Raw genomic sequence first — 169,053 nt, forward strand, 5'->3', positions numbered from 1 at the left:
CGCAGTCACCTCATAGACGGCTGCCTCGCCGAGACCGGCCTGACCATCAGACCCACCTGAGCAACCCAGTGACATCACGAGTTCAACCTCAGTAGCCACCCGCGGGATCGGCCCGGCACGTATGCGGCAACTCTTTCGTTTAACGACGGAATGGGGTGAGTTCACTCGATATAGCTATCCATGCGGAATGTGCTCATAGGGGTGGATCCGTCTGCCGATCATGTCCCTTGAGTTGCCGTCGACAGCATGAAAGGGCTATTCGTGGCCGACAGCAAGACCGAGAAGATCAGGCAGGCCGCCCAGGCGTTCGGGCTGGTGACGCCCGTGGGCAGGGAGGCTGCCTCGCAGGCACCCGAGGCCGACGAGCACTGGGAGCTGCCGCGCGGCAGTGCCCGTGTGTACTACGGGGAGGGCCAGAAGGGTGTGGTCCGGCCGGTCATCCTGGCCGACGGGTTCAGCCTCGGGCCGAGCGACTTCGACTGGCTCTGGGACGGGCTGGAGAACGGCCGGTTCCCGTTCATCAGCGAGCTCCGGCGCCGCGGACGCACCCTGGTCCTCGTCGGGTTCGACGAGCGCAGTGAGTCGATCCTCCGCAACGCCGAGACGGTGATGGCGGCGATCCTGCGGACCAGCGCCGAGCAGCTCGACGACACCCGGCTCCTCGCCGGCGGGTTCAGCATGGGCGGCCTTGTCACCCGCTACGCGCTGGCGAAGATGGAACAGCGGCGTATGGACCACCGGGTCGCCGTCTATGTGTCGTTCGACAGCCCGCACCGGGGGGCGTGGGTGCCGATCGGCCTGCAGGCATTCGCGCACTACACCGCCGGTGTCGACGACACCTACCTGCGGCAGATCAGCAGCCCGGCCTCGCAGCAGATGCTCTGGCGCTACCTGGACGAGCTGAAGGGCACGCCGCAGGAGAGCCCGCTGCGGACCGAGTTCAAGGACGAACTCCAGAAGGTCGGCTCATGGCCGCAGATCCCGCATCTGCTCGGGGTGTCCAGCGGACGCGGCGACGGCGTGGGCAACGGTGTGCAGGCCGGGGCTAAGGCTCTGAGCTGCGCCGGGCCGCTCTTCGACGGCACGTACTTCCTCGCCCAGTCCCAGGGCGACCCGGCGGAGGCGGCCGTGCTCAACGGGCTCCTCGGCGGGCCGCACTCGATCACCACCAGTGGCTTCCCCGAGCTTGACGGGGCACCGGGCGGCACGCTCGAATCGTTCGGCATCATCGGCGACGCCCTCGCCGGCGTCGGTGAGAGCGTCGACCTGGTCCACCGCTCCGGGTGCTTCGTGCCGTCCGTCAGCGCGGTCGCCGTCCGTGACCTGGACCGGCAAGAGGACCTGTACGTCGATATCGACAAGCTGGAGCCGGAGGAGTCCGAGCTCAACGAATTCCTCCTGTCCCAGGACAACGACCCGCACGCCCTCATGACGGAGGACATCGGCCGCTGGGTCCTCGACCGACTGCCCGACTGACCCCAGTCGGCTCCGGAAGAGACGCGCAAGGGGCTGTGCTCGCTCCGCCCGACCACGGCGGCGGAGCGAGCACGGGACCCCTTCGAACATCCCCGCACCTCGTGTCCTCTGCCACTGCTTACGGGTGGGGCGGGCTGCAGGTCTTGTGCTCGGCGATCTTGGGCGGCAGGGTCTCCAGGGTGCGTTCTGATCGTGTTCCTGACGATCTGTGGGAGCGGGTGGCCCCGCTGCTGCCACCCGCTCCCGAGCGACCCCATCGCCGTCCCGGGCGGTTGCGCGTTCCCGACCGAACCGCGCTCGCCGGTGTCCTGTACGTGCTGCGGACCGGTGTCGCCTGGCGGGACGTCCCCGCGGAAACAGTGGGCTGCTCCGGTATGACGGCCTGGTGCCGCCTGCGGGACTGGACCGAGGCCGGCGTCTGGCCCCGCCTGCACACCGCCCTGCTGGGCGAGCTGCGCCGCGCCTGTCTGCTGGACCTGGACGACTGCGCCGTTGACGGCTCGCACATCCGGGCCCTCAAGGGGGGCCCTCGTGGGCCCCTAACCCGTCGACCGCGCCCACCCCGGCTCCAAGCACCACTTGATCGTTGACCGTCACGGCACTCCGCTCGCCGTCACGCTCACCGGCGGCAACCGACACGACGTCACCCAGCTCCTACCGTTGCTCGACTCCATCCCCTCGATCCGCGGCCTTCGAGGACGCCCCCGCCGCAAGCCACGTCGGCTGTACGCCGACCGCGGCTACGACTTCGACGAGTACCTTCGCCTGCTGCGGAAACGGGGCATCAAACCCGTGATCGCCCGCCGCGGCATCGCCCACGGCTCCGGACTGGGCAGGGTGCGCTGGGTGGTCGAACGCTGCTTTGCCTGGCTACACCAGTTCAAACGCCTCCACATCCGCTACGAACGACGCGCTGACCTCCACCAGGGCCTTCTCGAGCTGGCCTGCAACCTCATATGCCTTCGTCGCCTACGAACCTCATTCTGAAACGATCAGCTATACGAATCAGCGGCGCACGTCGAGCTGGACCAGCCGGACAAGGCGGTGGAACTCGTCACGGAGCCACCAGCCGGGCTGAAGCCCAAACGGCTCGGTCGGCTCTTCATCGACCTCTCGCGGGCCAGGCCGGCCGTTGAAGGACACGCCGGGAGCCAAGGAAGCACTCAAGGCCGCCTTCCGGGTATCGCTGCAGATGGCAATCCCCGAAGTCTGTGCGCCCCGCAGACGAATGGGGCCGGCGAGAACGTACGCAGGCCAGCTGGGGCCAGTTCGTGATGGCGATCTCTGAATGTCCCCGCACTGTGCTCTGAGGTTGGCCAAACCAGCTCAGTTGATCTCCCCACCCATTGCAGCTTTTCAACGGGCACTCCGGGTAACTCAATGGGAGCTCTGCGGCCCGACTGCCGACGCGGGAGAAGAGCGCCAGGGCGAGCAGGAGCCGCGCCCAGGTAGTCGGCTGCTTGTGCTGCTGGAGCTACGTGCCGAGGTCGCGATGAACGCACTGAACCCACAGCCCGTCCGCCCCGGCCGAGGGAACGCTGGACCGCCAAAGGCGTGCGCGATTAGCTTTGTTCACGAGAACGTGAACAAAGCCACGCGGTCCAGCCGAACCTGAGAGGGATGTGTGCTGGCAGGGCATCCTTACCTGGCCGGGGGCGAGCGGGCGCAGGCTGCTCAGGTCGCCGAGACCGAGGCGGGGCGTCCTCGCGGAGCCGCCCCTGAACCGCCACAGGGCGCGGCCGAGGCCCGGCCAGCGCCCTCACGTTGAACCCGGGCGGGCGCGCGTTCTAGCCGACCCCCGGGGTATCCCTTGGTGCGAGCCCGCAGGCTGGGACTGGCATGTGCGCTGGTCCGGCAAGGCCGCTTCGTAGGGTCGAACACTAAAGGGCCGGATGGCCCGACGACCCTTGCTCCCTGAACGTCCCCACTTGCTTCAAGGGGCAACGACCTGGGGAAACAGGAGCGGGCCTGGCCGTTTTCGCGGCTCTGCCCGGAGTTCCGTGAGCCCTCTTTTCGCTCAGCCCTGGCCACGGCGGACCCAGGTTGGATGACCCGTGCGCCCATTCGAGGGCCTTGCGGACGTGCTGCGAGCCGGAGGCGGCGTGGAGGGCATGTATGCGGAGCGAGGCGACCTTGGGATCCGTGAGGAGATCAGCTGTGTACGCAGTCGTTCGGCGGTACGAAGGGGTAACTGATCCTGCTGAGGCGGCACGCCGGGTGGGGGACGGATTCGTGCCCCTTCTGCACCAGGTCCCCGGTTTCGTGGCCTACTACTGGGTCGACGCCGGAGACGGAGTGATGCTCTCCACCAGCGTCTACGAAGACCAAGCAGGGGCCGACGAGTCAGTCAGGAGGGCGGCGGACTTCGTACGGGACAACCTCGCGTCACTGCTCCCCCACCCTCCTCAGGTCACAGCCGGCCCGGTGGTGGCTGGTGGGTAGCGACCTCCGCGGCGGCGCCGGGCCCGCAGCGTCCTCGTGCTGCTGACCTGCCGATTCACGAAACCACGGCCAGAGCCGTTTTCGCAGATCCTCATCATTCGAGCGCGAGCGGATGGGTCACCGGTTTGTTCACGCGAGCACACCACTCCATGGCCATGGCCCCGAAGTCCCTCGCCGCACTGCCCCAGGGCCACCCAAGCCGTCCTCCTCACCGCTCGGTCTCCGGGCCAGCCCCATTCCAGCCCTTCAGTCCGGTACACCAGGGGCAGAAGCGGTCTACCTAATCGGCTCCAGTACAGATCGCAGACCCCAGTAATCCCTGGTCAGAGCGCTGCGGCACTCCGGAGCGCCGTTGATTCCCAAGCTCAGAGCGCGAGTTCGATTCTCGTCACCCGCTCCATGACGAAGGCCCAGGTCAGTGACCTGGGCCTTGTTTGTTGTCCAGATCTCTTGCCCTCGGCGAGGCGTGCGAAGGCCTCGCCCACCTGTCCCAGGGGGTACGCGGCCTCCACACATCCGCGGATGAGGCCCGCCGCTGCCATCTCCATGACGGTGTGGGCGTCGGCGAGGGTGGCCCCGCCCGCGCCGATGACCACGGCGGTCTCCTCCGGGCGGTACGGGCGACGCGTACTGCGGTCGTTCCCGAACAGCCGAGGACGGCGGCTTCGGCGAAGGAGATCGTGTCCACGATCGGCACGAGGGAGCGGGCGTCGGCCGGGTAGTACTCGCACAGCCCGCCGTCGGAATCGAAGCCGACCTTCGCCGTCGGCAGAGGTTCTCCGATCCGTCCGCGCACTGGGCGCAGTGCCCGCATCCTTCGTAGTAGTAGGCGAGGACCCGGTCTCCAAGCGGAGAAGGCGTCCCGCCCATGACCAGCACCCGTTGGCAGAAGACCGCCCCCGTCGCCGACGGCTTCGACGCCTACGACGGCATGGCACGTCCTTCCCCTTGCCCGGCGTGGGCCCCGACGCGCGCCGGGCGCCTCGGGGCCCATGGGGGTGTCCCTACTTCGTGACCTCGACAGTGACCTGGTCGGTCGCGCCGGTGTGCTGCTCATCGCCCGCGTAGCGGACGACGTATGTCACCTGACCGGCGACCCTCGGCCGGTCGGTGAACTGGAAGGTGCCGTCCGCCGCGACGGCGAAGCTGCCGGCGGACACACCGTCCGGCGTGCGGGCGTCGGTGCGCGTCACCTCCACGGTGGTGCCGCTCCCGAACTGTTCGCCGGCACTCAGCGTGCCCGTGACGACCAGGGGCCTGCCCCTGACGGCTGTCGACGGCGCCAGGAGGGTGAGGGCGCTCTCCGCCTTGCCCGCGTCTATCAGCACATGCAGGGTCGGATGGGCGCCCAGGTAGTCGCCGGTGACAGCGAACAGTCGGTTGTCGTCCGGCGCCCAGGCGAGTCCGGCGGCGAGCTGGAGCCCTCGGGAGTAGGTTCGCAGTGGGGCGTCGGCGCCGGCGCGGAAGACGTACAACTGCGAGCCGTTGCCGCCTGCCGCGGCTGTGCCGTCGGGGGCGATGGCCACCGCGTTGGGGTAGGCGTCGGTGGGGTAGGTGCCGTTCGCCGACAGGTCGGAGGTCCTGACGACTTGGTGGCGGTAGGGCGTTCCACTTGCCGTCACGATGTTCTGGCCGTCAGGGGTGACGGCGAAGTCGTTCAGGTCCGACATGGCCGGGGCATCGAAAAATGTGCGCTTGACCCGCTGCTGCAGACCCGTACTCGCGTCGTACACCGCGAGAGTAGCCGGGCTGAGGCCCTTGTCGCCCGCCACCAGCACGTTCGGATCGGCCGGCGACGATGCGAGCGTCGGGGCGTAGTACCAGCCCGAGGACTCGTTGAGCGTGATCACCGGGACGGACCCGGAGAGCTCCACTGAGCCGATTCCCGCCCGGCCGGTGGCCCCGTGGCTGAACCAGATCTTGCCGCCGGCCAGCGCCAGGCTCTCGGGCGATGTGCCCGCGCCCGTCTGGTAGCGGTTTTTCTCCGTCAGCGTGCCGGTGTCGATCGCCGATATCGCGTCAGCGGACGGAAGGGCGACGTAGACCGTGCTGGAGTCCGCCGAGACCGCGAGTCCCGCGGCTCCGTTCTCCGAGGTGATCTGCTTCACGACCTGTCCCGCGTAGTCGGTCACGACGACGCTGCTTCCGGACGGATCACTGATGAACACGCGGTCGTGCACGTCGTCGACCACGATGTCCCGGTACGAAGTGCTGGGCAGCGCGGTGGCGCTGTCCGCCGAAGCCGGAGCGGTCGTGCCGCCGATCAGCAGAGCGGTGCCGATCACGGCCGTCAGCGCCCTGCACGCAGCGGTTCTTCGTGTACGCACGTCTGTTGCCTCTCTGGTCGGATGAACCGACGGGTGATCACCTGTCAGTACCCCGAACCTAGGCGGTGCCACTGACAACGGCCGGTCAGACATCCGCCCCGCGGCCACTGCTGAACCACTCGCCCCCGGTTGACGCGGTGCGTTCCGGGCAGAACCCAGGTTCCGAAGCCGCGCGTCGGCCGCGCAGGAGTCTCGCTTCATGCCACTACGTGCCGGCCAGAGCGGTAAACAGCGGTCAACGGGGGCTTGTAGCCTGCTCGGAGCCCGGGTGATTCCCAAGATCAGAGCGCGAGTTCGATTCTGGCCACCCGCTCCGCGTCCGCCGACAGAGCCTGCTCTGCCGTAAGCACCGGAGCGGCGACAAGCCACCCCTCTTCCGCAGCACTCGGCCTTGGCTGATGAATCCACCGGAGGGCCAGCGCGAGCCCTTATGCGCATACTCCAGTATGCTTGCCGTATGTCCGCAACGACTCGTATCACCGTCACGCTGCCCAGCGACCAGGTGGCAGAGCTCCGCAAACTCACGGACAACGTCTCCGGCTACGTGGCGGAAGCCGTGGCTCGCCAGATCCGGCACCAGCTTCTGGGCGACGACCTTCGCCGCCACGAGGAAGAGCACGGACGCTTCAGCGACGAGGAGCTCGCCGAAGCCCACTCGAAGATCTTCGGTGGAGCCGGCTCCTCCAAGGGCGCGGACTCCGCGTGAACGAGCGCATCGAGACCGTTGTCCTCGACTCGGAAGGACTCTCCGCCTGGATCGCGCAGGACCGCAAGTTCCTCGCGATGTTGCAGGTGTTCCACGACATGGGGGCAGACCTTGTGATCGGGGCGAACACCATCGTGGAAGTCAGCCACTCACGTACCAACATCCCACGCTTGAACTGGACCCTGTCCCGCATCAAGGTGGAGCCGGTCACCGAGCAGGCGGCGAGGGCGGCAGCGGAGCTCCTCAAAGGCGCCGGACTGCACGGGCGCAAGTACGCCATCGACGCCACGGTCGCCGAGGTCGCACTGCGCCAGCCGAAACCGGTCACCCTGCTCACGTCCGACAGCGACGACATGGCCCAGCTCTGCGGCAGCCAGGTCCGCATCATTCCTCTCTGACCCACCAGCCCACTTCGAACACCCGCGGAGCGCGGCGGCTACCGGAAGGAAACCGTTGACCCCGGGCGCTCGCCGAAAGCCCGGTCGACGCCGGGGCGGCGAAAGGCTTGGCGAGCGGGGCCGACTGAAGCGGGTAACGTCTTTGTCGTGTTCTTCCGGACGCCGATTTACGAGTGAGAGCGTGATGGGCCCCTGCTGTCGCTCCTCGACGTCGCCACGCCTGTCCCCACCGGTGAATCCGCAGATCACTTCACATCATTCCGGGAGAAACCTATGACCGTGAGCAAGAACATCAACAATCCCGTGGGCATGGGTGGCGGCCAGCGCAAGAGGCTGTCCCGCGCCGAACGGCAGAACAACGGTCCGCACCGCAACCTCGACCGCAAGGGTGCCGCCGAGCAGAAGGCGGAGCTGGTACGCAAGATGCGCGAGAAGGCAGGCGCAGCCAAGGGCGCCGAGCAGACGGGCGACGACACCGCACAGAGTTGACGCACCGCCGCCGCAGGACCGGCCGCCCGCGTCTCGGCCGACCACCCAGGGTGGGCGTGCCACTACGTGCCAGTCAGGACGAAATCGCTCTTGAGGCGCGCTGTGTCCGGGTGATCGATCTCCTCGAAAATCTTTAAGGCCTGCCGCCACCGAGCACGGGCCTCCTCCGTTCTGCCCTCTACCAGCAGGACCTCGCCGAAGTGATCGAGGGTCTCGCCCTCGACCCAGTGATTACCTGTGGCGCGCAGCACGGTCAGCGCACGCCGCAGTTGCTCGACGGCCTCGTCGAACCGCCCCAGTCGCTTCGCGGAGCCGTCTCGGCGGGCACTTTGCCTTGTCACGCTTCGCCCGCACGATGCCGCCCGCGGCCTCCGGCCATTCCTGGTCGCCAATTCCGGCCCGGCCACCGCGATACAGGGGGCGGGGTCGGCTTCGAGAGGCCGGTTGGATGCGGGTCAAGAGATAGGGATTCTCGGATCATCGATGTCGACCGCAATCTCGAAACCCGAGGTCGAACTAAAGGTAGCGACCTTTCCGGACAGCTGAATCCGATCAAAAGGATTGGATTCCATAAAGAACATCGCCCACATCAGCGCACGGTCGACGGTCAAACGGGCGATGAACCCCTCCGAGCCGTAAGAACCCTCGCCGCCCCACAGCAGCCCCTTCTCTCCCAGGTCAACGGCGGCAAGCCCATCGACCGAGGACACCCAGGACGGGTCGCTTTCCAGCACCTCACGGAGATCGAAGGGGACGAGTACCACGAAACCCCTCGGTGCAGCGCGGTCGAGGGCCACATCGTAAGAGTGCCCGTCGGCGTAGTGGAGCGCGTTCTTGATGGGAAGCTCAAAGTCTTCCCACAGACTTTCGATCATGGTCATCTTTTCTTACACTTCCCGTTGCGCACGTGCTCTGACCTCTCCTGGAGTCCGGCCGGGGGAACTGGCCCACCTAGTTCATTTCTGTTCCGCGAAGAATTCATGCGCCTTTTGAACTGATCCGCCCAGGTCCGTCCGGTCGTCGAATCAGGGCGTACCGCGTTCGGGTCGACGCGCTCGATGGTCACCGGCCCACCCGCTTCGCGCGCCGCGTCAAGCCTTCGGTTGTCGTACGACACCAACTGACCGTCCACTTCCATGACTTTCAACGCTGTACCAGGGCATCGCCGATCCCACTCCCCGGAGCGCGCGCATGGAGCGGACCGGTCCTGTCCCAGTGGAGCTTAAGCGCTTAGGCTACGCTGGAATTCCACGTGCCCCGGCGAGGAGGAGTCCGCATGCGCACGACGTTGGACCTGGCAGGACGTTGGACATGGACAGTCGTTGCCGACGGCCGGACTTCGGTGCCGGAAGCGGCCGTCCCGCTCATCGGCCAGGCCATCGATGCGCAGGTTCCGGGGGCGATCCACCTCGACCTGCTGGCAGCGGACCTCATCCCCGACCCCTTCGTCGACCGGAACGAGGAAGAGGTCTCGTGGGTGTCGAGATGCGACTGGGGACTCAGCCGCACGTTCGCCACCGCCGTTGGCGCGGAGCGGATCGACCTCGTCCTCGACGGTGTCGACACCGTCGCATCCGTCGCAGTCAACGGGCGGACGGTCGGAAGCACCCGGAACATGCATCGTTCCTCCCGGTTCGACATCACGGCGGTCGCGGCCGAGGCGAATGCCGTCGATGTCCGATTCACGTCCGCGTACACGGAGGCGGAGCAATGGGAGCGCGAACTCGGAGCCCGGCCCAGCGCCTACCCGCAGCCCTTCGCGTTCATCCGGAAGATGGCGAGCAGCTTTGGCTGGGACTGGGGACCGACCCTCCCAGGTTGCGGACTGTGGCGCGACGTCAAGGTGGAGACGTGGAGCACGGCGCGGATCGCCGCGGTCCGTCCTCTGGTCGACTTGTTCGAGGACACCGGCATCCTCACCGCCCACATCGACATCGAGCGAACCGGCTCGGGGGCAATACTCCCGTTCCACCTGGAGGTCGAGATCGCCGGGCAGGCTGTCCACGCCGAGGTCCAGCCGGGCGAGGACTCCACGACCGTCGTCGTCGCCGTTCCCGACGTGCGACGGTGGTACCCGCGAGGACTCGGCGAGCCACACCTGTATCCGGTCGATGTCTCGCTCTGGTCCGGGAAGGAGCAGCTCGACGAGTACCGCACACGGGTCGGCTTCCGAACTGTCGCCATCGACCGGGCACCCGATGCTCACGGCACCCCGTTCGTCGTCACGGTGAACGAGCGCCCTCTGTTCGTCAAGGGCGTGAACTGGATCCCCGAGAGCGTCTTCCCCGGGGCGGTCACCGCCGACCGCGTCCGGACCCGTCTGGAACAGGCCGCTGACGCGAACGTGAACCTCGTCCGCGTATGGGGCGGAGGGGTCTACGAGAGCGACGCGTTCTACATGGCGTGCGACGAGCTCGGCCTGCTCGTGTGGCAGGACTTCCTCTTCGCGTGCGCCGCCTACCCCGAGGAGGAGCCGATCCGCTCCGAGGTGCTCGCCGAGGCTCGCGAGAACATCGTGCGGCTCAGCTCTCATCCCAGCCTTGCCATCTGGAACGGGAACAACGAGAACCTGTGGATGCGCCTCGACAAGGACTGGGCGGCGCAGCCAGGAGGTGAGCTCACCTGGGGCGAGCGGTACTACCTCAAGTGGCTCCCGGACCTCGTTCGCGAGCTCGACCCCACCCGTCCTTATACGGAGGGGAGCCCCTGGTCGGGCAGTTGGGCGCACGACCCGAACGACACCGACCACCAGACGTTCCATTCCTGGGACGCCTGGAACGAGTACGACTACGCGGTCTACCGGGACAGCTCTCCGCGCTTCGTGTCCGAGTTCGGTTGGCAGGGCGCAGCGGCTTGGCGAACACTCCGAGACGCGATCACCGACCGCGAGTTGCGCATCGACGCCGAGAACGTGCGCCACCATCAGAAGGCCATTGACGGACATGCGAAGCTTGCGCGCAACCTCGCCCGGCACCTCCCGCCGACGGAAGACTTCGACCGGTGGCACCTGCAGACGCAGTGGATGCAGGTCGAGGCGGTCCGCACCGGCGTGCTGCACTGGCGCGCGAGCTGGCCGCGGACCACGGGCACCATCGTGTGGCAGCTCAACGACCTCTGGCCTGTCACGTCGTGGTCGGCGATCGACAGCGCCGGCCGCCGCAAGCCGCTCTACTTCGCCCTGCGCGACATCTACGCGCCGCGGGTCGTGACCATCGAGCCGTGTGACGGCGTACTGGAGCTCTGCGTCATCAACGACGGCGACGAGGCGTGGGACACGATGGCGCACCTCGCTCGGCGGCGCCTCGACGGCGTGCCCGTCGCGGAGCGATCGCACTCGCTCTCGGTTCCTCCGCGTTCGGTGACCCGCGTCGCGCTGCCGCCGGCTGTCGCCGAGTCGTCGGATCCAGGCTCCGAGTTCATCATCGCGACGGTCGACGACGAGCGGGCCGTCCGGCACTTCGCTTCGCCGAGGGACGCACGGCTCGACGGAACGCCGCTGGAGGTCACGGTCACCGCCGTCACCGGTGGGCTGGACATCGGTGTCCGCTCGCATCACCTCGCGCGCGATGTGCTCGTCCAGCCGGACCGGATCCATCCCGAGGCGACGGTCGACCGTGGCTTCACCACCGTGCTGCCGGGGGAGACGGAGATCTTCCGTGTCCGCGCGCCGGAGTCGCTCGATGCCGCCTCGCCGCTGGCGGCGTTCGTCGTTGCCTCGCTGAGGGATATCATCGATTCCGACTGACGGGAGCTGGCATCGGTGATGACGAGCGCTCCAGGGACCCGGCGGGTCACCATCGCAGACGTCGCGCGGGAGGCGCAGACGTCGACCGCGAGCGTCTCCTATGCTCTGAACGGCCGGTCCGGTGTGTCTTCGGCCACGCGCGAACGGGTTCTCGAGGTGGCGGCCCGGCTCGGCTGGTCGCCGGCGAGCGCCGCCCGCACGCTGGCGGGTGCGGGCGCGGACACGATCGGTCTGGTGCTCGCCAAGGACCCTCGTGATCTCTCCGTCGAGCCGTTCTACATGCAGTTCATCGCCGGCGTGGAGGCGACGCTCGCGTCTCGCTCGATGGGACTCCTGCTCGAGGTCGTGCCCGACGCGGACGCCGAGGCCGAGGCGATCCGGCGATGGCACATGTCGCGTCGTGTCGACGGCGTCCTGCTCACCGATCTGATCCCGGATGATCCGCGGATCTCCGTCGTGTCGGAGGGTGGCATCCCCGCGGTCGTCGTCGGCGACCCGAGCGTCGCGGCCGGACTGACGACGGTGTGGACGAACGACGCCGAGGCGATGCGGCAGGCGGTCGCGCATCTCGCGGCCCTCGGCCATCGACGCATCACCCGTGTTGCGGCCCCCCGCCGCTATGCGTACACGGCCATCCGCGACGACGCGTTCGAGCACGCCGCTCGCGCTGCGGGCCTCGAACACGACATGGTGCGCACCGACCTCTCACAGGATTCCGGTGCGGCAGCCGCGCGCACCGTGCTGTCGTCGCCCCGGGCGCCGACAGGTCTGCTGTTCGACAACGACGTCATGGCGGTCGTGGCGCTGACCACCGCACACGAACTGGGTCTCTCGGTCCCCGGCGATGTCTCCATCATCGCGTGGGACGACTCGCTGCTCTGCCGCCTCGTGACGCCGGGGCTGACGGCGCTCGGCCACGATGTCGTCGCCCTCGGCGCCCATGCCGCGCGCCGGCTTCTCGACGTCATCGACGGTGCGGCCCCGTCCACTCATCAGGACGCGACCCCAACGCTGCAGGTCAGAGCCTCGACGGGTCGTGCGCCGGACGAGGCCTGACCTTCGCGGCGGTCTACCAGCGGAGCGCGGGATCCCACCGCAGCTGCACGCCTCCGCGTTCGAGGTCGCGCTGGAAGTCGCCGAGCCGGCGCGCATGGGAGCGCACCGCGGACGGCTCGACGCCGTGGTCGAGGCAGTATGAGGCGAGGGCTCCCACCGCCTCGCCGATGGACCACTCGACGGGCTGCAGCCGGTAGCTGCCGTTCGAGATGTGCGTGGTGCCGATGTTCTTCGCGGCGGGGAGCAGGTTCCGTACGCGCCGCGGCAGGAGGGCGCCGAGCGGGATCTCGAACGGTTCCGGCAGGCCGCCGCCGCCCGCGCTGCCACCGGTCGTGGCGTGCCGGTCGATCCAGTAGTAGTGACCGACGCCCACGGTGTCCGGATAGCGCTCGGCGCCCCGGCCGTCGCGGAGGTCCCGGTCGAAGTCCTGCTCAAGGATCGTCCGCTCCGCCCGGATGCGGCGTGACTCCCGGAAGTACGGCATCATGGCGAAACCGTCCGACGTCCCCGTGACTCGCGGCGCGAGGCGGAGTCCGGGCCAGCCGACGCCGCCGTCGGGCCGCGGAGCCTCCGTCTGCAGCCAGTGGAGCAGCGACCGGCTCAGCGCCTTCGACCGGTCCCAGTGGACCGCCGCGTCGTCGCTGCCGAACACCGTGCCGCCGACGTAGTCGTTCATCGGCCAGTTCACGATGACGATGTCACTCTCGTACGCGCCGTCCTCGAACTGGCGCCGCGCTGCGACGCGGCGGTAGTTCCACAGCTCGGGGGCTTCGCCCATGTTGCGGTGGTCCACGTCGATGGCGAACGGGTCGTCGTCGTCGTTCACGCGCAGCGTGTACTCCCGGGCGATCGATCCGTCGTGGGCGGCGCGGCGGAACCCGAGCATCTTCTCGCCGTCGAGCTGCGGCGGTCGCCACTCGCGGAAGAAGTCGTAGTCGTCGGGTCGGTCGATGGTGTGGTCCTGGCCGGCGAGGTGCTCGACCGCGAAGCACCAGGTGACGCTCTGCATGTCGAGGGGATCGCCGGTCTCCGGTGCGCCGGGCTCGCCGGTCTCGCCGCGGGCCTCGCGGCCGGTGACGAACTCGACTCCGCCGAGTTCCAGGAGGTCGCCGAGCTCGGTCGCGTCCAGCACGAACGGCGCGGAGAGGTCGCACACATCTCCCGCGCGGTCGCGCACCGTCACCGCGGTGACGCGGTCGGCGTCGGTGTGGACAGCGACGGGCGATGTCTCCAGCATGAGCGTGAGTCGTCCGGACGCTTCGTACGGGCGCAGCATGCTGTGGATCACCGCGAGGATGACCTTCGGCTCGACGCTGAGCGGGCTGACCCACGCCGCGCCGGGGTTGAGGTGCTGGTCGCTTCTCGCGGCTGCGGTGAGCGGATAGTACGTCCGGTAGTGCTCGCGTACGAGCTCCCGGAACTGGGCGTAGCTGCGGTTGCGGCCGGTTGTCTCGATGCGTCGGTGCTCGTCGCTGGGCACCAGTTGAGCCGTCAACTGTCCTCCCAGCCACGGCGTCTGCTCGGTCATGATCACCGATCTGCCGCGGCGCAGAGCCGCGAGGGCGGCGGAGACGCCGCCGACGCCACCACCGACGATGAGAAGGTCAGCTTGCTGTCCTGTCACGGGAGAACACCTTTCTTTCCCGAAAACTCTCGGTAGGTTTCTCGATCATACTTAAGCAAAATCTCTCAAGGCGACGTCGTCCGCCGTAGACTTCCAGAACTCAAAGTGATCGAAGGGATGCCCATGCGTGAGAAGGAGCGTCGACCGTCGCTCGCCGAGGTGGCGGGCGAGGCGGGTGTCTCGATCTCCACCGTCTCGAAGGTCGTGAACGGGGCGCCGGACGTCGCCGCCGACACCCGGGTGCGGGTGGAGTCCGTGTTGCGCGACAAGCAGTACCTGTCGCCGAAGCAGCGCTCCCGGCGCGATCTGGCGACGGTGGTGGTCATGCTCTCGAGTTCGAGCATGTCGTCGCCGCTGACCGTGGAGATCCTGCGCGGCGCCATGCGCGCGGCCCACGAGGCCGGGCTCGAGCTCGTCCTTCTCGACCTTCCCGACGGAGTGCCCGCCGCGGGGTGGATCGAGCGGACGAAGCGGAACGGGCCCGTAGCCGTTGTCGCGCTGAAATCCCGTCTGAGGACGGAGGAGCGGGCGAAGCTCGCGAAGAACGGAGTCCCGCTCGTCGAGGTCGACACCTACCGGTTGCCGGACAACGACTCGTATTCCGTCGGCGCGACGAACTTCGCGGGCGGCATGGCGGCCACGCAGCATCTGCTGTCGCTCGGGCACACACGCATCGGTTTCCTCGGCGGCGTGTCCGACACGCAGGCGTCGATCGCGCGCAAGCACGGGCACCTGGCCGCGCTCGCCTCCGCGGGGATCCAGCCCGGCGCCGACATCGTCGAGGAGGGCGACTTCACGTACGAATCGGGACTGCGGGCCGCGGAGTCCCTCTTGGGCCGACCGGACCGCGTCACGGCGATCTTCGCGGCGAGTGACGCGCAGGCGGCCGGGGTCCTGGAAGCCGCGCGACGTGCCGGCATGTCCGTCCCGCGCGACCTCAGCGTCATCGGGTTCGACGATCAACCCGTCGCGCGGATGACGGCGCCGCGGCTGACGACCATCAGGCAGCCGTCGGAGGCGATGGGGTCGTACGCGGTGGACGTCGCGCACAAGCTGCTGCTCGGCGGAGCGCCTCCCGTGTACCACACCGATCTCGCGACAGAACTCATCGTGCGGGACTCGACAGCGGCTCCGCAAGTTCCCGAAAATATGCCTTGATTTTCTCGGTAGCGCTGGTACTTTACTTTCCTGCGGAGCGCTACGAGCCGCGGAATGAGTACGAAGGAGTACTTCATGCGAGCTACCCGATCCCGAAGAGCCGCCATCGCGCTCACCGGAGCTCTGGCCCTGTTCCTCAGCGCATGCAGCGGCGGCGACACCAGCGCGTCAGGTCCGGCCGATCTGAAGATGGCGCTCTGGTCACCCAACAAGGATCACCTGGCGTTGCTGCAGAAGGTCGGCGACGCCTATGTCGCAGAGCACGGTGACGAGGTCGCGTCGATCACGTTCGAGCCCATCACGAACCCGGACTACATCGCCGGGCTGACGACGCAGATCGCCGGCGGCGACATTCCCGACCTGGCCTGGATACCCGAGGCGAGCGGCCCCGAGTTCGTCGACGCGGGCGTCCTGCACGATGTCCGCGACACGCTGAAGGGCGCCGACGGCTACGACCTCGACGACATCCTCCCCGCCGCGCTCGCTCCGTGGCAGGACGACAAGGGCGGCATCTACGCGTATCCGTTCTCCAATTCGCCGTTCGCGCTCTACGTCAACGAAGACCTCCTGAAGGCCGCCGGCCAGCCCGATGTGGCATCACTGGTCGGGACCCCGGACTACACGTGGCAGACGATCGGCGACATCGCCGCGGCGACGCACAGCAAGACAAAGGCCGTGGGGTTGAACGTCCCGACGTTCAACCCCACGAACTGGAGCGCGGTGACCATGCTCGGCAACGCATGGGGTGCCGCCCCGTGGTCCGAGGACGGCGCGACGTGCGAGTTCGCGTCGCCGGAGATGATCGACTACCTCACCTGGTACCAGAAGCAGATCAGCCGCGGCGCCATCCCCGCCGTCTCGGGGAACGCGCCGCCCGCGACGTTCGCGAGCGGCGACGTGGCCTTCAGCCTCGCGCAGCTCAGTCAGTCGGGGAACCTCGGCGACAGCTTCGAGTGGTCGTTCCTCCCCCTCCCGGCAGGGCCGAAGGGCTACCACCCCATCGTCGGACAGGCGGGGGTGAGCGTACTTGAACGCGGCAGCCACAAGGAGCAGGCGGCCGGATTCCTCGCCTACCTGACGAACCCCACGAACGCCGAGCTCCTCGCGCAGTTCTTCCCGCCGCCCCGTAAGTCGCTCCTCAATGTGAAGACGCTCTCCCAGGCTGCGCCGAAGCTCTCGCCCGAGGAGATCCAGTCGGCGATTGTCGACGTGGTCCCTGAGGCCTCGGTGAAGTCGCAGCACCCGGCGCTCTCGCAGTTCTCCGACAAGGTCCGCGCAGGCCTCGACTCGGTGTGGTCGGGAAGCGACGTGAAGACCGCCGTCACCGGCATATGCGAGCAGATCTCGCCGACGCTCAAGGGCTGACCCCAGTGACCGTACGCACCTCCGCAGCGAACGACCGAAGAGTCGTGCAGAGCCGGCGCCCCCGTCCTGACCGGGACCGCTGGCTCGGCATAGCCTTCGTCGCGCCCCAGGTCCTCGGCGTCATCATCCTCGGTGTCGTCCCCTTCCTCTTCGTCATCTGGTACAGCCTCAACGAGTGGCGGCCGCTCACCGGCGAGATGGAGTTCACCGGACTCGACAACTACTCCCGCCTCTTCGCTGATCCGACCTTCTCCGCGTCGGTCGTCGCGAGTCTGTTCTTCAGCGCGGGCGTCCTCGTGCTGAACCTCGTGATCGCCATCAGCCTCGCCGTCCTCCTCAACCGGCGTATGAAGGGCATCACCGCGTTCCGCACGATCTTCTTCTCACCCGTCGTGGTGTCCGTGGTCGCCTGGTCCGTGACATGGGGCTTCCTCCTCGCCCCCGACGGAGGCATCAACGGCGCACTCCGGCTCCTCGGCATCGACGGAACCAACTGGCTCGCCGACTCCTCGACCGCGCTCATCTCCCTCGTCGTCGTGCAGGTGTTCAAGGGCGTCGGCATGAACATGGTGCTCTTCCTCGCCGCTCTCCAGAGCGTCCCGGAGGAGATCCGAGAGGCTGCGCAGCTGGACGGCGCGTCGCCGTGGAGATCGTTCCGGTCGATCACGGTCCCGGTGATCGCGCCGACCATCCTCCTCACCGGGATCCTCACCACCATCGGCTCGCTCGAGGTGTTCGCTCCCGTGCAGCTGCTCACCGACGGCGGGCCGGGGAGTGCCACGAACGTCCTGCCGTTCTTCCTCTACCGCACGGCCTTCGTCAGCCAGCAGTTCGGATACGCCAGCGCGATCGGCGTCGTGCTCTTCGCCATCATCCTTGCACTGACGATGCTGCAATGGACCTCCCGCCGGAAGTGGGTACACGATGAGGTCTGATGCATCGAGCGCGGCACGCAGCCGCTCGCGGGTGACGACCCTCACGCTGTACGTGCTGCTCGTGGCCGCGTCCCTCCCGTTCCTCTATCCGACGCTGTGGATGATCTTCTCGTCGTTCAAACCGGCGAACGAGATCTTCCTGCAGCCTCCCACCCTGCTGCCCAGAGAATGGACGCTGGACGGATTCGCGCAGGTGTTCACCGCGCAGCCGTTCCTGCGGCAGTACGGCAACTCGATGTACATCGCGGTGGTCGTCACCGTGGCATCGATCCTGCTGTCGGCGATGGCGGGCTATGCCTTCGCCCGCATCCGCTTCCCCTTGCGCAACGCGGCGTTCACGCTCATGCTCGCGGCGATGATGGTGCCGACCGAGGTGACGATCATCCCGATCTTCACGGCGGTCAAGGCCATGGGTCTCACGAACACACACTGGCCGCTCATCATCCTGCCGATCTTCGGGCCCACGGCGGTCGTCTCCGTGTTCATCTTCCGGCAGCACTTCCTCAGCTTCCCGAAGGAATACGAGGAGGCCGCACGGCTGGACGGTGTGACACGTGCCGGGGTGTTCTTCCGGATCGCCCTCCCACTGGCAAGGCCGGCGATCGCGGCGGTCGGGATCATGGCGTTCCTGCGCTCGTTCAACATGTACTTCGAGGCGCTCATCTTCCTGCGGACCCCCGAGAACTTCACGCTCGGGCTCGCGATCACGCGCTATCAGGACCAGTACGGCGAGCAGATGTGGAACACGCAGCTCGGCGCCGCGTCGCTGACCGTCGTCCCGATCCTCGTGGTGTTCCTCATCGCGCAGAAGCAGTTCGTCCAAGGCCTCGCCCAGACGGGGCTCAAGGGATGAGTTGACCCATCAGAGCGACGACGCGGACCGGACGCCGCCGCTGACCTCATCGCCCCCGGTCGAGAGACGAAGGAGTCGAGATGATGCATGAGGATCAGACACGTCCACCGATGCTGCCGGCGCTCAGCCGACGGAACTTCCTGGTCGGCGTCAGCGCCGCCGCGGCGGTGATCGGGACGGTGAATGCGGGAGCGGCGCCCGCGATGGCGACATCGGACGGCACCGTGCTGCCGCTCGTCGCCCCGCTACCGGCCGGGCAGCCGGTGCGGACCCGGTTCGCGCCCAACGAACAGGTACTGGCTGCGTACCTGATGATCGTCGCTCCGCTCGCCAACAGCGTCCGGGACGTCGCGCCGAACTACGGGTGGATGGAGGACGGCTGGCAGCGCACGCCCAACCAGCCGTACAACTCCCGGATCATGGAGCACGTCGCCACGCTCTCGTGGTTCTATGCCAACGATCGACCGTGGAACCCGTACTACCGCGACCCCGCGCTCCTCGCGCGCCTGGACGCCGCCCTCGGCTATTACCTCTCCCTGCAGCACGCCGACGGATCGTACCCGGAGTACTCGCCGACCGAGCACCACCTCTCCCCGACCGGGTTCGGCACCGTCGCGCTCGCCGCCGTCCTCCGGGACCTCCGCGCGGCCGGTGAGCTCTACGACCGCCGACTGCAGATCCGCGACGCCATCCGCGACAGCTCCGCGTGGCTCGTCGACACCTCTCGTCCGCACTGGAACCGCCCGGTCCAGTTCGCCAACCAGGTCGTCGCAGGGCTCTCCGGCGTCGTCGAAGCGGCGCACATCCTCGGCGAACCGGCCGTCAGCGCCTCCGTCCCGAACCGGCTGCAGATCATCCTCAAGGACGGCCAGGCGCCCGCCGGGTTCTTCCACGAGCCCGTCGCACCGGACGCCGGGTACAACTTCGACGTGATGCTCCCCGATCTCGGCGCGCTGTACAAACGGCTGCCGGACCCGGCCATCATCCAGCTCGCCGAGCGGTTCGCCGCCTGGTGGGGGTACATCGTCGTCATGGAACCCGGACGCAACGAGGGCTTCATCCTCTCCGGGACGAGCGCACGCAACATCGTCGCGACGTTCGTCACCACCCCGGTGGACGACGTGGACCGCAGCGCGCTCGCGCGGACCCTGCTGCCCCACGTGCCCGCGCTGGGCGCGTTCTTCACCAGCTCGGAGGAGAAGACGCGAGCGCGCAACGCCTGGAGCGCCTCCACGGCGCCGGTCTCCCCCCGGCAGAAGCAGGACTCGTCGCCGCGGCTGCACATGCACGTCCCGCAGGCCCCGCTCGGGATCCCTGGAGCCCAGCGCGACGCACAGGTCGCCGCATTGCGCTATCTGCGCGAGTCCACGTTCACCGAACTCCGCAAGGGCACCCTCGACCAGCAGTACGTGTTCGTCCGCCGTCCCGGGTACTACACCGCCGGTCTCTACGGCGTGCGGCAGAACTCGCTCCAGCGGATGGGGACGAACGCGTTCTGGCACCCCGTCGCAGGCATGCTCGCCCTCACGGTCAACAGCACGGGTCCGGATGACTGGACGACCGTCGCCGACACCGTCGGCACCGCCTCCTCACGTGGCCCGGTGAGTGCGACGCACCATGCCGGGTCGGCGGCGTCCGGTGTCGTCATCCCGGCGGACACACTGACCGGATACACAGGCGTGTTCACCACGAGGTACGTGACCGCGGACGGCGCTGTGACGACGGACGTGACGCATCGTGCTGATGGAATCAGGCGTGTGCTGACCACGCCGGGAGCGTCCCGCGAACGCATCCCCCTCATCATCGGCACCGGAGATCAAGTGGTCTTTGCGAACGGCACGCCCGCGCCCTACGGACAGGAGACGATCACCGTCACCCGAGGGCTCACCGTCACCCGCGGAAGCATGAGGTTCATCATCGACTGGGGAGTGGACCGTGAAGCGAAGTATGCGCCGATGGACCGGTCATACCTGGGCAATCGCACTCATCGCATCCTCACCGTCAGCTTTTCCGGGACGCTCTCCGTGGATCTCCGCGTCGAGCCGGTGAACTGAGTCGAGCGGTCCGCGTCGGCGCTGGTCAGCTCTCCGGCGCCGGCACGAACCCGCCCGGCGGCTTCTCGACCGGCATGCCGCGGATTACCCGACGATGCCCACCGCCCTGGCGGGATCGAGCCGCGGGTGAGTGCCGGACCACACGGCCACAGGTACGCCATCGACGCCACCGTGGTCGAAGTAGCACTGCGCGAGCCGAAGCCGGTCGCGCTGCTGACGTCCGCCAGCGACGACATGACGAAGTCCCAGGTCGGCTACCTGGGCCTTGTTTGTTGTCCAGCCCGGCTTCGCCGCCCCGACGCACCAGCGCGACGCCATCGCCACTGTTCACGACCGCACGCCGCACCGATGGCGCTTCGCCGCGGCGCTCTCCGAGCCGGCCGGCCCCGAGCACGGCACAGCGAGTCTGCCGCTCGATCCGGCGTGGCCGGGGCTGACCGCGTTCGACCTCGACCGGCCCGGCCACGGACGAGCTGCTACCGCATCGTCCTGGCCGGAAGCCGGCACGACGAGGTGATCCAGTGTCTCAACGTCCATGTGGTCCGGGGGAACTCCTTCGACGAGCCGGTTCTCACAGCGCTCAAGCCGCTGCGTGGGCCTCACGGACCCGCACCGCCGCCTGCCACCACTCCCCGACCCACAGGTCATGCACAGATAAAGTGCTAATATCCGCCCACTCGCCTGGGGGGGGTGTCTGAACGTCATATGTGCCGCACGTCCATGACCTGCGGCTCAACGACGTACGCACAAGTCTCTCCAAGCCTTCGACCATCGTCCCCGGAGAGGTCCTGCATGGGCAGACGTGCGCTCGTACGAGGCGCCACCGCCGCCGCCGTTTCCTTCACTCTCGCCCTCGGGCTCGGCCCGTTCTCGACCGGCAGTGCGTACGGGGGGACGGTCACCGGGGAGGTGGTCGTGCCGGCCACCACGGCCGTGGTTCCCCGGACGGGCCTGCTGAGCGCGGGGCCCTCGGGGTTCCTCCGGTACGAGGAGGGAAGGGGCCAGCTGTGGACGACGTACGACGGTGTCGACACGGTCGTCGACGCCTCGGGCACGGACGGGTACGGCGTCACGAGTGCCGGCGCGGGCTCGGACGTCGTCGCCCGCCACGACAGCTCCGCCCGGACCGTGACGCTACGGAACATGACGTCCGGCCAGGTCAGTACGGTCGCGCTCCCCGACGGACACGCGTACTTCAGCACCCTCGGGTCGACGGTCGTCACGACGGCGGGAACCCCGGGTACCGACTCCGTGTGGCATCTGCTGGACGTCCGGGCCGACGGCTCCGTCACCGACCGCACGGTGGAAGGCGTCCCCTCCGGCGTCCGCCTGTGGTCCGCCGCCGGGCTGGGCGACGCGCGCGGACAGGTCGTGCGGTACCGAAAGGGCGACGACGAAGTCACCGGATGGCTCGATGTCGAGCAGGGGCGCTTCACCGCCCTGCCGTACACCGTGCAGTCCTGGTACTACCTGGTCGCGCTCAGCGCCACCCACCTGGTGTGGTTCTACGACGGCACCCTGCACGTCGCCTCCCGTCAGGACCCGGCCGCCGCCGTGCGGACCGTTCCGGTCGGTGACATCGCGCAGGTACTGGGCCTGGTCGGGGACACCGTCATCGTGTCCCGGTACGACTCCTCCCTGGGCCGCGACGACATCAGCCGCGCGGTCTCGCGGGTGGAAGCCGTCCCCCTCGACGGCTCCGCGCGGCGGACGCTGCTGGCCAGGACGTCGCGGCAGGCCATGCCCACTCCGGACGGCGGGCTGCTGGTCGCGGGCGGCGCCGACCCGGACCACTGGGGCGTCTCCCTCATCAAGGCCGCCGGGGGCGGCGGGGTCACGGTACGCCGGATCGCGGACGCGTACCCCCGGCAGACCGCCCGCACGATCTCCCAGCTGACCCTCACCCAGGGACGGTTGACCACCGTGGAGCAGGATCCCGTGGGTGACTGGACGTATCTCCACACCCGTGAGACCGGAGTGGCCGACTCCCCTGCCGCGGGGACACGCACCACTCGCGGCCGTATCGCGCCGGAGAACTACCACTGGAGCGGCCCACGTCTCATCGACACCGGCGACGGCCGGACGGTCATCTCCGGCTACGGCACGAGCGCCGCCCAGCAGCCCCAGCTCCTCGGTGCCACCCAGTCGCTGCCCGGCACCCGGATCGACAGCTCCCGCACCTATCAGACCGCGACCGCCGCCAACGGCCGCTTCGCCGCCCTGACCAGGCCGCACGACAGCACCGGCACTGCGGAGACCCGGATCGTCGACCTCGACTCCGGGCGCACGGTGTACACGACGACGGATACGGTGCGGGCCCTGTGGGGCACGACTCTGTGGGTGATGTCGGGCAATGACAGCGTGATCCCCGTCGATCTGCTGACCGGGCAGCGGGGCGATCCGGTGTGGTTCGGGCGCGGCTGCCTGCTGAACGACTTCCAGGCGGTCGGTCGGTGGCTGCTGTGGAACTGCGTGCTCAACTCGGAGGGCCAGGGCGTCTACGACACCGTCACCAAGCGGAACCTGACGCTCGTCTCCGGCTCCGGCTGGGAGCAGGCGCGGCTCGGCGACGGATTCGTCGCGACGGTCGAGGCCGGTCTGCTGAAGGTGATCGACGTCCGCAGCGGGAAGCCCGTGTCGCACACCGCCGGGAAGTTCGAGTGGAACGCCTGGGACGTCGACCCGTACACGGGTGTGATCGCCCAGCAGCGCTCCGACCACACCGTCCGTCTGACCTCCAGCGGTGTCCCCGTCTCCGCCCTCGTCCAGCGCGACGCCACCGTCGCCGCCTCGGCGGACGTCAAGGGCGGCGCCGTGCAGTGGACACCGAAGTGGTGGCTGAACAAGACCGCTGCCTCGTGGAAGCTCGTGATCAACGACAGAGCCGGTACGGCCGTGCGCACGCTCTCCGGCGGCCTGGCACGCGGTGTGGTGGCCCCGGGCTGGAACGGCAAGGACGGCTCCGGTCGGCTGGTGCCCAACGGCGCCTATACGTGGAAGCTGACCGTCACCCCCGCGGACGGGCAGGGCGCGGCGCTGACGAAGACGGGCTCGGTCAAGGTCACCGGAGCAGCCGCGGCCCACCGCGACTTCGTCGGATCGGACGGCTTCGGCGAGCTGATGACGCTGAACGGCTCGGGCGGGTTGACGTACCAGTACGGGACGGGGAAGGGAACGTTCACCGGGAAGCGAACGGGCTCCGGGTGGCCGACCACGGTGAAGGTGGTGCCCTTCGGCGACCTGAGCGGTGACCGGTGCAACGACGTGCTCGTACGGTTCGGCAACGGCGCGTTGCGCGCCTACCGGCCCGCGTGCGGGACTGCGGTGACGCCTTCCACCGCGTACACCTCGCTGGGCACGGGCTGGAACCAGTACGACGTGCTGACCTCGCCCGGAGACATCAGCGGTGACGGCCGGGCCGATCTGATCGCCCGCCAGTCCTCGACCGGCGACGTCTACCTCTACAAGGCGACGAGCACGGGCAAGCTCTCCGCGAAGGTGAAGATCGCGTCCAAGTGGACGGGTTACAAGAAGATCCTGGGCGCGGGTGACCTCAACGGCGACGGTTACGGCGACCTGCTGGTGCAGGACAAGTCGAACGAGCTGTGGCGCTATGACGGCACCGCGACCGGCAAGTTCAAGAGCCGCGTGAAGGTCTTCAACGACTGGGGATCGTCGTACAACGTGATCGTGGGCGTCGGCGACATCACCGGCGACGGCAAGGCCGACATCGTCTCCCGCGACACCTCCGGCACCGTCTGGCGCAACAACGGCAACGGCAAGGGCTCCTTCGGCGGGCGTACGAAGATCGCCACCGGTTGGCAGGGGTACAAGGGCCTGTTCTGAGCCTGCCTTCGCCACTGCCCTGCGGGCCCGGACGACGTGATGCGTCCGGGCCCGTTCCATGCCGCATGCCCAAGCCTCCCCGGCCACCGCTGCCCGGCGAACGGACCACGGGCGAATTCCGGATCTGCCCCGGTCCGGAACTCGAACTGCTCGTTCAGCGCAGAGGCCATGACCTGCGACCGGAACCGCGCCCGAAATGGCGCGTCAGCAGGTCAGCAAAGCCCGGCGGACCAGCCTTCCTCCCGGCGCGTCTCCCTCCTGACGCCTCCCGGGCCGCCCGTGCCACCACGTGCCAGTAGGGGCGGTGAACAGCGGTCACCAAGGGGCTGACGAAGCAGTCAGGAGGAGGCCCTCTGCGTGCGACGGGCACACGTAGTGGGGTTGCCCGTCGCCCCTGCGCTCAGGTTCCTTCGGTCCAGTACTGGTGGAGCCGAGCCACCGCGTCTTCCTTGGCCAGCCCGGCTACCGCCGCCTCCGAGAGACCGACCCGATGGATCAGCAAATACACCAGATCCGCCGGCAACGCTTCCTTCGGCACCGCCGGGGCTCCCCGGTCCGGTAGCCGACCGTCAAGCACACAGTCCCAGAATTCGCCCTCGGAGACGTCGAGCTGGTCACGCAAGATGTGACCCCACATCCCCGCACCGTAGACCGTACGGTCCACCGGGTGGGAGATCCTCGTGCGCAGAATTCGCCCGTCGTACAGCGTCAGCTCATAGGTGACGTGATGAGTACCGGTACGCCCGCGCGCATCCCGTACCCGCTCCCATTTCTCAACGGCACAGAACCTCTCATGGCGCTCACGGTCCGGCTGCGGTCGGTTCACCGGCCCGTTCCGACCAGCCAGTCGGCCAGCTGCTGATCGTCGCTCAGAGCGATCAGCTGCACCAGCCCCCAGTTGTCGTAATGGTTGGGGGATGTACGCAAACGGTCCTGCCAATCCTCGGCATATTCACGCAGCGCGTCGACCATCTCGCCAATAGCCTCATCGAAGGACGCTCCGTCCGCTGCCACCGGGAGCCCAGGAATGAAGATCGACCAGCCCCCGGACTCGGCGACGGCCTGCGCCTTCGCCGAGCAGACCAGCGACAGGTAGTGACGCAGGCGCTCGACATCCACGACCGCAGCGCGGCCGGTATCCCGGCGCACTGTCGCCACCCGGCCCTCGCCGGCCGCGTCAAGGAGGTCCTTGAAGTGCGTGCGCGCCTCGGTGTAGCTCTCGTAGTGCACTGCGGACACGGTGTCCTCCTCCGGCTCCCCAGCAGGATGCGCTTCCCGGACAGGTACGTCAAGTACGTCACGTACGCGCCCATGGGAAATGGTTTAGGTGCGGCTGAAACACCGCGGTCGCCCTGCTCACGTCCGACAGCGACGACATGACCCAGCTCTGCGGCAGCCAGGTCCGCATCGTTCCTCTCTGACCCACCAGCTCACTTCGCACACCCGCGGCGTACGGCGGCCACCGGTGGGCGGCGAAAGGCCTGGCGAGCGGGGCCGACTGAAGCGGGTAACGTCTTTGTCGTGTTCTTCCGGACGCCGATTTACGAGTGAGAGCGTGATGGGCCCCTGCTGTCGCCCCTCGACGTCGCCACGCCCGTCCCCACCGATGAATCCGCAGATCACTTCACATCATTCCGGGAGAAACCTATGACCGTGAGCAAGAACATCAACAATCCCGTGGGCATGGGTGGCGGCCAGCGCAAGAGGCTGTCCCGCGCCGAACGGCAGAACAACGGTCCGCACCGCAACCTCGACCGCAAGGGTGCCGCCGAGCAGAAGGCGGAGCTGGTACGCAAGATGCGCGAGAAAGCAGGCGCAGCCAAGGGCGCCGAGCAGACGGGCGATAACACCGCACAGAGCTGACGCACCGCCGCCGCAGGGCGGCAGGCATCGCACGGGACAGGGCCCGGACCACGACGCACGGTCCGGGCCCTGCCCCGTACAGGGCGCGGCCGGTCCTGCTCAGCTCTGGGCCGACCACCCGGCTTGGGTGTGCGACTACGTGCCGGCCAGAACGGTGAACGGCGGTCAGCAGAGGCCCGGACGAAACCACTGCGGCACGCCCCCAGGGGCGCGTTTCCCCAGTTCAGAGAGTTGTCCCGGCGGCGGGGGTGTGAGGAGGGGCCCGGAGGATCTCCGGGCCCCTCCTCATGTCTCACGTCCGGTCAGAGCCAGGAGTCCCAGATGCCGTACGCCGTCGATCGGGTCACGGCCTCGGCGCCCGAGGCATCCAGGCGTACGACGCGGTAGTAGTACAGGCCGAGCCGGTCCTCGTTCACCGTGGTGTCCATGTAGTACGCGGCCTTGCCCGTCGTGCCCTCGGCCAGGGTGACGTAGGCGGCCGTGGCGGGGTCCCAGCGCTCCACGCGGTAGCTCACGAACCGGGAGCAGTCCCCGAGGCCGGAGCTCTCGGAGCAGCCGACGTACAGCTCCGGGTACTGGTCCTGCCGGACCTCGGTCTCCGTCCAGCCCGGCGGCCGGGTGTCGGGCAGGGTGACCGAGACCTCGGCGGGGTGGAGGACGTCGAGCGGCTCGTCGTCGTACAGCAGCCGGCCGTCCGTGGCGGCCACCTTGTAGACGTGGGTGGCACCGTCGGGGACTGTCGGACAGAGGATCTCGGTCCTGGCCAGGGAACTACCGGTCCAGCAGTTCCCCTTCCAGACCGTCTCGCCGCTGTCCGGGTCGGTGATGCCCTGCCACACGTGGTAGCCGGTGACATCGGCATCGGCAGGCGGCGTCCAGGTCAGTCGGACGCCGAGCGGGACGCGTTCCGCGGTCAGGTTCTGCACCGGGGCGGGACGCTCGGTGTCCGGGGTGGTCTCCGTGGCGGCCGGGCCGCGCTGCGAGACATGCCCGTACCGGTCGGTCGTCACGACCCGGTACTCGTACGTCGTCTCCGACTTGCCCTGGACGTCCCAGCAGGTGCCGTTGACCTGCTTGCGGGCGGACAAGGGGGCGTCGCCGTCCGCCCAGGTCCAGTACGTCTCCGGGTCCTCCAGCGGCTCGTCCCGCGAGGTGAACGGCTTGCACTTGTCCACGATGCCGGTCTCGCCGGTCACGGTGTCGGTGCGGACGATCTTGTACAGGGGAAGGGGCCGTTCGTCGACGGTCCACGGGTCGACGCTGCTCCACGCGACCATGACGCCCTCATCGAACCTGCGGGCAGTGGTCTTGAACGCGGGGATCGCTTCCGGCCGGTCGGCCATCTTCAGCGTGATCTCCACCGGCGCGGCGGCGTTGCCCTTGGCGTCCACCGAGCGCACCGCGTACCGGTAGCTGTCGGCGACGGCGGCCAGCTGGCGCGGCACCACGTCGGTCTGCGTGGTGGTGCCTTCCTGGGGCAGGGCGTCGCCGAAGTCGCCGGTCGCCGGGTCGTACTGGAGGACCTGGTACGCGGCGGCCCCGGCGACGGGCGACCACACCAGATGCGGAACTCCCGACCGGTACTCGACGCGGAGCTGCGCGACAGCGGCCGGCGGGGTCAGGTCGGGGGTGGTGAACGTCGTGGCGGCCGAGTACGCCGACCAGTTCCCGGCGGCGTCCCGGGCCCGGCCCCGGTAGGTGACCTTGCTCCCGTCGGCCGGATAGCCGGTGTCGCAGATCGCGCCCTTGGCACCGGAGTGGACGGTGCTCCAGCGGTTCGTGGCGGCGTCGAGCCGCTGCATCTCGTACCAGGCGATGTCGGCGGCGTTCGCCGCGGTGGTGACCAGCTGCGGGGCCGCGTAGGGCCGGCCGGCCGGGCACGCGTCCCACTCGACGAACGGCGCGGCGGGCGGCGTCCTGTCCACTGTGGTGACGAGCTTGTCGACGCTGCCGCCGGAGACATTGCCCGCCTTGTCGACGGCCCGCACCTCGTAGTAGTAGGCCGCGCCGGTTTTCGGCAGAGTGCTGTCGGTGTACGACGTGGCGGCGGTCGTCGCGAGCGGCTTGCTGCCGTACGACGATCCCTTCAGCCGCCGGTAGACCCGGTAGTTCGCCAGGTCCATCTCCCTGTTCCTTGACCAGGTGAGCTTGGCCGCGCCGGTGGCGGTGTTGTAGGAGACAGCCGCTCCCGTCGGGGTGAGCGGCTTGGCCTTGTCGACGTCGGAGGAGGTGCGCGGCGTATAGGCGAACTTGACGTTCGCGGTGCCCGTCCAGTTGACGAAGTCGACACGGAGCGCGTGCCGGCCGCTGGGGATCGTCACGTTGACCGTCTTCTTGACGGTGGTGGAGACGTTCTTCCACAGGTCGATCCTGCGGACACCGTCGAGGTAGACCCGAATGCCGTCCTGGGCGGACGCCGTGAACGTGAAGGGGCCGCCGGAGCCGAAGTCGCGCGTCACCGACCAGCGCACGCCGAAGTTGTCGGACGGTACGCCGGAGACAGGTGCGCGCGTGCCCCAGTTCTGGTCGATCACGGAGTCACAGTCCGTCTTCTTCGGCGTGCCCGAGAACGTCGTGTTCGCGAAGAACTGCCGTGTGAAGACGGGGGAGGTACAGCTCACCACCGCGGAGGCGGGTACAGCCGTGGCGTAGAGCACTCCGCCTGCCGTGGCCAGAACCAAGGCGGTGGCGGTGGTGCGTCTGGCTGGGTTCATCAAGTCCTTCAGTCCTGTTCAGGCGACAGATATCGCAGACGTCGCCGAACAGGACTGACAAGGGCGTCGATTGGTTGTACGAGCCTCAGCCGGTCACCGCTGCGGTGTACGACGTGGCGCCGCCGGCGCGGCGTCGGGCCGATGCTCCCGGAAGCGAGGTGACGGACAGCGGAAGGCCGCCGTCGGCCTGGGGCCCGGGTACAGCCGCGGTTCCCGGGGCACTCCGAAGGTGTCCGTACCGACCCTCACAGGGCATCCGACCCGAGTGTCGGACGGCTGGGTAGCGCGCCCGCATCGGCCCCTCGGTACGGACGAGGTCGTCCAGGCCGCGAGGGTGCGAGATCACGGCGCCCTCACACCGACTTCGGCGGTGCGCCGGAATTCGCTCGGGTTGGTGCCTCGGATTCGCTTGAACGCCGCGCTGAACGCGAACGGATCGGTGTAACCGACGGTACGGGCAATGTGAGCGACAGTTGAGGACGTCTGCCCGACCAGGAGATCCGCCGCCGGCGCCATCCGCCGGCCCAGGGACCAGGGCGGGGACAGCGTCGGGCTACCGAACAGGGAGCCGTGGGCTCGCACCCCGCGGATGAGGTCACCGAACACGTCCACCTCAACAGATTGGACGATCGCAAAGGCATTCCGGCTTCTTGCCCATGGGATCGTCCACCCCGGTCATGTTCCATCATTCTCATGAACAGAAACACCCATCTCGGCCTCGGTGCGACAGGCACGACGGGCCGCAGGATCGCCGCCCGGCTGCGGCTGCGCGGCGCACCGGTACGTGCCGCTTCCCGGTCGAGCCGGGCCCGGTTCGACCGGTCCGATCCGGACACCTGGGCCGCGGCCCTGAAGGATGTCGCCGTCGCCTACGTGGTGCCCTCGCCGGGTCCGGCGCACGGGTTCGTGGCGCAGGCCGAGGAAGCCGGGGTGCGCCGACCGGTCCTGGTCACCGGGCGCGGCGCGGACGACTGGGGCGACTCCGCGTTCGGGCTGGACATGCGGTCGGCCGAGGAAGCCGTACGCGGCTCGTCCCTGGAGTGGACCGTCCTGCGCGCGCCGAACTTCGCTCAGAACTTCGACGAGGACGTCTTCCAGGCGCCGCTGATCGCCGGCGAACTCGCGCTCCCGGCCGGGGCTGTCCCCGAGCCCTTCATCGACGTCGAAGACGTCGAGCTGAGCTCCCGGGCGTCCGGACGGCCTCTCGCCTACCGGCAGATCACCCGGGCCGAATACACCTCAACCCTTGTCGATCAGGGCTTGAGCAAGCATGAGGCCGATCAGGTCGCCGAGATGTTCGCGCTGATGGCACGCGGGCCGTTCGCCGGGACGACCGATGACCTCGCCACCGTACCGGGACGGACACCACGGACCTTCGAGGAGTACGCCGTACGGACAGCGCCGGCGGGAGCATGGCACGAGCGGTGATCGCCCGGCGAATCTCCCCCGGCCACAGCTGCCCTACTCGGCCCTGGGCGTCGGCGTACCCACGGCCGCGTACTCGACGCCTCTTTCAACGACCTCGACGCCATACTCCTCACCTGCCGGAAGGAATCGGATGAGCACCGACGACAGCTCGCTGACCTTGCTGGTCACCGCGAACCCAGACCCTCGGTCCCTGACCCATCACGTGCTGGAAAGACTCGAGTCGGCCCTTCGCCCCCGGGCAGTCGAGGTCGCCGACCTGCACCAGGAGCAGTTCGACCCCAGGTTCACCCTGGCGGATCGCCGCGTGTACCACGAGGGCGGCAACTACCCACCCGACGTTGTCCGTGAGCACCGTCGCCTCGAACAAGCTACCGACCTCGTCCTGGTCTTCCCTGTGTACTGGTGGTCGATGCCGGCCCTGCTGAAGGGGTGGATCGATCGCGTTTTCGTCAACGGCTGGGCCTTCGAGTACTCCGCTGCTTCGGGCCTGCGACCCGGGCTTCAGCGGCTCACGACGCATCTTCTGCCCATCGCCGGCGACGATTCCGGCGCGTTCGAGCGTCATGGGTACGAGAGGGCTCTACGGACGCAGATCGAGCATGGCATCGTCGACTACTGCGGAAGCCGCCGCGGTGCCACCGCGTTCATCCACGAATCCGAGCAGTCTTCCTCCGAAGCCACGGCGGAGAGCGTCGAACGCGCGGTGCGGATCATCAGCGGAGCTGTTCGGGCCGGCTCGCCGCGTGCGTGACCTTTCCCGCGGAAGTCCCGTGACCTGTTGACCGCGGCCCCGCGCTCTGCGCCTCAGGCGCCGCTCCAGCCCGGCGACCGCAGGGCGAGGGGGCCGCGCTCGGCCGGGCGGAAGCGACTGCCAGGGGAGGCGCCCGGTCCGGCCGTTTCGTGATCCGTTCTCGGTCGCCGTTCGCCGGTGACGACGGCGCCCCGGAAATAGGCGCCTGCCGCTCCTGGCCACAGCAATCGCCACGCCCCCGGTCCCGAAGCCTCCGGTCGTACCGGCCGAGGGCCACCTGAGCCGTCTGCCGCAGGCCAGCCCCGTCCCAGCCCTTCAACGCGGTGAAACACAGTCGGAAACGGTCGATCCAACGGGATTCAGTACAGCTCACAGTCCAAGTAATCCCTGGTCGGAGCGGCGCTGTGCTGCTGAGCCCCATTGATTCCCAAGCTCGGAGCGCGAGTTCGCTTCTCGTCACCCGCTCCACATAAAACCCCCAGGCCATTGGCGTGGGGCTTCTTCGTATGCGGCACCTTGTCACCGTCCGGTCGGCCTGGCCTCATCCTGGATAATCGACGTATGGCATCACAGCCCAGCCTTTCCGATCTCCGCCGTGCCAAGTTCGCCCGGCGTGCGCCCGCAGCACTCTCCGAGCTTGCCGGCCCCGAGCACGGCACCGTGAGCCTGCCACTTCATCTGGCGTGGTCGGGACTGACCACGTTCGACCTCGATCAGCCCCGGCTGCGGATGAGCTACTACCGCATCGTCCTGGCCGAGGGTCGGCATGACGACCTGGTCCGGTACCTCAATCGCGAGCTTCTCGTCGGCCTGTGGCCCACACTGCGTTCCTTGGTCAGCCGTGATGTCCGTGTGGTCTGGGAGAGCTCCTTCGACGAACTGGCTCACAGCGCTCAGGCAGCCGCGTGAACCTCACGGACCTGCACCGCCGTCTGCTGACGGACGTGCTGGCCTGGAACAGCGCGGATGGGGCGTCCGGGCTCTGGAGACAGACCCGTTGTCCGCGCGTCTGATCGTCACGGATCCCACCAGCCTTGAGGAGTGCGAGGTCGACATCCTCAAGGAAGCACTCTGGAAGCCGCCCGTGCACACCGAGCACGGCTTGGTGCTGTCCCTCGAAGATGTCGTCGGAACCAAGGTCCGCGCACTGGCGGACCGCGGGCTCGCCCGGGACCTGATCGACGTACAGGCTGCGGCAGACCGTTGGAGCCACGTCGAACTCGAAGAACTCGGACGACGCCACGCGCGCGACTCCTTCGACCTCAGCGAGCTCCAGGCGCGGCAGGGCGGAGCCGACTGGATCGACGACACGGAGTTCGCCGCGTACCGCCTCGACGAACAAGCAATCACCGGGCTACGGCAGTGGGCCCAGACATGGGCCGACGACATCGGGGAACGACTCCTGGAGCTGGAAGCTCCGCACGACGACTGATGGTGGAAGCACGGCGCCCGGAGACCGCGTCGACCTCGTGCCCCGGGACAAACATGCAGGCCAAAGGCGTCTCGACCGGGCGAGTGCCACCGTGAAAGGGGTGCCGTCATGCCGACGGCCCCTCCGGGCGGACACCTGGGGTGCGCCCGGAGGGGCCGGTCGGCGGCGATGCACCCTCCCGAGGGCCGGCGGGAGCCTGCCACGGCACCGCCGGGTGCGGCAGGTTCGGCTGCTATGTCGTGTCCGGCGTCCTGGGGATCACCTGGGCTCCGTCCACGCCGGCGGCGCCGACCGGAGTCCGGCGCCGCCGGGCGAAGCCGCCCCTGTGCCTCCGACACCGAACAGGCCGGATCCCGCGATGGTGGCGTCAGCGGCGTCACGACCGTTGCCGCCGGCCGTGACCGGCCGGTCGTCGCGGTCCGTGAGCTGGAACCCGACCGTGTAGGTCCGGGTGACCGAACCGTTGGCCGAGGTCACCTTGATCGTGCGGGTGGTGAACCGGGACCCCGTCGAGGAGAGGACCGGACTGCCGTCGGTGACCTTGACCCGCGCGCCGGGCTGCGCCGGTACGGCGGAGAGGGCCGGGATCTTCCTGTTCTTCGGCCAGTCGACGACGTACGTGGACACGGCGGGGCCGAAGCCGTCGATCGCGATGCCTCCGACGGTGATCGCCTTGGCGTCGGCAACACCGGCCTTGGTGGCGTCCGCGTAGTTCGTCACCTTGACCGACCCGTCGGCGTTGACGACGACCTGCGCCGACATCGCGGCCGCCAGGTTGATCCGCTCCCAGCTCGCCTCACCGTCCGCGGTGGCGTCCAGCGGGGAGCCGGAGTCCGTCGCGGTCTGTTCGAGGATCTGGGTGCGCTGCGCGGTGGTGAGGTCCGGGAAGGCCGTGATCAGCAGGGCCGCCGCGTCGGACGGCGTCCTGAGGGCCTGCCCTGACTTCCCGACCCGGGAGAATCCGTAGTCCAGGCGCTGCGTGTACAGGTCGACCTGCCGCGCCGTGCTCAGGCCCGCGTAGGAGTCGCCCTCGCATGCCGTGAGCGTGTCGCCGTAGCCCTCCTTCTCGCACTGCGCGAGCAGTACGTTCTCCATCTCGGTGTGGGCCTGCATCAGCAGCTTCGCGAAGTCGGGGTCCGCCCACCGGTGCGCGACGGTGGCCTGTCCGGTGACGCGGCCGCCCATGACGTCGAGCGGGTAGTGGAACCCGAGGACGATGCGGTTGTTCCCGTACTCCGAGGTGCGGGCGAGGATCGACGGTGCCAGCTCCGGCAGGAGCGTGGCGAGGATGGTCCCCGCTTCGTAGCCTCCGTAGGTATGGCCGCTCGGATACGAGCCGCTGGTGGTGAGGCTGCCGTACGAGCCGTCCTTCGACTCGTAGATGTCGCCGCCGTCGCCGACGAACCCGAGCCGCACGTACGGGCGCAGGTAGCCGTAGTGGTTCTTCACCGCCTCGACCTTGTCGAGGTTCTTCGTGACGCGGGAGAACAGTGCGCTGGTCTTCGGCAGCCGGCCGTCCTTCAGGGCGTCGCGGTAGATCGGGCCGAGCCGGGAGCCGAGGCCGTCGGCCATCGTGACGGTGCTGCTGTTGGCCGCGTCGACCTCGGCCCGGTCCACCTCCTTCTGCGTCGCCGCGTTGTTGACGCGCGCGGCGATCCGGTCGTTCTCAGCGGTGAGCGCGGCGCCGTTCGGCACCTTGGCGTCGGCTCCGAGGATGTCGGGGCCGAGGTCCTCGATGCCGTCCAGCAGGTCGCGGAAGTAGTCGGTCCCGTCGCCCGTGCCCGGCCACTTGTCCGACGCGTAGGTGGCGTTGAGTGTGTCGTCCGGGAAGGGGGACGGCTCGTACGCCGGGTCGGCGGCGTCCGCCGCGGTGGTCGCCGGGGCGGTCGCGGCGGAGTCGTCCGAGGTTCCGGCCAGGGTGACCGCGGTGACGGTGGCCGTGTGTGTCTCGGCCTTGCCCGTGGTCGTGGGCGTGGGCGTGGTCGTGAGCAGCGTCGTGGCCGTCGTGGCGGGGACGTGCGTGGTGGTTCCCTCGTCGAGGGCCACCGTGTAGCCGATGATCGGGAATCCGCCGTCGCCGACCGCCTGCCAGGTCACGCGGACCTGCTTGCCGTCGGTGAGCACACCCGTCACCGCCGGCTTCTGCGGCTTGCCGCCGCCGGTGACCACGGGGGCCGTGGCCGCGCTCGGGCGGGAGGTGCCGACGGCGTTCACCGCCTGGACGCGTGCCGTGTAGGACCTGCCGGCCCGCAGCCAGGTGAACGTCGCGCTCCGGCTCTCCGGATCGTTGATCTTGATCTGGTGACCGTCGCTGAGGGCGATCCTGTAGCCGGTGACCGGTGAGCCGCCGGTGTCGGCGGGTACGGACCAGGCGACGGTCACGCTCGTGCCGGACGAGGTCGCCGACACCGCGTCGGGCGCGGCCGGCACCGCCCTGGGCTTCGTGGTGAGCGCGGACAGGGCACGGCGGAGGACGTCGTACCGGGCGGTGAGCGTCGCGTCCGTGGCCGCGCCGTCGGCGACCGCGGTCCTCGCCGCGGCGAGTGCCGCCGCGAACGCCTGCCACGACGCCTCCGTGTAGCGGTCGTCGTCGCGGGCCGATGCGGTGGTGACCAGGTCCTCCAGCTTCAGCCTCGGCAGCGGGACCAGCTGGCTGGCGGCCAGGGTGAGGCCGCGCGTCTGCGTGTCGACCTCCAGCTGGGTCGCGTCGGCGGCGGCGACGCGGGTGCGTGCGGCCGCGAGTTCACGCTCGTACACACCGAAGTCGATCGCGCCGTAGCGCCCCGCGTCGGCGGAGAGCCCCTCGTACCGCTCGATCGCCTTCCGCAGCGCGGACTTGTCCGTGACGGCGGGCGTCTCGACGTGGTCGAAGGTGATCCGGCCCAGATTCGCGACGTACGGGTGCGAGGAGTCCGGGTTCGTCGTCAGCCGCAGGTGGACGGTGTGCGTGCCGGTGATGGCCCGGGGCAGTGTCAGGCTCGTCGTCCCTCCTGACGACCACGCGCTTCCCGTGACCGGCAGCGGTACGGTCGCGTACGGCGTGCCGGGGTCGGCCGGGTCGAAGGAGTCCAGGTAGAGCTGGACGGCGGAACCGGTGCCGCAGCGGGCGGAGTTGTTGGCGTAGGTGATCGTGACGGTGCTCTTCGGGGAACTGCCGAAGTCGATGTCCCCGTAGTTGATCCAGGCTCCGTCGTAGGTACCGCCGAGGTCGGTGGTGGAACCCGATCCGGTCCAGCCGACGGGCTCGCTCTTGAGGCCGCCGCCGCTGTGCGAACGGAACGCGGTGGCGTCGAAGCCCACGGGGGCGTCGGCGGTCCGTGTCAGGGCCAGCGAGTAGATGTTGCCCACGTAGGGCTGGGAGGCGGTCTGCGTGCTGGAGACGAACACCGCGTACACGTCCTGGACGCCGGAGAAGAGGCTCGGGTCGAGGCGCACGCTCGTCGTGGCGACGGTTCCCCAGCCCGATCCGCTGTATTCGAGGGGGATGTCGACGCTCTTCGGGCCGTCCTTCGAGCCGAGGCGCAGTTCGATGTGCGAGTCCGACGCCGCGCGGGACCGGGGCTTGTCATAGCGGACGGTGACGGTGTCGGCGCCGTCGCGGAGGTCGGTGTCCTTCCACTGCGCCCACGCGCTGTTGGTCACGTTCTCGAAGATGCCGTTCGAGAGCTGGAGCGGGAGCGAGCCGTTGCCGGTCGTGGTGCTGTTCGCCGCGGTCAGCGTGGCGAGTGTGGTCGTGGGGGACGCCGAGACCTCGTACGGCGAGAATTGGTACCAGTCGAAGTTCGACACCCACCGCTGGCCCGACGGGGCGTGGAACACGAACGTCGCGCTCTTCGCGCCCAGCAGGGCGTCGGGGTCGGTGACGGCCGCCCGCACCGTGCTGTAGTTCTGCCAGCCGCCGGTTCCGGGAAGCGGGACGGTGGCGACGACGGGGCCGTCGGCGGCGCCGGCGTGGATGTCGACGCTGCTCGGCTTCGCGTTCGCCGGCTGCGAGTTCGCGTAGCGGACCGAGACGGTCCGCGGGGCGACCCCGCCGAAGTCCAGCTGGGTGAACCGCTCCCACGATCCCTCGGTGACGCCACCGAGGTTGCCGTCGGAGTTGTTCCGCTCGCTGATGAGGCTGGGGCCCTCCTTCTGGTCGGGGTCCTCGGCCTGCAGGACGGCGTAGCCGCCCTCGTCGATGGCCAGCCCGTCGACGGCGGTCCGCAGCGCGTCCTGTGCGGCCATGATCGTGCCGGTCGCGGAGGTGGTGTCCGCGAGGACGGTCCGCGCGCGTTCGAGGGCCGACCGGAACAGGTTCCAGGAGCCGTCGGAGTAGTTGGCGCCGCGTACCAGGGACGCCTGGTCGACGAGTGCGCCGAGGGCCTCGCGGTGCACCGCGGCCGCCGAGATCAGAAGCGGGTCGGTCGGGGAGATCCCGGTACCGCTCACCGTGGAGGCCCGCACGCCGTGGGCGAAGGCCGCGTCGCGGAAGGTGATGCCGAGGCGTGCGTCGACCTTCGCGGTGCCGGTGAGCGACAGCGTCGCCGTGCGCGAGCCGCTGACGCGGAGATCCGCCGTGACACCGGCCGGCAGGCCGGTCACGCGCGCGGCCCCGGTCCCGGTGAGGCTGGTTCCCTTGCGGGCGTCGAAGGACGCCGGTCCGGACAGGGTGAGCTTCACACTGCCGTGGACGGTGCCGTCCTCGGTGGTGGCGACGGTGCCCGGGCGGGCGGAGACGACGGTGTGGCCCCTGTCCGGGCCCGTGCCGCCGTCACCGGTGCCACCGTCACCGGTGCCACCGTCACCGGTGTCGCCCGAGTCGGTGTTCAGCGAGTACGCGGGCTCGGTGCGGGCGCCCCACCGAGAGGGCTTGGAACCCATGGTGAAGTCCAGGGTTCCGCCGGAGATGATCTGCGCGTAGTCGAGCCACGTGTTGTCGAACCGCTTGCCGTTGAGGGTCGCGTTCCGCACGTAGTAGTTGCTCGGCGACACGCCGCCGGCCTTCACCGTGAACCGGGAGCCGTTGGCGTAATTGATCGTCGTGGAGTCGAAGAACGGGCTGCCGATCTGGAACTGGCTGGAGCCGGCCGTCACCGGGAACAGGCCCAGGGCGGCAGCGACGAACATGGTCGACATGGTGCCGGCGTCGTTGTCCATGGTCGGCAGGAAGCCCTTCGGGGAGAGCTTGTAGACCTGGGTCCTGACCGGCGGGGTGAACTCACCACCGGAGCTGGGGGCCTCGTTCGTCGAGCCCGTCGCGATGTAGCGGTTCCAGGTCGTGCCGGTGTAGATGGCACGCACCCACTTCTGCGTCAGGCTCGGCTCGCCGACGTAGTTGAAGAGGTACGGGGCCTGCAGGTCGATCTCGTTCGCGTTGGAGTGCAGCATGGTCGAGCCGTCGTCGGCGCCGGCGCCGGAGTCCTCGCCGAACATGTGCTTGACCGCGGCCCTGCCGGCCTTCTCGCCGCCCATGGCCTCGATGAGACCGCCCATGTCGTACGCGTCGTACCAGTGGTACTGCCACAGCGTGCCCTGGTAGAGGCCGGCCGCCTCGAACTTCTCGTGGTCCACGCTCTGCCAGTCGCCGTTCGCCGCGCGCGGGGTGAGCAGACCGACCTCGGTGCCGTCGGCCGCGGTCCAGGCGCCGGGCTTCACGAGGTTGTCGATCGCCATCGTCGACTGAGTACGCAGTTCCTTCGCGTCGTCCTTCTTGCCGAGCGCGTCGGCGACGACGGAGAGCGCCCACTGGTCGTAGCCACGCTGCACGGTCGTACCGGGATCACCGGTCACGTACCCCTGCCGCAACTGCGCCCCGGTGTAGTACCCGGAGTACGACAGCAGCGCCGGGTACGCCTCGTCGAGCCGGTCGAAGTTCTTGAAACCCTTCGACAGGGCGTCGGCGACCAGCACGGCCGAGCGCTCCCAGCGCACGGTCGGGACCGAGTGGGTGAGGCTGCCGAGGCTCTTGCCGGAGGCGCGCGTGTCGGCGAAGAGCACGATCAGCGACTGGATCATGTCCCGGTAGGTGGCCGGGTCGATGTACGCCGCGACGGAGTACTTGCGGAAGTCGTCCCAGGTGGACCAGCCGTCGTAGTACGTGAAGCCGTTCGCCTTGTGCACCGCTCCGTCGGCGCCGCGGTACGTACCGCTGGTGCTGGTGGCGTTCACCGGCAGCGCGTACATGCGGTACAGGTGCGTGTAGAACTGCTTGGTGAGCGTCGACCCGGGGTCGGACTTCGCCGAGGCGCGCACGTCGACGCCGCCGAGCGACGTGTTCCACGCCGCCTTCGTCCGGGCGCGGGCCTGGTCGAAGGTGAGGTCGCCCACCTCGTTGTCCTGGTCGGTCGCGGCCTGCTCGGTGCTGATCGGCGACAGCGTGACGCGCAGCTCGATGTCGTCGCCGGCGGCCTTGTCGAACCCGAGGACGGCGCCGGTGTCGGCCCCGTCCTGCGTGGTCGCGTCGCTCAGCCTGCCGTCGTTGCCCCAGCTCTTCAGGGAGGTCACGGGGACGTTCGTGGTGGCGGCGTAGTACAGCTTGTACGAGGCGCCGTTGAACGACCCGGCGATGAGGCCGGTGATCGAGGTGGTCCCGTTCGGGAGCGTCGTCGTCTTCATGGTCGAGCGGGTGCGGCTGGTGAAGTTGTTCGCCAGGTCGAGGACGAGTTCGGGCTTCGATCCGGCGGGGAAGGCGTACCGCTGCAGCGCCGTGCGCGTCGTCGCGGTCATCTCGGCCTTGATGGTGCCGGAGTCCTGCTTCACCGACGACGCGGTACCGGAGATGGCCCCGAGGCCCACCTGGTAGTAGCCGGGCGTCGCGGTCTCGTCGTCGTGGCTGAACGCGTGGGCGTACGTGCCGGTGGCGGGCCGGCTGTCGTACTGCACGGAGGTCGGGACGACGAGCAGGTCGCCACCGCCTCCGGAGCCGCCGACGCCGTCGAGGTTCGTCGCCGTGAACCCGGCGATGTGGTCCTCGTTGTAGTCGTACCCGGTGTGGTTGCGGTTCGGCGTGGTCAGCGGGTTGACCTTGGCCAGACCGTGGGGCGCCTGCGCGCCCGGCATGTCGTTGCCGTTGTCGCCCGCGGTCGACACGAACGGATCGACGAGCTTCGTGTAGTCCGTCCCGCCGGACGTCCCGCCGGACCCCGCGGATGTGGTGGCACCGGGCGCCGCGGCAGCCGCGCCGGCACCGGCCAACGCGCCGAAGCCGAGCGCGCCGGCGAGCAGCACGGCGACCGTCGCGTGCAGGGGCCGATGACGTCGGCGGGCGTTCCGGGGAAGAGCCGTGCGGGGCAAGGGAGTTCGGAATCTGATGGGCACGTGACCTCTCCATCGTCGCGATACGTCCACACAGTCCGCCCCAGAGTAAGACAACGTTGTCAACTCGAACACCGGAGCGTGCGGAGCGAAGCAGCAGCGGACGCACGGGACAACACCCGTCGCGTTCACGAACGTGCGCCATCAGACAGGGAAGAGGCGTACAACGGGCAAACGGAACCCGCACGGGAGGTGCGCGCGGGACGCAGGGAAGAGAGTCACTACCTTCACGTGGCGCGGCCCGGTGACGGGGCTGAAATTGCTCTGGCCTGCGCTTTCCCATGGGCGGGACAGAACCGTTGATTCCCGAGCTCAGAGCACGAGTTCGTTTCTGGTCGCCCGCTCCATGACGAAGGCCCTGGTCGGAGACCGAAGCCTTGCTTGTTGTCCAGTAGGGTTTCTCATTTCGTGCCGCGCCTGTATCTCGTCGGCGTTGAAACGCCGCCGCCTGGAAGGCCGAGTGACCGTGCCGGGAACAGCCGGTCCGGCCGGCGCGGTTGCAACCGAGGGAACCGGTGCCGTACGGGCGGGGAACGCGGAGACAGCGCGGTCGCCCTCCCCGCCAGGATCCGGGCCCCGGGATCGCGGCACACCCGCCGCGTACTCGGATCAAGACGTATTTACGCAGGAGGACTTTTTCATGACCGACCGACCCTTGACGCTCATGGCAGTACACGCGCACCCCGACGACGAGGCCACCAGCACCGGCGGAGTCCTCGCGCGGTACGCGGCGGAAGGCATCCGCACCGTTCTCGTGACGTGTACCGACGGCAGTTGCGGCGATGGGGCGGGGGGTGTCAAGCCGGGCGATCCCGGCCACGATCCGGCGGCCGTCGCCGTCATGCGCCGTCAAGAACTTGAGGCGAGCTGCGACGTCCTGAAGATCAGCGATCTGGAGATGCTGGACTATGCCGACTCCGGGATGGTGGGCTGGCCGAGCAACGACGCCCCGGGATCTTTCTGGCGGACCCCCGTGGAGGAAAGCGCCGCCCGGCTCGCGGAACTCATGCGGCACTACCGGCCTGATGTGGTCGTCACCTACGACGAGAACGGCTTCTACGGTCACCCCGACCACATCCAGGCCCACCGCATCACGATGGCGGCGCTGGAGCTGACCGAGCTGACACCGAAGGTGTACTGGACGACGGTGCCCCGCTCGATGATGCAGCGGTTCGGGGAGACCATGCGCGAATTCCAGGAGGACATGCCGGAGCCGGATCCTGCCGAGGCCGCCGCGATGGCCGAGATCGGCCTCCCCGACGATGAGATCACCACGTGGGTGGACACCACCGCATTCAGCGGTCAGAAGTACGATGCGCTGGCCGCGCACGCCAGTCAGGGCGAGAACATCTTCTTCCTCAAGATGGGCAAGGAGAAGTTCGGCGAGATGATGGGCCTGGAGACCTTCGTACGCGTCAAGGACACCACCGGCGCGGCCGTACCCGAGAACGATCTCTTCGCCGGTCTGCGCTGATCCGCCCGTCCGTCCGACCGGGGCACGGGAGGCGCATCGGCATCGACTGACCTACCGGCCCCGTCTCACCGGGCCTCTCACGGGTCACCGTGCCCTCCGCGTGCCCGTCTTGCGCGAATACGCAGCACAGGGGGGCACGCGACGCATGGCGTGCGTCGATGGCTCGAAATGATCACGTACGGCGATCTTTGCGTGACGCGTTGTCAGTGGCGGGTGCTTTCATGGGGGCCGTTGCGCAGGGAGGCGTGACTCGACTGGTGGGGGGACTCGGCCGTGCCCGTGATCGAGCAGTACGTGAAGTCGGACGGCACGGTCGTCAGGAAGCATTTCCGCCTTCCGGCCGGCGCCCGCCGGGAAACGGCCATCCTGGGGGCAATCGTGGCCGGGGTGTTCATCCTCGGCAACGGCAACACCACCGCAGGCACCGGCATACAGCAGGAGCAACTCCGATTACCACGGCAGCAACCACAGCCGCAGCCGGCGGTGGTCTACCCGATCAAGCGGCCGGGGTGGGACAGGCCCGCTGTGCAGCCGACGCCAACTGTCTCGTATCCGATCGTCTTTCCCCGCCCGAGGAGCGGACGGTGAGCCGGCGACCGCCCGGCGCAGCCCGAGCCGAAGCGGCCCGCCGGAATGTCGTCCGGGCGCAGGGGCTCGGATACGGCTGCCCGGACGCGCTCGCTCACGGCTCACCGGTGGGCGGGCCGGTAGGCGTCGTTGACGTCCACCGGGCTGCCACCGCCGGCGATGCCACCACCGGGAAGGTGGATCGTTCCGGCTACGGCGACGGCTGCTGTGCCGTGGCGCGGGACCGGCATCGGGGCGAGCCGCTGCCAGCGGTCGCGGACGGTGTCGTACGCCTCGGTCTCGGCGAAGACGGTGTTCGGGTCGGTGTCGTCGTGTTTGCCCTCGCCTCCGAACGTGTAGATCTTCGTGCCCACGCCCGCGGTGGCGATGCCGCCGCGGGCGGTCGGCATCGGTGCCCGCTCGGACCAGCGGCGGGAGCGCAGGTCGAATGCGTAGACGGTGTCCCGCACGTTCACCTGCCCCCGGTCCCGGCCGCCGAGCACGTAGAACACCGTACCGACGACCGCTCCGCCGACATGGTCGCGGGCCTGCGGCAGGCTCGGCAGTGTCCCCCACCGGCCGGTCACGACGTCGTACGACGACACCGTGTCCACCGTGTCCTGGAGGCCACCGGCGCCCGGCACCAGCGCGCGCATGCCGCCCGCGAGGTGGATCCCCGTTCCGTGCACACCGATCGCGGCACTGCCCCGTTCGATGCCCGGAGGCATCGACGGCAGTCGCGTCCACCGGTCCGTACGTGGGTCGTAGACGAAGCTGTCCGGCACGGCCTGCCATGCGGCCCCGCCGGACAGCCCGCCGAGGACGTAGATCCTGCCGCCGACCGCCGCCACGTTGGGGTGGTTCATCGCGACGGGCAGCGGTGCCGCGCCCGACCACATGTCACGTCGGGTGTCGTAGACCTCCACCCGGCCGGTGGTGGTGAACCCGCCGGCCGGGTCGGCGACGATGCCGCCGATGACGTAGACCTTCTCACCGATCGCGGCGACGCTGTGCTCCTGCCGGGGCCCGCTCGCGATCGGCGCAAGCGGCCGCCATCCCCTGCCGTAGGACGGTCCGGTCGCCACGGGCGTCCCACCGAGGGGCGTCGTACGGCTCGGGCGCGCGTGCGCCCGAGCGATCGGGGCCGCCGCCAGTGTGACGCCCAGGAGCAGTGCTGTCCGTCGCCTCATTTGGCTGCCTCCTTCTGTTCTCATCGGTTGCAGGATTCCGAGTTCGGGCAGGTTCGCTCGTTCAGTGTTTCTGGCCTCGGCAGGGGTAACCAGGGGACGCCATCCCCTGGTTGAGGGGGTGCCAGACTGCTGAGGACGGCGAGGGCGGGAACTTCTTGCGCCAGGCCAGGGATACGTGGACGAGCCCGATCAGGACCGGTATCTCGATGAGTGGGCCGACGACTCCGGAGAGTGCCTGGCCGCTGGTCACGCCGAAGGGGGCAGGAGGCGAATGGGCTCTCGCCGGCGGACGCGGGTGCCGGCTGTCGAGTTGTCCCCGAACTCCCCCGGGATTGTCCGTGATCGGTAACGGAGGGATCCGATCGCCACTGTGCCTCGTCCTGTCAGATGGTCGGAAGGCGACCGGAGATCGGCGAGTAACTACGCGGAAGCGGGGCGGACATGGCGCGGCACGGCGGCGGGCGGGGCTGGTACGGCAAGCTGATCGGGGCGGTGCTCGGCGTGACGGTGGCGGCGGCCGGAGCCTCGGTGTGGACCGCGCAGGCCGGTGCCGTGGGCGACGCGGCACCGAAGCCGACCGCGTCGGCCTCGCCGAGCACGGACGTCAAGCCCGTCTCGAAGGAGATCGTGCACGCCTCGGACAAGGGGGCGCGCGGCGTCAACATCACCATCGACGACGGCCCGGACCCCGTGTGGACCCCCCCGATGCTGGACCTGCTGGAGAAGTACGAGGTGAAGGCCACGTTCTGCATGGTGGGAACGCAGGCGAAGGCCCACCCCGACCTGGTGAAGAAGGTGGTCGCGGCCGGGCACCGGCTCTGCGACCACTCGGTGTCGCACGACACCGCCATGGACAAGAAGTCCGAGGCCTACCAGTCGCAGCAGATCCTCGACACCGAGCGCATGATCACCGAGGCGTCCGGGGGCGTACGACCGATGTACTACCGGGCGCCCGGCGGGGCCTTCACCCCGTACAGCCGGGAGCTCGCCGCCTCCCGGGGCATGCGCCCGCTGGGCTGGAACGTGGACACCAAGGATTTCGAGCGGCCGGGCGCGGACGCCATCGTCGCCACCGTCCAACGGGAGCTGCCGAACGGGCCGACGCTCCTCTTCCACGACGCGGGTGGCGACCGCTCCCAGACCGTCGAGGCGCTGCGCCGGGTCCTCCCCTGGCTCAAGGAGCAGGGCTACTCCTTCGGCTTCCCGGTGCGCTGAGCCGGAGCATCTTCCACCGGGCGGGACACGCCCGTCCCCTTGCACCGCCGCGAGGCCCTCCACGTAGAACGCTCGGCTGGGAGACCCCAGCCGAGCGTTCGTCTTTACCGCTGACAGCAGTTGTGCGAGCAGGTGCGACCGGCAGGCCGCACGCCGTCAGATCGTCGGCGTGTCGTCCACGATCTCCTTGTGCGGCTCGACAATGAACTTCCAGCCGTCGCTGGGCTCCAGGAACCGCACCCGGGTCGGGTAGATGTCCAGAGCGCGGCGGTCGCGGTTCTGGCTGTTCGCGCTCTTCCGCCCGCGGACCGGCTCTTCGTACAGGTCGACCTTGACGTCCGGCACCTCGGCGACTTCCTCGCTCCAGCGCTGGACGATCCCCACGCCGAAGGCGTCCCGCGCCGCGGAGTAGAGCGAATCCAGGGATTCCTTGTTCCCGTTGGGTACGAAGAGGGCGAGGTTCAGGAGGACGCCGGCACTCTGGAGGACCTCGATTTCCTCCCCCTGCTTGTCGGCGATCCAGATCCCGCTCTCCTCGGCATTGTCCGGGAGAACATGGATTTCCTCACCGAAGGCCGTCCTCGCGACGAAGGACCCTCCCTCGAAGCTCTTACCCGGCCCCGTGAGGAAAGCCGGGGCATAGCAGTCGAGAGGAAGGCCTTCCGTCCCTGCCGAGACGAAGATGCCGTCCTGGGGGCCCAACTCTGCAACCTCCTCGGCCGTAAGACGCCGAGCCGTAACCTTCTCGGTATTCACGCCATTCCCCTTTTTTCGTGGCGTCCTGTAAATTCATCAAGACTCTATCACGAGAACGGCCAACCAGTTCCCGATACGGGGGACTTGGCACTCGCACGAGTAAGACCGACCGGCCGAATAATTTCATTCGGCGGACAATGGACGAATCCCCCCACCGGCAACGCAAATCGATCCTCGGATGGAATTCGAGCGCCGATCTCACGAGCGCCGGGCCACCGCGGCGGCGGACAGGACGCCGCCGCTGCTGCCGCCGCCGACCGGAGCGAGCCACGGGAGCCGGTACCGTGTGGACGGAAGTTTTCGCGGCGCGCCGCCTCGACAAGCGGCGGTGGGCGTGCCGAGGAGATCGATCTTCATTCTTTCTCCATTGCGCTTCCATTCCACCGCTCCCTCACACCGGCCACGTCAACATCGCCGAGCCGTGGGCAACCCTTCGAAGATACGGCCGCACACCAGGGCGCCGAAGGCCTCGGGTCGAGCGCGGGGAAGTCTCCGCGAACTCATGGCGGAACCACGCGGCCGGTCTTATGGTCCTTATCAGTGCCAGTGTGTCGGCAGTTCGGCCGTTCGACAGTCGGCGGTACTGCGGTACGTCGGTACATCGGTACAGCGGTACGTCGCTTCGGCGGTACGGCGGTTCAGAAGCGGTTGCTACGGGGGAGTCATCGGATGATCGGCAATTCTTTGTCCGCCGAGTTATTGCTCGACCGGGATGTCACCGACGCGCAGAAAGATCAGCTCGTCTCCATGCTGGGCGAACTGGGCGTACGGGCGGACGCGCGCCGGGCGCTGGCGCACCGGGGGCCCGCGGAGCTGGGATGGGTGGTGCTGCTCGCGCTGCCGCTCCACTCGTTCCTCAGCGGGCTGGGGGCGGAGGCGGTCAAGGACGCCTACACCGGCGTCAAGTCGCTGCTGCGGCGCGGGCCCCGGGACGCCGGGGCCGGGGCCGGGAGCGAGGAGGCGGGCGGGGACGCGGGCGGGGGCGAGGCCGGGGGGCCGCTGGTGTTGCACGACTCTGTCAGCGGGCTGCGCGTCGTGCTGGAGGCGGACCTGCCGGCGGAGGCCTACCGGCAGCTCGTCGCGCTCGATCTGACGGCTTACCGGATCGGCCCGCTCCACTACGACCGGCACCGCGGGACCTGGCGCTCCGAGCTCGACGAAGCCGCGGGGTGACCGGCCGCCATGGGGCCGAACCTCGGGATCGGGAGGCGTCAGGCGCAGCAGGCGGTGGCGGCCGCGTGGCTGGCCTGGGACGAGGGTGAACTGGACCTGGCCGAGCAGCACTTCGACCGGGCGCTGCGGAAGCTGCGGCGTACGGCGGACCGGGACCCGGAGGCCGCGGCGGCCGCCGCGGAGGCCCACACCGGCATGGGGCGGATCTGCCTGGCCCGGGAGAACTACCGGGCCGCCGACCCCTGGTTCCACGAGGCGCGGCGGCTGGCGCCGTCCGCCGCCGACGGTTTCTACTGGGGCGGCTGCGGCGCCGCGCACCAGGCCGACTTCGAGCGCGCCGAGTGGCTCTTCGGGATGGCGCTGGAGTGCGGCGGCCAACGGGGCCGTACCCATGCCCAGCGGGCGTACGTCCGGATCCGCCAGGGCCGGCCCGATCTGGCGCTGGTGGATCTGTACGCCGCGGACCAGCACGACGCGCTCGACGACAACGGCCTGCTGCTCGCCGCGTGCCTGCTGCTCCGGCAGGGCCGCCCCGAGCAGGCGGAGATGTTCGCGGCCCGCGTCGAGCCCTCCGCGCGGACCCCGCGGACGGCCGCGGTGCTGGGCTTCGCGCTCCAGGAGCAGAACAAGCTCCCGGCGGCGTACGACGCGTACGCGCAGGCGCTGGCCGGCGGGTACGCCGACGACGAGGTGCTGCTCCAGTACTGCCTGACCGCGTACCGGCTCCGCCGGTTCGACACGTACCTCGACTCCTGGACCGAGTTACGGGCCCGCCATCCCGACGATGCGCGGTTCGCCGCCCCGCTGGCGGCCGCGCACTGGACGTACGCCCGCGAACTCGCCGCCCGGCGCGACTTCGCGGAGGCGATCGAGCACCTGGAGGCGGCCCGGCGCACCGGGGTGCCCGTACCGCCCGACGCGCTCGTCGCGGAGCTGCATCTGCACGCCGCCGCGCGGGCGATCGCCCGCGGTGACCTCGACGGCGCGGCCCGCGCGCACCTGACGGCGAGCCGGCGGCTGCGCCCCGGGGATCCGAGACCGGCGCACTATCTCGCGGTGCTGGCGGCCGTGGCCGGGCGGCTCGGCGAGGCGGCGGATCTGTGGCGCCGGGTCGACGGTGCCGGGTCTGATGGGGCCGGGTCTGATGGGGCGGCGCCTGCCGGGGCGGAGCCTGCCGGCACCGGGCCCGCCCGAGCGGGACTCGGCGGCCCGAAGTCCGCCGGCGCGGGGCTCGGCGGCTCGAAGTCCGCCCGTACGGGGCCCGCGCGCCCGGACCCCGCGCGTGTGCGGGCCGGGCGGGTGCGCCTCGGGCTGGCGCTGTGCGCGGCCGGCTCGGGCCAGACGGAGGCGGAGGACGCCGCCGAGGAGCTGGGCGCCTGCCTGGTGGCGGACCCCGCGTGGGCGGACGTCGTACGGCAGGCGAGATACGCGCTGGCCGCGCTGCGGTTCCGGGACGGCGGCTGGCCGGGCGTGCTGGAGGCCCTGGCTCCGGCCCCGGACCACGGGGAGTGGGGCGGCCTCCACGCGGAAGGGCTGTACCGCGCCGGGCGGTTCGCCGAGCTGCTGGCCCTCCCGGAGCGCGGCGGGCGGCGCCCCTGGCAGGCGCTGGCGCGGCTGCGCACCCGCCCTCCCGACGGCGGGCCGCCGGACGAGGCGGAGATCGCCGCCGCCGTGGCGAGTGACCGTACCCGCCCCGAACTGGGCCCGCTGCTGCGGGACATCGCGTACGGCCACGCCGAGCGGGCGGAGTGGGAGCGGGCCGCGTCCTGGCTGGCCCACGCCGACGAGGCCGCGCCGGACGGCCGGACGCCGACGCTGATCGAGGCGCTCGCCCACGGGCTCGGCGGTGACCGGGTCACCGCAGTGGACCGGCTCGAACGGGCCGACGCCCACGACCCCACCGACCACCGGACCGGCCATGTCAGGGCGCTGATGCTGCTCCACACGATCAGCGCGGACGTCCGGCCGCGCGGCGGGCGCGCCGACTGGCCGACCTGCATCGGCAGTTGGATGTCGGTGCTGCGCGACGACGCGTTCTGGGCACGGTGGCGGGAACGGGCCGAGCGCCGTTACGGCGAGCCCGTCGCCCCCGGGATGCTGGACACCCTGCGCGCGGACGTCCAGGAGCTGATCGAGCGGCGCATCGCGGCCGACCGGTCCGGCACCGCCGCGACCACTGCCCTGCTGCTCCGCCGGGAGGAAAGGGCCGCCAGGGCCCTGCGCGACCACGGCGGACTGCCGCTGCCCGGCCCGGCGGACGGCAACGGCAACGGCAGCGGCAGCGGCAGCGGCAGCGGCAGCGGCAGCGGCAGCGGCAGCGGCAGCGGCAGCGGCAACGAGGTCGGCGCCGACGCGGACACGGGCGCGGACGCCGGCGCCCGGCTGGTCTGCGGGCCGCTGCGTCTCGCCGAACTCGGCCTGGAACGGCACTTCGGCGCCTTCACCGAGGCGCTGACCACGGCGGACACGGACATCGAGGACCTGTACCTCTACTTCACCCAACTCGGCCTCGCCCGGGTCCAGCTGACCGCGGGCCGGCTCGACGAGGCGCTGGAACTGGCCCTGGACACCCGCTGCGCGCCCTGCCGCGCCGCCGACGAGGAGCGCCGCTCCGCAGCGGAGCGCCGGTACGTCACCCGCCCGGACCGCGCCACCGATGAGCCGCTGGTCTGCCGGCCTGACTGTGCCACGTTCGACCACCTCAATCCGGCGCTCGCGGGGCTGCCCACCGGACACGAGGACCTGCTCAGGGGAAGCGCGGTCCTGGCCGTCGAGGCGCTGCTCGGCAAGGCGATGCGCGCGCTCTCGGCGCGCGAGCCGGACGGCGCCGAGGTGGCGCGCTCCTGGCGGCGGGCGGTGCGGTACGCCGACCGGTTGGACCAGAGCGGCCCGGTGCGGCGGACCGTCGTGGACGCCGCGCTCGGCCGGGCGGACGCGCTGCACCGCAAGAAGAAGGGGGACGACGCCATCACGGTCCTCGACGCCGCGCTGGGCGCGGTCGGCGGGCGCGACCCGGCGCAGCGGGAACGGGTGGTCACCCAGCTCTCCCAGGCGCTGACCACGCGGGCCATCCTGACGGTCAACGAGGACAGCTCCCGCACCGCGCCCGCGCGGGCCGATCTGGTGCGTGCGCTGGAGCTCAACCCGCGCTCGGTACGGGCACGGCTCAATCTCGGCATCGTGCTGCGCATCGCGGCGTTCGAGGCGCTGGACGCCGGGGACGTCTCCGTACTCGTCGAACTGCTCACCAAGGCGGTCGAGCAGTTCGACCTGGCCCTGCTGGACCGGCCGGGCGACCCCCGCCTGCTGGAGGAGCGGACGGCGGCGAGCCAGAGCCTCAACCAGGTCTTCGCCGGGCTGCGGTCCGCGCCGGACCGGTCCGCGCCGAACCGGCAGAGGCGGTGACCGTGCTCGAATACGAGGAACTGCGCGTCCGGGTACGTCAAGTGGGGCCCCAGCGGTATCTGGTGCTCGCCAACGGCCCCGTGTCCGGGGTGGCCGTACGCGCCGTCGACGGCGAACCGGGGCGGCTGAGCGGCGAGTTCGCCGAGCTGATCGACATCGAGCTGGGCCACGCGCCCGCCGGCGGACGGGACGTCGTGACGCGGCTGCGCGCCCTCGGCCGGGCCACGTACGGCCTGCTCTTCGACGACGGGCTCGTGGAGTGCATCGCCGAGGCGCTGAGCCGGGCGCAGAGCACCGAGGACCACCACCGCTTCCGCGGCCTGCGGCTCCGCTTCGACCTGCCGACCGAGCTGCACGGGCTGCCCGTCGAGGCGCTGGCCTCACCGGCCCACCGGGGCGAGCAGGTCCTGGCGCTGAACTACAACATGTCGCTGGCCCGTTCGCTGCCGGGCAACCCCCTGCACGGCCGGCTGCCGGGCGCGGAGGACCAGCCGGCGGCGATCCACCTCCTCGTCGCCGTCGCCTCCCCCGGCGGCCTCCCGGCGATCGACGCGGGACCGGAACTGGCCGCGCTGCGCAAGGATCTGTCCGAACTGGTCGTCAAGACGACCGTACGGGAGCACGCGACCCGGCGGTCCGTCGAGACATGGCTGGCCCAGCACGCGAACGAGCCCGTCGCGGTCCTGCTCATCGCGCACGGCGGTTACGACACGCCGCGCAACGAGGGCGTGGTGTATCTGGAGGCCGAGGACGGCACCGCGGACCGCGTTCCCGCGACCCTGCTCAGCGGCATCATGGTCCGGGCGCAGCGGCTGCGTCTGGTCGTGCTCAACCTGTGCTCCGGCGCCCGGAACAGCAGCGCGGAGCCGTTCTCCGGGCTGGCCCAGGCGCTGATCGGGCGGGGCGTGCCCGCGGTGGTCGGCATGCGGACCACCGTCACCGAGCGGGCGGCCGGTGTCTTCGGCCCGGTGCTGATGGAGGGGCTGTCGGCGAACAAGACCATCGACGAGGCGGTGACCTCGGCCCGGCAGCGCATCTCCGACCTGCCGGGCCACACCTCGATCGAATGGGCCACGCCGGCGCTGTTCCTGCACGAGTCGTACGCGCACGGCTGGCTCTTCAAGGCGCGCGAGGTGCACGACGACGAGGACGAGGTCCTCGACCCGCTGGTCGAGGGCGAAACGGCGCTGCTCCGGCTGGACGCCCCCGGCAACATGAAATGGACCAGTGTGCTGGCCGCCGCCCGCTTTCTGCGCACCCGGCAGGACTGGGAAGGCGTGCTGCGTACGGTACGCACGGGCCGGCTGAGCGAGGAGCGGAGCCGGCTGATCTCCGAGGCGCGCCTCGAACTGGCCTGGCCGGCGATCGACCAGCTGTGCGCCGCGCTCGCCGACCGGCTGGACCCCGACGCGGCGGAGCGGATCCTGGACGGGATCACCGAGCCGCAGCTGCCGCGGCCGGTACGGGAGTGTCTGCGCGGCGAGATCGAGGAGACCCGGCTCGCCGTCACGTACGGGGAGGCGCGGGCGTGCCAGGACGCGGAGGACTGGCCGGCGGCGCGGCGCGCGTACGCGGCGGTCCTCGCACTGCGCCCGGACGGCTACCGCGACGCGCGGCAGGGCGCCCGCTACGTGGACGGCCGGCTCGCCGAGACGGACCGCGCCTGGGCCGAGGCGGCGGCGGCGTACGGGGAGTGCCCCGCCGTCGCGGACGCGCCGCTCCGGGCGGCGTACGCGCGGGGCCGGGCGGCGGCCGAGTCCGGCGACTGGCCCCCGGCCGACCGGGAGCTGACGGCGGCGGTCGGGCTCGGCCTGACGCCCGACGAGTGGTGCGGTTACGCCGCGGCCAGAACCGCCGAGGACCGGCGGGACTGGCCCGCCGCGGCGGCGGCGTTCGAGCGCCTGGCGGACTTCCTGGACAGCCCGCACCGGGCGCTGTACGCGGCCGGGCGGGCGGCGGCCGAGGAGGCGGACTGGCAGGCCGCGCACCGGGCGTTCGGCGAGCTGGCGGACGGCGGCGGGGATCCGGGCGACTGGCTGGACCTGGCCAGGGACAGCCTGTACGAGCAGGGGCTGGCCGCGGAGACGTTCCTGGACTGGGCGAGCGCGGCGGCCTGTTACGGGGCGCTCCCCCCGGATCACGGCGAGCGCGCGGACGCCGGGGCCCGCGCCCGGTACGCCGAGGGCCGGCTCGCCGAGCTGCGCCAGGACTGGGCAGTGGCGGCGGCCCACTACGCCGGGCCGGCGGGGGCGGAGGCGGATAGGGATGGTGCGGGTCCGGCCGACGCGGAGACGGACCGCGCGCAAGCCGTGGACACGGGCCCGGCCGGCGCGAACGCCGCAGACACGGGACCGGACGGTGCGGGTCCGGCGGGCACGGGACCGGCCGGCACGGGACCGGCGGGCTCGGATACGAACGGCTCGGATACGAACGGCTCGGATACGAACGGCTCGGAAGCTGCAGCCGCGGGACCGAACGGCGCGGATACGAACGGCGCGGGACCGGACGGCGCGGACCCGGACGGCGCGGACCCGGCCGCCACCGAGCAGCCGCCGGACGGCGACGCCTGCGGCGGGCCGGTCCACGCGGGCACCGACGGCGGGCGAGCACCGGCAGACACCAGCAGCGGGCGAGCACGAACAGACACCGGCAGCGGCCCGGCACCGGCGGACACCGGCAGCGGCCCGGCGCCGGCAGACACCAGCAGCGGCCGGCCGGTCCGCTCCCGTACGAGCCACGCCGACGCCGCCGAGCGATTCGGGTACGCCACCGGGCGGATCGCCGAGGCGGCCGGGAACTGGGCCGAGGCGCACGGCTGTTACGCGCCGCTGCCGGCGGATCTGCTCGACGCGGCCGAGCGGGCCAAGTACGCCGCCGGGCGCGCCGCCGATCAGCGGGACGACTGGGCCGGGGTGATCGACGGCTTCGGCCGGCTGCCCGACGACCACGCGGAGGGGGAGGTCGGCCGGCGGCGCAGGTACGCGCGGGCCGAGCTGGCCGCCCGGCGCGACGACTGGGGCTCGGTGCTCGCCCTGCTCGGCGACGCGCGGGACGAGGAACGGGACGGGCAGGTCGGCCTCGTACGCCGGAAGGCCCGGGGCCGGCTGGCCGAGCTGGAGCAGGACTGGACGACCGCGGCGACCGCCTACGCCCCGGCCGCCGGCGCCGATCCGGAACTGGCCCTGGCCCACGGCTACGCGTTGGCCCGGCTGGCCGAGCGGGACGGTGACTGGGCCGGCGCGCTGGAGCGCTACACCGGCCTTCCGGACGGCCACCACGACGTACCGGTACGGCGCGGCTACGCGAGCGCGCGGCTCGCCGAACTCGGCACGGCCGAGGGCCCCGACGGCTGGCGGGAGGTGGTGGAGCGGTACGCCGCGCTGCCGGACGGCTTCGCCGACGTACCGGCGCGGGCCGGTTACGCGCGGCTGCGGCTGGCCGTCGCGGAACAGGACTGGCCCACCGCCGCCGAGGCCGCCGAGAGCCTGTCCGACCGGGGCTACTCGGACCTCGCGACGCTGACCGGTTACGTACGCGGCCGGGCGGCCGAACAGCGCGCGGACTGGCCGGAGGCCGTGGCGGCGTACGCGGGCTGCCTGACGCACGCCGACAGCCGCGCCCGTCAGGCGTACGCCCGGGGCCGCGAGCTGGAGGACGGCGGGCGCTGGCGCTCCGCGGTCCTGGCGTACGCCGCCGCGCCGGGGCCGGTGGCCGACCTGGCCGGGCGGCAGGCCCGGCTGGAGTCGCTGCTGGCCGCGCTGCCCTGGGCCGACCGGGCGGCGAGCGGGCAGCTCCTGGCCGATCCGCTCGCCGAACGCGACCCGGGATTCCCCTACCGGGCGCTCGACTCGGCCGGGATCACCCCGGGTTCGCCGACCGACACCGTACAGAACGCCGCGTTCATGCTGATGGAGCGCGGCGGGATGAGCTGGCAGGAGCGGGTCGCGTGGAACCAGTTGCGGTGGCCCGCCCAGCGGCTGCTGGTGGACGCGTTCCTCTACCGGCTGCGCGAGCCCGCCGCGCTGGCCGACCGGCTCGGCGCCCTGGAACCGGCCGAGCGGCCGGAGCTGACCGCCCGGCTGTGCGCGGACCTGCCGGACGACGCCCCGCTGCTCACTCTCCTCTCCGGCGACCGCGGCCGGGCCACCGCCGAGTGGCGGCGACGGCTGGCCGCCGCCCCGGGCGACCTGGCCACCGTGCACAGCCTCGCCGTGGCGTCCTTCTGGCAGGCCCGCGAGCTGGAACACACCGGCGCGTGGGAGCAGGCCGAGCCGGTGTGGCGGGAGGTGCTGGCCTGCTGGGCGGTGCTGCTCACCGACGACAAACTCTTCTGGGCCGGCTGGCGGCAGGCCAGGGCCGCCTCCTACGGGCAGGCGGTGACCCCCGCCAACACCAACCGGCTGCGGGTGGACCTCGGCCAGCATCTGGTGGCCCTGCTCTCCGGGCACGCGGACCGGCACACCAGCGCCGGCCGCTCGGCGCAGGCCGCCAGCTACCAGGAGCTGGTCTCCTTCCTGGAGCGCGAGCTGGAGGGGGCGCGGGCGCTGAGCGAGGCCGGCGGTCTGCCGCTCTCCGAGGACCCGCAGAGCCCCCGGCTGGCGTGCGGGCCCGGCTACCTGGAGATGACGGGGCTGCTCCAGAGGTTCGGCCGGTTCGTGGCGCGCGCCACGGAGCAGCGGACCGGCCACGGCGAACCCGAGAGCGAGTCCGCCAGTGTGACGCTGCGCCGGGTGCGTTGGGCGTTCTCCGAGCTGGCCAGGGCCTCCTCCCTCGTCGAGCGGCACCGCTTCGAGTCGGCGCTGCGCGCCCTGCCGGAGTTCCACCGGCAGCGGATGCCGGAGCTGCCGGCCGACTGCGGCGGGCCCGGCGCCGACGGCCATCCCGGCATCGGGGAGTGCCCGCCGTGCCAGGACTTCCTGCGCCGCAACCCGGCCCACACCTACCTGCCCCGGCGCCGTAACCATCTCCAGCAGGACGCGGTCGGACTCGCCGTACGGGCCCATCTGTTCATCGCCCGCGGGCTGCTGGCCAACCGTGGTCAGCTGGGCCGGGCCATGGCCGAGCTGACCGAGGCCATCGGCATCGCCGCGAACGCCGCGATGACGGTGCGGGTGAAGGAGGCGGTGCTGCGGCTGATCCTGGGCCGCGTGGACGCGCTGACCGACATGTCCGTACTCCAGATCGATCCACTGAACGAGTCGATCGCCCTGGTCGAGGCGGCCCTACCGGTGGTCGGCACCGTGGGCACGCACACGCTCACCGCGCGATGGGCGGCGCTCCTGGTCGACCGGGGCATCTGGTACAGCTCGCGGTGCCGGGACGTCGGCGTACAGCCGGACCTGCCGCTCGGCCTCGCCGATCTGCGGCGGGCCCTGGAGCTGAACCCGGCGTCGGCCCGGCCCCGGCTCAACCTGGCCCAGGCGCTGATCTTCGAGATGGACGCCCTGCCCGGCGGGAACACCACCGGCGGACGGCTGACCATCCTGCGCGAGGCGCTGGTCATCCTGCACCACGGTCTCATCCGGGCGGAGGCGGACAGCCGGCTGCTCGAATGCCAGCTCGGAGCACTGGAGGAGCTGGAACCGCTGCTGCTGGCCGGCGTGGGCATCGACCAGCTGAACGACATGATCACGGAGTACGGGGCGGGCGCCCCCGTGGAGACCGACCCGTCGGCGCACGCCGAGGACCTCCTGCGGCAGGCGGAGGAGAAGCGCCTGCGGGGCGACCGGCCGGGGTTCCTGCACCGGTTGGTACGGGCCTGCCGCACCGATCCGACCAGCGTCCGGGTGCGCCAGGCGCTGCTGGACGCGCTGGACGCGGACCTCGGGCCGCGCGCCACCGAGAGCGAACCCGAAGGCGGACCCGAAGGCGAAGTCGAAAGCGAAGTCGAAAGCGAAGTCGAAGGCCGCGGCGTAGGCGTAGGCGAAGGGGACCTGGACAGGTGATCAAGGATCCGTTGACCGAGTGGGACGGCCCGTTCCCGTACGACGAGCTGACCGTCGCGGGGGTGACACCCGACACGACGCACGCCGCGATGGCGGACGTCTCCTTCGATCTGATGACCCGGCGTCTGATGAACGCCCGGACCCAGAACGCCTGGCACGAGCTGCGGGACCTGCGGCGCCGGCTGCTGGCGGACGTACTGCTCTACGACATCGATCCGGCCGAGGAGGTGGCCCGCGCCCGGGCGGAGCTGGTGGCCGAACGGGTCGCGGCGGGCGGGGGCGGTGAACCTCCGGAGGTGGCACGGGCGTTGTCCGTGCCGGTGGAGTGGCTCAACGCCCTGGCCACGGAGTTGAGCGCGGTCGAGGTGCCCGTGCCGGAGGCGGCCGGTCCCGCGCCCGGGCTCGGCGTGTTCCCGTCGGGGGCGCTGATCGACAGCCTGATCCGGTTCGACCGGTAGCTCCCCACACCGTAGACAGACCGCAGACGCAGACGCAGACCGCAGACCGCAGACGCAGATCGCTAGGAGCCTGATGTGAATCACCGCAAGGCCAAGAAGCGGGCCCGGCAGCCGCGGCGCGACACCCCGGCCGCCCGGCCCGCCGAGCAGTCGGCCGAGCAGCCGACCGGTCCGCCCGCCGAACCGTCGGCGGATGAGCTGATCAAGCAGTTGGCCGGCCAACTCGCCGACAGGGAGGCGCAGGTCGAGCGGCTTCAGGACGCGGTGCGCGCCCACGAGGCGTACGTCGGGCGGTTGTTACGAGGCTTCGGCGGCGTCGTGGACTCGTTCGACCGGCTGCTCGAACTCGGCCCCGACGTCGGCGTCGACGCCCACCGGGCCAGCGTGGGCAGGACCCACGCCGCGCTGACCACCATGCTGCGCAAGAACGAGGTCGAGCTGATCGGCGAGCCGGGCGAGATCGCCGAGCCGGAGACCCACGAGGTGCTGCACCCGGAACCCGCCCCGGACCTCCCCGAGGACACGGTGCTCACGGTGGTCCAGCGTGGCATCCGCCACCGGGGCACGCTCATCCGTCCGGCCGCGGTGGTCGTGGCATCGGGCAAGCCCGCGCAGGACGACCAAGCACCGTACGACCAGGCACCGGACGACCAAGCACCGTACGACCAGGCACCGGACGACCAAGCACCGTACGACCAGGCACCGTACGACCAGGCACCGGACAACAACGAGACGCCCGCCGAGGTGGCGGACGCCAGGACGGCGGAACCGGTCCCGGCCCGGTCCGGCGGCACCGGCGGCAAGGAGGAGCGGCAGTGAAGGCGATCGGCATCGACCTCGGGACCACCAACTCGGCGGTGGCCGAGTACAAGCCCGACCAGAAGCGGGCGAGCGTACTGGTCAACGGCGACGGCAAGCCCCTGACGCCCTCGGTCGTGGGCGTCCGTATCCGCAACGGCGAACACACCCGGCTGATCGGCGGCCCGGCGCTCAACTGGGCCAAGCGCGAACCCAAGGACACCATCGTGTCGGTGAAGCGCCTGATGGGGCGGGACTACGCCGACGCGGACGTGGCGGACGCCCGCGGCCGGCTGAGCTACCGGATCGTGCCGGGCCCCGACCAGGACCCGCGGGCGCACGTGATGATCGCCGGGACCGCGTACACCCCGGCGCAGGTGTCCACGATGATCCTCGAAAAGCTGAAGCAGGACGCCACGGACCGGCTCGGCCGGACGCCGACCCACGCGGTGATCACCGTGCCCGCCTACTTCCGGGAGGCGCAGCGCGCGGCGACCCGGGCGGCGGGCGAGGCGGCCGGTCTCGTCGTGAAGCGGATCATCGACGAACCCACCGCGGCGGCCATCGCGTTCGGCGTCGACCTCCAGCCCGGGGAGCGGCGCCGCATCCTCGTGTACGACCTGGGCGGCGGGACGTTCGACATCTCCATCCTGTACGCCACCAAGGACTCCGAGGGCAACAACCACTTCCAGGTACTGGACTTCGCCGGGGACAACTGGCTCGGCGGCGACGACTTCGACCTCCTCGTCGTGGACCGGATCATCGAGTGGATCAAGCAGAACGCCGGGGTCGACCCGTCCGAGGACCTGAAGTTCCGGTTCACGGCCAAGCAGGAGGCCGAGCTGGCCAAGCGGGAGCTGAGCCAGGCGGCCGAGGTGGACATCATCGTGCCGGCCGCGCTGCGGGCCGACGGCGGCACCGTGGTGGACGTCGACATGACGCTGAGCAGGGCCGAGTTCGAGGAGATGATCGAACCGCTGGTGGCCCGCACGATCCGGCTGGTGCGCGACGCCCTCGAACGGCAGAGCCTGCGGCCCGACGACATCTCGGACGTGCTGCTGGTCGGCGGCTCCACCCTGACGCCGAAGGTCTACCAGACGGTGGAGAGCTTCTTCGGCAAGCAGAAGGTACGGCGCAACATCAACCCGATGGAGTGCGTCGCGATCGGTGCGGGCATCCTCGCCGGCACCACCCACGGCATGGAGTGCGTCGCCTGCCAGAAGATCAACGACGATTCCGCCGACGTGTGCGCCGAGTGCGGCCACAGCCTCGCCACCGCCCGGCCGACCGGCGACACCAACGTGTACGACGTGACGGGCATGGCGCTCGGCGTGGGCGCGGTGCACGGCGCGCAGGCCGACACCTTCGTACCGATCATCCCCAAGGGCACGCCCTACAACCCGATGACCGAACCGATGCGCCGCACCTTCGAGGCCACCGACGGCCGCCTCATCCGCGTCCCGGTGTACGAGGGCGACGCCGCGGTCGCCAGCCAGAACCACGAACAGGGCGTGATCGAGTACGAGTTGCCCGAGCAGATCGACGTGCACACCCGTGTCGACGTCGAGTTCGTGTACGACAAGAACCGCGAGCTGAGCGTGACCATCACCGTGCCCGGCACCGCGAACCGGTACCAGACCAAGCTCCGTACCGACACCCAGCGGACGAACGCCGCGGCCTCCGCCGAGCCGGAGGAGGACGGCGCGACCTACCGGGAGGACCTCGCCTTCATCGAGGAGGCCACCCGGATGTTCCTGCGCCGGTACGAGCAGTACCTGGAGCCGGCGCACGCGATGAAGATCACCCAGGACCTGGAGCGCGCCCAGCGGACCCTGGTGTTCTCCGATCCGGCGGAGTGCCGCTTCATGACCAGCGTGCTCCAGTCGGACATCTACAGCGCCGGCCTCGCCTCCGACCTCTACTACGCCGAACGCACCGCCGACCAGGCCGCGCCCGAGGACGCGGAGAAGATCAACCAGGCCATCGCCGCGATCCGCAGGTCGCACCAGGAGGGCAGGCGGGACACCGCGATGGAACAGGCGCGCCTGCTGAAACCCGTGCTGGCCAGGGTTGGGCAGCAGAACGCGGTGGCCGAGATCGTCGACGCCGAGGAGTTCGACGGTCTGCTCAAGCTTCTCGACCGAGAGCCGTAGGAGCCGTCGATGACCGAGGTCAACCTGGGCCTGGACTTCGGCGCCACCGGTCTGCGGGCCGCTTACTCGGTGTCCGGCCGGCCCACCGGTTTCATGGCGCTGACCGGGGTGGACCGGCCGTGGCTGCTCTGTGTGCCGGCGACGGCGGGACCGGTGCCGGTGGCCTTCCCCAGCCTGAAGAGCATGCTGGGCGAGAACACCCGGATCGATGTGGCGGGGCAGCCGCTGCGGCCCGTGGAGATCGTGGCGCGGGCGCTGGCCCAACTGTGCCGACGGGTCCTCGACACGACCTCGGGAACCATCGGCCAGGTGGTGATCAGCGTGCCGGCCAGGTTCGGGACCACGCAGCGGACGGCGCTGCTGGAGGCGGCCGAGACGGCCGGACTGACCAGGGTCTCGCTGATCTCCGATTCGGTGGCCGCGGTGATCGGACACACCGGAGGGGAGGGCAGCGGAACGTATCTGAGCTACGGCATGGGGTACGACGGCTTCGAACTCGGCCTGGTCCGGGTGGTACGCGGCCGCTACCGGGTGCTCGGTTACGAGGGGGCCCGCACCCCGGGCGGACGCTTCCTGGACAGCCATGTGCTGGGCTCGTGGCTGCACGCGCTGCGCCCGCAGGGGCTCACGCCCGGGGAGGTTGAGCACGGCGAGGCGGGCTGGCTGCGGCTGCGCGCCGTCGCCGAGCAGATCAAGGAGACGCTCTCCGCGGGGGACCGGGCTCTGTTCCCGGTCCTGATGGCCGGTCCCGACAACCAGCAGCCGGTCACCATGGAGATCGAGCGGCAGAGCTTCGCGACCCTGGTCCGGCTGGTGGTGGCCCCCACGCTGGACCGCGCCGACCACCTCTTCGACCAGTCCGGGATGCGGCGGGAGGACGTCGACACCGTGGTGCTGAGCGGCGGCAGCACCCGGCTGCCCGAACTGCGCGGGCTGATCTCCGGACTCGGCACCGCCGTGGTGCCGTCCGGGAACGAGCACATCGCCCGCGGGGCCGCGCTGCACGCCAACCGGCTCAGCGGCCGGTCCCCGGGGTACGAGGAGCAACTGGGCGCCGACACGCGGGACACCGCCGAGCCGCAGATGCAGCCCCCGCCGCTGAACATCACCCTGCTCACCGCGCCCGGGACGACCACACCGGCCACCGCGTCGCACCGCCCGGCCGGCCTGGACGCGGCCCGGCGCCTGATCGAGGAGGGCCGCCTCGACCAGGCCGGGAAGGAACTGCGCCAACTGATCGCGGAGGCGCAGGCACTGCTCGACGACATCTCCACCGCCACGCCGGGCACGGGCGACGACACCCCGGCCGCCGCTCGCCCGCCCAGGGACGGCACCCCGGTCACCACACCACCGGCAGGGGACGGCGAGCCCGCTCCCCCGCCGGGCCAGGGCCCCAGCGGGGTGGCGCATCTGCTCACCCGGGCGCGCCGGCTGATCGCCCAGGAGCAGTACCAGCAGGCCATCGGCATGGCCCACCTCGCCTGGCAGCGGGAGCCCGACCGGCCGGACGTCTTCGAGGAGATGATCGACCTCCACTGCACCGCCGCGACCGCCGCCCCGGCCGTCGAGACCTTCACCCGCGACGAGGAATGGCTGCGCTGCGCCCTGGGCCACGACCCGAACAACGCCCGGATCCGCGCGCTGCTCGCCGAACGCTCCTACACACAGGGCAGGGAGCTCAGCCGGCTCGGCCGCCGCGCCGAGGCGATGAAGGTCCTCGAACAAACCCTCAAGTGGGACCCGGACCACCGTCCCGCCCGGGACCTCCTCCACACCCTCGGCCGCTCACGCGGCGCCTGAACGGCGTCAGCTTTCCACCGCGTACGTCACGAAGTGCGCCCAGGCTCCGGGTGCGAGCGCCAGCCGGGGGCCTTCGAGGTTCTTGGAGTCGCGGACATGCACGGCACCGGGGGTGGTGGCGATCTCGACGCAGGACTCGCCGTTGGTACCGTCGCTGTAGCTGCTCTTGAACCACGCCAGTTCGGAATGGTCTCCGGTGGAGGCCTTGCGCATCATGTTTCTCCCAGAAGTAGTTGCTCAATGAAAGCCAGCGACTCCCGAGGCGTGAGCGCCTGCGCCCGGATGGTGCTGTACCGCAGCTCAAGGATGCGCAGTTGCCTCGGATCGGAGGTCGGCCGGCCGTTGAACGCGCCCTCGGATCGCCCTACCGCCGTGCCCTCCGCGAACTTCAACACCTCAACCCTGCCGTCCACTCCGGGGTGAGCGTCGGTCTTCGTCGGCATCACCTGAAGAGTAACGTTGTGCAACCGCCCCGCCTCCAGCAGACGTTCGAGCTGCCGTCGCCATACCATTGTGCCTCCGACCTCCCGCCGCAGCGTCGCCTCTTCCAGCACGAAGCTGATGGAGGGCGTCGGGTTGCTCCGTTCGAAGATCGACTGCCGGGCGATGCGAGCGGCCACCATACGTTCCACGTCGTCCGGCGAGTACGGAGGCTGCGCGGCCCGGAAGAGCGCCCGCGCGTGCTCCGGTGTCTGCAACAGCCCGCTGATGCTGTTGCAGACGTACACCCCGATCTCGACCGCTTGGGCCTCCAGCTTGGCCAGCTCCCGAACCTTCTTCGGGTACCGGACCTTCTTCACGTCCTCCCACGTCGCCGCGATGAGCCCGTCCGCCCCCAGCACCTCGTCGGCCGCGTTGAGGAAGTCCTGCCGAGGGATCCGCTTGCCGCCCTCGATCTTGAACACCATGTCCTCGCCGTAGCCGACCGCTTTCCCGAACTGGCCGGCGCGCATCCCCGCTGCCTCCCGGCGCAGCTTCAACTGCCGTCCCACCGTGGTGATGACGGCCACGCCCCACTCGTCGTCCGGGTCCACCTCCCACCCCGGCTCCTGCGCCTCCTGCGCCTCGTCCCTCTCGTCACCGAGCGGTTGCTCCGCCTCGCCGTCCACCGACATCCGTGCTCCTCCCGTCCTGCCGCGCCGTCCCTCGGCGCCCACGCCCTACCCGTAGGAACCGCGCGGACAGCCAGGACAGCACCGGACAAGCACCGGACAGTGACCGTACGCGATCGCTCCGTCACTCCGGACGATAGGCGGACGCGGACGCGCTGAGTGGGGCGTTTCACGGAAACGCCCCACTCACCGACGGCCCGTCACTCCTCACGCAGCCGCCACGTGTGCAGGTGCTCCCAGGTCAGGGTGGTCCACCACCGGCCGGACCAGTCGTCGCTGCGCGTCCGGTAGAGGGCGACCGTGTCGCCGGGGAAGGCGTCGGGGAAGGGGACGGGGAGGCCGCGTACGTACTCCTCCATCTCCTCGGACAGCTCCGGGCGTACGTACATGTCGTGCGAGACGAGGGACAGATGGGCCTCGAAGGCGGCGCGGTCGAAGGTGTGCGGGTCGGGGTTGGGCGCCGGGGTCACCAGCGGGGCCACCGCCCGGTCGACCGCTTCCGCGAGGTCGAGGAAGGCGGAGTTCGGGGTGGTTCCGTCGGCGAGGTGGTGGACGCCGAGGACCAGGCCCACGCCTTGCCGGCGGACCCCGGCGTTGTGGACGGTGAAGGGCGCGACCCCGGCGATCCCCCGGGTCACCGCCGCGACGATGTCGTCCACGGGCGCGGTGATGTGCTGGCTGCCGACGAGCGTCGCGTGCGGCGGGAAGGCGCCCGCGGAGACGAACCCGTACTGGGCGCGCACCTGGCCGGTCAGCGCGGTCACCGCCGCGCAGGTGGCGGGGTCGGGGCGCAGGTAGACGCCGTAGCGGTACGGGTCACCCGGGGCCTTGGCGAATCGCTCGGTCACTGGCCTGCCTGCTTCCGGTAGTCGTCGATCTTGGTGGTCGCGGCCTTCTCGGCCTGCGTGAGTGCCTGGTCGAGCGGTTCGGCTCCGCTGAAGGCACGCTGCATCTCGGGGACGATCGCGTCCCGGACGCCGGGCATCGCGCCGCTCAGACAGCCCGACGTGGCGGTGTTGGCCGGGGTGTCGGCGAACTGCTTGTCGAGTACGGCGTAGGGCTTGTTCTTCCCGAGAAAGGCCTGCCAGGTGGCCGAGGCGCCGACGTCCGTGTTGATCGGCGCGTAGCCGGACGCCATGGCGAACCGCTCCTGCACGGGGGCGGAGGCCATGTGGCTGATGAACTTCCAGGCGGCGACCTGTTCGGCGTCGCCGTGGCCGACGCGGTCCAGCCACATCGCGGCGCCGCCGATCAGGGCGCCCGCGTCGGAGGCCGGGCCCGAGACGGGGTAAGGCAGCGCGCTGTACCCCTTCATGCCCGATTCCTTGAGGCCGCCGATGGCGCCGCTGGAGTTGAACATCATCGCGGCCTTGCCGGCGGCGAAGGCGGACAGCGCCGCGTTGCCGTCGGTGCCGGTGTCGAGTCCGACGCCCTCCGTGTACAGCTTGGCCATGGTGCCGATCGCCTTGCGCTGGGCGTCGCCCGTCAGCGAGAGTGCGGTGGCGCCGTCGGCCTTCCGGCCGTTGTCCGGGGTGCAGTACGGCGTCCCCGACGCGGCGGTGAGCTGTTCGAACCACCAGCCGTCGAAGGGCTGGACGATCCCCTTGGTCCCGGGCACCGCCGCCTTGACCTTACGGGCCGCCGCGGCCACCCCGTCCAGCGTGGAGAGCGTCGAGCGGTCCACGCCCGCGCGGGCCAGCAGCGCGTCGTTGACGTACAGCAGCGGCATCGACGTGTTGAGCGGTACGGCGAGCAACTCGCCCTCGGCGGTGTAGTAGTTGCGGGCCGCGGGGCGGAGCCGGCCGAGGTCGAGGTCGCCGGGGTTGGCGGCGGCCATCGCCTGCGCCGGGACCGTCTGCCCGGCGTCCCGCAGATAGCCGGTGGTGATGTCGTTGGACACCATGACCGTGGGCGTGCTCCTGTCCCGTACGGCCGAGGAGTACTTGGCGATGGCGTCGGCGTAGCTGCCCTGGAAGGACGCCTTGACCGTGATCTTGCCCTGGTTGGCCTTGTTGAAGGCGTCGATCTCGTCCTGCAGCGCCTGGCCCGCGGGGCCGCCGAGACCGTGCCAGAGGGTCACGGTGACCGGCCCGGACGCCTTGGTGAGCGCTGCGGGGCCGGGGGCGGAGGCGGAGGCGGCTCCGGAGGGGCTCGTACCGGAGCCTCCTCCGCAGGCGGTCAGTGCCGTCGCCGTGGCTATGGCGAACAGGGTGCCGAGGACGCGGTTTCGTCCGGACATGGCGGTTCACTCCTTCATTGATGAGGTGTTGGGGGATGAGGGACGGACGTGAAGCGGATGGGTGGGGTCAGGCCTTGACGCGGCTTGCCAGCCCGTTCACCAGGTAGCGCTGGCCGAACAGGACGAGCAGCAGGGTCGGCAGGAGGACCAGCAGCGTCCCCGCGTAGATGACCGCGGGCCTGGTGGTCTGATCGACGGCGAGCTGGGCGAGGCCGACCTGGATCGTGCGCCGCTGGGGGGAGTCGGTGATCAGCAGCGGCCAGAAGTAGCCGTTCCACGCCGACAGGGCGCACCACAGCGCGGCGGTGACCACCTGGGGGCGCGCCATGGGGAGCACGACGTACAGCAGGGTCCGCAGGTGGCCGCAGCCGTCCAGGCGCGCCGCCTCCCAGACCTCCCTCGGCAGCCCGAGGAACGCCTGGCGCAGGAGGAACACCGCGTACCCCGTCGCCAGGTACGGCACGACGACACCGGCCAGGGTGTCCCGCAGGCCGAGGCCGGTGGCCAGCTCGTAGTTGGGGATGACCAGGCTCTCGCCGGGGATGGCCAGGGTGGCGAGTACGAGGGCGAACGCGACGCCACGCCCGCGCCAGTGGGGGAAGGTGAACGCGTACGCGGCCAGCGCGGCGGTGACCAGTTGCGCCGCCGACTGCACCGCCGTGACGGCCACGCTCATGCCGTACTGGTGGACCAGCGGCGCCGAGCGCAGCGCCTCCCGCACGTTGTCCAGGGTCAGATGTGTGGGCAGCGGGATCAGCCGGCCGGCGACGACATCGCTCTGGGGCAGCAGGGCGGTGGTGACGGTGACGTAGACGGGGAACGCGACGATCACGACGATCACGGTCAGGGCCGTCAGGCGGACCGCCTTCGACAGGTGCTTCACGCCGACCTCCTCAGCACGCGGAACTGGACGGCGGTGATCAGTACGACCAGGGCGAGCAGGACCAGCGCGAGGGCCGAGGCCGACCCGAAGTCGGGCAGTGCCTCGCCGAAGGCGCGCCGGTACAGCTCGTGGACGAGCGTGGAGGTGGCGCCGGCCGGGCCTCCCCTGGTGAGGACCTGGACCTGGGTGAACACCTGAAGACCGCTGATCGTCCCGGTCACCACGAGGAAGACCAGCGTCGGCCGGAGCATCGGGATGATCACCGACCAGGCGGTCCGCAGCTCGGACGCGCCGTCGAGCGCCGCGGCCTCCAGAACCTCCCGGTCGAGCTGGGTCAGGGCGGCGAGCAGGACGAGAAAGGCGAATCCGAACTCGTACCAGGCCGTCGCCACCGAGACGCTGAGCACGGCCCAGACCGGTGACTGCAGCCAGGGCGGCCCGCCGAGGCCGAGTCCCGCCAGAAGCTCGTTGACGGTCCCGACCGCCGGGGCGAAGAGCCCGGCGAACACCGCCGACGCCGCCGCCGCGGAGTACGCGAACGGCAGGGACAGCACCACCGACAGGACCGCTCGCGGCCGGCGCCCGGCCCGGCGCAGCAGCAGGGCCGCGGCGAGCGCGCCGCCGACGGAGAGGAGGACGCTCAGGGCGGCGATGACGCCGGTGGTCAGCAGGACCCGGCGCAGCGCCGGATCCGTGACGAGTTCGACGTAGTGGTCCGCGCCGACGAACCGGGTCGGATTGCCCAGCAGATCCGTGCCGTACAGGCTCAGGACGGCGCTGCGCAGGACCGGCCAGTACGCGAAAGTCAGGAGCAGTGCGAGACAGGGCAGGGCCATCAGGGGCCCTGCCGACAGGCGCGGCTTGCCCCGGCGGCGGTCGCCGCGCCGGCGGCCGCCGCGCCGGCGGTCGCCACGCCGAGGAGGTCCGGAACGAGAGGGTCCGGAACGAAGTGGAACGTTCCCAATCACGAGTGGAACGTTCCCACCCTCCCCGCGAGGAGAAAAGGAGAGGTTCCGTGAACGTTCCGTTAACGCGGATCGGCGAGGATTGGCGCGGATCAGCGCTGGTTGGCACTGATTGGCTCCGGTATGCGCGGATACAGGGTGCCGTTCTGCCGCAGGGCTCTCCTCGTCCCGGGTGCGCGGACTGCCGGGGAACCCGGCCGGCGCCTCGGACCGGCAGCCTCCCCGCCGCCCCCACGCGGGCCTGCTCGCGGTCATGGCCTCCGGGTGGCCCGGTGCACGAAAGCGGGCGGGAGGTTCGCCCACACCGCCTTCGAGCGTTCCAACCGGTCGAAACGGACGGCCAGTTCGGCGGTGAAGTGACGGGCGGGCGGGGTCCAGGCCGCGTGCAGATAGGCGAAGGTGGTGAACCGGCCGCCGGGCGCGAGGACTTCGGTCACGGCATCCAGGATCTGCCCGCGCCGGTGGTGCGGCATGACCGTCCACGGCAGCCCGGAGACCACCGTGTCGACCGGTTCGCCGACCGAAGCGGCCAGCTCCGCCGCCGTGCCCTGGACCACGGTCAGCCGTGTGTCGCGCCGGGTGGCCGACAGCCGGGCGGCGAGCACCGGGTTGAGTTCGACGGCGACGAGCCGTGCGTCGGGGGCGAGCCGGGCGAGGATGGCGTCGGTGAACACCCCGGTCCCCGGGCCGAGCTCGGCGACGAGCCGGGCTCGCTCCAGGCCGATGCCCTCGGTCATCGCGTACGCCAGCCGTCGTGAACTGGCCGCCACGGCACCGGTCGTGAGGGGCCGTCTGAGGAACTCGGTGGTGATCGACATGGTGGCCATGGTGGAAACGCCCCGGGTAGCCGCACGTCGTATCCCCGGCCCGTGTCCGTACGACTGCGGGAGGACCCCGTGACGCCCGCCAGGACGATGCCGGGGAGCGGGCCCCGGCCGTAGCGTGAGGCGGTGCAACGGCTGATGGAGACCCTGCCCCGCCTGCGGCGCGGACATCCGTGGCTGACGGACCTGCTGCTGCTCGTGCTGGTGGCCGTGCCCCCGGTGATCCGCCCCCAGCCGGGCTGGCGGCCCGTCTGGGTACAGGCGGGCGTCTACGCCGCCCTGGTGCTGCCCCTGCTGTGGCGCCGCCGCCGACCGGTACTCGTCGCGGCCCTGGTGACTGCCGGGTTCTGGGCCCAGTACCTCGGAGAGGTGTGGGGACAGGAACCGGGACGCGGCGCCGTCGCCCTGGCCGCGGTCCTGGCCACCCTCACCGTGCGCGGCCTGCGCCGGGCTGCCGCGGCGACGGTGGTCTGTGCCGCCGGCTGCGTTCTGCTGTGGGTTCCCGCCTGGCAGCGGGACTACGGGGGCCCGGGCGCCCGCGGCGCCTGGCTCACCCCGCTCGCCGTGGGGCTCCTGCTGGCCGGGGCCTGGGTGTTCGGCGAGTACGTCCGTGCCCGGCGCGCCTATATCGCGGAGTTCGAGCGGCGGGCCGCGCTCGCCGAGTCGGAGCGCCTCGCCCTGGCCCGGGTCGCCGTCGCCGAGGAGCGGGCCCGCATCGCCCGCGAGATCCACGACGTCCTCGCGCACAGCGTGAGCGTGATGGTGCTGAACGCGGAGGGCGGCAGACTGATGCGGCACGCCGACCCCGAGGTCGTCGACCGCACCCTCGGTGTCATCAGCGCGACCGGCCGCGAGGCCCTGGACGAACTGCGCCGGCTGCTGGAGGTGCTGCGCACCCCCGGCCCCGGCCCCGACAACGGTGGGGCCGGCGAGTCCCTCTCGGCCGATCTGCGGCGGCTGGTCGGACGCCTCAACACGAACGGCACGCGCGCCCGGCTGGACCTTCGCGGCGAGCGGGGCGGCCTCACGGCAGATCTCACCGCGCAGACGTACCGCATCGTGCAGGAGGCGCTCACCAACGTCGTCAAGCACGCAGCGCCGGACGCCACGGTCCATGTCCGGGTCGACACCGGTACCGAGGGGCCCGGGCGGCTGGTCCGCGTCCGGGTGGAGAACTCCGCCGGAGCGGGAGCCGCCCCGGAGCACCCCGCCCCACTGCTCTCCCGCGGCCGAGGACTCACCGGCATGCGCGAACGCACCGCCCTGTACGGCGGGAGCGTCGACGCCGGCCCCACACCCGACGGGGGCTACCGGGTCGCCGCCGTCCTGCGCCCCACAAGACCCGAGCCCACCACGGCGACCCCATGACCGGCCGGAGCCCGTCACCGTCCCGGGTGCTGATCTGCGACGACCAGGAGCTGATCCGGCTGGGGCTGCGCATGGTCGTCGACAGCCAGCCCGACCTCACCGTGGTGGGCGAGGCCGCCGACGGCGACGCGGCGATCGCGGGCGTGGCCGCCCTGGAGCCGGACCTCGTCCTGATGGACGTACGCATGCCCGGTCTGGACGGGCTCGCCGCGACCGAACACCTCTGCGCACAGCCCGACGGGCCCCGGATCCTCGTCGTCACCACCTTCGACCTCGACGAGTACGCCTACGCGGCCCTGCGGGCCGGCGCGAACGGCTTCCTCGTCAAGGACGCCCCCGCCGAGGAGATCCTGGTGACCGTCCGCGCGGTGCTGCGGGGCGAGGTCATGGTGGCACCGTCGCTCACCCGGCGCCTGGTCGAACGCTTCGTCCTGCACGCCCCCGCGTCCGCGCCCGCCCAGCGCAGCCGCCTGGCCGCACTCACCGACCGGGAACGAGAAGTCCTCGCCCTGGTCGGCCGCGGACTGGCCAACGGCGAGATCGCGGACCGCCTCTTCGTCGGGGAGACGACCGTCAAAACCCACCTCGGCCGCATCCTGACCAAACTCGGCCTCCGCGACCGTGTCCACGCGGTGATCTTCGCCTACGAGAGCGGACTGATACGGGCCGGGGACTGAACAGCGCCGGGGACTGAACAGGGCCGGGCACCCCGCCGGGCAGCCCGCATCGCCGTGGTGCTCCGGGCACACGTCGAGCGTCGGCGTCCCGGCCGGTGCGGTGCGCGGGCTGCCGCCCGCACGCCGCCCCGGCCCCGGGTGACCCAGTAGCTCAGTGCTTCCCGGCCTCGGCGCCGGAGTGCGGCGGTTCCTCCGTGCTCATCTCGGACAGCGATGCCGTCGTACGCCCCGTCACCAGCGAGCCGGACAGCGCCAGATGATGGTCCGGCGGCTGTTCCCCGTCGAGCAGACGCACCACGGCGTCGATGGCACCGCTACCGATCAGTTCGATCGGCTGGCGCCAGCTCGTCAGGCCGATCAGGGGCGTGCTCAGCGGCCCGATCCCGTCGTAACCGGTGACGGACAGGTCCCCGGGCACGGACACGCCCCGGAGGTGGAGCTGCTCCAGCAGATCGACGGCGTGGCGGTCGCTGGGGGCCATCACCGCAGTGATCCCGGGATGCCGCAGCACCTCCGCCGCCCAGCCGCCGGCCTCCTCGCTGCGCGTCCCCTCGATCTCCAGGACGCGGACGCCCCGCTCCCGCAGGCGCCGGGCCATGGCCCGGGTCCGTGGCGCCATGGTCACCGAGGAGGTCTTCGGCACGGCGATCACCGCGACCTGCCGGTGGCCGAGCCCGGCAAGGTGGTCGGCGAGCGCCGCACCGCCCTCCTCCTCGTCGCAGAAGACGCTGGTGATGCTCCGGTGGGTCTCGGGGCGCCCGGCCACGACGGTCGGCAGCCGCTCGGCGAACGGCACGATCTTCTCGGCGGGCAGCAGCCCGCTGCACACGATCAGCGCCTCGACGCGCAGCATGGCCAGGGTCTCCAGGGCGCGGTACTCGTCGGCCACCGCGAACCGCCCCGAACCCGTCGTCGTCACCACCCGGTAGCCGTGGAACGCCGCGCGCTCCTGCATCGCCGCGAGCAGGTGACCGTAGAAGGCCGTGGCGGCGTCGCGGACGAACACCCCGACCGTGTACGTACGGTGGGCCACCATGGCGCGGGCGACCGCGTTGACGACGTACCCCAGTTCCGCCGCCGCCTCCAGCACGCGCCTGCGGGTCTCCTCGCCGACGCTGCCCCGGCCGGAGACGACACGGGAGACCACCGATTTGGACACCCCCGCGCGGGCGGCGACATCGATGATCGTCGGATTGCGCGGCCGCTCAGCCATCGAGCGGACCTCCCGGCCGCCCGAGCCCGTCCCGCAGGCCGTCCCGCGATCCGTCCCGCAGGCCCTCCCGCAGTCCCTCCTGCGCGAGCACCTCGCGCGCGCCCTCGCAGCCGGTCCACACATGGGCGCGCCAGCCGTGGGCGCGGGCCGCCGCGACGTTCCCCGGCCGGTCGTCGAAGAACACGACGTTCGCGGGCGAGTACCCCAGCCGCTCGTCCGCGGCCCGGTAGACCCGCGGATCGGGCTTGAGCAGACCGACGTCGGACGAGAAGACCAGGCCCTGGAAGACGGTGCTCCACGCCGACCGCCGCACCGCGTCGGCCAGCGACACCGGGGCGTTGGACAGCACGCCCAGCGGTATGCCGGAGGCCGCCAGCGAGGAGAGCATCGCCGTCACGTCGTCCGCGATCCGCGACCAGCCCGCGACGTCGATCCGGTCGAGGCGGCCGACCCACTCCCCGTCCAGCCGGCGCCCGAGCGCGGCGCCGACCCGCTGCCAGTACGCGGCAGGGGCGTCGCCCTCGTCGTAGCTGTCCCGGTAGGCCCAGTAGGGCTCGGCCAGTTCGTCCTGCGGCACGTCGAGCGCGGCGGAGAGCGCGGCCAGCGCACCGCCGGACGGCACCAGGACACCACCGAGGTCGTAGACGACCGCCGTCGTTTCGGAAGAAGAATGGGAACGTTCCACAAGCCGGGATCATAACGGACCGGCACCCCGCACCGACAGGGCGTTCGCGGCACCGTCGGCAGCATCGCGGTCAGGCCGGCGTCGCGTACGGTCAGGCCGGCGTCGCGTAGACGATGAGGTTGTTCACCGGGTGCCCCTCGGCGTCGAAGTCGCCGTCGCAGGTGATCAGCCGCAGGACGGGGGTGTCGGTCCGGCCGTAGACCTTGTCGGTGGGGAAGGCGTTCTTGCTGACGCTCTCGGTTTCCTTGACGGTGAAGCGCTTCGCCGCTCCCTCGTCGTCGGTGACGGTGATGTCCGCGCCCTTGGTAATCTTCTCCAGGTCGTGGAAGACGGCCTTGCCGAAGCGGGTGTCGTTGTGGCCGATGATGACGGCGGCACCGGCCTCGCCGGGTACCGCGCCGCCGGTGTACCAGCCCGCGGTCATGCCCTTCTCGGCGGGCGGGACCTCGACGGTGCCGTCCTCGTTGAGGCCCAGCTCCATCAGCGAACTGCTGATCCCCAGCGAGGGGATGTCGACCTTGGCGGGCGCCGCGGCCTCCCCGGCCGCCGGCTCACCCGCCCCCGACCCACCCGCCCCGGACTCCCCGCCGGGCGAGGGGGTGCCGACGGCCACGGTGCCGGAGCTTTCCGCGGCGGCCTTTTCGGGGGCGGACGAGCAGCCGGTGAGCAGGGGGAGGGCGGCGACGGCGAGGGCCAGGACGGCCGGCAGGGTGCGGGGGCGCCGTACCGGAGGGTGCGCTGGGGACACGGAAGGCTCCAGAAGGTGGACCGGAGGATGTCACGATGGCGCCGCCCGGCGAGGGCGGCGCCACGGTGATGCCTGATCAGGCGGTACGCGGTGAAGCGGTGTGTACGGGTGGGGCGTGAGCCCCGACGGGGTGGGCAGGCGCCGGACGCCGCAACGGATCGGACACCGCTACGGGTCGGACGCGCTGCCGGATGGGACGCGCTACGAATCAGCCGTGCTGCCGATCAGCCGTGCTGCCGATCGGAAGCGCTACGGATCAGCCGTCGGCGCGCGCGCCCGAGCGGCGGCGGATGACGAAGGTGCCCGCTCCCGCGAGCAGCATCGCGCCGGCGGCCGTACCGGCCAGGGGCGCGACGCCGGTGCTGCCGGCCGGGGCCTCGCCCGCGGCGACAGCGCCGCGCGGGGCCGTCTGGGCGGCCTTGGCCTTCTCGGCGGCGCGCGCCTTCATCGCCGCGGCGTCCTCCGCCCGCTTCGCCTTCTCGCTCGGAGCGTCGCCGGCGGCCACAGCGCCGCGCGGGGCCGTCTGCGCGGCCTTGGCCTTCTCGGCGGCGCGCACCTTCTCGGCCCGCTGCGCCTCGGCTTCCTTCGTCTTCTGGTCCGCGGCCTTCTCGGCCGACCGGTCGCTCGGGCTCTCGCTCGGCTTCTCGTTCGCCACCGTGGTCGGTACCTGGTCGGCGACGGCCGCGGTGGCCGGGACGAGCAGGGTGCCGGCCGCGACGACGGTCAGGGCGGCGAGACGCATGCTGAGGCGACGGGACATGTACGGCTCCACTTCCGGCCCGGCTCGGGTCGTTCCTGGATGCCGAATCGCACCAGGTTCCGGGCATGACGCAACAGTGGCGATCAGATGTGAAGAACCTGTCAGGACCTCATAGCCATCGCATCAGGGCCGTGCAGTCATTCCGTCAGCTCCACCGCTCGCCCCGGTCTTCCCGGCCTCTACGCTCCCCCCGGACCCTGCGGGCAGCCGCAGGGTGAAGACCGAGCCCTCCCCCTCCGTGCTCACCGCGCTCGCCGTGCCGCCGTGGGCCTCGGCGAGCTTGAGGACGATCGCCAGGCCGAGGCCGCTGCCGCCGGTGCTCCGGCTGCGGGACTTCTCCGCCCGCCAGAAGCGGTCGAACACGTGCGGAAGATCGGCCGCCGGGATACCGGTCCCGGTGTCGGCGACCTCGACGGCCACCGCGTCACCGGAGCCTTCCCCCGCTCCGGTGACATATGCGCGCAGGGACACCCGGCCGCCGGACGGGGTGTGGCGTACCGCGTTGGAGACCAGGTTGCTGACGGCCTGGCGCAGCCGGACCGGGTCGGCGTCGAGCAGCGGCGGGCGCGGGTGCTGGGTGCCCGGCTCCGGCGAAAGAACCGCCAGGGTGACGCCCGCGGTCTCCGCCAGCCCCTGGTGCGCGGCGGCCACCTGGCCGATCAGGTCGTCGACGCGTACGGGCTCCATGTTGAGGCGCAGCGCGCCGACATCGGCCGCCGCCAGGTCCTGCAGATCGTTGATGATGTGCTGGAGCTGCACGGCCTCGTCGTGGAGCGAGGCGACGAAGGCCGGGTCGGGGTCGGCCAGCCCGTCCTGTGCCGCCTCCAGCCAGCCGCGGATGTTGCTCAGCGGGGTGCGCAGCTCGTGGGCGACATCGCTGACCATCACCCTGCGCTGCTGCTCCAGTTGGGCGCGGTGGGCGGCCATGTCGTTGAAGGCCGCGGCCAGTCGGCCGATCTCGTTGTCCGCCCCGACCGGTACGGGCGCCGAGTCCAGCCCGTCCCGCATCCGCTGGGCGGCGCCGGTGAGCGCGTGCAAGGGGCGTACGAACCGGGTCCCCGCGATCACCGAGGCACCGACGGTGAGGGCGAGGACCAGGGCCGCGACCCCGGCGATACGGGCGGTGTTGGTCGGTGAGAGGTCGAACCCGGGCACGCTGACGGCGCGCGGGCCGTCGATGAACAGCAGGGCGGGCGCGGCGACGTACTCCGTGAGCTGTTCGCGGCGGGCGCTGCCGACGCAGGAGGCGATGGCCCGGTCGTGCTTGCTGTCACGGACTTCGGCCGCCGGCCCCTGGTACCCGTAGGCCGCGGCCGCCCTCTTCCGCGCCACCGCGTCCGTCTCGGCCTGCTTCGAGTCCGCGGCCAGCTTCTCCTTCAACCGCGCGGCGGCCTCGTCCGCGGGGGCTGCCCCGGCCGGGAGGGCGACGGTCCCCGATCCGGCCCCGTACCCCCGGTCCCAGGACAGGTCCAGGTTCAGCTTCACGCCCGGCAGGTCCTGGCGTTCCAGGCAGTCGTCGGCCAGTTGGTTGAGCTTGCCGAGGGCCTTCCGCTCGGTCCCGGTGGGGCCCTCCGGCGAGCCGGCCAGGCACTTGTCCTCCGACGCGCGGTCGGTGTCGTTCCCGACGTACTGGATACGGGGGCGCCCGCTCGGGCTCTCGGCGACATCCGCGGCGATGCCCTGCCTGTTGAGACACGCCACGTTCTCGGCGGCGGCCGCCCGGAGTCTCGTACGTTCACCGGCGGGCAGCAGGAAGGGCCCCACGGCGCGCGGGTCGACGCGGTCCGCGTCGGCGGAGGCCGCGTCAGGCACCAGCACGGTGTCGACGGAGAGCGGGTCGACGACCGCCGACGCCTGCTCCGGCAGCGGGTCGACGCCGGAGGCGCCACCGGACTTCGAGGCGGCCGAGTCGAAAAGCGGGCGCCGGTCCTGGGTGGTCAGCGTGATCCGGCGCTCGGACTCCCCGGCCAGTTTCCGCGCCGTGTCGCCGACGCCCTCCCAGCTCGGATGCGTGGCCGCGTACCCCAGCAGGGTGTTGTAGATCTCGGCGTCGGCGCTGAGGTTCTGCCCCTGCTCCTGGCGGATCGCGACCGAGGTCGTCTGCACGACGAGCCACGCGGTGGCGGCGACCGAGCACGAGGCGACCACCGCCGACACCGTCAGCAGCCGGCCGAGGACGCTCCTGCGGAGCGGCAGCCGGACGGCCCGCCGCTCCCGGCGGGCGGAGCGACGGGCGGAGCGACGGGCGGAGCGACGGGCGTCGGGGAGAGGCTCAGGACGAGTGTGAGGAGGACGGGGCATGGCGTCCGTTCTTCGCGGGATCCGTCAGCTTGTAGCCGACGCCGAACACGGTGAGCAGCCGGGCCGGCCGCCGGGGGGTGCGCTCGATCTTCTTGCGCAGATGCATGACGTGTACGTCGACGGTGCGCCCGCTGATGTACTTGTCGAAGCCGTGCAGTTCCTCCAGGAGCCGCTTCCGGGTGAAGACCCGGTCCGGTTCCGTCGCCATCGCGACGAGGATGCGGAACTCACCGGGCGTGCACGCGACCGGCGTTCCCTCGACCGACACCTCGTGCCGGCCCGGATCGATCCTGAGCGTGCCCACGGACAGCACCTCGTCCTCGGCCGCCGCCCCGGCCTCGACGGCGGGCACGGCAGGCAGGGGCGCAGGAGGCACGGAAGCGGAGGCCGGGACGGGGGCGGGAGGGGAAGCGGGCGCGGGCACGGCGGCCGACGCGGGCACGGCCGAGCGCCGGTGGCGGCGGAGCAGCGTACGGACCCGGGCCACCAGCTCGCGCGGGCTGAACGGCTTGGTCATGTAGTCGTCCGCGCCGAGGTCCAGACCGAGCAGCAGATCGTCCTCGGTGCTGCGCGCCGTCAGCATCAGCACCGGCACCTCCCGGCCTTCGGCGCGCAGGATCCGTACGACGTCGAGGCCGTCGGCCCGGGGCATCATGACGTCGAGGACGAGCAGGTCGGGCTCGGCGTGCCGGACCCCTTCCAGCGCCGCGCGGCCGTCCACCACGACGGTGACGGAGTGCCCCTCGTGCTCCAGGTAGCGGCGCACGAGCTCGGCCTGCTTCGCGTCGTCTTCGGCGACCATGATGTTTGCGCACACGCCGACGATCGTAGGCGAAGCGGCAACTTCCGCTCCGGAAAACGAAGTTGAGCGCGGTCCGGTCGCGGGCGGAATGCCGGGGGCCGGCTCGGTGTTCGACCGGCCATGAAGCTTCGGAAGCTGGGGTTCCTGACGATCGGGCTGTTCGACGGGGCCGATCCGGGCCCGGGACACGAGTCCACGCTGGAGATCATCGAACTGGGCGAGCGGCTGGGGTTCGACAGCGCCTGGGTGCGCCACCGGCACCTCCAGTACGGCATCTCCTCCCCCGTGGCGCTGCTGGCCGCCGCCTCGCAGCGCACCTCGCGGATCGAGCTGGGCACGGCGGTCATCCCGCTCGGCTGGGAGAATCCGCTGCGGCTCGCCGAGGACCTGGCGACCGTCGACGTCCTCTCCGGCGGCCGGCTCAACCCGGGGGTCAGCGTCGGCCCGCCGATGCACTACGACCAGGTCAAGGAGGCGCTCTACCCGGACACCGCCGAGGCCGAGGACTTCGGCCACGATCGCGTGCGGCGGCTGCTGGACTTCGTACGCGGCGAGCGCGCCTCCGGCTTCAGCGGCGTCCAGGGCTTCGAGTCCTTCTCCGACCGGGTGGAGCCGCACTCCCCCGGCCTGGGCGCGCGCATGTGGTACGGCGGCGGCAGCCTGCGGTCGGCCCGGTGGGCCGGTGAGCACGGCATGAATTTTCTGACCAGCAGCGTGGTTAAGGCCGAGGAGGCCGAAGGCCCGGGCGGGGCGCCGGACTTCGCGGAGATCCAGCTCTCGCACATCCGCACCTTCCGGGCCCACCACCCCGACGGCGAACGTGCCCGGGTCTCGCAGGGGCTCGTGGTCATCCCGACCGACAGCGCCACGCGGGAGCAGCGCGCGAGGTACGAGGAGTACGCCCGGACGCGCCTGCCGCGTACGGCCGCTCCGCAGGGTCCGGCGCGGCTGATGTTCGCGCCCGATCTGGTCGGGTCCTCGGCGGAGCTCGCCGAACGGCTCCACGCGCACGCCGCGTTCCGCGAGATCGACGAGGTCGCCTTCGCGCTGCCGTTCACCTTCGGCCACGAGGACTACGTCCAGATCCTCACCGACATCGCCGACAACCTCGGCCCGGCCCTGGGTTGGCAGCGGCCCGCCACCGCGTAGCCCCTCCTCCCTCGTCGTACGCCGTTTCCCGACTGTCGTAAGCCGTTCCGGGCCTGTCGTACGCCGTTTCCGGACTGTCGTACGCCCGCTCCGGACTGTTGACACGGGGGCGGGGCGTCCCTAGCGTGACGCCTCGCCGTTACATCGATGTAAAGACGCTTGACGTGAAGACGCCTTGATGTGAAGAGCCGTGGAAAGGAGCCCCCGTGCTTCCCGACCCCACCAGACCTCCCCGCACGCGCACCGCCCTGCTCGTCGCCGCCCTGCTCGGGCTCGTCGTGGGCCTGCTGCCCGCGCTCACCGCCCCGGCCGCCGCGGCGCCGCCCGCCCCCGGTTCCGCGCCGCGGGTCGCCGCCGCGGCCGGCACGTTCCGCAACCCCCTCAACACCGGCCCCGACCCCTTCATGACGCAGTGGAAGGGGAACTACTACCTCACGACGACCCAGGGCAACAGCATCCGGATGTGGCGCTCCCCGTCGCTGGGCACGCTGATGACGGCCGCCCCCATCACCGTCTGGACGGACACCGACCCGTCCCGCAACCGCAACATCTGGGCGCCGGAGTTCTACCGCTTCGGCGACCGCTGGTACCTCTACTACACGGCCGACGACGGCGTCGACGACCACCACCGGCTGTACGTCCTGGAGTCGGAGGGCGACGATCCCACCGGTCCGTACCACTTCAAGGCGAAGCTCGCCCCGCCCAACCACGCGAACGACTTCGCCATCGACGCGGGCATCCTCCAGGTGGGCGGCCGGCTCTACCTCGCGTACAGCGGCATCAACCAGTACCAGCACAACGGGCTCAACATCGCCCCGATGTCCAACCCGTACACCGTCTCCGGCAACGCCGTCGCCCTCAACGGCGCCGGCGGCTGCCCCGAGGTGCGCGAGGGACCGGAGTTCCTGTACCGCAACGGGCGGGTCTGGATGACCTACTCCACCTGCGACACGGGCAAACCGGACTACCAGGTCTGGATGATGTCGATGCCGCTGGACGCCGACCCGCTCGTGCCGGGCAACTGGCGCCAGCACCAGGGCGCGGTGTTCTCGCGGGCCGACGACCGAGGGGTGTTCGGCCCCGGCCATCACGCCTTCTTCCGGTCCCCCGACGGCACGGAGGACTGGATCGTCTACCACGCGAAGTCCACGTCGGTGAACACCTACAGCAACCGCACCACGCGGGCGCAGAAGTTCACCTGGCGGGCCGACGGCAGCCCCGACTTCGGCCGACCGCTCGCCATGGGGGCCACCCAGAACCTGCCCTCCGGTGATCCCGGGTCCGGCAACTACTGGATCAACGACGACGGCCGCTCCAGCGGTCCCGGCGGCGTCACCTACACCGGCGCCTGGAATTCCGGGTCGGGCTGCGCCACGCAGTGCTTCTGGAGCGACGACCACTGGAGCGACCGGGCGGGCGCCACGGCGACCTTCGCCTTCACCGGCACCCGCATCGCCCTGCTCTCCGTCAAGGACACCGGCAACGGCTACGCGGCCATCAGCGTCGACGGCGGTCCGGAGCAGCGGGTGGACTTCCACAACGCGATCCGCGTCGGCGAGGCGGTGCAGTACGTCAGCCCACAACTGCCAAGCGGCAACCACACCCTGCGGGTCCGGGTGACGGGGGAACACAACACCCAATCGGGGGCTTCTTTCGTGAGCGTCGACCGCGCCGAGGTCTACGTGAACTGACGCGGCGGACCGGCCGCCGGCACCGCCGGCGGCCCTCCGCCACCCTCCGCACCCTCCGCACCCTCCGCACCCTCCGCACCCTCCGCACCCGGCACCTGAAGAACTGGCGCACCGGTCACGGGGTCTTGAGCGCGCCGCCGTCCACCACCCAGTTGGAGCCGACCACACTTGCCATGGTCGGAGACGCCATCAGCAGTACCGCGCGAGCGATCTCGGCCGGGTCGATCAATGCGCCGGTCACCATTCCGGCCTGCTGAGGCAGCATCGCCAGCAGCGTGTCCTGGTCGAGTCCGATGTGCGCGGCCATTTCAGCACCCAAGCCGTCCTCGCCCGTCAGCAGCGGGGTCCGCGTGCCGGACGGGGTGACGACGTTGACCCGGACCCCCGACTCCGCGACCTGCTCGGCCAAGCCACGGGAGAAGGCGTTGAGCGCGGCCTTGGCCGCCGAGTAGGACAGCGGTGCGCCGCGCGGATCGCGGGCGTTCTGCGAGCTGATGCTCACCACCGCGCCCCGGGACCGGGTCAGCGCGGGGAGCGCGGCCCGGGTCGTCTCCACGGCGGCGCCGAGGTTCAGGGCGAAGACGCCTGCCCAGGCGTCGGCCGCGCCACCGAAGGGGTCGGCGAGCATGTCCCCGGACACGCTCCCGCCACCGGCGTTGTTGACGAGGACGTCGAGGCGCGGGTCCAGGTCGAGCACGCTCTCGACCATCCGTCGCGGGGCATCGGGTTCGGTGAGGTCGGCGGAGACGAACGTGGCGCCGGTGGCGTCGAGTTCCACTGTGGTTCTCCGGGACACGGCGACGACCTCGGCGCCTTCGGCGCGGAAGGCCTTGACGATCGCGAGGCCGATGCCTTTGCTCCCCCCGGTGACGAGGACGCGCCTGCCGTCGAGATCGAGATCCATGACTGCTCTCCTGTTCAAGGTCGACCTGTCTTCACGGTCGTGTTTCGGAGCTTCGGAGTTGCGGAGCTGCGCAGGCGCTGTGTGCGCCCGCCGGTACGCCCGCTGGTACGCCCACACTAAACGCGTAAGTGGATGACATCGTCCGTTTAACTCGAAGTGAGATACATTGCCTGCTCAGCCCTCTCACAAGGCGTCCGGACACGTCGGCGAGCACGGCCTCTACGCACTTATGCGGCGATTCCTGGACGGCCTCACCCAGCTCATCGCGAGCCGCATCCCGTAGGCGGGGCGCGTACGTAACTCCGCCGCACCCCTTGCGCGTTTCGAAAGTTTTGCTTGACTTTACGAAAGAGTCAGTCATCTCGGGCCGGTTGTGGGGGCCTCCCGGGGAGCCGCATGTTTCGACCACCTCCAAGGAGGAAGTGTGATCGGTACGTTGCAGAACAGACGTCTGTTCGCCGTGGCACGCCCGACCGCCCTGCTGGCCGTCACCGCCGTGGTCGCCGTCCTCGCCTCGGCCCCGTCCGCGAGCGCCGCGACCACGCTCGGCGCGTCGGCGGCCGAGAAGGGGCGGTACTTCGGTGCCGCCGTCGCCGCGAACCACCTCGGCGAGTCGGGGTACGCGTCCACGCTGAACCAGGAGTTCAACAGCGTCACGCCCGAGAACGAGATGAAGTGGGACGCGCTCGAACCGAGCCGCAACTCGTTCAACTACGGCGCGGCCGACCAGATCGTCAGCCACGCGCAGAGCAGGGGCATGAAGATCCGGGGCCACACGCTCGTGTGGCACTCCCAGCTCCCCGGCTGGGTCGGCGGTCTGGGCGCCGCGGATCTGCGGACGGCGATGAACAACCACATCACCCAGGTCGCCGGGCACTACAAGGGGAAGATCCACTCCTGGGACGTGGTGAACGAGGCGTTCCAGGACGGGAGTTCCGGCGCCCGGCGCAGCTCGCCGTTCCAGGACAAGCTCGGTGACGGGTTCATCGAGGAGGCGTTCCGCACCGCGCGCGCCGCCGACCCCGCCGCCAAGCTCTGCTACAACGACTACAACACCGACGGCCAGAACGCGAAGAGCAACGCGGTCTACGCCATGGTGCGCGACTTCAAGGCGCGCGGTGTGCCCATCGACTGCGTCGGCTTCCAGTCACACTTCAACGCGCAGTCCCCGGTGCCCGGCGACTACCAGCAGAACCTCCAGCGCTTCGCCGACCTCGGCGTCGACGTGCAGATCACGGAGCTGGACATCGAGGGATCCGGGGCGCCCCAGGCGGACAGCTACCGGCGCGTCACGCAGGCGTGCCTGGCCGTCTCGCGCTGCACCGGCATCACGGTGTGGGGCGTGACGGACAAGTACTCGTGGCGGGCGAGCGGCACACCGCTGCTCTTCGACGGCAACTACGCCAAGAAGCCCGCGTACACCGCCGTGCTGACCGCGCTCGGCGGCTCCAGCAGCGGAGGCGGAGGCGGAGGCAGCCAGGGCTGCACCGCCACGTACTCCGAGACGGAGCGCTGGGGCGACCGGTTCAACGGCAAGGTGACGGTGACGGCCGGAAGTTCGGCCATCACCGGCTGGACGGTGGGTGTGACCGTACGGGCTCCGCAGAAGGTCTCCACGACCTGGAACGGCTCCCCCTCCTGGGACACGAGCGGGAACGTCATGACGATGCGGCCGAACGGCAACGGCACCCTCGCGGCCGGAGCGGCGACCAGCTTCGGGTTCACGGTGATGGCGAACGGGGAGTGGTCGGCCCCCACCGTCGGCGCCTGCACGGCTTCCTGACCCGCCGGGAGAGCCAGGTGCGGCGCGGTGGGCGGGCCTCCCGCCCGCCGCGCCGTCAGGCGGCGGCGGTACGGCGCCGGCCCTTGCGGGCCTGGGCCCGCAGGGCCAGCGTGACCAGGGCGCGTACGGGTGCGGGCGCGCGGCGTACGTGGAGTGCCGTACGCAGCGGCGCGTCCAGCAGCGAGGCGGCCACCGCCGGGGCTAGGCCGGCGAGGGGGCGGGGCAGCCGGCGGCCCAGCAGGCCCTTGCTGGCGGCGGCCCAGAGCGCGCCGCCCTCGGGGCTCGGCGCGAAGTGCCGGCTCTCGTACGCCCGCATCCAGCGTTCGACACCGGCCAGCCCGGCGCCGGCCCCGGCCCCGTTCCCGCCCGCGCTGTGGCCCTCGCCCACGTCCTCGCTGTCGCCCTCGGACAGGCCGAGCGCGTCCGACAGGCTGACGTGGAAGGCGTACGCGGCGTCCCGCTCCTCCGTCGTGACCGCGCGGTGTCCGTGGTCGTCGATGAAGCGGAGCGGGCAGACGGTGAAGCAGGCCAGGACGTACCGCATCTGGTCGGGCGTGATGTCGGGCCGGTCGTGGATCCGGCGCAGCCCCTCGACGACCCGCCGGCCCTCGGGGCTCTCCACCCCGCGCCCGATCAGGGTGAACATCGCCGCCCCGGTCGCCTTGGTCCGGGTGCGCGGGTCGCCGGTCATCCGGCCCGTGCCGGCCAGCACCTCGGCGATGCCGGGGATGCCGAAGGTACGGACGAAGCCGAGGGTGAGCCCGAGCTTCGACTCCTCGTGCATCGTGTCCAGCACCAGCCGCGCGAAAGCGTCGCGCGCCTCCGGCACTTCCGGCGTCTCCGGCACTTCAGCCGTCTCCAACATCCCCCGCGTCTCGTGCTTCTCGCGTGTCCCGCGTATCTCGTGCACCTCGCGCGCCTCCTGTGACTCCCGGATCTCCCGCCCCTCCCGTGTCTCCCCCGACCGCCGCGTCTCCGCCGTACCGCTCATACCGGCGCTCACCCCGTCCCCGCCGTGACGGCGGCCAGTGCCTCGCCGGTCAGCGGCGCGTGCAGATAACGGGCGACCTGTACGAGATGGGCCCTCTCCTCCACCGGTTCCGCGTCCAGCCCCGGCAGTGGGGCCTGGTCCTCGCGGGGGAGCGGCGGCGTCCCCGCGTTCAGTGCCTCGACGGCGCCACGCAGCGCGACGGCCACGATCAGCGCCGACCGCTCGTCCTCGTCCAGACCGGCCCGTTCGGCGAGCGCGGTGGCGGCGGGGACCACCGCGGGGTCGACCCAGGGTCGCAGCGTCAGCTGCCCGTCCCGGATCTCCAGTCCGCGCCGCGCGGTGCGCCACTCCAGGTCCCGTACGGCGAGCCGCTCGGTCCACGCCGACGGCGGCGCCTCCAGGGCGAGGCGCCGGTCCGCCCGGTAGACGAGGTCCCACAGCGGGCGCAGCGCCTGGTAGTCGCGGCGCCGGCGGATCCAGGCGGCGATGGCCGGCCCCGCGAAACCGGCGGTGATGAGGACGGCGCCGAGCGCGGCGAACGCGGGGCCGAGGGCGGTGCTCAGCCACTCCGTGCCGGTGACTCCGCCGGCCGCCGCGCCGATCGCGACGAGCTTGCAGACCCCGTATCCGCAGGAGACGAAGGAGCCGACGGCGAGCTGCCGTATCCCCTGGCGCAGCGACCCGTCCGGGAGTCCGGCGGCGTGCCGGAGGCAGACCCGGCCGATGTCGATCAGCGCGAAGCCGAACAGGGCCTGGTAGAGGACGAGGAAGACCGCGATCGAGGGGACGGTGGCGAAGGTGGTGTCGAAGGTGAGCGGGGTCTGCGGGCTCGTGGCCCCGCCGGCGAAGAACAGCACGGTCATCGCGGCGACGAGGACGGCGAACACGGCGAGGCGCAGCCGGACCGGCCGCCAGGTCTCCACGGCGGCCCCGTCCCACACCCGCGCGTCGACGCGGTCCTCCGGCGGGGTCCACATCCGCGCCAGCACCACGGCGGCGGCGGAGAACCCCATGATGCCGAGGTAGACGAGGAGCGTGGCCAGATTGGGGCGGTGCGCGAGCCGGTCGACCAGCCGGTAGACCACCGGGGCGGCCACCACGAACGCGGTCGCGGGCGCCGCGATCGAGAAGAAGACGACGAGCAGTCCCTGATTCGGGTCGCGGCGCCAGGCCCGTATCTTCAGGGCGGCGACGATCCAGGCCACCGTGCCGATGCCGAGGTAGACGGCGTTGAACGGCGTCTCGGGCAGCGGGGACGCGTGCACCATCTCATCGGACATGCCCGACACCCCGTCCCCGTACGTCGCCCGTCATGTCAGAGGTGCTGTCCTTTGCGGTGTTCCATCGCGGGCGCCAGTTGGGACGTCGTCCCGGCGCCGGGAGCCAGTACGAGGTTACGCGTCAGCTCCGCGCCGAGGATCTCCGCCTCCGTCTCGGCCGCCTCGTCGTAGTGCGAGCGGCCGAGGACCAGCCGGACCAGATCGGGGTCGAGGGTGGGCAGGTCCACCTCGGCCGCCTCCTCGTCGGCGGTCGGCGCCTCGGCGAGGTGTCCGCACAGGAGGTGGGCCAGTTCGTGGCAGATGATGTGCGCCTGATGCAGGGACGAGGTCTCCTGCTCGAAGTGGACGATGTCGGCTTCCGCGCGGCGTTCGACGAACCCCGAGGGCTCCCCCACCCGCATCCGGCGCGGGACCAGCCGGACCTGGCGCCCGGTCCGCTCGGCGACCGCCGCGCAGAGCTCCTCGACGGTGCGGGTCCGTGGCAGGTCCAGTTCCCTGACCATGGCCCGCATCCGGCGGCGGGTCCGCCCAAGATCTCCCACACTCTCCCCATCGGCCTCGGCGTCGGCGCCCACTACGGCAAGGCGCCAGTGTCCCAGAGGAGTTCTGCCCCCGTCGGTCACTCCCCGGAACGGCCGTCGGGACGCTCGCCGTCACGGCCCTCCGTACGGTCCTGCGGATGGCCTTCCGTTCGGTCCTGCGGGTGACCTTCCGTACGGCCGTACGGCAGCCCCACCGCCTTGCGCAACTGCTCGACCACCGTCAGCGCGGCGTCCTGCATCGCGGGAGGCAGCCCGGCCGCCCGCATCGCGATCCGCTCCACCCGGGCGTCCCGCAGCGCCTCGATCTTGCGCAGGTCGCGCTCGACGGCCTGGGCGGTGGCGGAGTCGCTGAAGTAGTCCAGCGGAACGCCGAAGAACTTGGCGATCTTCACCGCGTTCTCCAGGCTGGGCTTCTGGGTGCCCTTGCGGAGGTTGCCGATGTACGTACCGCTCAGGCCCGTTCCCTCCGCGATCTCCGAGTCGCGCCACGGGCGGCCGAGATCCTTCGGATAGATCACCGCGATCACGCGCCGGAAGCGGGCCGCGAAGTCCAGAGCCTCCGACGGCTCGGCAGGCACTGACTCCCCGTCTCCGCCGGGACGGGGGGCCGGCGTCTCTGAGTGTGGAGAATCGGTGTTGGCCATGGGTCGGATCATAGAACTCTTCGGCCGCCGACGGGGAGCACGCAGCCGGGCCGATTTACACGATCGTTGTGAAGAATCGGGGCAAAGCGCGCAGGAATTGGTGAATCCCCGCCTCCATCTCAAGCTTTAATCCACGATAGTTGACTTCCGCTCGCGTCACCTACAGGATCAACCTCGCTGGCACGTAAGCGACGGCCCTGGGTCGTGGAAGCGCCGGACGCCGTTGCCTCACGGGGGTGGGCAACAGCGTCCGGCCGCCGACGCAGCCCGGTCCGGCCGCGTACTGTCAGTGGCCGCCGTGACCCGGCTGGTGGTGGTCGAAGACCAGCACCTCCCGGGGCATGACGGTGAACGGCCGCATCATGCCCATGTCCTCGTGCTCCAGCAGGTGGCAGTGGTACATGAACCGGCCGTGCGCCCCGGTGAACTGCCCCATGACCTTGACCATCTCGCCACGCCGGACCTGGAACACGTCCTTCCAGCCCTGCTCGTTGTCCGGGACCGGGTTGGCTCCGGTGTACCTGATCGGCGAGGTGGTCGTGGCGCCGCCGGGGCTGAAGCCCGACACGTCGTACACCTCACGCTCCAGCACCTGGAACTGGCTCAGATGGATGTGCATGGGGTGCGTGGGACCACCGAGGTTGAGCAGGTTCCACAACTCGTAGTCGCCGTGCGCGACCTTGAACCCGAGCGCGTCGTCGAAGGTCCTGGCGATCCGCCGGTAGATCTTCGGCGTCTGCTCGCCCTCGCCGAGGAGCGCGATCACCCCGTCCTGCCCCGGCGCCGCCGAGCCGTCGGTGACCTCCACCATCTCCCAGATCTCCGGGTGGCCCGCGCCGCCCTTCGTACCGGGCGCGCTGAGCACGATCAGCCGGTGACCGTGCGGCGTGTCATGGGTCAGCCGGCGGAACGACGAGGAGATGACGGACGGCAGGACGAACCGGTCCACGACCGGCAGCGCCCCCACCCGGAACTCCATGATCTGCGGGAACAGCACGTCACGCGCCGGGTCCGGCGTACCGGCCGGCTGCCCGCCGACATTGACCAGCCGCACCTTCTTCCCGCGCAGCGCCCGGAAGTCGACCAGCAGGTCCATCCGCTCGGCGGGCGCGATGGAGAGCCCGCGCAGCGTGGCCTCGTCGTACTCCACCGGGACCGGACGGGGCAGCAGCCCGCCGTCGGAACCGATCTGCCGGATCGCGCCGCGTACCGGCCGGTTGTCCTCGTCGACCAGGGCGAGGTTGTAGATCCGCGCGTTGGACGCGTTCAGCAGCCGGAAGCGGTACCAGCGGGCCTCCACGTCGAGGTACGGCCACACCACCCCGTTGACGAGGTTGTACGGGCCGGAGAACGGCAGGGTGACGAACTTCCCCGACTCCGCGTCCGGCGTTGCCGACGCCCGGCGCACCTTGTGCAGCAACTGCCCGGTGGGCCGCCCCCGGCCGTCCGTCTCGAAGTTACGGTCGGAAAGGATCAGCGGGACCTCGTACTTCCCGCTCGGCAGATGGAGCGCCGCTTCCTCCTCGTCGCGGATCAGATACATCCCGACGAGCCCGGCGAAGACGTTCCACCGGGTGATGTTCATGCCGTGGTCGTGGTACCAGAGCGTGGTGGCGGGCTGCTCGTTCGGGTACTCGGAGAGCTGCGCGTCCTTGTACGCGACCGCGTTCTCCGCCCAGCCGTCGTTGCCGCCGCCGGTCTCGGCGCCGTGCAGATGGGTCACGGACCAGGCCGGGAGATCGGCCACCTCCTTGATCTCCACGAACCCGTCGCCCCGGCCCGGCAGCGCGTGCGGCGCGGGCGCGCCGTTGACGGCGGGCGCCTCCCCCGCCACGACCGGGTACGGCGCGTTCTTGATGCGGTTGGTCCAGGCGATGTGGACCCGCTGCCCGCTGCGCACCTCGACCGTGGGCCCCGGGAACTGCCCGTTGTAGGCGAAGACATGGGTCGGCGCCATCTGCGAGTGCAGCCGCACCCAGGTCGAGCGCAGCTCGATCTTCTCGGTCCCGCTGCCGGGCCGCAGCGTCTGCGGCACACGCAGCCGGTCCAGGTACGGCGTGAGCCCCCCGACCTCGGCGGCGGCGCCGTTCTCCGCGTCCACACTGTTTTCGGGCGCGCTGATGTTGTTCTCGGACAAGGTTCAACCCCCGTTGACTCCCCCGTGCCGCCGGACGATCCCGACGGCACCTTCACGAGGTAGGACTCACCCCCATCCGCCCCGGTTGCCCGTTTCCATATGATCCGTAAAGGTTGCGGAGAATTTCGGCCATCCTGGCGAGCGTCCGCCGTCAGCCGCTCCTCACGTCGACACCGCACGCCTACACGCGGGCGGCGGCGCTCCGTGCCTCGGCGGCGCGGATCCGGACCCGGTCCGGCGGCAGCGCGGCGGGGTCGCGTACGGGGGCGGGCGCGCCCCGGCAGGTGCCGCACTCCCCGTCGACAAACGCCTCCGGCTGCCCCGGCGCCCGGCAGGTGCCGCACTCCACCCGGCCCGGGGCGGCCCGATGCGACACCACCGGCACATCCACCGGTTCGGGCGGCAGCTTGGCGATGAGCCGGGACTGTACGAACCCGGCCGGGTAATGGACCGGTAACGGCAGCCCGTCGGTGAGGGCCCGCAGCACATCCTCCTCACCGGCCCCACGTACGAACCACTCGGCGGTCAGCGCTTCCAGAGCCTCGCAGTCGGCGGCGGACAACGACAGCGCGGAACACCGCCGCCCGACCGAGGCGAGCAGGAGATAGCCTCGCGACCGCCCCGCCCGTGTGCCGGGCGCCGCGACCGGGGCCGGTGCGGGATCGGGGGCGGGGGCGGGGGCCGAAACCGGCGCCGGGTCCGGTGCCGCGACGCGCGCCGCCTCAGTGGCCGACTCGCCCGCATCAACACCCGCGCTCCAGGCGTCATCATCGCGGGCGGTGCGGGAGAACCACGTACGGGTGACCCACCGCCCACCGCCGGGCCCGACCACCCTCTCCCGTCGCCGCAGCAGATGCCCGGCCCCCTCAAGGAAGTTCAGGGCGGTCCGTAAGGCGCACTGCCCGTACTCCATCACCTTGGCCAGCGCTTTCACCGAAATATCGGCCCCGTCGGGCAACCGGTCGATGAACCCGGCGATGGCCGCCTCCCGCCCCGGCAGCAGCGCGAAATCATCGCCGGAGGGGCCCGGTTGACCGGCAACCGAACGCTTGCCGTACCCGGCACTGGCCATCGGATGGGAAGCGGTGTGCACGCGCGGCGGCGCAACACTAAACTGCGAAGCAGCCACAAAGAACACTCTCTTTGCCGGTGAGGTCTCCGTCAGGTGCTGTGAACACCAGGCGGGGACCGTTTTACGTTCAGGGGCACGCTAGACGCTACTCACCCTGCGTGGCAAACCGATCGCAAAACGTCAACCTCCGAGGTGGGGAGGGTGGGTGGGAAACAAGAACCAACCACTCCTCACAAGCAGGGCTCGACCCCCGAAGCTCAAGCCCCGGGCCACCCCACCACCCCCGTCCCCCCAGCTCAGCACCGCACGCACCCCCACCCCGAAACCCGAAGCTCAAGCCCCGAGCCGCCGGTGTGGCGGAACACGGCTCGGGGTTCAGGAGCGGAACCCCGGCCAGTGCGGGTCCTCCCAGCGGTCGGGGGAGGTGAGGCCGAGCAGCCGTATCCGGTGGAGCTGCTCTTCAGAAGCGCCGCGGGCCTGCAGTCGAGCGGGGGCATGGAGCAGCAGCCAGGCTGTCAGCCCGGCGCGCATGTCGTCCTCGTCGTGCCAGGTGTCCCAGGGAAGGAAATCCCCAAGTAGTGTGCACTCCCAGTGGGTCACTGCTTCCGCCAAGTGCTGGTCAGCCGTGGGGTGAGTCTGGGTTTCCCAGGTGCGGAGCCACGGACCGAGCGTGGCGGAGGCTTCGGCGTTCAGGGCGAGGACTTCGTACGGCGGCACGGTGGGGTCCGGATCGGTGAGGACGTGGGCCCACCATGCGTGCAGGAATTCTTCCACTGCTGCGGCCTGCTCGGTGGGCCACTGCTGCCACTTGGCGCGGTGGAAGGTGCGTCCGACTTCCTCCATACCAAAATGAGGCGCGATGAGACCGCGGGTGAGAGCCGTGGCGAACTGGGGCAAGATCCGACGCAGCACGGAAGCCTTGTAGGTCCAGTCGGTTGCCTGCCAGGTGCGACGCAGAAGGTCGGGGTCGAGCTCCGTATCCGGCGTCTTCAGCAGCGCCAGGTCTTCCGCGCTTCCCCAGTGACATTCACAGTTGGCTTCATCGGTGTGGGCGGACATCCCGCGAAAGACGGTGCTCAGGCCGTCCAGTGCGCTGTCGAGGCGAAGTCGTGGGGATGTCCTGTCGCGGTTCTTCATGGCGTTCACCTTTGGGACTCCAGGAGACCGCGGCCACCCGAAGATCGCTAATCTACCGGGTCCGCCCCACAGCCAACACCGATACCGCCTCCTTGAATGCCTGCGATCACCGAGAACACCGCCTCACGAGATCAACCTCAGACCCGAATTGCATGACCACCGACAGTCACGGGAGCGACGGCGTCACGGAAGCCGAGCCGGAACCCGGCGGGTACACGGCCTACGATCCGGCCATGACGACACCGGAGTGCTACACATGCAGCCAGGAAGCCCGCCTGGACGGATTACCACTCAGCGAGCGCATCGCCTTCGATCAACATTGGCGGGTGGCTCACGCTTTCGACACCGCTCTCCCCGGCTGGCTCGTCCTGCTGCCCCGACGCCACGTCACAGCCGTGCATGAACTCACCGACGCCGAGGCGACAACACTGGGCACGTGGCAGGTGCGGTTGTCCCGAGCACTCCACGACGTGACGGGCTGCATCAAGACGTACGTCGCACAGTTCGCCGAGGTCGAGGGCTTCGCGCATGTGCACTTCCACGTGATGCCACGCATGGCAAACCTGCCTCAGGAACTGCGCGGACCGAAGGTGTTCGAATTGCTCAGGCGTCCGGCACAACAACGAGTCACAGCTGACCTGGTGGATGAAATCGCGCGCTCCCTTCACACCCGACTCACCTCATCATCTGAACGCTCTTCATCGTGCTGCCCCGCCGCTGGGTCGCGGAACGAAACTGGGCCTGGATGATGCACGCCCGTCGGCACGCGCGGGACTACGAACGACTCGTCCAGCACTCCGAAACCTTGATCACGTGGGCGGCGATCACCCTGCTGACCAGGCGTCCCACCCGGAAAAGAAGAGCCTGACAGGAGCAGGTACTCAGTCGCTTTCCTGGTAGTTCATGAACCAGTGCGTGTCGAAATAGTGGGCCATCGTGAATGGGTGGTGCGGGTCGACGAGGATGCGACACACAAACTGGGCGGCCTGGTAGTCGAAGGGGAGATCAACCTCGAGATCGTAGGACCGGACAACGACGGGCCAACGGTCGGGGTCGTCGCCGTCAACCCGCCAGCAGTACAAGTCCTCGTGCTCCGTGCCCGCCCAGATGAGCAGCCCGTCCTCCCTGAGCCCCGTCCACGGCTCCTGGTTCAGGCTCAGCCATGCGTCAAAGGCGCCCTCGCCGAATGTTTCGACCATGCGCTTGTAGTCGGTCGGGAGCTCGGTGCCCAGGCCCGACTCCACTTCCGCCCAGTGCATGTCCGGCCGCCGGGCGGGCTGCGTCCAGCCGGTGATCCGTATGAGCCGATCCACCCAGTCGATGTCCTCGCACTCGTCCGGGGTGACCGACAAAGGTTCGGGCACCTGCCTCCGAGCGACCACCAGCACCGGCCGCACGACGCCCTCGTCGTCTCGCGCCGTACCCGTTCCGACCCACTGATTCCCGTACGCCCACGCCCGTATCTTCACCGCCCGATCCTCAAAAGGGACGAGGAGAGACGCACCGCTGGAACCATCGACCGTCGGATCGGCGAAGCCGTCAAGGACGAGGGTGCGAGGGGTTCCGTACCTGCTGGCGAGAAGGTCGGTCAGAGCTTGCAGGTCCAGATCGCCGGGCAGGTACATGTAGCCGTCTGCCGAGCCGAGCTGAGCCAGCAAATCGTTGACGGTCGTCTGCGTGAGCTTCATGGCGGACAGTGAAGCGCACTGCTCTGACAACGGACCTGCTCGGATGCATCCTCGGGGGCGGAGTTCCTCCTCGGGACCGCGGCGGCACATGTGTTGCCGACCAAGAAGAACCGGCAGCTCAGAAAGCAACCACCGGCGCGATCCGCGTTCCTCCATTACCAGGCGAGTGTCCCAGCAATCACACACCGACAGCAGCCTGAGGGCACTCCGTCTTGATGGTCATGGCAGCATCAAAAACAGGTGCTGAAACGCTCGGTCGCCACTGATTCCTGCGGCGTCCCGCTCGGCCTGGTCGCGGCGGGAGCCAACCGCCACGACTCGCCTCTGCTCGGACCGACTCTCCACGCCTACCGCTGGGATCAGCGTCCCACCACACGCCGCCTGACGGGGCCACGGCAGGGCGGGCCCGGCTGAGCCGGGCCCGCCACGGGGTCAGGACCTGACGAGAACGATGTCGGTGCTCTGGAAGTCGCTGACGCTCACCGGGTAGTCACGGTCGTCCGCCCTGGCCAGTGCCCGGAGCGTGGCGGCACCAGGCTTGAAGGAAGCGGTGGGGTCGATGTTACTGGGAAAGGACGTGGTCCACGGGACCGGGGCGCCTGGCTCACAGACAACGGTCAGATCCTCGTGGGAGCCGCTCGCCGTGCCGCGCTTCTGCGTCTGGTAGGCGCTGACGTTAAGGCTGATACGGGCCGGCTTGTTGCAGGTCGCCGTGCCACCGACGGTGATCTCACCGGTGCGTGTGTCCACCGAGCCCGTGGTGTTCAGGCCCACGCCGATGGAGAGTTCCGCCGGCGGCTCGGGCATCCGGGCGTGAAGCTCGCCGCGCACGGGCAGCGTGGATCCGCTGCAGTACCGCTCGAAGGTGGCGTCGACCTCACGGATGTAGCCGTGGGGTCCGTAAACGATGTCCGAGATGGTGAAGGAGCCGGTGCCGCTCTCGCAGTACCTGTCGGTCACGCTGAACTGCAGCTTGGGGTCCTCCGGCCGGGCCTCGGGCCAGCTGAGGGCGTTGGAGTAGGTAGTGCCGGGAGTCAGCTTCTGACCGTAAGGGGCTTGCATGGAAAGGGCCCAGCGCTCGCCCTCAGGCGTGACGACTGTGGCGCCCACGGCGGACTCGGATGTCGGCCCGGAGATGTCGAACATGTCCGTCGTCTCAGGGGTAAAAGTGTGGGACAGTCCGCCGGAAATGTACTCACCCGGCTCACCACTGAAGCTGAGCGACCCCGTTACCGCCTCATGAGCCTGCGCCGTGCCCGTCAGCGGGGCCACCGTCACCGCCAGGGCCAGAGCCGCTGTGAGGACGGCCGCCGTACGGGCCACTCTGCGACCCAGCACGCTGCTTCTTATCAAGGTTCTCCCTCATAGAACTGGGCCCCGGTCCTGAGCGGACCGGGGGTGCGATCACGGCTGTCGATTGTCGGAATATTGGTCCGAAAGACCTCGGAGGGGGTGGCAAAACGATCTCCTCGACAGCGCACCCGGAACCTAACACCGGCCACTGACAACGCTCGTTCCCAGCCACGCGCGATGAGAACCGTCGCATAGACATGGCTGCACTCCGGGTGCAAGACCCTCGCCCTCCTGGCTTCCTTCAGGCAATTCCTGCCCGGAGTTGGGCGTTGTGGAGACAGGCGGCCTGATCCTGCAAGGCTGTCACCATCGCCTGTGCCTGGGCAGAAGGGCGCGGTCGGGTCACGACGACGGTTGCGCGGCGACCCGACTATACGAGCACCCTGACCCCAGCGCTCTGAATTTATCCAAGAGGACTGATCACTCAGCGCGACGACATCACAGAGCCAAACTGGGCCAGAGCCCGTTCCTATGGAAAGAGCCACCCTCTCCTGGGCACCCTGCCCGCCGGGGTCGTGGGCGCCGCCCTCGACCCCGGCACGCCGGCCGAAGCCGACCCGGGCTTTCAACCAACACACGTGTAAAGACGCCTACTTGACGGCCCGGTAGGCCCGGTGGATCGTCTGCTTCAGGGTGTTGCCGGCCGCGTCCGTGAGCGTCACGCGCAGAGAGACCGTGCCCGCCTTCGCCGGGTGGCGCAGGTCGAGGCGCTTGCCGTCGACCGCCTTCGCCGGGTGCCAGGTCCGGCCGTCGTCGTACGAGACGGAGAAGGCCAACTTGCGGGCGGTGCGCGCGGTGGCCGCGCCCTCGACCGTGAACGGGACAGAGAAACGCGTACCCGCCTCGGCCGTGCTCGCCGCGCTCAGCTTCGGCGAGAAGCGGACCACCGACAGCGGCAGCCGCTGCCCGACGCCGGTGACGTGCGCGGAGGTGAAGGTCCACTCGGCGGCGACCCGGGTGGAGACCGACGAGAGGGAGGTGGGGCGGGAGACGTCCGTCGTCAGGCGGTACGTGCGCTTACCGGCGGGAAGTTCGTACGAGACGCCGGCCAGGTCCGTGTTGGCGGCGAAGATCTTCGTGCCGCCCGCGTAGAGGGTGCTCCTGGCCTTGCTGTAACGGGAGTCGCCCACGTGCCCGGCGCCGTCGGAGAAGAGCGGAAGGTACGCCATGAAGGTGTCACCGACGCGGACCGCGCCCGGACGGTCCTCGTTGCCGGTCAGCGGGCCCGTGAGATGCGGGCCGAAGACGCCGGTGTTGAACCGCTCGGTGTACTGCTTGCCCGCGCTGTACGCCCGGGGGTTCGCGGTCCACTGGCCGGCGTCCATCACGCGTTCGCCGTCCGCGTCCGGGCGGCCCTCCTGCGACACGGAGTACCGCCACTTCACGCCCGGCAGAACGTAGTCGGTGAGGGTGGCCGGCAGGGAGAACTTGGTCGGGTTGAAGTCGGCCCAGAATCTGCCCCCCGGCGTGAGGGGAGCGGCTACGAGCGACCCCTTCTTGTCCTTGGCGGGCTCACCGACGGGGATGGTGACCTTGGCGAACTGCGCGCGCTTCAGGTTCGCGGTGAAGCCCGACAGGTCGCCGATACGGTTCCAGGCCGGCCGGTAGCTCGTACTGCCGTGCGTCCAGGTGCCGTTGTACTGCGCGAACGCCTCGCCCGCCGGCAGCCGGGCCCCGAACTGACCGACGCGCAGCCTGCCGAAGCTGCCCATGTCGTACGTGGAGACGCTCCGGTACCCGTCGATGTCGAACCCGTAGTTGAGGGTGGCGTCGGTGTGCTTGGCCCTGCTGTCCGGCACGGTGATCCGGATCGGCTTGGCCTTGCGGGCGTCCATGACGAGGGTGGTGTCACGGGTGAGCGAGAACTTCGGGTTGAGGAGGAGGGCCAGGTCCCCGGCGTCGGGGGTGGCGCCCGTGTCGATACGGCCTTCGAGGCTGTAACGCCCCTTGGGCAGCCGTACGGTGAACTCGCCGTCCGTGTCGTCGGAGTAGTCCTGCCAGATTTCGTTGTCCAGGCCCTGCACCCCGGTCTGGGACCGCCCGGCGGGCTTCCCCCTGAGGTCGAGATGCCTGACGGTCAGGTCGTACGACTCGATCTCGCGCTGTACGCCAACACCGGTCCGTACGGTCGTGCCCGCCCCGTCCGTCGCGGCGACCGAGCCGCCGAAGGAGCCGTCGACCGTGCCCGCGCTGGAGTCGGCGGTGACCTGGGCGGTCGCGGTGGCGCCCGCCGGGACGGTGAGCCGCTTCGGCGAGACCTCGAACATGCCCTCGGCGGCGGGCTTTCCGTCCTCGCCGTACGCCTCGGTGGCCAGGTCGAGGGTGAGGGGGCGGTCGCCGTCGTTGCGGTAGGTGATGGTCCTGGTGACCGGCTGGTCGTCGGTGTGCGGCCACTGTTGGGTGGGGAAACCGAGGGTGGTCGGCGTGGTGGTGAGCTGCTGGTCGAGCGCGCGGGTGAGGTCCGTACGGCCCGTACCCTGCGCGAACGCCGAGACGCCGGGGGTGGGCTCGGCGGACGCGGTGAGCGCGGCCTTGAGGCGCTCACCGGTCCAGTCGGGGTGACGCTGGGCGAGGATCGCGGCGGCGCCCGCGACATGCGGGGTCGCCATCGACGTACCGCTCATCGACACGTAGCCGTCGGCGGCCGGGTCGCCCTCCGTGCCCTCGGCGGCCTTCGCGGCGACGATGTCGACGCCGGGGGCGGTGAGGTCGGGCTTGAGGGAACCGTCCGCCGTCGGGCCGCGGCTGGAGAAGTCGGCCATCGCGTCGGCACGGTCCACCGCGCCCACGGTGAGCGCGGCGGCGGCGCTGCCCGGCGATCCGACGGTTCCGGCGCTCGGGCCCTCGTTGCCGGCGGCGATCACGAAGAGGGCGCCCGAGGAGGCGGACAGCTCGTTCACCGCCTGCTCGACGGGGTCGTCACCGGGGCTGTCGGGGCCGCCCAGGCTGAGGTTGACCACCTCGGCACCCTGCGCGACGGCCCACTGCGCGCCGGCGATGACCCCGGACTCCTCGCCGGAGCCGCCGTCGTCGAGCACCTTGCCGCTGATCAGCCGGGCGCCCGGCGCGACCCCCTTGTACTTGCCCCCGGAGTGCGCGCCGGACCCCGCGACCGTGGACGCCACATGCGTGCCGTGACCCACCCGGTCGACCGTGTCCGCCGCCTCGGAGAAGTTCTTCGCCGCGTCGATACGGCCCTTCAGATCCGGGTGCGTGCCGTCAACTCCGGTGTCCAGCACGGCGACCTTGACGCCCGTGCCGTCGTACCCCGCCGCCCAGGCCTCGGGGGCGCCGATCTGCGCGGTGCTCCGGTCGAGGGCCGCCTCGACCTTCCCGTCGAGCCAGATCTTCTCGACCCGGTCGGCGGCGGCCGACCTCTCCCGCGCCGTCCCCCCGCTGCCGGTGAGCGTCTCCCACAGGTCGGCGCTTTCGGACTTACGGGCCTTCAGCGCGTCCCCGTTGACGCTGGGCAGGTCCCTGCCGACCCGGGCTCCGGCGGCGGACAGCACGCTCGGCGCGAGGGTGCGGCCCTTGGCGTACGTCACGATCAGCGGGAGGTCGGGGCGGGCCGCGTCGTCGTAACCCCACTTGACCAGCTGCGTCACGTCGAACAGCCGCCGGTCGGCGGTGCCGTTCGCGAGGAGCCGCTCGGCGTCACGCGGGACGACGTAGGTCCGGGCGGCGTGCCGCGCTATTCGGAAGGCGGTGCCTTCCCGACCCTTGCCGGGCCGCACACCGGTGACCTGTCCGGTGGCGTCCAGGGTGACCCGGTCACCGGTGACGAGGGTGACTGTCCTGGCCTTGCCGAGGGCGCCGGCCGTACCTGCCGTACCGCTGTCGAACTGTGCGGCCCCGGATTCCGGGGCACCGATCAGGGCCGTGGTAAGGGCGGCGGCTACGAGCACGGCGAGAGCGGAAGCCTCACTCGCTCGCCTCTTAGGGTGATTCAAGGCATGCCATTCTCTCTGGACCTTCGGGCATGGCAGAGCAGCCCGGCGGACGGGACGAGGAAACAGAGGGGGAAGAGGCGCCCCTTCGCAAAGGGGCGCGGGGCGTACGGACTCAGACGAGCCGCTTACGACCCCAGAAGAAGAGGAACGCCACGACACCGGCCGTCAGGGCGAACAGAATCGACGCCCCGAACCACTGCATGGCGTTCATCTGCGACATCGGGAGGTACTGCACCGACCAGCCCACGACATCGGCCTTGTCCAGGCACACCTGCCATGCCTCGTCGGTCCCCGACCCCGTACAGCTGCCCGACCCCACCAGATCCCCGCTGCCGGTGACATACGACTGGTCGAGCTCGTAGGCGCCGTGGGGGAGCGACGGGAAAGCGCTCTCGGCCGTGACACCCCTGTTCGTCGTGACCGTGACAGCGTTGCCGAGCGACAGCATGGAGTAGGACCAGACGAGCTGGACGGCCACGGTGAACCCGAAGGTGACGACCATGGCCATCAGCGTGCGGCGCAGCACCACACCGATCGCGACCCCGCCGAAGACGGAGAGGAGGGTGAGGGCGACGGGCACCGGGCCCGTCGTGTTGAAGGCCTCGCTGGAGGTCCAGTCCATGATCGTGACCTCGGGCTTGACGGGGTTCCACCACCAGCCGAACACCGCCGACAGCCCGCCCGTGCTCACCACGACCACCAGTCCGGTCAGCGCCAGCTTCGTGGCGAGCCAGCGGGTCCGGCTCATGGACTGGGCGACGACCAGCTTGGCCGTGCCGTTCTCCAGGTCGCCCGCGATGAGCGGGGCGCCGAGGAAGACACCGAGCAGGATGGGTATCGCCTGGAGACCCATGGAGACGAAGGAGAACGCGTCGTTGTACTGCGGCAACTCGGCGCCCGCCTCGTCGAGGCTCTTGCCGGGATAGCCGTAGCCGTCGAGGAAGTCGACCAGCTGGCCGCGCTGGTAGACGATCCAGGCCACGGCGAGCACGGTGGCGGCGAGGATCGTCCAGAACGCGGCCCGGTGCTGGCGCCAGACCAGCCAGGTCATACCGCTGAGTCGGGGGCGCCGGTCGGCCTCCGTGGTGGTCGCGTTCAAGGTCCCGTCGGTGGTCCCGTTCATGGTCCCGTTCCTGCCGTTGCTCGTGGAGCCGGTCGAGGTGCTGGTCGAGCTGCGGGTGAAGGTGCTCATGCCGCCACCGCCCCGGTGCCGAACCCCTGACCGTGGACCTGGGCGGTGGGGGTGATCAGCGGTGGTGCGTCGGGTGAGCGGAGATAGGCGAGCAGGAGTTCCTCCATGTTCGGGGCGTTTATGTCCCAGGGGCCGGTGACCGGGCCCGCGGGGCGGATGAGCGCGGTGAACTGCCGTCCGCTGGTCCGGGACTCGACGAGGGTGTGGTGCCCGAGGGCGGGGGCGGGAGGCATGCCGTCACCCTCCTTGGCGCCCGTGACCAGGGTGTGCATGGACATCAGCTCGTCCACGTCACCGGCGAGGCGCACTCCGCCGCCGGAGACGACGACGAGGTAGTCGCACACGTTCTCCAGTTCGGCGAGGACGTGGGTGGACATCAGCACGGTGGTTCCGTGCTCGGCGGCCTCGGCGAGGAGGGTGCCCATGATCTCGTGGCGCACAACCGGGTCGAGGTCCGACATCGGCTCGTCGAGCAGCAGCAGTTCGGGGCGCTTCCCGAAGGCGAGGGCGATGGCGACGCGGGTGCGCTGGCCTCCGGAGAGGGTGCTGATCTTCGCGTCGAAGGGCACGTTGCCCGCGCGGATGATGTCCTCGGCGGCGCGCTGGTCCCAGCCGGGGTTCAGCTCCCGGCCCAGACGCAGGGTCTCCGCCACGGTGAAGCGGCGGAACAGGGGCTTCTCCTGGGCGAGGAACGCTGTGCGCCGACCGGACTCCACCGAGCCCGGAGCCTCACCGAACAGGCTGATCGAGCCGTTCGTCGGCTGCAGGACATGGGCCGCGATGCTCAGCAGCGTGGTCTTGCCCGCCCCGTTGGGTCCCACCAGGCCGCAGATCCGTCCCGCCGGGAGCCGGAAGGAGCAGTCCCGCAACGCCCAGCCCCGCCGGTAGCGCATCCCCAGCCCGTACGCCTCGATCGCCGGTTCCCCCGCGTACATACCTTCACTCACCTGTGCTCCTGGTTGTCGTGGCCCCCGTGGACCCCGTTGTCGTGGACCCCGTTGCCGCCACGTTCCCGGCGGCGTACTGCTTCTCCATCGCCGACGCGACCAGCGCGGCCACGTCCTCCTGCTCCAGACCGGCCCCGGCCGCCTTCGACATCCACGCCACCAGCTCCGCGTACAGCGGCGAGTCGGTGCCCGTCTCGGGGCGGCCCAGCGTGCGGCGTACGAAGGTGCCCTGGCCCGGTCGCGGTTCGACCAGGCCCTCGCGCTCCAGCTCGCGGTACGCCTTGAGGGTGGTGTTCGGGTTGACCGTGCTGGTCTCGGCGACCTCCTTGGCGGTGGGCAGCCGGTCACCCGGCACGAGTACGCCCAGCCGGAGGGCCTGCTTGGTCTGCTGCACGATCTGCTGGAAGGCGGGGACCCCGCTCCGCCTGTCGATGCGGTACTCCACGATCACCACCATCATTCCACTACTTGATTAGTGGAATGATGATGGAGAGGTGCGAGGGAGGTTGTCAATGCCGACCGGGGACGAGGAGAGCAAGCTGCCGGATGAGGCCGTCGTGCCGTTCTACGGCGAGAAGGGCTACTACCGGGCCTATGAGCCCGCCGGCGGAGGGCGAGCGCCGCCAGGCGCTGGAGGCGGAGTCCGAACGCCTGGGCGTGCGCCCGGGAGTGCCGGTGTACGTGTCCCAGCATCCGAGTGCGGTGAAGGCGGCACAGGAACGGCCCCTCGCGGGCACGGAGTTCGCTCTCGACGCCGACGACTTCAGGACTTCAGCGGCCGGCACACCCTCAGAGCACTGCCCACGCCCGTACCCGCGTACGTACTACCGCGCCACGCGCCGCACCCCGGCCGCCGCAAACACCGCAAGCCCTGACGGTTCGACCGGTTCCGCCTCCGGCTCCGGCTCCCGGGCTCGTTCCCGTTCCGGCGACGGGCCCGGAACCGACATGCTGCCCGGTGACACCGCACGGGCCGCCCACCGGAGCCTCCCCGGCGTGGTGGTCCCGGGCCCCTCCGCTCGCGTGAAATCCTGTGCCCCGCACGGAACCCAGAGACGGCACGGGGGCGGTACGGAAGGCGGAACGCATGGCGGAGTTCGAGGTCACGGGCGCGAGCGTCGACGACATCACCCTGCTCGGTGAGTGGGCGCACGACGAGGGTTGGAACCCGGGCCGCTCCGACGGACATGCCTTCTTCCCGGCCGATCCCGGCGGCTTCCTCTTCGGCCGGCTCGACGGCCGGGCCGTGGCCTCCATCTCCGCCGTGCGGTACGGAACGGACTTCGGCTTCGTCGGCTTCTACATCGCCACCCCGCCGGTGCGCGGCCAGGGCTACGGGATCCAGGTCTGGCGCGCCGGCCTCGAACGGCTCGCCGGCCGCAACATCGGCCTCGACGCGGTGATCAGTCAGCAGGACAACTACCGCAGATCCGGCTTCCGCCGCGCCTGGAACAACATCCGCTACGAAGGCGTCCCGGCGAGCGACGCGGGCGCCCGGCCCGGCGACGGCGTCAGGCTGCTGCACGCCCGTACGGTCCCCCTCGCCCAACTCGCGGCGTACGACCGGCGGTTCTTCCCCGCGCCCCGGGACACCTTCCTCGCCGCGTGGGTCAGCCTGCCCGACCGCACCGCGCTGGCGGCGGTCCGCGACGGCGAACTCCACGGCTTCGCCGTGCGCCGCGCGGCCCGCGGTGCCTGCCGTGTCGGGCCGCTCTACGCCTCCTCGCCGGAGATCGCGGCGACCCTGCTGGACGCGCTGGCCGCGACCGCCCCGGGGACCCCGCTGGCGATCGACGTCCCCGACGTCAACCAGCAGTCCGTACGGCTGATGGAGCGGTTCGGGCTGACCCCGTCGTTCGAGGCCGCCCGCATGTACACGGGCCCCACCCCCGACGTGGACCTGGCGGGAATGTACGCCGTCACCAGCATCGAACTGGGCTGAACCGAGCCCGCCCGGGCTGCCTCCACGGGCTACCTCCCCGGACTGATGCCGTAGCAGGAGACGGTTGCCCTGTGGTGATGTGACGCGCCGTCGCCGACAGGGCCGACGTCGCCCGAAACCGCGTTCAGACGCCTTTCGGGGCGTCTTGCAGCATCTGCCGGAAGAGTGCCGCGACCTGGGCTGTCAGCTCGGTGGTGCTGGAGCCGCGCGCGGCTGACATGTCGTCCATCGGGCCGTCGATGGCCAGCATGGCCAGACCGGCGCCCAGTGACCAGACCATGGTGACCAGCGGAGCCGGGTCGCCCGGCGGGGCGGTGCCCGCGCGCTGGGCGGCCAGCACGGTGTCGGCGGCCAGCCGCAATCCCTCCTGCGCGAAGGCCTCGGCCGCCGGGTCCTTGGCTGTCCGGGACAGCTCCGGCCGGTACATCAGCCGGGCGTACCCGGTGTGCTCGCGGGCGAAGTGCACGTACGCCTCGATCATCGCTCCCAGCGCTTCGACCGGTGCAGCGGCGCCGTCGTGGGCCGCCCGTAGCTCGGTGACCAGGAGTTCGAAGCCCTGGGCGGTGATGGCATGGAGCAGCGTGGCGCGGTCGGGGAAGTGGTGGTACGGCGCCCCCGGGCTCACCCCGGCCTCCCGTGCGACCCGCCGGAGGCTGACCGCGCCGATGCCCTCGGCCTCGATCAGCGCGAGGCAGGCGGTCATCAATTTCTCGCGTAGAGCGCCGTGATGGTAGGCGGACTTGGTTTCACCGGAGGGCATGCCTTGAGTCTAGGGCCCACCAATCTATACACTGCTTACATTCTGAACATCGTTTAGATTGGTGGAGACGCTCATGAAAGTTCTGGTCACCGGGGCCACCGGATACCTCGCCGGACACTGCGTCGCCGAGCTTCTGGCTCAGGGCTATTCCGTGCGCGGCACGGTGCGCGACCTGCGCACCGCCGACGTCACCCACCTGCGCGCACTGGCCGAACGTACGGGCGGCGAGCTGGAGTTCGTCGAGGCCGACCTGACCGGCGACGCCGGCTGGACCGAGGCGGTCGACGGGTGCGCCTACGTCTGGCACGTGGCGTCGCCGTTCCCCAGCAACATCCCGCGCGACGAGGAGGAGGTGATCCGCCCCGCTGTCGAGGGCACGCTGCGGGTACTGCGGGCCGCCGAGTCCAGTGACACCGTCCGCCGCGTGGTGCTGACCTCTTCGGAGGCCGCCGTGCACTACGGGCACGACGACGACCGGGTGTTCACCGAGGCCGACTGGAGCGACCCGAGCAAGGCGGGCCCGTACGCGAAAAGCAAGACGCTGGCCGAGATGGCGGCTTGGGACTTCGCCCGCGAATCCGGAATGGAGCTGGTCGTACTCAATCCGTGCACCATCCTCGGCCCGATGCTGAACGCCGACGTCAACACGTCGCTGGAGCTGATCCGGCGGATCATGCGGGGCACGCTGCCGGTCGTCCCGAAGATCGGCTGGAACGTCGTGGACGTCCGCGACCTGGCTCGCCTGCACCGGCTCGCCATGGAGACGCCTTCGGCGGCCGGGAACCGGTACATCGCCGCCGGCCGGTTCATGTGGGCTCGCGAGATGGCGTCGGTGCTGGCCGGTCGGTACCGGTCGCACGGCTACCGGATCGGGACGGGCGCGATGCCGTACTGGATGCTGTGGGTCATGGCCCGCTTCGACCCGAGCGGCCGTCTGGCGCTCGGGTTCTGGGGGCGTCAGGACCGGAGCAGCGCGGCCAAGGCGGAGAAGGAGCTGGGCTGGACCTCCCGGCCACCGTCCGATTCCGTCCTCGACACCGCCACCAGCATGATCGAACTCGGTGTGGTCCCCCGGCGCTAGCGTCGCGCTGTGATGAATCGGGACGTCCGGCGCAACAGGACGAACGTTGCCTGCTACGGCACTAACTCTTCGGGCCGTCCCGCCGGCCGGCCCGCCGTGCGCGGGCGAGCGTCCGGGCGAGCCTCGGGCCCAGCCGGCGCTTGAGGCCGCGGAACGCCGCCGACCGGCTCACCGCGCGGTCGAGCCGGTAGTAGAGCGCGGGCGGGACGTACGGCAGCAGCGGGGAGTGCCGCTGGCCGAGGAGCGCGAACATGTGCGCGGGCGGGAGATGGATGTAGCGCGTCAGGTTCTCGTACCAGCGCGCGCTGTAGCGGGCCGCGCTCTGGACGGGGAGCAGCGCCGAGCGGCGCTCGCGCTCGTAGTGGGCGAGGGCGGCGGCCGGCTCGGCGTGCTCGCGCAGCGCGCCCGCGAGGGCGATGGCGTCCTCCAGGGCGAGGGTGGTGCCCGCGCCGATGGAGTAGTGCGTGGTGTGCGCGGCGTCGCCGAGCAGGACGAGGCGGTCGTGCGACCAGGTGCGGTGGGTGAGGGTGCGGAAGGTGAGCCACTGGGCGGCGGCGCCGTCCGAGTTCGCCCGGCCGATGAGCGCGTGCCCGTCCAGCGGCACGGCGAAGAGCTTCTCCAGGAGGGCGAGGCTGTCGGCCTCGTTCGTCTCGTGGAGGCCGAGGCCCGTCCAGGTCTCCTCGGAGCACTCGACGATGCAGGTGCTGTGGCGGTCGCTGAACCCGTAGCCGTAACACCAGATCCAGCCGTGCTCGGTCTCCCGGAAGGCGAAGGTGAAGGCGTGGAAGACCTTGGTGGTGCCGAGCCAGACGTACTTGTTCCGGCCCGCCGTGACCTCCGTACCGAAGTGGCCGGCGGCACGCTCGCGCAGGGCGCTGTTGACGCCGTCGCAGGCCACGACGAGGTCGGCGCCGGCCAGCTCCCCCTCGTCCGGCCCGACGGTGACCTCGTGCTCGTACTCGACGCGTACGCCCAGCTCCCTGGCCCGGTCGGCGAGGATGTCGAGCAGTTCACGGCGGCCGATGCCGAAGCCCTCGTCGCCGTGGTGGACGGTGGTCAGGTCGCCCACGTGCGCGACCCCGTCGCTCCAGCGGACCGAGCGCTCGCCGATGGTACGGGCGGACTCGGGGTCGTGGGCGCGCAGCTTCTCGATGAGGCCGCCCCAGTAGGTCACCCCCCAGCCGTAGGTCGAACCGGCCGGATTCCGTTCGTAGACGGTGATCTCGTGGGACGGATCCTGCCGCTTCATCAGAATCGAGAAGTACAGTCCGGCGGGCCCGCCGCCGACGCAGGCGACCTTCACAGACACCCCTTTGATGACGTGTTCGATGGCGTGATGCGACGCAATGTGATCGATTGGCAGCGAAGGGTAGCAGGGGGTGTGTGTCACGTTCGACTACATCCGGCGGCTGCATCCGGCGCCTACATCCAGAGCCGGGCCTTCATCAGGAGCTGGCCGTGGAGCAGGGAGAGGTCCGAACGGCCCAGATCCCCGTCGCGCGTGGCGAGGTAGAAGGTGTTGATGGGCGGGAGTTCGGGGTCCAGCAGCTTGACGACCTCGCCGCGCACCAGTTCCTCGGCCGCCAGATAGGTGGGGAGCACGGAGATGCCCGCCGAGGACTTGACGGCGGCGAGCGCCCCGCGCAGGTCCGGCACGACGAGGGAGGGCGCGGCGGTCGGCCGCAGCCCGAAGACCGTGAGCCAGTAGCGGCGGATGATCGGCAGGGACTCGGCGTACGCGATCAGCGGGTACTTGGCGAGGACGGACGGGCCGTCCTTCTCGGTGAGCCGGTCGGTGGGGATGTCCTTGGCCAGCTCCGGGGAGGCGAGGAGCGCGAACTCCTCGTCGACCAGGGTCGTGGCGGTGATGCCGCGCAGCCGTGGCCGTACGGTCGACAGAACGAGGTCGAAGTCCCCGCTGATCAGCCGGCCGAGCAGATCGTCCGCGAGGCCGAAGCCGAAGGTGAGGCGCAGTCCGTCGGCGACGAGGTCGCTGACGGCGGGCAGCACGCGCGAGGTGATCAGCTCCACCGGCCCGCCGACGTAGAGCGGATGGCCGTCGGGGGCGCCGCCGAAGTGCCGCTCCACCACCGTGCCGAGGGCGTCGACCGGGCCCTGCACCTCACGCAGCAGGGTCTCGGCGGCGGGCGTGGGGAGGGCGCCCTGGGGGATGCGCTCGAAGAGCGACTTGCCCAGCTCCCGTTCGAGGTTGCGGATCTGGTGGGTGACGGTGGGCTGGGACAGTTCGAGCCGCTGGGCCGCCTTGGTGAAGGAGCCGAGGCGGTAGACGGTCACGAACGTCCGCAGCCAGCTCAGTTGTACCGCCATGGTCAAGGCCGTCCCCCTGTGCGTTCGTTCGCCCCGCGCGGTGCCCGGCGGGGTGGTGGTGCTCGTCGGTCGTCGGTCGTCGGGCGTCGGGTTCACGGCACTCGGCGGGGCGTACGGGGGAGGCCGGGTGTCCGGGTGTCCGGGGGTCTGCCGGCTTACGGGTCAGGCCCTCGGCCCATGCTGCGCGAAATGCCGTGGCCGCGCGGTCGGGCCGGTGGAAAACACCCGTAAGGGCGCGGCGAATACGTACGTATGGCCGCTTCTCCTGCCCGAGAGCACGAGAAGCGGCCACATGCATGAGGGAGCGCGTGTCCACGCCTCCGGGATTCCGCACTTCCGGGTCTTCACGCCCCGGTCAGGCGGCGGGGCGGCGGGTCAGGCGGCCGGGGCGGCCTCCAGCTGTTCGACGACCAGCTCCGCGACCCGCAGCGCCGAGGCCGGGTTCTGGCCGGTGACGAGCCGCTGGTCGGCGACGGCGTGCTCGGCGAAGTTCCCGGCCTTGGTGATCTTCGCGCCGCGCTCCGCGAGCCTGCTCTCCAGCAGGAACGGCACGACCTCGGTCAGCCCGACCGCCTGCTCCTCCTCGTTGGTGAACGTCGAGACCTGCTTGCCCTCCACCAGGTACGAGCCGTCCCCGAGCCGGATGTTGACCAGCCCGGCCGGGCCGTGGCAGACGGCGGCGACGACACCGCCCCGCTCGTACACCCCGGCGGCCAGATCGGCCAGCTCCGTGGCGCCGGGCAGGTCCCACATCGCGCCGTGGCCGCCCGCGTAGAAGACGACGTCGTAGTCGGCGGCGGACAGCTCGCCGGGCGCCGCCGTGCGGGAGAGCGCGGCGACGGTGTCGGGGTCGGCGAGGAAGTCGGCCTGCACCTGGTCCTCCGCGTTGTACCCGTCGCGCGGCGGCTCGCCGCCCTGCACGGAGACGTACGCGATCTCGTAGCCCGCCGCGCGGAACACGGCGGCGGGGTGGGCCACCTCGGGGACGTAGAAGCCGGTGGACCGGCCGGTGTCGCCGAGGGTGCCATGGCTCGTGAGCGCGAACAGAACCTTCTTGGGCATTACGGTTCTCCAATTTCCGTGGTGCGATTCCGGTTCACCGAATGTAGGCACCCACAATCCCGGCCGCCAAATAATCTGCCCGATCGCCCCCATAGAGAAATTCATGGAGGCAATTCGTTACGGTGAGCCCCCTTCGGAGAATGGAATGGATATGAAAGAGCCCGGAGAGAGCGGGGCGAGCGCGGAGAGCTGGGCGGGCGCGGGAAGCTGGGCGGGCGCGGAGGACCGGGCAAGCGGGGAGAGGGGGGCGGGCGGGGAGAGCGGGCCTCACGGGGGACCGGCCGGGGGCCCGGCGCGGCGCGGGCTGATCGTGGTGAGCAGCGTCGCGCGGCTGCCCGGCGGCCGGCGGGCCGGCTTCTGGCTGCCCGAGGCCGCCTACCCGTGGCGCGCCCTGACGAGCGCCGGCTGGGACTTCGCCTTCGCGGGCACCCGCGAGGGCACCCCGCGGATCGGCGGCGTCGACCGCTCCGACCTGCCGCAACGCCTCTTCCTCGACGACGGCACCGTACGCGAGCGCCTCGCCGCGACCACGACGGCCGACCGCTACACCCCGGCCGACTTCGGCATCGTGCTGATCGCGGGCGGCCACGGCGCGATGCTCGACCTCCCCGAGGATCCGCGGCTGGCCGGCTTCCTCACTCGCTTCCACGCCGGGGGCGGCGTGGTGGTCGCGGTCTGCCACGGCGTGGCGGCACTGCTGCCGGCCCGGTCGCCCGGCGGGGCGCCGCTGGTCGCGGGGCGCCGGGTCACCGGCTTCTCCCGGGCCGAGGAGGAGGCGGCGGGGCTGGCCGCCACCGTGCCGTTCTTCCTCGACGAGGCCCTGCGCGAGCGTGGGGCGCGGTACGAGGCGGGCGAGCCTTTCGCGCCCCATGTCGTACGCGACGGAAACCTGGTCACGGGGCAGAACCCTGCGTCGGCGGCGGAGGCGACGGCCCTCGGCATGCGGCTCGCTCTCGGCAGGGAACTTCCCCTGAACTGGCTGATCGGGCACACCGGGAAATACGCCGGTTCGCCACGTTCGGGGACGGCCGGGAATACGCACGAAATGACCGCATGATCCCCGGACGGAGGAATTCCTCTTTCGGTGGGCCGAAAAGATCTCCCCGTTCCCCGCTCGAAGTGCGATGAGTTCCGGGGCCGCGGACGGTCAACCATGCACAAGCCCCGGCCGGAGAAGCCGGGGCCGAACCCCCGGACCGGACAAGGGAGTCACGACATGAAGTACATGGTGCAGCTCTTCGGGAACCGCGAGACCTGGGACGCCGACATGGGCGCCTACACGCCGGAGGCCCTGGGCGCGATGGTCGAGCACATGGGCAGGCTCAACGACGAGCTGGTGAAGAACGGTGAGCTGGTGCAGGCGGAGGGGCTCGGCGGACCGGGCCCGGTCAAGTCCGTGAGCGCGCGGGACGGCGGCGGCCCGGAGGTGACGGACGGACCGCACTTCCGGGCCGAGAAGATCCTGGCCGGCTACTGGGTGATCGACGTGAAGGACGAGGCGCGGGCGGTCGAGTTCGCCGCGCAGGTCTCCGCGACACCGGGCCCGGACGGGAAGCCGTCCAACGAGCCGGTCGAACTCCACCCGGTGGCGTCGGCGCCGCCCCAGCCGTGAGCGGCAGCTCCGCCGGGTGATGCGGACCCGTACGCGCCGCCCGGGGGCGCGGCCCGTCCCGGACCCTCCTGGGTCCGGGACGGGCGGGCGGATGGGTCCGGGACGGGCGGGTGTGGGCCTGTGACCGGCGGAGGAGGTCCTGTGACCGGCGGGGGCGGGCCTGTGACCGGCGGGTGATCCTCCGTCAGGCTCCGTTGTCAGTGCCTCCCCATAGTGTGGAGACATCGCTCGGGGAGCCTCGGAGAAGGAGCACACGCATGTCCGCCAACAAGATCCAGCACAAGGTGAATCACGTCGCGCTGGTAGTGGACAGTTCAGGTTCCATGCATCAGCACCAGGGTCAGCTGATACGGGTCGTGGACGAATTCGTGGCGGGCCTGAAAGCCGAATCGGACAGCCTCGGCCACGAGACCCGCATCAGCCTCTACTCCTTCGACCACAGGGTGGAGAACCTGGTCTGGGACATGGATGTGAAACACCTGCCCTCCATGCGGGGCCTGTACAAGGTCAACAACGGCGCCACCGCACTCATCGAGGCCTCGCTGAAATCCCTGGACGACCTGGGCCACATCTGGGAGGAGTACGGCGAGCACAGCTTCCTCCAGATCGTGGTGACGGACGGGGAGGAGAACGCCTCCGGCGGGGACCGGCGGCACGACGGCGACATGACCATCCTCGGACCCTGGCTGGACAAGATCGCCGCGAAGATGGGGGCGCTCCCGGGCCACTGGACGTCCGCGATCCTCGTCCCGAACTCCCTGGCGAAGCGCACCGCCCAGAACTACGGCTTCCCGGCGGGCAACATCGCCATCTGGGACGCGGACTCCCAGGAGGGTGTCGAGGAGGCGATCGGCACCGTGCGTGCCGCCGCCACCAGCTTCCTCCGGGGCCGTGAGCAGGGCGTGCGCGGCACGAAGAACCTGTTCGCGGTCGGCCAGGACATATCGGTCGACGACGTACGGGCGAACCTCGAACCGGTGGCGGCCGACAAGTACCGGCTCCTGAAGGTCGACACCGAGATCGAGATCCGGTCCTTCGTCGACTCGCATCCGGGCGTGACGTACGAACGCGGCTCGTGCTACTACCAGTTGGGCAGCCGGGTGCAGGTTCAGCCCGACAAGGAAGTCATCGTGGTCGAGAAGGACACCGACCGCGCCTACACGGGCGACGCGGCGCGCAGCCTTCTCTTCGGCACGGGCATCCAGGGGACCGTCTCCGTGAAGGCGGGGCGCAACCCCAAGCTGGAGGTGTACGTGCAGAGCCGTTCGGTGAACAGGAAGCTCAAGCCGAACACGCGTCTGCTCATCATGCTCTGATCATCAGGCTCCGAACTGCGCCGGAAGGGCGCGGACACTTCGGATCAACCACGGGACAACCCCGTGCGCAGACGCAGCAGTTCGGCCATCCGCTCCGCGAGCCCGGCCGCCGACTGCGGGTTCTGCGCGGTGACGAGCCGGCCGCTCACCACCACGTGCGGCGCCCGGTCGGGGGCCGCCGAGAAGACCGCGCCACGCTGCTCCAGCGCCGTCTGGAGCGAGAACGGTACGACGTCCGCCAGCCCGCGCGCGGTCTCCGACACGTGGGAGAACGCGGTCACCTCGCGGCCGTCCACCAGGTGCGTACCGTCCGAGAGGGTCAGGTCGACGAGCGCCGCCGGGCCGTGGCAGATCGCGCCGACCACGCCGCCCGACTCGTACACCCGCCGCGCGATCTCCTCCAGGACCGGGTGCCCCCGGAAGTCCCACATGGTGCCGTGGCCGCCGACGAAGAGCACCCCCGCGTACCGCCCCGGATCCACCTCCTCGGGTCGCGGTGTACAGGCGAGCCGGCCGCCGCCCGCCGGATCGGCCAGGAACGCCCGCTGGGCCGGGTCGTCCCGGTCGTACCCGATGACGGGCGGCCGGCCGCCACGTACGGAGACGAAGTCCACCGCGTAGCCCTCGGCGCGCAGCCGCTGCCAGGGGATGACGGTCTCGCCGAGATGGAAGCCGGTGGGCTCGCCCGTGTCGCCGAGCGCACCATGGCTGGTCAGCACGGACAGCACGCGCCGGGGAGCGGTCACGGTCATGGCAGGCTCCTGGTCGGGTGGGAGTCAAGGGGAGAGTCGGGGCGGGAGTCGGGAGGGGAGGGAGGGGTGCGCGGGCGGGTGCCGGCGGCCACCGTCAGGCAGGCGAGCAGGGTGGCGGCCACGAGCACGGCGAGCATGGGCCGGGGGCCGAGGTGCGCCGCGGCGAGCTGCCCGGCCGACGCGCCGGCGAACAGGGCGAACGTGTTGACCGCGCCCGCCGTTCCCCGTGCGTGCGGGGCGAGGTGGTGGAGCAGGCCGACGATCCCCGGCACGATCAGCCCCGTACCCGCGACGAAGAGCGCCCCCGCGCCGATCATCGCGCCCGGTACCGCGGCGATCCCGGCGAGCAGCGCCAGCAGCAGCCCCGCCGCCGCCGTCAGATACCCGGCGAGCGCGAGCGCCCGGGGCCCGGCGGCGCCGAAGCACCGGTTCACCAGCGGCCCCACCAGCAGTCCCAGCGCCCCGGCGGCCTGGGCGAGCAGCAGCCCGTTGGAGTCGAACCCGTACGTCAGGCGCAGCTCCCGCTCCAGAACGGCGTAGAAGGCGACGAAGCTGCCGAACACGGGCAGCGCGGCGGCGAACACGGCCGCCGGACCACGGGTACGGAGCAGCGCGAGCGCCGTGCCGGCCACGGCACGGGCGGAGGGGCCGGAGCCCGAGCCGGAGCCGGGGTCGGGGCCGGAATCCGAGTCGGGGTCGGGGTCGGGGTCGGGGGCCAGGATGCGCCAGAAGGCCACGGCCGCCGCCGCGTACACGAGGGCAGCGGGCCAGAACGCGGCGCGCCAGTCCGCGTGTTCCGTCACCAGCTCGCCGAAGACCTGCCCCGCGATCCCCGCCCCCAGCAGCCCGGTGGTGAGCAGCGAGAGCGCGACCGGACGCCGGGCGGCGGGCGCGCGCTCGGTCACGTAGGCGAGCGCGACGGGCGCGAACGTCGCCGCCGTGAACCCCTGGAGCGCCCGCCCGGCGAGAAACCAGCCGAGCCCCGGCGCGGCGGCGGTCAGCGCGGTGGTCACGGCCGTCGCCAGGGCGCCGCCCGCGAGGACGGGGCGGCGGCCGACGCGGTCGGAGAGCGGCCCGAAGACCAGGAAGCCGAGGGCGTACGCCAAGGAGAACCCGGCCCCGGTCCAGGCGGCGGACGCCGCGTCCACCCCGTAGGCGGTCCGGATGCGGTCGGCCACCGGTATCGCGAGATAGAGCTGCGCCGGGATGGCGAAGGCCATGGCCACCAGCAGCGCGAGCTGCACCGCGAAGGGGAGGGAAGCGGCCGGTGATCGTCGTGGTCGAGGGGCGCCGCGCCGCGCGGCCCCCGTGGCGGCAGTGGTCATGAAAACCCCTGGAGAGTGATCGGAGACGGGAAGGATCGGAGACGGGAAAGGGCGCCCGGTGGCGCGTGGAGCGCACCGGACGCCCTCCCCGGGGGTGGGTCAGATGGTCAGCGGCAGACCGGCCAGGCCGGTCAGTTCGAGCCCCGTGATCCCGAACTGGGCCGCTTCCGCGCGGTGTTCGGGGGTCTGGTAGCCCCACTGCGCCCACCACGCCCGGGCGCCCGTCGCCGACACCCTGCGCACATTGGTCAGGTTGTCGTCCACGAACGTCGCGGCTTCCAGCGGCACACCCCGTCGCGCGCACGCCTCCCGGACGGCCTCCGGTTTGGCGGCGCACTCCCCGTAGACCCCGGCGATCACCGACTCCAGGCCGTGCCGGCCCAGGATGGCGCGTACCGAGGGCTCGTCCTTCGCCGTCACGATCACCACGGGCACATTGGCCCGCCGCAGCAGTTCGGGAACGCCGGGGTAGAGCGTGTGCAGCCCGAGCCAGAACTCCGTCTCCGACTCGCGGAACCAGTCCCGGGCATCGGAGGCGCCCGCCACGAACCGCTGGACGCGCGCGTCGGGCAGTGACGCGTACAGCCGGTCGAACTCGGCCTGGGACCCTATCCCGTCGGCCTCCGGGAGGTGGGCCACCACGAAGTGGTCCAGCACCCGTGCGTAGTCCCGTACCGTCCGGAACCGGGTGGTGAACTCCGCCGGCACCCGGTCCAGTTGGCCCGGCCCGGGGAGCGCCCGGTCGTGCTCGTGCTCCCCGAGCCAGGTGATCAGGGCGCACTCCTCGAAGGCGTCGCAGACGACCCCGTCGAAGTCGAGCGCGAGCAGCCCCCGCCCCTGCTCGCGCCCCACCTCCGGGCGCTGCTCCCCCGATTGCGCCTGCACCCGTGCCTGTGCGTGACGGCCCATCACGCGGCGCTCTCCGCCGCGAGCTTCTCCGTCGTCTGGAACACGGCGCGCATGAACGCGCCCATGTAGCCGTAGTACGAGCAGGTGATGATGTTGCCGTCCACGATGACGTCGCTGTCGACGACCTCCGCACCCGCGTTGATCACGTCGTCGCGCAGCCCGATGTACGCACAGGCCCGCCGCCCCCGCAGCACCCCGGCGCTCACCATGATCCACGGCCCGTGGCAGAGCCCGGCGACGACCTTGCCGGCCTCGTTCATCCCCGCGACGAAGTCCAGCACGTCGCGGTCCTGCCGCACCCGGTCCGGCGCCTCGTGGCCGCCGGTGAGGATCACGGTGTCGTACAGGTCGACGGCGAGGTCCTCGTACGCGATGAGCGGGCGCGCCGTCTTGTCCATGGGCAGCGGGACACCGTACTTGCCGGTGGTCGGGTCGCCGTTCTTCGTGGCGATGTCGACCTGCCAGCCCTCCTCCAGCAGGCGGTAGTAGGTGAAGACGACGTCGTGGTCCTGGAATCCCTGGCCGGTGATGATGACAGCAGTGTGAGACATGACGATCCCCCCGGATCTTTCTGTCGTACTTTTCCGTCGTGCTCTTGCTTTCCCTTTTTGCTTTCCCTTTTTGCTTTCCCTCTGCGTTTTCCCTGTCGGGATTCCGCCCTTCAGGCGCGGCTGACGCAGAGATACTGCTTGTCGGCCTCCACGCGCCGGGTGTCCTCCGGCCGGCCCGTAAGGATCTCCACATCGGAGTAGACCGCACCGGAGACGCAGAGCGGAATGTGGAAGAGGTCCTCGGCGCGCCGCCGGTAGAACACGTCCATTCCCGTGCGGAGTTCGAACCGGAAACGCCCGTCGGGTGTCCGCGTCCGCATCCGCGTGTTCGGAAACGCGACCACTTTCCGCATCGGGTGACGCGGGGTTTCGAGCGAGGTCGATTCGTACGCCGTTCCCGCCCGGTTGTAGTCGTCCTTGAGCCGCATCAGATCGAACTTGTTCCTCGGGGACTCGACCTCGATCAGCTCCAGCGGTTCGTCCCCCGCGTTCCGCGTGCCGTGGAACGCGCCGGGCGCGATCCGTACGACGCTGCCCTGCCGGATCGGGATCGAGACGCCGCCCAGGCCCGTCGTGACGCCCTGTCCCCCCAGACAGAGCAGATACGTCAGCTTGCGCGGGTGCACATGCACCGAAGTGCTGTGCGGGGCGTCGATGTGCAGCGCCCAGAAGTCGAAGAACTCGTCCACGAAGGCGCGGTACTCGTACCCCCACGGCTTCGGGATGACCTCGTCCAGATGCGTGTCCTCGTCGAACTGCTCGTGCGCGACGCGGGCGCCGCGCCGCAGCAGCCGCTTCAGCTCGGCGATGTCCGCCGGCCCGGCGTCCAGCCGGACGGCCGGATCCAGTCGCGGACCGGAACTTTCGAATATGTTTGTTACGGGTGTTGCCGCCATGTTTTCTTACCCCCGTTTGCGGATTGCCCATGGCCGATCAATCTCGACACCGCAACTAAAGCACCGATCGCACTTCCGCTCAAATAGGAAGTTCTGGTGGGGGCATGAAGATTCCTTGTTGAGGGGAATCTGATGTTCCGGGGGCAGTCGTCAAAGCAAGGAGAAACGATTTTTGGTCTCCGGGTAAGGGGATTCCCCCAGGGGTTGCCCCAGAGGTTGCCCCTTCCTCGCCGCGGCCTCCCTGCCCAGCGCGTCGTACGCGCGCTCGACCACCGCGGGCAGACTCTCCGGGTCGTCGTCCGCCCCGCGCGCCCACAGTCTCAGCGCGGCGATCAGCACCCCGGTGCCGGCGGCGACGACCACCCCGGGGCGGGGGTCCCGGTCGGCGTCCGCGCCGAGCCGGGCCGCGACGATCCGTACGGACTCCTCCTGCGCCTCCAGCCGTACCCGCTCGAACGCCGCGAACAGCACGGGCTCACGGTCGATCAGAGCGAACAGCGCCCGGCCGCGCGGACGGCGGTGCAACCCCGGGCGCGTCTCGTCGAACAGCCACTCACGGACGGCCATCCGGTAGGCCACCAGGGGCGGTTCGCCCGCCGGACGGGCCCGCAGCGCGTCGTTGATGCGCTCGCCGTCGACACGGGTCGACTCGACGGCGGCGTCCTCCTTGCCGCTGAAGTGGCGGCTGAACGTACGCCGGGTGACATCGGCACGCTCGGCGATGGCCTCGACCGTGACGCACGCCAGGCCCCGCTCCAGGATGAGATCGGCCGCGGCGATGCCCAGCGCCTCGCGGGTGCGCCGCGCCTTGCGCTGCCGGCCGTCCTCGACGACGGCAGTGGCAGCGGGCCGCGCCGGTCCGGACGGGGCGGTCCCCGGCCCCGTCGTCACCTCATCACCTCGTCACCTTCATGCGCCCGATCGTACACCCCAAATGTCCCATTGGGACATGATTCACTTTGGGTCGAATTTCCGCGCAGGACAGGCCAAATGACGGCATGGAGGCGGTATTCGCGACACCGCTGCCGACCGCCGGGATGCCGTTACGGGCCTACCGCAGGGCTGTCACGGGGCTGTCACGGGGCCACTGCGCGGACAGGGTCCGGGCCCGGTCAGCTCCAGCTCTGCGAGTACTGGCTGCGGTAACTGGCCTTCTCCGACCACATCCGCTGAGCCATCGTCAGCCCCAGCAGACTCACGGCGATGATGAACAGCCCCGGCACCAGGGTCCGGTAGTCCACGATCGAGCTGACGCCGCCCGTGCCGGTGCCGACCCCGATGCCCACGCCGACGCCCGCCCCGGTGCCGGTCCCGTTGCCCGCCGGTACGCCCCCGCCGGCGCCCGTGCCCGTCGGCGCGGGGACGGCCGAGTCCACCGTCCCGTCGCTGCTCCCGGTCGCCGTCTCGTTGCCGTCGCCGACCGCGACGCCCGCGAGCCGCACCCCGAGGGCCGCCATCGCCGTCGACACCGGCTGGAAGAACGTCGTACCGCCGACGGTGCAGTCCCCGTTGCCGCCCGACGTCACCCCGAGCGCCAGCCCCTGCGCGAGGAGCGGGCCGCCGCTGTCGCCGGGCTCGGCGCAGACCGTGGTCTGGATCAGACCGCTGACCGTGCCCTCGCGGTAGTTCACCGTCACGTTCAGCGCCGTCACCTGCCCGGAGCGCAGCCCCGTGGTGCTGCCGCTGCGGAACACCTGCTGGCCGACGACCGGGTCGGCCGCGCCGATGATCTGGACGCCCCGGCCGTCACCGATGTCGACGGTGCTCGTGCCGTCGAAGGACGCCGGGTTCTCGTACTGCACGAGGGAGAAGTCGCTCTCGGGGAACGTCGTGGCGACCGTGGAGCCGACCAGCGTGCCGCCCGCCGTGTCCTGGAACCAGGTGGTGCCCGTGGGGCCGCAGTGCCCGGCCGTCAGAATGAAGTTGTCCTGGCCGTCCGTGACGTTGAAGCCGGCGGAACAGCGGTCGCTGTTGGTGAAGATCGGGGCGGCGCCGTTCACCTTCGTACGGAACTCGCCCGTGGTCCGCTCCATCTCCACGGAGTCCCCGATCCCGTCCGCGACATCGGTCAGCCGGGACCAGTCGTCGGCGGACACGGTCCGGTCGGCCTGCACCACGACCCGGTTGGCCGCGTAGTCCACGGCCCACGCGGTCCCCGGGACCCGGGGCGCCGCGCTCAGCGCCTCGGTGGCGGTGGTGAGGTCGCGCATGCTGTAGCGCATGACCTCGGCCCGCGCCCCCTCGCGCCGTACCTCGGCCGCCGCGTCCTCGTCCGTCACGGCGACCACCGGCCGCCCGTCCGCGGCGATCCAGGTACCGGCGGTACGGGCGGTGCCGAGCTTCGTCACCAGCCCCGTCCCGACCTCGGCGACGGACGACGTGCCACCGGGCCCCGTACCGCGCCCGGCCGGTTCGCCGGCCACCGCGTTCGAGACCAGCAGACCGCCGCAGAGCAGTCCGCCGACAGCGGCGAGTCGCGTCACCCGCCGGAGCGTGCGTCGCGCGTGCTTCGTCCGTGGCGTCCGTTGCGTCCGTGGCCTCTGTGGCGTCCGTGGCATCCGTGGCCCCCAGTGTCGTACCGGTACGACGTCGTCAGCGACGGAGCCCCGGGCATCAGAGGGCCCTCCTCCCATACGTACGGCGGGCGGGGCCCGTTCAACACCCGTCGGAAATCAGGGCTGGGGATCGAGGAAGCCGCGGGCGAGTTCGGTGAGGGGGTGGCCGGGGCCGTAGAGGCGTTCGCGGTCGGCCAGCACCCGCTCGAAGAGGGCGGTGGCCGCGTCGGTGTCGCCGGCGAGCCGGAGGGCGTAGGCGAGGTTGCTGCGGGCCGTGACGGTCTCGGAGTGGTCCGGCCCGTGGACCCGTTCGTAGTCGGCGACGACCTGGCGGTGGAGGCCGACGGCCGTCTCCAGGTCGCCCGTGTCGCGGTAGGAACTGGCCAGGTTGGCCAGGGCGTTGAGGGTGTGCGGGTGGTCGGGGCCGTGGAGGCGCCGCAGGTCCGTCAGGTTCCGCCGGTGCAGGTCCCGCGCCCGGGCCGGCTCGCCCCGCAGGGCATGGAGGTAGGCGAGGTTGGCCCGGGCGACGAGGGTGTCGGGGTGGTCGGGGCCGTGGACACGCTCGTGGTCCGCCAGGTTCCGCCGGTGCAGCGGGGCCGCCGTCTCCAGGTCACCGGCGGCCCGGTGGGCGCTGGCGAGGAAACTGCGGGAGGCGAGCGTGGCCGGGTGGTCGGAGCCCTGGAGCCGGGTGCGGATGTCCACCGCGCGCCGGGCGCAGGCTATGGCCGTGGCGGTATGACCGTCGCCCTGGAGGTATCCGGAGGCGGCCACGAGCAGGCCGGCGGTGCGCGGACTCTCCTCTGCCGCCGGAGTCCGGTCGGTCAGGGCCAGCAGATGCGGCAGGAGCGCGCGCCACCGGGGCCACCCGGAGACGTCGAACAGCGGGTCCGCCGGCAGTACGCGCTCCAGCAGCAGGGCGGCGCGTTCGCGGGCGGTGGTGATGGCCCGGACGGTGCGATGGGGGTCGGCGGGGTCGGGGGTACGTGCCACGGCCTGGACCAGGCGGTGGACGGTCACGGTCCCCCGGGTCAGCGTGATCATGCTGTATCCGTGGAGGAGGGCCAGCGCCTCGTCGACGGCGAACGGCTCCGCATCGGGGCCCGCATCGGGGGCCGCCCGCAGGTCGTCCCGCAGGTCCCCCGCCTCCCCGTCGGGTTCCTGGCGGAGGACGTCGAGCAGGTCGTCGAAGATGTCACGCGGCAGCGGTACGGGAGCGAACCAGGCGAGCAGCCGCAGCAGTTCCAGGGCCAGCGGCTGCCGGGCGGTGATCGCCTGGAGGGACAGCTGCCAGATCCGGGCGACGGTGCGCTGGTCGTCGGCCTCCTGGCCGCCCGCCGCGGCGGCGGCGAACATGCGGCCCGGGTAGCGGCGGAGGCGGTCGAGGTAGGCGGCCGGGCCGATGGCGGTGGACTCGATGTAGGCGGCGGCCTGCTCCAGGGCCAGGGGCAGCTGCCCCAGCTCGTCGGCGAGGCGGGCGAGGCAGTCGAGGCGGGCGAGAGCCTCCGGGTCGCCGAGAGCCTCCGGGTTGCCGAGAGCCTCCGGGTTGCCGAGGGCATCCGGGCCGCCGGGGGTCTCCGGGCCCTCGGGGGCGTCCGGCTCGATCAGGCGGCTCAGCAGCTCCACCGCGGCGTCGGGGGACAAGGTGTCCAGCGGGAGCGGCCGGGCCAGCCGGCGCCAGCCGGTGGTCCGTCGGCTGGTGATGATGTGGCGCCCCGTGGTCATGCCCAGCACCGGGGCCAGATCCCGCGGGGAAGCCGCGTCGTCCAGTACGAGGAGCCACCCCTCGTGAGCCCCCAGCCAGCTCAGCGCCCACTCGGCGCGCTCGGCGCTGGTCGCGGCGGCCAGTTGCTGGTGGGGGGCGAGTCGGACGGCGAGGTCGGCGAGCCCGTAGGTGAGGCCGGCGGCGGAGTCCGCGCTGAGCCACCACACCGGGTTGAACCGGTGCCGCAGCCGGTGGGCCGCCTGCAGGGCCAGGGCGCTCTTGCCCGTGCCGCCCAGACCGAGCACGACCGGCGGCACCGCGGGACCGGCCTCGCCCGGGGCGGCCTCGTCCAGGGCGGCCTCCAGCCGGGCCAGCGGCTCCACGCGGTCGACGAAGTCGGGGTTGGCGGGCGCGGGCAGGTTGGTGGTCCCGTGCGGCGCCGGCACCTCGGCGGGCGGCCGGACGGCGCCGGCCGGCAGGTGGACGGTGCGGGCGTCGATCGTGGCGTGGTCGCCGGTGGCGACGATGCCGCTGTTGGTGCCGACGGCCACCGACCGCTCACCGGAGGCCTCGACGCGGGGCCGCTCGCTCACCGCTGGACGGTGGCGCCGTCGCCGGTGCTGATGACGCCGTGGTTCGTCTCCACCGCGACAGCGCCGTCACCGGAGGCGGTGAAGGCGCGGGTGGGCAGCAACCGGGCCAGTTCCGCGGTCAGTTCGGCGTCCTCGCGCAGGATGCGGCGCACCTGGACGCGCAGCGCCGCCCGGGCGTCGTCGTCCGCCGGATCCCCGGCGACCTCCTCGATGGCCTGCCGCAGCCCGTCCCGGTTCTCCTCCCGGCTCCACAGCCGCTGCACGATGCGCCGGCCCAGCGAGACCGTCGCGTCGGCGGCCACATCGCTGGTCCGGGTGACCACGGCTCCCCCGTAGGCGGCGACGGCGGCAGTGATGTACGGCACCACGTCGTTGGCGACGGTCAAGGCGTCCACAGCGTTCCCCCTACAGTCGGTTCACCCGAGCATGCCACGGCCACCCCGGGCAACAGGCTCTACCGCTCCGGAAGTTCGGTGACGGCCCGGTCGCTGACGACGGCCACGACGATCATCGGAGCGTCGCCGTCGCACTGGTTGACCGAGACGCCGACCCAGCGGGGGCTCTCGCCCACCGGGCCCCACACCGACAGATCGCCGTAGCAGTCCTCGTCGCTCAGTGCCTGGAACAGCGGCGGCATGGGCTCGCCCGCCTGTTTCCTGAAGAGCGGCACATGCATGGCCACCCGCCGGTGTGGGCCCCACCGTTTCGTCAACTCGGCTACGAGGGAGTCCAGATGGCCCTGGGCCGCCTGCTCCGCATCGGTCCACGCCCGCTCGTACACACCCACGAGACCGTCGCTCTCCCAGAGCGGCGCGATCAGGAATCCCTCACCCCGCGTCACACGCCACTCCCCCGTGACCGGGTCCCCCTCACCGGCCGTCGGGCCGTCCGCCGACACGGGCGCGGCGAGCAGCGCCAGGACGTCGGAGACGGCGCGCGCGGTCTCGAACGTCTCCCCGATGCGCGCGGTCACAGCGTGGCCCGGTCCAAGGGGCGGGGCAGCGGCTGGAGAGCACCCGCGTCCCTCAGCCGCAGATACGCGCGGAGCACGGCCTCGGTGTCACCGCGCGACGTGATGTCGAGGAGTACGCCTCCGACGCCCAGCTCCTTCCGGTCCTCCGCCATATCGTCCGGGACCAGGGCGGCGCGTGCCGGGGAGAGATAGCCGACCCAGCCGATGGCGGGCTCACCGACGACGAAGCCGCCGTCGTCCTCCAGGACGTCGAGCACGTCGTCGTCGGTGACGCCGCCGAAGTCGGGCTCCCACACCTCGGCGACGGCGGCGAGGAGTTCGGCGTCGGGGATCTCGGCGCCGTCCGGCGAGTCGACGCCGATCACCATGGACTGGAGCAGGTTCTCCGGGGCTCCGCCCGCCCGGCCGCTCACCTCGATCTTCCACCCCGGCGCACCGGCCGCCACGAGGCGCAGCCCGTACCCGGTACGGTCCGACCAGCCGTCCGCCTCCCGCGCCACGCGCAGGGCGGCGAGGAGCGCCGCCGCGTCCGGCCGCAGGCCGGTGGCGGGCCCCGAGGCGGAGATGTTGCGCCACACCCCGGGCCCGGCGCCGGCCGCCGGGAGCAGACCGGCGAGCCGGTCCAGGGTCAGCTTCCACCGTGCGGCCAGCGCTTCGGCCGACTCCTCCCGGCGCCCCCAGAAACCTCGCACCAAACGTCGCATGTCCTGCTCTCCGTCGTCGCGTCGTCGCGTCGTCGCGTCGTCGCGTGGCCGTTGTCGTACGTCTCGTCGCTCGTCATACGTCCGTCACGTCGGTTGCCGTCCGTCACGTCGGTTGCCGTCCGTCACGTCGGATGTCGTCCGTCACGTCGGATGTCGTCCGCCGTACGTCGTCCACCGCCGACAGACCCTAGTCGAACGCCTCCGGCTTCCTGGTGCTGTCGCTGGGCCTCTGCTTCGTGTGCACGACCCTGATGGGCAGCTCGGCCTCCCGGAACGCCTTGCGGGCGGCCTTGGCCACGTCCGGGTCCGAGAAGTGCCATTCGACGGCCCGGCCGCCGGACGCCTCGACCTGCGCCGCCGCCTCGTCCACGAACTTCTTCTTGCCGGAATCGGAGAGCGTGCCCCTGTCGTTCTTGAGCAGGTAGCTGTCGTAGCCGTTCTTGGCCTCCAGGAACGTCTGCCTGCCGGAGTCCCAGCCGTCGTACTCGACCGCCGGCTTGCCCTCCTTGGGGTTCGGGACGATGTACTCCTTGCCGCGTATCGTGCCGGTGATCTGCTCCTGGTAGCGGAGCCAGGACTCGTTCTTCCAGTTGGGCGGCGGATTGCGGTCGCGGCCGGCCCAGTAGCCGTCGCCGAGGTCGGCGGAGCCGAGTTCCGGGTCGTTCAGGTCCTCGGCCCAGTCGGGGCGGTTGTAGTTACGCGGGTCGGAGGTGTCGTTGCGCTGGGGTTCGGGCCACGGCTTCTTCTCCTTGAGTGCCTTGGCGGCGCGTTCCGGCTCCTCGGCGCGCTTCTTCGCCAGCCAGGCGGCCCGCTCCTGCTTACGCGCTTCTTCCGCCTTGGCCTTGGCCGCCTCGTCGCAGCCGGGGTCGGCGAGGATCACCCGGTCCGGGGTGCCCGCGGCCAGCACGCCCGTGCCGGATCCGGACACGCCCCCGGTGCCGCCGCTCCCGTATCCGCCCCCGTAGCGCGGCCGGAGGACGGCGGCGAGGGTGCAGCCGGTTCTACGGGCCTGTTCCTCCGCCCGGTCCGCCGCCTCGTCGGCCTCCTTCGCCGCCTTGCGTGCGCCTTCGACATCACCCGCCTCCGCGGCCTTGCGGGCCCGGCGCGCCGCGTCACCCGCGTCCGTGGCGGCCTGGGCGACCTCCTCGGCGATCTTGCCCAGTTTGCCGAGTTTGCCCACCTTGCCGACGACCTTGGCCACGTCGTAGCCGGGGATGAAGAGGGAGCCGACGTTCCAGACGACATCGGTGGCGGCCCGGGTCTTCTCCCCGTTGTTCCAGCGGTCGCGTACCTCGTCGCCGACGAACACGTCGTCGCCGACCTTCACCACGGTCTTGACCGACGCCTCGCCCCAGTCGCCGAGGGCGCCGAGGTAGTCGCCGTCCTTCCACTTGTCGGTGGCGCCCTTGGAGTCCTGCGTCCACTTGTCGCCGAGCTGGCCGCCGTAGTCGGCCATGCCGGACCAGGTCTCGGGGTCGACGAGGTCGAAGATGCCGGTGAGGTCGCCCCATACGCCGTCGACGAAGACGCCCTTGACGACCTGGGTGCCGCGGTCCCAGGCACAGCCGAAGAAGCCCCAGCCGCCGCAGTCCTCCGTGTCCCCGGCCTTTTCCCCTTCTCCGGGGTCGTCGGTTCCGTCGGAGCCCTCGGTGTCTTCGGTGTCCTCTGTGCCTTCGGTGTCCAGCCCGGGCCCGTCGTACTCGGCCTCCGGTTCGACGCTGTTCACGGGATAGGTGTCGCCGGAGCCGGAGCCCTCCCTCCCCCTGGCTCCGTCTCCCTGAGGCGCGGGGGGTCTGCCGGCGGGGGGATCGTCCGCGGGGGCGGTGTCCCGGTCCTCGCCGGACGCGATGTGCCCGTCCCCGTCCCCGCCCTCGGGGCAGGACGTCCCCGTCAGTGAGCAGATCGCCGACCGCAGCCCGTCCGTGATCTGCCCGCCGACGCCGCCCAGCGCGAGCGCCAGGACGACCGCCGCGACAACGGTGATCAGACCGGCGTACTCCATGGCAGTCTGGCCCCGGTCGCGCCGCCAGGTGATCATGTGCGAGAGGGAGAAGCCGGGCTTCTCCTCCCGCTCGCGCTCCGCCGAGCCGAACCACGCGCGGCTCTCCGGCCGGGTCAGGAACAGCAGGATCAGCACCGGCAGGAAGAGCTGGAGGAAGCCGCGTCCCGACCCGTCGGCGACGTTGCCCAGTCCGCCGAGGATCAGCCACACCTGTACGGCGACCAGGCCGGCCCACACTCCGGTCCCGCCGGACCAGGTGCGTCGCGACAGCACCCAGCCCACCACGCCGGGCGCGGCGCCGTAGAGCAGGACGCCGAGGAGTTGGGCGCCCATCGCGTCCGCGGCGAGCGCCGAGCCGTAGAGGCCGAGCCCGCCGAGCACCGTGGCGCCGAACAGCACGTGGATCAGGGCCCGCGCCACCGCGAGTTCCCGCGGCAGCCCCCGCCGCCCCGGCCGCCCGTCGCCTCCCGGCGCCGGACCGCCGCCCCCGTACACAGGTGTTCCCCCGAACGCAGACATGCCTTGTCCCCCAACAAGTTGCGCCTGTCACTTCCATGACAATCCATCAGACTACGGCCGGATCCCGCCCCCGTCGTGGGCCCCTGGGCCCAATTCGGGACCCGTGCGGCACGGGGAACGCGACGCGTGACAGCGCGTGCCGCCCTGGGTAGGGCTTGACCGGGCAGCGGGATCCGGAGCGGCGGAGGGAATCGAGCGGCATGAGCACACACCACGGATCCGTCGGGGGCGAGGACTTCGACGTCGCGGCGGTACGCGCGGCGTACCCCGCGCTGCGCGACGGCGTCGCCTACCTCGACGGGGCGGCCGGTACGCAGACCCCGGAGCCCGTGATCGAGGCGATCGCGGCGGCCTACCGCGCGGGCTTCGGCAATGTCGGGGGCGCGTTCCCGGCGAGCGACCGCGCGGGCGCGATCGTCGACGCCTGCCGCGCCGCCGTCGCGGACCTGGTCGGCGGCCGGCCGGAGGGTGTGGTGCTGGGCGCCAACACCACCACCCTCGTCTACCGGTTCGCCGGGATCCTCGGGGCGACCTGGCGGCCGGGGGACGAGATCGTCCTCTCCCGCCTGGACCACGACGCCAACGTCCGCCCCTGGGTGCAGGCCGCGGCACGGGCGGGTGCCGCCGTACGGTGGGCGGAGGTGGACCCGGTCTCCGGGGAGCTGCCGGCCGGTCAGTACGACGCCCTGCTCGGCGCCCGGACCCGGCTCGTCGCGGTCACCGCGGCCAGCAACATCCTGGGCACGCGCCCGGAGGTCGCGGCGATCACGGCGCGGGCCCACGCGGTGGGCGCGCTGACGTACGTGGACGGCGTGCACGCCACGCCCCACGGCCCGGTGGACGCGCCGGCCCTGGGCGCGGACTTCTACGCGACGAGCGCCTACAAGTGGTCGGGCCCGCACGTCGGCGCGGTCGTCGCCGACCCGGCGCTCCTGGAAACCCTGCGCCCCGACAAGCTGGCGTGCTCGCCCGACGGGGTGCCGCAGCGGTTCGAGACGGGAACAGCGCCCTTCGCCGACCTGGCCGGGGTCACGGCCGCGGTGGACCACCTGGCGTCACTCGGCGGCACGCGGACCGGCACGCGCAGGCAGCGGCTGCTCACCTCGATGGCGGCGGTGGAGACGTACGAGCAGAAGCTCTTCGCCACCCTGCTGGGCGGCCTCCGGGACCTGCCCCACGTCACCCTCTACGGAAACCCCGCGCACCGCACCGCGACGGCCTACTTCCGCGTCGCGGGCCACACCCCGTCCGCCGTGGCCCAGCACCTGGCGACCCGTGGCGTGAACGTCTGGAGCGGCCACAACTACGCCTGGGAGCTGACCGGTTCACTGGGCCTGCGGGACACGGGCGGCGCGGTCCGCGCGGGCCTGGTCCACTACAACGACACGTCGGACGTGACCCGCCTGCTCGCGGGCGTGGCGGAACTGTCGTAACCGGGGACGGCGAGGCGGCTGCCGGGCACGGCAAGGCGGCTGCCCGGCACCCCGGGGCACCGCCGCCCCTCCCGGACCGGCCCGGGGGCGTCACTCCGCCGCGCGGGGAGGCCGGGATACGGGACCGGCCCCCTCACCGCCGGAACGGCAACACCCTCACAGGCAGGCCCCGTACAGCACGGGCCGAGGCCGCCGTCCCGTACGACCGCTCCCAGCTCTCGCAGGAGGGCGGCCCACTCCCGTCTCACCCCGGCAGGGTGGCCCAGACGACTTTCCCGACGCCTCCGCGCACCGCAGTTCGAGGGTCCCGGACGCGGTCACGCGCCACCCGGGAGGGCAATCACCGGCTCGTGATCGCCATCGAGGAAACGGTCCTGCGCTACCGCCTCGGTGACGCGGGCGTCATGGCCGGACAATGGGGACACCTGCTGTCCGTCATGGATCTGCCGTCCGTGTCCCTCGGGGTCATCCCGTCCGCCGCCCCGCGTGGCATGTGGCCGCTGGAGACCTTCACCGTCTTCGACGATCACCGCGTGCACCTGGAACCGTTGTCGGCGGCCGTCAAGATCGCCTCACCCGAAGAGATCTCCCTTTACGTCCGGGCGTTCGAGGAGCTCCGCGCCATGGCCGTGTACGGGCCGGCCGCGCGGGCGCTCGTCGTGGAGGCCATCGAGGCGCTGGGGTAGCCGCCGTCCCGCACGGCGTGCCCGCGTCGTGCCACATGACGTGGCGCACACCAATGGGTGCAATAAGTGATGAATCTCATATGCCTAACATGTACCCTTAAGTAATGAAAGCGCGGCTGGATCTGCTGGCCACCGTGGACGAAGGCGTCACGGAGAGTGAAATCTTCCGGCTGGCCCTCCAGCACTCGGTGGCGGAGCTCGGCGGCCTGGGTGGGACCGTGCATCTGCGCGGCCCGATGTCCGCGCTGCGGCTCGTCTCCTCGACCGGGCTGCCCCCGCGTCTGGTGCGGCCCTGGGAGATCATCGACCAGGAGGGGCCGACCGCCCCCGCGCGCGCCCTGCGCGAAGGCGGCGCCGGTGGCGGCACCGGGGCCGGGGTGTGGGTGCCCACCGGGCGCGACGGCACCTGGCCGGGAACGGGGCTCGCGGCCGTACCGGTGTCCGGTGCGGAGCGTCCCGTCGGCGCGCTCACCCTCGTCATGGGGGAACAGGGCCGGCCGACCGACGCGCAGTGGGCCTTCCTGCGGGCCGTCGTCGCCTGGGCCGAGGAGCGGATGGGGCAGGCGCCGCCGCCCGGGCGGGTCCGTACCCCCGGCGAGGAGTCGGGCGGGCGGCAGCTGCGGCAGGCGCTGAAGGCCGTCCAGGTCGGCACCTGGGACTGGAACATCCAGAGCGGCGAGCTGGCCTGGGACGACGCCGCCATGGACATCTACGGCACCGACCCGGCCGACTTCCTCCACAGCATCGAGAGCTGGCTCAAGGTCGTCCACCCCGACGACCTCCCCTGGACCCTCGCCGCCGTCCAGCGGTCGATCCGCGACCGGGCCGTCTTCGAGGCCGAGTACCGGGTACGGCGCCCCGGCGGCGGCTACGTCTGGACACAGGCGCGCGGCCGGGTCGTCCTGGACGACCGGGGGGAGCCGGTCCGTATGGTCGGCCGGGCCTGGGACAGCAACGAGTCGCCCGCCGCCCGCGACGCCCTCGGCCGCGCCCTGCGCCACATGAGCGACGGCTTCCTCGCCGTGGACGAGGACTGGCGGATCACCTTCGTCAACCTCGCGGCGGAGCACACGCTCGGCTCCTCCGAGGCGGAGCTGGTCGGCCGGGTCCTGTGGGAGCTGCCCTCCGTCCACGGCGTGCCCGACCTGGAGGCGCACTGCCGGGAGGCCGCCGCCGCGGGCCGGCCCGCCGGTTTCGACGTACGGGTGCCGGACGCCGGAGTGGTACGCGACGAAACGGAGCCACCCGTCGCCGACGGGCGCAGCTACCACCTCCGGGTCGTTCCCGTGCCCGACGGCGTCACCCTCTACTTCACCGATGTCACCGAGCGCCGCCGCCGCGAGGCCGAGCAGGCCGCCACCGAACGGGCCACCGCCGAACGCTCCGCCCGGATCGCGGAGCTGACCGGCGCGCTCGCCGGGGCGACGAGCTCACGGGACGTGGTGGACGCCGTCGCGCGGGGCGTGCTGACGCCGTTCGGCGCCGCCGGGCTGATGGTGCTGGCCGTGGAGGGCGGCAGCGGCCGGCTCTCGTACATCGGATCCGTCGGCTACGGGCGCGAGTTCGTCGACGCGATCATCGGAAGCTCACCCGAGCGGGGCGGGCCGATCTGGGAGGCCATCCTGACCGGGTCGCCGCTCTTCCTCGCCTCCGCCGACGAGTTCATGGCACGCTACCCGGCGATGCGGGAGCGGCCCGCCGAGTCCGCCAAACAGGCGTGGGCGTTCCTGCCGCTGACCGTCTCCGGCCACACCTTCGGCATCTGCGTGCTCGCCTTCGACCGGCCGCGCCACTTCTCCGACGGCGACCGTACGCTGCTGACCGCGATCAGCGCGCTCGTCGCACACGCCCTGGAACGGGCCCGGCTGTACGACGCCGAGCACACCCGGTCCCGCGAACTCCAGCGCGTCCTGCTCCCCCACACCCTGCCCGAACTGCCCGCGTGCACGGCCGCCGCCCGCTATCTGCCCGCCGGACAGGGCATGGACGTCGGCGGCGACTGGTACGACGTCATCCCGCTCTCCGCCGGGCAGGTCGCGCTGGTCATCGGCGACGTGATGGGCCACGGGCTCTCCGAGGCGGCCACCATGGGACGGGTCCGTACCGCCGTCCACACCCTGGCCGCCCTCGAACTGCCGCCCGACGAGATCATGAACCACCTCAACGACATCGTCGGCGCCCTCGGCGAGGACTCGTTCGTCACCTGCCTGTACGCGCTGTACGACTCGACCACCCGGATCTGCTCCTTCGCCCGCGCCGGACACCCACCGCCCGCCGTGGTCCACCCCGACGGCACCGTCCACTTCCCCGACCTGGCCCCTGACCCGCCGCTCGGCGCGGCCGAGCCGCCGTTCGAGACGGTGGAACTGACGATCCCCGAGGAGGGGCTGCTCGTCCTCTACACCGACGGCCTGGTCGAGGCGAAGGGCCGCGAGATCGACGAGGGGATGACCACGCTCGCGGACCTGCTCCGCAGCGCGGACACCTCCCCCACCGCCGACCTGGACCAGCTCTGCGACACCCTGACGGCCGGATTGCTCCCCGCCGACCAGCCCACCCCCGACGACGCGGCGCTCCTCGTCGCCCGCGTCCACGCGCTCGCCGCCGACCACATGGCCTCCTGGCCGCTCCCCTCGCATCCGCAGGCCGCCGGGGAGGCACGCAAACACGTACGGGAACAGCTCGCCGCCTGGGGCCTCGACGACCTGGCGATGACCACGGAACTGCTGGCCAGCGAGTTGGTCGGCAACGTCGTACGGCACGCCAAGGGCCCCGTGCGGCTCCGGCTGCTGCGCAGCGCCGAACTGGTCTGCGAGGTCGGCGACGGCAGCCTGACCACCCCTCGGATCCGCCGCGCCTCGGCGACGGACGAGGGCGGGCGGGGGCTCCAGCTCATCACGGCGCTCTCGCAGCGGTGGGGGACGCGCTACACGGCGACGGGCAAGTGCATCTGGACCGAACAGGCGCTCCCGGGAACGGAGGAGTACCGCGCGGGACATCCGGCCGGCGGGGGCGCGGACTTCGCCCTCGGCGAGGACTTCGGGTCGCCGGGGGACTTCGTCACGGGCGAGTTGTAGGGCCGCGACCGGTCCCCGGGGCGGTCAGTCGTTCTGGACGCGGGCTTGTTCCGCACGGTGCCGGCCGTCGCGCCGGGTCCGGTCGAGACGGCGTTCTTCGAGAGGCTCGGCGCCCTGAAGGCGGCGCTCGGGGGGACGTTGGACACACCGGAGAACGTCGTCGCCGCGGCCCTGCGCGCGCTCGACCGCGACCGTGGCTATGTGGTGCCCGGCCGGGGCAACTTCGCGACGGCCCACCTCACACCGCGGTGCCCGCGCAAACGCGTGGCCCTGATCGGCCGGAGGATCACCCGAGGCGCCGCGGAGACCCAGGCCCCCGCCGCCGCCCCTGCCACGGCGCGCTGAACCCGGCGGGGCGCGCCGTGGCGGGCCGAGGGGGCACCGATACGTGCCGGGGCGAGCGCCGATACGCGCGCAGGAGTGCCGATACGCGGAGGGGTGCCGATACACGCCGGGGCGGGCACCGATACGCGCGCAGGGGGGTGCTGATACGTGCCGGGGCGGGCTCGGGAGCGTATGAATTCCGCCATATCTGAGCGATCGCGGGGCGCGGACGGCGATTCGGTGCCAGCATCGCCGTCCGGGTCAGCCCGAGGCCAGACCCGTCGGGACCTCGGCAGACGCGCGGAGATCACGAGGCGGTGCGAGGCAATTCATCGCGCCAAACCGACCCTTTCGCGTTTGCGGCCCGGGAACCGGGCGCCGAAGCCTTTACGCAAAGGTCACTTGGTCCACTACTCTTCCACCTGTCACACCAGAGCAACACACTGCATACACTCAACACGCCACACCCCTGGCCTCGTTGGGACACCCGCGTCCACCGCGACGCCCACTCCCTCCCCCGTCTCCACCTCCTCCCCCTCTCCACCCCCCTCCCCTTTTGCCGACCGATCGCAGATCCCGGACCTCTGCTCCCGGAACTCGGTCACGGATCCGCGTACCCCGTCCCCGCGGGCGACGCTGGAGGCAAGCTGCGCATGTCAGAGATGAGCGGTGCCGACCCCACTCGGCCCATCGATCAGCGATCTCCCGCCGAGCCGTCGGGCGCCGTTCCCGTGCCTCCGGGCGGAATCCCCGCCCCGGCGGACCCGTCCGGCCCCGTGAACGCTCACGGCCCCGTGGCCGCTCAGGCCCCCGCACCACCGCCCGGCCCCGTACCCCCGCACCGTCCGGGCAAGGAACTCGCGGCCCTGCGCGCGCCCGATCCGTCCGCCGGCCCCGACCCGTCGGACCTGGAACTCTTCGAGGACGCGCCCGGAACCGCCCCGGCGGCCCCGGCCGGCCCGGACGCGCCCACCGCCGTGATCTCCGCGGCCCCCCTCGCCGGCGCCGACCCCGGCCGGCTGCCCCCGGAGGGGCTGCCCAACGGGCTCGGCTGGCCGCGCGGTTCGGTCGGGCCCTCGGCGCTGCTGCCCGTGCCGCCGCCGGGGCCGCCGCCCGGTCCGGGGCCGGGCACACTGCCGGGCGGGCGGATCCCGTTCGAGCAGCCCGAGCAGCACGGCCGCTCCCTGTGGGTCACCGTGCTCGCCGGGGTCGCCGCGCTCGCCTGCGGCGCCACGCTCGTCGTCATGGCCGGATCGCAGGACCGGGAGGCCGTGAAGGCCGCCGCGCCGGTCACCGGGGCGACCGTCCCCGGGCTGCGCGGCTACCCCGAGCCCCCGGAGGGCAATCCGGGCGACGGCGGCGACTCCGCGGGGTCCCTGTCGGAGGCCGAGTCCCCGGTCTCCCCGGGCGTCCAGCACGGCGAGGCCGCCAACGACCCGCCGCGCGCCGCGAACACCGGCGAGCCGGGCTCCGAGGACGGTAAGGGCGACACCACCGGCGGCGCGGACGGCGACGGCGCGAAGGGTGACTCCGCGTCAGGCGGCTCGGGTTCGGGATCCGGCTCCGGCTCCGGTTCCGGTGGCGGCTCCGGCGGCAACCCCGCCCCGGGCCCCGGATCGGCCGGCGGCTGGGGCGACGGCGGCAGCACCGGCGGGAGCGGGGGCGGCAGCGGCTGGAACGGCGGCTCGATCGGCCGGCCGACCTCCTCGCCGGACCGCAAGGCGGCCATGCAGGCCGTCAACTACCCGGACCGCTACTGGTACATACGCGGCAACGGCGTCGGCTACCTCGACCGGGTCAGCCGCGGTGCGGCGGCCTTCACCGTCAAGGAGGGCCTCACCGACTCGAAGTGCTACTCCTTCGCCCTGAGCAACGGCCGTTACCTGCGCCACTCGAACTTCCGGCTGCGCGCCGAGTCCGACAACGGCGGCACCTTCCGCAAGGACGCCACCTTCTGCCCGCGCTCCGCGGGCAACGGCACGATCATGCTGGAGTCCGTCAACTACCCCGGCCGCTTCATCCGCCACCGTGACTTCCAGCTCTGGCTGGACCCGTACCAGAACAGCGGCCTCTACCGGGCGGACACCGCCTTCCGCATGGTCTCCGGCTGACGGCCCGGCCCCTCCCCGGGCGGGAGGGGCGGGGTCCGGCCCTGACCGGCCGATGGCATAGGGTCGTGCGCCGTCGGGACTTCGAACACCCGTCCTGGGAGAACCGATGGGAAACGCGCGTTGGATCGTCCCGGTGATGGCCGGGCTGGTGATGACCCCGATCGCGGTCGGCCTCGGCCTTCTGCTGATCTCGTCGGTCAACGACGGGGAGGATCCCGACCTCGGCGCGCCCGCGCCGATGGGGACCGAGCTGAAGGCCGGCGACGGCGGTGTGCCCCCCGAGTACGGGCAGCTCATCCTCGACGCGGCGGCCGACTGCGACCAGAAGCTGTCCGCCACCGTCCTGGCGGCGCAGCTCAAGCAGGGCAGCAACTTCCAGGCGCGCGCCCAGTCGATCGAATCCGGGGACCGTCCGCCGGCTCAGGGCATCGCCCAGTTCCGGCCGGACGTGTGGAAGGCCGAGGGGTACGACGCCAACGAGGACGGCCGGGTGGACGTCTGGGACCCCGCCGACGCCATACCGTCGCAGGGCCGGGCGATGTGCAAGCTCCTCGTGAAGGCGAAGGAACACCCGGACTACCGCGGCAAACCGATCGAGGTGGCCCTGGCCGCGTATCACGCCGGGTGGGAGACCGTGGAGACGTACCGCGGTGTGCCACGCGCCAGTTGGTCGGACGGGGCGACGTTCGAGTACGTCCGCGGTGTCATGAAGTCCTCGTCCTACATGGTGGTCCCGGCCGGCGGCTCACTGCCGGGGAACTGGACCCTCCCCGTCGTCGGCCCGGCGGGCGCCCCGTACCACCAGCAGGGCTCCTCCTGGTCCACCGGCTTCCACACGGGCATCGACTTCGTCGTGCCCACGGGGACCGAGGTCCGGGCGATCGGCCCGGGCGAGGTGGTCACGGCGGGCCCGGGCGGTGACTACGGCAACCAGATCGTCATCCGCCACGAGGACGGCACGTACAGCCAGTACGCCCATCTCCTGGAGATACGGGTCACCGCCGGCCAGCGCGTGGAGGGCTCCCGGGTCATCGGTTTCTCCGGCGCCACGGGCAATGTGACGGGCCCGCACCTCCACTTCGAGATCCGTACGGGCCCGGACTTCGGCTCGGACGTCTCCCCGCTGCCGTACCTGCGGGGGAAGGGCCTGATCAGCTGAGCCCTGATCAGCCGCGCCCTCATCAGCTGTGCCCTCATCAGCTGGTGCCGCGTCAACCAACGTTCAGATCCGGGTCGGTGGCGCGGTCATCGCCGCCGTCAGGAACGTGATCGCCCATCGCCGGGCCGCCTCGCCCGCTGCCGGGGACACGCAGCCGGGGGAGGGCCGCTGGTGGGCCTCCAGCCGGTCGACGGCCGTCACGGCGAGGATCCCCCGCATCCGGAACCGCAGCTCCTCCGGGGAAAGGCCGGGCAGTACGCGCGCGAAGGCTGCGAGGTAGCGCTCGCGGACCGCGTCCTCGGCCGGGCCGGTCCAGCTCCGTACCTCCTCGGCCGGGTCGCTGAGGATCGTCACGATCAGCCGGGACGTCCGGGCGCCGCCCTCGTCGCCGGCCGGCATCTCGTCGAACAGCGGCCCCGCGAATGCCTCCACCAGTTCGCCGGCCGGCGGGTCGGGGGTCCGGGCGAGCAAGGTGTCGAGCCCGGCACGCTGGGCAGCGTTGATGGGCTCGACCACGCGGCGGGCGACTGCGGCCATGAGCTCCGCCTTCGAGCCGAAGTGGTAACCGACGGCGGCCAGGTTCGCGCCGGCGAGTTTGGTGATCGCGCGGACCGAGGTGCCGCGGGAGCCCGCTGAGCGACCCAGGACGGCGACAACCTCACCGTCCACGCACACCACCGCCGGTCCCCCGGTCCTCGAACCCCGGGCCGGTCGTTCGGGAGTACGCCCGGGGATTCAGCGCCCGCCGGTGCAGACCCCCGTCTCCCAGGCCCAGGCCGCGATCTCGACGCGGTTGCGGGCGGCGAGTTTGCGCTGGATGTTGCCCAGGTGGGTCTTGACCGTGGAGTGGGTGACGTACAGCTCCCCCGCCACTTCCTCGTTGGTGTGACCGCGGGCGACCAGACGGACGACGTCGAGTTCGCGCTGGGTGAGGGGGTCGGTGAGCCGGGCGGTCGTACGGGGGACGTAAGGAGCGGGGCGGGAGCCGGAGTGCTCCCGCGGGGGCGGCGCCATGTGCCGCAGGAGGCGGACGGTGACGGAGGGGGAGATGAGGGAGTTGCCGGCGGCCGCAGCGCGTACGGCTTCGGCGAGGAGGGCGGGGGCGCCGTCCTTGAGGAGGAAGCCGCAAGCGCCGTTGCGCAGGGCCTGGTAGACGTACTCGTCGAGGTCGAAGGTGGTGGCGATCAGGACGTGGAGCGGGTCGGGAACGTCCGGTCCTGCCAGCAGACGGGTGGCTGCCAGACCGTCCATCCCGGGCATGCGGATGTCGAGCAGGCAGACGTCCGGGCGGAGCCGACGGGCCGCCTCCACCGCGTCGGTGCCGTTGGCGGCCTCGGCGACGACGTCCATGTCCGGCTGGGCACCGAGGATCATGCGGAAGGCCGACCGGATCATGTCCTGGTCGTCGGCGATCAGGACCCGGATCTTCATGGGGACATGGTCGCAGAGGGGGTGGGGCCGCCGGTCGCGCGGTCCGGGCCTTTCACGCTGTCCGGGCGGTCCTGGCGGTCCGTCCGGTCCGGGCTGTCCGTCCGGTCCTGGCTGTCCTGGCGGCCCGTCACGTCCTGGCTGTCCTGGCGGCCCGTCCTGGGAGACGGTGGGAGGGGGATGTCGGCGGTGACCTCCCAGCCGGGGCAGCCGCGCCGGGGACCGGCGGTGAAGTGACCGCCGAGCGCCTCGACCCGTTCGGCGAGCCCGAGGAGGCCGTAGCCCCCGCGGTGCTGTCCTGGCACGGGCTGTCCGGTGGCGTCCCCGGCGCGCTGTCCCTCCGGACCGGTCCGGGTGCGGTACGGCGCCCCGTTCGCGGCCCGGCCGTCGTCGTGCACAGAGACGTCCAGCCGGCCGGGGTCGTCCGCCCGGAGCCGGATGTCCACGGTGATGTGCCCGGCGGTGTCGGCGTACTTGCGGATGTTGGTGAGGGATTCCTGCACCAGGCGGTGCACGATGGTGCTGATCTCGGGAGGCAGGAAACGTCCGGCGAGCCGGGGGTCGAGGGCGAGTCGGGCGGGCCGGCCCGCGGCGGCGAAGCTCTCGACGAGGTCGCGTACGCGGGTGAGGTCGCCCCCGGGGCGGGTGGCGGCCGGATGTCCCGGGGCGCGCAGCATGGAGACCATGCCGCGCATCGACTCCATCGCCTGTGAACCGGCCTCCTCGATCCCGGCGAACACCTGGTCCAGGTCGGCGGGGGCCGGTGCCTGGCCGGCCGAGGTGACATAGCGGGCCGCCTTGGCCTGCGCGACGATCGCGGTGACGTGGTGGGCCACGAAGTCGTGCAGCTCCCGGGCGTGCTCCAGGCGCTCGGCCTGGCGGGCGGCCTGCTCGGCGGCGTTCCGCTCGCGGTCGCGCAGGGTGTCGACGAGGCGCAGATACAGGCCCAGTACGACCATCAGCACGGTGGCGAAGAGGAGCACCGGCGCCCCGATCGTCTTCACGTACTCGTACTCGGTCGCCGGGATCCGCAGGAGCAGCAGCGGGGCGGCCACGGCGGTCGGGGGGAGCAGCGCGATGTTCCGCACCGGCGACTGATGGCGCACGGTACGGGCGATCAGCAGCAGGAGCGCGCACAGTTCCGTCATCCCCGGGGTGTTCTCGGGCCGCTGAGTCAGCTGCATTTCCGTCACCGACAGTGCGAGGGACGCGGCCACGGCGCCGCCCGCGACGAGGAAGAACCGCGCGGGCGGCACGAACAGGGCCACCACGCACAGTCCTCCGGTGACGGTGGTGGCGGCCGCGGTGGGGGCGAAGCCGGTGTTGAGCCCCTCGGCGACGAGCACGGCGAGGACGGCGGCACCCGCCATCACCAGCAGGACCAGATGGGTGCGGGAGCGGACCCGGAACGCGTGGATCATGCCACCTCACGTTACGGCGCCGACCGGCGGCCCGCCTCGGCCCTTCGGCCGATACGGGCGGGCCGGGCCGTTCGGCATTCCGGCTGATCCGCGGCGGGCCCGCTCCACCGGATGATCGGGGTGCGGGACGAGGGCCGGGGCCACCGGGACCGCCGGGCCGGCCCGTGCCCACCTGGGCCGCCCCGGGCCAACCCGGGCCAACCCGGGCCAACCGGGGCCGGCCCCGGCGGACCCCGGCGGACCCGGGCCAACCGGGGCTGCTCCGGGCCGACCCGGCCGACCCGGGCCAACCGGGGCGGACCCGGGCCGCCCCGGGCCGACCTGCGCGGACCGCGTGGTCCTCCTGGCCGACGGCCCGATCGTCGGCTCCCTCCGCCGGCCGACGGGCCGCCCGTGTCCGGCCGCCCTCTCCCTCTCTCCCTCTCTCCTCTCCTCTTTGTCTCCCGGACCGACCACTTCCCTCCAGGACTGATCGCCCATGTTCCGTACCGCCCTGCGCACCGTGCTCGCGCACAAGGCCAGGCTGCTGATGACCGTTCTCGCCGTGACGCTCGGCGTGGCCTTCGTCGCCGGCACCCTGGTCTTCACCTCGACCGTCTCCGCCGCGTACCGGAACAGCTCGGACAAGGGGTTCGACCGCGTGGACGTCGCCGTCCGGTCGGACGGTGCCGGCGCCTGGCCCGGTACGGCCCCCACGCTCACCCCGGACCTCGTCGGCCGGCTGGCGAAGGTGCCCGGAGTGCGGTCGGTGACCGGTGTGGTCTCCGGTTTCACCGCCGTGGCCGGCCGCAACGGCGAGCTGGTGGGGGAGGGATGGTCCACTCAGGGTGCCAATTACGCCGCGATCAGCGGTGCCCCGGACCCTCGTTACCCGCTCGCCGAGGGCCGCGCGCCGAAGGGGCGGGACGAGGTGGCCCTGGACGTGCGGACCGCCGAGCGGGCGGGGTACCAAGTCGGTAACACGGTCCGCCTGTCGGCCGACGGGCCGGTCCGCACGCCGCGGCTGGTCGGGATCTTCACCACCGACAGCGGTGAGGTCGCCGCGGGCGGCACGCTCGCCCTGTTCGACACGCCCACCGCCCAGCAACTCTTCACCAGGCCGGAGGAGTTCAGCGAGATCCACGTCGAGGCCGCGCCGGGCACCTCCCAGGCGGAGCTCGCGGCCGCCGTCGACCAGCTGCTCCCCGAGGGCCTGTCGTCGACCACCGGCCAGGAGCTCGCCGCCTCGCAGGCCCTCAGCGCCGAGACCAGCGTGGCCGGCCTGCGGACCACCCTGCTGGCCTTCGCCGGTATCGCGCTGTTCGTCGGGATCTTCCTCATCGCCAACACGTTCACCATGCTCGTCGCCCAGCGCACCAGGGAGCTGGCCCTGCTGCGCGCGGTGGGCGCCACCCGTCGCCAGGTGACCCGTTCCGTCCTCGTCGAGGCGTTCCTCGTCGGTCTGGTGTCCTCGGTGACGGGGCTGGCCGCCGGCGTCGGCATCGCCGCCGCGCTGCGCCCGCTGACCTCGTCCTTCGGCAAGGGGGGACACGCGCTGCCCGACGGCCCGCTGACCGTCACCCCGGCCGCGGTCATCACCTCGCTCGCCCTCGGTGCCGGCGTCACGATGCTGGCCGCGTGGCTGCCGGGCCGGCGCGCCGCGAAGATCCCGCCGGTGGCCGCGATGGGCAGCGTGCACGCGGTGGCCACCTCCCGCTCCCTGGCCGTACGCAACGCGCTCGGGGCCCTGATCACCACGGTCGGCGCCGTCACGGTGCTGGGCGCCACCGGCATGGACCGGGACGACGGCCAGATGGTCATGGTGCTGGGCGGCGCGGTCCTGATGACCGGGGTGCTCATCCTCACCCCCCTGCTCTCCCGCCCGTTCATCGCCGCCGCCGCGCCGGTCCTGCGCGCCTTCGGTGTCTGCGGCAAGCTCGCCGGCGAGAACGCCCTGCGCAATCCGCGCCGTACCGCGGCCACGGCCTCGGCCCTCACCATCGGCCTCACCCTGATCACCGCGCTGACGGTGGTCGCGGTCAGCAGCGAGCGGAGCATCGACCAGCGGGCCACCGCCACCCTCTCCGCGGACTACGTCGTACGGATGGCCACCTACGATCCGCTCTCCGGGACGGTGGAGCAGCGCCTCCGCGAGGTCGACGGGGTCAGCGCCGTGAGCCCCCTGCGCGAGGCGTCGGTCCGCGTCGCCGACGACGAGACGTACGTGACGGGCATCGACGCCGCCACCGTACGGAGCATGGTCCGGCCCGACTTCACCGACGGCTCGCTCGCCGGTTTCGGCGGCCGCGACATCATCGTCTCCACGGGCACCGCGGAGTGGCGCGGATGGCGCACCGGCACCACCGTGCCGGTCACCTACCCGGACGGAAAGCGCGACCGGTTGACCGTCTCCGGCGTCTTCGAGGCGGACGATCTGCTGAGCGGCATCGTCATCGACACCCGCGCCCTCGACCCGCACCTGGAGACCCCCCGGGCGAGCCAGGTCCTGGTGAAAACCGAGGACGGCCCCAGCGACGCCGTCGGGCGGGGCATCGCCGCGGCGCTCGGCGACAGCCCGGCCGTACTCGTCCAGAGCAAGCAGGACCTCTCCGACTCCATCGCCCGAGGTACGACCATGATGCTCAACATCCTCTACGGGCTGCTCGCCATGGCCGTGGTCGTGGCCGTCCTCGGCGTCATCAACACCCTGGCCATGTCCGTGGTCGAACGAGCCCCGGAGATCGGCATGTTGCGCGCCGTCGGGCTGGACCGGCGGGGCGCTAGGCTGATGGTGCGCCTGGAGTCACTGACCATCTCCCTCTTCGGCGGTGTCCTCGGCATCGGTCTGGGCACCTTCTTCGGCTGGGCCGGATGCCGGCTGCTCGCCTCCGACACACCGGGCCTCGAACTCGTCCTGCCCTGGGGGCGCCTGGCCGTCTTCCTGGCGCTGGCGGGCCTGGTGGGCGTGCTCGCCGCCCTCTGGCCCGCCCGCCGCGCCGCGCGCCTCGACCTGCTCGGCGCCATCAGGGCGGAGTAGGGCCGTGGTCCGGTGCGGCCCCCGGCCATACTTGGCGCATGTGGAAGTGGTGGCTGACCGCCGTGGGCCTGAACCTGGTCCTGGGAGTTCCCGCTGTCGTCGCGACGTGGCTGCTCTGGTACTTCCTCGCGAACGGGCCGCTTTTGGAGTACGGCGGGGAGATGCGGAACCCGACGGAGAACGACGGCACGGGAGTCCTGCTGGTGCTCCTCGCGCCAGTGGTCGGGTTCGCTCTGCTCTGGTGGATCGCCAACCGCCCCGTACGGCGCAGGATCCCCGTAGGTCGGCCGCTGTACTGGCCGGTCAGCCTCCTGGTGACGCTGGTGCCGACGCTCGGGCTCGTGATCTCCTCGGGCTCGTGACGGGCCCCGCAGGTTCTCGTGAGGCCCCGGGGTCCCCGCGGGTCCCCGTGGGTCCCCGTGGGTCCCCGGAGGTCTCACACCATGACGACGGTGACGTGCTCCAACTCCCGGAACGGACGGAGCTGTTCGTCCGTCGCGCCGGTGTCCGTCACCAGGGTCCACGCGCGGTCCAGGGGCGCCCACGCCGTGAAGGGGCGCTGGCCGAACTTGCTGCTGTCCGCCAGGACGTAGAGCTCCGCGCCGCGCGCCGCCATCAGCTCCTTCAGGGACGTCTGCTGAAGGCTCGCCTCGCAGATGCCGAGCTTGGCGTCGAGGCCGTCCGCGCCGAGGAAGACCTTGTCGGCCGTGAGCCGGGACAGGGCCAGTTCGGCGAGGGGGCCGACGAAGCCGTGGCTGACATGGCGGAGTGTGCCGGCGAGGGTGATGACCTCGACGCCGTCCGCCTCGGCCAGCTCGACCAGGGTGGTCAACCCGTTGGTGATAACGGTGAGTTCGCTCTGTCCGCGCAGGTGGTGGGCGAGCCGTCCGGTCGTCGTGCCCGCGTCGAGGATGACCGTATCGCCGTGCGCGATCCGCGCAGCCGCCCAGCGCGCGATCCGGTCCTTCTCCGCCACCGCGAGCCCCGAGCGCTGATTGAGCGAGGGTTCGGGTGTGTGGCCCGGGGTGATGGCTCCGCCGTAGGTACGGGCCAGTTTGCCCTGCTCCGTGAGGTGGGCCAGGTCGCGGCGGATCGTGGAGGGCGTGACGGCGAGGGTGCGCGCCAGCTCCTCGACCGCCGCCGTGCCGTCGGCGGCGACCATCCGCAGGATCAGCTCACGGCGGTCGGCCGCCCGCAGCCGATCGGGACCGGCGGGGGCCCCGGGATCACGGCCGGAACCCGAGCCGGAACCCGAGCCGGAACCCGAGCCCGAGTCGGGCGCCGAGCCGGGCGCGGGGCCTGAGCCGGGCACCGCGTCGGCGGCAGGGTCGGGGGCGGCGGCGTCGTGCGGGCCCTGGGGGGCGTTCTGCGGATCCATCGTCGTCATCCTCTGGTCACCCGGGTCACCGGACAGATTACGGGCCGACGCCGGCCCGTTGTCCCCGTTGCACAGAAGACACCGTACAGACTCTTGCGCGTATCACGCAGTCATGCCAGCGTTCTGCACGCAACACGCAATCGCAGTAGGTGAGATACGGGCCGGACACGCCCAACGGCGGGCGCTGAGGCGGGAGAAGCATGGCGACACAGAGCACGCCGGAGACACCAGGGCCAGCGGGGCCAGCGGGGACAGTCGCGGCGCAACCGGTGCCCACGCCGAAGGCCGGGACCGGGGCCGCGCCCGAGGATCCGTACGCGCTCCACCCCTCCGACGCACTGGACCCGCCCACCGGATTCCGCGGCACCGTACGGCGGTTGGGCCCCGGCATGGTCCTCTCCGCGGCCGTGGTCGGCTCCGGCGAGCTGATCACCACCACCGCGCTCGGCGCGAAGGCCGGCTTCGTCCTGCTGTGGCTGGTCGTCATCAGCGCCCTGGTCAAGGTCTGGGTGCAGATCGAGCTGGCCCGCTGGACCATCCTCACCGGCCGTACCGCGCTCTCCGGTTACGCGCAGGTCGGCCCCCGCTTCGGCGGACGCGGCCGGTCCGGCGCCGGGGTCGGCTGGATCAACGTGCTGTGGATCCTGATGGACTTCGCCAAGATGCTCCAGCGCGGCGGCCTGATCGGCGGCACGGCCGCGGCGTGCAGCATCCTCCTGCCCATCGGCGGCCCGGCCCTCGGCACCACCTCGCTGACCGTCTGGACCGTGATCGTCGTCGCGGTCGTGATCGCCATGATGTACTCGGGCCGCTACAGCGCCGTCGAGAAGAGCGCCTTCGTCGCGGTCGTCATCTTCACCCTCATCACCGTCGGCCTCGCGCTCGGCCTGCCCTGGACCGACTTCTCGTACGGCGGCGCGGAACTGGCCTCCGGCCTGACCTTCGCCATCCCGGCCGGCACGGTCGGCTTCGCCATCGCCATGTTCGGCATCACCGGCGTCGGCGCCGACGAGATGACCACGTACACCTACTGGTGTCTGGAGAAGGGCTACGCGCGCTGGACCGGCCCGGACGACGGCACCGAGGAGCGCGCCCGCCGCGCCGAGGGCTGGATCAGGGTGATGCGGATCGACGCGCTCGTCTCCTGGGCCGTGTGCACCCTGTGCACCCTCGCGTTCTACGTCATCGGCGCGGCCGTGCTGCACCCGCAGGGCCTGGTCCCGCAGGGCAACGAGATGATCACCACTCTCTCCCGCATCTACACCGACACCCTCGGCCCCTGGGCCCACTACTTCTTCCTCGCGGGCGCCATCGCCGTCCTCGGCTCGACCCTCGTCGGGTCGACCGCGAGTGTCCCCAGGCTGTGGACGAACACCCTGGGCCTGCTGGGCCTGCTGGACTGGACCGACGTACGCGCCCGGACGCGCATGATCCGCATCCTCACGGTGGCGCTGCCGCCGCTGTGGGCCTCCTTCTACCTGTTCATCCAGTCACCGGTGCTGATGGTCCAGATCGGCGGTGTCGCGGGCGGCATCTTCCTGCTCGCGGTGGTCATCGCGGTGTGGAACCTGCGGGCGGCGGACGTGGACGCGCGCTTCAAACGGAGCAAGGGCCTCAACACCGCGCTGGTGGCGAGCAGTACGGCGATCGGCGCCCTCGGCGTGTACTCGGTGCTGGAGGTCTTCGGCCTGGGCCTGGGCTGAGGACGACCGCGCCGAGAGCAACCGGAGCGAGTTCGGAGTGACGACGGAATGAGTACGGGACGGAATGAGTACGCGATGAGTACGGCAGAGACCCCCACGGATCCGGCGCCTGCGAACGCCCCCGCGCGCACCCCGGGGCACGGCCCGGGGCATGGCCCGTCGGGGCATGGCTCCCTGGGCGACATCCTCGTGACAACGCCCAGTTTCGGCCAGACTTCGCGCGCCCCCTGGGAGGTCTTCGAGACCGCCGGCGCCCCCGCCCGCCGCAGCGCCTTCGCCCATCCCCTCGGGGAGGCACAACTCATCGACGAGATACGGGACATGGCGGCCCTGGTGGTCGGCCTCGACCCGGTGACGGCGGGCGTCCTGGACGCCGCGCCCCGGCTCAGGGTCGTCGCCAAACACGGCGTCGGCACCGACAACATCGACCTCGACGCCGCACGGGAGCGGGGCGTACGGGTGGTCAACGCGCCCGGCACCAACACCGGCGCCGTGGCCGATCTCACCTTCGCCCTGCTGCTCGCCGCCGCGCGGAAGATCGTCCCGGCCCACGCGACGGTCACCGGGGGCCGCTGGGACCGGTTCTTCGGCCCGGAGCTGGGCGGCCGTACGCTCGGGGTCATCGGGTTCGGGCGGATCGGGCAGGCCGTCGCACGCCGCGCCAAGGGCTTCGACATGGGCGTCGTCGCGTACGACCCGCATCTGCCCGCCGAGGTGTTCGCGACGGCGGGGGTCCGATCCGTACCGTTCGGCGAACTCCTCGCCGCGAGCGATGTCGTCACCCTGCACATGCCGCTGACGTCGGAGCAGCCGCTGCTCGGGCGCCGGGAGTTGACGGCGCTGCGCCCCGGCGCACTGGTGCTCAACACGGCGCGCGGGGGCCTGGTGGACGAGGAGGCCCTCGCCGATCTGCTGCACAGCGGGCACCTCGGTGGCGCCGGAATCGACGTGTTCAGCAGCGAACCGCCCGTCGGCAACCGGCTCCTGGACGCGCCCGGTGTCGTACTGACCCCGCACTGCGCGGCATTCAGCGACCAGGCCAACCAGGCGATGGGCACCACCGTCGCGGCCGACGTGGTCCGCGTCCTGCGCGGCGAGGAACCGGTGAACGCGGTGGTCTGACCCACCTCCGACCCATCGGGGCCTCGAACCGCCCGAGAACCTGACCGGCATTCAAGAGACGCATCTGACCTGCAAAAACAGACACTCTTTGGCAGGTCGGCTGTCGAACGCGCTGACAAGGTGTCATAATGGCTCGCGTAGCCCTTCGTGCATCCCCCGTCGCGAAGGGCTACACCTCTGCCCAAAGCTCTACGGCCCCGGTACGCCCCAGGCGACCGGGGCCTTTTCGTGCGCGCGCTGCCATGAGCAGGGGACTCCCCTCGTGGTCCCCTGCCCATGTTTTCTTGAGTTAACAGCCCCCGTGATTGTTTGCGCAACCCTGTACTGCGAGCTGGACCAGCACGCTCCGCTTCTCACCGCCGCCGGTGCCCCGCCGGCTCAGGGTCCGTTACAGTCGGGCCCGTTGACCAAAGCCGTACGTGGACGTGGGGGGCTGAATGGACAGCGGCGACGAGCAGGCCCCGGAGCAGCACCCCGCCGACCGGCGGTCCACCGGCGAAGAGACCCCTGAACTGCGCACGCTGCAGCAGAAGGTCGAGTACATGGTGGAGAAGACCTTCCCGGACCAGCGGATCTCCGGCCGGGTCTTCGCGGATCTGGTCAAGGAACGCGGCGGCTCCCTCTCGCACAGCTACTTCTCCAACATCCTTGCCGGGAAGGTCACCCACCCCTCCGAGGACATCCTGCGGGCGCTCGGGCTCGGCTTCGGCGTCGACTGGCGCTTCTTCAAGGAGGAGTCCGAGGTCGTGGACGAGGTCGTGGCCGGCCTCCAGTTCCTCGTGAAGCGCCGTACGGGCGAGATCAGCGGGCTGGCCGCGCGGGGTCTGGACGACGGCGGACTCCCGCCCGAACTGCTGAAGTTCGCGCTCTCGCTCCTGGAGGACACGAAGGCGGCCCAGCGGGACCAGCGGCGGCCGGCCCCGGGGCCCGAGACGGGCTCCGGGCCGGGCGCCTGACCCAGGGTCCGGGAGGCCGTGGTGGTCGTCCGGGGTCGTCCGGGGCGCTGTCGAGATCAGCCGGATCCCGCTGCGCAGAGCGAGCATGCACATGTCCTTTGGCTAGAATCGCCGACCGCATGCCACCCGCACGCGCGACGACGATCAAGGGCCCGCCATGTCCATGCGCTCCAGCCGATCCATGCGCGCGCTGCGGCGGGAGTGCGAGTCCGGACTCGCCGATCTGCCCCTGCCCACCCCGTTCTCCGTCGAGGGCCTGGTGGCCAACATGGCGGCGGCACGCGGCCGTACGATCGTGCTGCACGAACTCCCCGACGCCCTGGCCCGCCTCGACGCCGCGTGCGGCCTGCGCATCTCGGCCGGTGACACCAGCCTCGTCCTGTACCGGCGGCGCCCGACCGCGTACCAGACCCAGCACGTGATCCTGCACGAGCTGTGCCACGAGTGGTTCGACCACGGTACGGGGCTCGACGAGGAGCAGTTGCGCCGCTTCCTCCCCGTCTTCGACACCTCGCTGATCAGCCGCGTCCTCGCGACCGACGAACCGCCGACGATCCAGGCACGCGCGCAGTACGACGCCCACGACGAGCGGGTGGCGGAGTTCGGCGCGTCACTCATCCCCCGGATGGCCAGGGACCTCACGAGCGACGACGTGGTGGGCCGGCTGGCCAACTCCCTCTCCCGGCCGGTGGCGTACCGCCGCAAGGGCGGCGGCCCGGGCCCGGGCCCCGAGAGCCCCGGCCCGCCCCCCACGTAACCCGCGCCCCGTACGTACCCCCACGCTCCCTCCCCTCCCGTACCGCTCCTTGAAGCCTTGAAGGAAGGACGCCCGTGACCGCGCTCGACCTCGCCGGATATCTCATCGCCGGCCTCATGACGGCCGTGGCCCTGTGGCGCATGCCCGCCGCGCTCCGGGGCGACGAGGAGGACAAGCGCCGGCGCGCGCTGTGGGGGTGTTACGCGGGGTTCGCGATCGCCCTGTGGACGAAGACCGAAATCGTACGGATCAGCCTCAACAACAGCCCCGTCACCGATCTCGCCGTACTGATCAAGCACTACACGGCGACCATCGCGATTCTGGCCATTCTCAGCTACATCGTCGCGATCTACGGGCGCTACCCGGACGACGGGGACGTCCCCCGGCACGTACGGTTCGCGCGGACGGTCCAGCACGTGGCGGCGAAGGCGTCCGTGGCCACGCTGATCCTGCTCACGGTCCTCTTCTTCACCGTCGTCGACCGCTCCGTACCGTCGGACCGCTTCGTCTCCGACCACGCCGGCCAGTGGGGCGCGACGCTCTACATGAGCGTGTTCTACCTCTACTTGGGCGCCGCCTCGGCCGTCTGCGCCTACCAGTGGGCGCTGGCCACCGGCGCCGCCACGCTGCGCCATCTGCGGGTGGGGCTCGGCATGATGACGTTCGCCATGTTCATCGGCGTCGGCTACACCGTCAGCCGGACCCTGTTCATGTGGGTCAGCGTCGTCGACACCCCCAGCCCCTCCTTCGCGCTCACCTTCGACGAGGTCACCGAGGCCGCGCAGATCGTGCTCTTCGCCTTCTTCGCGCTGGGCGCGTCCGTCCCCGCCTTCAGCAAGGGGTGGCGGCGGGCCAGACTGTGGCGGGCCCAGGCCGCGCTGCACCCGCTCTGGTACGAGCTGATGACGGCCTTCCCCGACCAGCCGTTCGAGCCGCCCGCGTCGCTGCCCCGCGAGCTGACCCGCTTCGACACCCCGGCGGACCTGCGCGTGGACCGGTGGGCGGCGGACATCGCGGACGCGATGGAGAAGCTGCGGCACTACGTACCGGACAGCCTGCTCCCCGCCGCCAAGAGCGCGGCGGCGGCCGAGACCGGCGACCCGGAACAGGCCGGCCCGCTGGCCGACGCGTACTGGATCAAGGCGGCTCTGACCGCCAGGACCGACGGCGCGCCCGCCGGCCCGGCGGCGGCCGTGGAGCCGCAGCACGCCGCCGACCAGGACGACGAGGTCGCCTGGCTGACGCGGGTGGCCGCCGCGTACCGGACCATCACCGACGAGCGGACGCGGCGGGTGCTGGCGTCCATGGAGCAGCCGGCATGACCACCGACACCACCGACACCCCTTCCACTCCTTCCACCCCGTCCACCACCGACGCGGAGGCTCCCCAGCCGTACGTGACCCCCGACCGGCCGTGGGCGCTCGCGGTCACGAACATCCTCCAGCCCCGCAACATCATCCTGGCCGCGATGCCCGGCATCGGCCTCGCGACGGCGGGCGACTGGACCGGGATCCCCTGGGGGCTGCTGGCGGCGCTGTGCGCGGGGCTCATACCCGCCGGCTACATCGAATGGCGCCGCAAGCGCGGCGCGTGGGGCGACCGCCACGTGGTCGACCGTACGCAGCGCGCGCCGATCTTCCTCGTCATCCTGGGCTCGATCGGCACCGGGGCGCTCACGATGGTGCTGGGCAACGCTCCGACGGGCATCCTTGCGACGATGCTCGCCCTCTGGATCATGACCGTGGGGCTCCTGACCATCAACACGGTGTGGAAGATCTCGGTGGACGCGGCGGTGGCCTCCGGCCTGGTGGCCCTGCTCGCGGCGGCGCACTCCCCGTGGTGGCTGACGGCGTACACGCTGGTGGCGGCGGTCTGCTGGTCCCGCGTGGCCCTCACGTACCACACGGTCGCGCAGACACTCGCGGGCACGGCGCTGGGCGCCTCGACGGCGGCGGCGTTCCTCTTCGTCTGACGGGCCGGCCGGGGCGGCCGGCGTCCCGGCTGCCCCGTGACCGAGGTGGAGCAGGCTCCACCCTCATTCGGCAGTGCGCGGGAGTGACCCGCCTACCCGGCTTTTGGTGTGCTGATCACACCGAAAACCGCCCCCACGCCGAGGAGCATCGTGGCCGTTCACGAGCACCCACCCGTCACCACCGCCCACCCGACCACCACCCGGCATACCGGGATCCGGGGCGCGATCAACCGCCGCCCCATGCTCTGGTTCTTCGCCGGCGCGATGGTGCTGAGCTGGATCGCGTGGCTGCCGTACATCCTCTCGGCGACGGGACTCGGCGTCCTGGACTTCCGCTTCCCGGCGCTCCTCGGCACCACCCAGTTCCTGGGCGTCCTGCCCGGCGCCTACCTGGGCCCCATCCTGTCGGCGTTCCTCGTCACCGCGGCCACGGAGGGCCGGGAAGGGCTCAGGCGGTGGGTCGGCCGGCTGACGAAATGGCGGGTGAGCTGGCGCTGGTACGTCGGGATCATCGTGGGCGTGCCCGCGGCCCTCATCCTCGCCACGCTCCCCCTGTCCGGCGGCGACATCCGGTTCCCCTCGGCGGCGGTGCTGGTCGCGTACCTCCCCATGCTGGTCATCCAAATCCTCACGACGGGCCTCTCGGAGGAGCCCGGCTGGCGGGACTTCGCCCTCCCGCGCCTCCAGGACCGCTTCGGACCGCTGGTGGGCACGCTGATCCTGGGCCCGCTCTGGGGCGTGTGGCACCTGCCGCTGTTCTTCAGCGAGTGGGGCGGCTACCCGCACATCAGCGTGCTCGCCATCGCCGAGTTCGTGCTGGCCGCGACGACCATCAGCGTGGTGATCACCTGGGTGTTCAACCGGACGGGCGAGAGCATGCCCATGGCACTCCTGCTCCACGTGGGCATCAACAACTTCGCCTCGGTGGCAGCGTCCGACATGTTCCCGACGATCAACTTCGAGCACAGCGACGCCAGCCGGATCTCGCTGATCGCCTCAGGCGTGGTGGCCGTCATCCTCCTCATCGCCACCCGGGGCCGCCTGGGCTACCGCTCCCCGGACCTGGCCTCGGATCAGCCGTCGCCGAGGGTGCCCGCCTGAACGGCGGCGACGAACGAGGCGAAGACGCCGGCCGGAAAGACGAGCGGGGTCCTCTCAGGACCCCGCTGTCCGGTTTCGTTCACGCGGCGTTGTCATGCGGCGTGAGGTTGATCGTCAGATCGGCGTCGAGGGCACGAGCCAGGCGCCGCAGAAGGGGGATGGTGGGGACGGTGCCACCGCCTTCGATGCGGGAGATCTGCGGTTGCTTCATGCCGCAGCGTTCGGCGAGCTCGGTCTGGGACAGAACGAGAGCGGCACGCCGGTCGTAGACCATCTGGCCGAGTTCATGGGCCAGTTCGGCCTCTTCGTAGAGACGGTCGTACTCGGGATTCTCCTCAGTCGCATCGCCCAGGAGCTTGCGTTGGCGGCGGGTCTTCCACTCGGCATGGTTCATCGCAGTTCCTCCTTGATGTCGCGGCTGTACACAACATGTTCGGAAGCGGGCTCGTGGCGGGCCTCACAAGCCGCGAGGGCGGCATGAGCACGATCCACCTCCGCCCTCTCGCGCATCCGGCCGTTCACCCCAATGCATCCACACCCGGGATTCGGCGAGCGGCGGCGTCCGCGCAGCCAGCAAGAACGCGAATGCTGCCGCCCGGAACCGCAGGGCATCCAGCCGATCAGCCGCCCCCGAACCCGCCCGCCTGAACGTGCGCCACGAACGCGGCGAAGACGCCGACCGGGAAGACGAGCGAAATCCCTTCGGGGGCCTTGCTGTCGCGTACGGGGATGATGCCGGTCATGCCGTGGGCGACCTCGACGCACTGCCCGCCGTTGGCATCGCTGTAAGAGGACTTGACCCAGTGGGCGGTAACGAGCTTCGAGCCGGCGCTCATGCGCGGTACTCCTTCGACAAGGTCCTGATCAGGGTCAGTGATCGATCCGGCGACAACGCGTGCGCTCTGAGCAGATCATAGTCATCGAGCGCTGTGGTGACCGTCCTGGCGGAGTCGTGCATCCTGCCCCCTACCCGGGTCTCCGTGTACAACACGGTCGGAGCGTCCGCGAATTGAAGCAAGGTGTAGGGCTTGCTGCTCGCAGCAGGAGCGCCTGCGGAGAACGGCATGATCTGGAGCTTGATGTGCGGCGACGCGGCGACAGAGGCCAGATATGCGAGCTGCCCGGCCATGACAGCGGCGTCGCCAACAATCGTCCTCAGACATGCCTCGTTGAGGATGGCCCACAGAAGGGGCGGGTCCTCCCGCTCGAACACCTCTCGCCGTCGCAGTCGCGCGGCCACCTTGCCCTCGATGACCTCCGCATCTCCGTGCGAGAAGTACGCGTCAAAGACGGCCCGCGCGTACTCCTCGGTCTGGAGGATGCCCATCACAAGGTTGGACGAGTAGTCGAGTATCCGCGTTGTCTTCCGCTCAAGATCGAGATACGGGGCGAACCAGCTCGGGTGGTCCCCCTCATCGATCCGGCGCAGCAGCCCGGCGAAGAGCCCGTTCGTACCGAACACCAGATCACAGCCCTTGGCGAACTTCTCGCTGGCCATCCACTGCCCGCTCTCCACGCGGCTGACGTACGCCTCGGAGTAACCTGCAGCCTTGCCCAACTGCTTCTGCGTCAGTTTTCGTCCCAGCCGGACCGTTCTGACGTCAAGTCCGAAGCGCTGGAGTGGATTCAATTGCTCGGCCGGGGTCGTCTCGTCCACAGCGGTGACCTCTCGCTCAGCTGATCACACGCGGCATTCCAGCAGGCAGTCACCTTGCACGATGCCGCTCAAGTAGGGGAATTCTATTGGAATCCCCGCCGCTACGTGACCGAATGACTACACCCAGTACACAGCCGGGTGAGTCACCAGCCGGACAAGGAGCGGCCATGACGGTTCAACGAACGTCGCGCGCCCACAGCGACACGGACCACCTCCACGCACCGACCGGGAGGAGGCTCGGCAATGGCACGGAGTGAGGCGCGGCGACGCCTGTCGCTGCTCATCGAGACGTACGGCACGGACGGAGTCCTGGTCGTGAAGAAGACCGCCCCCGGCGCACCGCTCACGTGGCCGCCCTGCGAGTGCGGCAACACGATCTGCCCCGACTACCGCAGCCCGGACGGACCTGAACAGCCGGGCGCCGATGTCGACTTCGAGCCGGACCCGCGATGAGGACCGTACGGGCGGTGAGGGCGTGGCTGGTGGCCAGGTGGCAGCCCGGTGCGATGCGGTGGGCCCGCAGGTGCCGGTTCGGGAGACCAGCGCGGCTCATCGGCCCCCGCCGCACCCGCCCGTCGCACGAGGCGCGCGCGTTGTACGAGGACTACGAGGACCCGCTCCACGGCCCGTCCGAGCTGGAACTGCTCCGGCGCCGCATCGCCCTGCGCCGCCACCGCGAGGCCATGCGCGCGGAACTCGACACCGTACGGGCCGAGTTACTCCGCGCAGAACTCCGGGCGCTGGACGATCCGGCGCTCTTCCGGCAGATCTTCGGCACCCCGCCGAACCGCGCCCCGGACCAGTGACCGCCGGGAACCGGTACCGGAGGTCCTGGCACGTGGGACTACCGGTACAGCAAGCCGGCCACCCCGTCACCCCCGTCGTAGCTGTACCCGCGCCGGACGAGCGGGGCCGGGTGGGCGCCGGCCTCGTCCGTCGTCGCCGTGGGCCGTCGGGCCGCGTTGCTGTCGACGTCATCGGCGGTACCCGCTCACCGGCCCCGATGAGTACGGCTACTCACGCGGTCGCGGGGATTCCGGGTGACCATCGGAGCAGCAGACGCCCGGCCTGACCCGCCCCGATCCGGAGGACCGTACGTGCTCAGCAGCATCGCCCACCGTCTCGTGCCCGCCTTCGGCTCCCTCACCGTCACCACCGACGCCGAGGACGGCGGCGGCCCCGCGCCCGGGAGCATCGTCGCGGCGAATCACACCAGCCTCTTCGATCCCGCACTGGTGCTGGCCGCCCTGCGGCAGTTGGGAGTTGAGCCCGTGGTGATGGCCACCGCCGGGTTGTGGCGGATACCGGGGCTGGGGGCGGCGCTCGTGCGGGAGGGGCATGTGCCGGTGTACCGGCGCAGTCCGCGCGCCGGTGAGGCGCTGGACGGTGCGCGGGAGGCGCTGCGGGGTGGGCGGTGTGTGCTGATCTACGGGGAGGGCGGGCTGCCGGAGCGGGGTGATTCCGGGGAGGCGGCGCCCGAGCGGTTCCGGCTCGGGATCGCGCGGCTCGCGCGCGAGAGCGGGGCGGCGGTCGTGCCGCTGGGGCAGGCCGGGGCGCGCCGGGTCACTTCGGGTGGCGCGGGCAAGCAGGTCGCCGGGCTGCTGACCGCGCCCGTACGGCGCCCCGCGCTCCATGTGCACGTCGGGCGCCCGGTGACGCTGGCCGGGGACACGGTCACCGCCGCCGAGCAGGCCCGCCGGGCGGTGACCGACGCGTGGCGCACGGCGGTGGAGCGGCTGGGCGGGACCGTACATCCTTCTGCGTAGCGGCATGTCGTCTGCGGTCACGGCGCGGATCCCTCGCCCGGGTGCGCCTCCACAGGACCGGGCGCTGGGCTCTCAGGTACGCGTCGAGCGGGTGATGGTGGTAAGGGCGTGGCGGAGGGTGGTGTCGCTCGGCGGGCGGTCGCGCCAGCGGGCGCCGATGTGGCCGTCGGGTCGGACGAGCAGTGCTCCGTGCGGGCGGAGGCCGCAGAAGTCGACGTGCTCGTGCGGAAGGGCCTCGATGCGCAGCGGCCAGGGTGTGGCGGCGGTGGCCTGTCGCCCCCAGTCGGCGGGGTCCGGGGTCAGGAGGGTGAACCATTCGCCGAGGGTGTCGAGCGTGGAGCTGTCGGGTGTGAGCCAGAGGTGTGGCATGCGATGGCCCGGCTCTGTGGTGGGGAGGTAGTCCGTGCCGCTGTAGGGAGGCTGGGGTTGGGGCTCGATCGGGGTGCCGTTGTCGGTGAGGACGGCGTCGGAGTGGTAGGCGACGCCGAGCACGAGACCGAGTTGGGCGAAGTACTCTTCCGACCAGGGCAGTTCGACCCGGTCCGGCGCTTCTTCACCGGTGTGGAGCTGCTCGCGGCGCCGGCTCTGCACCTGGAGCAGAAGCTGGGTGTTGGCCACTGCTTGGCGGAGAGTCCGGTGGGCGACCGGTTGCCGTTCCGTCTCGTAGGTCTCCAGCAGGCCCGGTCCCGCCCACCCCTGGAGAACGCCCGCCAGCTTCCAGCACAGGTTGTGCACATCGGCGACGCCGGCGTTCATGCCCAGGCCGCCGATGATGGGAATGGCGTGCGCGGCGTCGCCGGCCAGCAGGGTCCGGCCCTGGCGGAAGCGTTCGGCGACGAACGCGTCCATCACCCAGTGCTGCACGCGCAGCACCTCGACCCGTACCTCGGCGCCGGCGCCGAGGGCGCGCGAGACGAGGGCGGGCCAGTCGGCGCGCGCCGGGTCTTCGGGGGTGGGGGCGAACCAGGCCCAGCCTCCTTCCGGGTAGAGGGGGAGGAATGAGCCGTGCGCGGTGAAGTAGACCCCGGCGGGTTGGCGGGCGCACCAGCGGTGGAGATCGGCGTCGAACACGACGGTGGTGACATCCCCCAGTGCTCCAGGGCCTGCGGTGCCGATTCCCAGCAGTTGCCGGACGGTGGAGCTGGCGCCGTCGGCGGCCAGCACGTACCGGGCCCGGACCCGGGTCTCGTCACCGTGGTGACGGTCGACGAGCAGGGCCACGACGCCGTCGGTTTCCTCGGCCAGGCCGATCAGTTCGACCCCGAACCGCACCGGTGCGTGCGCGGCGGCGAGCAGGATGGGTTCCAGCCGATCCTGCGAGGTGAGCGCACCGGTCACGGGGCTCTCGGGCACCGGCGCGTGGACCCCGGCCATCGCCGCCGTGGCGAAGTCACGGTCGTACAGGGTGTCGCGGAAGCGGACGCGGCCGTACTCCGGTGCGAACGCGGCGGCGGTGATCCTGGCGGCCGGCCCGAGCCGGCGGAAGATCTCCATCGAGCGCACGTTGACCAGCCGGGACCGTGGAAAGGGCGACAACTCGCGGTGCTTCTCGACCAGCAGCACCCGCACACCCCAGCGCTCCAGAAGCGCTCGGGCGGTGAGCCCGACCGGGCCGCCGCCTACGATCAGTACCTCCGTCTCCGTGTTGTCCACGGGCATGCCGAAGTCCTCCTGATCACTTCGGGTCCGACATCACGCCTTATCGAATGAATATTCGGTGATCTCGACGGCGACTTGTACCGCTATGGCCAATCATCCGCACCCGGCGGACGACCGCAACGTCCGCGCGCCGGAAGTGGATGCCCGCCTGGATGCCCGCCGTCAGTTCACCTCCGGCCCGAACCGGCGCTTGTACGCCGACGGAGTGATGCCGGTCTCGCGGCGCATCAGCGTACGCAGATTGGCGGCGGTGCCAAGCCCGCTGCGCCGCGCGACCACCTCGAAACGGGACTCACCTCGCTCGATCAACCGGCACGCCAGGGCAAGTCGTTCCCCTGTGAGCCACGTCAACGGCGTCGTGCCCAGTTGCGCCTGGAAGCGGCGATGCAGCGTCGCCGGACTGACCGCCGCGCGCGCCGCGAGGTCGGACACGGCGAGCGGTGCGTCCAACCGTTCCTGGGCCCAGGCCAGGACAGGCGCCAGGGACTCGTCCGGCAGGTCGGGCATGGGGCGCTCCACGAACTGCCGCTGCCCGCCGTCCCGGTGCGCCGCGAAGACCAGTCGCCGGCTCACCGAGTTGGCGACCTCCGCGCCGTGGTCGCGGCGGACCACATGCAACCCGAGATCGAGTGCGGCCGCGCTCCCCGCGGCGGTGAGGATGTCACCGTCATCCACGAACAGCACGTCCGATTCGAGCCGGACGGAGGGGAAGCGGGTCCGGAAGGAATCCGCCCACTGCCAGTGCGCGGTGGCCCGGCGCCCGTCGAGGACACCGGCCTCGGCCAGGGTGAAGGCGCCGCTGCAGAAGCCGACCAGGCGCGCACCGCGTGCGTGCGCCCGTCGGACGGCATCGAGCACGGCGGGACGGCGGGGCACCTCGATGTCCGGGCGGTTGGGGACGATCAAGGTATCCGCCGCGTCGGCCGCTTCCAGACCGGCGACTCCTGTGAGCGTGAAGAACCCGTCTCGCATCAGGGTGCGGGGCTCGGGAGAGCAGAGCCTGAAGTCGTAGAGCTCACGGCCGATCTCCGGTCTGCGCAGACCGAAGACCTCGGTCGCGCAGCCGAGCTCGAAAGGGTTCGAGTTCTCGTCCACGATCACGACGACCCGGTGTACACCCGCCGCGTGAACCGCATGCGAGGATTCTTTCGCCATATGCAATTCCTAGCACTCACGGCGGCCGTGCGAAGCGGCTCAGGGTGAGCCCATGAGTAGCGAACCCATCTCCCTCAGCAAGGCTCTGGCCTCCTTCGACGCCCTGTGGAGCCCCCGCATCGTCACGCGCGTCAACGACTACGACGTCCGTATCGCGAAGGTCGAGGGCGAACATATCTGGCACGTCCACGACGACACCAACGAGTTCTTCCTGGTACTCGACGGCGAGCTGCACATCTCCTTGCGCGAGCCCGGCGGGGAGCGCACGGTCCTGCTCCCGCAGGGGGCGGTCTTCACCGTCCCCCGGGGCACGGAGCACAAGCCGTACGCTCCGTCCGGCGCCGCAATCCTCATGTTCGAGCCCGCCGGGACACCGACCGTGGGCGATCGCCACGACGAGATCCCGGACCATGTGGACTCGACGACCGGGCACGCACTCGGCACCTGATCCGACAGGTTTCGGGTGCGCGCCACTTCCCTTGGCGTCAGCCGGCAGTCGTCGCCACCGGATGCCGTCACCGAGGGAGATCGGCAGCCCGGCCGGAACCGGTGGACGGTGACAGTCAGGCGGAGCCCCGGCTGCCCCGGCTGGGCGGAGCCACATCGGCGCACGCCCCGTTCATTCTCTTCGCCCCGCCGGCGCCCGCCATCGCCCTGAACGCCTCCCCCGCCGCGCATGAAGCGGGGCGGCGCCCGCCTCACCGGCACACCCCGAGTACGCATCCGCACCCGCCACTCCGCAGCACTTCGCCCCGCCGAGCGTGAGCTCGACGGGGCGAAGTGGTCAAACGGGGCGCAGTGGTGACGGCGCCGAATACACCGGCAGCGTCCTGGGTTTCCGGTACAGAGGGCCCTTTCGGTACGCCGCCGGCTCAGCCCTCGTTCGCCGTCGAGCGGCCGAAGAACTCGATCTCCGCGATCGAGACCTGCTTCTTGGGGCCCGCGCCGTACGCCGAGCGGATGATGAAGCGGACGCTGGACACCTCGCCCACGCGGAACTTGCGGCGCTGGGGGCCGCTGCCCTGGTCCAGGGTGATCTGGCGGGTGGTCTTCTTGCCGTCGGAGGTGGTGATCACCGCGTCCATCCGGTGCGGCATCGCCGCTTCCGTCAGGTCGCTGGCCCGGACGGAGATGCCCGGGGTGATGATCACGTCGAGAATGCGGATCGGCTGCTGGAATTCGGCCTGGATCCACTCGCCCTCGGCGGACTGCGAAACGCCGGGGCCCCACCAGGAGTTGCTGATCTTGTCGAAGGCCAGCTTCGGCTCGTGGTCCTTGAAGGAGCGGGACGCCGTCATCTTGTCGGGGTTGACCTGGGCGCGCTTGGCGAAGTGGTCGCGTGCGGCGTTCCAGGCGTTGTCCACGTTGAACGCGGCGAACACCACGAGCACCAGCGCGAGGGCCAGGGCTATCCAGCTGAAGATACCGCTGATACCGCGCCGCAGCCGCGGACGGTCGCCCGCCCACGGGGCCGGGCGTTCGCCGGCACCCCACCACATGCGGCGCCACCAGGGGCGAGGGGCGTCCGGGACGTTGGTGTTGTCCGTGAGGGCCATGGCGCAGCGGCGGCAGAAGTGCCGGTCGGGGCGGTTGCCGGTGGAGCACCAGGGGCACGGGGGGCCGGTCTCGTCGGCCGGTTCCGCGCCAGGGGACTGGACGCGGGGGCGGGCGGCGGCGGGGCGGCCCGGGAGGACCGGGGCCACGTCCGGGGTGGTCGCGGGGCGCCCCTCCGGGTCGGCCACCGGGACGAGCAGGGCTCGCGCCCGTTCCGCCTCCTCGGCGGCGGAGGGGGCAGGGGTGGAGGTCGAGGGCGATGCCACGTGGGTGGGCGGCGCGGACGCGTAGGGGTTCGCCGGTGCGGCGTCCCCGGCGGCGGCCTGTGCCCGGCGGTTGCGGAGCGTGGGTGTCGTGTCCTCGTCCTCCGGCGTCACCGGGTCCGCGTGGTGCGGCGGTGCGGGGGTGCCCGCCGCCGCGGCCGCCCCACCGGTGCCGGCCACCGGGCCCGTGCCGCCGGTCGGGCCGGTGCCGCCGGAGTCCGCCGTGCCGGCCGGCGCCGAAGCCGCCGAAGCAGCCGGAGCAGGCGAAGCCGCCGGGGACGACGAAGCCGAAGACGTCGAAGACGCCGGCTCCGGGGACCAGTTCAGGACCGCCCCGCAGCCGTCGCAGAAGGACTGGCCCGGGTCCGGCCGCGTACCGCACTCCGCGCAGTTGCCCGCCCGGCGACCGGCCTGCCCGGAGGTGTCCGACGCCTGCGATGGCGAGGGCGAGGATGGCGAGGAAGAAGTCTGGCTGGTCACCTGTCGGATGTCCTTTCGGCGGCGGTCACCTGGACCGTGTAAGGCATATGGGCGGGGCGGGCTGCCGCGACCAGGCGCTCCAGCCGGTGCGCGTCGGCCGGGGAGGGGTTCTTGAGCCGTACGGTGACGTGCAGTGCGGGTCGGCGCTCGCCCGGCACCGGGCCCAGGGGGCGGGCGTCCCAGGTGGCCGCGCCGCTCTCGGTGATCTCCGGCTCCACGCCGAAGACCAGCCGGACCGCCTCCGCCAGACCGAGCCGCGTGCCGCGGATGCGGTGCAGGCGCACGGCGGCGGCGACCGCGGCGCGCAGGGCCGCGATCGTCTCCGGGGCGGGGGCCGTCTCGCTGGAGGTGAGCGCGGTGTCGTAACTCTCGGTCTCCGCGCCCACCCAGCTCCCCACCCAGCGGGTGAAGTCCGCCGGGGCGAGCGACGGGGTGAAGTAGGTGTCCAGGCAGTCCAGGACGTTGTGGAACGGCGCGAGCACCTCGTCCAGGCCCGCCACGAAACGCTGGGCGAGGTCGTCGTCCGCGAAGACCGCGGGGAGCATCATCCCCAGCGGGAACGAGGAGGCCAGCCCGTCCACCGAACCCCGCGTGCTCGCCCCCGTACCGGTACTCACGAGGCGTCTCCGATGACCCGGACCCGGTGGTCGAACGAGAAGACCAGCGCCGGCGCCTGGAGGTCGATCCGCTCCGTGGGGTCGCCGCGCTTGCCGCTGAGCGGGTCCGCCGGGTGCAGCAGCACCTCGTCCACCAGCTCGACGCCGGGCACCCGCTGCAGCACCGCGAAGATCTCGCCCGCCTGCACCGGACGGCCGAACGGCCAGCCCGTGCCGTGCGCGCCCCCGGTCAGCGGGTCGAGGTGGCGGTAGAGCGCGTCGTGCGCGAGGCGCCGTACCCGGTCGGTCTCCGTGCCGCGGAAGGCGTGCACCGTCGCGACGACCGTCACGCCCTGGTAGAACGGCGGCCCGACCGCCAGCCGGGTACCGATCAGCCGCCGCTCGTCGAGGTAGCGGGTGATACGGCCCAGCAGGGCGTCGCCCGGGACCAGTTGCTCGAAACGCAGCCGTCCGCCGGTGTCGGAGACCGCCTGCGGGACCACCAGCACCCGTACCCCTTGCGCCCCGTGCTCGTCGGGCTCCGCCTCCAGGCAGGTGATCCGGGCCGTCTCGGGCGCCGCGCGCCGCGCCAGCTCCTCGTAGTCCCGCAGCGTGACGGCCCGGTCCTGGGCGCTCAGCGCGATCGGCGCCCGGAGCTTCGCCTCCTCGACGCTCTCGCCGTCGACCCCGCCCACGGCGGATTCCCGGTTGACCACCTCGGAGATGTACGGGACGGAGTCGCGCAGCACCCGGATCGCGCCGCGCGCGACATTGCCCGCCTTGCCGCCGCCCGTACGGTAGCGGCTCGCCCGGATCGGCGCGCCCTTGGGCGGCACCGCCCCGTACTGGCGCAGCGTGCCGTCCGGTTCGCGTACGGACGGGCCGAAGGCGATCTCGCCGGTCGTCGCGTCGAGCGTGATGTGCCGGTCGTCGGGGCCCGAGGCGGCGAAGTGGCCGACGGTCTCCCAGTCGACCCAGCCGTCGCGCTCGGCGACCTGGAGGAGCAGCGGGGGCACATCGCCGATGACGGGGGTGTTGGCCAGCTGCAGCCGGAGCGCCGGCAGCCCGGTGGCCTCCCCCAGCGCCTCGTCGCGCACCGTCTCCGCGTGCACGACGCGCGTGGTGCCGCCGATGGTGAACGCCTCGGCGGACCGGATGGTCGGCGAGGTGGTGTAGAACGGCTGGTCCTGGAGCGGCTCGGTGACCCGGCAGCGCAGCCATCCCGCCTCGTGCCGCCCGGTGCGGGAGAGCGCGTGAGCGCCGGGGACGTGCAGGACGACCTCGCCGGGCCGGTTGAGACCACCGGTGGTGTCCCGGTCGACCTCGCAGGTGACCCAGCCGTCCGGTGTCCACGCCTCCCAGGCGAGCGGCGGCTGCCGCGGGTCCACACCGACACCGTCGACCTGGCTGTCGAGCTCCAGGACGACCGCGCAGTGCGGCACGGCGGCGCTGAGCCCGAACATCATGCGGTCGCCGGGCCGGGGGGACTCGCCGAAGCAGTGCACGTCCTTGGACTCGGCGAGGTCGGAGGTGCGGTCGACGGCCTGGTCGCCCTCGCGCTGCACCGTCAGGTACGACAACTCACAGGGTACGACGCTGAGTTCGTGCTCCGTGGCGAAGACGACCGCCTCATCCTCCTGGGAACGGGCCGTGCCGACCTCGGTGCCCGTCGCCAGGATCACGGGCTGCTGCTGCGGCGCCGACAGCCAGAACGTGACGTCGGCGCGCGCCGCCGACGGCGGGAAGAGGGTGATCCCGATGAGGTCCAGGAACGCCAGGTGGTTCTTCTCGGGCACCCGGTTGAGCCGGTACACGATCTGGTCGGCCATGTGCGCGACGGTCTCGACGAGGGTCACGCCCGGATCGGAGACGTTGTGGTCGGTCCACTCGGGGGCGCGCTGCTGGATGTACCGCTTGGCGTCGTCCACGAACTGCTGGAAGCGGCGGTCGTCGAGGTTCGGGGAGGGGAGGGCCATCAGCGGTCGTTTCCAATGTGTGCGTCGGACGTACCGGACCCCTCGGGTCCGTCGTGTGAGGGGATGACATAGAACGGGAAGACCAGGCTGCGCGGGTTGTTGGTGCCCCGGATCGAGTAGCGGACGTCGATGTAGAGCACGCCCTGCTGCTCCCCCGCGGTCACCGCGACATCGTCCACGTCGATCCGCGGCTCCCAGCGGTCGAGGCTGGCGTACACCTCGTGCTGGATCCGGCCCGCGGTGGCCTCGTTGACGGGCGCGAAGACCATGTCGTGGATGGCGCAGCCGAATTCGGGCCGCATCGGCCGCTCGCCGGGCGCGGTGGCGAGGACGAGCCGGATGGCCTCCTCGACCTCGCGTTCCCCGCTGACCATGGCGATGCCGCCGGTGGGGCTGATACGGAGCGGGAAGGCCCATCCGGAGCCGACGAACTGCTGGGCCATCAGACGCCTCCTACCGTCAGGACCGGCCTCATCTTGGACAGGTACGTGCCGGTGGTGCTGACCGAGAGCGTGGCCAGGTTGATGGTGGCGGGCGCGGTGAGATTCATGATGCCCAGCGTGCTCACGTTGAGCACCCCCGTCGCGTTGAGGGAGGCGACGCCGCCCGCCTTCAGGGAGAGCGCGGCGCCCGCGGTGACGTTGAGGGCGGTGCCCGAGGTGATGTTGAGCGGGCCGCCGCTGCGGATCATCATGGATCCCCCCGCGTTCAGCGACAGGTTGCCGCCCGCCCTGATCGACACGGCGCCGGTGCCCTTGATGGACACCTTGCCCTTGCTGTCGATGATGATCTCGGTACCGGTCCGGTCCAGGTTGATGGTGAGCTTCCTGTCGCCGGTGGTCAGCCGCACCCCGCGCTTGCGGCCGACGCTCTGGTCGAGCAGGTCGAGCCGGTTGTTGTCACGATCCGCCAGGGTGCGCCGGGTGACCTTGCCGCGCGTCACGTCGTACACCGGCACGTCGTTGGGGGCCGGCTTGTCCTTGCCGTTGTAGAGGCCGCCGATCACGTACGGGTGGTCGAGCGCGCCGCGGTCGAACGCCACCAGCACCTCGTCGTCGACGTCCGGGCCGATGAGGCTGCCGCCCTTCACGCCGCCGAACTGCACCGTGCGGACCCAGTCGCTGACGTACGTGTCGTCCAGCCACGGGAACTTCAGCTTGACCCGGCCCTGCTTGAGCGGATCCTTGATGTCGGTGACCAGCGCGTTGGCGACGCTCGGCAGCCGGGACGAGGCCGCCCCGCCACCGCCGGAGGCGAGCCCGTACAGCGAACGCCACTGGCGGCCGCTGACGGTCAGGAACGTCAGGTAGTGCTCCTGGTCCCCGAAGCTGTGGCGCGCGCCCGTGACCGTGTACTTGCCCTCGAACGGCTTGCCGACCTTCAAAAGGGTGACGGGGATGCCGGGACGCAGTTCCGGGTTGCCGCGCGCGGTGACCTCCACCTCGGCGAAGGAGGAGGTCACATCGTCGGCGAGCGCCTCGGCCGCGTCCTGGGCCTCGGTGTCCTTGTCGTAGGGCAGGTCGGTCCCGACCAGTTCGGCCTTGCCGAACCTGTCCGTCACCCTGGCCGGGGTCGTACCGATCACCAGGCCGTCGTTGTCCAGGGCGGGAGCCTTGCCGATGACCGTCCGCTTGGCCTTGACGTCCCAGCCGCGCACCCGGACCTCGGCCACCTGGTCGGCCGAGGTGACCGCAGACCGGCAGCGCAGGATCTCGTCACCGGCCTTCAGGACGAACGGGCTCTTGTCGCTGGGGGTGCTCGGCGGCGGAGCCTTGGACGCCTTTTCCCGCTTGACGAACCGGAACTGGCCCTTCGAGTCGATGTACGCCACCATCTCGTTCTCGTCCGCGAGCCGCTGGACGAAGTCCCAGTCGGTGACATTGGACTGGCTGATGAACTCGTACGCACCGCCGCTCGACTCGACCTTGCCGAGCGGGATGCCGCTCTTGCCGGCCAGTTCCTTCGCGATGTCGGTGGCGGACTTGCCCATGTACGCCTTCACCCGCCGGTGCCGGAGCATGCGGTGGCCCTTGTCGTAACCGCGGATGACGGTGAACGTACCCGTCTGGTCGTAGTCGGTCTCCAGTGCCGTGACCTCGGCGGTGATCAGCGGGTTCTGCGTACCGTCGCCGTCCGAGACGGGCGCGATCACCACGGGCACGCCGATCTTGACGCTCAGGTCTTCGAGGAGCATCTTCTTGCTGTCGCGGAAGGTGAGATGGAACGCGCCCGGCACACCCGCGCCGAAGTCGACCCAGCCGCCGACCAGTTGCTTGTTCTGCGGATTCTTGAGCTTGGTGCCACCGATCTTCACGAAGAGGATGTTGGAGAAGCCGACCTCGGGCATCAGCCACGCACCTCCTCGGCGGCGGGAAGCATCAGCTCGGTGCCGGGGGCCAGCACCGACGGGTTGTCGATGCTGTTGGCCTCGGCGATCGTGCGCCACGCGGTGGCGTCCCCGTACTCGCGCCAGGCGAGGAACTGGAGCGAGTCGCCCGCCACCACCCGGTGCACCCGGCGTGAGGTGAGCGCGCCCGAGGTGGGGTTCTGGCCGAGGGTGCTGCCCGGAATCTCGTTCATGCTCACCTGGCAGGTGGCCCGGATCGGCATCCCCGTGGTGTTGAAGAGGGTGTACGTGGCCTGCACGGAGGTGACGTACGCCGGGAACCGGGCGGTCGAGAAGGCGCCCCACTCGAAGACCACCCAGGGGGTGGAGGGCTGGTTCGCGGCGATACTCGCGGTGGTCGTCTCGCAGCAGGAGAAGAGCGCCTCGACCTTCTTGCGGACATCGTTGCTGTCCGGGTCGTCGGAGCGGTCGAGGAAGATCTCCACCGACATCTCCCGGGGCTCGGGCCCCATGAACTCCGGCACCACGCCGTCGCGCACCGCGGCGGTGGGCGTGCTCTTCCAGCTCGCCCGCCGGGTCAGCGACAGCTGGGCCGGGTTGAAGTCGAACTCGAACGTCTTCATCAGCGCACCGGGCGTGGTGCTGCTGCCGATCGGCGGCTGATGAATGGCGAGCGTCGCCCGTACCAGGCTGTCGCCCACACCGAAACTGCTGAGGTCCATCGGTCGGCTACTCCCCTACATCCGTGAAGCCGTGGTGCGCGATCTCCAGGACCTCGGTCGCCACGGCGGGGCTGTTCGGATCGAAGGACGGCCCGCGCCAGCTCACCGGGAGGACGTCGAGCAGCCCCCACCGGGTGACGATCGAGCCGTTGGCGCGCATCGCGACGATCTGCGCGGTGGGCCGGGTCACTCCGGTGGTGACGGAGGAGATCCAGGCCGCGACCTTCGAGGTCTCCGGACGGAGCGGGCGCGTCAGCGTGATGTTGGAGTAGCTGATGCGGGTGGGCAGCTGCCAGACGAAGTTGTTGTTGCCGCCTTCCTGCCGCTGCTCGACCTCGACCTGCGTGGAGAGCCCGTCACAGCCGTTGAAGGTGCCCAGGCTCTCCCCGTCGATCGAGAGGTTGAAGAAAATGGTGGTGCCGGGATCGAGCTCCTGGGACATCCGGTGGGCCTTCCTGCGGTTCCACGTGCGGTTCGGGGACGGGGGGACATCCGGTCAATGGGGACGACCGGTCAATGGCGGGGGTCGCGCAACTTGCCGATCCGCTCCCGGTCGACGCGGAGTTCGGTGCGGAGCAACCGGGTCATCGGTCCGATGAGCCGGTGGACCAGCTCCGCCATCTGGTCCTCCTTCAGCTCACGGGGCTTGAACTGGCTGGTCACGGACGGTGGTTCGGGGTCCGTGGACTTCTTCTTCTCCGACGTGTCTTCGTTCGGCGCACGCTGGACGGTGACCTGCTGGGCCGGGGCCCGCTGAACGGAGGAACGCTGCCCCGGGGCCGTTGTGTTCCCCGGGGGCAGCACGCTCCCCGCCGGCCGGCCGCCTCGCTCAGGGGCCCGCTGTACGGCGACGGTCGTGGACCCGCGCGGCGTGGACGGCCTGCCGGGCGCGGCGGGCGTGGTGAGCCGGGCGGCCTGCGGAACGTCCGCCGGTGCCACGGCCGGGGTCGCGGCGGCCCGCTGCACGGGGAGCGCCACGGGCGGGCGGGGTGCGGCGGGCGCGAGGGAGACGACCCGGCTCGGGGCCGGCGGGGGCGCCGTGGCACCGGAGGCGGGGGGCCCCGGGATACCGGGGATGCCTGGGGTGCCGGGCGTGGCCGACTGAGTGCCGGGGGTACGGGGAGCGGCCGTCATCGGCGTAGGGACCGGCCCGGCCGGAGCGCGCTGTATCGAAACCGGGGCCGAAGCCGGGGCGGCGGCAGCAGGTGGTGCCGGTGCCATGGCCGGTGCGGATGCCGATGCCGATGTCGGTCGCACCGCCGTCGGCCGGACCGCCGACGGCGCCGCGACCGAGCGCTGGACGGTGGGGAAGGCCGGGGCGACGCCGCTGAACTTGAGCCCGTCCGTGCTGAGTTGCACGGGCGGCGCGTCCTGCGCCTGCGCGGCGCGGGGCGCGGGTGCTGCGGGCGCGCCCGCCATCGTGGCCGGGGCGGATATCGGCGCGGATATCGGGGCCGCCGGGCGGACAGCGGCCGGGCCGGAGCCGGGCGCGGGGGCGTGCGGGCCCGGTTGCGCCGGCCGCTGCGCGGCGGGGCGGGGCGCCCCGGGCAGTACGGCACGCTGCACGGTGGGCGGTACGGCGGCGGGCCGCGCGGCGCCACCGGTGGCCGGGGCCGCCGGGGCCGCACCCGAACCGGTCGGGGCGGTACGGCGCAGCGGTACGGCGGCCGGGGCGCTCGGCGCCGGAGCCACCGGGGCCGAGGAAGCCGCCGGAGCCATGGGGGCCACCGACGTCATCGGCCCGGAGCGCGGCTGCGCGGCGAGCAGTGGCCGCGCGGCGGAGCCCGGACCCGCGACCGGGCCCGTCGACGTCCCCGTCGACGGGCCCGTGGAGGCACCGCCGGGAGCGGCGGACCGCTGTACGGCGACGGGCGCGGGGGCCGCGGTCCGGCGCGCCGGAGCAGCCGGAGCAACGGAGGGGGAAGCGGGAGTGGAAGCGGAGGCGGGAGGCGACCCGGCGGGCAGGCGTCGCAGCGGAGTCCCGGACGGGCGCGGGGCGACCGGTGCCGTACGGGACACCGGAGCCGCCGCGGCGGACGGTGCCGTGGTCACCGGCGGCGTCGAACCCACCAGCGGAGCGACCGGCGCGGGCGCGGACGGGAGCACCGTCGGCGCCTCGGCCGCCGTGGTGACGGCCGACGACCGCTGGACGACCGGCGCGGGCGCGGCTGCCGACGCGGGTACGGATGCCGACGCGGACCGTGTCGGACCCCCCGCACCGGCCGGACGCGCCGACGGAGCCGGCGTACCGGGCACCGAAGGCCGAGGCCCGGAACCGGAACCGTCGGAGGAAGGCGAGGGCGAGGGTGACGACGGCGACGGCGACGGCGTGGGGGCGTTGCCCGACTGCCGCTGCACCGGAAGCGCACGCGCGGCGCCGCCGGCCGAGCCACCGGAACCGGAAGCACCGGACGGCTCACCCCGGCCAGGGCGGACCACGGGGGCCGACGCCGGAGGAACCGGCGGCGTCGGGCGCACGGGCGAGTCCCCGGTGGCCGACCGCGTCACCGGGGTGGCACCGGGCGCGGCCGAGCGCTGCACCGGAGCGGATGCCCCGGTCGAACTCCCCGTACCGGCGTCAGGAGCGGCGAGCCGCTGCGCACCCGTCGGCGCCGCCGAACCGCCGGAGCGCGTCCGCGCGGACCGCTGGACCACCGGCGGCGCCCCTGCGGCGGGCGAACCGGAGACCGGCGCCCCGAGCAGCGGGCGCCGCGGCGGCGTCGGCGCCGCGGAGGGAGGGGAAGGGGCCGGCGGGGAAGAGGGAGCGGGCGAAGCCGGGGGTACGGCAGAGCCACTGGTGGGCGCACCCAGCGCGGTCGTACGGCTGGGACCACGGGACACGCTGCGCTGTACAGGCGCCGGAGCCGCCGCAGAGGCGGGCGCCGCCGACGAGGCGGACCGGCCGGTCCCCCCACGCACGGGAGCCTGCGCAGTGGAACCCGTGGAGCCCGACGATGCCGGGGCCGTGGGCGCGGCCGGAGATGCGGGGGCCGCCGGGCGCTGCGGCGACGCCGGGGGCGTCGCGCCCTTCGGCGCCGGAGGCCGGGGTCCGGGCCCCGGCGGCACGGCCGGCGCCGACCCGCCCTTCGGCTCGCCGCCGCTGCGGGCGCCGGACGGCTTCGTACCGGGCGCGACGGCGCGCTGCACCGGAGTGACCGGAGCAGACGCAGGCGCAGGCGGGGAAACGGGAACGGGCGCGGCCGAAGAAGAAGGTGATGAGGATGAGGAAGAGGAAGAGGAAGAAGTGGTGCGCGGCGCGGCAGGACGCGCGGCCGACACGGGACGCGCCGCCGGAGCGGGCGCGGCGGGGGGCGGCGTCGCGGGAGAAGCAGGCGCGGCCTGAACCGCCGGAGCCGCCGGAGCCGCCGGAGCAGAAGGAGCCGCCGGAGCCGGTACGGCCGGCGCGGGCGCGGCCGGAGCGGACGCACGCGGAGCCGGAGCGGACCCGGTCGACGCAGGCGCGGCCGGCGCAGACGCACGCGGACCCGGAGCAGCCGCGCGGGAGGCCGGAGCGGACCCGGACGGCGCGGACGCACGGGGCGCCGGAGCACCCGGAGCAGAAGGAGTCGCCGGAGCCGGTGCGACGGGAGCAGCCGCGCCGGAGGCCGGACCAGCCGCACGCGGCGCCGAAGCAGCCACGCCAGGGCCCGAAGCGGACCCGCCCGAACCCGGAGCAGACGCACGCTGCACCGAAGCAGCCCCGCCCGAGCCCGGAGCGGACGCACGCTGCACCGGAGCAGCCCCGCCGGAGGCCGGAGCAGACGCACGCTGCACCGAAGCAGCCGCACGCGGCGCCGGAGCAGCCCCACCCGGGCCCGGAGCGGACGCACGCGGGCCCGGAGCGGCCGGAGCCGGTACGGCCGGCGCGGACGCACGCGGCGCCGCAGCAGCCGCGCCCGAGCCCGGAGCAGACGGACGAGAAGCCGGGCCCGGAGCAGCCGAGGCCGGAGCAGACGGACGAGAGGCCGGGCCCGGGGCCGCCGCGCGCGGCTGGGCCGTGGTCGGGGCGGGTGCGGCCGCACGGGGCGCGGCCGCGGGGAGCACCCGGCGCTGGGCCGTGCGCGGGGCGGGCGCCTTGGTCAGCGCGCGCGGGGCCGGCGTGGCCGCCGGTGCGGTGGCGGACCGGGGCCGTACGGGCGCGACCCGCGGGCCCGCCGCCCGCTGGACCGCGAGGGCCGCACGGGAGACGTCGGCACCGGCACCGGCCACTCTGCGAGGACCGCCGGTACCCGCGGCGCCCGCGTCGGGCGCACCCGCGCCGCTCGCGGTCGCCGGGCCGTCCTCGACCACGACGACCGGCAGCGAGAGCGAGGGCTCGCCCAGCCCGCCCGACCTGGAGGACGAGGCGGGTGTCAGCGCGTCCCGGATCAGACCGGTCGGCGCGCTGTCCAGGACGGCGTGCGAGAGCGTCCCCGTGAAGGACGGGTTCTGCCAGGTGGACAGCGTGCCCGCGAAGTTGGCGGACGCGACCGCGTGCGTCGCCGGGGCGCGCTGGATCGGCGGCAGCCCGGCCCAGCCCCGCCCCCCGGCCGAAGCCACGGAGGCGGCACCGGAACCGGAACCGGAAACAGAAGCGGCGACGCCGGAGTCCGGTCCCGAGCCGGAACCGCCCGCGCCCGAACCCGTGACACCCGTACCCGTTCCGCCCGTACCCGCGGCGTCCGTAACAGGGGCGGGGGACGGCAGCACACCGTCCCCGTTCCCACCGCCGGTGCCGGCACCTGTGTCGGCACCGGCCCGGCCCCGGCCTCTGAGCCGGTCGAAGATACCCATTACCGCTCCACCGTCGCTCGCGTCACCAGCGTGGCGATCTGCTCGGCGTACCGCCGACGCTCGCGGTGTTCGAGGTCCAGGATGTCCTCCAGGCTCCAGTGGAAGTGATAGGCGATGTACGCGACCTCCTCATGAATACGGTCGGTCGCGTACGTCACGATTCCCCCAGGCGGCTCCCGCCGAGTTCGACCTCGAACGGCTGCTCGCAGTGGGGGCATTGCACCCCGGCCCTCGTGTGGCCCTCGGCATTGATCTGACGGTAGAAATCCTGCAGGAAGGCGAGGTCGGAGGCGAACATGTTCTCCACCACACCGTCGTGCACCTGGGGAACCCCGCCCAGCCGGGTGATCACCCGGCCGAGCAGGACCACCGACAGATACGCGGGGTTCTGCTGAACCCGCAGATCCTGCAGGGGGATCAGTTCGTCCCGCGCGGTCGCCAGACGCATCGTCCCGTCGCGGTGCACGACGCCTTCGCTGTCCACGTATCCGCGCGGCAGCTCGAACGCGAACTCCGTGCGCATCCGCTCCCGCTCGGGTTCCCGCCGTGCGGCGGGCTCCGGTGCGGGGGCCGGGGCCGGCGCGGGCGCCGACGCGGGCGTCTCCGCCTGCACCGGCGCCGGAACCGCGTCCCCGGGTGCGGACTTGGTTGGTACCCCTCGGCGCATTACTCGATTGACATTTCTTCGTAGGTGATCGTGACGGTCTCGGTGAGCGTGCCCGCTTCGCCGGCCTTGAGCGCGCTGCCCTCGACCGCACAGCACCAGGCGTTCCGCATGTTGTAACGCCGGACCGGGTTCATCTGGTAGTCCATCACGACGATGGTGGCGTTCTTGCGCGCCGAGCCCATGTCACCGCGGATCGAGTCCTTGATCCACGTGTCGAAGGCGTCGGACATGGTCATGCCGCGCACGACGGTGGCCTCGCCCGCGACCTGGACGCCGGGGGCCTTCGACGTGGTGGGCTGGCCGTTGGCCGAGTTCTGCTTGCTCTCGATCACGTCCTGCTTCATCGTCAGGCCGGTGGCCTCCTGGAGATACTCCACCAGGACACCGTCGATCTGCAGCCCGAAGTTATGTGAAGTGAAAGAGTCACCAGGCATAAGACTCATGGAGCTTGCTCCTTCTGCTACTGCTGTCGCGCTCGTTGAGAACGGCTACTGCTTGTGCGGCCGCCGCTACTGCCGCTGTCGCGGCGGCTGTTGCCCGTCAGGCGGGCCGGCCGGCGGAACGCCGGCCGGCGGGACACTCGCCTGTCACTCCTCCAGCTCGCTGCCGGCGCCGGTGATCTGCGCCAGCCGGAAGATCACGAACTCGGCCGGCTTGACCGGCGAGACACCGATCTCGCACATCACGCGTCCGAGGTCCACCGACTCCGGCGGGTTGGTCTCCTCGTCGCACTTCACGTAGTACGCCGCCTCCGGCGTGGCGCCGAAGAGCGCGCCGCTGCGCCACTCGGTGATGAGGAACGCCGAGATGTTACGGCGGATACGGGCCCACAGCGCGTGGTCGTTCGGCTCGAACACCACCCACTGGGTGCCGATGAGGATGGACTCCTCCAGGTAGTTGAAGTACCTGCGGACGTTGAGGTAGCGCCAGGCCGGGTCGGAGGACAGGGTGCGCGCACCCCAGACCCGGATGCCACGGCCGGGGAAGGACCGGATGCAGTTGATGCCGAGCGGGTTGAGCAGGTCCTGCTCGCCCCGGGTGACCTGCGTCTCCAGCTCGACCGCGCCGCGTACGACCTCGTTGGCGGGGGCCTTGTGCACACCGCGCTCGAAGTCGTTACGGGCCCAGATGCCCGCCACGTGACCGCTCGGCGGGATGAGCCGGGTCTTGCCGCCGGCCGGGTCGAAGACCTTGATCCAGGGGTAGTAGAGCGCCGCGTACTTGGAGTCGTAGTTGGACGTCTCCCTGCGCCAGACCCGGATCTCGCGGGCGTTGAGGCCCGGCGGCGGGTCGATGATGGCGAGCCGGTCGCCCATCAGCTCGCAGTGCGCGATCAGACCGAGCTGGACGGCCTTGACGGCCTCCAGGTCGATGGCGCCGCGCTGGTAGGCGGCCATCAGGTCGGGGACGGCGACCATCGAGACCTCGTCCACCGCCTCAAGACCACCGAAGCCGGTACGGTCCGCGGAGTCGCCCAGGTAGTGGGCAACGCCGACCTGCTCGGCCTCCACCGTGTCGGGAAGCGCGGGGGTCGCGGCGGGGGCGGCGGGAGCCGCGAGGGCCACCGTCTGGTTGTCCGGGCGGGCGAGCTGCGAGGCAGCGGCCCCCTCCACCACGGAGATCAGCTTGGAGCGTTCCTTGACCTGCGTGACCACATAGTTGCGGGCGCTCTTCTTGGCCGAGACGTCGAAGGTCTCGACGGCCTTCGGGCCGTCCTTGACGACGAGGCGGAAGCGCTCGGCGGGACCCTCGCCCTCGGCGTCCGCGACCTCGACACTGAGCGTGCCGCTGTCGCCGGGCGCGATGGCCGACACCTTGAAGGTGCCGAGGGCCTTGGGCTCACCGGCCGTCAGCGCGGCGGGAGCCGTGGCGCCCGCGACGGCCGAGCGGCCGCGCCCACCGGCGACGGAGTCGGTGCCCTCGCCCGCGGCGCCGGACACTCCCCCACGCACGCCGCCCACACGGACGACGTAGGCGGCGGAACCGCCGTTGTTGAAGAAGCCGTACACCGAGTGGGCAAGGAAGTAACCGTCGGTGAACTCACCGAAGGCCGCCACGTACTGGGTCCAGTTGGTCACCAGGGTCGGCTCGTTGAGCGGACCTTCCGGCGCCAGGCCGACGAAGGCCGCCACGGAAGTGCCCACACCCTCGATCGGACGCGAGCCGCTGGCCACCTCTTCCACGTATACGCCCGGCGACAGGTAAGACGGCATGCTCTGCTCTCCTCGGGGTACAAGACAAGTCGTCATCTCACTCTCACGTGGGCAGCGCCCCGTTGAAACGTCCTGCCGTACCTGACCGGGGGCACGTTTCCTGCCCTCGGCGGCGTGAACGTCGTGGGCAGGGTGTGACCACGGTGCGGCGGAGGGCCATCTCCCAAGGGCGGCGACCTCGGAAACCTGCCCCTTCGGGCATCCTGGGGGACCCTGAGGCCCCTCCCCCTGCCTGCCGGACCGCTTGTGCTGCCCGCCCCGGCCGCCCGGACGGCACCTGGGGCCTCCGGCCCCGGCGGGAAGCCTGGATTCCGCAAGACTCGGGGGGCAGGGGCCGTCACCTCTTAGGGCAGCGGGGGTACCCGACGGCTTCTGACGTCACTCCGCCCCGGCAACTAGCGTCCGGAGGGTGACCCTCTGGACCTCCCTGGAGCCCGCCTCGACCACCGTCGACCCGGGCAGCAGCACCACCGTACGACTGCGTCTGCGTAACACGGGCGACGTGGTCGACGAGTACCGCTTCGAGCCGGTCGGCGACGTCGCACCGTACGTCGTGGTGGAACCGCCGACCCTCCGGCTCTATCCAGGAACCACCGGGGCCGTGGAGCTGACCTTCTCCCCGCCCCGGACCCCGGACTCCACGGCCGGCCCGCATCCGTTCGGCGTGCGGGTCCTGCCCACCGAGAACCCGGACGCCACCACGGTCACCGAAGGCAACATCACCTTCACGCCGTTCATGGAGGTACGGGCCGAACTCGTCCCGCCCACCGTCAAGGGCCGTTTCCGGGGCCGCCCCAAGCTGGCGGTCGACAACCTCGGCAACACCAAGCTCACCGGCTCGATCAGCGGCAGTGACAACGGCGACCAGCTCTCGTACGAGATCGCCCCCTCCAACGTCCAGATCGAGCCCGGGCGCGCCGCCTTCGTCGACGCGACCCTCAAGCCCCGGCAGATCACCTGGGCGGGGCAGAAGCAGTCGAGGCCGTACGAGCTGACGGTGCGGCGCTCGGGGACCGAACCGCTGCCGGTGGCGGGGACCTACCTCCAGCGCAGCGTGCTGCCGTACTGGCTGATGACGGTGCTGAGCCTGCTGCTCGCGCTCACCATCGCCGGCCTCGTCCTCTGGTTCACCTTCCAGCCGAACTTCCGGTCCATGGCGAAGGAGGTGCCCCTGGGGAACGCGGCGGCGAGTGCGCTGCCGGACGCCCCGGAGGCGAAGCCGGATAAACCGGCGCTGGAGGACGCACCCGAGGAGAAGCCCGTGAAGCAGGACGACGGCGACGGCGACGGGGGCGGCGGGGGCGGAGGCGGGGGCGACCAGGAGGAGCAGGAGGAGGAGCAGGAGGCCCCGAGCGGCCCGCTGCCCATCACGTCGGCGGACAAGCCGAACCTCTTCGTGCAGTTCGCGCAGGTACGGATGGCCACGGGGCGCAGCAACGAATGCACGCTGACCGGTGACTACCAGGTCGGCAAGCTGGACAAGGCGACCCGGGACGCGCTGGCGTGCTTCCAGAAGACCAATGACGAGAAGTACAGCGGTCTCAGCACGCTGGAGGAGACGGACGGGCTCGGCAGGCTGGGCCGCTCGACGATGACCGCGCTCCTGGCGGCCCACTTCGGCGCGGTGACATCCGTGCCGCTGGAGGAGGGCAAGGAAGACCCCGAGGTGCCGTGGGTGCGCAACATCATGCTCTGGAGCAGCAACGTGGAGATCGACGAGGCGGAGCTCGCCACGACGATGGAGCACACCAGGGACAACATCACCTATCTCCGGGTCAGCCAGAAGCCCACGTCGCAGGCGACCAAGAACCTCACGAACTGGATCAAGTCGTACCAGGCGCTGTTCGACATCGAGCAGACCGGGACGGTCGACGAGGTCACGCTCAGGCAGTGGAAGGCAGGCATGGTCAAGGACCAGGCAGAGCCCGGCACGGTGTCGGCCGAGTCGTGGCTCCCCACACCGGTGGAATGACCGAACGGAACAGACGGAACAGGTGATGATGCCGGCGTCGAAGGGCGGACGCCGGCATCGAGGACAGTGGCGGAAGGGGCGGCGGCCGGAGTGAGAAC

The 169,053-nt window shown here is 71.3% G+C and carries 139 protein-coding genes and 5 pseudogenes; 66 read left to right on the top strand and 78 right to left on the bottom strand.

What is annotated here, in order from left to right; genetic code table 11:
* Positions 1–246: 246 nt before the first annotated feature.
* The 3 genes from ACFXKG_RS23580 to ACFXKG_RS23590 all read left to right on the top strand — a co-directional run bounded on the left by ACFXKG_RS23580 (position 247) and on the right by ACFXKG_RS23590 (position 3,918).
* Entirely contained in the window at positions 247–1,476 is a 1,230-nt protein-coding gene (locus tag ACFXKG_RS23580; RefSeq protein WP_384842405.1) for an esterase/lipase family protein, read from the top strand.
* A 179-nt stretch (positions 1,477–1,655) separates the two neighbouring features.
* A protein-coding gene (locus ACFXKG_RS23585; protein WP_384842408.1) for an IS5 family transposase occupies positions 1,656–2,463 on the top strand; the annotation gives its coding sequence in 2 pieces (ribosomal slippage) (positions 1,656–2,018 and positions 2,020–2,463; 807 coding nt in all).
* A 1,245-nt stretch (positions 2,464–3,708) separates the two neighbouring features.
* Entirely contained in the window at positions 3,709–3,918 is a 210-nt protein-coding gene (locus ACFXKG_RS23590) for a hypothetical protein (RefSeq protein WP_384842411.1), read from the top strand.
* Positions 3,919–4,283: 365 nt separating this feature from the next.
* Here the strand turns inward: ACFXKG_RS23590 and ACFXKG_RS23595 are convergent, their stop codons facing one another.
* Positions 4,284–4,514, bottom strand: coding sequence for a hypothetical protein (locus tag ACFXKG_RS23595; RefSeq protein WP_384842414.1), 231 nt, complete (start codon positions 4,512–4,514; stop codon positions 4,284–4,286).
* Positions 4,515–4,786: 272 nt separating this feature from the next.
* On the opposite strand from ACFXKG_RS23595, the gene ACFXKG_RS23600 reads away from it, so the two are divergent.
* A complete protein-coding gene (locus tag ACFXKG_RS23600) occupies positions 4,787–4,933 on the top strand; it encodes a hypothetical protein (protein WP_384842417.1) in 147 nt (48 codons plus the stop codon).
* Here the strand turns inward: ACFXKG_RS23600 and ACFXKG_RS23605 are convergent.
* Complete coding sequence (locus ACFXKG_RS23605) at positions 4,923–6,203, bottom strand: YncE family protein (RefSeq protein ID WP_384842420.1); 1,281 nt, start codon at positions 6,201–6,203, stop codon at positions 4,923–4,925. The two genes, ACFXKG_RS23600 and ACFXKG_RS23605, sit on opposite strands and share 11 nt — an antisense overlap.
* A gap of 499 nt (positions 6,204–6,702) precedes the next feature.
* On the opposite strand from ACFXKG_RS23605, the gene ACFXKG_RS23610 reads away from it, so the two are divergent.
* From ACFXKG_RS23610 to ACFXKG_RS23620, 3 genes are all read left to right on the top strand, one after another.
* A complete protein-coding gene (locus tag ACFXKG_RS23610; protein WP_384842423.1) occupies positions 6,703–6,951 on the top strand; it encodes a hypothetical protein in 249 nt (82 codons plus the stop codon).
* Positions 6,948–7,349, top strand: a complete 402-nt coding sequence (locus ACFXKG_RS23615; RefSeq protein WP_384842426.1) for a PIN domain-containing protein — start codon at positions 6,948–6,950, stop codon at positions 7,347–7,349. The genes ACFXKG_RS23610 and ACFXKG_RS23615 overlap by 4 nt, the downstream gene beginning before the upstream one ends.
* A gap of 273 nt (positions 7,350–7,622) precedes the next feature.
* Positions 7,623–7,838 carry a DUF6243 family protein gene (locus ACFXKG_RS23620; protein WP_384842429.1) on the top strand — a complete coding sequence of 72 codons (216 nt, stop codon included), beginning with the start codon at positions 7,623–7,625 and terminating at the stop codon, positions 7,836–7,838.
* A 62-nt stretch (positions 7,839–7,900) separates the two neighbouring features.
* Here the strand turns inward: ACFXKG_RS23620 and ACFXKG_RS23625 are convergent, their stop codons facing one another.
* Both ACFXKG_RS23625 and ACFXKG_RS23630 read right to left on the bottom strand, forming a co-directional pair.
* On the bottom strand, positions 7,901–8,179 hold the full coding sequence (locus ACFXKG_RS23625; protein WP_384842432.1) for a tetratricopeptide repeat protein: 279 nt from the start codon (positions 8,177–8,179) through the stop codon (positions 7,901–7,903).
* A 114-nt stretch (positions 8,180–8,293) separates the two neighbouring features.
* On the bottom strand, positions 8,294–8,719 hold the full coding sequence (locus ACFXKG_RS23630) for a hypothetical protein (protein ID WP_384842435.1): 426 nt from the start codon (positions 8,717–8,719) through the stop codon (positions 8,294–8,296).
* Positions 8,720–9,114: 395 nt separating this feature from the next.
* Between ACFXKG_RS23630 and ACFXKG_RS23635 the strand changes: the two genes are divergently transcribed.
* Both ACFXKG_RS23635 and ACFXKG_RS23640 read left to right on the top strand, forming a co-directional pair.
* Complete coding sequence (locus tag ACFXKG_RS23635; RefSeq protein ID WP_384842438.1) at positions 9,115–11,583, top strand: glycoside hydrolase family 2 TIM barrel-domain containing protein; 2,469 nt, start codon at positions 9,115–9,117, stop codon at positions 11,581–11,583.
* Between the two features lie 18 nt (positions 11,584–11,601).
* Positions 11,602–12,639 carry a LacI family DNA-binding transcriptional regulator gene (locus ACFXKG_RS23640; protein ID WP_384842441.1) on the top strand — a complete coding sequence of 346 codons (1,038 nt, stop codon included), beginning with the start codon at positions 11,602–11,604 and terminating at the stop codon, positions 12,637–12,639.
* 13 nt (positions 12,640–12,652) lie between these two features.
* Here ACFXKG_RS23640 and ACFXKG_RS23645 read toward each other — a convergent pair whose 3' ends face one another.
* Positions 12,653–14,263, bottom strand: a complete 1,611-nt coding sequence (locus ACFXKG_RS23645) for an FAD-dependent oxidoreductase (protein ID WP_384842444.1) — start codon at positions 14,261–14,263, stop codon at positions 12,653–12,655.
* Positions 14,264–14,386: 123 nt separating this feature from the next.
* Between ACFXKG_RS23645 and ACFXKG_RS23650 the strand changes: the two genes are divergently transcribed.
* The 8 genes and pseudogenes from ACFXKG_RS23650 to ACFXKG_RS23685 all read left to right on the top strand — a co-directional run bounded on the left by ACFXKG_RS23650 (position 14,387) and on the right by ACFXKG_RS23685 (position 24,474).
* The gene (locus ACFXKG_RS23650) at positions 14,387–15,421 is read left to right on the top strand and encodes a LacI family DNA-binding transcriptional regulator (RefSeq protein WP_384842447.1); all 1,035 of its coding nucleotides are present in this window, start codon (positions 14,387–14,389) and stop codon (positions 15,419–15,421) included.
* Between the two features lie 75 nt (positions 15,422–15,496).
* Positions 15,497–16,786: an ABC transporter substrate-binding protein gene (locus ACFXKG_RS23655; protein ID WP_384842450.1), complete on the top strand. Its 1,290-nt coding sequence runs from the start codon at positions 15,497–15,499 to the stop codon at positions 16,784–16,786.
* Positions 16,787–16,791: 5 nt separating this feature from the next.
* Positions 16,792–17,721 carry a carbohydrate ABC transporter permease gene (locus ACFXKG_RS23660; protein ID WP_384842453.1) on the top strand — a complete coding sequence of 310 codons (930 nt, stop codon included), beginning with the start codon at positions 16,792–16,794 and terminating at the stop codon, positions 17,719–17,721.
* The gene (locus tag ACFXKG_RS23665) at positions 17,711–18,574 is read left to right on the top strand and encodes a carbohydrate ABC transporter permease (protein WP_384842456.1); all 864 of its coding nucleotides are present in this window, start codon (positions 17,711–17,713) and stop codon (positions 18,572–18,574) included. Before ACFXKG_RS23660 ends, ACFXKG_RS23665 begins: the two co-directional genes overlap by 11 nt.
* An 80-nt stretch (positions 18,575–18,654) precedes the next feature.
* Entirely contained in the window at positions 18,655–20,628 is a 1,974-nt protein-coding gene (locus ACFXKG_RS23670) for a hypothetical protein (protein WP_384842459.1), read from the top strand.
* A 132-nt stretch (positions 20,629–20,760) separates the two neighbouring features.
* Positions 20,761–20,871 (top strand): annotated as a pseudogene (locus ACFXKG_RS23675) (DNA-binding protein); the annotation flags it as partial.
* A gap of 22 nt (positions 20,872–20,893) precedes the next feature.
* Positions 20,894–21,145: a hypothetical protein gene (locus ACFXKG_RS23680; RefSeq protein WP_384842808.1), complete on the top strand. Its 252-nt coding sequence runs from the start codon at positions 20,894–20,896 to the stop codon at positions 21,143–21,145.
* A gap of 275 nt (positions 21,146–21,420) precedes the next feature.
* Positions 21,421–24,474 carry an FG-GAP-like repeat-containing protein gene (locus ACFXKG_RS23685; RefSeq protein ID WP_384842462.1) on the top strand — a complete coding sequence of 1,018 codons (3,054 nt, stop codon included), beginning with the start codon at positions 21,421–21,423 and terminating at the stop codon, positions 24,472–24,474.
* A 400-nt stretch (positions 24,475–24,874) separates the two neighbouring features.
* Here ACFXKG_RS23685 and ACFXKG_RS23690 read toward each other — a convergent pair whose 3' ends face one another.
* Positions 24,875–25,300: a cytotoxic translational repressor of toxin-antitoxin stability system gene (locus tag ACFXKG_RS23690; protein ID WP_384842466.1), complete on the bottom strand. Its 426-nt coding sequence runs from the start codon at positions 25,298–25,300 to the stop codon at positions 24,875–24,877.
* The gene (locus tag ACFXKG_RS23695) at positions 25,297–25,713 is read right to left on the bottom strand and encodes a prevent-host-death protein (RefSeq protein WP_384842469.1); all 417 of its coding nucleotides are present in this window, start codon (positions 25,711–25,713) and stop codon (positions 25,297–25,299) included. Before ACFXKG_RS23695 ends, ACFXKG_RS23690 begins: the two co-directional genes overlap by 4 nt.
* Positions 25,714–26,121: 408 nt before the next feature.
* Here ACFXKG_RS23695 and ACFXKG_RS23700 point away from each other — a divergent pair, with 408 nt between their 5' ends.
* Positions 26,122–26,337, top strand: a complete 216-nt coding sequence (locus ACFXKG_RS23700) for a DUF6243 family protein (RefSeq protein ID WP_384842472.1) — start codon at positions 26,122–26,124, stop codon at positions 26,335–26,337.
* A 302-nt stretch (positions 26,338–26,639) separates the two neighbouring features.
* Here the strand turns inward: ACFXKG_RS23700 and ACFXKG_RS23705 are convergent, their stop codons facing one another.
* Positions 26,640–29,051: a PA14 domain-containing protein gene (locus ACFXKG_RS23705; RefSeq protein ID WP_384842475.1), complete on the bottom strand. Its 2,412-nt coding sequence runs from the start codon at positions 29,049–29,051 to the stop codon at positions 26,640–26,642.
* Between the two features lie 342 nt (positions 29,052–29,393).
* Positions 29,394–29,663: a helix-turn-helix domain-containing protein gene (locus ACFXKG_RS23710; RefSeq protein ID WP_384842478.1), complete on the bottom strand. Its 270-nt coding sequence runs from the start codon at positions 29,661–29,663 to the stop codon at positions 29,394–29,396.
* An 81-nt stretch (positions 29,664–29,744) separates the two neighbouring features.
* On the opposite strand from ACFXKG_RS23710, the gene ACFXKG_RS23715 reads away from it, so the two are divergent.
* From ACFXKG_RS23715 to ACFXKG_RS23730, 4 genes and pseudogenes are all read left to right on the top strand, one after another.
* Positions 29,745–30,479 carry an NAD(P)H-binding protein gene (locus tag ACFXKG_RS23715; protein WP_384842480.1) on the top strand — a complete coding sequence of 245 codons (735 nt, stop codon included), beginning with the start codon at positions 29,745–29,747 and terminating at the stop codon, positions 30,477–30,479.
* Positions 30,480–30,609: 130 nt separating this feature from the next.
* Positions 30,610–31,230, top strand: a complete 621-nt coding sequence (locus ACFXKG_RS23720; protein WP_384842483.1) for an NAD(P)H-dependent oxidoreductase — start codon at positions 30,610–30,612, stop codon at positions 31,228–31,230.
* A gap of 561 nt (positions 31,231–31,791) precedes the next feature.
* Complete coding sequence (locus ACFXKG_RS23725) at positions 31,792–32,139, top strand: transcriptional regulator (protein WP_384842486.1); 348 nt, start codon at positions 31,792–31,794, stop codon at positions 32,137–32,139.
* A 34-nt stretch (positions 32,140–32,173) separates the two neighbouring features.
* Positions 32,174–32,662: pseudogene (locus tag ACFXKG_RS23730) on the top strand (nucleotidyl transferase AbiEii/AbiGii toxin family protein); the annotation flags it as partial.
* A gap of 258 nt (positions 32,663–32,920) precedes the next feature.
* Here the strand turns inward: ACFXKG_RS23730 and ACFXKG_RS23735 are convergent.
* A complete protein-coding gene (locus ACFXKG_RS23735; protein ID WP_384842489.1) occupies positions 32,921–39,961 on the bottom strand; it encodes a glycoside hydrolase domain-containing protein in 7,041 nt (2,346 codons plus the stop codon).
* Positions 39,962–40,598: 637 nt separating this feature from the next.
* Here ACFXKG_RS23735 and ACFXKG_RS23740 point away from each other — a divergent pair.
* Entirely contained in the window at positions 40,599–41,432 is an 834-nt protein-coding gene (locus ACFXKG_RS23740; RefSeq protein ID WP_384842493.1) for a PIG-L family deacetylase, read from the top strand.
* A 273-nt stretch (positions 41,433–41,705) separates the two neighbouring features.
* On the top strand, positions 41,706–42,020 hold the full coding sequence (locus ACFXKG_RS23745; RefSeq protein WP_384842496.1) for a hypothetical protein: 315 nt from the start codon (positions 41,706–41,708) through the stop codon (positions 42,018–42,020).
* A gap of 101 nt (positions 42,021–42,121) precedes the next feature.
* Here the strand turns inward: ACFXKG_RS23745 and ACFXKG_RS23750 are convergent, their stop codons facing one another.
* Positions 42,122–43,189 carry a Kelch repeat-containing protein gene (locus tag ACFXKG_RS23750; protein ID WP_384842499.1) on the bottom strand — a complete coding sequence of 356 codons (1,068 nt, stop codon included), beginning with the start codon at positions 43,187–43,189 and terminating at the stop codon, positions 42,122–42,124.
* 61 nt (positions 43,190–43,250) lie between these two features.
* Positions 43,251–43,451: pseudogene (locus ACFXKG_RS23755) on the bottom strand (hypothetical protein); the annotation flags it as partial.
* 179 nt (positions 43,452–43,630) lie between these two features.
* Here ACFXKG_RS23755 and ACFXKG_RS23760 point away from each other — a divergent pair.
* Positions 43,631–44,404, top strand: coding sequence for a polysaccharide deacetylase family protein (locus tag ACFXKG_RS23760; protein WP_384842502.1), 774 nt, complete (start codon positions 43,631–43,633; stop codon positions 44,402–44,404).
* A gap of 156 nt (positions 44,405–44,560) precedes the next feature.
* Here ACFXKG_RS23760 and ACFXKG_RS23765 read toward each other — a convergent pair whose 3' ends face one another.
* A complete protein-coding gene (locus ACFXKG_RS23765) occupies positions 44,561–45,160 on the bottom strand; it encodes a hypothetical protein (protein ID WP_384842505.1) in 600 nt (199 codons plus the stop codon).
* A 198-nt stretch (positions 45,161–45,358) separates the two neighbouring features.
* Complete coding sequence (locus ACFXKG_RS23770) at positions 45,359–45,517, bottom strand: hypothetical protein (protein ID WP_384842508.1); 159 nt, start codon at positions 45,515–45,517, stop codon at positions 45,359–45,361.
* A 312-nt stretch (positions 45,518–45,829) separates the two neighbouring features.
* On the opposite strand from ACFXKG_RS23770, the gene ACFXKG_RS23775 reads away from it, so the two are divergent.
* The 7 genes from ACFXKG_RS23775 (at position 45,830) to ACFXKG_RS23805 (ending at position 60,892) form a co-directional block, all read left to right on the top strand.
* On the top strand, positions 45,830–46,333 hold the full coding sequence (locus tag ACFXKG_RS23775; RefSeq protein ID WP_384842511.1) for a hypothetical protein: 504 nt from the start codon (positions 45,830–45,832) through the stop codon (positions 46,331–46,333).
* A 9-nt stretch (positions 46,334–46,342) separates the two neighbouring features.
* Positions 46,343–49,738 carry a hypothetical protein gene (locus ACFXKG_RS23780; protein ID WP_384842514.1) on the top strand — a complete coding sequence of 1,132 codons (3,396 nt, stop codon included), beginning with the start codon at positions 46,343–46,345 and terminating at the stop codon, positions 49,736–49,738.
* Positions 49,735–55,683 (top strand): CHAT domain-containing protein, encoded by a 5,949-nt coding sequence (locus ACFXKG_RS23785; protein WP_384842517.1) that lies wholly within the window; start codon positions 49,735–49,737, stop codon positions 55,681–55,683. The genes ACFXKG_RS23780 and ACFXKG_RS23785 overlap by 4 nt, the downstream gene beginning before the upstream one ends.
* Positions 55,680–56,141 (top strand): hypothetical protein, encoded by a 462-nt coding sequence (locus tag ACFXKG_RS23790; protein ID WP_384842520.1) that lies wholly within the window; start codon positions 55,680–55,682, stop codon positions 56,139–56,141. The genes ACFXKG_RS23785 and ACFXKG_RS23790 overlap by 4 nt, the downstream gene beginning before the upstream one ends.
* 75 nt (positions 56,142–56,216) lie before the next feature.
* Positions 56,217–56,960, top strand: coding sequence for a nucleotide exchange factor GrpE (gene grpE, locus ACFXKG_RS23795; RefSeq protein WP_384842523.1), 744 nt, complete (start codon positions 56,217–56,219; stop codon positions 56,958–56,960).
* Positions 56,957–59,092, top strand: coding sequence for an Hsp70 family protein (locus ACFXKG_RS23800; protein ID WP_384842526.1), 2,136 nt, complete (start codon positions 56,957–56,959; stop codon positions 59,090–59,092). The genes grpE and ACFXKG_RS23800 overlap by 4 nt, the downstream gene beginning before the upstream one ends.
* Before the next feature lie 9 nt (positions 59,093–59,101).
* Entirely contained in the window at positions 59,102–60,892 is a 1,791-nt protein-coding gene (locus ACFXKG_RS23805) for an Hsp70 family protein (protein ID WP_384842528.1), read from the top strand.
* A gap of 6 nt (positions 60,893–60,898) precedes the next feature.
* On the opposite strand, the gene ACFXKG_RS23810 is transcribed toward ACFXKG_RS23805, so the two are convergent.
* From ACFXKG_RS23810 to ACFXKG_RS23840, 7 genes are all read right to left on the bottom strand, one after another.
* Positions 60,899–61,108 (bottom strand): DUF397 domain-containing protein, encoded by a 210-nt coding sequence (locus ACFXKG_RS23810; protein ID WP_384842531.1) that lies wholly within the window; start codon positions 61,106–61,108, stop codon positions 60,899–60,901.
* A complete protein-coding gene (locus ACFXKG_RS23815) occupies positions 61,105–62,007 on the bottom strand; it encodes a helix-turn-helix domain-containing protein (protein WP_384842534.1) in 903 nt (300 codons plus the stop codon). The genes ACFXKG_RS23810 and ACFXKG_RS23815 overlap by 4 nt, the downstream gene beginning before the upstream one ends.
* A 197-nt stretch (positions 62,008–62,204) precedes the next feature.
* Entirely contained in the window at positions 62,205–62,852 is a 648-nt protein-coding gene (locus ACFXKG_RS23820) for a 2'-5' RNA ligase family protein (RefSeq protein WP_384842537.1), read from the bottom strand.
* Positions 62,849–64,243, bottom strand: coding sequence for an extracellular solute-binding protein (locus ACFXKG_RS23825; RefSeq protein ID WP_384842540.1), 1,395 nt, complete (start codon positions 64,241–64,243; stop codon positions 62,849–62,851). The genes ACFXKG_RS23820 and ACFXKG_RS23825 overlap by 4 nt, the downstream gene beginning before the upstream one ends.
* 67 nt (positions 64,244–64,310) lie before the next feature.
* On the bottom strand, positions 64,311–65,126 hold the full coding sequence (locus tag ACFXKG_RS23830; protein WP_384842543.1) for a carbohydrate ABC transporter permease: 816 nt from the start codon (positions 65,124–65,126) through the stop codon (positions 64,311–64,313).
* On the bottom strand, positions 65,123–65,962 hold the full coding sequence (locus ACFXKG_RS23835; RefSeq protein WP_384842546.1) for a carbohydrate ABC transporter permease: 840 nt from the start codon (positions 65,960–65,962) through the stop codon (positions 65,123–65,125). Before ACFXKG_RS23835 ends, ACFXKG_RS23830 begins: the two co-directional genes overlap by 4 nt.
* 380 nt (positions 65,963–66,342) lie before the next feature.
* Complete coding sequence (locus ACFXKG_RS23840; RefSeq protein ID WP_384842549.1) at positions 66,343–66,909, bottom strand: class I SAM-dependent methyltransferase; 567 nt, start codon at positions 66,907–66,909, stop codon at positions 66,343–66,345.
* Positions 66,910–67,041: 132 nt separating this feature from the next.
* Here ACFXKG_RS23840 and ACFXKG_RS23845 point away from each other — a divergent pair, with 132 nt between their 5' ends.
* Positions 67,042–68,283 carry a sensor histidine kinase gene (locus ACFXKG_RS23845; protein WP_384842552.1) on the top strand — a complete coding sequence of 414 codons (1,242 nt, stop codon included), beginning with the start codon at positions 67,042–67,044 and terminating at the stop codon, positions 68,281–68,283.
* Positions 68,280–68,960, top strand: coding sequence for a response regulator (locus ACFXKG_RS23850; protein ID WP_384842555.1), 681 nt, complete (start codon positions 68,280–68,282; stop codon positions 68,958–68,960). Before ACFXKG_RS23845 ends, ACFXKG_RS23850 begins: the two co-directional genes overlap by 4 nt.
* A 151-nt stretch (positions 68,961–69,111) precedes the next feature.
* Here the strand turns inward: ACFXKG_RS23850 and ACFXKG_RS23855 are convergent, their stop codons facing one another.
* The 6 genes from ACFXKG_RS23855 to ACFXKG_RS23880 form a co-directional block, all read right to left on the bottom strand.
* Positions 69,112–70,173: a LacI family DNA-binding transcriptional regulator gene (locus ACFXKG_RS23855; RefSeq protein WP_384842558.1), complete on the bottom strand. Its 1,062-nt coding sequence runs from the start codon at positions 70,171–70,173 to the stop codon at positions 69,112–69,114.
* Complete coding sequence (locus ACFXKG_RS23860) at positions 70,166–70,858, bottom strand: HAD family hydrolase (RefSeq protein WP_384842561.1); 693 nt, start codon at positions 70,856–70,858, stop codon at positions 70,166–70,168. Before ACFXKG_RS23860 ends, ACFXKG_RS23855 begins: the two co-directional genes overlap by 8 nt.
* A 91-nt stretch (positions 70,859–70,949) precedes the next feature.
* Positions 70,950–71,606, bottom strand: coding sequence for a class F sortase (locus ACFXKG_RS23865; protein ID WP_384842564.1), 657 nt, complete (start codon positions 71,604–71,606; stop codon positions 70,950–70,952).
* Positions 71,607–71,862: 256 nt separating this feature from the next.
* On the bottom strand, positions 71,863–72,366 hold the full coding sequence (locus tag ACFXKG_RS23870) for a hypothetical protein (protein ID WP_384842567.1): 504 nt from the start codon (positions 72,364–72,366) through the stop codon (positions 71,863–71,865).
* Between the two features lie 123 nt (positions 72,367–72,489).
* Positions 72,490–74,667, bottom strand: coding sequence for a sensor histidine kinase (locus ACFXKG_RS23875; RefSeq protein ID WP_384842570.1), 2,178 nt, complete (start codon positions 74,665–74,667; stop codon positions 72,490–72,492).
* Positions 74,639–75,484 (bottom strand): response regulator transcription factor, encoded by an 846-nt coding sequence (locus ACFXKG_RS23880; RefSeq protein ID WP_384842573.1) that lies wholly within the window; start codon positions 75,482–75,484, stop codon positions 74,639–74,641. Before ACFXKG_RS23880 ends, ACFXKG_RS23875 begins: the two co-directional genes overlap by 29 nt.
* Positions 75,485–75,589: 105 nt before the next feature.
* Here ACFXKG_RS23880 and ACFXKG_RS23885 point away from each other — a divergent pair, with 105 nt between their 5' ends.
* Entirely contained in the window at positions 75,590–76,618 is a 1,029-nt protein-coding gene (locus ACFXKG_RS23885; RefSeq protein ID WP_384842576.1) for an LLM class flavin-dependent oxidoreductase, read from the top strand.
* A gap of 206 nt (positions 76,619–76,824) precedes the next feature.
* Complete coding sequence (locus tag ACFXKG_RS23890) at positions 76,825–78,309, top strand: family 43 glycosylhydrolase (protein WP_384842579.1); 1,485 nt, start codon at positions 76,825–76,827, stop codon at positions 78,307–78,309.
* Between the two features lie 115 nt (positions 78,310–78,424).
* Here ACFXKG_RS23890 and ACFXKG_RS23895 read toward each other — a convergent pair whose 3' ends face one another.
* Positions 78,425–79,213: an SDR family NAD(P)-dependent oxidoreductase gene (locus ACFXKG_RS23895; protein ID WP_384842582.1), complete on the bottom strand. Its 789-nt coding sequence runs from the start codon at positions 79,211–79,213 to the stop codon at positions 78,425–78,427.
* Between the two features lie 478 nt (positions 79,214–79,691).
* Here ACFXKG_RS23895 and ACFXKG_RS23900 point away from each other — a divergent pair, with 478 nt between their 5' ends.
* Positions 79,692–80,996 (top strand): endo-1,4-beta-xylanase, encoded by a 1,305-nt coding sequence (locus ACFXKG_RS23900; RefSeq protein ID WP_384842797.1) that lies wholly within the window; start codon positions 79,692–79,694, stop codon positions 80,994–80,996.
* 55 nt (positions 80,997–81,051) lie between these two features.
* On the opposite strand, the gene ACFXKG_RS23905 is transcribed toward ACFXKG_RS23900, so the two are convergent.
* From ACFXKG_RS23905 to ACFXKG_RS23935, 7 genes are all read right to left on the bottom strand, one after another.
* The gene (locus tag ACFXKG_RS23905) at positions 81,052–81,987 is read right to left on the bottom strand and encodes an oxygenase MpaB family protein (protein ID WP_384842584.1); all 936 of its coding nucleotides are present in this window, start codon (positions 81,985–81,987) and stop codon (positions 81,052–81,054) included.
* Positions 81,988–81,995: 8 nt separating this feature from the next.
* The gene (locus ACFXKG_RS23910) at positions 81,996–83,267 is read right to left on the bottom strand and encodes an MAB_1171c family putative transporter (RefSeq protein ID WP_384842587.1); all 1,272 of its coding nucleotides are present in this window, start codon (positions 83,265–83,267) and stop codon (positions 81,996–81,998) included.
* Between the two features lie 35 nt (positions 83,268–83,302).
* Complete coding sequence (locus ACFXKG_RS23915) at positions 83,303–83,809, bottom strand: ParH-like protein (protein WP_382892249.1); 507 nt, start codon at positions 83,807–83,809, stop codon at positions 83,303–83,305.
* Positions 83,810–83,886: 77 nt separating this feature from the next.
* Positions 83,887–84,387, bottom strand: coding sequence for a helix-turn-helix domain-containing protein (locus ACFXKG_RS23920; protein ID WP_384842592.1), 501 nt, complete (start codon positions 84,385–84,387; stop codon positions 83,887–83,889).
* A 352-nt stretch (positions 84,388–84,739) separates the two neighbouring features.
* Positions 84,740–86,590 carry a multicopper oxidase family protein gene (locus ACFXKG_RS23925; protein ID WP_384842595.1) on the bottom strand — a complete coding sequence of 617 codons (1,851 nt, stop codon included), beginning with the start codon at positions 86,588–86,590 and terminating at the stop codon, positions 84,740–84,742.
* 181 nt (positions 86,591–86,771) lie between these two features.
* Complete coding sequence (locus ACFXKG_RS23930) at positions 86,772–87,683, bottom strand: hypothetical protein (protein WP_384842598.1); 912 nt, start codon at positions 87,681–87,683, stop codon at positions 86,772–86,774.
* A gap of 354 nt (positions 87,684–88,037) precedes the next feature.
* Positions 88,038–88,799 carry a hypothetical protein gene (locus tag ACFXKG_RS23935; protein ID WP_384842601.1) on the bottom strand — a complete coding sequence of 254 codons (762 nt, stop codon included), beginning with the start codon at positions 88,797–88,799 and terminating at the stop codon, positions 88,038–88,040.
* Positions 88,800–88,951: 152 nt separating this feature from the next.
* On the opposite strand from ACFXKG_RS23935, the gene ACFXKG_RS23940 reads away from it, so the two are divergent.
* Both ACFXKG_RS23940 and ACFXKG_RS23945 read left to right on the top strand, forming a co-directional pair.
* Positions 88,952–89,548, top strand: coding sequence for an HIT family protein (locus tag ACFXKG_RS23940; RefSeq protein WP_384842603.1), 597 nt, complete (start codon positions 88,952–88,954; stop codon positions 89,546–89,548).
* Positions 89,497–89,652: pseudogene (locus ACFXKG_RS23945) on the top strand (IS5/IS1182 family transposase); the annotation flags it as partial. The gene ACFXKG_RS23940 and the pseudogene ACFXKG_RS23945, both read left to right, overlap by 52 nt.
* Positions 89,653–89,680: 28 nt before the next feature.
* On the opposite strand, the gene ACFXKG_RS23950 reads toward ACFXKG_RS23945, so the two are convergent.
* Complete coding sequence (locus ACFXKG_RS23950) at positions 89,681–90,487, bottom strand: hypothetical protein (RefSeq protein ID WP_384842606.1); 807 nt, start codon at positions 90,485–90,487, stop codon at positions 89,681–89,683.
* Between the two features lie 234 nt (positions 90,488–90,721).
* Here ACFXKG_RS23950 and ACFXKG_RS23955 point away from each other — a divergent pair.
* Positions 90,722–90,829 (top strand): annotated as a pseudogene (locus tag ACFXKG_RS23955) (IS5/IS1182 family transposase); the annotation flags it as partial.
* Positions 90,830–90,919: 90 nt separating this feature from the next.
* Here the strand turns inward: ACFXKG_RS23955 and ACFXKG_RS23960 are convergent.
* The 5 genes from ACFXKG_RS23960 to ACFXKG_RS23980 form a co-directional block, all read right to left on the bottom strand.
* A complete protein-coding gene (locus ACFXKG_RS23960; protein ID WP_384842609.1) occupies positions 90,920–91,759 on the bottom strand; it encodes a hypothetical protein in 840 nt (279 codons plus the stop codon).
* A gap of 671 nt (positions 91,760–92,430) precedes the next feature.
* The gene (locus tag ACFXKG_RS23965) at positions 92,431–95,745 is read right to left on the bottom strand and encodes a S8 family peptidase (RefSeq protein ID WP_384842612.1); all 3,315 of its coding nucleotides are present in this window, start codon (positions 95,743–95,745) and stop codon (positions 92,431–92,433) included.
* A 157-nt stretch (positions 95,746–95,902) separates the two neighbouring features.
* Positions 95,903–96,982 (bottom strand): ABC transporter, encoded by a 1,080-nt coding sequence (locus tag ACFXKG_RS23970; RefSeq protein ID WP_384842615.1) that lies wholly within the window; start codon positions 96,980–96,982, stop codon positions 95,903–95,905.
* A complete protein-coding gene (locus ACFXKG_RS23975) occupies positions 96,979–97,917 on the bottom strand; it encodes an ABC transporter ATP-binding protein (protein WP_384842800.1) in 939 nt (312 codons plus the stop codon). Before ACFXKG_RS23975 ends, ACFXKG_RS23970 begins: the two co-directional genes overlap by 4 nt.
* A 4-nt stretch (positions 97,918–97,921) precedes the next feature.
* Entirely contained in the window at positions 97,922–98,389 is a 468-nt protein-coding gene (locus ACFXKG_RS23980) for a GntR family transcriptional regulator (protein ID WP_384842618.1), read from the bottom strand.
* A gap of 627 nt (positions 98,390–99,016) precedes the next feature.
* On the opposite strand from ACFXKG_RS23980, the gene ACFXKG_RS23985 reads away from it, so the two are divergent.
* Positions 99,017–99,871 (top strand): GNAT family N-acetyltransferase, encoded by an 855-nt coding sequence (locus tag ACFXKG_RS23985; protein ID WP_384842621.1) that lies wholly within the window; start codon positions 99,017–99,019, stop codon positions 99,869–99,871.
* A 124-nt stretch (positions 99,872–99,995) separates the two neighbouring features.
* Here ACFXKG_RS23985 and ACFXKG_RS23990 read toward each other — a convergent pair whose 3' ends face one another.
* The gene (locus ACFXKG_RS23990) at positions 99,996–100,631 is read right to left on the bottom strand and encodes a TetR/AcrR family transcriptional regulator (RefSeq protein WP_384842624.1); all 636 of its coding nucleotides are present in this window, start codon (positions 100,629–100,631) and stop codon (positions 99,996–99,998) included.
* Positions 100,632–100,704: 73 nt separating this feature from the next.
* Between ACFXKG_RS23990 and ACFXKG_RS23995 the strand changes: the two genes are divergently transcribed.
* Positions 100,705–101,712, top strand: coding sequence for an SDR family oxidoreductase (locus ACFXKG_RS23995; RefSeq protein WP_384842627.1), 1,008 nt, complete (start codon positions 100,705–100,707; stop codon positions 101,710–101,712).
* Between the two features lie 61 nt (positions 101,713–101,773).
* On the opposite strand, the gene ACFXKG_RS24000 is transcribed toward ACFXKG_RS23995, so the two are convergent.
* The 3 genes from ACFXKG_RS24000 to ACFXKG_RS24010 form a co-directional block, all read right to left on the bottom strand.
* Positions 101,774–103,015, bottom strand: coding sequence for an FAD-dependent monooxygenase (locus tag ACFXKG_RS24000; protein ID WP_384842803.1), 1,242 nt, complete (start codon positions 103,013–103,015; stop codon positions 101,774–101,776).
* Between the two features lie 119 nt (positions 103,016–103,134).
* Complete coding sequence (locus ACFXKG_RS24005) at positions 103,135–104,040, bottom strand: LysR family transcriptional regulator (RefSeq protein ID WP_384842630.1); 906 nt, start codon at positions 104,038–104,040, stop codon at positions 103,135–103,137.
* Between the two features lie 375 nt (positions 104,041–104,415).
* The gene (locus ACFXKG_RS24010) at positions 104,416–105,102 is read right to left on the bottom strand and encodes a type 1 glutamine amidotransferase domain-containing protein (RefSeq protein ID WP_384842633.1); all 687 of its coding nucleotides are present in this window, start codon (positions 105,100–105,102) and stop codon (positions 104,416–104,418) included.
* Between the two features lie 151 nt (positions 105,103–105,253).
* Between ACFXKG_RS24010 and ACFXKG_RS24015 the strand changes: the two genes are divergently transcribed.
* The 3 genes from ACFXKG_RS24015 to ACFXKG_RS24025 all read left to right on the top strand — a co-directional run bounded on the left by ACFXKG_RS24015 (position 105,254) and on the right by ACFXKG_RS24025 (position 108,030).
* Positions 105,254–106,159, top strand: a complete 906-nt coding sequence (locus ACFXKG_RS24015) for a type 1 glutamine amidotransferase domain-containing protein (protein WP_384842636.1) — start codon at positions 105,254–105,256, stop codon at positions 106,157–106,159.
* Between the two features lie 159 nt (positions 106,160–106,318).
* Positions 106,319–106,714 carry a YciI family protein gene (locus ACFXKG_RS24020; protein WP_384842639.1) on the top strand — a complete coding sequence of 132 codons (396 nt, stop codon included), beginning with the start codon at positions 106,319–106,321 and terminating at the stop codon, positions 106,712–106,714.
* Between the two features lie 257 nt (positions 106,715–106,971).
* On the top strand, positions 106,972–108,030 hold the full coding sequence (locus tag ACFXKG_RS24025) for a VWA domain-containing protein (RefSeq protein WP_384842642.1): 1,059 nt from the start codon (positions 106,972–106,974) through the stop codon (positions 108,028–108,030).
* 44 nt (positions 108,031–108,074) lie between these two features.
* Here the strand turns inward: ACFXKG_RS24025 and ACFXKG_RS24030 are convergent, their stop codons facing one another.
* The 12 genes from ACFXKG_RS24030 to ACFXKG_RS24085 all read right to left on the bottom strand — a co-directional run bounded on the left by ACFXKG_RS24030 (position 108,075) and on the right by ACFXKG_RS24085 (position 121,511).
* On the bottom strand, positions 108,075–108,782 hold the full coding sequence (locus ACFXKG_RS24030; protein ID WP_384842645.1) for a type 1 glutamine amidotransferase domain-containing protein: 708 nt from the start codon (positions 108,780–108,782) through the stop codon (positions 108,075–108,077).
* Positions 108,779–110,107, bottom strand: a complete 1,329-nt coding sequence (locus ACFXKG_RS24035; protein ID WP_384842648.1) for an MFS transporter — start codon at positions 110,105–110,107, stop codon at positions 108,779–108,781. Before ACFXKG_RS24035 ends, ACFXKG_RS24030 begins: the two co-directional genes overlap by 4 nt.
* Before the next feature lie 99 nt (positions 110,108–110,206).
* The gene (locus ACFXKG_RS24040) at positions 110,207–111,016 is read right to left on the bottom strand and encodes an HAD family hydrolase (RefSeq protein ID WP_384842651.1); all 810 of its coding nucleotides are present in this window, start codon (positions 111,014–111,016) and stop codon (positions 110,207–110,209) included.
* Complete coding sequence (locus tag ACFXKG_RS24045) at positions 111,016–111,567, bottom strand: type 1 glutamine amidotransferase domain-containing protein (protein ID WP_382892306.1); 552 nt, start codon at positions 111,565–111,567, stop codon at positions 111,016–111,018. The genes ACFXKG_RS24040 and ACFXKG_RS24045 overlap by 1 nt, the downstream gene beginning before the upstream one ends.
* A 110-nt stretch (positions 111,568–111,677) precedes the next feature.
* Positions 111,678–112,463, bottom strand: coding sequence for a cupin domain-containing protein (locus ACFXKG_RS24050; protein ID WP_365815917.1), 786 nt, complete (start codon positions 112,461–112,463; stop codon positions 111,678–111,680).
* 150 nt (positions 112,464–112,613) lie between these two features.
* Positions 112,614–113,354, bottom strand: a complete 741-nt coding sequence (locus tag ACFXKG_RS24055; protein ID WP_384842656.1) for a TetR/AcrR family transcriptional regulator — start codon at positions 113,352–113,354, stop codon at positions 112,614–112,616.
* A 221-nt stretch (positions 113,355–113,575) separates the two neighbouring features.
* Entirely contained in the window at positions 113,576–115,021 is a 1,446-nt protein-coding gene (locus ACFXKG_RS24060) for a S1 family peptidase (protein WP_384842659.1), read from the bottom strand.
* 114 nt (positions 115,022–115,135) lie between these two features.
* Positions 115,136–117,313 carry a tetratricopeptide repeat protein gene (locus tag ACFXKG_RS24065; protein WP_384842662.1) on the bottom strand — a complete coding sequence of 726 codons (2,178 nt, stop codon included), beginning with the start codon at positions 117,311–117,313 and terminating at the stop codon, positions 115,136–115,138.
* Positions 117,310–117,708: a hypothetical protein gene (locus ACFXKG_RS24070; RefSeq protein ID WP_384842665.1), complete on the bottom strand. Its 399-nt coding sequence runs from the start codon at positions 117,706–117,708 to the stop codon at positions 117,310–117,312. Before ACFXKG_RS24070 ends, ACFXKG_RS24065 begins: the two co-directional genes overlap by 4 nt.
* A gap of 59 nt (positions 117,709–117,767) precedes the next feature.
* Positions 117,768–118,286 carry a hypothetical protein gene (locus tag ACFXKG_RS24075; protein ID WP_384842668.1) on the bottom strand — a complete coding sequence of 173 codons (519 nt, stop codon included), beginning with the start codon at positions 118,284–118,286 and terminating at the stop codon, positions 117,768–117,770.
* Positions 118,283–118,990, bottom strand: a complete 708-nt coding sequence (locus ACFXKG_RS24080) for an Imm52 family immunity protein (protein WP_384842671.1) — start codon at positions 118,988–118,990, stop codon at positions 118,283–118,285. Before ACFXKG_RS24080 ends, ACFXKG_RS24075 begins: the two co-directional genes overlap by 4 nt.
* Positions 118,991–119,177: 187 nt before the next feature.
* Positions 119,178–121,511, bottom strand: a complete 2,334-nt coding sequence (locus ACFXKG_RS24085) for a Tox-REase-5 domain-containing protein (RefSeq protein ID WP_384842674.1) — start codon at positions 121,509–121,511, stop codon at positions 119,178–119,180.
* A 200-nt stretch (positions 121,512–121,711) separates the two neighbouring features.
* On the opposite strand from ACFXKG_RS24085, the gene ACFXKG_RS24090 reads away from it, so the two are divergent.
* The 6 genes from ACFXKG_RS24090 to ACFXKG_RS24115 all read left to right on the top strand — a co-directional run bounded on the left by ACFXKG_RS24090 (position 121,712) and on the right by ACFXKG_RS24115 (position 130,301).
* A complete protein-coding gene (locus ACFXKG_RS24090) occupies positions 121,712–122,944 on the top strand; it encodes a cysteine desulfurase-like protein (RefSeq protein ID WP_384842677.1) in 1,233 nt (410 codons plus the stop codon).
* Positions 122,945–123,201: 257 nt separating this feature from the next.
* Positions 123,202–123,630: a Scr1 family TA system antitoxin-like transcriptional regulator gene (locus ACFXKG_RS24095; protein WP_384842680.1), complete on the top strand. Its 429-nt coding sequence runs from the start codon at positions 123,202–123,204 to the stop codon at positions 123,628–123,630.
* 104 nt (positions 123,631–123,734) lie between these two features.
* Positions 123,735–126,707: a SpoIIE family protein phosphatase gene (locus tag ACFXKG_RS24100; protein WP_384842683.1), complete on the top strand. Its 2,973-nt coding sequence runs from the start codon at positions 123,735–123,737 to the stop codon at positions 126,705–126,707.
* A 45-nt stretch (positions 126,708–126,752) separates the two neighbouring features.
* On the top strand, positions 126,753–127,052 hold the full coding sequence (locus ACFXKG_RS24105) for a hypothetical protein (RefSeq protein ID WP_384842686.1): 300 nt from the start codon (positions 126,753–126,755) through the stop codon (positions 127,050–127,052).
* Positions 127,053–127,825: 773 nt separating this feature from the next.
* Positions 127,826–129,142, top strand: coding sequence for an AbfB domain-containing protein (locus ACFXKG_RS24110; RefSeq protein WP_384842690.1), 1,317 nt, complete (start codon positions 127,826–127,828; stop codon positions 129,140–129,142).
* A 106-nt stretch (positions 129,143–129,248) separates the two neighbouring features.
* Positions 129,249–130,301, top strand: coding sequence for a peptidoglycan DD-metalloendopeptidase family protein (locus ACFXKG_RS24115; protein WP_384842693.1), 1,053 nt, complete (start codon positions 129,249–129,251; stop codon positions 130,299–130,301).
* A gap of 63 nt (positions 130,302–130,364) precedes the next feature.
* Here ACFXKG_RS24115 and ACFXKG_RS24120 read toward each other — a convergent pair whose 3' ends face one another.
* The 3 genes from ACFXKG_RS24120 to ACFXKG_RS24130 all read right to left on the bottom strand — a co-directional run bounded on the left by ACFXKG_RS24120 (position 130,365) and on the right by ACFXKG_RS24130 (position 133,150).
* A complete protein-coding gene (locus tag ACFXKG_RS24120; protein WP_384842696.1) occupies positions 130,365–130,970 on the bottom strand; it encodes a TetR family transcriptional regulator in 606 nt (201 codons plus the stop codon).
* A 66-nt stretch (positions 130,971–131,036) separates the two neighbouring features.
* Entirely contained in the window at positions 131,037–131,732 is a 696-nt protein-coding gene (locus ACFXKG_RS24125; RefSeq protein ID WP_384842699.1) for a response regulator, read from the bottom strand.
* Positions 131,729–133,150 (bottom strand): sensor histidine kinase, encoded by a 1,422-nt coding sequence (locus tag ACFXKG_RS24130; RefSeq protein WP_384842702.1) that lies wholly within the window; start codon positions 133,148–133,150, stop codon positions 131,729–131,731. The genes ACFXKG_RS24125 and ACFXKG_RS24130 overlap by 4 nt, the downstream gene beginning before the upstream one ends.
* A 478-nt stretch (positions 133,151–133,628) precedes the next feature.
* On the opposite strand from ACFXKG_RS24130, the gene ACFXKG_RS24135 reads away from it, so the two are divergent.
* On the top strand, positions 133,629–136,166 hold the full coding sequence (locus ACFXKG_RS24135) for an ABC transporter permease (RefSeq protein WP_384842705.1): 2,538 nt from the start codon (positions 133,629–133,631) through the stop codon (positions 136,164–136,166).
* 38 nt (positions 136,167–136,204) lie between these two features.
* The gene (locus ACFXKG_RS24140; protein WP_384842708.1) at positions 136,205–136,528 is read left to right on the top strand and encodes a hypothetical protein; all 324 of its coding nucleotides are present in this window, start codon (positions 136,205–136,207) and stop codon (positions 136,526–136,528) included.
* Positions 136,529–136,602: 74 nt separating this feature from the next.
* Here the strand turns inward: ACFXKG_RS24140 and ACFXKG_RS24145 are convergent, their stop codons facing one another.
* Positions 136,603–137,544, bottom strand: a complete 942-nt coding sequence (locus tag ACFXKG_RS24145; protein WP_384842711.1) for a DeoR/GlpR family DNA-binding transcription regulator — start codon at positions 137,542–137,544, stop codon at positions 136,603–136,605.
* Between the two features lie 269 nt (positions 137,545–137,813).
* On the opposite strand from ACFXKG_RS24145, the gene ACFXKG_RS24150 reads away from it, so the two are divergent.
* The 7 genes from ACFXKG_RS24150 to ACFXKG_RS24180 all read left to right on the top strand — a co-directional run bounded on the left by ACFXKG_RS24150 (position 137,814) and on the right by ACFXKG_RS24180 (position 145,155).
* Complete coding sequence (locus tag ACFXKG_RS24150) at positions 137,814–139,247, top strand: Nramp family divalent metal transporter (protein WP_384842715.1); 1,434 nt, start codon at positions 137,814–137,816, stop codon at positions 139,245–139,247.
* A gap of 75 nt (positions 139,248–139,322) precedes the next feature.
* Entirely contained in the window at positions 139,323–140,369 is a 1,047-nt protein-coding gene (locus ACFXKG_RS24155; RefSeq protein WP_384842718.1) for a phosphoglycerate dehydrogenase, read from the top strand.
* Positions 140,370–140,806: 437 nt separating this feature from the next.
* Positions 140,807–141,325, top strand: a complete 519-nt coding sequence (locus ACFXKG_RS24160; protein WP_384842724.1) for a hypothetical protein — start codon at positions 140,807–140,809, stop codon at positions 141,323–141,325.
* A 163-nt stretch (positions 141,326–141,488) separates the two neighbouring features.
* Positions 141,489–142,082, top strand: a complete 594-nt coding sequence (locus tag ACFXKG_RS24165; RefSeq protein ID WP_384842727.1) for a toxin — start codon at positions 141,489–141,491, stop codon at positions 142,080–142,082.
* A gap of 74 nt (positions 142,083–142,156) precedes the next feature.
* Entirely contained in the window at positions 142,157–143,404 is a 1,248-nt protein-coding gene (locus ACFXKG_RS24170; RefSeq protein WP_384842730.1) for an MAB_1171c family putative transporter, read from the top strand.
* On the top strand, positions 143,401–144,054 hold the full coding sequence (locus ACFXKG_RS24175; RefSeq protein ID WP_384842733.1) for a hypothetical protein: 654 nt from the start codon (positions 143,401–143,403) through the stop codon (positions 144,052–144,054). The genes ACFXKG_RS24170 and ACFXKG_RS24175 overlap by 4 nt, the downstream gene beginning before the upstream one ends.
* 150 nt (positions 144,055–144,204) lie before the next feature.
* The gene (locus ACFXKG_RS24180) at positions 144,205–145,155 is read left to right on the top strand and encodes a CPBP family intramembrane glutamic endopeptidase (RefSeq protein WP_384842735.1); all 951 of its coding nucleotides are present in this window, start codon (positions 144,205–144,207) and stop codon (positions 145,153–145,155) included.
* Positions 145,156–145,234: 79 nt separating this feature from the next.
* On the opposite strand, the gene ACFXKG_RS24185 is transcribed toward ACFXKG_RS24180, so the two are convergent.
* From ACFXKG_RS24185 to ACFXKG_RS24195, 3 genes are all read right to left on the bottom strand, one after another.
* The gene (locus ACFXKG_RS24185) at positions 145,235–145,549 is read right to left on the bottom strand and encodes a helix-turn-helix domain-containing protein (protein ID WP_384842738.1); all 315 of its coding nucleotides are present in this window, start codon (positions 145,547–145,549) and stop codon (positions 145,235–145,237) included.
* A gap of 226 nt (positions 145,550–145,775) precedes the next feature.
* Positions 145,776–145,991, bottom strand: a complete 216-nt coding sequence (locus ACFXKG_RS24190) for a DUF397 domain-containing protein (RefSeq protein WP_384842741.1) — start codon at positions 145,989–145,991, stop codon at positions 145,776–145,778.
* A complete protein-coding gene (locus tag ACFXKG_RS24195) occupies positions 145,988–146,812 on the bottom strand; it encodes a Scr1 family TA system antitoxin-like transcriptional regulator (protein WP_384842744.1) in 825 nt (274 codons plus the stop codon). Before ACFXKG_RS24195 ends, ACFXKG_RS24190 begins: the two co-directional genes overlap by 4 nt.
* Before the next feature lie 243 nt (positions 146,813–147,055).
* Between ACFXKG_RS24195 and ACFXKG_RS24200 the strand changes: the two genes are divergently transcribed.
* The 3 genes from ACFXKG_RS24200 (at position 147,056) to ACFXKG_RS24210 (ending at position 148,578) form a co-directional block, all read left to right on the top strand.
* Entirely contained in the window at positions 147,056–147,265 is a 210-nt protein-coding gene (locus ACFXKG_RS24200; protein WP_384842747.1) for a hypothetical protein, read from the top strand.
* 14 nt (positions 147,266–147,279) lie between these two features.
* Positions 147,280–147,618, top strand: coding sequence for a hypothetical protein (locus ACFXKG_RS24205; RefSeq protein ID WP_384842750.1), 339 nt, complete (start codon positions 147,280–147,282; stop codon positions 147,616–147,618).
* 291 nt (positions 147,619–147,909) lie between these two features.
* Positions 147,910–148,578: a lysophospholipid acyltransferase family protein gene (locus ACFXKG_RS24210; protein ID WP_384842753.1), complete on the top strand. Its 669-nt coding sequence runs from the start codon at positions 147,910–147,912 to the stop codon at positions 148,576–148,578.
* A 72-nt stretch (positions 148,579–148,650) separates the two neighbouring features.
* On the opposite strand, the gene ACFXKG_RS24215 is transcribed toward ACFXKG_RS24210, so the two are convergent.
* Complete coding sequence (locus ACFXKG_RS24215; protein ID WP_384842756.1) at positions 148,651–150,237, bottom strand: FAD-dependent monooxygenase; 1,587 nt, start codon at positions 150,235–150,237, stop codon at positions 148,651–148,653.
* A gap of 162 nt (positions 150,238–150,399) precedes the next feature.
* Positions 150,400–151,392 (bottom strand): GlxA family transcriptional regulator, encoded by a 993-nt coding sequence (locus ACFXKG_RS24220; protein WP_384842759.1) that lies wholly within the window; start codon positions 151,390–151,392, stop codon positions 150,400–150,402.
* A 52-nt stretch (positions 151,393–151,444) separates the two neighbouring features.
* Here ACFXKG_RS24220 and ACFXKG_RS24225 point away from each other — a divergent pair, with 52 nt between their 5' ends.
* Positions 151,445–151,840 (top strand): cupin domain-containing protein, encoded by a 396-nt coding sequence (locus ACFXKG_RS24225; protein WP_384842762.1) that lies wholly within the window; start codon positions 151,445–151,447, stop codon positions 151,838–151,840.
* A gap of 424 nt (positions 151,841–152,264) precedes the next feature.
* On the opposite strand, the gene ACFXKG_RS24230 is transcribed toward ACFXKG_RS24225, so the two are convergent.
* The 8 genes from ACFXKG_RS24230 to ACFXKG_RS24265 form a co-directional block, all read right to left on the bottom strand.
* Positions 152,265–153,389, bottom strand: coding sequence for an NADase-type glycan-binding domain-containing protein (locus ACFXKG_RS24230; RefSeq protein WP_384842765.1), 1,125 nt, complete (start codon positions 153,387–153,389; stop codon positions 152,265–152,267).
* Between the two features lie 296 nt (positions 153,390–153,685).
* The gene (locus ACFXKG_RS24235; protein ID WP_384842805.1) at positions 153,686–154,237 is read right to left on the bottom strand and encodes a phage tail protein; all 552 of its coding nucleotides are present in this window, start codon (positions 154,235–154,237) and stop codon (positions 153,686–153,688) included.
* 65 nt (positions 154,238–154,302) lie between these two features.
* A complete protein-coding gene (locus ACFXKG_RS24240; protein ID WP_384842768.1) occupies positions 154,303–156,261 on the bottom strand; it encodes a putative baseplate assembly protein in 1,959 nt (652 codons plus the stop codon).
* The gene (locus ACFXKG_RS24245) at positions 156,261–156,704 is read right to left on the bottom strand and encodes a GPW/gp25 family protein (RefSeq protein WP_384842771.1); all 444 of its coding nucleotides are present in this window, start codon (positions 156,702–156,704) and stop codon (positions 156,261–156,263) included. The genes ACFXKG_RS24240 and ACFXKG_RS24245 overlap by 1 nt, the downstream gene beginning before the upstream one ends.
* Complete coding sequence (locus ACFXKG_RS24250) at positions 156,704–158,608, bottom strand: VgrG-related protein (RefSeq protein WP_384842774.1); 1,905 nt, start codon at positions 158,606–158,608, stop codon at positions 156,704–156,706. The genes ACFXKG_RS24245 and ACFXKG_RS24250 overlap by 1 nt, the downstream gene beginning before the upstream one ends.
* On the bottom strand, positions 158,608–159,330 hold the full coding sequence (locus ACFXKG_RS24255) for a LysM peptidoglycan-binding domain-containing protein (protein WP_384842777.1): 723 nt from the start codon (positions 159,328–159,330) through the stop codon (positions 158,608–158,610). The genes ACFXKG_RS24250 and ACFXKG_RS24255 overlap by 1 nt, the downstream gene beginning before the upstream one ends.
* 7 nt (positions 159,331–159,337) lie before the next feature.
* Complete coding sequence (locus ACFXKG_RS24260; protein WP_365815833.1) at positions 159,338–159,772, bottom strand: phage tail protein; 435 nt, start codon at positions 159,770–159,772, stop codon at positions 159,338–159,340.
* 71 nt (positions 159,773–159,843) lie between these two features.
* The gene (locus ACFXKG_RS24265; RefSeq protein ID WP_384842781.1) at positions 159,844–160,464 is read right to left on the bottom strand and encodes an extensin; all 621 of its coding nucleotides are present in this window, start codon (positions 160,462–160,464) and stop codon (positions 159,844–159,846) included.
* An 85-nt stretch (positions 160,465–160,549) separates the two neighbouring features.
* On the opposite strand from ACFXKG_RS24265, the gene ACFXKG_RS24270 reads away from it, so the two are divergent.
* Complete coding sequence (locus ACFXKG_RS24270) at positions 160,550–162,673, top strand: hypothetical protein (protein WP_384842785.1); 2,124 nt, start codon at positions 160,550–160,552, stop codon at positions 162,671–162,673.
* Positions 162,674–164,102: 1,429 nt separating this feature from the next.
* Here ACFXKG_RS24270 and ACFXKG_RS24275 read toward each other — a convergent pair.
* The 4 genes from ACFXKG_RS24275 to ACFXKG_RS24290 all read right to left on the bottom strand — a co-directional run bounded on the left by ACFXKG_RS24275 (position 164,103) and on the right by ACFXKG_RS24290 (position 166,983).
* Complete coding sequence (locus ACFXKG_RS24275) at positions 164,103–164,261, bottom strand: DUF6760 family protein (protein WP_365815823.1); 159 nt, start codon at positions 164,259–164,261, stop codon at positions 164,103–164,105.
* Positions 164,258–164,770 carry a hypothetical protein gene (locus ACFXKG_RS24280; RefSeq protein ID WP_384842788.1) on the bottom strand — a complete coding sequence of 171 codons (513 nt, stop codon included), beginning with the start codon at positions 164,768–164,770 and terminating at the stop codon, positions 164,258–164,260. Before ACFXKG_RS24280 ends, ACFXKG_RS24275 begins: the two co-directional genes overlap by 4 nt.
* Positions 164,770–165,213: a phage tail protein gene (locus ACFXKG_RS24285; RefSeq protein WP_365815819.1), complete on the bottom strand. Its 444-nt coding sequence runs from the start codon at positions 165,211–165,213 to the stop codon at positions 164,770–164,772. The genes ACFXKG_RS24280 and ACFXKG_RS24285 overlap by 1 nt, the downstream gene beginning before the upstream one ends.
* Before the next feature lie 144 nt (positions 165,214–165,357).
* Positions 165,358–166,983 (bottom strand): phage tail sheath family protein, encoded by a 1,626-nt coding sequence (locus ACFXKG_RS24290; protein ID WP_384842791.1) that lies wholly within the window; start codon positions 166,981–166,983, stop codon positions 165,358–165,360.
* A gap of 409 nt (positions 166,984–167,392) precedes the next feature.
* On the opposite strand from ACFXKG_RS24290, the gene ACFXKG_RS24295 reads away from it, so the two are divergent.
* Complete coding sequence (locus ACFXKG_RS24295; RefSeq protein WP_384842794.1) at positions 167,393–168,955, top strand: hypothetical protein; 1,563 nt, start codon at positions 167,393–167,395, stop codon at positions 168,953–168,955.
* The last annotated feature ends 98 nt before the right edge of the window (positions 168,956–169,053 follow it).

It is taken from the genome of Streptomyces sp. NPDC059255 (assembly GCF_042752355.1).
Classification (GTDB): Bacteria; Actinomycetota; Actinomycetes; order Streptomycetales; family Streptomycetaceae; genus Streptomyces.

Coding starts and splice junctions, on each gene's coding strand:
- ACFXKG_RS23580 (WP_384842405.1), top strand. CDS start 247: ATGAAAGGGCTATTCGTGGCCGACAGCAAGACCGAGAAGATCAGGCAG.
- ACFXKG_RS23600 (WP_384842417.1), top strand. CDS start 4,787: ATGACCAGCACCCGTTGGCAGAAGACCGCCCCCGTCGCCGACGGCTTC.
- ACFXKG_RS23610 (WP_384842423.1), top strand. CDS start 6,703: ATGTCCGCAACGACTCGTATCACCGTCACGCTGCCCAGCGACCAGGTG.
- ACFXKG_RS23620 (WP_384842429.1), top strand. CDS start 7,623: ATGACCGTGAGCAAGAACATCAACAATCCCGTGGGCATGGGTGGCGGC.
- ACFXKG_RS23630 (WP_384842435.1), bottom strand. CDS start 8,719: ATGACCATGATCGAAAGTCTGTGGGAAGACTTTGAGCTTCCCATCAAG.
- ACFXKG_RS23635 (WP_384842438.1), top strand. CDS start 9,115: ATGCGCACGACGTTGGACCTGGCAGGACGTTGGACATGGACAGTCGTT.
- ACFXKG_RS23640 (WP_384842441.1), top strand. CDS start 11,602: ATGACGAGCGCTCCAGGGACCCGGCGGGTCACCATCGCAGACGTCGCG.
- ACFXKG_RS23650 (WP_384842447.1), top strand. CDS start 14,387: ATGCGTGAGAAGGAGCGTCGACCGTCGCTCGCCGAGGTGGCGGGCGAG.
- ACFXKG_RS23655 (WP_384842450.1), top strand. CDS start 15,497: ATGCGAGCTACCCGATCCCGAAGAGCCGCCATCGCGCTCACCGGAGCT.
- ACFXKG_RS23665 (WP_384842456.1), top strand. CDS start 17,711: ATGAGGTCTGATGCATCGAGCGCGGCACGCAGCCGCTCGCGGGTGACG.
- ACFXKG_RS23670 (WP_384842459.1), top strand. CDS start 18,655: ATGATGCATGAGGATCAGACACGTCCACCGATGCTGCCGGCGCTCAGC.
- ACFXKG_RS23685 (WP_384842462.1), top strand. CDS start 21,421: ATGGGCAGACGTGCGCTCGTACGAGGCGCCACCGCCGCCGCCGTTTCC.
- ACFXKG_RS23700 (WP_384842472.1), top strand. CDS start 26,122: ATGACCGTGAGCAAGAACATCAACAATCCCGTGGGCATGGGTGGCGGC.
- ACFXKG_RS23705 (WP_384842475.1), bottom strand. CDS start 29,051: ATGAACCCAGCCAGACGCACCACCGCCACCGCCTTGGTTCTGGCCACG.
- ACFXKG_RS23715 (WP_384842480.1), top strand. CDS start 29,745: ATGAACAGAAACACCCATCTCGGCCTCGGTGCGACAGGCACGACGGGC.
- ACFXKG_RS23720 (WP_384842483.1), top strand. CDS start 30,610: ATGAGCACCGACGACAGCTCGCTGACCTTGCTGGTCACCGCGAACCCA.
- ACFXKG_RS23725 (WP_384842486.1), top strand. CDS start 31,792: ATGGCATCACAGCCCAGCCTTTCCGATCTCCGCCGTGCCAAGTTCGCC.
- ACFXKG_RS23740 (WP_384842493.1), top strand. CDS start 40,599: ATGACCGACCGACCCTTGACGCTCATGGCAGTACACGCGCACCCCGAC.
- ACFXKG_RS23750 (WP_384842499.1), bottom strand. CDS start 43,189: ATGAGGCGACGGACAGCACTGCTCCTGGGCGTCACACTGGCGGCGGCC.
- ACFXKG_RS23760 (WP_384842502.1), top strand. CDS start 43,631: ATGGCGCGGCACGGCGGCGGGCGGGGCTGGTACGGCAAGCTGATCGGG.
- ACFXKG_RS23770 (WP_384842508.1), bottom strand. CDS start 45,517: ATGAAGATCGATCTCCTCGGCACGCCCACCGCCGCTTGTCGAGGCGGC.
- ACFXKG_RS23775 (WP_384842511.1), top strand. CDS start 45,830: ATGATCGGCAATTCTTTGTCCGCCGAGTTATTGCTCGACCGGGATGTC.
- ACFXKG_RS23780 (WP_384842514.1), top strand. CDS start 46,343: ATGGGGCCGAACCTCGGGATCGGGAGGCGTCAGGCGCAGCAGGCGGTG.
- ACFXKG_RS23805 (WP_384842528.1), top strand. CDS start 59,102: ATGACCGAGGTCAACCTGGGCCTGGACTTCGGCGCCACCGGTCTGCGG.
- ACFXKG_RS23810 (WP_384842531.1), bottom strand. CDS start 61,108: ATGATGCGCAAGGCCTCCACCGGAGACCATTCCGAACTGGCGTGGTTC.
- ACFXKG_RS23815 (WP_384842534.1), bottom strand. CDS start 62,007: ATGTCGGTGGACGGCGAGGCGGAGCAACCGCTCGGTGACGAGAGGGAC.
- ACFXKG_RS23825 (WP_384842540.1), bottom strand. CDS start 64,243: ATGTCCGGACGAAACCGCGTCCTCGGCACCCTGTTCGCCATAGCCACG.
- ACFXKG_RS23835 (WP_384842546.1), bottom strand. CDS start 65,962: ATGGCCCTGCCCTGTCTCGCACTGCTCCTGACTTTCGCGTACTGGCCG.
- ACFXKG_RS23840 (WP_384842549.1), bottom strand. CDS start 66,909: ATGTCGATCACCACCGAGTTCCTCAGACGGCCCCTCACGACCGGTGCC.
- ACFXKG_RS23850 (WP_384842555.1), top strand. CDS start 68,280: ATGACCGGCCGGAGCCCGTCACCGTCCCGGGTGCTGATCTGCGACGAC.
- ACFXKG_RS23855 (WP_384842558.1), bottom strand. CDS start 70,173: ATGGCTGAGCGGCCGCGCAATCCGACGATCATCGATGTCGCCGCCCGC.
- ACFXKG_RS23870 (WP_384842567.1), bottom strand. CDS start 72,366: ATGTCCCGTCGCCTCAGCATGCGTCTCGCCGCCCTGACCGTCGTCGCG.
- ACFXKG_RS23875 (WP_384842570.1), bottom strand. CDS start 74,667: ATGCCCCGTCCTCCTCACACTCGTCCTGAGCCTCTCCCCGACGCCCGT.
- ACFXKG_RS23885 (WP_384842576.1), top strand. CDS start 75,590: ATGAAGCTTCGGAAGCTGGGGTTCCTGACGATCGGGCTGTTCGACGGG.
- ACFXKG_RS23895 (WP_384842582.1), bottom strand. CDS start 79,213: ATGGATCTCGATCTCGACGGCAGGCGCGTCCTCGTCACCGGGGGGAGC.
- ACFXKG_RS23905 (WP_384842584.1), bottom strand. CDS start 81,987: ATGAGCGGTACGGCGGAGACGCGGCGGTCGGGGGAGACACGGGAGGGG.
- ACFXKG_RS23910 (WP_384842587.1), bottom strand. CDS start 83,267: ATGTCCGATGAGATGGTGCACGCGTCCCCGCTGCCCGAGACGCCGTTC.
- ACFXKG_RS23935 (WP_384842601.1), bottom strand. CDS start 88,799: ATGAAGAACCGCGACAGGACATCCCCACGACTTCGCCTCGACAGCGCA.
- ACFXKG_RS23940 (WP_384842603.1), top strand. CDS start 88,952: ATGACCACCGACAGTCACGGGAGCGACGGCGTCACGGAAGCCGAGCCG.
- ACFXKG_RS23950 (WP_384842606.1), bottom strand. CDS start 90,487: ATGAAGCTCACGCAGACGACCGTCAACGATTTGCTGGCTCAGCTCGGC.
- ACFXKG_RS23970 (WP_384842615.1), bottom strand. CDS start 96,982: ATGAGCACCTTCACCCGCAGCTCGACCAGCACCTCGACCGGCTCCACG.
- ACFXKG_RS23975 (WP_384842800.1), bottom strand. CDS start 97,917: ATGTACGCGGGGGAACCGGCGATCGAGGCGTACGGGCTGGGGATGCGC.
- ACFXKG_RS23980 (WP_384842618.1), bottom strand. CDS start 98,389: ATGATGGTGGTGATCGTGGAGTACCGCATCGACAGGCGGAGCGGGGTC.
- ACFXKG_RS23985 (WP_384842621.1), top strand. CDS start 99,017: ATGGCGGAGTTCGAGGTCACGGGCGCGAGCGTCGACGACATCACCCTG.
- ACFXKG_RS23990 (WP_384842624.1), bottom strand. CDS start 100,631: ATGCCCTCCGGTGAAACCAAGTCCGCCTACCATCACGGCGCTCTACGC.
- ACFXKG_RS23995 (WP_384842627.1), top strand. CDS start 100,705: ATGAAAGTTCTGGTCACCGGGGCCACCGGATACCTCGCCGGACACTGC.
- ACFXKG_RS24005 (WP_384842630.1), bottom strand. CDS start 104,040: ATGGCGGTACAACTGAGCTGGCTGCGGACGTTCGTGACCGTCTACCGC.
- ACFXKG_RS24010 (WP_384842633.1), bottom strand. CDS start 105,102: ATGCCCAAGAAGGTTCTGTTCGCGCTCACGAGCCATGGCACCCTCGGC.
- ACFXKG_RS24015 (WP_384842636.1), top strand. CDS start 105,254: ATGAAAGAGCCCGGAGAGAGCGGGGCGAGCGCGGAGAGCTGGGCGGGC.
- ACFXKG_RS24020 (WP_384842639.1), top strand. CDS start 106,319: ATGAAGTACATGGTGCAGCTCTTCGGGAACCGCGAGACCTGGGACGCC.
- ACFXKG_RS24025 (WP_384842642.1), top strand. CDS start 106,972: ATGTCCGCCAACAAGATCCAGCACAAGGTGAATCACGTCGCGCTGGTA.
- ACFXKG_RS24030 (WP_384842645.1), bottom strand. CDS start 108,782: ATGACCGTGACCGCTCCCCGGCGCGTGCTGTCCGTGCTGACCAGCCAT.
- ACFXKG_RS24035 (WP_384842648.1), bottom strand. CDS start 110,107: ATGACCACTGCCGCCACGGGGGCCGCGCGGCGCGGCGCCCCTCGACCA.
- ACFXKG_RS24040 (WP_384842651.1), bottom strand. CDS start 111,016: ATGGGCCGTCACGCACAGGCACGGGTGCAGGCGCAATCGGGGGAGCAG.
- ACFXKG_RS24045 (WP_382892306.1), bottom strand. CDS start 111,567: ATGTCTCACACTGCTGTCATCATCACCGGCCAGGGATTCCAGGACCAC.
- ACFXKG_RS24050 (WP_365815917.1), bottom strand. CDS start 112,463: ATGGCGGCAACACCCGTAACAAACATATTCGAAAGTTCCGGTCCGCGA.
- ACFXKG_RS24060 (WP_384842659.1), bottom strand. CDS start 115,021: ATGCCACGGACGCCACAGAGGCCACGGACGCAACGGACGCCACGGACG.
- ACFXKG_RS24080 (WP_384842671.1), bottom strand. CDS start 118,990: ATGCGACGTTTGGTGCGAGGTTTCTGGGGGCGCCGGGAGGAGTCGGCC.
- ACFXKG_RS24085 (WP_384842674.1), bottom strand. CDS start 121,511: ATGTCTGCGTTCGGGGGAACACCTGTGTACGGGGGCGGCGGTCCGGCG.
- ACFXKG_RS24090 (WP_384842677.1), top strand. CDS start 121,712: ATGAGCACACACCACGGATCCGTCGGGGGCGAGGACTTCGACGTCGCG.
- ACFXKG_RS24100 (WP_384842683.1), top strand. CDS start 123,735: ATGAAAGCGCGGCTGGATCTGCTGGCCACCGTGGACGAAGGCGTCACG.
- ACFXKG_RS24115 (WP_384842693.1), top strand. CDS start 129,249: ATGGGAAACGCGCGTTGGATCGTCCCGGTGATGGCCGGGCTGGTGATG.
- ACFXKG_RS24125 (WP_384842699.1), bottom strand. CDS start 131,732: ATGAAGATCCGGGTCCTGATCGCCGACGACCAGGACATGATCCGGTCG.
- ACFXKG_RS24130 (WP_384842702.1), bottom strand. CDS start 133,150: ATGATCCACGCGTTCCGGGTCCGCTCCCGCACCCATCTGGTCCTGCTG.
- ACFXKG_RS24135 (WP_384842705.1), top strand. CDS start 133,629: ATGTTCCGTACCGCCCTGCGCACCGTGCTCGCGCACAAGGCCAGGCTG.
- ACFXKG_RS24140 (WP_384842708.1), top strand. CDS start 136,205: ATGTGGAAGTGGTGGCTGACCGCCGTGGGCCTGAACCTGGTCCTGGGA.
- ACFXKG_RS24145 (WP_384842711.1), bottom strand. CDS start 137,544: ATGGATCCGCAGAACGCCCCCCAGGGCCCGCACGACGCCGCCGCCCCC.
- ACFXKG_RS24155 (WP_384842718.1), top strand. CDS start 139,323: ATGAGTACGGCAGAGACCCCCACGGATCCGGCGCCTGCGAACGCCCCC.
- ACFXKG_RS24160 (WP_384842724.1), top strand. CDS start 140,807: ATGGACAGCGGCGACGAGCAGGCCCCGGAGCAGCACCCCGCCGACCGG.
- ACFXKG_RS24165 (WP_384842727.1), top strand. CDS start 141,489: ATGCGCTCCAGCCGATCCATGCGCGCGCTGCGGCGGGAGTGCGAGTCC.
- ACFXKG_RS24175 (WP_384842733.1), top strand. CDS start 143,401: ATGACCACCGACACCACCGACACCCCTTCCACTCCTTCCACCCCGTCC.
- ACFXKG_RS24185 (WP_384842738.1), bottom strand. CDS start 145,549: ATGAACCATGCCGAGTGGAAGACCCGCCGCCAACGCAAGCTCCTGGGC.
- ACFXKG_RS24190 (WP_384842741.1), bottom strand. CDS start 145,991: ATGAGCGCCGGCTCGAAGCTCGTTACCGCCCACTGGGTCAAGTCCTCT.
- ACFXKG_RS24200 (WP_384842747.1), top strand. CDS start 147,056: ATGGCACGGAGTGAGGCGCGGCGACGCCTGTCGCTGCTCATCGAGACG.
- ACFXKG_RS24215 (WP_384842756.1), bottom strand. CDS start 150,237: ATGCCCGTGGACAACACGGAGACGGAGGTACTGATCGTAGGCGGCGGC.
- ACFXKG_RS24220 (WP_384842759.1), bottom strand. CDS start 151,392: ATGGCGAAAGAATCCTCGCATGCGGTTCACGCGGCGGGTGTACACCGG.
- ACFXKG_RS24225 (WP_384842762.1), top strand. CDS start 151,445: ATGAGTAGCGAACCCATCTCCCTCAGCAAGGCTCTGGCCTCCTTCGAC.
- ACFXKG_RS24235 (WP_384842805.1), bottom strand. CDS start 154,237: ATGATGCTCCCCGCGGTCTTCGCGGACGACGACCTCGCCCAGCGTTTC.
- ACFXKG_RS24240 (WP_384842768.1), bottom strand. CDS start 156,261: ATGGCCCTCCCCTCCCCGAACCTCGACGACCGCCGCTTCCAGCAGTTC.
- ACFXKG_RS24245 (WP_384842771.1), bottom strand. CDS start 156,704: ATGGCCCAGCAGTTCGTCGGCTCCGGATGGGCCTTCCCGCTCCGTATC.
- ACFXKG_RS24250 (WP_384842774.1), bottom strand. CDS start 158,608: ATGCCCGAGGTCGGCTTCTCCAACATCCTCTTCGTGAAGATCGGTGGC.
- ACFXKG_RS24255 (WP_384842777.1), bottom strand. CDS start 159,330: ATGGACCTCAGCAGTTTCGGTGTGGGCGACAGCCTGGTACGGGCGACG.
- ACFXKG_RS24260 (WP_365815833.1), bottom strand. CDS start 159,772: ATGTCCCAGGAGCTCGATCCCGGCACCACCATTTTCTTCAACCTCTCG.
- ACFXKG_RS24265 (WP_384842781.1), bottom strand. CDS start 160,464: ATGACGGCCGCTCCCCGTACCCCCGGCACTCAGTCGGCCACGCCCGGC.
- ACFXKG_RS24270 (WP_384842785.1), top strand. CDS start 160,550: ATGGCCGGTGCGGATGCCGATGCCGATGTCGGTCGCACCGCCGTCGGC.
- ACFXKG_RS24280 (WP_384842788.1), bottom strand. CDS start 164,770: ATGCGCCGAGGGGTACCAACCAAGTCCGCACCCGGGGACGCGGTTCCG.
- ACFXKG_RS24285 (WP_365815819.1), bottom strand. CDS start 165,213: ATGAGTCTTATGCCTGGTGACTCTTTCACTTCACATAACTTCGGGCTG.
- ACFXKG_RS24290 (WP_384842791.1), bottom strand. CDS start 166,983: ATGCCGTCTTACCTGTCGCCGGGCGTATACGTGGAAGAGGTGGCCAGC.